The following is a 230,686-nucleotide window of genomic DNA, read 5'->3' as shown; positions in this document are numbered from 1 at the left end:
AAGTAAAATAGCTAGCAACGGCGGAACTTCGGTTGAAGGATTAGGATTTGCTATTCCATCTAATGATGTTATAAACATTATTAACCAGTTAGAAGCAAATGGAACTGTTACACGACCAGCTCTAGGAATCCAAATGATTGACATCACTAATCTGTCTAGTTCAGATCTATCACGCTTAAAACTTCCATCAAAAATAACTAGTGGAGTTGTCGTACGTTCAGCTCAATCTGGAATGCCAGCTGAAGGAAAACTTCAAAAATATGATGTGATTACAAAAGTAGATGATAAAGAAATTTCTTCAACAAGTGATTTACAATCCGCTTTATACAAACATTCAATTGGTGACAACATAAAAATCACTTTCTATCGTGATGGAAAAGAAACTACTACTACCATTAAGCTTACAAAATCTACAAAAGATTTAGATTCAAATAATTGACACTTTATTAACACATCTTTACAGAATTGTAAAGGTGTGTTATTCTATATAAACATGGAAAAATATCAATATATCACACTTAATGACATCCAAACAAATCCTTATCAACCAAGAAAAGAATTTTCAGAAGAAAAAATTGCTGAACTTGCTAGTTCTATAAAAGAACATGGGATTATTCAGCCCATCATTGTACGAAAATCTCCGATAATTGGTTATGAATTGTTAGCTGGTGAAAGGCGTTTTAGAGCTGCTAAATTAGCAGGCTTAACAAATATACCAGCTATTATAAAAGAAGTAACAGATGATGAAATGATGAAGCAAGCCATCATTGAAAATTTACAACGAGAAGATTTAAATCCTATAGAAGAAGCACAATCTTATCAATATTTGATTGACAAAGGGTTGACACATAAAGAAATCGCTCTAACTATGGGAAAATCACGTCCTTATATTACAAATTCCGTTCGGTTATTAAATTTACCTCTCAATATTATCGAAGCGATAAAAGAAGGAAATATTTCTCAGGGACACGCTCGTCTGCTCATTAATCTCTCAGAAAAAGAGCAAAATCAGTGGTTTGATAAAATCTTATCTCAAAGCCTTTCAGTTCGACAGCTAGAAAAACAATTGCATTCCCAACAGACAAAAACTGTAACAAAAAATAAACATCATCTCTTCCTCAAAGAGGAAGAAAAAAGATTAAAAAAGATATTTGGTACAGAGATTTCTCTTCAATTTTCTGAACAATCTCAATCAGGGAAAATTTGTATTCATTTTTCAAACCTAGAAGAATATCAAAGAATTATTGACAGCTTTAAATAAGGCTGTTATTTTTATTCTTTCAAGTCACAGAGTTATCCACTCTTATTTTATAAGAAAAACTTAATAAATCACAGAAAAACTCCTTTATTCACAATCTGTGGAAAACTTTAAAGAACAATGTGAATTTATTTCCACAGATTGTGGAAAACTTTTGCGTTTTATGTTAAAATAACTTCTATGGATAATTAAATATAACGAAGAATTTATTAGCAAGGAAGGAGGGGTTTTATGTCACAAGAAGCTAATTTTTGGGCGCGTGTTTTAGAATTGGCTCAAAAACAAATCAAAAAAAATACATATGATTATTTTGTTTCAGGAGCTCGGTTAATGAAAGTTGAAAATTTTCAAGCTACTGTACTTCTTGACAGTCCTGTCAAACAATTATTTTGGGATCAAAATTTAGCAGATGTCATCATTACTGCAGGTTTTGAAATTTATAATGACCAAATTACCGTACACTATATCTTTCAAGAGGAAAATGATGAAGTTACTCAATCAACAAATACAAATCATTCAGTAGTTAAACCAAGTCTTCCTCCTGTTGAAACTGGGTTAAAAGCAAAATATACATTTGATAATTTTGTTCAAGGTGATGGAAATGTTTGGGCTCTATCGGCGGCACTCGCTGTTTCTGAAAATTTAGCAACAACTTATAATCCATTGTTTATCTATGGTGGACCAGGATTAGGAAAAACCCATTTACTAAATGCAATTGGAAATCAAATTTTAGAAAATATTCCTGATGCTAGAGTGAAATACATTCCTGCTGAGACTTTTATCAACGACTTTTTAGAACATCTTCGATTAGGTGAAATGGAAAGTTTTAAGAGAACTTATCGTAGCCTTGATCTCTTATTGATTGATGACATTCAATCTTTAGGAGGAAAAAAAGTTTCTACTCAAGAAGAATTTTTCAATACCTTTAATGCTTTGCACGGAGATAATAAACAAATTGTTTTAACAAGCGACCGAAGTCCTGATCATCTGGATAATCTTGAAGAACGTTTAGTCACGCGCTTCAAATGGGGATTAACTCAAAACATTACTCCACCTGATTTTGAAACAAGAATCGCTATTTTACGCAATAAGATAGAAGATTTAGATTACATTTTTCCAAATGATACCTTAGAATATCTAGCAGGTCAATTTGATTCAAATGTGCGAGATTTAGAAGGTGCTCTAAATGATATTTCTCTTATGGCTAGAGTAAAAAATCTGAAAGAAATTACAATTGACGCTGCTGCTGAAGCTATTCGAGCTCGAAAACAAGATGCAAGTCAAATTTTAGTTATTCCAATTGATAAAATCCAAACAGAAGTTGGAAATTTCTATGGAGTTAGCGTTAAAGAAATGAAAGGAAGTCGTCGGGTTCAAAATATTGTCCTTGCTAGACAAGTAGCTATGTATTTGGCCCGTGAATTAACCGATAATAGTCTTCCAAAAATTGGAAGAGAATTTGGCGGTAAAGATCATACAACGGTCATACATGCTCATGGGAAAATTAAAACAATGCTCGAAACGGATGATAATCTTCGATTAGAAATAGAAAACATAAAAAATAAAATCAGATAACTGTGGATAATTGCAGAAAAAATGTTAAAGTTATTCACAATTTATAAACAGGTCTGTTTTTGTGTTCTATCGCTAATTAGGAAACTTTTCCACAAGTTTCACACAAACTACTATTACTATTAACTTAATAATCATAAAATAATAAAAGGAGTGTCTATGATTAACTTTTCAATCAATAAAAATTTATTTTTACAAGCTTTAAATACAACCAAACGCGCTATTAGTCTTAAAAATGCTATTCCCATTCTTTCTACAGTAAAAATTGATGTTACAAATGAAGGAATTACATTAATTGGTTCAAATGGACAAATCTCTATTGAAAATTTTATTTCAATTAAAAACGAAAATGCAGGGCTTTTAGTGACATCTTCAGGCTCTATTTTGCTTGAAGCAACTTTTTTCATCAATGTTGTATCAAGTCTTCCTGATGTTACACTTGATTTTAAAGAAATTGAGCAAAAGCAAATTGTTTTAACTAGTGGTAAATCAGAAATTACCTTAAAAGGAAAAGATGCAGATCAATACCCTCGTATTCAAGAAATCTCAGCAAGTAATCCTTTGATGCTTGAAACAAGTGTTCTTAAAAATATTATTAACGAGACAGCTTTTGCAGCTAGTACACAAGAAAGTCGTCCGATTTTAACGGGGGTTCATTTTGTTTTAACAGAAAATAAAAATTTAAAGACGGTTGCAACAGACTCTCATCGGATGAGCCAAAAGAAGATTGTCTTAGAAAAAAATGGGGATAATTTTGATGTTGTTATTCCTAGTCGTTCTCTACGCGAATTTTCAGCTGTTTTTACGGATGATATTGAAACAGTAGAGATTTACTTCACAAATAATCAATTGCTTTTTAGAAGTGAAAATATTAGCTTCTACACTCGGCTGTTAGAGGGAAATTATCCTGATACCGACCGTTTAATTCCAACAGAATTTACTAGTATCGTAACATTTGATAAAAATAATCTTCGTTATGCGATGGAACGTGCACGTCTTCTTTCAAATGCGACTCAAAATGGAACAGTTAAATTAGAAATTATAAATGGTGTAGTTAGTGCACATGTGAACTCTCCTGAAGTTGGACGTGTGAATGAAGAAATTGATACTGAAAGTATTTCAGGTCAAGATTTAACCATCAGTTTTAATCCAACTTATTTAATTGATTCATTGAAAGCTATTAATAGTGAAAAAGTTACAATCAGCTTTATTTCAGCTGTTCGTCCATTTACTTTGATACCAAGCGATGACACAGAAAACTTTATTCAATTGATTACGCCAGTGAGAACAAACTAATGTATGATGTAGGAAATTTTGTTGAAATGAAAAAACCACATGCCTGTACAATCAAATCTACAGGCAAAAAAGCAAATCGTTGGGAAATTATTCGAGTGGGTGCGGATATTAAAATTTGCTGTACAAATTGTCATCATATTGTGATGATGAGCCGATATGATTTTGAACGAAAACTAAAAAAAGTGCTAGGAAATTGATTTCTTAGCACCTTTTCATAATTTTATTTTAATTTTTCAAATTTACCGTCCGTAATTTCTTTAAAACCTTTACTTGTTAAGAGTTCTTTACTAGCTTTCATACTAACTTTTTTAGTTTTTCTCGTATTCTTATCTGTATACATTCCAGGCAAGGTTGCTAATTTATCAAAGTCTACTTTATTAAAGTTAATTTCTACAGTTTCCTTAACTCCCTTTTCTTCATAAGTGACTTTTTCTTTAATTCCCTTAATATTTTGATACATTTGAGAAGCTTTATCAATTCTGTCTTTAACATCTTCTTTTTTAGTAGCTCCTAAGGTTTTATAAGACAAAAATGAATTAGTAGTTTGTTTTGTGACAGTATCTCCTTTATAATAATAAGTTAATCGTAAGTCATATTGTAAACTTTGATCAATTCTTTGAAATGACATTGTTTTTTCCTGAGCTCCACATGCTCCAAGAATGATTAGTGAAATAATTGCTAGGAAGCTAATCAATAATTGTTTAAAGTATCCTTTTTTCATAGTATTCCCTCCTGTCACTTAATAAAATTATAATATTTTAATTGGGAAAATACAACATTTTTCAAAAATGATGAAGTTATAAGTCAAATAGTTGTAAATATGGTATAATGGTTTATTGAACTGAAAAGATGAAAGGAAGAGCGAAATGTCTTTAACAGCAGGAATTGTAGGATTACCTAATGTTGGAAAATCCACTTTATTTAATGCAATTACAAAAGCAGGAGCAGAGGCAGCTAACTATCCCTTTGCAACAATTGACCCTAATGTTGGACGGGTAGAAGTTCCAGATGCTCGTTTGGATAAATTAACAGAACTTATCAAACCACAGAAAAAAGTGCCAACAACTTTTGAGTTTACAGATATTGCAGGAATTGTAAAAGGTGCTTCAAAAGGAGAAGGTCTTGGAAATAAATTTTTAGCTAATATTCGTGAAGTAGATGCCATCGTTCATGTGGTTCGGGCTTTTGATGATGAAAATGTTATGCGGGAACAAGGACGTGAGTCAAATTTTGTTGACCCAATGGCTGATATTGAAACGATTAATCTTGAGCTGATTTTAGCAGATTTAGAAAGTATCAACAAACGCTATGCACGTGTGGAAAAAGTTGCTCGAACCCAAAAAGATAAAGATTCAGTAGCTGAATTTCATGTTTTGCAAAAAATTAAACCAGTTTTAGAAAATGGTTTATCAGCGCGTACCATTGAATTTGATGAAGAAGAACAAAAAATTGTCAAAAAATTATTTTTATTGACTACAAAACCAGTGCTTTATGTTGCGAATGTTGGTGAAGACGAGGTAGCAGATCCGGATAATATTGAGTATGTTCAACAAATTCGCGAGTTTGCAGCAACTGAAAATGCAGAGGTAGTTGTTATATCTGCGCGTGCTGAAGAAGAAATTTCTGAGCTAGATGATGAAGATAAAGTTGAATTTCTTGAAGCAATGGGCTTGAATGAATCTGGGGTTGACAAATTAACCAGAGCAGCTTATCATTTATTAGGACTTGGAACTTATTTTACAGCAGGAGAAAAGGAAGTTCGAGCTTGGACATTTAGACGTGGCATGAAAGCACCACAAGCAGCTGGAATTATTCACTCAGACTTTGAAAAAGGCTTCATCCGTGCTGTAACCATGTCTTATGATGATTTAGTGAAATATGGCAGTGAAAAAGCAGTCAAAGAAGCAGGACGACTGCGTGAAGAAGGAAAAGAATATATCGTTCAAGATGGCGATATTATGGAATTTAGATTTAATGTGTAAAGCATTGTAAATTAAATATAAACAAGGTTGGAAAAACTTTTCCAGCCCTTTTGGTCTTTTTAGAGGTAAAAAATGGTAAAGATGATTGTAGGATTAGGAAATCCTGGAGAAAAATATTTTGAAACAAGACATAATGTCGGATTTATGCTAATTGACAAAATGTGTAAAGAACAAAATTTAAAGTTTACAACTGATAAAATTTTTCAAGCAGAAATAGCTTCTACATTTTTTAATGGTGAGAAAGTGTATTTTGTCAAACCAACGACCTTTATGAATGAGAGTGGAAAGGCTGTTCATGCTCTTCTATCTTATTATGGTCTAGATATTGAAGATTTAGTGGTTATCTATGATGACTTAGATATGGAAGTAGGAAAAATACGACTTAGAGCAAAAGGATCAGCTGGTGGTCACAATGGCATCAAATCAATTATAAAACATATAGGAACCCAAGAATTTAAACGAATTAAAATTGGTATTGGTCGTCCAGAAAATAATATAACCATTATTCACCATGTGTTAGGAAAATTTTCAAAAGGAGACTATGCTATAATTTTAAATACACTTGACAAAGTTGACAGTGCTGTAAATTATTATTTACAGTCTAATAATTTTGAACAAACAATGCAACAATACAATGGATAAAAAGATGGATATTATTGAGTTATTTAATCAAAATAAACAAATAGTTGATTGGCAAAGAAATCTAAATAAATCAACTCGGCAGTTATTAATGGGTTTGTCATCTTCAACTAAGGCTATTACAATGGCCTCTTGTGTAGAGGAGAATCACAAAATTTTGATTTTAACGTCTACTTATAGTGAAGCAGAAAGACTTTCTAGTGATCTGATTGGCTTGGTGGGAGAAGAGAGGGTCTATACATTTCTTGCAGATGATACTCCGTTAGCTGAGTTTGTTTTTTCTTCTCAAGAAAAGATTTTTTCTCGTTTGGAAGCTCTAGATTTTTTATTAGATTCTCAACAATCAGGATTTTTGATAGTTAATGTGGCAGCTAGTCAACTATTTTTACCCAATCCTGTTAATTTCAATTCAGCTTATATTGATTTAAAAATAGGGCAAGAATATGAGTTGAAAGATTTGATTTCTCAATTGCTAAATTCAGGTTATAAGCAAGTATCACAAGTATTGAAACAAGGGGAGTTTAGTCTTCGTGGTGATATTTTAGATATTTTTGAGCGTTCTAGTCAAATGCCTTTTCGGGTTGAATTTTTTGGTGATGAAGTTGATGGTATTCGTCTATTTAATCCTGAAAATCAAATTTCTATTCAAAATGTAGAACATGTGCATATTCATCCTGCTACAGATATCATATTTACTAAAGCAGATTATAAAAGTGCACAGAAAAAAATAGAAAATCTTATAGAAAAAACTGTAGATTCAACTTCAAAATCTTATTTAGAGGAGATTTTAGCTAGTACAAAAGAACAAATTCAACATGCTGATATTAGAAAATTATTGTCTTATTTTTATCAAAATGAATGGACAATTCTTGATTATCTTCCAAAACATAGCCCAATTTTCTTTGATGATTTTCAAAAAATTATGAATAGATATGCTCAGTTTCAATTAGAAACAGCAAATTTATTGACAGAAGATTTACAAACTAGTAAAGCAGTTGAAAATCAATCTTATTTTGTAGATGTTTATTCAATATTTAGAAAGTATAAACCAGCTACCTTCTTTTCCAATTTTCATAAAGGACTGGGAAATTTAAAATTTGATTCTCTTTATCAGTTCAATCAGTATCCTATGCAGGAATTTTTTAGTCAATTTCAGCTTTTGAAAGAAGAAATTAGTCGATATAAAAAATCTAACTACACAGTTATTATACAATCAAATTCTTTATTGACTTTACAAAGTTTACATAAAAGTTTACAAGAATATGAAATTCCACTTGATTATGTTAATGATACTAAAATTCATAAACATGCTGTTCAATTAGTAGAAGGACGTTTAATTCAAGGATTTAATTTTGTAGACGAAAAAATTGTTTTAATCACTGAATATGATATTCTGCAAAAAAAAGTAAAACGAAAAGTTCGCAGGCAAAGTATTTCTAATGCTGAACGTTTGAAAAATTATAATGAGCTGGAAAAAGGAGATTATGTTGTTCATAACGTTCATGGAATTGGGCGATATTTAGGAATTGAGACGATTGAAATTTCAGGAATTCATCGTGATTATCTCACTATTCAATATCAAAATGCAGATCGTATTTCTATTCCTGTTGATCAGATTCATCTACTTTCTAAATATGTTGCAAGTGATGGTAAAGCGCCTAAGATCAATAAATTAAATGATGGACGTTTTCAAAAAACTAAACAGAGAGTACAACATCAAGTTGAAGACATTGCTGAGGATTTAATCAAACTTTATGCAGAGAGAAGTCAACTAAAGGGATTTGCGTTTTCTAGTGATGATTCTTATCAGCAAGAATTTGATAATGATTTTCCTTATGTAGAAACAGAAGATCAGTTGCGTTCTATAAAAGAAGTTAAAAAAGACATGGAAAGTGATCATCCTATGGACCGTCTTTTAGTCGGGGATGTTGGTTTTGGGAAGACGGAAGTAGCTATGAGAGCTGCTTTTAAAGCAGTAAATGATCATAAACAAGTGGCAATTTTAGTTCCCACTACGGTTTTAGCTCAACAGCACTATACGAACTTTAAGGACCGTTTTAACGATTTTCCTATCAACATTGAAGTATTAAGTCGTTTTAAAAGTAAATCAGAACAAAAAATAATTTTAGAAAAATTAAAAAAAGGGCAGGTGGATATTATTATTGGAACGCATCGTCTCCTGTCAAAAGATATTGTATTTGCTGATTTAGGACTCATTGTTATTGATGAGGAGCAACGTTTTGGAGTTAAGCATAAAGAAAAATTAAAAGAGTTGAAAACAAAAGTTGATGTTTTAACTTTGACGGCGACCCCTATTCCTCGTACACTCCATATGTCTATGTTAGGTATACGTGATTTATCAGTTATTGAAACTCCTCCAACAAATCGCTACCCAGTTCAAACTTATGTTTTAGAAAATAATGCAACAGTTATTCGAGATGCAGTTTTAAGAGAAATGGATCGAGGGGGGCAGGTTTACTATCTTTACAATAAAGTTGACACAATGGAGCGAAAAGTTTCAGAATTGAAAGAATTGATTCCAGAAGCTTCTATTGGATATATACATGGTCAAATGAGTGAAATTCTTCTTGAAAATACTTTACTTGATTTTATCAATGGGGAATATGATATTTTGGTGACAACGACTATTATTGAAACTGGTGTTGATATTCCTAATGTTAATACTCTTTTTATTGAAAATGCAGATTACATGGGATTGTCAACTTTATATCAATTAAGAGGGCGTATTGGTCGTAGTAATCGTATTGCTTATGCCTATCTCATGTATCGTCCTGACAAGATTTTGACAGAAATTTCTGAAAAACGTTTGGAAACTATAAAAGGATTTACAGAATTAGGCTCTGGTTTTAAAATTGCTATGCGAGATTTATCTATTCGTGGTGCTGGAAATATTTTAGGAAGTTCACAATCTGGTTTTATTGATTCTGTTGGCTTTGAAATGTATTCTCAATTATTAGAAGAGGCTATTGCTAAAAAACAAGGTAAAGAAAAAAGAAGGCAAAAAGGAAATGCTGAAATTAATTTGCAGATTGATGCCTATCTTCCTAGCGATTACATTACTGATGAAAGGCAGAAAATTGAGATTTACAAACGTATTCGCGAGATTGACAATCGTGTAAATTATGAAGAATTACAGAATGAATTGATAGATCGTTTTGGAGAATATCCAGATGTTGTTGCCTTTTTATTAGAAATTGGCCTTGTAAAGTCTTATTTAGATCAAGCTTTTGTCCAGCTTGTTGAAAAAAAGCAACAATCTGTGATTGTCCGATTTGAAAAAGTTTCTCAACAGTTTTTCTTAACTCAAGATTACTTTGAAGCTCTTTCTGTGACAAATTTAAAAGCAAGAATTTCAGAAAATAAGGGATTGATTGAAGTTATATTTGATGTAAAAAATAAAAAAGATTATGAAATTTTAGAAGGACTTTTGCAGTTTTCAGAAAAATTAGTAGAAATTAAAAATCAAAAGAAAAATTGCTAACTTTACAATTTTGTAAAGTTTCGCTTTCATCTATAATATTTTCTTAAAAAATGGTAAAATAATAAATTGAGGTAACTTTATGAGATTAGATAAATATTTAAAAGTATCCCGTATTATAAAACGTCGTCCTATTGCTAAAGAGGTGGCCGATAAAGGAAGAATTAAAGTAAATGGAATTTTAGCTAAAAGTTCAACAGATTTAAAAATCAATGATGAAATAGAGATTCGTTTTGGAAATAAAATTTTATTAGTTCGTGTTCTAGAAATGAAAGACAGTACTAAAAAAGAAGATGCCACTAAAATGTACGAAATTATAAAAGAAACAAAGGTAGAAGTAGATGGCTAGAAATATTGTTCAATTAAATAATCGCTATATACAAGATGAAAACCAACATCGCCGTTATTTAGAGCAAGAAAGAAGAAAAAAGAATCGCTTTATGGGTTGGGTGTTGATTTTAGTCATCTTATTGTTTATTTTACCGACATTTAATTTGGTTCAAAGCTATCGAAATTTATTAGAACGTCGAACACAATTGATGCATCTACAAAAGAGATACGAAGAAATAAGCAACGAAAAAGAATCTCAAAAAGCTTTTGCTAATAAATTAAAAGATGAAGAATATGCTGCTAAATATGCACGTGCTAAATATTATTATTCTAAACAAGGGGAATATATCTATACAATCCCAGGATTGTTGCCACAGTAAGGATGGAAAATTTATTAAAAACGATTGAACAATTTTTGGAGTTTTCTGATGAAAAATTAGAAGAATTATCCAGAAAGAATCAGGCTTTAAAATTAGAAGAGACTAAAAAGGAAAGGGGAGAGCATGCGTAAGTTGCTATTTCTATTATTGTTGCCAGCATTTTTTACTGCAAAAGTAGTAGTAAGTACGGAACAAGATGTCGAATTGACTGCAAAGCAACAGTATGAAATTACTAGTACGATCTACAGTAACTACTACACGGATCTTCCAACCAATCCAAATGTTTATGAGCAAATTCCAACTTATACGTCCTTAAATTTAGAAAAAGTTGCTGGGAGTTTAACTCCGAATACATCAATTAAACTTTCTGACTTACAAGTCAATGAACAAGGACTCCCAGTTTTTAAACTCGTAAATGGGCAATTTGTTCCTGCTGATAAACGAATGATTTATGATGATGTTGTCCAATCTAGTGCAGATATTTCTCAAACAATGTGGCTTAGACCATCATTTGTAGTTTACAATCAACCTTTTGTAAATGGAACAAAGGAAGTTAAGACGAATTTATCTTCTTATCATTCGGTGAAAGTGACCCAACTTGCTGAGACAGCATCAGGAAAATATGCTCATGTTGAAGGCAAAGGTTGGATTGATGTGAAATACTTGTCTGATACAGATAATCGTATGGATAAAGTTCAAGAGATTTTAACAAGCAAGTATAATAAAGTAGACTATTCTATCTATGTAAAACAATTAGATTCTGGAAAAACTGCTGGTATAAATCCAGATTTGGAAATGTATTCTGCTAGTGTGGCAAAACTTCCTATTCTTTATTACGCTCAGAAGCAATTAAATGAAGGAAAATACAAATCATCTTCTGGTTTAAAATATATTCCTGCTGTAAATGACTATTCAGGTGCTTATGATACAGAAGGTAGTGGAAGCATTTCTAAAAAATCAGATAATAAGTCCTACAGCATTCAGGATTTGATGAACCATATTGCAAAAGAATCAGATAATGCAGCTACAAATATTTTAGGATATTATATTACTAATCAATCTGACAGCACTTATCAAGCAACAATTGAGCAAATTGCTGGAAAAAAATGGGATGTGGAAAAACGCGATGCTTCAGCAAGGATGGCAGGAAATGTGATGGAAGCTATCTATGAACAAAACGGGGACATTATCAATGCACTATCACAAACAAATTTTGATGGACAGCGTATTTCTAAGAATATAAATGTAAAAGTAGCTCATAAAATTGGGGATGCTTATGATTTTAAGCATGATGTTGCAATTGTTTATGCTAATTCTCCTTTTGTTCTGTCTATTTTTACAAATCATGCTGATTATGACACCATTTCTAAAATTGCAGATGATATTTATGAGGTTTTAAAATGATAGAACAACAATTTTTTCAAATGGTGCAAAAAAAAAGCTATTTCAGACATCATAGAAAAGTTTTACTTGCTATTTCTGGTGGACTAGATTCTATGACTTTGCTTGACTGGCTTTATAAATATCGCGAAAAACTAGAAATAGAAATCTACCTTGCTCATGTTAATCATGGAGTGAGAGAAGAATCTGATTTTGAGGAAGAAGAATTAAAAAAAATAGCAACGAAACTTGGTGTAAGCATTTTTACATCAAGTTTTTCTGGACCATTCTCAGAACAAAAAGCGCGTGATTTTCGCTATGCTTTTTTCAAAAAAATTATGTTAGAAGAAAATTGCACAGCTTTGGTGACAGCACACCATGCTGATGACCAAGCAGAAACGATTTTTATGAGAATTCTTCGTGGCAGCCGTTTATTTCATATTTCAGGAATGAAAGAAAAACAAAAATTTGCAAATGGAGAATTGATAAGACCGTTGCTTTCTTTTCAAAAATCAAATTTCCCTCCTATTTTTCATTTTGAGGATTGGACAAATCAAGAGAACCATTATTTGCGCAATCGAATTCGAAATGAGTATTTTCCATTGTTAGAACAAGAAAATCCGCAGTTCAGGAAGCATTTAATAGAATTGGGAACAGAAATTTCTCAAATGCAAGATGCATTAGCATATTTAACTAAAAATATTGTAGCGACGAATCTGCAGGAATTTCAATCTCAACCTTACTCTGTGCAAAGTTTTTTGCTACAGGCTTATTTAAAGAAATTTCCTGATTTGCAGCTCAGTAAAGCACAGTTTTCTGATATTTTAGCAATCTTGAACAAGCAATCTAATTATCAGCAACCACTTAAAGCGGGTTACGAACTCTATAAAAATTATGATTCCTTTGAGATTCGTAAAATCAGTCCACAGTCTGATTTAAAAGTGGATTCAATTTTGTTAAAATATAACGATATTGTGGAATATGGTAATTATCGCTTTTCTTTTGGAAAAGAGCTTCATGAAAAAAACATCCAAGAAGTATTTGTTTCACGTGAAACAGAAATTTTACTTCGACATAGAAAAGAACAAGATGAAATTATCTTGAACCAACACCATAAAAAGCTTCGTCGTTACTTTATTGATCAAAAAATCCCTATAGATCAAAGAAAAAATGCTATTATTATTGAGCAAAATGGGGAAATCTTAGCAATTGCTGGAATCGTAACATGTGATTTGAGTAAGAGTCAAAAAAATGATATAATGTATAACAAACTTTATATTCAAAATTTAGATAGGTAAAGAAGATGCTAGAACAAGATATTAAGAAAGTTTTGGTTTCACATGATGAGATCGTGGCAGCAGCACAAAATTTAGGAGCTCAATTAACTAGTGATTATGCAGGGAAAAATCCTATTTTTGTAGGAATTCTAAAAGGTTCCATTCCTTTTATGGCAGAGTTGATAAAGTATGTTGATACCCATATTGAAATGGATTTTATGTTAGTGTCAAGCTATCATGGTGGAACATCTAGTAGTGGTGTTATCAATATTATTAAAGATATTGATCAAGATATTGCTGGACGTCATATTCTTTTTGTCGAAGATATTATTGATACGGGAAAAACATTGAAAAGTCTGTGTGAATTATTTAGGGAGAAAAAAGCTGCGTCTGTTAAAATTGCTACACTTTTAGACAAGCCGGCAGGACGAAAAGTTGATATTGAAGCGGATTACACATGTTTTACAATTCCAAATGAATTTGTAGTTGGTTATGGTCTAGATTTTGATGAAAACTATCGAAATCTACCATATGTAGGGGTTTTAAAAGAAGAAGTTTATACAAAATAAAAAGGTATATTGATAGATAGATGAAAAATAAACAAAATAATGGTTTTATAAAAAATCCTTTCCTATATATTTTAATCATTGTTGTTGTTATTACAGGTTTTCAGTATTTTTCAGCTGGAAGTTCTGTAGGTCGCAGTCAACAAATTAACTATACTGAGTTAGTTAAAGAAATTAGAAATGGAAATGTAAAGGATATTAGCTATCAGCCAAATGGTAGTGTTATTGAAGTTGCAGGTACTTATAAGAAAGAAAAGAAGGTAAAGGATAATAGTGGTATTCAGTTTTTTACTCCTTCTTCTACCTCTGTAAGCCGCTTTACTAGTGTTATTCTACCTTCAGACTTAACGGTAGCTGAATTACAAAAATTAGCTTCAGATAAAGGAACTGAAATCACCATTAAACGTGAAAGTTCAAGTGGTGTTTGGATTCAAGTGCTGACAACTCTGGTGCCATTTGCCATCTTTGCTTTCTTCCTGTTCTCTATGATGAATCAAGGTGGAGGCGGTGGAGCGCGTGGAGCCATGAGCTTTGGACGTAATAAAGCGCGTGCGACAAACAAAGAAGATATAAAAGTACGTTTTTCTGATGTAGCAGGTGCGGAAGAAGAAAAACAAGAATTAGTTGAAGTTGTTGAATTTTTAAAAGATCCTAAACGTTATACAAAACTAGGGGCTCGTATACCAGCTGGTGTTCTTCTTGAAGGTCCTCCAGGAACTGGTAAAACCCTTCTTGCTAAAGCTGTTGCTGGAGAAGCAGGTGTTCCATTCTTTAGTATTTCAGGTTCAGATTTCGTTGAAATGTTTGTCGGTGTCGGTGCTAGCCGTGTTCGCTCTCTTTTTGAAGATGCAAAAAAAGCAGCCCCAGCGATTATTTTTATTGATGAAATTGATGCTGTTGGTCGTCAACGTGGAGTTGGACTTGGCGGAGGAAACGATGAACGCGAACAAACCCTTAATCAACTTCTGATTGAGATGGATGGTTTTGAAGGTAATGAAGGAATTATTGTTATTGCAGCAACAAACCGTAGTGATGTGCTAGATCCGGCGCTTCTGCGTCCTGGTCGATTTGACCGTAAAGTTCTTGTTGGGCAACCAGATGTAAAAGGTCGTGAAGCTATCCTTCGTGTTCATGCTAGAAATAAACCTCTTGCTGAAGATGTTGACTTAAAACTAGTTGCTCAACAAACGCCTGGTTTTGTTGGTGCTGATTTGGAAAATGTGTTAAATGAAGCGGCTCTTGTCGCAGCGCGTCGAAATAAAAAAGTTATTGATGCTTCCGATATAGATGAAGCAGAAGATCGTGTTATTGCAGGACCGTCTAAAAAAGATAAGACAGTTTCACAACGTGATCGGCAAATTGTCGCTTATCATGAGGCAGGACATACGATTGTTGGTCTTGTTTTATCAAATGCACGTGTCGTTCACAAGGTAACCATTGTACCTCGTGGTCGTGCAGGTGGATATATGATTGCTCTTCCGAAAGAAGATCAGACTCTTTTATCTAAAGAAGATATGAAAGAGCAATTGGCAGGACTTATGGGGGGACGTGTTGCTGAAGAAATTATTTTTAACGTCCAAACTACAGGTGCTTCAAATGACTTTGAACAAGCTACACAAATGGCACGTGCGATGGTAACAGAGTATGGTATGAGTGAAAAACTCGGTCCGGTTCAATATGAAGGAAACCATGCGATGTTTGGCGCTGCGAGCCCACAAAAATCAATTTCAGAGCAAACTGCATATGAAATTGATGAAGAAGTTCGTAATTTGCTTAATGAAGCGCGCAACAAAGCAGCAGAAATTATCCAATCAAATCGCGAAAAGCATAAATTAATTGCGGAAGCTCTTCTTAAATACGAAACACTTGATAGTCATCAAATCAAATCATTATATGAAACTGGCGAAATGCCTGATGAACCAAATGCAAGTTCTTCACATGCTTTGAGCTATGATGAAGTGAAATCTCAAATGGAAGAGCAAAAACCAGAATAAATTATAAAATGTTAAAACTCTTTGATTTAAAATCAGAGGGTTTTAACATTATCCGCTGAAAAGTATGTAAAAGTACCTGAAGAGATAGATAGGTGTATTAAGAAGTACGAAATAGAAACCAAAAAGAGTAGAATAGCTACCAGAAAACCAAAGGGTTCTCCTTCATGCTATCCTTAAGAGGTAAGAGCAAGGAAGGAGAAGGAAATGGAGTTCAAGGAGTTATATGGCAAGGTGAGAGGAATTGTGCTGAAGTGTCGGAGGGAATATTATGTCCACCTGTGGGAATTAAGCGATTGGGAACAAGAGGGCATGTTGGTGCTCTATCAGTTGGTGAGTCGCTATCCGCAGCTAGTAGAAGAAGATCATCAGCTCTATGTTTACTATAAGACCAAGTTCCGCAATCATATCCTGGACATCCTCCGTAAACAGGAAAGCCAAAAACGCAAACTCGACCGACAAGCTTATGAAGAAGTGAGCGAGATTGGTCACAAGCTCAGCCTGAAAGAGTTGTATCTGGATGAACTGGTGATTCTCCGGGACCAGCTAAAGAGTTACCAATCTCAACTGAGTCCAGAGAAACAAGAACAGTACGAGCGCTTACTAGCCGACGAACGGTTCAAAGGCCGCCAAGCGATGATTCGAGAATTAAGAGCCTACTTAAAAGACTATAGCGATTAAACTAAGTCAGAACTTTTCTTTTTCAAAGGTCACAAAAAACAAGAAAAATAAAAAAAGATGAAAAAAGGTATTGACAAGAAGAGGAGGAGGTGATATACTAAGATAGTTGTCGCTTGAGTGGCGACAAAGACCTTTGAAAACTGAACAAGACGAACCAATGTGCAGGCGACTGTTTAAAGACAGTCCGTCAAACATTAAGAAGAAACAATAAATCTGTCAGTGACAGAAATGAGTGAGAGCTCAAACTTTATATGAGAGTTTGATCCTGGCTCAGGACGAACGCTGGCGGCGTGCCTAATACATGCAAGTAGGACGCACAGTTTATACCGTAGCTTGCTACACCATAGACTGTGAGTTGCGAACGGGTGAGTAACGCGTAGGTAACCTGCCTATTAGAGGGGGATAACTATTGGAAACGATAGCTAATACCGCATAACAGTATGTAACACATGTTAGATGCTTGAAAGATGCAATTGCATCGCTAGTAGATGGACCTGCGTTGTATTAGCTAGTAGGTAGGGTAATGGCCTACCTAGGCGACGATACATAGCCGACCTGAGAGGGTGATCGGCCACACTGGGACTGAGACACGGCCCAGACTCCTACGGGAGGCAGCAGTAGGGAATCTTCGGCAATGGGGGGAACCCTGACCGAGCAACGCCGCGTGAGTGAAGAAGGTTTTCGGATCGTAAAGCTCTGTTGTTAAGGAAGAACGAGTGTGAGAATGGAAAGTTCATACTGTGACGGTACTTAACCAGAAAGGGACGGCTAACTACGTGCCAGCAGCCGCGGTAATACGTAGGTCCCGAGCGTTGTCCGGATTTATTGGGCGTAAAGCGAGCGCAGGCGGTTAGAAAAGTCTGAAGTGAAAGGCAGTGGCTCAACCATTGTAGGCTTTGGAAACTGTTTAACTTGAGTGCAGAAGGGGAGAGTGGAATTCCATGTGTAGCGGTGAAATGCGTAGATATATGGAGGAACACCGGTGGCGAAAGCGGCTCTCTGGTCTGTAACTGACGCTGAGGCTCGAAAGCGTGGGGAGCGAACAGGATTAGATACCCTGGTAGTCCACGCCGTAAACGATGAGTGCTAGGTGTTGGGTCCTTTCCGGGACTCAGTGCCGCAGCTAACGCATTAAGCACTCCGCCTGGGGAGTACGACCGCAAGGTTGAAACTCAAAGGAATTGACGGGGGCCCGCACAAGCGGTGGAGCATGTGGTTTAATTCGAAGCAACGCGAAGAACCTTACCAGGTCTTGACATCCCGATGCTATTTCTAGAGATAGGAAGTTTCTTCGGAACATCGGTGACAGGTGGTGCATGGTTGTCGTCAGCTCGTGTCGTGAGATGTTGGGTTAAGTCCCGCAACGAGCGCAACCCTTATTGTTAGTTGCCATCATTAAGTTGGGCACTCTAGCGAGACTGCCGGTAATAAACCGGAGGAAGGTGGGGATGACGTCAAATCATCATGCCCCTTATGACCTGGGCTACACACGTGCTACAATGGCTGGTACAACGAGTCGCAAGCCGGTGACGGCAAGCTAATCTCTGAAAGCCAGTCTCAGTTCGGATTGTAGGCTGCAACTCGCCTACATGAAGTCGGAATCGCTAGTAATCGCGGATCAGCACGCCGCGGTGAATACGTTCCCGGGCCTTGTACACACCGCCCGTCACACCACGAGAGTTTGTAACACCCGAAGTCGGTGAGGTAACCGTAAGGAGCCAGCCGCCTAAGGTGGGATAGATGATTGGGGTGAAGTCGTAACAAGGTAGCCGTATCGGAAGGTGCGGCTGGATCACCTCCTTTCTAAGGAAAAAACGGAAGCCATTGGTCGTCATGTTTAGTTTTGAGAGGTCTTGTGGGGCCTTAGCTCAGCTGGGAGAGCGCCTGCTTTGCACGCAGGAGGTCAGCGGTTCGATCCCGCTAGGCTCCATTAGGATAGAATCCTACTGAACTTAATAAAGAAGTGAAGTTGAATACGAGACTAACTTCTTAGGAAAAAAGATAAACTTCCTTGTGTTCATGGAACACAGCGTCAGTTTCCTATTTTTCTACAGAAGTTTTCGCAAGCGAACCGTCTCTTACTATCCTAAATTTAGCACATTGAAAATTGAATAACGATATCAAATAGTAACAAGAAAATAAACCGAAAACGCTGTGAATATTAATGAGTATATGACTGAGAGGTCAAAAATAAGGTTAAGTTAGTAAGGGCGCACGGTGGATGCCTTGGCACTAGGAGCCGAAGAAGGACGTGACAAACGACGAAATGCCTTGGGGAGCTGTAAGTAAGCGTAGATCCAGGGATGTCCGAATGGGGGAACCCAACAGGTAGATGCCTGTTACCCGTATCTGTTAAGGATATGAGGAGGAAGACGCAGTGAACTGAAACATCTAAGTAGCTGCAGGAAGAGAAAGCAAAAGCGATTGCCTGAGTAGCGGCGAGCGAAAGGGCAAGAGGGCAAACCGAGAAGTTTACTTCTCGGGGTTGTAGGACTGCGATGTGGACTTAAAGATTATAGAAGAAGACCTTGGGAAAGGTTGCCAGAGAGAGTAAGAGCCTCGTATTTTAAATAGTCTTTATACCTAGCAGGATCCTGAGTACGGCGGGACACGAGGAATCCCGTCGGAAGCTGGGAGGACCATCTCCCAACCCTAAATACTCCCTAGTGACCGATAGTGAACCAGTACCGTGAGGGAAAGGTGAAAAGCACCCCGGGAGGGGAGTGAAAGAGAACCTGAAACCGTGTGCCTACAACAAGTTCGAGCCCGTTAATGGGTGAGAGCGTGCCTTTTGTAGAATGAACCGGCGAGTTACGTTATGATGCGAGGTTAAGTTGAAGAGACGGAGCCGTAGGGAAACCGAGTCTGAAGAGGGCGCATAGTATCATGATGTAGACCCGAAACCATGTGACCTACCCATGAGCAGGTTGAAGGTGAGGTAAAACTCACTGGAGGACCGCACCAGGGCACGTTGAAAAGTGCTTGGATGACTTGTGGGTAGCGGAGAAATTCCAAACGAACTTGGAGATAGCTGGTTCTCTCCGAAATAGCTTTAGGGCTAGCGTCGACAGAAAGATTCTTGGAGGTAGAGCACTGTTTGGGTGAGGGGTCCATCCCGGATTACCAATCTCAGATAAACTCCGAATGCCAATGAATTATGGTCGGCAGTCAGACTGCGAGTGCTAAGATCCGTAGTCGAAAGGGAAACAGCCCAGACCACCAGCTAAGGTCCCAAAATAATTGTTAAGTGGAAAAGGATGTGGGGTTGCACAGACAACTAGGATGTTAGCTTAGAAGCAGCTATTCATTCAAAGAGTGCGTAATAGCTCACTAGTCGAGTGACCCTGCGCCGAAAATGTACCGGGGCTAAAACAATTTACCGAAGCTGTGGATCCTTTAGGGGATGGTAGGAGAGCGTTCTATGTGTGGTGAAGGTGTACCGTGAGGAGCGCTGGAACGCATAGAAGTGAGAATGCCGGTATGAGTAGCGCAAGACAGGTGAGAATCCTGTCCACCGTAAGACTAAGGTTTCCAGGGGAAGGCTCGTCCGCCCTGGGTTAGTCGGGACCTAAGGAGAGACCGAAAGGTGTATCCGATGGCCAACAGGTAGAGATTCCTGTACTAGAGTATAGAGTGAAGGAGGGACGCAGTAGGCTAACTCAAGCGTGCGAATGGAAGAGCACGTCTAAGCAGTGAGGTGTGATAGGAGTCAAATGCTTCTATCTGTAACATTGAGCTGTGATGGGGAGCGAAGTTTAGTAGCGAAGTGAGCGACGTCACACTGCCAAGAAAAGCTTCTAGCGTTAATTTATACTCTACCCGTACCGCAAACCGACACAGGTAGTCGAGGCGAGTAGCCTCAGGTGATCGAGAGAACTCTCGTTAAGGAACTCGGCAAAATGACCCCGTAACTTCGGGAGAAGGGGTGCTCAGTGTAACTGAGCCGCAGTGAATAGGCCCAAGCAACTGTTTATCAAAAACACAGCTCTCTGCTAAATCGTAAGATGATGTATAGGGGGTGACGCCTGCCCGGTGCTGGAAGGTTAAGAGGAGTGCTTAGCGGTAACGCGAAGGTATGAATTGAAGCCCCAGTAAACGGCGGCCGTAACTATAACGGTCCTAAGGTAGCGAAATTCCTTGTCGGGTAAGTTCCGACCCGCACGAAAGGCGTAATGATTTGGGCACTGTCTCAACGAGAGACTCGGTGAAATTTTAGTACCTGTGAAGATGCAGGTTACCCGCGACAGGACGGAAAGACCCCATGGAGCTTTACTGCAGTTTGATATTGAGTGTCTGTGCCACATGTACAGGATAGGTAGGAGCCAAAGAGATCGGGACGCCAGTTTCGATGGAGGCGATGTTGGGATACTACCCTTGTGTTATGGCCACTCTAACCCGGATAGGTGATCCCTATCGGAGACAGTGTCTGACGGGCAGTTTGACTGGGGCGGTCGCCTCCTAAAGAGTAACGGAGGCGCCCAAAGGTTCCCTCAGATTGGTTGGAAATCAATCGCAGAGTGTAAAGGTATAAGGGAGCTTGACTGCGAGAGCTACAACTCGAGCAGGGACGAAAGTCGGGCTTAGTGATCCGGTGGTTCCGTATGGAAGGGCCATCGCTCAACGGATAAAAGCTACCCTGGGGATAACAGGCTTATCTCCCCCAAGAGTTCACATCGACGGGGAGGTTTGGCACCTCGATGTCGGCTCGTCGCATCCTGGGGCTGTAGTCGGTCCCAAGGGTTGGGCTGTTCGCCCATTAAAGCGGCACGCGAGCTGGGTTCAGAACGTCGTGAGACAGTTCGGTCCCTATCCGTCGCGGGCGAAGGAAATTTGAGAGGATCTGCTCCTAGTACGAGAGGACCAGAGTGGACTTACCGCTGGTGTACCAGTTGTTCTGCCAAGAGCATCGCTGGGTAGCTATGTAGGGAAGGGATAAACGCTGAAAGCATCTAAGTGTGAAACCCACCTCAAGATGAGATTTCCCATAACGTTATGTTAGTAAGAGCCCTGAGAGAAGATCAGGTAGATAGGTTAGGAGTGGAAGTTGTGTGAGCAATGGAGCGGACTAATACTAATAGCTCGAGGACTTATCCGAGAAGAAGTAATGAGAACGTGAAGAAAAGCGTATGATTTTAGGGAATCAGCGCAGAAGTCATAGGGACTTCAAGCGGATTTATCTAAATCACTAGCTTTTTAGTTCGAATACAATTACTTAAGTAATGAAGGCAGATCTAGTAAGGATTTAGCCGGAGTACAATTTCATTGAGAAAGATAGCGTAGAGGTAAATCTTTTACAATTTGAGACGTTATTCAATTTTGAGTGTGTTAGATACTCAGCAGTTAAGTGACGATAGCCTAGGAGATACACCTGTACCCATGCCGAACACAGAAGTTAAGCCCTAGAACGCCGGAAGTAGTTGGGGGTTGCCCCCTGTGAGATATGGTAGTCGCTTAGCAAGGATAGGAAGTAGAGATACTTCCTTTTTGGGAGTTTAGCTCAGCTGGGAGAGCATCTGCCTTACAAGCAGAGGGTCAGCGGTTCGATCCCGTTAACTCCCATAATTCTAGAAAGAATAGGTCCCGTAGTGTAGCGGTTATCACGTCGCCCTGTCACGGCGAAGATCGCGGGTTCGATTCCCGTCGGGACCGTTTTAGTGTATAGAGATACATTAGAGAGACTCGTTAGCTCAGTTGGTAGAGCATTTGACTTTTAATCAAAGGGTCACTGGTTCGAGCCCAGTACGGGTCATAGTCACAGGCGGGTGTGGCGGAATTGGCAGACGCACCAGATTTAGGATCTGGCGCTTAACGGCGTGGGGGTTCAAGTCCCTTCACCCGCATAGGAGATAAGCCGGCTTAGCTCAGTTGGTAGAGCATCTGATTTGTAATCAGAGGGTCGCGTGTTCAAGTCATGTAGCCGGCATTAAAGGAAAGAAGCGAATGCGAACGTAGTTCAGTGGTAGAACATCACCTTGCCAAGGTGGGGGTCGCGGGTTCGAACCCCGTCGTTCGCTTGAGGAAGCCGGGGTGGCGGAACTGGCAGACGCACAGGACTTAAAATCCTGCGATTGGAAACAATCGTACCGGTTCGATTCCGGTCCTCGGCATAGGAAAGAGCACCCTTAGCTCAACTGGATAGAGTACCTGACTACGAATCAGGCGGTTAGAGGTTCGACTCCTCTAGGGTGCATAAATAGATTTGACTTTTTTTGTATTTGTGATATAATAAATTTATATTCATAGAAAGAGCACCCTTAGCTCAACTGGATAGAGTACCTGACTACGAATCAGGCGGTTAGAGGTTCGACTCCTCTAGGGTGCATAGAAAAGAAGTCTCCTAGGACTTCATTTTTTCTATCCATACGGGAAGTAGCTCAGCTTGGTAGAGTACTTGGTTTGGGACCAAGGTGTCGCAGGTTCGAATCCTGTCTTCCCGATGCTATGGCGGTGTAGCTCAGCTGGCTAGAGCGTCCGGTTCATACCCGGGAGGTCGGGGGTTCGATCCCCTTCGCCGCTATAATTGATCTTGTTGGACCTTTAGCTCAGCTGGTTAGAGCTCTCGGCTCATAACCGAGTGGTCGTAGGTTCAAGTCCTACAAGGTCCATTTTGTTATATGTGGAGGATTACCCAAGTCCGGCTGAAGGGAACGGTCTTGAAAACCGTCAGGCGTGTAAAAGCGTGCGTGGGTTCGAATCCCACATCCTCCTTAGTAGGAATAACGCGGGATGGAGCAGCTAGGTAGCTCGTCGGGCTCATAACCCGAAGGTCGTAGGTTCAAATCCTGCTCCCGCAATAGGTAGGCTCGGTAGCTCAGTTGGTAGAGCAATGGATTGAAGCTCCATGTGTCGGCGGTTCGATTCCGTCTCGCGCCATTATTTGATTGATTAAGCGGGTGTAGTTTAGTGGTAAAACTACAGCCTTCCAAGCTGTTGTCGCGAGTTCGATTCTCGTCACCCGCTTTGAACAGAAATGTTCAACCATACCAAGTTTTTAGACTTGGGCGCGTAGCTCAGGTGGTTAGAGCGCACGCCTGATAAGCGTGAGGTCGGTGGTTCGAGTCCACTCGTGCCCATAATAATTTTTGGAGAATTACTCAAGAGGCTGAAGAGGACGGTTTGCTAAATCGTTAGGTCGGGTGACTGGCGCGGGGGTTCGAATCCCCCATTCTCCGTATTTGAGGAGTGTAGCGGTAGCTATCTCCTTTTCTGTTACCTGTTGAATCTGGCGTGTCTATTGTGGGAGTAGAGTGAATCGTATGAAAAAATCCAAATTTATTATTATGACTGCTATTTTGATAATCGTAACTTCTGTACTTTTAGTTACTACTCGTTCTTTAGGTGTAGTGAATGCAACTTCTAATGTTGTTTCTATTTTGGATAATATTGTTTCAAAACCATTTAATTTTTTGGCGGATGTTAAATCGGATTTGACTGATTTATCACGGACATATAAAGAAAACAAGCAATTAAAAAAAGCTTTATTTAAAGCAGAAGAACAATCTGCTGATTCAGCTTCATTAAAAGATGAAAATGCTCAATTAAGACAGCTATTAGAAATGAAAAATCTTTATGAGTCAAAAAAAACGGTTTCATCTGATGTTATTACGCGTATGCCGGTTTCTTGGTTATCTGAATTAACTGTCAACGCTGGTCGTCAAAATGGGATTCAAAATACAATGCTAGCGGTGGCAAATGGTGGCTTGATTGGTAGTGTGAAAGATGTCGCTTCTCATTCTAGCCGAGTAAATCTTTTAACCAATAATAAAAATGTTGATAATATTTCAGTAAAAATTCAAACGGAGACAAGCACAATTTATGGTGTGATTGTTGGCTACAGTAAAGAAAAATCTGCTTTTATTATCAGTCAGTTAAATAGTTCGGATACCATTAAAAAAGGTGAGAAAGTTGTGACCAGTGGTTTAGGAACGTACAACATTCCTAATATTCCGGTTGGAACAGTCCTTTCTGTTACTGAAAAATCGGACTATTTAACAAAAGAAGTCTTCGTAAAACCAAGTGCGGATTTGTCAGATATTCGTGTGGTGACATTAGTAGGAAATTGATATGAAATTTTTTAAAAGCTACATTTTACCCTTTTTGGTTTTATTTGTTGTGATGTTAGTAGATGGTCATCTTTCAAATCTTTTGACTAATTTATTTCCAAATAATATCCACTTACTAAGTCATCTTTTGCTTATCTTTATTTTGTATATTTCGATAAATCTTTCAGAAAATACTAATTTTATCATGTTGCTGTTAATTGGTTTGTTGTATGATGCATATTATTTTCATATTATCGGCATTTCGACACTATTGTTGCCTTTAGCGGGGATTGTTATTAGTAAATATAATTCTGTTTTGATGTCTAATCGAGTTAGTCGTTTTTTAACAGTTGCCATTTTAGTATTTTTCTTTGAGGTGGCTACGTTCGCTTTGGCAAATGTTACCCATCTAGCTCAAATGTCTTTTGCAGATTTTGTCGTTTATACAATTGCTCCGACAATGGTCTCGAATTTACTATTCTTTTTGTTGCTTCAACCAATTTTGGAGAAGATATATTTATGATAAGATTTTATGATGAATTGGAAATAGAAATGTAATAAAGGCGTAACATACTCAGCGCCTTTTTTTGTTATACTTATAATTGTCTTATTGAATAGGAGTATAATCGTTTATGAAGAAAAAATTACTTACATCAATTTTATTAAGTACAATGGTTCTTGCACAGGGAGCATCTCTTGTAAATGTACATGCAGATTCTACTGATGACAAGATTGCTGCACAAGATAGTAAAATTAATAGTTTGAATGATCAACAAAAATCAGCTCAAGCTCAAGTAGATCAAATTCAAGCTCAAGTTTCATCTATTCAATCTCAACAAGAAAAATTGAAAGCTGAAAACGAAAAACTTCAAGCTGAATCAACAAAATTATCGGCTGAAATCGAAACGTTGTCTAAGAATATTGTAGCGCGTAATGAATCATTGGCTAATCAAGCACGTAGTGCTCAAACGAGCGGTACAGCTACAAGCTATATCAATACAATTGTAAATTCAAAATCGATTACAGAAGCTATTTCACGTGTTTCTGCTATGAGCGAAATTGTTTCAGCAAACAATAAAATGTTGGAACAACAAAAACAAGATAAAAAAGCTATTTCTGAAAAACAAGTAGCAAATAATGAAGCGATAAATACTGTTATCGCAAATCAACAAACACTTGCAAATGATGCAAAAACATTGTCTACTAAGCAAGCTGAACTAAAAGCAGCGCAGTTGAATCTTGCTGCGGAAAAAGCAACTGCTGAAGGTGAAAAGAACTCATTGTTGGCACAAAAAGCAGCGGCACAAAAAGCAGCTGAAGAGGCAGCAGCACAAGAAGCAGCTTATAAAGCACAACAAGCGGCGCAAGAACAAGCTGTAGCTTCTTCTGCTAATACAAGTTTGGCAGCACAAGTACAAGCTGTAAACAACAATAGTGGTGCAGCAGCTACGCCAACTCAAACAAATGTGACGCAACAAGCAGCAACTACTACTACTAGAACTGTGAGCCGTCCTACATATAGTTCATCTGCTTCAACTTATCCAGTTGGTCAATGTACATGGGGAGCAAAAACATTAGCTCCGTGGGCTGGTGATTATTGGGGCAATGGGGCTCAATGGGCAGCAAGTGCGGCTGCAGCTGGTTTCCGTACAGGTTCAACACCTCAAGTAGGTGCGATCATTTCATGGAACGATGGTGGTTATGGACACGTTGCTGTTGTAACAGCTGTTCAATCAGCTACAAGTATTCAAGTATCTGAAGCAAATTATGCAGGTAATCAAGCTATTGGAAATTATCGTGGTTGGTTCAATCCAGCTGCTGCAGGACAAGGTTCATTTACTTACATCTATCCAAATTAATGAATATAAAGATAAAAAGCGCATCTTGCGTTTTTTATTTTTAATTGAAAAATTCACTAAAAAGGGTTACAATGTTAAGTGGAGAAATTTGTAACTGATTTACAAAGAAACGAATAAATACTGGAGGAAATCATGTCGTTTTCTGATTTAAAGCTTTTTGCTCTTTCATCTAACCAGGAACTGGCTAAACGCGTTGCTCAAGAGATTGGTATGGAGCTTGGAAAGTCAACTGTGCGTCAATTTTCTGATGGGGAGATCCAAGTAAATATCGAAGAATCTATCCGCGGAAAACATGTTTTTATCTTGCAGTCAACGAGCTCGCCCGTCAATGATAATTTGATGGAAATTTTAATCATGGTGGATGCTTTAAAGCGTGCAAGTGCTGAATCAATCAATGTTGTAATGCCTTATTATGGCTATGCTCGTCAAGACCGAAAGGCACGTGCTCGTGAGCCAATTACTTCAAAATTAGTTGCAAATATGTTGCAAGTGGCTGGTGTTGATCGTTTGCTGACAATTGATTTGCATGCGGCTCAAATTCAAGGATTTTTTGATATTCCAGTAGATCATCTTATGGGGGCTCCTCTCATTGCGGATTATTTTGAACGTCGTGGGATGACAGGTGGCGATTATGTAGTTGTTAGCCCTGACCACGGTGGTGTGACGCGTGCTCGTAAATTAGCTGAATTTTTGAAAACACCGATTGCTATTATTGATAAGCGCCGTAGTGTAGATAAGATGAATACGAGTGAGGTGATGAATATCATCGGTAAAGTAGAAGGCAAAACTTGTATTTTAATTGACGATATGATTGATACAGCTGGGACAATTTGCCATGCTGCTGATGCGCTTGCTGAGGCAGGTGCGGTAGAAGTTTATGCAAGCTGTACTCATCCAGTACTTTCGGGTCCTGCTATGGATAATATTCAGAAATCGGCGATTAAAAAATTGGTCGTGTTAGATACAATTTATTTGCCGGAAGAACGTTTAATTGATAAAATTGAACAAATTTCGATTGCTCATCTTTTGGCAGAGGCAATTGTACGTATCCATGAAAAACGTCCTCTTTCGCCATTATTTGAGACTTTAACAGCTCTTTAATAAGAAATCTAGAATGGAATCACTCTGATAGCTGGAGTGATTCTTTTGCTTCAATCAGATGATAAGTGATGAATTTTCTCAATATTATGATATTTTTGCTATGACTTAGGTTTTATAGTATAATAGTTCTATCAGATTTTGGAGGTAAGATATGGATTTGGCGAAACGTTTTAACAAAAATTTAGATAAAATTGAAGTTTCTTTGATTCGGCAATTTGATCAATCTATTTCGAGCATTCCTGGAGTTCTTCGTTTGACATTGGGAGAGCCTGATTTTACAACTCCAGATCATGTAAAAGAAGCTGCGAAAGTAGCAATTGATGCAAACGAGAGTCATTATACAGGCATGAGTGGGTTGTTAGCATTGCGTCAGGCAGCTAGTCAATTTGTGAAAGAAAAATACAATCTTTCTTATGACCCTGAAACAGAAATTTTAGTGACAATTGGAGCGACAGAAGCTCTGTCTGCTACGTTGACAGTTATCTTAGAAGAAGGAGATAAGGTACTGTTGCCTGCACCTGCTTATCCGGGATATGAGCCGATTGTTAATCTTGTGGGAGCAGAAATTGTCGAGATTGATACGACAGACAATGACTTTGTTTTAACGCCTGAAATGCTGGAAAAGGCTATCTTGGAGCAAGGTAATCAGCTTAAAGCAGTGATTTTAAATTATCCAGCTAATCCGACAGGAGTGACTTATTCACGAGAACAAATGACTGCGTTAGCCGATGTATTGAAAAAGTATGATGTCTTTGTTGTTTGCGATGAAGTGTATTCTGAGCTGACTTATACCGAGCAACCACATGTATCTATTGCAGAATTTTTACCAGAGCAAACGATTGTGATTAATGGTTTGTCTAAATCGCATGCGATGACAGGCTGGCGTCTAGGTTTCACCTTTGCCCCAGCTGCTTTTACGGCTCAATTGATTAAAAGTCACCAATATTTGGTGACAGCCGCAAACACGATGGCTCAATTTGCAGGAGTGGAGGCATTGACAGCGGGTAAAGACGATGCAGAGCCAATGAAAAGGGAATATATTGAGCGTCGCGATTACATTATCGAAAAGATGACGGAGCTGGGTTTTAAGATTATCAAACCAGATGGTGCATTTTATATTTTTGCCAAAATTCCAGCTAGCTATAATCAAGATTCTTTTGCTTTTTTGAAGGATTTTGCACAAAAAAAAGCAGTTGCTTTCATTCCTGGTGCTGCTTTTGGTCAGTATGGGGAAGGTTATGTACGTCTTTCTTATGCGGCCAGCATGGATACGATAAAAGAAGCTATGAAACGGCTTGAGGAATATATGGAGGAGTATGCTGAAATCCATCACAAGTAAAGGTTTGGTTCTCTATAATCGTAATTTCCGAGAAAATGATAAGCTGGTCAAAATTTTCACAGAGCAGGCTGGTAAGCGAATGTTTTTCGTGAAACATGCTAGAAATTCTAAGTTGAATCCAGTTATCCAACCATTGGTAGTGGCCGATTTTTTGATGAAAATAAATGATGACGGTTTGAGTTATATCGATGATTATCAAGAGGTTACGACTTTCCAGCATATCAATCATGATTTGTTTGCAATGGCTTATGCGACTTATGTGGTAGCTCTAGCGGACGCTAGTATTCAGGATAATGAAATAGATTCGGCTCTCTTTGCTTTTTTGCAAAAAACGTTGGAATTGATGGAGCAGGGCTTGGATTATGAGGTGCTGACCAATATTTTTGAAATTCAAATTTTGTCACGTTTTGGTGTTTCTTTGAATTTCCATGAATGCTGCTTTTGCCACCGAGTAGGGCTACCGTTTGATTTTTCCTTTACTTATAATGGCGTTTTATGTCCGGAACATTATGGCAAAGATGAGCGACGGAGTCATTTGGATCCCAACATTCCTTATTTATTAGACCAATTTCAAGCGGTTCAATATAGTGAATTGGAGACCATTTCTTTGAATCCTGAGTTAAAACGACAATTACGAAAAGTGATTGATCAAATTTATGAAGAATATGTTGGGATTCATCTAAAGCCCAAAAAATTTATTGATTCTCTGGGAGACTGGGGAGAAATTTTAAAGAACAAGGAGTCGAAATGAAAAAAATAGCAATTGATGCCATGGGTGGCGATTATGCTCCACAATCTGTCGTAGAGGGGGTTAATCGAGCACTGAACGATTTTTCGGATATTGAAGTCATCCTTTATGGAGATGAAGCAAAAATCAAGCAGTATTTAAAGGCAAGTGAGCGGGTTCGTATTGTTCATACAGATGAAAAAATCAATTCAGATGATGAGCCAACTAAAGCAATTCGCAAGAAGAAAAATGCCAGTATGGTGCTAGCGGCAAAAGCAGTAAAGGATGGAGAAGCTGATGCCGTTCTTTCTGCCGGAAATACGGGAGCGCTTCTGGCTGCGGGATTTTTCATTGTTGGCCGTATCAAGAATATTGATCGTCCGGGATTGATGTCCACATTACCAACGACAGATGGCAAAGGCTTTGATATGTTGGATTTGGGGGCTAATGCGGAAAATACAGCTCATCATTTGCATCAGTATGCTATTTTAGGGTCATTTTATGCTGAAAATGTCCGTGGAATCAACCAACCACGCGTAGGGCTTTTAAACAATGGGACAGAAGCGAGCAAGGGTGATCCGCTTCGTAAGGAAGTGTATGATTTGTTAGTAGCGGACTCCTCGCTAAATTTTATTGGAAATGTGGAAGCGCGTGATTTAATGGATCATGTAGCAGATGTTGTGGTAGCGGACGGATTTACAGGTAATGCTGTGTTGAAAGCCATGGAGGGAACAGCCATGGGAATTATGAGCCAGCTTAAAAAATCTATTTTAGATGGTGGCTGGAAAGCAAAACTAGGTGCAATGTTACTGAAAGATAGTCTAAAGTCTTTGAAGAGTAGTTTAAATTATTCTGATGTAGGCGGTGCTGTTTTGTTTGGAGTGAAAGCACCTGTTGTTAAAACACATGGAGCGAGTGATGCAAAAGCGGTTTACAGCACGATTCGTCAAATTCGTACAATGTTGGAAACGGATGTTGTAGGAAAAGCAGTAAATGAATTTTCGGGAGAGGCAAAATGACAGAACAAGAAATTTACGAAAAAATTGTAGAGATTATTCAGGAAAGTCGTGGAAAGGAATTTCAAGTTTCTCAAACACTTAGTTTGAAAGATGACCTGCAGGCAGATTCTGTTGATTTGATGGAATTTATTCTAACTGTGGAGGATGAATTTGGCATTGAAATTTCAGACGAAGATATAGATGAGTTGAAGAATGTGAGTGATGTTGTTGCTTGCGTGCAGAAAAACTTGAACAGAGCATAAAAACGAACATTTTATTGACTAAATAAAGTAAAATATGAGAAAACAGCTGAAACCCCAGCTGTTTTTTGGTGTTTGCGAATATTGTACGGTATTTTCTTGAAAATCCTTTTTGAATATGATAGACTTAAGTCAGAAAAATGTGAAAGGCGAATATTAAAATGACAGGTGATTTGTTATATTCGGGAAAAGCTAAAGATTTATTTTTGACAGATGATGAAAATCTTATTATTGCACATTACAAAGACCAAGCGACCATGCTTAATGGTGCTCGTAAAGAGACGATTAAAGGTAAAGGCGTTCTTAATAATCAAATCTCATCTTTCATTTTTACGAAATTGAATGAAGCAGGTGTGGCAACTCACTTTGTTAAACAATTGTCAGAAACCGAACAATTGAACAAAAAAGTGGATATCATTCCGCTTGAAGTTGTTTTGCGTAATGTCACTGCAGGCTCATTCTCAAAACGCTTTGGTGTTGAAGAAGGAATTAAATTAGATACTCCAATCGTTGAATTTTACTACAAAAATGATGATTTGGATGACCCATTTATCAATGATGAACACGTAAAATTCCTTGGTATTGCAAGTGATGAAGATATTGCTTATATCAAAGCAGAAACACGTCGTATTAATGACCTTTTGAAAGATTGGTTCAGCCAAATTGGTCTGAATTTGATTGATTTCAAATTGGAATTTGGTAAAGACAAAGATGGCAACATTATTCTTGCGGATGAATTTTCACCAGATAACTGCCGCCTTTGGGATGCTGAAGGTCACCACATGGATAAAGATGTTTTTCGTCGTGATTTAGGTAGTTTGACAGATGTTTACGAAGTTGTCCTTGAAAAACTCAAAGGGCTTAACTAAAAACTGTGATTTCTAATTAAGTAGAAAGAAGAATTCTAAAAAGGGTAAAAAATGAATAAACGAATTTTCGTTGAGAAAAAATCAAATTTTAACATTAAGGCTCAGGCGCTTGTTAAAGAACTCAAACACAATCTTCAATTAACGAGTTTAACCGATTTGCGTATTATTCAAGTGTATGATGTGTTTGGCTTGGCAGATTCGCTTTTTGAGCGTGCTGAAAAGCACATCTTCTCTGAACAGGTAACTGATACTATTTTGGCTGAAAGTGATGTGGTTGCTGAACTTGCTAACTATACTTTCTTTGCCATCGAATCACTTCCAGGTCAATTTGATCAGCGTGCGGCTTCATCACAAGAAGCATTACTCCTTCTTGGCAGCAGTAATGATGTAACGGTTAATACGGCTCAACTTTATCTTGTTAACAAAGATATTAATACTGCTGAACTTGATGCGGTTAAGAATTATCTTCTTAATCCAGTAGATTCTCGTTTTAAAGATATTACGACAGGAATTGCACCGCAAGCATTTTCAGAGTCGGACAAAACGATTCCAAATCTTGATTTCTTCAAGACTTATACAGCAGCTGAATTTGCTGATTATAAAACTGAGCAAGGTTTGGCAATGGAAGTGGATGACCTTGTCTTCATCCAAGATTATTTCAAAACCATCGGGCGCGTGCCAACGGAAACAGAATTGAAAGTGTTGGATACTTACTGGTCAGACCATTGCCGTCACACAACTTTTGAAACTGAGCTGAAGCATATTGATTTCTCAGCGTCTAAATTCCAAAAACAATTGCAAGCAACTTATGATAAATATATTGCTATGCGTGCTGAACTTGGACGTTCTGAAAAGCCACAAACATTGATGGATATGGCGACAATCTTTGGTCGTTATGAGCGTGCGAATGGTCGTTTGGACGATATGGAAGTGTCAGACGAAATTAACGCATGTTCTGTTGAAATTGAAGTGGATGTGAACGGTGTTAAAGAACCATGGCTTTTGATGTTCAAGAATGAAACACACAATCACCCAACGGAAATTGAACCATTTGGTGGTGCCGCAACGTGTATCGGTGGTGCCATTCGCGACCCATTGTCAGGACGTTCTTATGTTTATCAAGCGATGCGTATTTCAGGTGCTGGTGATATTACAATACCAATTTCAGAAACACGTCTTGGTAAATTGCCACAACAAGTGATTTCTAAAACAGCTGCGCATGGTTATTCTTCTTATGGTAATCAGATCGGTCTTGCAACAACTTATGTTAAAGAATATTTCCACCCAGGATTCGTCGCTAAACGTATGGAACTTGGTGCCGTTGTCGGTGCAGCTCCTAAAAGTAATGTTGTCCGTGAAAAACCAGAAGCAGGCGATGTGGTCATCCTTCTTGGCGGTAAAACAGGTCGTGACGGTGTTGGTGGTGCAACTGGTTCATCTAAGGTCCAAACCGTTGAATCTGTTGAAACAGCTGGCGCAGAAGTTCAAAAAGGGAATGCTATTGAAGAACGGAAGATTCAACGTCTTTTCCGCAATGGTAATGTGACGCGTCTTATTAAAAAATCAAACGACTTTGGTGCTGGTGGTGTCTGTGTGGCAATTGGTGAATTAGCTGACGGTCTTGAAATCGACCTTAACAAAGTGCCTTTGAAATACCAAGGGCTTAACGGAACTGAAATTGCCATTTCTGAATCACAAGAACGGATGGCTGTTGTGGTTCGTCCGAAAGATGTTGATGCTTTCGTGGCAGAATGTCATAAAGAAAATATTGACGCGGTAGTAGTTGCCACAGTTACTGAAAAACCAAACCTTGTTATGACTTGGAATGGTCAAACAATCGTTGATATTGAACGTCGTTTCCTTGATACAAACGGTGTGCGCGTGGTAGTTGATGCGAATGTTGTTGACAGTCAAGTTGATATGCCAGAACAACGTACAACTTCAGCTGCGACACTTGAATCTGATACTGTAAATGTTCTTTCTGACCTTAACCATGCTAGTCAAAAAGGTTTACAAACCATCTTTGATAGCTCTGTTGGTCGTTCAACGGTTAACCATCCGATTGGTGGTCGTTATCAAATCACACCAACAGAAAGTTCAGTTCAAAAACTTCCTGTTCAAAACGGTGCAACAACAACAGCATCAGTTATGGCACAAGGGTTCAACCCTTATATTGCTGAATGGTCACCATATCATGGTGCAGCTTATGCTGTTATCGAAGCAACAGCGCGTTTGGTGGCAACAGGTGCGAATTGGTCTAAAGCACGTTTCTCTTATCAAGAGTATTTCCAACGTATGGACAAACAAGCTGAACGCTTTGGACAACCAGTTTCAGCTCTTCTTGGTTCAATCGAAGCGCAATTGCAACTTGGTTTGCCATCAATCGGTGGTAAAGACTCCATGTCAGGAACTTTTGAAGAATTGACAGTACCGCCAACATTGGTTGCCTTTGGTGTGACAACAGCAGATAGTCGTAAAATTCTTTCGCCAGAATTTAAAGCAGCTGGTGAATACATTTACTACATTCCAGGGCAAGCTATTTCACAAGAGATTGATTTTGATTTGATTAAAGCTAATTTTGCTAAATTTGAAGCGATTCAAAAAGCACACCATGTCACATCAGCTTCAGCTGTTAAATATGGTGGTGTGATTGAAAGCTTGGCACTTGCAGCTTTTGGTAACCATATCGGTGCAAAAGTAGAGCTGGTAGAGCTTGCGACTAGCTTGACAGCGCAACTTGGTGGTTTTATTTTTACATCTGCTGAAAAAATTGCTGATGTTGTGAAAATCGGTGAAACAAGATCTGACTTTACACTTACTGTCAACGGTGTCAACCTTGCAGGAGATAAACTTCTTTCAGCCTTTGAAGGCAAACTCGAAGACGTTTACCCAACTGAATTTGAACAAAGTACAAAACTTGAAGATGTTCCGGCAATTGCTTCAGATGCAGTGATTAAAGCAAGTGAAAAAGTTGCTGAACCATTGGTTTACATCCCAGTATTCCCTGGTACAAATTCAGAATATGATTCAGCAAAAGCTTTTGAACAAGCTGGAGCAAAAGTGAATCTGGTACCATTTGTGACACTTGATGAAGCAGCAATTGAAGCATCTGTTGACACAATGGTTGACAACATCTGTAAAGCAAATATTATTTTCTTTGCAGGAGGTTTCTCAGCCGCTGATGAACCAGACGGTTCTGCTAAATTCATCGTTAACATCTTGTTAAACCAAAAAGTCCGCGCAGCGATTGATAGCTTTATTGAAAAAGGCGGGCTGATTATCGGTATCTGTAATGGATTCCAAGCGCTTGTGAAATCAGGCCTACTTCCATACGGTAACTTTGAAGAAGCGACCGAAACAAGTCCGACACTCTTCTATAATGATGCCAACCAACATGTGGCGAAAATGGTTGAAACACGTATTTCCAATACGAACTCACCTTGGCTTGCCGGTGTCAAAGTTGGTGATATTCATGCAATCCCAGTATCACATGGTGAAGGGAAATTTGTCGTAACAGATGAAGAATTTGCAGAACTCCGTGACAACGGACAAATCTTCAGCCAATACGTGGATTTTGATGGCAAACCAAGCATGGATTCTAAATACAATCCAAACGGCTCTATTAATGCGATTGAAGGGATTACCAGCAAGAACGGTCAAATCATTGGTAAAATGGGACATTCAGAACGTTATGAAGACGGTCTTTTCCAAAATATTCCAGGAAATAAAGACCAACATCTCTTTGCAAGTGCTGTGCGTTACTTTACAGGGGAATAATACTCGTCAAATATCAAAAGAAACTATGATTTCGGATTCTTTTGATAATGATTGAGCATAAAAATGACAGAAAAATAAGAGGAAATGTCAGTGACATACGAAGTTAAATCTCTAAATGAAGAATGTGGTGTTTTTGGGATTTGGGGGCATCCTCAAGCAGCTCAAGTGACTTATTTTGGACTTCACAGTCTTCAACACCGCGGTCAAGAAGGTGCTGGTATTGTCACAAACGATAAGGGCAAACTTCTTCAGCACCGTAATACTGGTCTTCTTTCAGAAGTATTTAAAAATCCTGCTGATTTGGAAAAATTAACAGGAACTGCTGCTATTGGTCACGTTCGCTATGCGACTGCTGGCTCTGCGTCTATTAATAATATTCAACCATTCCTTTACAACTTTACAGACGAGCAATTTGGGCTTTGCCACAATGGTAATTTGACAAATGCAGTATCATTGAAAAAAGAATTGGAAGACCAAGGGGCGATTTTTAATGCCTCATCTGATACTGAAATTCTAATGCATTTGATTCGCCGTAGCCATAATCCTGAATTTATCGGTAAAGTCAAAGAAGCGTTGAACACTGTCAAAGGTGGCTTTGCTTATCTTTTGATGACAGAAGATAAATTGATTGCTGCGCTTGACCCAAATGGTTTTCGTCCCTTGTCAATTGGGCAAATGGCAAATGGTGCTTGGGTAGTATCAAGTGAAACGTGTGCCTTTGAAGTGGTTGGTGCCAAGTGGATTCGAGATGTGAAACCTGGTGAAATGGTTATTATTGATGACAATGGCATTCGGTACGATACCTACACGACGGATACTCAGCTTGCTATCTGTTCAATGGAATACATCTATTTTGCACGACCTGACAGTGATATTTATGGTGTCAATGTTCACACGGCTCGTAAAAATATGGGGAAACGTTTGGCACAGGAATTTCAACATGAAGCTGATATTGTCGTTGGTGTACCGAATTCATCACTTTCAGCAGCGATGGGATTTGCTGAAGAATCAGGTCTCCCAAATGAAATGGGCTTGGTGAAAAATCAGTACACACAACGTACTTTCATTCAACCGACACAAGAGTTGCGTGAGCAAGGTGTTCGCATGAAGCTCTCAGCCGTATCTGGTGTTGTTAAAGGGAAGCGCGTGGTCATGGTTGATGATTCTATCGTGCGTGGAACTACATCACGCCGTATCGTTCGTTTGCTTCGTGAAGCTGGTGCGACAGAAGTTCATGTGGCAATCGGTAGTCCAGAATTGAAATACCCATGTTTCTACGGTATCGATATTCAAAATCGTCGTGAATTGATTTCAGCTAATCATAGCAAAGATGAAGTTTGTGAGATTATCGGTGCTGATAGCTTGACTTACTTGTCAATTGACGGTTTGATTGAATCAATCGGTCTTGATACAGATGCGCCTAATGGTGGTTTGTGTGTGGCTTACTTTGACGGTAAGTATCCAACACCACTTTACGATTACGAAGAACCTTACCTCAAAAGCTTAGAAGAAAAAACAAGCTTCTATATTCATGAAGTTAATGAAAATAAATAGAACAGTTTAATAGCTCTGCTATTTCCCAAAAGGAGAAAAATATTATGACAAAAAACGCTTATGCTCCACGTCTTACCACTGACTAAAGGCTAAAGCATTCGTCAATGGACGCTTTGTCCTATGGGACCAAAGCTAAAGACCTGACTAGCTTTTTCAGTCAAAAGAATGGTTTGACTGAAAAAAACGTCGCAATCTCCAATATGGTTTTTTGACAAAAAAAGAGAAGGAAAATTATTATGACAAAAAATGCTTATGCTCAATCTGGTGTTGATGTTGAAGCGGGTTATGAAGTTGTTGCACGTATCAAAAAACACGTTGCGCGTACTGAGCGTGCAGGTGTTATGGGAGCTCTTGGTGGCTTTGGTGGTATGTTCGACCTTACAAAAACTGGCGTGAAAGAACCTGTTTTGATTTCAGGAACTGATGGTGTGGGAACAAAACTCATGCTTGCCATTAAATATGACAAACACGATACGATTGGCCAAGACTGTGTTGCCATGTGTGTCAATGACATCATTGCAGCTGGGGCAGAGCCGCTTTACTTCCTAGATTACATTGCTACGGGTAAAAATGAACCTGCAAAACTTGAACAAGTCGTTGCAGGTGTTGCGGAAGGTTGTGTTCAATCTGGTGCAGCTCTTATCGGTGGCGAAACGGCTGAGATGCCTGGTATGTATGGTGAAGACGACTATGATTTAGCTGGTTTTGCGGTTGGTGTCGCTGAAAAGTCACAGATTATCGATGGCTCAAAAGTTTCTGATGGTGATGTTCTTCTTGGGCTTGCTTCCAGTGGGATTCACTCAAACGGTTACTCACTTGTGCGTCGCGTCTTTGCTGATTATACAGGTGAAGAAGTACTTCCAGAACTTGAAGGCAAAAAATTGAAAGAAGTGCTGCTTGAACCAACACGTATCTATGTCAAAGCGGTGCTTCCGCTTATCAAAGAAGAATTGGTTAACGGTATTGCTCACATCACTGGTGGCGGCTTCGTTGAAAATGTTCCACGGATGTTTGCGGATGATTTAGCTGCTGAAATCGAAGAGGATAAAGTTCCGGTTCTTCCAATTTTCAAAGCTCTTGAAAAATATGGCAGCATCAAACACGAAGAAATGTTTGAAATCTTCAACATGGGTATTGGTCTTATGTTGGCAGTTAGTCCTGATAAGGTTGAGCGCGTGAAAGAATTGCTTGATGAGCCAGTTTACGAACTTGGTCGTATTGTCAAAAAAGCTGATGCAAGTGTGGTGATGAAATAATGAGCAAAAAAATTGCCGTTTTTGCGAGTGGTAACGGGTCCAATTTTCAAGTCATTGCGGAGCAATTTCCGGTTGAATTTGTCTTTTCAGATCATCGAGATGCCTACGTTTTAGAGCGTGCTGAAAAACTTGGTGTGACAGCTCATGCTTTTGAACTCAAAGAGTTTGATAATAAAGTAGCTTACGAAGAAGCTATTGTTACTTTGCTTGAAAAATATGATATTGATGTGGTTTGCCTAGCTGGTTATATGAAGATTGTTGGTCCGACTTTGCTAGCAGCTTACGAAGGTCGTATCATCAATATTCACCCAGCTTATCTGCCAGAATTTCCAGGGGCTCATGGTATTGATGATGCTTGGGAAGCAGGTGTTGACCAATCTGGTGTTACCATTCACTGGGTTGACAATGGTGTTGACACGGGAAAAGTGATTAAACAAGTTCGTGTGCCTCGTCTGGCTGATGATACCATTGACAGTTTTGAAGCTCGTATTCATGAAGCAGAGTATAAACTCTATCCAGATGTTTTGGAGAGCTTAGGAGTTAAGAAAAAGTAGTCCGTGTATTTGATAGCGTAGTTAGCTATTAGTATGCTGCCTTATAAGGAGATTATGATGATAAAAAAGATTTTGGTGTTTGTATTAACTTTTATTGTCGTTGCCTTTATAGTAAATGTACTATTTGGTAATCTTGAAAATCCGTTACGCCTTTGCTTGGCTTATTCTATCGGGCTTATTGCCAGTATTGCTATTGAGTTGTTTATATTTTACAAAAAGAAGTAGAAAGTAGGACTGAAATGACAAAACGTGCACTAATCAGTGTTTCAGACAAAGCGGGCATTGTTGAATTTGCTCAAGAATTGAAAAAACTTGGTTGGGATATTATCTCAACTGGCGGGACTAAGATTGCGCTTGATAAAGCAGGCGTTGATACTATCGCGATTGATGATGTGACGGGCTTCCCAGAAATGATGGACGGTCGTGTGAAAACCCTTCACCCAAATATTCATGGTGGTCTTTTGGCTCGTCGTGACCTTGACAGCCACCTTCAAGCTGCAAAAGATAACCACATTGAATTGATTGATCTTGTTGTGGTTAACCTTTACCCATTCAAAGAAACAATCTTGAAACCAGAAGTGACTTACGCTGATGCGGTTGAAAATATTGATATCGGTGGTCCTTCAATGCTTCGCTCTGCTGCTAAAAACCATGCTAGTGTTACAGTTGTCGTTGACCCAGCTGATTACGCTGTTGTTTTGGATGAATTGACAGCTAATGGTGAAACAAACTTTGAAACGCGTCAACGTTTGGCAGCTAAGGTCTTCCGTCACACAGCAGCTTACGACGCTTTGATTGCGGAATATTTCACAAAACAAGTCGGAGAAACAAAACCTGAAAAACTCACCATCACTTATGATTTGAAACAACCAATGCGTTATGGTGAAAACCCTCAACAAGACGCTGATTTCTACCAAAAAGCTTTGCCGACAGATTACTCAATTGCTTCTGCTAAACAATTGAACGGGAAAGAACTATCCTTTAATAACATCCGTGACGCTGATGCTGCCATCCGCATTATCCGTGATTTCAAAGACCGTCCGACTGTTGTTGCTCTTAAACACATGAATCCTTGCGGTATCGGACAAGCAGATGATATTGAAACAGCTTGGGATTACGCTTATGAATCTGACCCAGTTTCAATCTTTGGTGGAATTGTTGCGCTGAACCGCCAAGTTGACGCTGCAACAGCTAAGAAAATGCACGCTATTTTCCTTGAAATCATCATTGCACCAAGTTACTCAGAAGAAGCCCTTGAAATCTTGACAACGAAGAAGAAAAACTTGCGTATTCTTCAATTGCCATTTGAAGCTCAAGAAGCTAGCCAAGTTGAAAAAGAATACACGGGTGTTGTCGGTGGGCTTTTGGTTCAAAACCAAGATGTTATCGAAGAAAATCCAGCAGATTGGAAGGTTGTAACAAAACGTCAACCAAACGACCAAGAAAAAACAGCGCTTGAATTTGCTTGGAAAGCTATCAAATACGTGAAATCAAACGGTATCATCGTGACAAATGACCATATGACATTGGGTGTTGGTCCTGGTCAAACAAACCGTGTAGCTTCTGTTCGTATCGCTCTTGACCAAGCCAAAGACCGTCTTGACGGTGCGGTTCTTGCTAGTGATGCTTTCTTTCCATTTGCGGATAATGTTGAAGAAATTGCTGCTGCAGGTGTGAAAGCAATCATCCAACCTGGTGGGTCCGTCCGTGACCAAGAATCTATCGATGTGGCTGATAAATACGGCATTGCCATGGTGTTTACAGGCGTACGGCATTTTAGACATTGAGAATAGTATAAAAACCTTGGATTGATTTTCCAAGGTTTTTTAAGTTGTTCAGAGGGACTTATTTTGGATAAATGTAACTAACTGCTCCTTGTCCAGCTGCATGAGGATTGAACCAGCCGCGGAAGTTGCCAATATACTGTTTTCCAGCGTAGTTGGCCTCTTGAATCTGAATGCGTGTGTTTGAGGCAACGTGAGTAACAACTCCAACGTGACCGTAACCACCGTCTGTCCAACAAATAATAGCCCCTACTTGTGGAGTTGTACCGGTTTTAAAACCAGCTCGTCTGGCACTAGCAGTCCAGTCACCACCGTTGCCCCAATAATTGCCAGCCCAAGGCGCAAGAGCTTTGGCGCCCCAAGTGCATTGACCTTTTGGATAAGTCGTTGCTGCGGCATAATTTGGTTGGAAAGAGACAGCAGGCTTCTCTACCTGATAGCTTGTACCTGTTAGTCCAATTATTTGACCGTTGAGATTGCGGTAAACATGTGTATGGAAAAGGCCACTGCCAGTGTGTTTTTGCGTATCAACTGTGAATTTGTAAATTCCATTTCCAGCTTTAGTAGCGGTGTACCACTGAATATCATCTTGGCCGTTGACTTCAGACCAAGTCGGTAGGCTAATCTTGCCATCGCCGTAAGCATCTGTCACCGTCACCTCATAAAGATAAGTTGAGCGTTTAGCGACAGATACTTTGGTTTTAATTTTTTCTGCGGACATAGCAACCGAATCCGTTACGTAACTATGCTCGCTACCGTCTTTATATTTCACATAAATATGATTGGTGTATGTTCCAGACAAAACTTGATGATTGCGAATATCAAATGCTGCCGTAAATGTTCCGTCACCGTGATTAGTGGCTGCATACCACTTAATATTGCTTTGATTGCTCGTGCTCCAAATAGGTACTCGGACGGATTGAATCGGCTTGGACTCTGAAGTTTCACTAACTTTGACGGTATAAGTCCCTTGTTCTTGATTGATATTTTCAACAGAGAAGAATGGTTTTTGCTCTTCTTCAGAAGGCAATTTATCAGCATCAACTTGGGCAGTGATTCCAGCTAAGCCAGTAAACTCTGGTTTGACATAGCTTTCTCCGTAAAGATGAATGTGATAAGTTCCTGTGTCATAGTTGTGTTTTTTTAGCTCAACTCTAACATTGTAGCTTCCATCAGGATTTTTAGTAGCTGCATACCATTGAAGATCATCCTGTCCGTTGCGGTCAGACCAAGCCGGAACAGTTAGTTTGTAGATTGTTTCAGGAACATTTTTGATCTGAATATCCATGATACCAGGCTCAGGAAAGCTAGTCTGAATAGTAGGATTTGGTTTTTCAAGGTTAAAAGTGGTGCCATTTAATCCAATCATCTTTCCGTTTTTACTTTCATAAGTATGAACATGGTAAACACCGTATCCTTTATGATTGGATAAGTCAATTTCTGTTGTGTCTTGCCCTGCTGTATACCACTTGATATCATCTTGTCCTTTTTCGTCAGACCAAACAGCGTGTAAAATATTGGCATTTGTTTGATCTTTGTTTCGAGTAAAGGATATTTGAGCAGTCTTTCCTAAAACGGTTGTAGAAACCGTGCCGCTAGCTGGTTTTTCTACTTTGAAAGTCGTTCCGTTTAAACCAACCATTTTCCCATTGATATTGATATAGGTGTGGACGTGAAAGGTTCCATAACCAGTGTGCTGACGCAAATCAACAGCTGTAGTTGGTGTTTGGGGCGCGGAATACCACTTAATGTCATCTTGCCCATTTTCATCAGACCAAACAGCATGGTAAATGGTGTAAGGAACTTGCGTTTGCAAACGTGTATAGTTAATAGAAGCAGTGTTTCCTGAAACATTGACAGTAATATCGCTAGCGAGAGTTGCTGGATTTGAGCTTTTTTGAGTATTATTTGTTTCCGCGGCTTGAGCTGTTAGTTGAGCTGAAAAAACGCTCAACATAGCGCTGGATAGTAAAAATAATTGATTGTATTTTTTCATAAATCTCCTTTGAATAAATAATTTGGATAGTTCCATTTAGATTATTCGGGAAAAGATGAGAAAAATGGTAAGTTGGATTGAAAAATTAGAAAATGATAGCGAGATTTCATTGTTATCGAAATATTTCATGATAAACAAAGGCATAAACGAACATTTGTGGTATAATTGATATAAATAATTCGCAAAGAGGGTAATCATGAAACTTTTGGTTGTTGGCTCAGGTGGACGCGAGCATGCTATTGCTAAGAAATTGTTAGAATCTCCGCAGGTGGAGCAGGTCTTTGTGGCTCCCGGAAATGACGGGATGACGCTTGATGGGCTGGATTTGGTCAATATCGGAATTTCCGAACATTCCAAGCTGATTGACTTTGCTAAAGCAAATGATGTTGCTTGGACTTTCATTGGTCCTGATGATGCGCTAGCGGCAGGTATCGTTGATGATTTTAATCAGGCTGGACTTAAGGCTTTTGGTCCGGCTCGGCTGGCTGCGGAGCTGGAGTGGTCCAAGGATTTTGCCAAGTCAATCATGAAAAAATACGGTGTGCCGACAGCACGCTACGAAACTTTTTCAGACTTTGAAAAAGCTAAAACCTATATCGAAAAAGAGGGCGCTCCAATCGTGGTGAAGGCGGACGGCTTGGCTTTGGGTAAAGGCGTGGTAGTCGCTGAAACGGTGGAAGAAGCGGTCGAAGCAGCGCACGAAATGCTTTTGGACAATAAATTCGGCGATTCTGGTGCGCGTGTGGTGATTGAGGAATTTCTGACTGGAGAGGAATTCTCTCTCTTTGCCTTTGTTAATGGTGACAAGTTCTATATCATGCCAACGGCTCAGGACCACAAGCGGACCTATGACGGTGACAAGGGTCCTAATACAGGAGGTATGGGTGCTTATGCGCCCGTGCCACATCTGCCAGCAAGCGTGGTTGAAACTGCGGTTGAAACCATTGTCAAGCCAGTGCTGGAGGGAATGATTAAAGAGGGGCGACCTTATATTGGTGTTCTTTATGCTGGTTTGATTCTGACTGCGGACGGTCCCAAGGTCATTGAGTTCAATGCTCGCTTTGGCGATCCTGAGACGCAGGTTATTCTGCCACGCTTGACTTCTGACTTGGCACAGAACATCACGGACATTTTGGAGGGCAAGGAGCCTGACATGACTTGGACGGATAGCGGTGTGACCTTGGGCGTCGTGGTGGCTTCTGAAGGTTATCCACTTGCCTACGAAAAAGGTGTAATCCTGCCAGCCAAGACCGAGGGCGACATCATCACCTACTATGCAGGGGCTAAGTTTGATGAAAATAACAAAGCTCTGCTGTCTAACGGCGGACGGGTCTATATGCTGGTCACCACAGCTGACAGCGTTTCAGCTGCGCAGGAAAAAATTTACACCCAACTCGACAAACAAGACACGACTGGACTGTTCTACAGAACTGATATTGGGAGCAAGGCTCTTGAAAAATAAAAAATGTATACTAGTTAGTGCCTGTTTGCTTGGAGAAAATTGCAAGTACAATGGAGGCAATAATTATAATCAAGCTGTTATTGACTTTGTTGCGGATAAAGATGTCTTAGCAGTGTGCCCGGAAGTTGCGGGCGGCTTACCAGTTCCAAGAGAGCCAGTAGAGATTTTAAAAGGGCGGCCATGTGATGTCAATGGGAATTTTTATGATAAAGAATTTCAAGTAGGAATTGATCACACATTGTCTAGTTTAGCTGAAAAAAACATTGACTTGGCTATTCTTCAGTCCCGAAGTCCCTCTTGTGGTGTCAACCAGATTTACGATGGTCATTTTTCTGGTCGAAAAATAGAGGGCAGTGGTCTTTTTGCGCAAGCATTAAAGAAACGAGGCTACAGAGTTGTTGATGCTGAAGATATAATTAAATAAAGTATAGCGCTAGCTCAAGCGACCAAAGGTCGTTATGAAACTATGTCTGTTATCACTGTGGTATTTTGGGAAAGTTTGTAGCTCAAAGGTCTACAAACCTAGTCAAGAAGATTTTTTAGATGGGATGTTAGCTTTTCCTTGGCTTTTAAGAAAAGATGAGAAGAAAAGCGTAGCATCACACGAAAGAAAGTTCACGACGCCTCTACAGCCTAAGGCAGGCTTGAAAAAGGAGAAATTATGCAACCAATTATTTCTATTATCATGGGTTCTAAATCCGACTGGGAAACAATGAAAAAAGCAGCCCAAGTTCTTGAGGACTTTGGTGTTGTTTATGAAAAAAAGGTGGTCTCTGCCCACCGAACACCAGACCTTATGTTTCGATATGCTGAGGAAGTACGCGCACGTGGGATCAAGGTTATTATTGCAGGTGCTGGCGGTGCAGCGCACTTGCCGGGAATGGTGGCGGCTAAAACAACGTTGCCGGTTATCGGTGTGCCTGTTAAATCTCGTGCTTTGAGCGGAGTGGACTCACTCTATTCTATCGTGCAGATGCCTGGCGGTGTTCCTGTGGCAACGATGGCTATCGGCGAAGCGGGCGCAACAAATGCGGCTCTCTTTGCCCTTCGTCTCCTCTCAGTAGAGGACCAGGCTATTGCGATAGCGCTAGCGGATTTTGCAGAAGAACAAGGAAAAATCGCAGAGGAGTCGACAAATGAGCTCATCTAAAACAATCGGAATCATCGGTGGTGGTCAGCTGGGGCAGATGATGGCTATTTCTGCTATCTACATGGGGCACAAGGTCATCGCGCTGGATCCTGCGGCGGATTGCCCGGCCTCTCGTGTAGCGGAAATTATCGTAGCGCCTTATAATGACGTGGACGCTTTGCGTCAGCTGGCTGAGCGTTGCGATGTCCTGACCTATGAGTTTGAAAATGTCGATGCTGACGGTTTGGATGCTGTCATCAAGGAGGGTCAGCTCCCTCAAGGGACGGACCTGCTCCGCATTTCTCAAAATCGGATTTTTGAAAAGGATTTTCTCGCAAACAAGGCCCAAGTCACCGTGGCACCCTACAAAGTCGTGACTTCCAGCCAAGACTTGGCGGATATGGACCTGTCGAAAAACTATGTTCTCAAAACGGCGACTGGTGGCTATGACGGACATGGGCAAAAGGTCATTCGCTCGAAAGAAGATTTGGAAGAAGCCTATGCGCTAGCCGATTCTGCAGCTTGTGTCTTGGAAGAATTTGTCAATTTTGATCTTGAAATTTCTGTCATCGTATCTGGAAATGGCAATGATGTGACGATTTTCCCAGTTCAGGAAAATATCCACCGCAACAATATCCTGTCTAAGACCATCGTGCCAGCTCGCATTTCAGAAAGTCTGGCTGACAAGGCCAAAGCCATGGCGGTGCGAATCGCAGAACAACTTAACCTGTCTGGAACTCTTTGCGTGGAAATGTTTGCGACGGCTGATGACATCATCGTCAATGAGATTGCCCCACGCCCACACAACTCTGGCCACTACTCTATCGAAGCCTGCGACTTCTCGCAGTTTGATACTCATATCTTAGGTATTTTGGGTCAGCCCCTGCCAAAAGTAACCCTTCATGCCCCAGCCGTCATGCTCAATGTCCTTGGTCAGCACATGGAAAAAGCTGCGCAGTATGTCGCAGAAAATCCAAGCGCCCACCTCCACATGTATGGTAAAATAGAAGCGAAGCACAACCGCAAAATGGGACATGTGACTTTGTTTAGTGATGTGCCGGATGAGGTGAAGGAGTTTGGGGAAGGGATTGATTTCTAAGTGAAAGTAGCAATTTTAGGTCTTGGGGTTATCGGGACCATTTATGCCTATGCTTTTCAAAAAGTAGGTCATCAAGTGGAACACGTACTGAGAGACAGTAAGAAAAACAATGCTCCGAAGAGGTTGTCGGTTGATTTGCTAGATGGTCGCTATCATTCCAAGGGTGAAAACAAGTATGATACCTATGAGGTTCATGTGGCAGAGGCTGATTCGGAATATGATTTTATTTTTGTCAGTGTTCGTTATGGGTTTGTCAAGGAAGCCGTGGAAACCTTGCGAAAAAATAATATCAAAGGCACCCTCGTTTTCTTCTGTAATTTCTGGGATACTCGAAAAGAGATACAGGAGTGGGCAGGGGACTACGACTATATTCTAGCCTTTCCGACAGCGGGTGGTCATATGCAGGATGACCATTTGGATGGCGTCTTGTTTGACCATTTAATGCTAGAAGGTGAGCAAAGAACACAGATTTCCAACTATACTGATCTGACGGCTTTACTAGCTTCTGCAGATTTGAAGTGGGAAGTTCCTCATGATATGGTTGAGTGGATTTGGATTCACATGGCGATAAACGCAGGTGTCACTTCGACAGCTGCACGTTCGGGGAATCTGGAAAATCCAGAACAGCTGGCTCTGAACTTGATGAATAGTTCTTCGGAATTATCATTAGCTATCAAGGCCATTCAAGAGGCTTTGAAAGTCGTAGAAGCGCGTGGCGTAAATTTGAAGCTTTACAAAGCTGAACTCTTACCTTACAAAATTCCCTCATGGATTGCAGGAAAAGCCATGAAAATCATGTTTGCGAAAAATGAGTTGACCCGAAAGATTATGACCTTGCATAATGATAAGCAGGACATTTTCTACTGTTGTCAAAGTGTTTATCAGACTGGTCAGGAGTTAGGTGTTGAGATGCCTATTCTAGAAGGCAATATGAAAAACATTTCTATCTAGGAGGTTCTTATGATTCAAATCATCGTGAATGCTTTTGTTGAAAAGGATAAGACTGGAGCAGTCGTCGAAGTCTTGTATGCTAGTAGCAATCACGAAAAGGTGAAAGCTAAGTATGAAGAGCTAGTTGCACAATACCCTAAAAACTATTTGGCAATCTATGATTTACCATTGGATACTGATCTCAGTAACCTACCTCACTATCCGTCGGTAGCGATAGGGAAAGAAGAGTTTGAGTGAATTAATCACTTAGTTTGCTTAATCTTATAAAAGTTAATTGGTTTCATTACAAATGAATTAAATAATATGGTAAATCAAAAAACACTGTGAAATAAGATTGATTTTTTAGGAGGAAATTTTGGAGTTTTTTGTTAATTATGTTGTTCCTGTATTAGAGTTAATAATGTCTAGTATTGGTGTTGTTTTTCTATTTATACCATCTAATCCATCAGTTAGTGTAGATGTAGGTGATAAATACTATTTTATTCAGAATAACAATAAAAGTAGTAATCCCAATTCTACAAATCAGAGCGACTATGGTCCTGCGCTTATTGTTGTTGTGATGATTTTTGCAACCTATCTTTTTTACTCATTGGTGGGAAAGCTAATGATTTTTATCATAATGGTAATCTCTTTGATAAAAGTTCTACGATACAAGCGTTTAGGAATTGATTACAGATTGGAACTAATTCCTCCAATAATAAGTACCATCGCTTTTTATACATTAAATTTTTTACCAAGTAATGTAAAAGAATTTTGGGAAATAAATACAAAAATTAATTTTAGTAAATTTTTTGGTTTACAGTCAACTGTTGAATCGATTCTAGCCCCCTTACCAGAGTTTTTAAAGCTGTTTACAAGTTTTGAAATCAATAGAACAAGAAATATTTCAATTTTCGCTATTTTGTGTATGACTTTATTTGTTTTAGTTTTCGAAGGATTTCCTATATTTCAGAAAAAAGAAAACTTAAGGATTTCATCTAAAAGTTTTGTTGGTTTTTATTGTATATTTCTATTAATATTACTAGGATTTGCGTTTTATTATATTGAACAAAATCCTGTTAGAATTGTGACAGAAATGATTATCAAGTATTTAAATAATTGAATTATAAAGAGGGGTGACTATATTAATTATTTTTCAAAAGAGATAATGTTTCCAGGTGTTTTCACTCATGTCAAATACGGAAAACTCTCTACTAGTTTTATAATCGAAGAATAGATATGAAACGATATACTTATAGGCGGTATGAGTTGGGAAAACACGATTTCTTACTACCAAATTATAAATGAGTCCATAAAGGCAAATCTATCTGGACATCATTCAACAGCTGAAAGAAGTCGGAGTAGAAGCCATCATCTTGGGCTGTATGGAATGACCTTCTGGTAAAAGCAGTACAATTTTATGGTAAATGAGTAATTGTTTTGGTAAAATAGGAGTACGATTTTGATAGAGTATGTAACGGAGATCCAGTGTGATTAAAAAGTTTAGTGAAAAGGTATTTTGATATATGATTGATTTACAGAATGAAGTCCAATACGCTGATGAAGCTTTTGCTTTGGATTGGTACAAAGATGAAAGTGGATACACTAATATTGGGAAAGCAGTATATGATATTAAATATGACTATATAAAAAATAATATCTTATCAGATGAGCAACTTGACTATGCAATAGAGTATTTGGTAGAGCAGTTAATGCCTTTTGTTAGTGATTGCGATGCTATTCTCCCAGCTCCTAGTTTTAATCCTTATCATAAAGGTAATCTAACTGGTGAGCTAAAGATGATGTATATGATTGCTGCTTGTTTGAGTGAAGTTAGTAAAATTCCTGTTTATTTTGATATTCTTGAGAAAACATCTCCAAGTCAAGCAAAAACCTCTCAACTTAATGCCAATGATTATAGAGCAAATATCTTACCTGATGGTGTGAATAGGGTATTATTGATTGATGACTTATTTGGCAGAGGTAATACGGCAAATTTTTGTGTCAATGCGCTGAAAAAGAATAACCTTAATGTATTTGTGCGTTTTCTTTCTTTAACTAGAAATAAATTTGGTGGCATTCATACTAAATTTATTTGTAGTTTAATGTCCGATGGAGTACCACAAATTGCTAAAAATGGAAAAGAATCAATAGTCTTACATTTTACACTTAACTGTATTGATGAAAAGGTTTGGATTTGGGAAGATAGTCCTCATTATCAAGAAGTAAAAAATGCTTACATTAATGGTGAATTTGGGAAGACATTTGAATTTTACATGTATCAAAAACCCAATAGGTATTGGCAAATTGATGATAACTGATGAGGAGGATATCCACGATGAAAATGTTCATAAGCGGAAGCATTTCTAGTAAAGAGATTCCTGATGATGTTGTCAAGTCAGTTGATGAAAGTAGAAGGAAAAACTATACAATATTAGTTGGGGATGCAAGAGGGATTGATAAAAATATACAAGACATGCTTAAAGCAGATAATTATAAAAATGTAGAGGTTTATCATGTTGGTCCTAGTCCTAGAAACTTTTCAGATCGGGAATGGGTTGATAAGCGTATTCCTGTAGATATTGAAGATGAAAAATTGTTTAAAAATGGGAAATACACTAGAGAAGCTCAAATGCTAAAGGATAAAGCTATGTCTGATGATGCTGATTTTGGATTGGTCATTTGGAAAGATACTAGTAAAAACCGTTTTGGAAATATTTCTGTAAGTAAAGGTTCATTAAATAATATCTATAACCTACTCGTGCAGAATAAATATGTTGGACTATTCTATATTCCCAACCCAGAAAAAGGAATAATGAAATTCAATGATGTAGTCGAATTTGAGGAACGTGTAATTGAAAAGTTAGTTCAGAAAGAAACAAAGGATTATTACTATAACATGAAAAAAAATGCCAGCAATTCTAAGGCTGAAAAAATTATTCCAGAATCTAGTAATACCGAACAACTTTCCTTATTCAGCTAAGAAATATTGTTTTTAAAAAAACATAAAGTCTAAGAAAAATAGAAAGGAACAAGGGTCCTGTATTCTCATAATTGAATACGGGCTACGGACTTGGCCAAAAAGATAGTTTTTCCTAGAACCCTGAGGTTCTTCGTCAAAACTCCTATTTTGGCTGTGTCCGCTTAACGCCCTTAATATCTTAAACATGATCAACCGTTATTCACGCCCTGAGATGGCGAACATTTGGAGTGAGGAAAACAAGTACCGTGCTTGGCTTGAAGTAGAAATTTTAGCTGATGAGGCTTGGGCTGAGCTGGGTGAGATTCCTAAGGAAGATGTGGCTAAAATCCGTGCTAATGCAGACTTTGATATTGACCGCATTTTGGAAATTGAGCAGGAGACTCGCCACGATGTGGTGGCCTTTACTCGTGCAGTGTCTGAAACGCTTGGTGAAGAGCGCAAGTGGGTTCACTATGGCTTGACGTCTACTGATGTGGTGGACACAGCCTATGGTTATCTCTACAAGCAAGCAAATGACATCATTCGCAAAGATTTGGATTATTTCCTTAATATCATAGCTGACAAGGCGCGTGAGCACAAGTTTACCATCATGATGGGACGTACTCATGGGGTGCATGCGGAGCCTACGACTTTCGGTCTGAAGCTCGCGACTTGGTACAGTGAAATGAAGCGCAATATCGAGCGTTTTGAACATGCTGCCGCTGGTGTGGAAGCTGGGAAAATTTCAGGTGCGGTTGGAAACTTTGCCAACATTCCGCCATTTGTGGAAAAATATGTCTGTGAGAAATTAGGCATTCGTGCCCAAGAAATTTCAACTCAAGTCTTACCGCGTGACCTGCACGCCGAGTATTTTGCAGTACTGGCAAGCATTGCCACATCAATCGAGCGCATGGCGACTGAAATCCGCGGTCTGCAAAAATCCGAACAGCGCGAAGTGGAAGAATTCTTTGCTAAAGGGCAAAAGGGCAGCTCTGCTATGCCTCACAAACGCAACCCGATTGGTTCTGAAAACATGACCGGTCTGGCTCGTGTGATCCGCGGTCACATGGTGACGGCTTATGAAAATGTGTCTCTCTGGCATGAACGTGATATTTCGCATTCTTCAGCGGAGCGCATTATCACACCTGATACGACTATTCTGATTGACTATATGCTTAATCGCTTTGGCAATATCGTTAAGAATCTGACTGTTTTCCCAGAAAATATGCGCCGCAATATGAACTCAACTTTTGGTCTTATTTACAGTCAGCGCGTTATGCTGAGTCTGATTGAAAAAGGCATGACACGTGAAGAGGCTTATGACTTGGTACAGCCAAAGACGGCTTATTCTTGGGACAATCAAACAGATTTTCGTCCGCTACTAGAAGCTGATGAAGCTGTGACCTCTCGTTTAACACCAGAGGAAATTAACGACATTTTTGATCCAGTTTACTACACCAAGCGCGTAGATGATATTTTCCACCGTATAGGTTTGGATTAATATAAAATTAAAAATCCAGAGAGTGGGACAGACTCCCACTCTCTGGATTTTTGCTCTTTCACCAAGCAAAGCTATCGGTCGGAGCTGTTAAGCCTGTTATCCAAGCGCTGTCTTTCACTTGGCACAATGTAACAGAAAGCCCTGCCATATCTAGGCTTGTGATGAGATGACCTGTTTTGATAAAAGAAAGTTTCAAGCCCTCAATATCCAATAGTTGCAGGATATCGTCTGTGAAAACGAGTTCTTCTAATTTTGAAGTGCCACCTAAGTTATTGATGAGGAGAATAAACTCTTGTCCTTCTTGCCATTTGAATTTCATTTTGATTTTGTTGATAAGCTCCACAGCGAGCAGTTCGGAAGATTCAAACGTCACCATCCGATAACCAGGTTCTCCATGGATTCCAATTCCGTAGGAAATTTGACCTTGAGGCAAATCAAAGATAGGCAGTTGCTGGCTTGGTAAAGTTGTAGATTTTGTAGCCACTCCTAGTGTTGCAATGGAAGTGGAAAGAGAAAGAGCGAGCTTTTCCAATTCATCTAGACTAGTCCCTTCTTTGGCAGCTTGCCCGAGGATTTTATGTAACAGAATCGTTCCTGCAACCCCGCGGTGGCGGATTTGGAAATTGCTTTTTTCCACAGAAATATCATCATGAGAAATGATGTATTTGACTGGAATTCCTTCCTTGCGTGCTTGATAAATAGCTTGGGAAAATTCTTTAATATCGGCATCGAAGTTTTTAATAATGACAAAAACGCCTTTTCCTTGATGCAGAAAACGAATGGTTTCTAAAATATGCTCAGCACAGGGGGGCACAAAAATGGGGCCACTAATAGCAGCAGCTAACATACCATCGCCCACATAGCCAAAATGAGCTGGCTCATGACCGCTCCCGCCACCTGAAATAATGGGTACGACAGAAGAATCGTGCTGATTATGATAAATGACGGGCAGCTGTTTCAGCTGTGAGAGGTGAGGATACATGCGGGTAATTGCATTGATATTTTGCTGAATGCTTGAATGAATTGAATTGATAATGTGAACCATATACTTGCCTTAATTTTCTATAGCTGTTTTGATTAGTTGTGTCAAAAGTTGCGCCTGTTGCTGGTAATCTTGCTCAGATAAATCCAGCAGATGTTTGATAGCATTCGCAAGCGCTTGACTGTGATACTGAATGAAAAAATGATACTCCATTTCAGAATGGAAAGGGCGGGAATGATATTCTCTGACGAGTTTGGCTACTAGTTGTTGACAGTAGGTTTGAAAATAAGAAGAAAAGTCATTTTGGTCAACAATGTCAAATAATTGTGCATAAAAACTCTTATTGACGTTAAAATAGTGCAGCAATTCTTGCAGCAGCTGATAGCCAGAGATATATTCCAGATTATCTGTGACTTGCTCTCGCAACTCCGTCTGAAAAATCCATTCTAATAATTCATACTTGTCCAGAAAATGATTGTAAAACGTTTGCCTACGAATACCGGCGTCTTCCATAATTTGCCGAACAGAGATTTTTTCAAAAGCTTGTTCGGTTAGTAATTTTTTAAAGGATTTGGCAATCCTTTTTTTCGTGATTAAGGATGTTGCCATCTTCCCTCCTCAGTCTTTTTAGTTCTATTCTTAGTTTATCATGAATGATGCAATAGGAAAACTAAAAAGAGGGACAGATTTTTGATTTTGTCCGTTCCAAAATAGAGCAAAGAATTTTACAATAAAAATAAGAAACATAAAGCAAAGGAGAAACTCATGAAAAAAATTATCAATCAACCAACGGCTGTTGTGGACGAAATGTTAGACGGTCTGGCTTATATCCACAGTGATTTAGTGCATCGTGTAGAAGGCTTTGACATCATTGCCCGAAATAGCGAAAAATCTGGCAAGGTAGCGATTATTTCAGGTGGCGGGAGCGGTCATGAGCCTGCTCATGCTGGCTTTGTGGGCGATGGTATGTTGTCAGCTGCGATTTGCGGAGCGGTCTTTACTTCCCCAACTCCTGACCAAGTCTTGCAGGCAATCAAAGAAGCAGACGAGGGCGCAGGTGTATTCATGGTTATCAAGAATTATTCTGGCGACATCATGAACTTTGAAATGGCGCAGGATATGGCAGAAATGGAAGGAATCGAGGTGGCAAGTGTTGTTGTCGATGACGATATTGCTGTTGAGGACAGCCTTTACACGCAAGGCCGCCGTGGAGTTGCTGGTACCATTTTGGTTCATAAGATTTTGGGAAATGCTGCGCGTGCTGGAAAATCACTAAGTGAAATCAAGGCCTTGGCTGACGAATTGGTTCCTCAGATTCATACGGTTGGGCTGGCTCTCAGTGGAGCAACCGTTCCTGAAGTTGGGAAACCTGGCTTTATCTTAGCTGATGATGAAATTGAATTTGGAATTGGCATTCATGGAGAGCCCGGCTATCGCAAAGAAAAAATGCAGCCGTCTAAAGAATTGGCACAAGAATTAGCGGCAAAATTGAAAGACTCTTTTGAACTCAAGGCAGGAGAAAAAATCGGAATCCTTATCAATGGTATGGGGGCAACGCCGCTCATGGAGCAATACGTATTTGCCAACGATGTGGCTGGAATTCTCGCAGCAGCAGGTTTGGAAGTTGTTTACAAGAAATTAGGAAACTACATGACATCTATAGACATGGCAGGCATTTCTCTGACCTTTGTCAAATTAGAACGTGAAGACTGGCTGGAAGCTTTGAACAGTCCAGTTGCAACGATTGCTTGGTAGGAGGTACGATATGGATGCAGCATTAGCAAAGAAATGGATGCTTCTCTTTAATGAAAAAATTCAAGCCAACAAAGACTACTTGTCAGAGTTAGACACGCCCATTGGTGACGGAGACCACGGAGGAAATATGGCGCGTGGCATGGCAGCTGTCGTTGAAAATCTGGAAGGAAAGGATTTTGCCAATTCAGCAGAAGTCTTTCAAGTTGTCTCCATGCAATTGCTTAGCAAGGTTGGCGGGGCTTCTGGCCCCCTTTATGGCTCAGCCTTTATGGGAATAATGAAGGCTGAAAAAGAGGGTACTAGCTTGGCGGATGCTGTTCAAGCAGGGCTTGATATGATTCAAAAGCGAGGAAAGGCTGTTCCGGGTGAAAAAACCATGGTGGATGTCTGGTCTGGTGTGGTGATGGCTCTTCAAAAAGGAGAATTGACCAAAGAAACCATTCATACTTTGGTTGAAGCGACGAAAGATATGAAAGCAACGAAGGGTCGGGCTTCTTATGTCGGAGAGCGCTCTATCGGACATATTGACCCCGGTTCGTATTCATCAGGCTTGCTTTTTGAAGCCTTGCTAGAAGTGGAGGAAAAAGCATGACAGAAATTGGAATTGTCATCGTTTCTCATTCAAAATGGATTGCTCAAGGCCTTGTGGATTTAATTTCAGAAGTTGCCAAGGATGTCTTGCTGACCTATGTAGGTGGTACAGAAGATGGCGGCATTGGTACAAGTTTTGAACAAGTTCAAACGGTTGTGGAAGCCAACAAAGCGGAGAAGATTTTAGCTTTCTTTGATCTTGGATCAGCTCGCATGAATCTGGAGCTGGTGGCAGATTTTTCAGATAAGGACATCATCATTAACAATGTTCCCATTGTTGAAGGGGCTTATACTGCAGCTGCTCTCTTGCAAGCTGGTGCAGATTTGGCAACTATCCAAGAACAATTGAAAGAATTGAAGATTAAGAAATAAAGGAGTTTGATTATGATTCAGTATCTCGGTGAATTTTTAGGAACTTTTATCCTAGTATTGCTTGGTGATGGGGTTGTTGCTGGGAATGTTTTGAGCAAGACGAAAGAAGAAGGAACCGGCTGGGTTGCTATCGTTTTAGGCTGGGGGATTGCCTGTACCGTAGCGGTTTATGTATCCGGATTTTTTAGTCCAGCTCACTTGAATCCAGCGGTCACATTCGCAATGGCCTCTATTGGAGCGATTAGTTGGGGGCAAGTCTTTCCTTTCATTATTGCACAAATGCTGGGTGCAATGGTTGCAGCTTTTGTTCTATGGCTTCACTATTACCCTCATTGGGCTGAAACGAAAGATTCAGGCTTGATTTTAGCCAGCTTTTCAACGGGTCCAGCCATTCGCCACACAGCTTCTAACTTTTTGGGGGAAGCACTGGGAACGGCCATTCTTGTCATCACGATTATGGCAATTGGTCCAAATAAAGTTGCTGCTGGTTTGGGTCCAATCATCGTAGGAACGGTTATTTTTGCAGTCGGTTTCTCACTTGGACCAACGACAGGCTATGCAATCAATCCTGCACGGGATTTGGGCCCGCGTATCATGCATGCTCTTTTACCAATCGCAAATAAAGGGGATTCTGACTGGTCCTATGCTTGGATTCCAGTCCTAGGTCCAATTGTCGGCGGTGTCGTAGGGGCTTTGTTTTATAATCTTGTTTTAAGCATGATGTAAGAATATCAAAGGCAAGATATTTAAAATAAAGGAATTATATACTTGTACACAACCACAAAGTATGATTGTCAAATTTACAAAAATCTTGTTTCAAAATACTACATATTGTGATTGGTGTAAACTGCGATATAGTTCCCTAAAATAAAACAAACGCGAGATGAACAGTAGTTTGTCTCGTGTTTAGTATATATTTTTTTCGAAATAGTACTTTTTTGTTTCAAAATTGGTCTAGATAGGTTATAATAATCTCAAGATATAAAAAAGAACAACTGGCATTCAGATGTTCTTTACGTAAAAAATAATTAGTGATTTCCACTGCGTGACACGAACTTGATTTTAAAGAAATCGCCACGTTTGTAGGCTTCGCTATACTCTAAAATTTGCCCTGTGCTTTCTAACTGTGTTGTTTTTACTTGGAAGACGGTCGGGAAGTTTGTGTCAATATCCAGTAATGTTGCAACAGCTTCTGGTGTCGGGAAGATAATTTCATTGGTTTCTTCAAAGTGCTCATCATTCATGTGGATATGATAGTCTTGTTTAAAGCGGTTGTAGATAGAGCTATAATATTCAAGATTTGGATAATTTGCATTGATATATTGCTCTGGGATATAGGATTGATGATAGATGTAAGGGGTATCTTTTGCTTTACGAAGTCTCTCGATTTTATAGTAAAATTGATGTCCCTTCAAATCTAACTTATCAAGAAATTTCAAGTCGTTTCCGCGCTCGATCGATAAAACGGTCACTTGATCATTTTGGGTAGGAAATATCTCAACGTCAGAAAATTCAACGAGTTTGTGCTTACGCGCGCGCGACACAAATGTTCCTTTTCCTTGTTGGCGAATGATATATCCGTCTTTTGCTAGCTCATTTAAAGCTCTGACAACAGTAATAGAACTCACATCGTACATTGTGATTAGCTCAGCTTCTGTATAAAATTTATCTCCATTCTCAAATTGACCTGAGATAATCTTGCTTTTGAGTTCGTCTTTAATGTATTGGTATTTAGGGATTGCCATGTTATTCACCTCTCTTTCGCTTCCCTCTCATAAAAAATTTTACCATAATTTTTCTTAAAATGGTTAAATTTATTAAATTTTTCAAAAACTATTGACATTTCATACAAAATATATTATATTAACCAATGTAAACGATTGCAAAATTGAAGATTTGTTGTATGAAAGAAGGAAATGATTTGGCAAGATTTGAGATTAAAGAAGAATTTTATCTGAATCAACAGCCTTTTAAAATATTGTCTGGTGCCATTCATTATTTTCGGATTCAGCCAGATGATTGGTATCATTCGCTTTATAATTTGAAAGCTCTAGGTTTTAATACGGTAGAAACCTACATTCCATGGAACGTCCATGAACCTCAGAAAGGGCAGTTTTGCTTTGAGGGGATCTTGGATTTGGAGAAATTTCTTCAAATTGCTCAAGATTTAGGCTTGTATGCCTTACTTCGTCCGTCACCTTATATTTGTGCAGAATGGGAATTTGGTGGTTTGCCGGCTTGGCTTTTGAAGGAGGAGATGAGAATTCGTTCTTCTGACCCTGCTTATTTTGTCGCAGTTGCTAGCTATTATGATGAATTGCTTCCGCGCTTAGTCCCGCATCTTTTGGAAAATGGCGGCAACATTCTCATGATGCAGGTTGAAAATGAATATGGCTCGTATGGCGAAGATAAGGAATATTTGAGAGCTGTTCGAGATATGATGCTAGAGCGAGGTGTGACTTGTCCGCTCTTTACATCGGACGGGCCTTGGCGAGGCACCTTACGGGCAGGAACGCTTATTGAGGATGATGTATTTGTAACGGGGAACTTTGGCTCCAAAGCAAAAGAAAATTTCGCGCAGATGCAGGAATTCTTTGATGAGCATGGCAAGAAGTGGGCACTCATGTGTATGGAGTTTTGGGACGGCTGGTTCAATCGTTGGAAGGAGCCAATTGTCACGCGAGATCCAGAAGAGTTGGCTGAAGCAGTTCACGAAGTCTTACAACAAGGCAGTATCAATCTTTATATGTTTCACGGAGGAACCAATTTTGGTTTCATGAATGGCTGTTCAGCGCGAGGAAGCATTGACCTGCCACAAGTGACGTCTTATGATTATGAAGCTCTCCTTGATGAACAAGGAAACCCAACGCCTAAATACTTTGCTATTCAGCGAATGTTAAAAAAATATTATCCAGAATATCCACAAATGGAACCTTTGGTAAAAGAATCGTTTGAGTTAAAGGATATTCCGCTTAGTGAGAAAGTTAGTTTATTTGAAACCTTAGAAGATGTAGCGCAGCCAATCGAAAGTCTGTACCCTATGAACATGGAGGAGCTGAGACAAAATGTTGGCTATCTACTCTATCGTACAGAAGCGGAATGGGATGCGGACGAGGAACGGATTCGTGTCATCGATGGGCGTGATCGGATGCAACTTTTTGTAGATGGAAACCGTATTACAACTCAGTACCAGACAGAAATCGGCGAAGACATCTTTGTTCCCCGGCAGAAGCAATCCACGCATCAGATTGATATTTTGATAGAAAACATGGGGCGTGTCAATTATGGGCACAAACTGTTGGCAGAGACGCAACACAAGGGCATTCGGACTGGAGTCTGCAAGGATTTGCACTTTATGCTCCATTGGAAACAGTATGTGCTGGATTTCAAGCACCCAGAAAAAATTGATTTCACGAAAGAATGGCATGAAAAACAGCCAGCTTTCTATGCGTTTGATGTTGAATTGAAAGCGCTTAAAGACACGTATATTGATTTGACCCACTTTGGTAAAGGAATTGTTTTTGTCAACGGTATCAATATTGGTCGCTTCTGGGACGTCGGACCGACCTTATCGCTGTATATTCCACATAGTTTGTTAAAACTCGGACAAAATCGAATTATCATTTTTGAAACCGAAGGGAAAAACAACGAATTTATTCATTTAGTTCACAAACCTACATTTAAAACAATAAAGGGGGCAAAATTATGACAATTGTAGGGAATCGGATTGATGGACGTTTGATCCATGGGCAAGTAGCCAATCTTTGGACTACAAAATTAAACATCTCACGTATCATGGTCGTAGATGATGAAGTAGCAGAAAATACTATTGAAAAAAGCGGCTTGAAATTGGCGACACCAGCTGGTGTGAAATTGAGTGTTTTACCAGTTGCAAAAGCAGCAGAAAATATTCTAGCCGGCAAATATGATAGCCAACGCCTGCTCATTGTTGCGAGAAAGCCAGACCGCTTTTTGAAATTAGTAGAAGCAGGCGTGCCAATTGAAACACTCAATGTAGGCAATATGTCGCAGACATCTGAAACGCGTTCTATCACACGCTCAATTAACGTGGTAGATGAAGACGTAGCAGTATTTAACAAGTTGCATGAAAAAGGTGTAACAATAACAGCTCAAATGGTTCCAAATGATCCAGTTGAAGACTTTATGAAATTATTGAAATAAATTTAGGAGGTCATTGTTATGATACAATGGTGGCAAATTCTCTTACTGACGCTGTATTCAGCGTATCAAATTTTGGATGAGTTGACGATTAACTCATCAGCAGGCTCCCCCGTTTTTGCAGGTTTTATCACTGGTCTGGTCATGGGAGATTTGAAGACTGGTTTGTTTATTGGTGGTAGTCTCCAACTCGTTGTGCTTGGGGTTGGTACATTCGGTGGTGCCTCTCGGATTGACGCAACTTCTGGTGCGGTTCTTGCAACAGCATTCTCTGTGGCAACAGGTATGAAATCAGAACTCGCTATTTCAGCTATTGCCGTTCCGGTAGCAGCACTGCTGGTTTACACAGACGTTCTTGGACGTTTCTCTACGACTTACTTTGCACATCGGATTGATGCAGCAGTTGAAAAATTTGACTACAAAGGCATTGAACGCAATTACTTACTCGGTGCCATTCCGTGGGGACTTTCACGTGCCCTTCCAGTATTTCTGGCTTTGTGGCTCGGTGGAGACGCTGTAAAAGCCTTCTCAGACTGGCTTGCCAATAATGCACAATGGATCGCAGATAGATTGATTCTTGCAGGTAAAATGCTTCCTGGTGTCGGTTTTGCAATTTTGCTTCGTTACCTTCCAGTCAAGAAAAATCTCCATTATCTTGGTTTAGGTTTTGCCATTACAGCTATGTTGAAAGTTGTTTTTGACTATATTTCAACATTGGCAGCTGCTTCAGGAGCTGTCAAACAAATCGCTACAGCTCTTGGGGGCGCAAAATTTGAAGGCCTACCAATGATTGGGATTGCGATTATTGGCTTTGCCTTGGCAACAATCAACTATAAAAATGCGACTAATAAACAAGTCGTGACTGTTGCTGCAGAACAATCAGAAAGTGGGGAAATTGACGATGACGAACTCTAATTACAAATTAACAAAAGAAGATTTTAAACAAATCAACCGTCGTAGTCTCTTTACTTTCCAATGGGGTTGGAACTACGAGCGTATGCAAGCATCAGGTTATCTCTATATGATTTTGCCGCAGTTGCGTAAGATATACGGTGATGGTACGCCAGAATTAAAAGAAATGATGCGAACACATACGCAATTTTTCAACACGTCTAACTTTTTCCATACTTTGGTGACAGGGATTGACCTTGCGCTTGAAGAAAATGAAGGGGTTGCGGCTAAAGATACTGTTACAGGGATTAAAACTGGGTTAATGGGTCCATTTGCAGCGATTGGTGATGCGATTTTTGGTTCAACTATTCCTGCAATCATGGGTGGCTTGGCAGCAGGTCTTGCCATTGATGGCAATCCTCTTGGTATTTTCCTTTGGATAGGAGTAACGATTGCGATTAACGTTTTCCGTTGGAAACAATTAGAATTTGCCCACAAAGAAGGCGTCAAATTAGTTACAACGATGCAGGATAAATTGTCCGCAATCACAGATGCTGCAACAGTTCTTGGTGTTTTCATGGTGGCTGCCTTGATTGCTACGATGATTAACTTTAAATTTACCTATACACAAAGTTTTGGTGGTGTAACCTTCAATCTTCAAGAAACATTGGATAAAATCTTCCCGCGTTTGGTTCCGGCATTGTTTACTGGATTTGTTTATTGGCTGCTTGGTAAAAAAGGTATGAATTCAACAAAAGCAATCTTTATCGTGATTATTATTGCAATTGGTGTTTCTGCACTTTCACACTTTACTCATACACCAATCTTAGGTGTCTAAAAGGAGCTTCTCTATAAATGACAAAACAACTTGTATTGGTCAGTCACGGTCGCTTTTGTGAAGAATTGAAAAAAAGCACCGAAATGATTATGGGGCCACTGGACTTCATTCATACAGTTCCTCTGCTTCCAGAGGAAGGAATAGACGACTTTACTGCTAAATTTTCAGCGACTGTAAAAGATTTAGATGATTATATAGTCTTTGCCGACCTGCTTGGTGGAACACCTTGCAATGTCGTTAGCCGTCTGATTTTGGAAGGACTCCAAATTGAACTTTATGCAGGGATGAATATGCCAATGGTGATTGAATTTATCAATTCTGCCCTGACTGGCGTTGAAGCAAAATATATCGAAAAAGCGAACAAATACATCGTGAAAGTCAATGATGTATTAGCAGAAATGAACGATGACGAAGATGAATAAAGGAGTGTCCAGCTAATAGTCGCTGGAAAACACGTCCTTGCTTGAATTGCTCCAATGAGCAATTTGTATAATTAAGGGGGCTGGGGCAAGAAAATGGATTTCTTTAAAATCATCATTTTCCCGCTCCCTTTCTTTTAGTTAGCATTGCAAAGCAGAAAGGAGACCCATGCTAGATTATACAAAGGAAGACTTGATTGAATTAGGTGCGGAAATCACCACACGGGAAATCTATCAACAGCCACAAGTTTGGCAGACGGCTTTTGAAAATTATAAAGCGCAAGCTGATGAGATTGCAGCTTTTCTGAATAATATTGATGAAAAGTATGATTATATCAAGGTTATTTTGACAGGCGCTGGAACTTCAGCCTATGTCGGAGAAACACTTCTCCCTTATTTCAGAAAGATTTACGATGAACGCAAGTGGAACTTTAATGCCATTGCAACGACAGATGTTGTCGCTAACCCGCTTGCTTATCTGCACAAGGAAGTACCAACTATTTTGGTTTCTTTTGCCCGTAGCGGCAATTCACCAGAGAGTGTTGCGGCAGTTGACTTGGCAAAAGACATAGTTGAGGAACTTTACCAAATCACGATTACATGTGCAGCAGAAGGTAAATTAGCCCAGCAAGCACACGGTGACGAACGCAATTTGCTCTTGCTCCAACCTTCGCCGTCAAATGATGCTGGCTTTGCCATGACATCGAGCTTTACGTCTATGATGTTGACAGCCTTGCTCGTCTTTGACAAAGCAGATTTAGCTGCAAAAGCCGAAAAAGTTTCTGCATTGATGACATTGAGTCAAGAAGTGCTGGACTCAGCAGAAGCGATTCAAGAGATTGTTTCCTTAGATTACAACCGTGTCATTTACTTAGGAGCAGGTCCCTTCTTTGGCTTGGCGCATGAAGCTCAGCTGAAAATTTTAGAATTGACAGCAGGACAAGTGGCGACCATGTATGAAAGCCCAGTCGGATTCCGTCACGGTCCAAAGTCGTTAGTGAATGAAAAGACGGTCGTTGTGGTGTTTGGATCGACAGATCCCTACACCAAATTATACGACCTTGACTTAGTACGAGAAGTAGTCGGAGATGAGATTGCCCGCAAGGTAATTTTATTGACAGAACAAAAAGAAGATTTGGAAAATGTTGAACAAGTCATTCTTTCTAGTCAACAGCTAGCAGATGATGTTTATCGCGTATTCCCTTATATTGTTTATGGTCAATTATTTGCTTTGTTGACAGCCCTCAAGGTGAAAAATCGTCCAGACACACCGTCTCCGACAGGCACCGTCAACCGTGTTGTACAAGGCGTCATCATTCACTCATTTGACAAAGAATAGGAAGGAATCCATGGAAAAATTAAGGATTAGTCATGAAAAATTAGCACACTTAAAGAATCTTTCAGATGAAAATGACATTATTGGAGCTTTGGCGATTGACCAGAGAGGTTCGTTGAAAAAAATGCTGGCAAGTGGCACACATGCTGTATCAGGAAATGAAGCGCTCATTGAATTTAAACAATTGATTTCCAGTCAGTTGACTCCGTATGCAACTTCTATCCTTTTAGATCCAGAATTCGGTGTACCTGCTACCCAATTACGTGCGCCAGAATGCGGTCTTATCGTTGCCTATGAAAAAACAGGTTATGATGCGACAACAGAAGGTCGCTTGCCAGACTTGCTACTAAATTGGTCAGTCAAACGCATTAAAGAACTAGGCGGTGATGCAGTCAAGGTTTTGATTTACTATGATGTAGATGACAAACCTGAAATCAATGACATCAAGCAAGCCTGGGTAGAGCGCGTGGGAAGTGAATGTGTGGCAGAAAACATTCCTTATTTCCTTGAAATCTTGACGTATGATGCAAAGCGTGATAATGTAGTAGATGCAGATTATGCGAAAGTAAAACCGCACAAGGTCAATGAAGCCATGAAGCTCTTTTCAAATCCGCGCTACAATGTTGATGTCTTGAAAGTGGAAGTACCGGTCAATATGAATTTTGTCGAAGGGTTTACGAAAGGCGGGGTTGAACCTGTCTACAGCCTTGCGGAAGCCAAGACATTTTTCAAAGAGCAGTCTGATGCAACTCACCTGCCCTTTATTTTCCTGAGTGCTGGAGTTAGCGCAGAGCTTTTCCAGGAAACGCTCAAAGTGGCGCATGAAGCAGGTTCTCAATTCAATGGAGTCCTTTGCGGTCGTGCGACTTGGAAAGAAGCTGTTACCGTCTTTGCTAATCAAGGAGCAGAAGCAGCCAAAGCTTGGCTTGATGAAACGGGGCGTCAAAATATTGAAGACTTGAATCATGTTTTACGTGAAACAGCCGTTTCGTGGACGGAAAAGCTAGAGATTTAAAAGAGGAAAACATAAATTTGTAATAAAAACAAGGAAAGTTGTATGAAATCTTATCAAGAAGCTATTTTTGGAACATTTCAAGGAAAAGATATTGTTGCTTACACATTTGAAAATGACTTGGGCTATCGTTTGAAAGTCATGACTTATGGTGCGACTGTCTTAGAGTATGTCACTCCGGACAAAAATCTTGAATTTGCAAATATCGTGGTGGGGTTTGATCATTTTGATGCCTATGTAGGCAACAGCCCTAAATATGGTGCAAGCGTCGGACCAGTTGCAGGACGGATTACAAAAGCACAGTTTGAGCTGAATGGTGAAACCTATCAGTTAGAGGTCAATAATGCAGAAAATTGCAATCATAGTGGTTCTACTGGCTGGGATAGTGCCATTTTTCAAGTGGAAGAGGTCACGAATGAAGGCATTACTTTTTACACCGAGCGTGTAGATGGCACTGGTGGTTTTCCGGGAAATCTGAAAGTCTGGGTTTCCTATGCTTTAACGGAGATAGGCGAATTAGAAGTTTCTTACCAAGTCCAGACGGACAAGGATACCTTGGTCAATCCAACCAATCACAGTTACTTTAACTTAACAGGCGATTTCAATCAGCCAATTGATCATTGTATTTTGCAGCTGAATACTCTCGGTGTCTATCCTATCGCACCAGATGGAATACCTGCTAAAATATCAGATTTAGAACATAACTTTGTAAAACAGCTTTGCCAAGGCGTTTCTATGAAGGATATTTTTGCCAATCAAGATGAGCAGATTCAGATTGTATCAGGTTTGGATCATCCATTTGCTTTAAACAAGCAAGAGGATAGGGCTGGTTCTTTGTACGATCCGAAGTCAGGTCGCTTTTTGACGTTTAAAACAAGTGCGCCATGCCTAGTGACTTATTCAGCAAATTTTGTAGATGATACGGTCATTTTAAATGGACATCCCATGATCCAGCACAACGGCTTAGCTCTGGAAACTCAGGCACTTCCTGATGCGATTCATAGCGACTTGAAAGCAGATGTTATCTTAAAAGCGAGTGAGATTTTTACCAGCACGACCATTTATCATGCAACAACTAAATAACACGATATATTGAAACGATAGATTATTTGTCTGTCGTTTTTTTATTTGAAATATCCAGCATTATCAAATAAAGACTTTCTAGTCTTTTTCATAATAACACTCCCTTCAATTTCTATTTGTAAAACCTAAGTTCAAACTAACTTACTAACCTGATTTTTTGTTATAATAGTAGTTATGAGTAGAATTTTGGATAATGAACTGATGGGAGACGAGGAGCTCGTAGAGCGCACATTGCGTCCCCAGTATTTACGAGAATACATCGGTCAAGACAAGGTCAAAAATCAATTAAAGATTTTTATCGAGGCAGCTAAGTTGCGAGATGAAGCGCTAGATCACACGTTGCTTTTTGGACCTCCAGGGTTGGGAAAGACCACTATGGCTTTTGTCATTGCCAATGAACTGGGAGTCAATCTCAAGCAAACTTCGGGTCCAGTTGTTGAGAAAGCGGGCGATTTGGTGGCAATCTTGAACGATTTGGAGCCGGGAGATGTTCTCTTTATTGATGAGATTCACCGCTTGCCTATGTCTGTTGAAGAGGTGCTCTATAGCGCTATGGAAGATTTTTACATTGATATTATGATTGGCTCTGGCGAGACCAGTCGTAGTGTTCACTTGGATTTGCCACCGTTTACCTTGATTGGCGCTACGACCAGAGCTGGTATGCTGTCCAATCCTTTACGGGCTCGTTTTGGCATTACTGGTCACATGGAATATTATGCAGAAGCAGATTTGACGGAGATTGTGGAGCGGACGGCAGACATCTTTGAAATGGAGATTACGCATGAAGCAGCTGAAGAATTAGCTCTGCGTAGCCGGGGCACGCCTCGGATTGCCAATCGACTTCTTAAACGCGTACGAGATTTTGCTCAGATTATGGGTGACGGGCTGATTGATGACCAAATTACTGATCAAGCGCTGACGATGCTGGATGTGGATCAAGAAGGCTTAGATTATGTGGATCAGAAGATTCTTAAGACCATGATTGAGGTTTATGGCGGCGGGCCAGTTGGTCTGGGGACTCTGTCTGTCAATATCGCAGAAGAGCAGGAAACGGTAGAAGACATGTATGAGCCTTATTTGATCCAGAAAGGATTTGTTATGCGAACTCGAACAGGGCGTGTGGCAACTCGTAAAGCTTACGAGCATTTGGGTTATGAATATTTGGAGAAATAACATGCTGTCCGAAAAAGAGATTTTACATGCGTTTTCATCAGACCAAGATATGATGACTATCTTACAGATTATCTATGGCTTGCAATTGAAAGACAGCTGGCTTTGTGCTGGTTCGGTGCGAAATTTCATCTGGAATATTCTGTCGGACAAGCCCGGCTTTGATACAGAGACGGATGTGGATGTGATTTTCCTTGACCCAGATGTTTCTTATGAGGAAACACTCAACATTGAAAATCGGCTCAAGCGAGAATTTCCACATTACCATTGGGAAGTCAAGAATCAAGTCTATATGCATATCCACAGTCCAAATACCCAATCTTATACTAGCTCGCAAGATGCCATGAGTAAATATCCAGAGCGCTGTACAGCTGTGGGTTTACGTTTGTTGGATAATAGACAGCTGGAACTCTTTGCGCCTTATGGCTTAGACGACATTCTCCATTTTCGTGTTCAGCCGACTCCGCATTTCTTAACAGATCCAGCGAGAAAAGCTCTTTATGAACAACGACTGAGCAAAAAGAATTGGCAGAAGAAGTGGCACAATCTTCAAATTGAATTTCTTTAAAATTTCTCAAAAATAGTAAAATCTTTAAGAAAAATTTAAGTCAATATCGGTATACTATAATTACAAGTTGAGAAGAACTTAACTTGAACTCCTAAAAACTTTTCTTTTTCATAATAATCTCCCTATAAGAGTCGCCCAATCGGCGGCTTTTGTGTTTTTAAAAGAATTCAAAAATTCTCAGGGGTTTAAATTCCTATTTTTTTAGATTTTGTTATAATAGTAAAGAGGTCTATGCTATGAAAAAAATTGTGTTTGTTTGCTTGGGAAATATCTGTCGCAGTCCAATGGCAGAATTTGTGATGAAAGATTTGACAGATGGTGTTTATGTTGAAAGTCGTGCGACTTCGGATTGGGAGCATGGTAATCCAATCCATTCGGGAACGCAGGCGATTTTTAAGAAATATGCCATTCCTTACGACCAAAGCAAAACTTCTCAACAAATTTCACAGCAGAATTTTGTAGACTTTGATTATATTATAGGAATGGACGAATCCAATTTTCAAGATTTGAGGAAAATCGCACCGGGAAAATATCTGGAGAAAGTATTCCAATTTGAAGAGAAAAGTGTGCCAGATCCGTGGTACACAGGTGATTTTGACGAGACTTACCGGCTTGTTTTGGCAGGTTGTCAGAAATGGATTAAGCGCATAAAGAGCGAAGATTAGTGGAGAGAATGGACACATTAAAAGAATTTTACGAAAAGTACAAAATTTATCTCACAAGGCATAACTTGGAATTGCTAGCAGTAACGGTTATTGTCCTATCAGCGATGGTGGCTTTTACATCAGGTATTCCCAGTCAAGGGGCATTGACCTTGGATAAAGGAGCAATCAAATATAATGGCAGTCTCGTCCGTGGGAAAATGAATGGTCAAGGAACATTGACTTTTAAGAATGGTGATGTTTATAAAGGCTATTTTAAAAATGGAACTTTCAATGGGAAAGGAACTTTTACAGCTAAAGCTGGCTGGAAGTATGAAGGAAATTTTGTAAATGGTCAAGCAGATGGTCAAGGCAAATTAACAACAGAAAATAATGTTGTCTACAAGGGAAAGTTTAAACAGGGGATTTATCAAAATGCGCGTTAAATGGTTTTCATTAGTGAGGATTACAGGGTTACTTCTAGTCCTGCTCTACCATTTCTTCCAGAAAGCTTTTCCTGGCGGTTTTATTGGTGTGGATATTTTCTTCACTTTCTCAGGCTTTTTGATTACATCTCTCTTGATTGATGAATTTGCCAGAGACAAAGACATTGATGTTAAAGGATTCTTGAGACGTCGCTTTTATCGGATTGTGCCACCGCTTGTCTTTATGATTTTGATTGTCATGCCCTTTACCCTGTTGATTCGGAAGGATTTTGTGGCTGGTATTGGGACGCAAATCGCTGCTGTGCTCGGCTTTGTGACAAATTTTTATGAAATTTTGTCTGGTGGAAATTACGAGAGTCAATTTATCCAACATCTCTTTGTGCACACATGGAGCTTGGCTTTGGAGATGCACTACTATATCTTGTGGGGCTTGGCAACATGGTATTTAGCGAAGAAAAGTAAAACCATTGGGCAATTTCGTGGTATTATCTTTCTTTTATCATCTGCTTTGTTCTTGATTAGTTTTCTCTCTATGTTTGTCAGAAGTTTCTTCTCTTCAAACTTTTCTGTGATTTACTTTTCAAGTTTCACGCATATCTTCCCGTTTTTTGCAGGAAGTATTTTAGCGACACTTTCGGGTGTGAGTGATTTGGGAGCACCTTTTCGTAAAATGGAGCAGGCGCTTGATTTGAAAAAGACCTTTTATCTACTTGGTGGTAGTTTTGCAGCTTTGCTGTTATTGACCTTCCTTCTGAAATTTGACAATTTATTGACCTATCTGTTTGGTTTCCTTCTTGCAACGGTATTTTCGGTGGTGATGATTTTGGCAACACGTGTGCTCCATGAGAAGACGCCACATGTTGATGAGCCGCCCGTTATCACATTTATTGCAGATACGAGCTATGGTGTGTATTTGTTCCATTGGCCGTTTTACATCATCTTTTCCCAATTGATGAGCAATGGATGGGCAGTTCTATTGACAACCGTGCTTTCCTTTGCCTTGGCGGCTTTCTCTTTCTATCTGTTAGAGCCGACATTAGCAGGTAAAGAGCCAAAAATATTTGGCTTGAAGATGGACATCAAGCAAATCACAACGCCTGTATTTTATAGTTTGATTCCATTAACACTGGTTGCTTTTGTCATGATCATGACTGCTCCGAAAATTGGTGCCTTTGAAGAAAATTTGCTCGTCAATGGGTTGAATCAAGCTGACAGTAAAATGCAGATTACTCGTACCCAAGCTGATAATGTGAGTGCCAGTCAATACAACGTAGCAAAGGGTACGACAGTTATCGGAGATTCGGTAGCTTTGCGAGCAAGTGAATGGCTCAAGCAGGCTATGCCGGAAATTCAAGTGGATGCAGCAGTCAGTCGAAACTTAGAATCGGGCTTGCAAGTCTATCAAACTGATATTTCAAACAAAGTACTTCTGGAAACAGTGGTCTTAGCCTTGGGAACCAATACGGTTGATAACTACGAAAGTTTGCTCAATCAATTTATTGAGAAATTACCAAAAGGACATCGTTTGGTTTTAGTGACGCCGTATGATGGTCGGACAGCACATAACGCTTCTAGCTTGGCAGTCAAAACACGTCAGTATGAATTGGAATTGGCGAAAAAATACGATTATGTATTTGTGGCGGATTGGTATCAAACTGCTATTGAACACCCAGAAATTTGGTATGGAACTGATTATGTGCACTTTGGCTCGGAGACAACAACAATCACCAAAGGCGGTGAACTCTATGCTCAAACCGTCAAACAAGCCATTGATGAAGCTGTGAAAAAAGGAACAGTGAAGAAATAATAGTAATAATTAGAAGTCATGGATTGCCTTGCGATTCATGACTTTTGTGTGCTGTAAAAAGATAGTAGGGTAGAACGAGGGTGTAGGAATACACAGCAAAAATGCTCTTTTTTACATAACTTTTGTTTTTGGAAATCTTGAAAAAGTATGTGAAATATATAATTTTAAGTTTTAAACTTCACAAACAATGTTTTTAAATATAATAGAAAACTCATGTTTTGAAACAAATTCACAATATAAAAGAAAAAGTTTGTGAAGTTTACTTGAAAGTGTTTACAAGAGAAAGAAAATAAGGTATAATAATCTTGTGAAAAAATTAACAAAGGATTTATAAAAATCCTAAAAACCATTGGAGGAACACATGGCTGATAAAAAAACATTAACTCCCGAAGAAAAAAAGTTAGCTGCTGAAAAGCATGTTGACGAACTCGTTCAAAAAGGGCTAGTTGCTCTGGAAGAAATGAGAAAATTAAATCAAGAACAAGTAGACTACATTGTTGCAAAAGCTTCAGTTGCTGCTCTTGATGCACATGGTATCTTAGCAGAACATGCTGTTAAAGAAACAGGTCGCGGTGTCTTTGAAGACAAAGCAACAAAAAACCTTTTTGCCTGCGAACATGTTGTTAACAATATGCGTGGTGTTAAAACTGTTGGTGTGATTGAAGATGATCCTATTACAGGTTTAACGAAAATTGCTGAACCGGTCGGAGTAATCTGCGGAATCACTCCAACGACCAACCCAACTTCAACAGCGATTTTTAAATCATTGATTTCGTTGAAAACGCGGAATCCAATTATCTTTGCTTTCCACCCATCTGCTCAAGAATCTTCTGCTCATGCGGCACAAATCGTACGTGATGCAGCGATTGCAGCAGGTGCACCTGAAAACTGTGTTCAATGGATTACACAGCCATCTATGGAAGCAACAACAGCTTTGATGAACCACGAAGGGATTGCAACAATCCTTGCGACTGGTGGGAACGCCATGGTAAAAGCTGCCTATTCATGCGGCAAACCTGCTCTTGGAGTTGGTGCTGGTAACGTTCCAGCTTACGTTGAAAAATCAGCAAATATCCGCCAAGCAGCACATGATATCGTGATGTCCAAATCATTTGATAATGGTATGGTCTGTGCATCTGAGCAAGCCGTGATCATTGATAAAGAAATCTATGATGAATTTGTAGAAGAATTCAAATCTTACCATACTTACTTTGTCAACAAGAAAGAAAAAGCGCTTTTGGAAGAATTCTGTTTTGGTGCAAAAGCCAACAGCAAGAACTGCGCTGGTGCAAAATTGAACCCAAATATTGTTGGTAAACCAGCTACATGGATTGCTGAGCAAGCAGGATTCAAAGTACCAGAAGGAACAAATATCTTGGCTGCTGAATGTGCAGAAGTTGGAATTAAAGAACCATTGACTCGTGAAAAATTATCACCTGTTATTGCAGTTTTGAAAGCTGAAGATACTGAAGATGGACTTAAAAAAGCTCGTCAAATGGTTGAATTTAATGGGCTAGGACACTCAGCTGCTATCCATACAAAAGACGAAGCTCTTGCAAAACGTTTCGGTACGGAAATAAAGGCAATGCGTATTATCTGGAACTCTCCATCTACCTTTGGTGGTATCGGTGATGTATACAACGCCTTCATTCCATCATTAACACTTGGATGTGGTTCATACGGACACAACTCAGTTGGTGATAATGTATCAGCTATCAACCTTCTTAACATCAAGAAAGTAGGAAAACGTAGAAATAATATGCAATGGTTTAAAGTTCCTTCAAAAATCTACTTCGAACGTAACTCAATCCAATACCTTCAAACTTGCGAAGGTATCGAACGTATCATGATTGTTACCGATAAATCAATTGAAAAACTCGGTTTTGTACAACGTGTGATTGACCAATTGAATCTTCGTAAAAACAAAGTCACGATTCAAGTCTTCTCAGATGTTGAACCAGATCCAGATATCACAACAGTTCGTCGTGGTGTTGAAGTAATGCGCTCGTTTGAACCAGACACTATCATTGCCCTTGGTGGTGGCTCACCAATGGATGCGGCTAAAGGTATGTGGATGTTCTATGAACAGCCAGACGTTGACTTCGGTGACCTCGTTCAAAAATTCATGGATATCCGTAAACGTGCCTTCAAATTCCCATCACTTGGTAAGAAAGCTCAATATATTGGTATTCCAACAACATCTGGTACAGGTTCAGAAGTAACACCGTTTGCAGTTATCTCTGATAAGGCAAATAATCGTAAATACCCTATCACTGACTATGCATTGACACCAACCATTGCAATTGTTGATCCTGCTTTAGTAGAATCTGTTCCAGCATTTATTGCTGCTGACACAGGTATGGATGTCTTGACACACGCAACTGAAGCTTATACTTCTAACTTTGCCAATGACTATACAGATGGTATTGCTCTTCAAACTATCAAGTTAGTCTTCAAATACTTGGAAAAATCTGTAAAAACGGCTGACCCAGAAGCCCGTGAAAAGATGCACAATGCCTCTACAATGGCTGGTATGGCCTTTGCAAATGCCTTCCTTGGAATGAGTCACTCAATGGCGCATAAGATTGGTGCTGTTCACCACACCATTCACGGACGTACAAATGCTATTTTACTTCCTTATGTTATCCGTTACAATGGAACTCGTCCATCTAAAACTACAACATGGCCTAAGTACAACTACTGGAAAGCTGATGAAAAATTCCAAGATATTGCTCGTATGCTAGGTCTTCCTTGCTCAACACCAGAAGAAGCGGTTGAAGCGTATGCCAAAGCTGTTTATGACCTTGGTGTAGCGGTTGGTATCAAGATGAACTTTAAAGATCAAGGTATTGATGAAAAAACTTGGAAAGATAGCTTACATGATATTGCCGTTCTTGCTTATGAAGACCAATGTTCACCAGCAAATCCACGCTTGCCAATAGTTACTGACATGGAAGAAATTATGGCTGATGCCTACTATGGCTATGCAGAACGTCCAGGACGTCGTAAATAGACAGTAAAGTTTGTTCTAATTTGAATCGTTCGTCATTGTACAGACAATGTATTCAGATTTTTAAACATAAATCAGTTTATCAGTCACCATCTCCCTGCTTTTGTAGGGAGATTTTTCTATTTGGAGAGAGTGTCCTTTCTCTTGCTTAATATTGTATGCGTTTTCCTGTAAACTAGTTGTGAAAAAAGGAGGGCGGTCATGTTTCAATTGTTGGTATTTGATAGGGACGATGTCATTGTGGATACAGAAAATCTTATACTTCTCTTTGCCCTAAAATATCATAATAGACTGATAAGTTTTGAATCTGTAAATTTGATACTAAAATAATGAAAAGTTGATGTTGCAAAAAGCATTATGAGTGTTATAATATAGTTGTGTAAGCGGTTTCTAAAATAGATAATATTTATAAAAATAAGGAGGAAATATAATGTCAGTATTTTATGTTCCATCAGTTAATCTTATTGGTTGTGGTGTGATTAATGAAATAGGTGGTCATATCAAAGAGTTGGGGTATAAGAAAGCTCTCTTGGTGACAGACCATTATATTGCAAGTAGTGACATTTTACCTAAGGTAACTACACCACTTGATAAGGAAGGCATTGAGTATGTCGTTTTTAGTGATGTTGAGCCGAATCCAACTGTTAAAAATGTTGAAGATGGTTTAGCTGTTTTGCGAGATAATAATTGTGATTTTATTATTTCACTTGGTGGTGGTTCGCCGCAAGATGCTGCAAGTAGTATTTCAATTCTTGCAACGAATGGCGGGCGTCCGCAAGATTACGAAGGTGTTCACAAATCAAAGGAAAAAGGCTTGCCGGTTGTAGCAATCAATACGACAGCAGGAACATCAGCTGAAATCACGATTAACTATGTTATTACTGATGAAGAGCGTAAAGTGAAAATGGTTATGGTTGATAAGAATAGCCTTGCACTCCTGTCAGTAAATGATCCAGAATTGATGATTTCAAAACCAAAAGCTTTGACAGCTGCAACAGGTATGGACGCTCTTACATATGCGGTTGAAGCTTTGGTAACACCAGGTGCGTATAATGTGACGAAAAAATTGTCTATTGGTGCAATTGAGTTAATTAAAGAATTTTTACCACGTGCTGTTGAAAATGGCCATGACATTGAAGCACGCGAAGCCATGGTTAATGCGATTTTCCTAGGTGGTATGGCCTTTAATAATGCTGGGCTAGGTTATGTACATTCTATGGCTCATCAACTTGGAGCAGTTTACAATCTTCCTCACGGTGTTTGTTGTGCCATGCTTTTACCGATTGTAGAGCGTGAAAATGCAAAACGTGTGCCAGAAGCATTCCGAAATGTTGCAAAAGCTCTTGGTCTCCATACGGAAGGTAAAAGTGATAAAGAATGCGCTGATTATGCCATTTCTGAAATTGAAAAATTATCAGCAACTGTGGGTATTCCGAAAAAATTGACAGAACTGGACATTAAAGAAGAAGAATTTGACTTTGAATACCTTTCTAAAAATGCACTCATTGATGCTTGTGCACCAGGAAATCCATTTATGCCAACCTTAGAAGAAACGATTGCTCTTTACAAAGAATTGTTTTAAGTGCTGATTTGTCATAAAAATAAGCTACCGATGAAATTTTCGGTAGCTTATTTACGTTCATTTTGGGGAATGTCCAAAATAGGTACGATATTTGTCATAAAAGTAAGTTTTATTTGAAAATCCAACACTTTGTGCTACCTCGTAAATTGGCATACGTGTAGATAGGAGAAGATGTTTAGACGGACGCCAGGACAATACCGAAAAGAACACCAGCACTGAGAAATTTTATTCAAAAGCAACTCTGGATGATGCTCCTGAAAAAAGCATTCACCCTTGCTAATTCTATTATAGGGTCTCCATTCTGGAAAATTCTTGGGGGAAATCTTGTGACGATGTGGTAGATAGCGCTCGCAGAGATGTAGTCTTTTGCGTGCCTCAGAGGCAATGTGCGATAATGATAGTATCATGTTAAAATGATTATCTCTCTGAAACTACTTTCAAGATTTAAGAGAAAAGTGAGTGTTATCAGAAATTAGAACCAAAATCTCAGATATTGTTGAAAGCGCTTTAAAAAATAGTTATAATAACATCGTGAGATTGATGGCGCTTTAAAAATCGATCTACAATAGCAAAGGAGAAGGCTGTCTATGGCACAAATGACAAAAGACGAGCTGATTGCCAAAATAAAAGATGGCATCATTGTTTCCTGTCAAGCCTTGCCACACGAACCGCTATATACTGAAGCAGGTGGGGTTATTCCCCTTTTGGTAAAAGCGGCTGAACAAGGGGGAGCTGTTGGCATTCGAGCTAATAGTGTTCGGGATATTAAGGAAATTAAAGAGGTTACTTCGCTGCCAATCATCGGCATTATCAAGCGAGATTATCCACCTCAAGAGCCGTTTATTACCGCAACGATGCGAGAAATTGATGAACTAGCAGCTCTGGATATTGAAGTAATTGCTTTTGATTGTACAAATCGGGAACGTTTTGACGGTTTAAAGATTGCGGATTTTATCAAGCAAGTTAAGGAAAAATATCCTCATCAATTGCTCATGGCAGATGTGAGCACCTTTGAAGAGGGTGTGGCTGCAGCAGAAGCAGGTGTGGATTTTGTGGGTACAACATTGTCAGGTTACACCTCTTATAGTTTGCAATGTGAGGGGCCGGATTTTGATCTGATAAAAAATTTATGTGATGCAGGTTTGGATGTCATCGCGGAAGGAAAAATCCATTATCCGAGTGAAGCCAAAATCATTCATGACCTAGGTGTTAGAGGAATTGTAGTGGGTGGTGCCATTACGCGTCCCAAAGAAATCACAGAGCGCTTTGTTGCGGCAGTATGTGAAAATTAGGAACAACTCTATCCGTATAAAAGGATAAAACAAAAGGAGAAAAAATATGAGAATGAAGAAGATACTTTGTTCGTTGTTTGCAGGAGCTGCTATTTTATCGTTAGCAGCATGTGGAAATTCAGGTGGTTCAAACAAATCAGCTGATTCAGGAAATTCCTCTGGCAAGACAGAGATTACTTGGTGGGCTTTCCCAGTCTTCACGCAAAAAAAGGCCAGCGATGGTGTTGGTACGTATGAAAAAGAAATTATCAAAGCATTTGAAAAAGCCAATCCAGATATTAAAGTAAAATTAGAAACCATTGACTTCAAATCTGGTCCAGAAAAAATTACAACAGCTATTGAAGCAGGAACAGCACCAGATGTCCTCTTTGACGCACCGGGTCGGATCATTCAATATGGTAAAAATGGGAAGTTGGCAGAATTGAATGATCTCTTTACTGATGACTTCGTCAAAGATGTTAACAACGATCAAATCATTCAAGCAAGTAAGGCTGGTGATAAAGCTTACATGTATCCAATCAGTTCTGCTCCGTTTTATATGGCATTGAACAAGAAAATGCTGAAAGAAGCTGGTGTGTTAGACCTTGTTAAAGAGGGCTGGACAACTGCTGACTTTGAAAAAGTATTGAAAGCATTGAAAGCTAAAGGGTATACTCCTGGCTCACTCTTCAGTAATGGTCAAGGTGGTGACCAAGGTACACGTGCTTTCATTTCAAATCTTTATGGTGGTTCTGTAACAGATGATAAAGTGACAAAATATACAACGGACAGTCCAAACTTTGTCAAAGGTTTGAACAAAGCAGTGAGCTGGATTAAAGATGGTTTGATGACAAACGGCTCTCAATTCGATGGTGGAGCAGATATTCAAAACTTTGCGAATGGGCAAACTTCTTATACTGTTCTTTGGGCACCTGCGCAAAATGGTATCCAAGCAAAATTGTTGAAGGCAAGTGGCGTTGAAGTTGTTGAAGTACCATTCCCGTCAGACAATGGCAAACCAGCTTTGGAATACCTTGTAAATGGCTTTGGTATCTTTAACAATAAAGACAAAAAGAAAGTAGAAGCTGCTAAGAAATTTGTCAAATTTATCGCTGATGATAAGAAATGGGGACCACAAAATGTTGTTCGTACAGGTGCTTTCCCGGTTCGTTCATCATTTGGTAAATTGTACAATGACAAACGGATGGAAACAATCAACACTTGGACAAAATATTATTCACCATATTACAACACGATTGATGGATTTGCAGAAATGAGGACACTCTGGTTCCCAATGTTGCAATCTGTTTCAAATGGCGATGAAAAAGTTGAATCTGCTTTGAAGACCTTTACAGAAAAAGCAAATGAAACCATTAAAAAAAGTAAAAAATAAATAATGTAACGATTTCCCTTTTTCTGTTGTTGGTTTCATAAAATAGGAAAAGGGAATTTTTTATCAAAAAGAGGAGGTCAGTATCTCCTCTAGCTAAATGAGGTGTTGAATGTGAAAGTGAATAAAATAAGAATGAGAGAAACGGTGATTTCCTATGCTTTTTTGGCACCAGTTCTATTATTCTTTATTGTCTTTGTATTGGCACCGATGGTGATGGGATTTGTAACGAGTTTCTTTAATTATTCTATGACATCCTTTTCATTCGTTGGATTGGACAATTACTCACGAATGTTTAAAGATCCAGTCTTTATTAAATCTCTCATTAATACGGTGATTATTGTTATTGGTTCGGTACCAATTGTTGTGTTGTTCTCTTTGTTTGTGGCGTCACAGACCTATAGTCAAAATGCGATTGCACGGTCATTTTATCGGTTCGTCTTCTTCCTGCCAGTGGTGACAGGGAGTGTAGCTGTAACGGTTGTATGGAAATGGATTTACGACCCACTGTCAGGGATTTTGAATTTCGTCCTGAAGTCGGGTCATGTTATCAATCAAAACATTTCTTGGCTGGGGGATAAGCATTGGGCGTTGATGGCGATTATTGTGATTTTGCTGACAACTTCTGTCGGGCAGCCTATTATTCTCTATATTGCTGCTATGGGAAATATTGACAATTCATTGGTGGAAGCTGCGCGTGTTGATGGAGCGACAGAGCTGCAAGTTTTCTGGAAGATTAAATGGCCAAGTCTTTTGCCAACAACTCTGTATATTGCGATCATTACAACAATCAATTCCTTCCAATGTTTTGCCTTGATTCAGCTGTTGACATCCGGAGGGCCAAACTATTCAACCAGTACATTGATGTATTACCTGTATGAAAAAGCCTTCAAGTTATCTGAATATGGTTATGCTAATACCATGGGAGTATTTTTAGCTATCATGATTGCTTTGATTAGCTTTGCCCAATTCAAGATTCTTGGAAATGACGTCGAATATTAAAGAAAGGAGAGAAAAGATGAAACAGAAAAAAATAAGTGCCTTTACGGTAATTTCAACGATTATTCTCTTGGTGTTGACCGTTCTCTTTGTTTTTCCTTTCTATTGGATTTTAACAGGGGCTTTCAAATCGCAGCCAGATACGATTGTCATTCCACCTCAATGGTGGCCTAAGATGCCAACATTAGAAAATTTCCAACAGCTGATGGTGCAAAACCCAGCCCTGCAATGGATGTGGAATAGTGTCTTTATCTCGCTAGCGACCATGTTTTTGGTCTGCATTACTTCTGCCTTAGCGGGCTATGTTCTGGCTAAAAAACGTTTCTATGGGCAGCGGATTCTTTTTGCAACTTTTATCGCTGCTATGGCTCTGCCTAAACAAGTAGTACTAGTTCCTTTGGTCCGTATTGTCAACTTTATGGGAATCCATGATACACTAGCTGCAGTTATTTTTCCTCTTGTCGGTTGGCCTTTTGGGGTTTTCCTCATGAAGCAATTTAGTGAAAATATCCCAACGGAATTGTTGGAATCTGCTAAGATTGATGGCTGTGGTGAAATTCGGACTTTTTGGAATGTAGCTTTTCCAATTGTAAAACCAGGTTTTGCTGCCCTTGCCATTTTTACCTTTATCAACACATGGAATGATTACTTTATGCAATTGGTCATGCTGACATCGCGGCAGAATCTAACGATTTCACTTGGAGTGGCAACGATGCAAGCTGAAATGGCAACAAATTATGGTTTGATTATGGCTGGTGCTGCTATGGCAGCTGTTCCGATTGTAACCGTCTTTCTTGTCTTCCAAAAATCCTTCACGCAAGGTATTACTATGGGAGCTGTGAAAGGATAAGGAGGCAGACCAAATGATTTTCGATGAATTGGAAAATCTCGCCTACTACAAAGGTATCCATGAGAATTTGGATTGTGCCATTGATTATCTCCTGACGCACGATTTAAACGATTGTGAGTTAGGACGGTACGAGATTGACGGAGGAAAAGCCTTTCTGTTTGTGCAGGAAAATGAATTAAGTTCCGAAGTGACAGATGAATGTGAATTTCATCAAGATTATCTGGATTTGCATTTTCTCTTGGAAGGGCATGAAATCATTCAATATGGTACAAAAGTAAAAAAGATAAGCAAACCTTATGACAAAAAGAAGGATATTGGGTTTGTGACTTGTGAGCAGCTCTATCCACTTTATTTGGACAAGCAGAATTTTGCAGCATTTTTACCCAATGAGCCGCATCAACCCAATAGGTTTGCTGCTAAAGGTGATAAGGTCAAAAAATGTGTCGTAAAAGTTTTGCTCAACGATTAAACTAATTGATTAGGAGGTAGAACCATGGAAAAGAGAGGTTCGCAGTTAATACGAAGTATATTTGATACAGATAATTTCTTTATGAGAATATGTGAGAAAATATTAGATTTGGTGACTGTGAACCTCATCTTTCTTTTGTCTTGTCTACCACTTGTTACGATTGGTATTGCCAAAATTAGCTTGTATGAAACTTTGTTTGTCATCAGAGATTCGCGACGCATAAAAGTAACAGCAACCTATGTGCAGGCATTTAGGAAAAATTGGAAGGTCGGTTTCAAACTTGGTTTGCTAGAACTCAGCATTGTAGGTATCAGTCTATTTGACCTCCTGCTTTTTTGGAAGCATGAAACAATGCCATTTCAAATGTTAAAAGCAACCTGTATCGGCGTCATCATTTTTGCTAGTTTGCTATTTTTATGTGTCTATCCTTTGGCAGCTAAGTTTGAAATGACGGTAAAAGATCTATTACAAACGGGACTGATCATGGTAAGTTTACATTTCCCGTGGTTCTTTTTGATAATAGCCTTATTAGCTACAATCATCTTTTTCCTCTCTAGTTCAGGATTTGTGTTGCTGCTAGGCTTTACTCTTTTTGTATTTGTCGGCTTTGCAGCCTTAGGATTTTTGCAATTGCCTATCATGGAGAACATTTTTAACAAATATAAATGATAAAATCAATCAAATTGGAGAATAAACTATGAAAGATTTAAAAAAATACGAAGGGGTCATTCCGGCCTTTTATGCCTGCTATGATGACCAAGGTGAGATTAGCCCGGAGCGCGTGCGGGCGTTAGTAGAATATTTCCTCAAAAAAGGAGTTCATGGCTTGTATGTCAATGGCTCGTCTGGTGAATGTATCTACCAAAGCGTTGCTGATAGAAAATTGATTTTGGAAGAAGTCATGGCGGTGGCAAAAGGGAAATTAACGATTATTGCCCATGTCGCTTGCAACAATACCAAGGATAGTATGGAGTTGGCGCGCCATGCAGAAAGCTTGGGAGTGGATGCTATTGCGACCATACCACCGATTTATTTTCGTTTGCCAGAATACTCGATTGCTCAATATTGGAACGCTATTAGCGCGGCTGCCCCACATACAGACTTTGTGATCTACAATATTCCGCAGTTGGCAGGTGTAGCTCTGACGCCAAGTTTATATACAGAAATGCTCAAAAATGAACGTGTGATTGGCGTGAAGAATTCTTCCATGCCTGTCCAAGATATTCAAACCTTTGCAGCACTTGGTGGGGAAGACCACCTCGTCTTTAATGGGCCAGATGAGCAATTTTTAGGCGGTCGCCTGATGGGAGCAAGAGCAGGTATCGGTGGAACGTATGGGGCGATGCCAGAGCTTTTCTTGAAGCTCAATCAATTGATTGCTGATAAGGATTTGGAAAAAGCAAAAGAACTGCAATTTACCATTAACGCTATTATCGGGAAATTAACAGCTACTCATGGGAATATGTATTCCGTCATCAAGGAAGTCTTGAAAATCAATGAAAATCTAAATATCGGCTCTGTCCGTTCTCCATTAACACCAGTGACAGACACGGATCGTCCGATTGTAGAAGAAGCGGCACGCTTGATTCGTGCAGCTAAGGAAGCATTCCTATAATAGAAAAAGAGGTGGATTATGGGAAAATACATTGCCATTGATATTGGGGGAACAAATATCAAATATGGTCTGATTGATGATACCGACACCTTGTTGGAAGCGCATGAAATACCAACAGAGGCTCATAAAGGCGGTCCAGAAATTTTGCGTAAGGTGAAGGGGATTGTAGCAAGTTATTTAGAGCAGACTTCGGTTGTTGGGATTTGTATTTCCTCAGCTGGAATGGTCGATCCAGATAAAGGAGAAATCTTTTATGCTGGTCCTCAGATTCCGAACTATGCAGGTACTCAGTTCAAGAAAGTGGTAGAAGAAACATTTGCCGTTCCTTGTGAGATTGAAAACGATGTCAATTGTGCTGGCTTGGCGGAAGTTATGTCAGGAAGTGGCAAGGGAGCGAACATTGCGATTTGTTTGACGATTGGAACGGGTATCGGTGGCTGCTTGCTGGTGGATGGTCAGGTTTTTCACGGCTTTAGTAATTCGGCCTGTGAAGTCGGTTATGTGTATCTGCCAGACGGTGCTTTCCAAGATGTGGCTTCAACGACTGCCTTGGTCGATTATGTAGCAGAGCTTCACGGAGAAGATCCTACTATGTGGAATGGCCGCCGCATTTTCAAAGAAGCAACAGAAGGAAATACACTGTGTATCCAAGGAATCGACCGCATGGTCAATTATTTGGGGCAAGGGATTGCGAATATTTGCTATGTGGTCAATCCAGAAGTGGTGATTTTAGGTGGCGGCATTATGGGTCAAGAGGCCATTCTTCGTCCTCGAATTGAGGCTGCTATGAAAGCCTGTTTGGTGCCAAGTATTGCTGAAAAAACCAAGCTCGCTTTCGCTCATCATCAAAATGCTGCGGGGATGTTTGGAGCTTATTATCACTTTAAAAATAAACATCATTAACGAAAAGCCTTCTATAATGAAAACGAGCAAATCCTTGGTGAGGAGATGCTCATTTTTGTTTGGTGCCTTATTTGTGTCGTCTGTAATAGCCATTTAATTTTTGATTTTCCCAAAAACTGTTGAAGATTTTTTCTTTTCTTTCTCGGTCAATTTCTAGGAAAAAGGCATAAAGGAGGTCGATCATAAGTAGCATAGGAAATTGTGCTGAGATGCGTAAAATATACTCTGGTTTGCTTTGAATGGCAACAGTGATGATTTCAGTAAAGGTTTCTTTGACTTTGTTGGGGTATCCTGTTACTAACACCGTTTTAGCGCCCATTGCTTTAGCGTCAATGAGACTGTTGATGATAGATTGCGTTCCTCCGGACAAAGAAAATCCAATAACCAAGCAATTTTCATCTAGGATACTGGTTGTCCAAGCAAAGCCGTCTTGATCTGTCAACGCTTCGCAGACAACACCAAGCCGCATGAAGCGCAGTTTCATATCACGGGCGACGAGGCCAGAGCTTCCCGTTCCAAAGAAATAGACGCGATCAGCTGCTTCGATAAGATTGGCAACGCGTAGCAATTTGTCTTCATCAACCAATTCCTCAGTTTGTTGACGGATTTGAGCATAGTTTCGCAGCACTCTACGAGATAAGTCATTTTGCAAATGTTCAGTTTGCTCTGATTTGTCTTGCAACTGGTGAATATATTGAAAATTAAACTCTCTGTAGCCTTTAAATCCGCATTTCTTCGCAAAGCGTGTCAAGGCTGCTTGAGAAATGTAGAGAGTTTGCGCAACTTTTTGAGAAGAGAGATCGTCATAGATACTAGAAGGGCTCAAAAAGTAGTTGGCAATCCGCTTTTCTAAGTCAGTCATGCTATCAAAATGGCTTTCAATCCTCGCCATGATATGCTGCGTATTTTCCATAGATGTACTCTCTTTACTTGTAATGATATAGAACAAATGTTTTGAAAAACCTATTTGTATTATAACATAGTTTTACAAAATAGGACGCTAGGTAGCTTGATAAATAGCATAGGGTGAAATGATTTCAATTAAGCGAAGAAAACCAATAAAACTTTGTGACGAATGGTTTGAAAATGTGTTATAATTTACACAAGTAAACGTTACAGCCATTGTATGATACAAAGGAGGTGCAAGACATGACGAACGCTACTTTTGAGCAAATGCAGGAAATCGAGCAAGCGGCAGATGAAGTGTTGGCGAGCTATAAAAGTCAAATTCAGGAATTGCGAGAGCAAGCTAGCAGCAATCTGAAACAGCTAGAGAAAGTCTATGATGAAGAAAAGCAACAATTGCTTGTTGAGTTAAAAGAACAATCTGAAAAAGAGATTGCCAACTTGACACAAGACTTAGAAAAAACGAGACAAGAGAACGAAGAAAAAGCCCAAGCAGCTTTGTCAAATAAAAAAGAGGTACTGCTGCAAATGATTGTGGACAGGGTGGTAGAAAAATATGGCCATTAGTCAAATGCAAGAGTTGTCGCTGCTATTGCCAAAAGATTTGTTGGATGATGTTCTCTCCTATTTGCAAAATCTCCAATCGGTTGAAATTCAGGATTTGCAAGCAAAAGAGACTTGGCAGGGAGCTTTTGAGCAAGAGTTGGTGTGGAATCCTGATAAGTCTTTCTCGGAACATCTTCAAACTTTGACTCGGCGACAGGAAAAACTTGCCAATATGATTGAACGTTTGCAGGCGTTTGTGCCAAAGAAGAAATTACTGGAGTCATTAAAGGAAGCTCCTTTGGAGACAACCTTTGTAAGTCTAGAAGAAGCAGGGCAGGCGCGTGATGAAGAAGCGCTTCTTGCTAACATTCAACAACAATTTCAATCGTTGACAAGAGCGCAGGAAGTCAAAGAAAGAGCTCAGTCGGATGTGGCAGAGCTAGAAAAATGGGCAAATTTAGGTGTTACGCCGATAGCACTTAAGCATTTTAAACACCTTCGTGCGTTTGTGGGAAGCATTCCAAGCAATGAGAACAATCAGCTCAATGCTCGATTACGGGACTATCCTAATCTGGGAGTCCAAGAGATTTTCACCAGTACCACAGAAAGTGGAATTCTTGTGCTATGTAAAGCAGAAACAGCTAAGGAAATGCAAGCATTCTTGACAGAGCTTGGTTTCAAACCTTTTGAATATCCCTTTGAAGAATTGCCTAGTGAGCGCTTGACATCGTTAAAAGAAATGATAAAGGAGCAAGAAACGGTTATCAGCTCAACGCAAACGCAGCTTGCAGCTTCCAGCAAGGAACTGCAACAGCTCAAACTTCAGTTGGACTATATTTTGAATCTTACTTCTCGCCAAGAAAGCAAGGGAGATCTTGCCAGTACGCAGAATTTGGTTGCTTTAGAAGGCTGGATTGAGCAAGAGCAGATAGAAGATTTGAAAATGGGTCTTGCGCAACAATTTGGTGGGACTGTCTTGCTTCAAATCCATGAAATGGAGGCAGCTGATCGACAGCGAGTCCCGACAAAACTTAAAAATAATGCTCTGATTGAGCCTTTTGAGCTGGTGACAGAGATGTATTCGTTGCCGAAATACGAAGATAAAGATCCAACGCCTGTTGTTTCGGTCTTCTACTTTATCTTTTTTGGCATGATGGCAGCTGATATTGGCTATGGTCTGTTGCTCTTTGGCGGAACGACTTGGGCTTTGAAGACTTTACATGTTAAGCCAAGTCTAGCAAAGAATTTACGCTTTTTTAGAATTTTAGGAATCGGTGTTGCACTCTGGGGAGTGATTTATGGTTCTTTCTTTGGCTTCAAATTGCCTTTTGCGCTCATTGATACCAGCACAGATGTGATTACTATTTTGATTATTTCGGTCGTGATTGGCTTTGTGACAGTCATGACAGGACTTTTCCTCAGTGGTAAAAAGAATATCCGCATGAAGGATTATGCGGCAGCCTATAATTCGGGTTTTGCTTGGATGTTGATTCTCATCGGGTTGGCTTTGCTAGCAGCGGGGCGACTGTTCCCAGATCTTGCTATGGTCGGCTTTATCGGAGAATGGCTGGCTACTGTAAATGCTGTGGGCATTGTACTGGTTTCTATTATCAGCGCTAAAAGTTTGAAAGGCTTGGGTCCTGCACTGTTTAATCTATACAATATCAGTAGCTATGTGGGAGACTTGGTGAGCTTTACGCGACTTATGGCTTTGGGGCTTGCTGGTGCAAGCATTGGCTCAGCTTTTAACTTAATTGTTAGTCTCTTTCCACCTTTTGCTCGCTTCAGTATTGGCATTGTGTTGTTTCTCGCCCTCCACAGTATCAATATGTTTCTCTCCTTTTTATCAGGCTATGTGCACGGAGCGCGTTTGATTTTCGTTGAGTTTTTTGGGAAATTCTATGACGGTGGCGGAAAAGCCTTTAAACCCTTAAAACCAGCAGAGAAATATGTCCGCTACAAAAAATAGAACAGCTAAATTATTTTAGCAACTCAGCTAGAAGTTTTATGTCATTGACAAAATAACCAAATAAATAATGTTTACTATTAGAAATGGAGTTTATTCATGCAAGCTTTTTCATCTTATTTTTCAACTTACGGTGGTGCCTTTTTCGCAGCACTCGGTGTGGTTTTTGCGATTTTCCTCAGCGGTATTGGCTCTGCGCGTAATGTCGGAGCGACCGGTCAGGCTGCGGCAGCCCTGTTAAAAGAGCAACCTGAGAAATTCGTCAGTGCTTTGATTTTGCAACTTTTGCCAGGTACGCAAGGTTTGTATGGTTTTGTTATTGGGATTTTGATTTTCTTTAAAATTCAACCTGAGATGGCTCTTCAAACAGGTCTAGCCCTCTTTTTTGCCGCACTTCCAATCGGAATCGTTGGTTATTATTCTGCTAAATACCAAGGAAATGTCGCGACAGCTGGCATGCAGATTTTGGCAAAGCGACCTGAAGATGTCATGAAAGGGGTTATCCTTGCTGCTATGGTAGAAACTTATGCTATCCTTGCCTTTGTTGTATCTCTTTTGATGGTTTTAAATGTGAAATGAGACAGATTCAATGTCTTGAAACAAGATGTCATAGAAGGAGGCAGATATGGAATTTGAATCTCATTTGAGGGATTCGGTTTTGGAGCAGGCGCATGAAAATGGGCGGCAGCTATTAGCCGATGCTAAAGAGTCTATTGAGCATGAAGCTAAAGAGCAAGAAGCACGGTTGAAACAAGAAAAACTGCAACAGCGTGAACAAGAAATAAAAGCGATCAATCGTCAGGTACAGCGTGAAGTGCAGCAGCTTGAAAATGAAAAACGTCAGTCTACTTTGGCGACTAAGCAAGGGATTTTGAAAGAATTATTTGCGGGGGCTTATGAGCAAATGGCGGCCTGGTCGATCGAGCAGGAGCAGGCTTTCTTGGAGCAGGTCTTAAAAAAGTATCCGCAAGAAGAGCTTGTTTTGACAGTTGGCTCACGGACATTGGTTAAATATTCGGCTGGACAATTGGAACGATTATTAGAGCACTATCCGCACGTAAGATTGGCTTCCTCTCCTGTGAATGGAGAAGCAGGTTTTCTCCTTTCGCGAGGCAATATTGACTATAATTACCTCTATCGCAATTTAGTAGATTCTTTGTGGCAGGAGGAGAGTTATCAGCTTGCTCAGACGATTTTCCAAGATGAAGCAGACTAAGGAGGCGTTCTATGAATGAAAAGACCTTCGCTCAAGTGAATACAGAAATTAGCATTCATGAGAGTAGCTTTTTAAGCTTAGCGCAATACGAGCAGTTGTTGCGGACTTTCACTTCTGAAAGTCGGTCAGCAGCTTTGGAAGGAACGGTTTATAATCTGGATTATGAGCAACTAACAGACTTAAATGCGATTGAGAGGTTTCTCATGAAACATTTGTTTGCAGAGTATGCTTGGGCTTTTGAAGTTAGTCCAGAATCTGCTTTGGTGGAGTTTTTTACGCTCAAATATACTTATCACAATCTTAAGGTATTGCTTAAGCACAAGGCGACAGGTTTGAATTTAAAGCATCTGTTGATTTCTGTTGGACCTTATCCTTTAGATATTTTGGAGCATTTGGTTGCAACCTTTTCTGCTGAACATTGTCCTAAATTGATGGCGGATGAAATGGCGGCGACTTGGGCGGAATATCAAGATTATCAAGATGTACGCGTTCTGGAAATTGGAATGGATCTGGCTTATTTCAAGCACTTAAAAAGCTTGGAGTCTGCATTTGAAGATGAGCGGCTCAAGCAACTGGTGCGGTTGACAATTGATTTTTATAATGCAGTAACGGTGCAGCGAGCGATTCGGCACCAAAAACCGCACAGTTTTATGACGCAACTCTTATCTGATGAAGGCACTTTGACGAATGCGGAGTGGATTGAATTGGCAGAAAAAGGTCATCTCGCTAGCTGGTTTTCCAAAGTTAATCCACTAGAATTTGACGCAGAACTAAGCATTTATGAAGAAAAACTGCGTTCGGGTAAACTGACAAATCTTGAACTGGAGTATCTAGCAGACTTGGTTCAGTTTAAGCTCTTAGAGCAAGGGCGATTTGAAACAAGTGGTCCGCTTCTGCTGGTTCGTTATTTATTTGGAAAAGAGTTGGAAGTGAAGAATCTTCGACTTATTTTGACTGGTTTGACGAACCAGCTTCCAGTAGAGATCATCAAAGAAAGGATGAGACCGATTTATGGCCAGTAAAACTTATAAAATTGGTGTGGTGGGGAACCGCGATGCCATTCTGCCTTTTCGCCTGATTGGTTTTCAGACTTTTCCAGTCACCGAAGCGACCGATGTGGTGAATACTTTACGACGACTGAGCCGAGAAGATTTTGCTATTATTTATTTGACAGAAGACATGGCTGCTGAAATCCCTGAAACGCTGGCTTACTATGATAAGCAAGTGTTGCCAGCGATTATCTTAATCCCGACTCATAAAGGAGTAACAGGATTAGGACAGAGACGTATTCGTAAGAACGTAGAAAAAGCAGTTGGACAGGATATATTGTGAGGTTTTTATGAAAATAAATGAATTAGGCCAGCTTATTGGAGATACCTTGCCGAATTTCAAGCCGGGAGATTTGCCCAAGATGGAGCGACTAGAAGGACGGTATGTTATCGTTGAATGCCTGTCCAAGGACAAACATGGGGCGGATTTGTATGAAGTCTATGGTCCGGATTCTCCTGCTGACATGTGGACTTATCTCTTTCAAAATCCTGTTCAAAGTCAGGAAGAATGGTCGGCCTTGCTAGATCAGATGTTGGCAGCTCCAGATCGTTTTTACTATGCCATTGTGGACAAGGAGAGTGGCAAGGCGCTGGGAACTTTCGCTTTAATGAGGATTGACCGAGGCAACCGTGTCATTGAGGTGGGGTCTGTGACCTATTCGCCCAAGCTGAAGCGCACCAGACTGGCTACGGAAGCCCAGTACTTGCTGGCGCGCTATGTCTTTGAAGAGTTGGAGTATCGCCGCTACGAATGGAAATGCGATGCACTCAATCAGCCTTCAAGGCGCGCAGCAGAAAGGCTTGGTTTTACCTACGAGGGCACTTTTCGTCAGGCAGTTGTTTATAAGGGGCGCAACCGAGACACTGACTGGCTAGCCATGATTGACAGGGACTGGCCAGCGGTCAAAACCCGTTTAGAAAAATGGCTAAGCCCAGATAATTTTGATGAAAATGGGCAACAAATAAAAGCCTTATCTGATTTTTAAAATAAGAAGTATCAATTTTTGCTGTAGAGATAGCTAAGAAGGGTTTCAAGCTCACGGCAAGGATAGAAAATAAGCAAAAATCTCCCAAGAATGGAGGAAGATTGTGAGTCAAGGAAAGATTATAAAAGTTTCGGGTCCTTTGGTGGTCGCCTCTGGGATGCAGGAAGCGAATATTCAGGATATTTGTCGTGTGGGCAATTTGGGCTTGATTGGGGAAATCATTGAGATGCGTCGAGATGAGGCCTCCATTCAGGTATATGAAGAGACCTCTGGGCTTGGACCAGGAGAGCCGGTGGAAACAACGGGGAGTCCGTTGTCGGTCGAATTGGGACCGGGGCTGATTTCGCAAATGTTTGACGGAATTCAGCGGCCTTTGGCACGCTTTCAAGCGGTGACGCAGAGTGATTTTCTGGTGCGCGGAGTGCAGCTGCCTCATCTGAATCGTGAGACCAAGTGGAACTTTGTGCCTTGTCTGGAGATTGGAGCAGAGGTAACAGCCGGAGATATTCTGGGTACGGTTCAAGAAACCGAGCTGGTAGTCCACCGCATTCTAGTGCCAATTGGTGTCAGTGGTCGTGTGACCAAGATAGAAGCAGGGAGTTATACTGTCGATCAGCCTGTCTATGAGATTGAGCAGGCAGATGGCTCTATCTTTGTTGGCAGTCTTATGCAGAAATGGCCGGTTCGCCGAGGTCGCCCATTTGCTCAAAAGCTGATTCCAGAGGAGCCTTTGGTGACGGGCCAACGAGTGATTGATACCTTTTTCCCCGTGACCAAGGGCGGTGCGGCTGCTGTTCCAGGTCCTTTTGGAGCAGGCAAGACCGTTGTTCAGCACCAGGTCGCTAAATTTGCCAATGTGGATATCGTTATCTACGTGGGCTGTGGCGAGCGAGGCAATGAAATGACCGATGTACTGAATGAATTTCCAGAGTTGATTGATCCAGCAACTGGTCAGTCTATCATGCAGCGAACTGTTCTGATTGCTAACACGTCCAATATGCCAGTTGCGGCGCGTGAGGCTTCTATTTATACAGGAATTACAATTGCTGAGTACTTCCGAGACATGGGCTACTCTGTGGCCATTATGGCAGATTCGACCTCACGTTGGGCAGAAGCTCTGCGGGAAATGTCCGGGCGTTTGGAAGAAATGCCGGGCGACGAAGGCTATCCAGCCTATCTGGGCAGCCGGATTGCTGAATATTACGAACGAGCTGGTCGGGTTAAAACCTTAGGGAGTGACGAGCGTGAGGGAAGCATTACCGCAATCGGCGCTGTTTCCCCTCCGGGTGGAGATATTTCTGAGCCAGTCACGCAAAACACTCTGCGGATTGTCAAAGTTTTCTGGGGCTTGGACGCTCAGTTGGCACAACGTCGCCATTTCCCTGCGATTAACTGGCTTAGCTCTTACTCGCTTTATCTAGACGAGGTGGGTCAATATATCGATCAGCATGAGCAGTTGGCTTGGTCGGAAAAAGTGACCAAGGCGATGAACATTCTCCAAAAAGAGAGTGAGCTACAGGAAATTGTGCGGCTGGTTGGTCTGGATTCTCTGTCTGAAAGGGATCGTCTCACCATGAATACAGCAAAGATGATTCGTGAGGATTACCTGCAGCAGAATGCTTTTGATGAGGTTGATACCTACACTTCCTTTAAAAAGCAAGTGGCTCTGCTCACTAATATCCTAATATTTGATGAGGAAGCCAATCGTGCCTTGAATTTAGGTGCTTACTTTACCGAAATCATGAACGGTACTGTGGAGCTACGAGATCGAATTGCCCGCTCTAAATTTATCCCAGAGGATCAGTTGGAAGCAATTCGCAGTTTGGATACCGCTATTCGGGAAAAACTGCATGATATTCTTGCCCAAGGAGGAGCAGACAATGAACGTGATTAAAGAATACCGTACCGTCAGCGAAGTTGTTGGTCCTTTGATGATTGTGGAGCAAGTTGAGGGTGTGCATTTTAATGAGCTGGTGGAAATCCAGCTCCATGACGGAACCAAGCGTCAGGGGCAGGTTTTGGAGGTGCAAGAAGACAAGGCGATGGTGCAGCTATTTGAAGGCTCCAGCGGTATCAATCTAGAAAAAGCCAAGGTGCGTTTTACTGGTCGACCGCTTGAATTGCCAGTATCAGAAGATATGGTAGGACGGATTTTCAATGGTATGGGCAAGCCTATTGACGGTGGACCAGATATTTTGCCGGAAAAATACTTGGATATTGACGGTCAAGCCATCAATCCGGTCGCGCGAGATTATCCCGATGAGTTTATCCAGACTGGGATTTCAGCCATTGATCACCTCAATACTTTGGTTCGGGGACAAAAATTGCCAGTTTTCTCTGGTTCAGGTCTGCCTCACAAGGAATTGGCTGCCCAGATTGCTCGTCAAGCTACTGTGCTCAATTCAGAAGAAAATTTTGCAGTCGTTTTTGCAGCTATGGGGACAACCTTTGAAGAAGCCGAATTTTTCATGAACGACTTGCGGGAAACGGGAGCTATTGATCGCTCTATTCTCTTCATCAATCTAGCCAATGATCCTGCTATTGAGCGGATTGCGACACCGCGGATTGCCTTGACGGCTGCCGAATACTTGGCTTATGAAAAGGACATGCACATTCTCGTCATCATGACAGACATGACGAACTACTGTGAGGCTTTGCGAGAAGTATCCGCTGCTCGTCGAGAGGTGCCAGGACGCCGAGGCTATCCGGGTTATCTTTATACCAACCTATCCACTCTGTATGAGCGTGCGGGACGTTTGGTAGGAAAGAAAGGCTCGGTGACGCAGATTCCCATTCTCACTATGCCTGAGGACGACATCACTCATCCCATTCCTGATTTGACGGGTTACATCACCGAAGGTCAGATTATCCTGTCGCGTGACCTTTACAACAGCGGTTATCGTCCGCCGATTAACGTATTGCCGTCTCTTTCGCGCCTCAAAGACAAGGGTTCTGGCGAAGGAAAGACTCGGGGAGACCATGCAGCAACCATGAATCAGCTTTTTGCGGCTTATGCACAAGGCAAACAGGCCAAAGAATTGGCGGTTATATTAGGAGAATCAGCCTTATCTGACACCGACAAGCTCTATGTTCAATTTACCGATCGATTTGAAAAAGAATATATCAATCAAGGTTTTTATACCAATCGGACGATTGAAGAAAGTTTGGATTTAGGCTGGGAATTGTTGTCTATTTTGCCACGGACAGAACTTAAGCGGATCAAGGACGACATGATTGATCAATATTTACCAGAAAGTAAACAGCAAGCCTAAGGAGGTGATCTGAATGGCTCGTTTAAATGTCAAACCAACCCGAATGGAGCTGAACAACCTGAAAGAGCGCCTGAGAACAGCTACTCGCGGTCATAAACTTCTCAAGGATAAGCGAGATGAACTGATGCGTCGTTTCATTGAAGCTGTTCGCGAAAACAACCGCCTTCGCCAAAAAGTTGAAACAGCTCTGGTTGGTCACATGCAGGATTTTGTATTGGCGAAAACCTTGGAAAGTGACCTCATGGTAGAAGAGATTTTTGCTGTCCCTATGCGAGAAGTCAACCTCCATATCGAACAGGAGAATATCATGAGTGTGCAGGTGCCAAAAATGCATGCTCATATTGATAATCCTTATGGTGATGATGAGGGAGATGTGGTTTATAGCTATGTGGCTTCTAACAGCCAGATGGATGAGACGATTGAGGATATGGGCAACTTATTGCCCGACCTCCTGCGCTTAGCAGAAATTGAAAAGAGTTGCCAGCTGATGGCAGATGAGATTGAAAAGACCCGCCGTCGGGTCAATGGCTTAGAGTATGCAACCATTCCAGATCTCACAGAAACCATTCATTATATCGAGATGAAGCTAGAAGAAGCCGAGCGCGCTAGTCTAGTAAGAGTAATGAAGGTGAAATAAAAACAAAACGGATGGTGGATTCTATGAACTCACGTCCGTTTGTTTTTTTGAGGTAGCTATATAAACAATAAAAATCTCCAACTCCACTCTCTCACATTTCCCATAAAATGCGGGAATTTTCTGATAAATCATGTTATAATAGAACAGACTACACGAAAAGGACAGAAACTCATGACTTTAGTTTATCAATCAACGCGTGACGCAAACAATACGGTGACAGCCAGTCAGGCTATTTTGCAGGGGTTAGCAACGGACGGTGGTCTCTTTACGCCAATTTCTTATCCGCAACTAGAGCTGGATTTTACTAAACTCAAAGATGCTTCCTATCAGGAAGTTGCAAAATTGATTTTATCTGCTTTTTTAGATGACTTTACAGATCAAGAGCTGGATGACTGCATTAACAATGCCTATGACAGCAAATTTGACACACCAGAGATTGCTCCCTTGGTGAAACTGAACGGGCAATACAATTTGGAACTTTTCCATGGTTCTACGATTGCTTTCAAGGATATGGCCTTGTCTATCCTCCCACATTTAATGACGACGGCAGCGAAAAAGCATGGTTTGAAAAATAAAATTGTCATTTTGACGGCGACTTCTGGTGATACCGGAAAAGCAGCTATGGCAGGCTTTGCCGATGTGCCAGGAACGGAAATCATCGTCTTTTACCCTAAAGACGGTGTCAGCAAGGTTCAGGAGCTGCAAATGACCACTCAGACGGGGGACAATACTCATGTGGTGGCTATTGAGGGCAATTTTGATGACGCCCAGACCAATGTCAAAAGCATGTTTAATGATGCGGCTCTTCGGGAGTGTTTAGCTACACATCAGTTGCAATTTTCTTCTGCTAACTCCATGAATATCGGGCGTTTGGTGCCACAGATTGTTTACTATGTTTATGCCTATGCACAATTGGTTAAAACCGGTCAGATTCAGGCAGGCGAAGCAGTTAATTTTGCTGTTCCAACTGGAAACTTCGGCAATATCTTAGCAGCCTATTATGCTAAACAAATCGGTCTTCCGGTGGGCAAGTTGATTTGTGCTTCTAATGAAAATAATGTCCTAACAGATTTCTTTAAGACACATGTTTATGACAAAAAGCGCAGCTTTAAGGTAACGTCTAGTCCGTCTATGGATATTTTAGTTTCTTCAAACTTAGAGCGTTTAATTTTCCACCTGTTAGGAAATAGTGCAGAAAAGACAGCGGATTTGATGAAGTCTCTCAATCAGCATGGTCAGTATGAGTTGACTGATTTTGACCCAGCTATTTTAGAACTCTTTGCGGCAGAATATGCCACCGAAGTTGAGACAGCATCTGAGATCAAACGAGTTTATGAGGCGTCTGATTACATTGAAGATCCGCACACAGCGGTCGCTTCAGCTGTTTATCAAAAATACCGGACAGCTACAAGTGATGAGACTACGACTGTTATTGCTTCAACCGCCAGTCCTTACAAATTCCCAGTTGTGGCAGTCGAAGCTGTGACTGGGCAGACAGGTCTGAGTGATTTTGAAGCATTGGCTAAGTTACATGAGCTTTCCGGTGTGGCAGTTCCGCCAGCGGTGGATGGCTTAGAAAACGCACAAGTCCGCCATAAAACGACTGTCGCTGCTGACCAAATGCAGGCAGCAGTAGAAAGCTATTTAGGACTTTAATAATCTAATAAATTTTTGTAACAAACACTCAGTTGGCTACCAGCTGAGTGTTTTCAGATTGCAACAGGGTGTAAACAAAATATTGCCAGCAAAGTGCAGAAAAGTGTATAATCAAGAGCAGGAGTTTCATGATGTATGACCACTTATAAAAAGATTTTAAATATTGCCCTACCAGCCATGGTCGAAAACTTTTTGCAGATGCTAATGGGAATGGTGGACTCGTATTTGGTAGCGAGTCTCGGTCTCGTGGCTATTTCAGGAGTTTCGGTTGCTGGTAATGTTATTACGATTTACCAAGCTATTTTTATTGCGCTGGGAGCAGCAGTATCCAGTCTCATTTCCAAGAGTTTGGGAGAAGGAGATCGAGACAATCTGGCTTATCACACTAGCGAAGCCATTAAATTAACTCTGATTTTGAGCGTCTTTCTAGGACTTTTCTCGCTTGTTTTTGGACGCCAGATATTAGCTTGGCTGGGAACGGAGCCTGTCGTCGCCAATGCAGGTGGTCTTTATCTGGCTTTAATCGGGGGAACGATTCTCCTTTTGGGTCTGATGACTACGCTAGGCTCCTTGATTCGGGCAACTAGCAACCCTCGCATGCCCATGTATATCAGTTTTTTAAGCAATCTGCTCAATGTCATTTTTTCCAGTCTTGCGATTTTTATTTTCCACATGGGAATTGTTGGAGTGGCGCTGGGCACCATTTTAGCCCGTCTGGTAGGCGTTTTGATTTTATGGAAAGAATTGTCTCTGCCTTTAGCGCCTTGGAATTGGAGGCTGGATTGGGACTTGTTGCGTTTATCTCTGCCAGCTGCTGGAGAGCGGCTGATGATGCGGGCTGGAGATGTGGTGATTATTGCCATTATCGTTAAGTTCGGGACAGATGCTGTCGCGGGAAATGCTATCGGAGAGGTTCTGACTCAGTTTAACTATATGCCGGGCTTTGCGGTCGCTACCGCAACGGTTATGTTAGTGGCTCACGCAGTAGGACAGGCAGACTTTCAGACAGTTAGGAAGCTGACGAAGCAGACCTACTGGCTATCTCTTGGACTCATGTTACTGGTGGCTCTGCTTATTTTTGCACTTGGGCAACCACTAACACATCTTTATACAAAGGATAGTAGCGCTGTGACAGCTAGCTTGTCGGTCATTCTGTTTTCACTTTTAGGTGTGCCTATGACAGCAGGAACAGTCATTTACACAGCTGTTTGGCAAGGATTGGGAAATGCCAAGTTGCCTTTTTATGCTACGACTGTTGGTATGTGGCTGATTCGCATTGTGGCGGGCTACTTTCTGGGAGTAACTCTGGACTTGGGCTTGCCCGGAGTTTGGAGCGCCACTCTTTTGGACAATGGCTTTCGCTGGATCTTTTTACAAATCATCTATCAACGAAAAATGAGGAAAATAACATGACAAAAGCTTTTATTTGGGATTTGGACGGAACATTATTGGATTCCTATGATGCGATTTTAGCGGGGCTTGAGGAAACCTATATGCACTATGGCTTGGATTTTGACAGACCAGCTATCCATGCTTATATCTTGCAACATTCTGTTCAGAAATTACTGGAAAAAGTCGCAACAGAAAAAGGTTTAGATGCTGAAGAGATGAACCGCTTTCGAGGTCAAAGTTTGCAAGAGAAAAATGCTCACATTCAGCTCATGGATGGTGCTAAGGCTATTCTTGTTTGGGCGCAGGAAGCAGATATTCAGCAGTTTGTCTATACTCATAAAGGGAAAAATGCTTATCAAATTTTGGCGGATTTAGAGATTTTGGATTATTTCACAGAAATTGTAACTACTGCTAATGGATTTGCAAGAAAGCCCGACCCAGAAGGTGTGAACTATCTCGTAGAGAAATACCAGCTGGATAAGACAAGCACTTACTATATCGGTGACCGGACGTTAGATGTAGATGTTGCCTTTAACAGCGGTATTCAATCAATCAATTTCTGCGATGACCGACCAAACATTAATCACGAAATCAACCATTTACTAGAGATTAAACAGATAATCTGTTAAAGGGGAGCAAAATATTTGCTTTTCTTTTTTTGATAGTCTATAATTGATTTATCAATAATTGACTAGTCAATTAAAGCCAGGAAGGAGAAAAGATGGTTGCCATTCATCACCTGCTATATCAATTGCATTTAACCGATCAAGCCATCACGCAACTCTTTGAGAAAAAATTAGAAATCAGCTTAACGCGGTATGAGATACTGACCTTTTTATTGGACAATGCTCCATGCAGTCAAGTTGCTGTGCAAGAGGTCTTAAAAATCGATCCTGCAGCCTTGACTCGGCATTTCAAATTTTTAGAAGAGCGCGGATATGTTCAACGGAGCCGCAATCCCAAAAATCAACGAGAGGTTCTAGTGAATGTAACGAATGTTGCAAAAGAGCAGCTTTTGCATGAGCCACCGACCTATCATGTAAATGTCAAAAAGCAAATGGAAAAAGTTCTCTCGGATGATGAGCAAAGGACGCTGAGCACTTTATTAGAAAAACTTGTATCTGGCTTAGATCAGATTACCGTGGAAAAACATTAGAAAGAAAAAATTATGTCACTCATTACTACTATATTAGCTACACTTGTCGCACTGGAACACCTCTATATCTTTTATCTAGAAAGTATCGCTACCCAGTCAGACAGCACCAGCCGAGTCTTTAATATGACAAAGGAAGAATTATCTCGCCCGTCCGTTACTTCCTTGTTTAAAAATCAAGGGGTTTACAATGCCTTTTTAGTTCTTTTCCTACTATATGGCTTGTATATTTCACATAATTTAGAAATTGTGACCGTTTTTGTTTTGTTTGTTATCGGGGTTGCAGCGTATGGTGCAGTCACAGCTAACAAGAAAATCATCTTGACTCAAGGCGGACCTGCGATTTTAGCTATTCTAAGCATTTTATTGTTTAAATAGCACCAAATATTAACCATTATAAAAATATAAATTAACCACCGTTAATAGTTTGTGCTATAATATATATTAGAAATAATTCTACAATAGAAAGAATGATAGAAATGTCAGACAAAAAGGTTTCCTTAAGTGAAGTTAACCAAAGTATTGTAACGCCTAAAAACGCTGGTTTCTTTCGTACTTTATTAGCTTTTTCAGGGCCGGGAATGCTGGTTGCCGTTGGTTATATGGATCCGGGAAATTGGATTACAAGTGTTGTAGGTGGTGCTACCTATCGTTATTTGCTCTTATCAGCTGTCTTGGTTTCTTCTGTAATGGCTATGCAATTGCAGCAAATGGCGGGAAAATTAGGAATTGTCACAAGGATGGATTTGGCACAAGCCATTGCGGCTCATACGTCAAAGCCAGTTCGCTATCTCCTTTGGGTTATTACAGAGTTGGCTTTAATGGCAACGGACTTGGCAGAAGTCATCGGTGCAGGGATTGCGCTTCATTTACTATTTGGTTGGTCTTTGTTATTTTCGATTTTGATTACAGTCTTTGATGTTTTCTTGTTGCTTTTTTTGATGAAATTAGGCTTTCGTAAGATTGAAGCAATCGTTGGAACGCTGATTTTAACTATTTTATTGATTTTCTTATATCTGGTGATCCTTGCAAAGCCAGATCTTCATCATATTTTATCAGGATATTTGCCAAATGTAGCAGCTTATCAACATACGGCTAGTAAAAATGGAACGTCCGTTTTGACCTTAGCACTGGGCATTGTGGGGGCAACGGTCATGCCACACAATCTGTATTTGCACTCTTCTATCGCGCAAACGCGAAAAGTTAATTACAAAGCCAAACAATCCGTGCATGAAGCTGTACGGTTTATGACGTGGGACTCGAATATTCAATTGAGTTTGGCTTTTGTGGTTAATTCTTTGTTGTTGATTTTAGGGGCAGCATTATTCTTTGAACATGCGGATAAAATTGGTGCTTTTTCTGCAATGTACAATGCCTTAAAAGACCCTCAAATTGCTGGTGCTATTGCTAGTCCTATCCTCTCAACGCTCTTTGCAGTGGCTTTGTTAGCGAGTGGTCAAAACTCAACTATTACAGGAACTTTAACGGGACAAATTGTGATGGAAGGCTTCTTAAACATGAAGCTACCACCGTGGTTTCTCCGCTTGGTAACCCGCTTACTAGCTCTTTTACCGGTTGTGATTGTTGCTATTTTATACGGAGACAAAGAACAGGTGCTAGACAATCTTTTGGTCTATTCCCAAGTCTTTCTTTCAGTCGCCTTGCCATTTTCAATCTTTCCACTCGTGTATTTCACCTCTAATAAAAAGCTCATGGGCGAATTTGTCAACAGCAAATGGAATACCTACTTAGCTTATGCCGTTTCTATTTTATTAACTATTTTGAATGTAAAACTTGTGGTTGATCTTTTTTAAAAATTTGTCTATCAGTTCAATTTTCTCTAGAATAAATGGCTTAAAAGCGCTATAATGAAAGTGGAAAGATTCTCATATACGGAGGTGTCAAGATGGACGAATTGAAAAAAGTTTTGCTGGCAGGTATTGGATTGACTTCCATGACTTATGATAAAGCCACCGAATTTGTCAAAGAATTGATTGCCAAAGGTCGCTTGACGGTGGATGAAGGCAAACAGCTTCAGTCAGAGCTAAAGCGCAAAGTAAATGAAAAAACGGCTGAAAGTCCAGAGGAGCAATCCGATGATGTATATGCCACCAAGCAAGATATTGAACGACTAGAAGATAAACTAGATCAACTACTCAAAGGATTTTCAAAAACAGAAGAATAATCTTCCTGATAACGCAGTCACAACTTTATAAAGGCTGCGTTTTTTGCTAAACTAAAAATAGGATTTGAAAGAAAAAATGATGATGACAAACAGGATGGAGATAACCTTATGGCAAACAAGCGCTTACGAGAGATTCTAACAGCCTTTAGTGCAGTCGGCTGGTCCAATCTGAAAGATCGAAAAAAACCGTTGGACGAGAAAAAAGCTCCCAAGCAATTGCGAGAAGCTTTTGAACAACTAGGACCCAGTTTTGTAAAAATCGGTCAAATTTTATCTACCCGTAGTGACTTATTGCCAGAAATCTATATCAAGGAATTGAGCAAGCTGCAAGATGACGTCAATCCTTTGGACAAAGAAACTGTTATGGCTGCGATTGAAGATGAGTTAAAGCGTCCGATTGAGCAACTCTTTTCAGATGTTTCACAAGAGCATTTGGCGAGCGCTTCCGTGGCACAAACTCATCGTGCTGTTTTGTTAAATGGCGATGAAGTCGTACTGAAAATTCAGCGTCCGCACATTCAAGAGCAAATTACAGAAGACCTTGCTCTTCTGGTTCGTTTAGCCCGTCATTTTCCCAAACATTTGCTGCCTATGGTGGATTTACCAAAGATTTTGCAACAGTTGCAGACAACATTGCTGAACGAAATTGACTTTCGCAACGAAGCTAAGTACATGGATGAGTTCGCCCAATACAATCAAGATATTCCTTGTGTTGGAGTGCCAAAAGTCTATCCAGAGTTTACCACTCCGCACTTGATTGTGGAGGAATATATTCCAGGTGTCCGTATCAATCAATATGCTTTTTTACAGGAGGCTGGCTATGACTTGGAAGATATTGGTCAGAAGCTCATGCTGAGCTTTATCAAACAAGTCTTTAAAGACGGATTCTTTCATGGTGATCCACACCCCGGCAATCTCTTGATTCATGAAGGAAAGATTTATTTTATTGATTTTGGGATTATGGGAGAATTGGAAACGGGTTTTCGTATGTCTCTAAACGACATGTTGTCTAGCTTTACGACACAGGATATTGACTCGATGACACAGGCCATTCTGACCATTACGACGGCTAGTGAACCAATCAATAAATTACAACTAGAGCAAGATGTTGAACGCATGCTAACCAAATACGGCAATTTAGAGTTGGGCTCCTTATCTATTACAGATATGTTTGAGGACGTAGTGGCGGTTTGTACACGTCATCATTTGCAAGTACCGTCCCAGATGACGATCTTAGAAAAAGCAGCCCTGCAAATTGAGGGACTCTTTCGCGAGTTAGCTCCTAATATCAATTTGATGACCTTAGCCAAGCAATATTTCCTTGAAAATATGAAATCAGACATCCTGCACCAGACTTTGAGTTATGATTCTTTCTTAATCGAACTACTCTACTTGCTGCGGCATGGGAAAAGCATTCCAAGACGGCTCCACCAGCTAGTGGAGCAGGTGGTGAATGGTCGCTTGGTTGTTAATCATGACTTGATAGACTACAATCAACGCTTTCGTCGCATCGAATCCGTAGCCAATCGTCTTATACTAAGTCTTATCTTTCTAGCTTTGCTATTGACAGGAGGGATTTTAACCCTCAATCCAGATATGCTGTTTTTAGCAAAATTTCTGTTAACATTAGCAGGCTTGGTATTAGTGTGGTTATTCTATCTTATCATCCGCTCCACAAAAAAATAACATAAAAAGTGAGCGTGACAACTTACTTCTTCATCCGTTTTTCAAGCTCAGAAGAGCTACGGGAGATGAGACTATGAACTAAGAATTTTCAAGATTAGTTCGGTTTCACTCCCTTTCTTTATCTTCCAAACTGTTTGTAACGATTAGTTTGTCATTAGAGGAAGTTTGCTTGAAACAAACATAGTCTGTCAGAGGGAAATGAATCAACTTTAAAAAGGTTTCTGCAAATTGTTCAGGAGGGGTAGGTTCAGGTTGAGTAATCCAAATTTCGATAAAGATCAAAATTCCTCTAACAAGAACTTGAGCGGCCTTTTCTTTTGGAATATTTAATTTTTGATAGTCAATCGTAATATGTTGTTCAATCCATTGTCCATAGGTATTTCGTAAAAATTCCCTCCAATATGGATCTGCTGCTGTTGTAAAAAGACAGCTGATTTGTTTTCGGTGGGTGTATAAGATAGGAATCACTACCTCTGCAAAAAAGACAAAAGGATCAGGATAAACTTTCTTATCATAAGTTTGAAAAATCATTCGAAATTCAGCATCAAGTTCTTTATGAATATAGTCTAGAATTTCATGATTTCCATTGAAATGACGTTTATAAATGGCTTGTCTTGAAATTCCAGCCTTTTTGGCAATTTCTGCTAAAGAAAAATGCATTTTATTTGGATGTTCCATAGCAAGCTCAAAAAAAGCCTCTAGAATTTTTTCTCTCGTATTAAGTACCATCTTGCTCCCTCCTTATAAATATTCTAATTTAAAAAATATATGTAGTCTAGCAAAACCATCGAAAAAAGTTTACATTTTGTAAACCACCTGCGAGATATCCTGTTGTATATCAATGGGGTGTTTAAAACTTTACAGTTTGTCAAGAAATAGAACTAAAATATAGAGCGTTTTGATTGAAAGGATTATAAGGTAGTTGATATACTGGTATTAGTGGAGTTTTGTACTTTTGTACAAAGTCCTGAAAAACCATAGAAAGGAAATCATCATGATTAAAAAAGCGATGAATCTTGTTGGGGTTGCATTATTGCTGGCTTCAACAATCTTATCACCAGCTAGTGCTGTTGCTCAGACATTGTCGAATCAATCTTCTACAGTGACAACTCAGTCATCTCCGAAAACAGGAACGACTGAACAGCCAACGTCTCCTACTGAGTCAACGCAAAAGACAGCAGATACTAGTTCTAGTCAGGGGCAGCAGCCTGCTACTGAGAATAAAGCGGAAGCTAATTCAAATGAGCAGGAAAATAAGCCAAGCACTTCAAAAGAAGAAAGCTCTGATGCTAGCCAAGTAAAAGAAGATACATCTTCACAAAAAGCTAGTAAGGTAGAGGAAAAGAGTGAGACTCAGCCAGGAGCTCCACCTGCTGCTAAAGATACTAAAGATACCCAAGCAGCTCCTAAAACTCAAAGAGCCCCTAAAGAAATAGATGCGATTACGAAATTTAGCATTACCGATCATAATGGAAAACCGTTAGACAAGCCATTGCAACAATGGGAACGGTTTAAAATTGATGGTCAGTTTAAGTTGCCAAATAACGATGTGCATGAAGGGGATTATACAACATTCAAGATTTCAGAAAATCTGGTTTTGGTGTCAACTCCTAATTTTGATATTAAAGATAAAGATGGTCAAGTTGTAGCTCGTGCAACTATTGATGCAGAGAATCGACTATTAAAGTTGACCTATACAAAGTATGTTGAAAACAAATCAGATGTTTCTGGTAGCTTTTATTTTTATACTTATGTTAATCATCATATCGTAAAGGAAAAGAAAAAGGTTCCACTCCAAATTACAGTTAATCGGAATATAGTTCCGATAGGAGAAGTAGAGTTTGGAGGTTTAACTCCGCCATCACAAAAAGATTTGACAAAAGTAGGTAATTTTAAACCAGACAATACTATCACTTATGATATCACTGTAAATCAGTCAGGAAAAGAAGTTCCGGATGCAAAAGTAACTGATATTTTAAAAACACCAAATATTTCCTATGTTAAAGATAGTTTTGAAATTTATAAAGGAAAATGGGTCATTAAAGACAACCGATGGGTTTTAGAAAATAAAAAAACTGTTACAAACCAATTTAATGTGGAATTTTTATCTGACTCAGAATTTTCTATTAAATTAGGAAAAATAAATAAGGATGAAGGCTACCATATTAAATATAAAGCTAAGGCAAATTATAAATTACAAAGTGGTGAAGTTGTTGAAAATGTCGCATCGCTCTGGTCTAGTCAAACCAAAATTATAGACTCTATCGCCAAAACGACCTATCTAGAAGCGGGCGGAAGTGCAGAAGGCTATGTTTATTCTATAACCTTGCATAAAAAAGATGAGACCTCTGGATCACCTTTGGCAGGAGCAGTCTTTAGAGTAACACGTGATCGGAATGGTGCTGTTGTAGGAGACTTCACTACGGATAGTACAGGAAAAGTCACGATTCCTAAGTTGCTGAAAGATAATTATACTATTAAAGAAATTAAAGCGCCGGATGGTTATCAGTTAACAGGCAAAGAAATTAAGGTTAAACCTGAAGACTTTGGAACAACTAAATCCATAACAAAAGATATCGTCAATAAAAAAATTGAAAAAGTATCTACACAATTACAAATTGAGAAAGAATTAATTGGTCGGAAACTTAAAGATAGAGAATTTGAATTTGAATTGAAGAAAGAGGGAGACCAAAATCCAATTCAAACAAAAACAAATGATGTCAACGGTAAAGTAACATTTGATCCAATTAACTATACTGAAGAAGGTACGCATAAGTACATTATTTCTGAAAAACGCAAAGTAAACCCTGAAAAAGGGATTAATTATGATCCGAACGATATCTATGTGACAGTGGTTATTTCAAGAGATGCGTCTGGTAAGTTAGTGTCAACTGTCAAGTATGAAGGTATTGATGGCCAAGGTGGTAGAGAAGAAAAGAATAAGTTCACAAACTATTACCTTCCAGAGAAGACAAGCACAAAACTTTCTGTAACTAAGAAATTAATTGGTCGCAAACTTCAAAAAAATGAATTTGAGTTTGACTTAAAAGAAAATGGACAAGTTCTCCAAACTGTAAAAAATGCGGCTGATGGTAAGGTTCAATTCAAAGAGCTTGAGTATACAAAAGCAGGAACCTATCATTATACCATTAGTGAAAAAGCTGGTGATGTTCCAGGAGTTGAATATGAACCGAATCTTATCTCGGCAACTGTAACTGTCGAAGATAAGGGAGGAAAACTTGAAGTTACAAAGGTCACTTATTCGAAAGCTGGTGAGGAGACTAAAACCCCAACTTTTGAGAATCGCTATACTCCAGGAAAGACTTTCGCTCGATTAGAAGTGAACAAAGTTCTGACAGGCCGTCAGCTACAAAAAGACGAGTTTGAGTTTGAATTGACTGGTAAGGAAGATCATATTCACCAAACGAAGAAAAACACTGCAGCTGGGAAAGTCCAGTTCGATCGGATTGAATATACTAAAGCAGGTGAATACCATTACACTATTAAAGAAAAAAACAATGGTCTAGGTGGTATCACTTATGATTCGAAAGAAATAAAAGTTACTGTCAAAGTCACAGATGACGGCAAAGGAAAACTGAATTCTGAAATTTTCTATGAAAATGATGATCAAACTTTCAAGAACACATACTCAGCTACTAAAACAAATGTACAACTCTCCGTTAAGAAAGTATTGACTGGTCGCAAACTGAAAGCGCAAGAGTTTGAGTTTGATTTGGTTGATAATACTGAAGTTAGTCCAACTGTCGGTAAAATCTTGCAAACTGTTAAAAATAACGCCAATGGTGAGGTCAATTTCAAATCATTGGAATATACTAAAGCAGGAACTTATGAATATTTTATCCGAGAGAACAAAGGTTCTGCACCAGGAGTTACCTATGACCAAAAATTTATCACGGTAACAGTAGAAGTCAAGGAGAAATCCGGTAAACTTGAAGTTAGCAAAGTGACTTATATGACAGATGGAGAAGAAATTAAAAAACCAACTTTCAATAATCGCTATACTCCAGTTAAAACATCTGCTAAGTTAGAGGTGAAAAAGGTTTTAACAGGTCGTCCTCTTCAAGAAGGTGAATTTGAATTTGAACTCAAAGATCTACAACGAAATAAAAAGATTTTAGAAACTGTAAAAAATACGGCTGATGGTAAGGTTCAATTCAAAGAGCTTAAATATACTAAAGCAGGAATCTATCATTATACCATTAGTGAAAAGGCTGGTGATGTTCCAGGAGTTGAATATGAACCGAATCTTATCTCGGCAACTGTAACTGTCGAAGATAAGGGAGGAAAGCTTGAAGTTACAAAGATCACTTATTCGAAAGCTGGTGAGGAGACTAAAAACCCAACTTTTGAGAATCGCTATACTCCAGGAAAGACTTTCGCTCGATTAGAAGTGAACAAAGTTCTGACAGGTCGTCAGCTACAAAAAGACGAGTTTGAGTTTGAGTTGAAGGAAGATGGTAAACCAGATGTTCTTCAAACGGCTAAAAATGATGCCCAAGGAAAAGTTCAGTTCCAAGTTATTAACTACGACAAGGCAGGTGAGTACCACTACACCATTACAGAAAAAAATAATGGTCTGACAGGAGTTACTTATGACTCGAGCAAAGTCAAAGTCACAGTTAAAGTAACGGATGATGGTAAAGGGAAGCTAAGTACTACTGTGACTTATGACGGTGGTAAAAAGAACTTTAAGAATACGTTCACACCAAAAGAAATCACAGTGCCACTGCAGGTGACAAAAGCCTTAACGGGTCGAAATCTACAAGATGACGAGTTTGAGTTTGAATTATACGATGGACAAAACAAGCTACTTCAAACAGTTAAAAATAAAGCGGATGGTACGATTCCTTTCAAAGCTCTTAAGTTCACCAAGACTGGTCTTTACAACTACCTTATCAAAGAGAAAGCAGGTAAGGTTCCAGGTGTTGGCTACGATAAACAACCAATTAGAGTTACCATTCGTGTTCAACAAGAAGATGATGGACAGTTGATTTACAATATCGTCTACCTCGGTCTTGACGAGAGCGGTAAGAATAAAATTTCTAAACAAAGCTTTACAAATAAATATACTGCCAAAGGTACCGATGCTACTTTCTCTGTCACGAAGAAATTAACCGGACGTGCTTTGAAGGATGGCGAGTTTAGTTTTGATCTGAAAGAAGATGGCAAGGCAGATGTTCTTCAAACCAAGAAGAATGACAAAGCTGGTAAGGTTCAATTTGATGCAATTAAGTATCAAACTGTTGGTACTCACAAGTACACCATTACTGAGAAAAATACAGGATTGGGTGGTGTGACTTACGACACCAAGACCATCAAGGTAACAGTTGAAGTCACCGATAATGGTAAAGGTCAGCTTGTTTCAAAAGTAACCTATGAAAACAATGACCAAACCTTCAACAATACATACTCTAGTCAAAAGGTTAGTGCACAACTAAGCGTAACCAAAGAACTGACAGGTCGTGCATTAAACGATCAAGAGTTTGAATTTGAATTAGTCGGATCTGATGACAACGTTCGTCAGACTACGAAAAATGCAGCAGACGGTCGTGTTACTTTTGATACGATTGACTATACAAAAGTTGGCACTTATCATTACACCATCAAAGAGAAAGACAATGGCTTAGGTGGTGTGACCTATGATAAGAAAGAAATCAAAGCGACTGTCAAAGTTACTGATGATGGCAATGGTCAGTTAGTTGCCCAAGTATCTTATGATACAGCTAATCCAACCTTCCGCAATACTTACCTTGCTAAGGAAACAACTGCGACATTAGAAGCGAACAAAGTGCTAACTGGTCGCGACCTAGAAGCGAATGAATTTGCCTTTGACTTGATTGATCCAAACGGTAAAGTGGTGGATACCGTTAAGAACGCTAAAGATGGTAAGATTTCATTTAAAGAGTTGGCATTCAAAACAGCTGGAACTTATACTTATACCATTAAAGAACAAGCTGGTGCTTTAGGCGGTGTGAAGTATGACACCAAAGTAATCAAAGCAACAGTCACTGTCACGGATGATGGTAAAGGTCAACTACATGCAACAGTTGCTTATGAAAACAACCAAAACACCTTCACGAATACTTATTTAGCAGATAAAGCCACTGCAACTCTTTCTGCTAAGAAGCTATTAGAAGGTCGTCACCTCAAAGAAGGGGAATTTGAATTTGAACTGACTGGTACAGACGATCAAGTTCGCCAAACGAAGACAAATGCACAAGATGGTAGCGTCACTTTCGATACCATTGAGTATACTAAGGTGGGTACTTATCACTACACCATCACCGAAAAAGATACGAAACTCGGTGGTGTGAAATATGACACCAAAGTGATCAAAGTGACAGTCACTGTTACAGACGATGGTCAAGGCCGCTTAGTAACAAAAGTTGCTTATGAAAAAGATGATCAGACCTTCAAGAACACTTATTCCGCTGCAAAAACAAACGCACAACTCTCTGTTAAGAAAGCCTTGACAGGTCGTGCTTTGAAAGATGGCGAGTTTGAGTTTGAATTGAAAGGTCAAGATGATAAAGTTACTCAAAGCAAGAAGAATGCTCAAGACGGTAGTGTCACTTTCGACACCATTGAGTACACGAAAGCTAGTACCTATCATTACACCATCACTGAAAAGGATACAAAACTTCAAGGAATCACTTATGATAAGAAGGTGATTAAGGTGACAGTAACAGTCACAGATGATGGTAATGGTCATTTGGTTGCCAAAGTAAGTTACGACAAGAACATAAAGACATTTGAAAATCGCTATACTCCACCAAAGAAAGGTTTGCCTAAGACAGGTACGGTCATTCATACAGTAGCTATTTTCATTGGTTTGATTGTTTTGGTCGGTGCAGTTTATCTCATCAAGAAGAAATCTTGATAAAATCAAGACTTCAGAAAAATAATAAGTTTAAATTGGGAATCTAGAGAGCATTCTCCTCCGAAATGGGGGCTCTTTAGATCCCCTTTTTGATGCCTAAAGCATAGAATGTGAAAAGAAAAAGGAAGAGCTGTTTCCTAGAGAAAATGGACTTAGAAAAGTTATACAAAAATTTAGAGAATACTTAATCCTTTTCGTGGAAACTATGCTGAAATTTTCACTTGACTCTTTTTTTCTTTATGATATACTTAACTAGTAAAGAATTAACTGGTTAATCAGAAAAGGAGCAACATGAGTCAATTAGCACATGAAATGGATCATTTCTTAAATGAAATCATTTTAAAAGCCGAGAATCAGCATGAGATTTTGATTGGTTCTTGTACAAGTGGAATGCCTTTGACAAATACTCAAGAGCACATCTTGATGTTGCTGTCTGAGGAGTCGTTGACAAACTCAGAGTTGGCGAAGCGCTTAAACGTCAGTCAAGCAGCTGTAACAAAGGCTATCAAATCGCTCATCAAACAAGAAATGCTGGAACCTTTCAAGAATCAGAAAGATGCGCGTGTTATTTTTTATCGGTTGACAGAATTAGCGAAGCCAGTTGCCGCGGAGCATCATCATCATCATCAGCATACATTGGAAATTTACGAAAAAATCGCCAATCAATACACTTCTAATGAGAAAGCTACCATTCAAAAATTCTTGGAAACCTTAGTAGGAGAAATCGGAAAATGAGATATATCACAGTTGAAGATTTGTCCTTTTATTATGATAAGGAGCCTGTGTTGGAGCATATTAACTATTATGTGGATAGTGGTGAGTTTGTGACTTTGACAGGTGAAAATGGAGCAGCAAAAACGACCTTGATCAAGGCTAGTCTTGGGATTTTGCAGCCTCGATTTGGTAAGGTGACGATTTCTAAGACGAATACAGCTGGCAAGAAGTTGCGGATTGCTTATCTGCCGCAGCAAATCGCTAGTTTTAATGCGGGTTTTCCAAGCACCGTCTATGAATTTGTTAAATCAGGTCGGTATCCGCGTAAAGGCTGGTTTCGTCGTTTGAATGCGCATGATGAAGAACATATCAAGGTCAGTCTGGACGCCGTTGGCATGTGGGAACATCGAGACAAGCGGATTGGCTCGCTTTCGGGTGGGCAAAAGCAACGGGCAGTGATTGCACGCATGTTTGCTTCGGATCCGGATGTTTTTGTCTTGGATGAGCCGACAACGGGGATGGATGCTGGTAGCAAGGATGAATTTTATGATTTGATGCACCACAGTGCGCATCGGCATGGCAAGGCTGTTCTGATGATTACACATGATCCAGAGGAAGTCCGAAAATATGCGGACCGCAATATTCATTTGGTGCGAAATCAAGATTCGCCATGGCGCTGCTTCAATGTTCACGAAAGTGACAAGGAGGAGGTGAGCCATGTTTAATTTATTAGCTTACGATTTTATGCAGCGGGCTTTTCTAGCAGTGATTGCTATGAGTCTGTTTTCGCCGGTTTTAGGAACTTTCTTGATTTTACGTCGTCAGAGTTTGATGAGTGATACGCTCAGCCACGTGTCGCTTTCGGGGGTTGCTTTTGGCTTGGTTTTGGGCATTTCACCTACGATTTCAACCGTCATTATTGTGATGATTGCGGCAGTTTTCTTAGAATACCTGCGGACAATTTACAAGGATTTTATGGAAATCGGAACAGCAATTTTGATGTCGACAGGACTTGCCATTGCTTTGATTGTGATGAGCAGGGGCAAAAGCTCTAGTTCCATGAGCTTAGACCAATATTTGTTTGGTTCTATTGTCACGATTAGTACGGAGCAGGTGATTTCACTCTTTATCATTGCGGCAATCGTGCTGGCATTAACCTTCCTCTTCATTCGACCAATGTATATTTTGACCTTTGATGAAGATACAGCTTTTGTGGACGGTCTGCCTGTGCGCACCATGTCCATTCTGTTTAACATTGTGACAGGTGTTGCCATTGCCCTCATGATTCCAGCGGCAGGTGCGTTGCTGGTATCAACCATTATGGTTTTGCCGGCAAGTATTGCCTTGCGGTTGGGTAAGAATTTTAAATCTGTTATCTTGTTGGCAAATATCATCGGCTTCTTAGGTATGATTGCTGGTTTGTATATTTCGTATTATGCAGAAACGCCAGCCAGTGCAAGTATTACCATTATTTTTGTCGGCGTATTTTTACTAGTAAATTTATTGAAAAAATTTATCAAATAGGAGTAAGAAATGAAGAAAATTGGTCTATTAGTAGCAAGTTTACTGAGTATCTTTTTAGTGGCTTGTTCCAATCAAAAAAGTGCAAATGGGAAATTAAATGTTGTCACAACATTTTACCCAGTTTATGAATTTACCAAGCAAGTAGCAGGCGATACTGCCAATGTCAAACTCTTGATTGGTGCAGGAACAGAACCGCACGAATACGAGCCTTCTGCCAAGGCAGTTGCAACGATTCAAGATGCAGATGCTTTTGTATATGAAAATGAAAATATGGAAACTTGGGTACCAAAATTGCTCAAAACTTTGAAAAAAGACAAAGTAAATGTGGTGAAAGCAAGTGGAAAAATGTTGCTTCTTCCTGGTACAGAAGAGGAAGAAGACCATGATCATGGGAGCGAAGGACACCATCATGAATACGATCCCCATGTGTGGTTGTCACCAAAACGTGCCATTAAAATGGTGGAGAATATTCGTGACAGCTTAAGTAAACGCTATCCCGATAAGAAAGCGACTTTCCAAAAGAACGCAGCAGCTTACATTAAGAAATTAGAAACTCTGGATAAAGAATATGCAACTGGTTTAGCAAATGCAAAACAAAAAAGTTTTGTGACGCAACATGCTGCTTTTCGATATCTTGCATTGGATTATGGTTTGAAACAAGTTCCTATTTCAGGACTTTCACCAGATAGTGAGCCTTCAGCAGCGCGTTTGGCTGAATTGACAAAATATATTAAGAAAAACAATATCAAGTACATTTACTTTGAAGAAAATGCTTCTCAAGCTTTGGCATCTACTTTGGCAAAAGAAACAGGTGTGAAGTTGGATGTGCTCAATCCACTTGAAAGTCTAACAGAAAAACAAACCAAAGACGGGGCAGATTACATTTCAATCATGAAGTCCAACTTGAAAGCCTTGAAAAAGACAACCGATCAAGCAGGCGCTGAGATTTCTGCTGAAAAAGAGGAAAATACGAAGACTGTACAAAATGGTTACTTTGAAGATAGTGCTGTTAAAGACCGTACTTTGTCTGACTATGCAGGTCAATGGCAATCAGTTTATCCATACTTACAAGATGGGACTTTAGACCAAGTCTTTGATTACAAGGCAAAATTAACTGGTAAGATGACAGCAGCTGAGTACAAAGCCTATTATGAAAAGGGCTACAAGACAGATGTGTCTCATATCAATATCACAGATAAGACCATGGAATTTGTAGTAAACGGGCAAAAGAAGAAATATACTTATAAATATGTTGGTAAGCATACATTGACGTACTCTAAAGGGAACCGAGGCGTGCGTTTCATGTTTGAAGCGACAGACCCAGATGCAGGTAAGTATAAATATGTTCAATTTAGCGACCATAATATCGCCCCAACGAAAGCAGCGCATTTCCATATCTTCTACGGCGGTGAAAGCCAAGAAGCCCTCTTTAACGAATTAGAAAATTGGCCAACTTACTACCCAACTAAATTAAGCGGACAAGAAATTGCTCAAGAAATGCTTGCGCATTGATAAAACCACAAATTTCTATACAGAAAGAGAAAAATCGAGTTGAGCAATCTTCTCGATTTTTTTGCTTGACAAACTCTGATTACAGATGTAAACTATAAAAGAATTGATAATTACAATTGTAATCAGAAAAGAGATGAAACAAAATGGAACAACAAAATATCAGTCAGGCAGAATGGCAGGTCATGCGCGTTTTGTGGGCGTATCCTCATAGCAGAAGTACTGAGGTGGTGGAGCGTTTAGAAACTGATTTTGATTGGAAACCGGCTACTGTTAAAACCTTACTTAATCGTCTGAAAACCAAAGAATTTATTTCAATGGAAAAGATTGAGGGGAAATTTTACTATGATGCGTTAATTTTAGAAGATGAGCACTTGGAAAATAGTTGGCGTACCTTGCTTGACAATATGTGCAATACCAAGCATGGTGATTTAGTAGTTTCAATACTAGAAAGCAATCAATTCAGTCAAACAGATTTGTCTCGAATCCTAGATGTTGTAAAAGAAAAGCAAGTTCAAGCGCCGGAGACGATTCAGTGCAATTGTCCACCAGGTCAATGTACTTGTGGCGCGCATTGTCAAGATGACACGAATCAATCGAAAATGGCGGAGTAAGAAATGGAAAAAGACAAAAAAGAGTATAAATTATCTGGCATGACCTGCGCAGCTTGCGCGATGACGATTGAAATGGCTGTCAAGGAACTTCCAACGGTAGAAGAAGCTACGGTGAACTTGGCGACGGAAAAATTGACAGTCTTTCCCAAAGAAGGATTTGCAAGCGAGCAAGTCCTAGAGGCTGTGAAAGAAGCGGGCTACCAAGCGGCAGAAAAAGGAGAACAAAAGCAGTCTGATTATGCAAAACAGGTCGCAGAAAAGAAAGAAAAAGTACGCCAAATGGCGAGTCAGATTTGGTTTGCGACAGGAGCGACCGTGCCACTCCTCTATATTTCAATGGGGAGCATGATTAGCTTGCCGTTACCCTCCTTTTTAGATCACATGACGCATCCCATTGTCTTTGTATTGGCGCAATTTTTCCTTACTTTGCCAGCGATTTGGGTTGGTCGCGGTTTTTATGTACGTGGTTTTCGGAATTTGGCAAAACGGCATCCGAATATGGATAGTTTGATTGCTGTAGGGACGAGTGCAGCTTTTCTGTATAGTTTGTACTCGGTCGTTCAAGTTTTACTGGGGCATCATACTTTTGTATACCAGTTGTATTTTGAATCAGTTGGTGTGATTATCACTCTTGTTTTACTGGGGAAATATCTGGAAGCCAATGCCAAGGGTCGAACTTCGCAAGCGATTCAAAGTTTGATGAGTTTGGTACCCGACCAAGCGACCGTTATTCGCTATGGCGAAGTCGTAACAATTGATACAGAAGACATCAAGGTTGGAGATATTGTGCGGATTAAACCGGGAGAACGTATGCCAGTAGACGGTGTGGTTATCTCTGGACAAACCTATGTGGATGAGTCTATGATGACAGGTGAAAGTGTTCCTGTCGAAAAAAACGTCGGAGATGTGATTACCAGTGCCACTATGAATCAAACGGGTTCTATTGACTATGAAGCAACCAAAGTCGGTTCGGACACAACTTTAGCTCAGATCGTTCATTTGGTAGAGGAAGCGCAAGGCTCGAAAGCGCCTATTGCGGCTATGGCAGATAAGATCTCGCTCTATTTTGTACCAATTGTCTTGAGTTTGGCAGTTTTAGCAGCTCTGTTGTGGTACGTTCTGGCGGGAGAGAGTTTGCAATTCTCACTTTCTATCTTTATTGCGGTGTTGGTCATTGCTTGTCCCTGCGCGCTTGGGCTAGCTACTCCGACGGCTATTATGGTCGGCACGGGGAAGGGCGCTGAAAATGGCGTCTTGATTAAGTCGGGGCAGGCTCTTGAAGCGACTCATTTGGTAGATGTTGTCGTTCTGGATAAGACAGGTACGATTACCGAAGGGAAGCCAAGTTTGACGGATGTGTTGACTTTTGGTGATGTCACACGGGAAGAATTGCTGCATTTGCTTGCAAGTAGTGAGCAACATTCAGAGCATCCGCTGGCAATTGCTATTTTAGAAGTCGCTAAAGTGGAAGCTATACCATTAGCACCGGTAACGGATTTCCAAGCGATTTCAGGTAAAGGGATTGCAGCTCATGTAGAAATGCAAGAAGTGTTGATTGGGAATGAAAGCTTGATGAGACAATACCAAGTCGAGCTCGGAGAACATATCTCTGACTTGATTTCCTTATCTCATCAAGGAAAGACGGCTATGTTTGTCGCTTTGGATAGACAACTGGTGGGGCTGGTAGCAGTCGCTGACCAAATCAAAAAAAATAGCCGTGAAGCTATTGCTGAATTGCAAAAAATGGGCTTAGAAGTGGTGATGCTGACAGGGGACCGTGAGGAAACAGCTCAAGCCATTGCAAGAGAAGCTGGTGTTGATCACGTGATTGCAGGAGTATTTCCAGACGGAAAAGCAGATGTCGTCAAGGATTTGCAAACGCAAGGGAAAAAGGTTGCCATGGTGGGTGACGGGATCAATGATGCACCTGCTCTGGTGCAAGCCGAAGTCGGGATTGCCATTGGCTCTGGAACGGATGTGGCTATTGACTCAGCCGACATTGTCTTGATGCATAGCGATCTTTTAGACGTGGTGACAGCCATTCGCCTCAGCCAAGCCACGATTAAAAATATCAAAGAAAATCTGTTCTGGGCTTTTGCCTACAATACTTTAGGGATACCGATTGCAATGGGGCTCTTGTATGTATTTGGCGGTCCGCTGCTCAATCCTATGTTAGCCGGTCTTGCCATGAGCTTTAGCTCGGTTTCTGTCGTCACCAATGCGTTGCGTTTACGGCGCTTTAAAATAAAATCATAAAAGGAGTTCATCATGAAACAAATCGTCACTTTAGAAAATATATCTTGTCAAAATTGCGTAAAACACGTCACTGAGCACTTCCTAAAATTAGAAGGTGTATCGGATGTCCAAATTGATTTAGATACAAAGGTTGCTACTGTCACGACCGATCACACTCACAGTGCAGAAGATTATCAGGCGGCACTTGCTAAAACAATTTATAAAGTTGTTACTGTTGCATAGAAAAATGAGGCTGGGCAAAAAGTGTCCCAGCTTCTATTAGAATTAGTAATAAACGAATAACGCAGCTTCAACAATTCACTGAATTGTTGAAGGCGGGAAATCAGCCTTGCACAGCAAGCTGCTATGATTGCTCAAAGCAGTACTTTGAGGTGGCAGATAAAACTTGCGAAGCAAGTATCGAAGCGGTTTGCTTTTCAAGCTCGGAAGAGCACCCTTACGGGGGTGGGACTACGAACTAAAAATTTTTGATTTTTAGTTCTGCCCCACTCCCATTATTTTTTAAATCAATCCTTTTTCAAAACTTTGAGAGATGGCTTCAACACTAATTTTTTCAAGTGTGAAAGGGTGTGTGAAAGTTAAACGATGAGCATGGAGCATGAGACGCTCTGCTTTTTGCGGATTGTACAATGGATCTCCAACGATAGGATATCCGTGATGAGCAAGATGTACACGAATTTGGTGGGTTCGCCCAGTTTTAAGTTGACACTTGATAAGGGTGTTGTTTCCAATTTCTCTGAGCTTAGTGACCTGCGTTTCAGCGTATTGACCGTTTTTGTTATCCACTAGCCGTTTTCGCCGATCGTGACGGTCACGACCGATTTTATCTGTATAGATTTGACGTTTTTTAGGAAATGCTCCTTGTACCAAAGCCCAATATTCACGCGAAATTTTCTTGTTTTCTAGTAATCGATTTAAGATTGGCAAGATAAAAGGATTTTTCGCAAAAAGAACGGCTCCGCTTGTTTCCTTGTCTAAGCGATGAACGACATAGCAAGTATTTCCAACATAAGCAGAGACATGATTTAAAAGCGCCAGCTCCGTTGGTTCATTGGCATGTGTTTTCATGCCTTCAGGCTTGTTGACGATGAGGATGTGTTCATCTTGGTATAATTCTTCCACCAGACTAGCATTTCCCATGAGAATGGATTTCTGTGGATAATCTTCTTCGTCAAAAATCAATGTAATTTTATCATGTGGGTGGATAATGCTCTGCCAGTTAATCGGTTTTTGATTGACGAAGACATGTTTTTTGATACGCAAAAAATGGCGAATCTTCCGTGGAATCAGAAACTGTTCTTCCAGCAGTTCTTTGACTGTCATCTCTGGCAGACCTTGTGGAATCGTAATTGTAAAATTCATGATTTTATTGTAACAAAATAGTAGATGATTGCAAATAGTCAGCTAACTCTTGAACAATTTCTTAAAGTTTTCTAAACGAAACGCTTGATAAGAGGTCCTTTCTTGTCTGGATATGGAGAAGGTGATAGAATAGGGATATGAAAAAATTGAGTGAATTATTTGAAATAGTAGTGAATCATTTTAAAAAGGAAAGTCCTGAGCGCAAGCATCAAGAGGTGACAGAGGCGGAAGAAAGCGAATCGCATTTGAGCCGTTCTGGAAAAAGTCGGAAAAAGCCGATTTCTCAACATCCATTTCGTCGATTTTGGCGTCGCTATCACCTGACGAAGATTGTCTTGATTTTGGGACTTGGTTTTGGCTTGGTGACAGGAGGCTATCTCTTTTATGTTGCCAAATCCACTAATGTGAATGATTTGCAGAATGCTTTGAAAGCAACGACATCTATTTATGATAAGGACGGCAAAAAAGCTGGAAGTTTGTCAGGGCAAAAGGGAACTTACGTAGAATTGTCCCAGATTAGCCCGAACTTACAACATGCCGTCATTGCGACAGAAGACCGTTCTTTTTATAAAAATAGTGGGATTAACTACGGTCGTTTTATCATGGCGATTTTGACTGCGGGACGTTCTGGCGGTGGATCCACCATTACGCAGCAATTAGCCAAAAATGCTTACCTATCTCAGGATCAGACTATTGAGCGGAAAGCAAAGGAATTTTTCCTTGCCTTGGAATTAACCAAGAAATATAGTAAGAATCAGATTCTCACCATGTACCTCAACAATTCTTACTTTGGAAATGGTGTATGGGGCGTAGAAGATGCCTCTAAAAAGTATTTCGGAGTATCTGCTAGCCAACTGACACTAGATCAAGCAGCTACCTTAGCAGGAATGCTTAAAGGACCGGAACTATATAATCCGCTTGCTTCTATCAAAAATGCAACCAATCGGCGCAATACCGTTCTGCAAAATATGGCAGCAGCAGGTTATATCAATCAAAATACTGCGAACCAAGCAGCAGCAAATGGTTTGGGCAGTCAATTGGTAGATGCTTACACAGGAAAATCAGCAGATTATCGTTATCCGTCTTACTTTGATGCGGTTATCAATGAAGCAGTTCGAGATTATGGCTTAACAGAAGCTGATATTGTCAATAACGGCTACCGTATTTACACAGAGCTAGACCAAAATTACCAAGCTAGCATGCAAGTCATCTATGATCGCGAAGATTTATTCCCGCAAGCAGCAGACGGCACCAGAGCCCAATCGGGTAGCGTAGCGCTTGATCCTAAAACGGGAGGTGTTCGCGCACTTGTTGGGCAAATCAATAGTACCAGTGCCAATTTCAGAAGTTTTAACTATGCCACACAATCTTCAAGAAGCCCTGGCTCGACTATTAAGCCCTTAGCAGTTTACAGCCCGGCAGTTGATGCAGGCTGGTCCATCAATAAAGAGTTAGACAATAGCACAACAACGTATGGAACTTACACCGTGAACAACTATGGTGGGATTCAATCCAGTTCGACTGTGCCAATGTATCAGGCTTTAGCGCAATCCTTAAATATTCCAGCGGTTGCTGCTGCTAATGAATTGGGACTGAAAAAAGTTTTTGAATATGGTAAAAAATTTGGCTTGAATATGGATAAAGTGGATCAGACTCTTGGGGTGGCTCTCGGCAGTGGCGTAACAACCAATCCGCTACAAATGGCACAAGCCTACTCGACTTTTGCCAATAATGGTGTTATGAATGATGCTCATTTGATTACCAAAATCGAAAATGCTAGTGGACAAGTAGTCAAAACTCATAAATCAACTTCAACGCGAGTGCTTAACCGCTCAACAACAGAAAAAATGACCAGTATGATGCTGGGAACATTTACCAATGGTACCGGTGTTTATGCTGCTCCTTACGGCTATGACATGGCTGGGAAGACAGGAACGACAGAGACTGACTTTAACCCAGATTTATCAGGAGACCAATGGGTTATTGGTTACACGCCAGATGTGGTGATCAGTCAGTGGTTAGGTTTTCCAAAGACAGATGAAAATCATTATCTGACAGGCACCAGTGCCAATGAAGCTTCAGCTATTTTCCGAAGTGTGGCAAATAGTATCCTACCGTACACAAATGGTACGAAGTTCGGTGATGAAAATGCCTATGCAAAAAATGGTATTGCACCGGTTGATACGAGTGGTACAAATAACACTACGAATCAAAGTGACAATCGTTCAGATGTTTTGAAAGATGTGCAGGATAAAGCTAAGAACTTGGTTGACCAAGCTAAAAAAGCAATTGACGATGCTAAGATTTCTGAAAAAGCACAGAATCTTTGGGACACGGTTAAGAGTTGGTTCCAATAGACTTGTCAAAAATGGGCTTTCTTGATATAATAAACAAGATGGAGGCGTTATGGCACTAAAAAAAGCGAGTCTGGCGTGCACGGTTTGTGGATCGAGAAACTATTCAATCAAAGTGAGTAGTACGCCAAAACCAAAACGTCTGGAAGTAAATAAATATTGTAAACATTGCAGTAAATATACAATTCATAAAGAAACTAGATAGGAGAAAGTTGTGAAATTCATCAGAGATACATTTCAAGTGTTAAAAGATACAACTTGGCCAACTAGAAAGCAAAGCTGGATAGATTTTATCTCAGTCATGGAATACACCGCTTTCTTTGTTGTTATTATTTATCTTTTCGATCTCTTTGTTACAAGAGGTTTAGTACGATTGTTAAATATCTTTTAATTTTTAACCTGCTTGCTATTTGTCAAGTAGGTTTTTATTGTAAAAAATAGCAGTTAAAAGGTTGCATTGGCTATTTTTATGGTATAATAGGGCTAGAAAGAAACCGAAGCCCACAGGCTTTTTTATTTAGGAAAGGAAGAACTCATGGACAGTTTTGATAAAGGCTGGTTTGTTCTGCAAACCTACTCGGGTTATGAAAATAAAGTAAAAGAAAATCTTTTGCAACGTGCGCAAACCTACAATATGTTGGAAAACATTTTGCGCGTGGAAATCCCAACACAAACGGTACAAGTAGAGAAAAATGGAAAAACGAAAGAAGTTGAAAAAAATCGTTTTCCGGGTTATGTCTTGGTAGAAATGGTGATGACAGATGAAGCGTGGTTTGTCGTACGGAACACACCAAACGTAACCGGTTTTGTCGGTTCACACGGAAATCGCTCTAAACCAACTCCGCTTTTGGAAGAAGAGATCCGCCAAATTTTGATTTCAATGGGACAAACCGTTCAAGAATTCGATATTCATGTGAAAGTTGGCGATACTGTGCGTATCATTGATGGAGCTTTTGCAGATTATACAGGTAAAATCACCGAAATTGACAACAACAAAGTTAAAATGATTATTTCGCTATTCGGGAATGATACAGTTGCCGAAGTGAATCTAAACCAAATTGCTGAATTATAATCAAAAAGCAAGCTAGAATCAGTATATGCAGAAATTGATTCCTAGCGTGCTTTTTTATGCTATCTATTTTTATCCAAAATAATAAATTCATTCTAAAACTACTTGTCCACTATTTGCCCACCAACTTTATCAGATTTGATCTGATTTAACCTGACGGAAAATCAAAAAAGCCCGACTTTACGGGCTTTTCATTCGGTTAATTCCTGTTAAATCAGGTTACGGAAGGCGGTAGACGGATTTGAACCGACGATCAAGCTTTTGCAGAGCCGTGCCTTACCACTTGGCTATACCGCCACAACGTTTATTATTTTATCCTAAAAAATCATTTTCGTCAAGAGTGTAGATTGGTTTCTCTTTGTAAAATTTTAGTGTTTTCCGATTAAATTTAATCATTAAAGTGGTGAAATTATCATTTTGATAAGCCAAAGAAAAGGTTGGATTGATAGTTTTTCTTGCTTTAGTTAAGGTAACAATAAGGTAAACTTGTTTAGCTGAACCAACAACTGACTTCAAAAATATCAGCCACCATCTTCCTAAAAGTAAAGAAGTCATAAGTTAATTTCTCGTTACTTGCTTCCTTTTTTAATAATTGTATCCATTTCATATGAGATTTCTAAAATTAGATGTTCGTATTTTTTAGCCATGGGAACTTCTTTAACAAATAAATGTTTCCACTTTTCAATTAAACGGCGCTCAGCTATTGTTAAGTGCTTGCCTTTTGGGGTATAATGAGTAGGCATCTTAAAGAATCTCCTTGTATTTGTGGTGAACTACAAGTATATCTCTTTGAGATGTTTTTTCATACACTCGAAGTGGCTAACTTCATTTTAGAACTTTCAATTGAAAGAAAAAGTTTAAGAAAATAAAAAAAGATGAAAAAAGGTATTGACAAGAAGAGGAGGAGGTGATATACTAAGATAGTTGTCGCTTGAGTGGCGACAAAGACCTTTGAAAACTGAACAAGACGAACCAATGTGCAGGCGACTGTTTAAAGACAGTCCGTCAAACATTAAGAAGAAACAATAAATCTGTCAGTGACAGAAATGAGTGAGAGCTCAAACTTTATATGAGAGTTTGATCCTGGCTCAGGACGAACGCTGGCGGCGTGCCTAATACATGCAAGTAGGACGCACAGTTTATACCGTAGCTTGCTACACCATAGACTGTGAGTTGCGAACGGGTGAGTAACGCGTAGGTAACCTGCCTATTAGAGGGGGATAACTATTGGAAACGATAGCTAATACCGCATAACAGTATGTAACACATGTTAGATGCTTGAAAGATGCAATTGCATCGCTAGTAGATGGACCTGCGTTGTATTAGCTAGTAGGTAGGGTAATGGCCTACCTAGGCGACGATACATAGCCGACCTGAGAGGGTGATCGGCCACACTGGGACTGAGACACGGCCCAGACTCCTACGGGAGGCAGCAGTAGGGAATCTTCGGCAATGGGGGGAACCCTGACCGAGCAACGCCGCGTGAGTGAAGAAGGTTTTCGGATCGTAAAGCTCTGTTGTTAAGGAAGAACGAGTGTGAGAATGGAAAGTTCATACTGTGACGGTACTTAACCAGAAAGGGACGGCTAACTACGTGCCAGCAGCCGCGGTAATACGTAGGTCCCGAGCGTTGTCCGGATTTATTGGGCGTAAAGCGAGCGCAGGCGGTTAGAAAAGTCTGAAGTGAAAGGCAGTGGCTCAACCATTGTAGGCTTTGGAAACTGTTTAACTTGAGTGCAGAAGGGGAGAGTGGAATTCCATGTGTAGCGGTGAAATGCGTAGATATATGGAGGAACACCGGTGGCGAAAGCGGCTCTCTGGTCTGTAACTGACGCTGAGGCTCGAAAGCGTGGGGAGCGAACAGGATTAGATACCCTGGTAGTCCACGCCGTAAACGATGAGTGCTAGGTGTTGGGTCCTTTCCGGGACTCAGTGCCGCAGCTAACGCATTAAGCACTCCGCCTGGGGAGTACGACCGCAAGGTTGAAACTCAAAGGAATTGACGGGGGCCCGCACAAGCGGTGGAGCATGTGGTTTAATTCGAAGCAACGCGAAGAACCTTACCAGGTCTTGACATCCCGATGCTATTTCTAGAGATAGGAAGTTTCTTCGGAACATCGGTGACAGGTGGTGCATGGTTGTCGTCAGCTCGTGTCGTGAGATGTTGGGTTAAGTCCCGCAACGAGCGCAACCCTTATTGTTAGTTGCCATCATTAAGTTGGGCACTCTAGCGAGACTGCCGGTAATAAACCGGAGGAAGGTGGGGATGACGTCAAATCATCATGCCCCTTATGACCTGGGCTACACACGTGCTACAATGGCTGGTACAACGAGTCGCAAGCCGGTGACGGCAAGCTAATCTCTGAAAGCCAGTCTCAGTTCGGATTGTAGGCTGCAACTCGCCTACATGAAGTCGGAATCGCTAGTAATCGCGGATCAGCACGCCGCGGTGAATACGTTCCCGGGCCTTGTACACACCGCCCGTCACACCACGAGAGTTTGTAACACCCGAAGTCGGTGAGGTAACCGTAAGGAGCCAGCCGCCTAAGGTGGGATAGATGATTGGGGTGAAGTCGTAACAAGGTAGCCGTATCGGAAGGTGCGGCTGGATCACCTCCTTTCTAAGGAAAAAACGGAAGCCATTGGTCGTCATGTTTAGTTTTGAGAGGTCTTGTGGGGCCTTAGCTCAGCTGGGAGAGCGCCTGCTTTGCACGCAGGAGGTCAGCGGTTCGATCCCGCTAGGCTCCATTAGGATAGAATCCTACTGAACTTAATAAAGAAGTGAAGTTGAATACGAGACTAACTTCTTAGGAAAAAAGATAAACTTCCTTGTGTTCATGGAACACAGCGTCAGTTTCCTATTTTTCTACAGAAGTTTTCGCAAGCGAACCGTCTCTTACTATCCTAAATTTAGCACATTGAAAATTGAATAACGATATCAAATAGTAACAAGAAAATAAACCGAAAACGCTGTGAATATTAATGAGTATATGACTGAGAGGTCAAAAATAAGGTTAAGTTAGTAAGGGCGCACGGTGGATGCCTTGGCACTAGGAGCCGAAGAAGGACGTGACAAACGACGAAATGCCTTGGGGAGCTGTAAGTAAGCGTAGATCCAGGGATGTCCGAATGGGGGAACCCAACAGGTAGATGCCTGTTACCCGTATCTGTTAAGGATATGAGGAGGAAGACGCAGTGAACTGAAACATCTAAGTAGCTGCAGGAAGAGAAAGCAAAAGCGATTGCCTGAGTAGCGGCGAGCGAAAGGGCAAGAGGGCAAACCGAGAAGTTTACTTCTCGGGGTTGTAGGACTGCGATGTGGACTTAAAGATTATAGAAGAAGACCTTGGGAAAGGTTGCCAGAGAGAGTAAGAGCCTCGTATTTTAAATAGTCTTTATACCTAGCAGGATCCTGAGTACGGCGGGACACGAGGAATCCCGTCGGAAGCTGGGAGGACCATCTCCCAACCCTAAATACTCCCTAGTGACCGATAGTGAACCAGTACCGTGAGGGAAAGGTGAAAAGCACCCCGGGAGGGGAGTGAAAGAGAACCTGAAACCGTGTGCCTACAACAAGTTCGAGCCCGTTAATGGGTGAGAGCGTGCCTTTTGTAGAATGAACCGGCGAGTTACGTTATGATGCGAGGTTAAGTTGAAGAGACGGAGCCGTAGGGAAACCGAGTCTGAAGAGGGCGCATAGTATCATGATGTAGACCCGAAACCATGTGACCTACCCATGAGCAGGTTGAAGGTGAGGTAAAACTCACTGGAGGACCGCACCAGGGCACGTTGAAAAGTGCTTGGATGACTTGTGGGTAGCGGAGAAATTCCAAACGAACTTGGAGATAGCTGGTTCTCTCCGAAATAGCTTTAGGGCTAGCGTCGACAGAAAGATTCTTGGAGGTAGAGCACTGTTTGGGTGAGGGGTCCATCCCGGATTACCAATCTCAGATAAACTCCGAATGCCAATGAATTATGGTCGGCAGTCAGACTGCGAGTGCTAAGATCCGTAGTCGAAAGGGAAACAGCCCAGACCACCAGCTAAGGTCCCAAAATAATTGTTAAGTGGAAAAGGATGTGGGGTTGCACAGACAACTAGGATGTTAGCTTAGAAGCAGCTATTCATTCAAAGAGTGCGTAATAGCTCACTAGTCGAGTGACCCTGCGCCGAAAATGTACCGGGGCTAAAACAATTTACCGAAGCTGTGGATCCTTTAGGGGATGGTAGGAGAGCGTTCTATGTGTGGTGAAGGTGTACCGTGAGGAGCGCTGGAACGCATAGAAGTGAGAATGCCGGTATGAGTAGCGCAAGACAGGTGAGAATCCTGTCCACCGTAAGACTAAGGTTTCCAGGGGAAGGCTCGTCCGCCCTGGGTTAGTCGGGACCTAAGGAGAGACCGAAAGGTGTATCCGATGGCCAACAGGTAGAGATTCCTGTACTAGAGTATAGAGTGAAGGAGGGACGCAGTAGGCTAACTCAAGCGTGCGAATGGAAGAGCACGTCTAAGCAGTGAGGTGTGATAGGAGTCAAATGCTTCTATCTGTAACATTGAGCTGTGATGGGGAGCGAAGTTTAGTAGCGAAGTGAGCGACGTCACACTGCCAAGAAAAGCTTCTAGCGTTAATTTATACTCTACCCGTACCGCAAACCGACACAGGTAGTCGAGGCGAGTAGCCTCAGGTGATCGAGAGAACTCTCGTTAAGGAACTCGGCAAAATGACCCCGTAACTTCGGGAGAAGGGGTGCTCAGTGTAACTGAGCCGCAGTGAATAGGCCCAAGCAACTGTTTATCAAAAACACAGCTCTCTGCTAAATCGTAAGATGATGTATAGGGGGTGACGCCTGCCCGGTGCTGGAAGGTTAAGAGGAGTGCTTAGCGGTAACGCGAAGGTATGAATTGAAGCCCCAGTAAACGGCGGCCGTAACTATAACGGTCCTAAGGTAGCGAAATTCCTTGTCGGGTAAGTTCCGACCCGCACGAAAGGCGTAATGATTTGGGCACTGTCTCAACGAGAGACTCGGTGAAATTTTAGTACCTGTGAAGATGCAGGTTACCCGCGACAGGACGGAAAGACCCCATGGAGCTTTACTGCAGTTTGATATTGAGTGTCTGTGCCACATGTACAGGATAGGTAGGAGCCAAAGAGATCGGGACGCCAGTTTCGATGGAGGCGATGTTGGGATACTACCCTTGTGTTATGGCCACTCTAACCCGGATAGGTGATCCCTATCGGAGACAGTGTCTGACGGGCAGTTTGACTGGGGCGGTCGCCTCCTAAAGAGTAACGGAGGCGCCCAAAGGTTCCCTCAGATTGGTTGGAAATCAATCGCAGAGTGTAAAGGTATAAGGGAGCTTGACTGCGAGAGCTACAACTCGAGCAGGGACGAAAGTCGGGCTTAGTGATCCGGTGGTTCCGTATGGAAGGGCCATCGCTCAACGGATAAAAGCTACCCTGGGGATAACAGGCTTATCTCCCCCAAGAGTTCACATCGACGGGGAGGTTTGGCACCTCGATGTCGGCTCGTCGCATCCTGGGGCTGTAGTCGGTCCCAAGGGTTGGGCTGTTCGCCCATTAAAGCGGCACGCGAGCTGGGTTCAGAACGTCGTGAGACAGTTCGGTCCCTATCCGTCGCGGGCGAAGGAAATTTGAGAGGATCTGCTCCTAGTACGAGAGGACCAGAGTGGACTTACCGCTGGTGTACCAGTTGTTCTGCCAAGAGCATCGCTGGGTAGCTATGTAGGGAAGGGATAAACGCTGAAAGCATCTAAGTGTGAAACCCACCTCAAGATGAGATTTCCCATAACGTTATGTTAGTAAGAGCCCTGAGAGAAGATCAGGTAGATAGGTTAGGAGTGGAAGTTGTGTGAGCAATGGAGCGGACTAATACTAATAGCTCGAGGACTTATCCGAGAAGAAGTAATGAGAACGTGAAGAAAAGCGTATGATTTTAGGGAATCAGCGCAGAAGTCATAGGGACTTCAAGCGGATTTATCTAAATCACTAGCTTTTTAGTTCGAATACAATTACTTAAGTAATGAAGGCAGATCTAGTAAGGATTTAGCCGGAGTACAATTTCATTGAGAAAGATAGCGTAGAGGTAAATCTTTTACAATTTGAGACGTTATTCAATTTTGAGTGTGTTAGATACTCAGCAGTTAAGTGACGATAGCCTAGGAGATACACCTGTACCCATGCCGAACACAGAAGTTAAGCCCTAGAACGCCGGAAGTAGTTGGGGGTTGCCCCCTGTGAGATATGGTAGTCGCTTAGCAAGGATAGGAAGTAGAGATACTTCCTTTTTGGGAGTTTAGCTCAGCTGGGAGAGCATCTGCCTTACAAGCAGAGGGTCAGCGGTTCGATCCCGTTAACTCCCATTTCTTTAAGCGGGTGTAGTTTAGTGGTAAAACTACAGCCTTCCAAGCTGTTGTCGCGAGTTCGATTCTCGTCACCCGCTTTGAACAGAGATGTTCAACCATACCAAGTTTTTAGACTTGGGCGCGTAGCTCAGGTGGTTAGAGCGCACGCCTGATAAGCGTGAGGTCGGTGGTTCGAGTCCACTCGTGCCCATTTTTAAGATATATGGTCCGTTGGTCAAGGGGTTAAGACACCGCCTTTTCACGGCGGTAACACGGGTTCGAATCCCGTACGGACTATAAATTTTATTGGAGGATTACCCAAGTTCGGCTGAAGGGAACGGTCTTGAAAACCGTCAGGCGTGTAAAAGCGTGCGTGGGTTCGAATCCCACATCCTCCTTAGTAGGAATAGCGCGGGATGGAGCAGCTAGGTAGCTCGTCGGGCTCATAACCCGAAGGTCGTAGGTTCAAATCCTGCTCCCGCAATAGGTAGGCTCGGTAGCTCAGTTGGTAGAGCAATGGATTGAAGCTCCATGTGTCGGCGGTTCGATTCCGTCTCGCGCCATATTAGTTTAATATCAGGAAGGGTAGCGAAGAGGCTAAACGCGGCGGACTGTAAATCCGCTCCTTCGGGTTCGGGGGTTCGAATCCCTCCCCTTCCATACCTTTACGGGCATAGTTTAAAGGTAGAACTAAGGTCTCCAAAACCTTCAGTGTGGGTTCAATTCCTACTGCCCGTGTTTATTGTGAATATGGCGGGTGTGGTGAAGTGGTTAACACACCAGATTGTGGCTCTGGCATGCGTGGGTTCGATCCCCATCACTCGCCTATTTTATATTATTGGGGTATAGCCAAGCGGTAAGGCAAGGGACTTTGACTCCCTCATGCGTTGGTTCGAATCCAGCTACCCCAGTTTAACTTTGCCGGCGTGGCGGAATTGGCAGACGCGCTGGACTCAAAATCCAGTGTCCGCAAGGACGTGCCGGTTCGACCCCGGCCGCCGGTATTGCTTAAGTTTGAGAAGCGTTGATAAAGCAGCGTTTCTTTTATTTTTGTTCAAAATTTGTTCAAAATAGTTTTTACTGGCTTAAACCGTGGAAAAAGTCACGGATTTTATTGTCTTCACGGATAGCTTTTTCTTTGATTAAATGCCCGTAAGTTTCACTGATTTGCTGAATATCTTTATGTCCCATATTCTTGGCGATTGCCCAGATGTCTATATCCATTGCAAGAAGTGTGCTTGCGTAAGTATGTCTTAAACCTGTACTAGTCATATTTGAAGGAGTAATAGATAATTCAGATAGTATCTGCTTTAATTGTTTATTGACTGCTGAATTTGTAGGTAGTCCAGATTGTTTATCAAAGAATAAATATTTGTCTAGATTAGAAACTTGATGGCTTCTTAAAATATACCTTTGTTCAGCCTTTAGCTTTTGTAAAATAGAGACTGTAGTATCATCAATCGGAACGTCACGGATAGAAGTTTCTGTTTTAGCTTTTGTCCAGCGTTTTCTTGTGCAATCATAGCGTCTATATGTTTTAATGGTCTTATTTTCAATATGGATACAATCCCAAGTTAAGCCAAGAACTTCTCCAAACCGCATACCTGTTTTCAGTTGGATATATAAGAGGTATGGAATGACGGATTCTTGATAATCGAGAAGATATTCTAGATACTGACAAAGTTTTTTATAATCTTTTAAGCTATGGATATATCTTTCATTCTTAGACTTTGGTGATTCTCTGCCAGATAGTACAACTCCTTCTGTGAATAAATCTATACTGAGCTTATCTTGCCTAGCAAAAGTAAGGACACTTCGTATTTCTGCATTTAGGCGGCTGACATTATCACGACAATTTGTTTCAGCGTATTTATTGATAAATGCTTGATATTGGCTTGATGTGATGGATACAGCGGGTGAGTCTCCAAAGTATTTTTGAATAAACTTTCCACGCAAGCGATGCTTGTTTTGTGTAGATTCCATTTTATTCAGTGAGATGATTTTTAAATGGTACCATTTTTCCCACAATTGAAAGAGACTGATGTTTTTATCAATAACCTTTCCTTGATATAATTTAATTTCTTGGGTCAAACCTTCAATTTCAGCTTCTTTTTTGGTTTTAAATCCTGATTTTGATGTAATATAGTTCCCTTTTTTGTCAGTGATCCGATAAGACCACTTCCCTTTTTTTCCTCCGCGTTGCGTAATGTATAGTGACATGATTACCTCTTTTCTAATAAATCGATAACCAAGGTTTTATCTTGGTTATCTTATCATAATTCAAAAATTTTTGCAAAATGATCCTCGAAAAATTCTTTGGTTTTGCTTGCCAGAAAGTAATAGCGCCCGCCTTGACTATCTGGGTATTTCACAAAGCCATTGCTATTTTGATCAATGTCAATTTGCTTCCGAATTTCAGGCTTATAAAGCACGTTTTCGAGTAACCATGGATGAGAGACGGAAAGAAGTTCTAAAACTTCAGAGAGCGTCAGATAACGCCCTTTTGAGGAGATTTTTTTGAGTTCTTCATACTCGGAACGGTCAACGATAATTTTATCGGGTGGGAGTTGTATCGTAATATTTTTTAAGTCAATTTGTAGGGTGGTTGGTTTCATAGGCAGTTAGTCTGTATCCATTTCTTGGTCAATTATGGTCACATCTTTGATGTGTCTGCTCGCGCGATAGCGTTTTGATTCTATAAATTTTACCCGTGGTGCTAGTTCACTTCAAAATACCATAAAAACCCATTTAGACTGTACTGTAAGTGACAAAATCAACAGGAGGTCATCCAAATGAGTCATTTACAGAATACCGCTAATTCTCATTACTTGGAATGGAACATAGGTCAATTATCAAAAATTTGTCAGACGCTCTGTCGAAACTATTGCTCAGATTCGATACTTTTTTAGCAATTCCACCTGTAGTCGTAACTGTTCCACTTCAGATAGCTGTTCCATTCCTTTACCGTAGGTATATTGTTTCCCCACGGGTTGATGGAAACGGTGCAGTTCATCATTTCGATACCATCGCCACCAGGTCTTGACCTGACTAACATTTTTGATGTCCAGGGGCTCCATGATAACCTTATTGGGCTTACCTGCTTTCTTCATTTCGATACAGGCTAACTTAGTTTCTACCGAATACGCTTTTTTGACCATAACAAAACCCTCCTGTTTCTAGTTTACTAGATTTCAACAGGAGGGTTTTTCTTGTGTCTCATTTTATGGGGCTAGTGCCGTTTTCATCGGGATTTTTATTGACAACCATTAGAGGTTCATATTCATCGTTGACTCTTTTCATGTAATGTTTTAAATTGTTTCTAAAATTTGAATAGACAACAGCTTCCATTTTATATCACCTCACTTTAAGACTATTCTTAGTATAATACTTGACAGGAAATTGTACAAGTGTTAGCGGCTAGTTTTAACCTTCTTGTTTTAAAAAGTTGAAAATAAAAAATACAGCTCACTGCCGTTGCATAAATATTGATTCCAGAGATATTATTTTCATTTTATACATTATTATTGGAGTGAAAAATAGTTGGATTTTGATGTGAAAGGGCTTTTGTATATATGCATCACAACTGATTGATGCGTTTGTCTAGACCAATTTGGATTTAAAAGTTGTTAGCGCTTTAGATTACTCTTTTATCAATTATCTATTGTTTATCTATAATTTATCTATGTTTCTTTACAAGGTGTAAACAAATGTAAAATACTTCTGTAATGAGATTAAATAAATCTGTGAAAATGCTGTAATCGGCTTGACATTTGAGGAAAATATCACTATCATAAAAGTGAATAGTTTTTTTTAAACTAGGCCTTAACATATCCAATATGTTAAAATATTGAGAGGATATTTAGAATGAAAAAAAGCAGGTTCTTTTTAGCGTCAACGGCTGTATTGTTATCAGCCTTAGGTGCAAATCCTGTGTTGGCTAGGGATGTTGAGCGCTCTATCTCCACAACGATTGTCACACCGACTGTTGACAGCAATAAAAAGGCTTCTACTGAAACGCCAGAGTCTAAGCAGGGAAATGCAAGTACCTCTACGGCTGTAACGCCGGCTGCTCCTGTAACTCCTGACAAGTCCACGTCAGTTGCTTCGGATAAGGATAAGCCAAGCGTGTCAGACAAGGTAGAGGCACCAGAGACAACGCCAACAACACCGACTGCGCCAGAAAAGGACAAGTCGGAACCGTCGGATTCCTCAAGTAAGGTAGAACCGCCGAAGATAGCCCCTGTACCATCGGCTACACCAGATAAGGATAAGTCTGGAACATCAGACTCTGAGTCTTCAAAGCCAAATCAAGCGGAGCCAGAAAAGAAATATGGTGATGTAACGGTTGAGTACAAGAGTAAAGATGGTACTTTGATTGCACCAAAAGAGCTGGATACACCGACTTCTGAAGTGGGAACGGACTACGATACGACCGACCAACGAAGAGAAACCATTATCAGTTCAGAAGGTAAGAAATACCGCCTTGATCTAAAAGCTACTCAGGGGTACGAAAAAGGAAAAGTCCTTGAAGGAAATACCAATATTACTTATTACTATGATCTGGTTACAGAAACGCCAGACTCTAATAAGGTGGTACCACCGAAGGCAGATCCCGCTCCACCAGATAAGGATATACCAAGTACATCGGATTCTTCTAGTAAAGTAGTGCCTTCGCAGGATAAAGCTCAAGTGCCAAGTGTTCCGGCTCCCCCCTCATCAGATTCATCGGTTAGCCCAGATACTTCTATAGCAGATACTGTAGCACCACCAGATAAGATTCCGCATGATGGGATGCTAGATACTCAGCTTGAATCGACAGATACTTCTAGCGATGTTGTCAATCCGTCTGTCTTGACTGAAAAGAACACAGACAAATCGACAACTTCTGATATGGACTTGAAAAAGGATGAAACATTCAGTCTTGATAATGCTTCATCTGTGACTACTAAAAAAGGTGACACGATTGACAATCCAATCAAATCAATCATCTCACCAGCTGATCCGCTTTTGACGGATAAGGGCTTTGAGATTATTGGTAATGATCAAGGAGAAGTCACTATCAAAAACGCAGACGGTTCTAAAACATCTGTACCAGCTGCGCAAGTAGGTGCTAGGGCAAATCCTGACGGAACGGTCACTGTCAAATCAAGTAATGGTAAGTTTACATTGTTGCCAGATACGGGGGAAGCAACCACGATTCTTGCAACGATTGGTTTATTTATCTTGGCTCTATTAGGCTTCAAAAAAGTCAAGCCTTTTGAGAAAGATAATTGGTTAATTGGATAATTATTAAAAAGAAAAGAGGAATTTTATGTTTCATAATAGCAAAACGAAGGGTCATGGCTCGATCCGAAAAAACAAAATTTATGGTACCATTGGTGTTTTAACCCTTGGAACAATTGCAATCCTTAGCGCTCACCAAGGTGTAGCTGCTGATGAAGTAAAGGCAACGAAGCCGACAACGCCAACTCCAGTGGCGGAAGCTTCTGATACAAGTCTTGCTGCACAATCAAAAGCAGCAGCAACTGAAGCAGCGAGTAGTTCTACAGCAACAACTGTAAAAGAAACAACTCCAGCAGCAAGTACCACAACTGCTCCAGCAGGATCCACTTCAACGGCTGATAATACAACAGCGTCAGCTGCTACAAAGACTGAAAGTGCAACGAAACCAGCTACTGCAAAGACTGAAACACCAGCAGCTGCTAAGCCTTCAGCACAAACAGGTACAACAACAGATGTAAATGTAGATTCTTCTGAGCTTGATAAAGCTGTCAATGATGCTAAAAAAGCTGGGGTTGAAGTTAAAAAAGAAGCAGATGTCAATCATGGTACAGCAACAACCGAAGCTGAAAAAAATCAAAAAGTAGCTGAAATCAAAGATGATTATAAAAAGCAAGCTGAAGAAATTAAGAAAGTAACAGAAGCTGCAAAATCTGACACAGCTAAATATACTGAAGCCAAAGCTAAATATGATGCTGAACTAGCTAAATACAATACTGCAAAAGCTATTTATGATACTGCAAAAGCAAAGTATGATACTGATAAGGCAAAATACGATGCAGATAAGGCCAATTATGACATCAATAAAGCCAAATTTGAACTTGATAAAGCAAAATATGAACAAGATCTAACTAAATACTATGCTGCTAAAGAAAAATATGGAAAAGATTTTGCAGATTATATCGTTGCTCAAGCAAAATATGAAAAAGATTTGCAAGATTATAATGCTGCCTTGGCAGAGTGGGGAAAAAATAAAAATAATGACGGCTACATCAAGCAAAAACTTGCACAGCAACTGATTTTTAAATCTGAACCACACGCTCGGTTAAGTTTTCCTGGCGGCGATAAAGTATATACAAAAGACGAACTAAAACGCTATTTTGAGAATCATATAAAAAATAAACTGGGTAGCAATGACCCTCGAGATGGTGTAAATGACTTTAACGCAACTAATGATGCTAGTAGCTTGTCAAGAGTTATGTTACGCAAGGGTCAACCACTTGTAACGCAATATACCAATCTCCAAAATTCTTACTTTAAAGGAAAGAAAATTGCCAAAGTAGAGTATGTCTATACGTTAAAAGATAGTGGAACGCCTGGTTTGGATGAAATTCCTGCTTTCATTGAAAATGATCCTACTAAAACTATTTGGTATATGAGCCTCTATGGTAAGAATACTCGGATCAATATGAAAGCTTACTTCTATGATGAAGATGGCAACAAGATGGACATGACTGGGGCTTTAGTAAGCTTTTCTTCATTGAATAGAGGAACGGGAGCTTATAATGCTTCACCGAAAGCTGCTAATCAAGCAACAATAGAAAAGGTTTATAGCTTTAGTGGAGATTTTATTCATATCAATGGTTCGTCAATAGATCGTCAATATGATGGTGGTGCTTATTCAAGTAATGATAATGAAAGTATAGCACGTGGTTCGAAATATAATGCAAGTCAATGGGATGGTCAAAACGCCCCTTATAAATGGTATGGTGCTATTGTTGGTCAAGTAACTAGTCCTGATATTGAATTAGAGTTTGGTTCCGTCCTCCGTGCAACGCCTTGGTTTGCCTTTAACTCAGACATCAAAGCTAATGGTGTTCCTATTATGCCAGTTAAGCCAACGAAGCCTGAGGAACCAAAAGAACCAACGAAACCAGTTGCACCAGTTGCACCAGTTGCACCGACTGAACCAGTCAAACCAACCCCTCCTACTGCGCCAGAAAAACCAGCTACTCGTACTGCAACTTATCATTACAATACTCTGAAATATCAAACGATTCCAACACCAGAAAAGAAATATGGTGATGTAACCGTTGAGTACAAGAATAAAGATGGTATGACGATTTCACCTAAGGTGACGGATACGCCACGTTCAGAAGTGGGAACAGACTACGATACAACCGATCAACGGAAAGAAACAATCACAACAGTTGACGGTAAGAAATATCGTCTTGATCCAAAAGCTACTCAAGGTGCAGAAACAGGTAAAGTTGTCGAAGGCAATACCAATATTACCTACTACTATGATCTTGTACCAGATATTCCAACACCAGAAAAGAAATATGGTGATGTAACCGTTGAGTACAAGAATAAAGATGGTATGACGATTTCACCTAAGGTGACGGATACGCCACGTTCAGAAGTGGGAACAGACTACGATACAACCGATCAACGGAAAGAAACAATCACAACAGTTGACGGTAAGAAATATCGTCTTGATCCAAAAGCTACTCAAGGTGCAGAAACAGGAAAAGTTGTCGAAGGCAATACCAATATTACCTACTACTATGATCTTGTACCAGATATTCCAACACCAGAAAAGAAATATGGTGATGTAACCGTTGAGTACAAGAATAAAGACGGCATGACAATTTCACCTAAGGTGACGGATACACCGCGTTCAGAAGTGGGAACAGACTACGATACAACCGATCAACGGAAAGAAACAATCACGACAGTTGACGGTAAGAAATATCGTCTTGATCCAAAAGCTACTCAAGGTGCAGAAACAGGAAAAGTTGTCGAAGGCAATACCAATATTACCTACTACTATGATCTTGTACCAGATATTCCAACACCAGAAAAGAAATATGGTGATGTAACCGTTGAGTACAAGAATAAAGACGGCATGACAATTTCACCTAAGGTGACGGATACACCGCGTTCAGAAGTGGGAACAGACTACGATACAACCGATCAACGGAAAGAAACAATCACGACAGTTGACGGTAAGAAATATCGTCTTGATCCAAAAGCTACTCAAGGTGCAGAAACAGGAAAAGTTGTCGAAGGCAATACCAATATTACCTACTACTATGACCTTGTTCCAGATGCACCAGAAGAGTATGGTAACGTAGTTGTCGATTACCAAGATAAGAAGGGCAATACTATCGCACCACGTGTTGTTGATACACCAGATAGCAAAGTTGGTACGAACTACGATACAACAGATCACAAACCAACTAGAATTACTACAGCCGATGGTAAGGTTTATCGCATTGATCCAAAAGCAACTCAAGGTCAAGAAAGCGGTAAGATTGTCAAAGGCACTACTCGTGTTGTCTATGTTTATGATGAAGTGGTTGGTGATGTAACCGTTCATTATAAAGATGAAGATGGCAAAGTTATCAAAGAACCTGAAAAAGATACAACTGGTGCTCCAATCAATACTGTTTATGATACTCGTGATCACGCTCATAAGACAATCACTACAAAAGATGGTCGCACTTATGAAATTGTTCCTGAAAAGACTCAAGGTATCGAACAAGGTAGAGTCGTTGAAGGAAATACAGATGTTACTTATATCTACAAGCAAGTATTCGGTGATGTAGTCGTTCACTATGAAGACGAATCTGGTAAGAAGATCAAAGAAGATGTAACGGATACTTCTCATGCTCGTGTTGGCGAAGATTACGATACGACAGACCACAAGACGACAGCGATCAAGTCTGGTGATAAAATCTATAACCTTGTTCCTGAAAAGACAAAAGGTAATGAAAAAGGTAAAGTTACAAAAGGTGTAACCGAAGTTACTTATGTCTACAAGGAAGTGAAAGCAGAACCTAAGAAGAAAGGAACCAACGCTAAGGGTGAAGATGTCAACGGTAAGACCATGTTGGCAGGTTCAACCGAAGTTTATACAATTGATATTGACAATGACCAATACAAGGGTATGACAGGCTTAACGGATAAAGATAAGCAAGCAGGCTTGATGGTTGTTGAAAAATACTCAAGTAAGCATGTGACACCTAACTTGGCTGGTGTTCGTGTAACAACAGAAGACGGTAAAGTTCAAAGTGGCTTCACAACGAAGATTTACAAGTCTGTTGCAGAAGCTCCACAAAAGGTTCAAGATTACATCAAGGCTAAGGGCTTGAAGATTGATGGTGAGTTTGCCGTAACCACAGCAGATGATCCAGTAGCTTACACAAACAACTATGTTTTGAAGGGTATCAATCTGAAACTTGTCTTCCCAACAACTGTTAAGAAGGAAATCAAGGAAGCTAGCAAGTATGATAACCGAGCTTATCAAATTGACTTTACTGGTATCCATGAAACAAATCTAGTAACGAATAACATTCCGAAGATCAATCCGAAGAAAGATGTTGTAGCGACTGTTGAAGATGGTCAAAAAGACCAGAATTCATTGAATAATAAGACTGTTAAGGTTGGACAAGTCTACAACTTTGAATTAGAAACTTCTTATTTACCAGCAAATCGTGGACAAGCTATTGAAAAGATGGAAGTAAGAGATAAATACTCTTCATTAGTAGAATACAATGGTGTTCACAAATGGTATGCGAAGACAGATATTCTTCTTAAGAATGGTCAAAAACTTGCCAAAGGTACAGATTTGACACAATACGTCAACCAAACAATTGACCATAAGGCAAGAACAGTTGTGTATTCATTCTCTAGTGACTTCTTGAGCAAGATTTCAGATAATAGTGAATTCCAAGCTACAGGTTACATGCAAGTGAAACAACTGAATACTGGTACCGTGAAGAACACCTTTACTGAAATTATCAACAATGTTGAACGTGATTCTAATACGGTAACAGTAGACTCACCTCAAGATTATGGTGATGTAGTCGTTCACTATGTAGATGAATCTGGTAAGAAGATCAAAGAAGATGTAACAGATACTTCTCATTCTAAGGTTGGTGAAAACTACGATACAACAGACCACAAGACAACAGCAATTAAGTCTGGTGATAAAGTGTACAATCTTGTTCCTGAAAAGACAAAAGGTAATGAAAAGGGTAAAGTTACCAAAGGTGTAACTGAAGTTACTTATGTCTACAAGGAAGTGAAAGCAGAGCCTAAGAAGAAGGGAACTAATGCTAAGGGTGAAGATGTCAATGGTAAGACTATGTTGGCAGGTTCAACTGAAGTTTATACGATTGATATTGACAATGACCAATACAAGGGTATGACAGGCTTAACGGATAAAGATAAGCAAGCAGGCTTGATGGTTGTTGAAAAATACTCTGGTAAGTATGTCACTCCTAACTTGGCTGGTGTTCGTGTAACAACAGAAGACGGTAAAGTTCAAAGTGGCTTCACAACGAAGATTTATAAGTCTGTTGCAGAAGCTCCACAAAAGGTTCAAGATTACATCAAGGCTAAGGGCTTGAAGATTGATGGTGAGTTTGCCGTAACCACAGCAGATGATCCAGTAGCTTACACAAACAATTATGTTTTGAAGGGTATCAATCTGAAACTTGTCTTCCCAACAACTGTTAAGAAAGATATTAAGGAAGCTAGCAAGTATGATAACCGTGCTTATCAAATCGACTTTACTGGTATCCATGATACAAACCTTGTAACCAACAACATTCCGAAGATCAATCCGAAGAAAGATGTTGTAGCGACTGTTGAAGATGGTCAAAAAGACCAGAATTCATTGAATAATAAGACTGTTAAGGTTGGACAAGTCTACAACTTTGAATTAGAAACTTCTTATTTACCAGCAAATCGTGGACAAGCTATTGAAAAGATGGAAGTAAGAGATAAATACTCTTCATTAGTAGAATACAATGGTGTTCACAAATGGTATGCGAAGACAGATATTCTTCTTAAGAATGGTCAAAAACTTGCCAAGGGTACAGATTTGACGAAGTTTGTCAACCAAACTGTTGATCACAAGACGAGAACAGTTCTGTATTCATTCTCTAGTGCTTTCTTGAACAGTATTTCAGATAATAGTGAGTTCCAAGCTACAGGTTACATGCAAGTGAAACAACTTGACTATGGTACAGTGAAGAACACCTTTACTGAAATCATCAATGGTGTTGAAAGAAATTCTAATACGGTAACAGTGGTAACGCCAGACAAGCCTAAGACTCCTGACAAACCACAAACACCGCCAGAAACTCCTAAGACACCTGAAAAACCGCAAACACCTCCTACACCAACACCTACTCCAGTAGTGCCAACTACTCCAAAACAACCTGTAACTCCACAAGTAACCTTGCCTTCAACAGGTGAAGCTACAAATGATGGTGCAGCATTGGTAGGATTAGCGTTTGCTGCTACAGCATTGTCAATGCTTGGCTTCAAGAAACGTAAAGAGGAAGAATAAGTCCCTAACGATGATTATCCTAACTCTTGCTAGGCAATAGTGACAAAAAGAGGTTGAGACCGAGTCTCAACCTCTTTGTTATAATATAATATCGTTGTTGATTGTGTATTTGGATATATGATAAATAAGTCAAAAGTGCTTCGTTCTACTTCTATTTTAAAATTTAAGTCAATCCTTTTCAGATTGAAAAGAGGACAAAAGAGGCTGGGACAAAAGTCCGACCTCAAATATAAAAAGCGAATAAAACTAGTTTTCTGGTAATCAGAATTCTGCTTTGTTCGCTTTTCGCATTTAATTATAGATTTGAAGGGCTTAATAATTAAGATTTTTAAAAATTGAAATCTCTTTGTCCCAACCTCTTTAATATTATTGAAAATTGTTACTATCCAAGGCTGTCAATGGTTGCATTGATAATTTTAATGGATTCTTTTGTGTAATCTTTTTTTTGTTGTTGTCTTTCTGATTTTGTCATGGGACGTGGCTTTACTACTGGGTCTGGTTTTACGATAGGTTTTTGTTGTTTAACCTTCGTTTCAGCGGTAGGTGCTGGTTGGACAATTGGTGCGGGCTCAGGTTCTGGTTCTGTCTTTACATCAACGACTGCCTCTTCAACAACGGGCTGTACCTCTTCAGAAATGTCTTCTGAAGGTTGCTTTTCTCCCCATTCTTTGCGTGCATCTAACTCACGAAGAACAAATGATTTCCCACGATATTCTTTTGGAACAATAGTTGCGATTTGCTCGTCTGTGAAGAGTTCAGCTTCATCAATATCTACAACATCCCAGACAATTTCCCCATCAGCATTGCGTATATAATAACCGTTTTCGTCTTTTTGTCCAGCTAAGAAACTAGAGACGCCAATAATTTCTGTGACATTGACATAACGCATGCCGGTATCAACGTCCCAAACACCTGAAAATACAGCTTCAAACAGTGCTTTGTATTGTTCTTCTGAATCTAATGAGAAGCCATTGATCGTTTTCATGGCATTAGCGCTATATGCTCTTGATAGAACTTCAAGCTTCTTTTTGTAGGTATCAAATGATTTATTTTTTAAGAAGCGATCTTGCTCTAGTGTTAAAACAGGTTTTTCGATTTCTGACATGGTTGTAGACTCCTATTCATTATTATTGATATTAAAGTTTAAGGTAATCAGCATTAGTTTTGGCTGAGTGATTTTAAATAATTTACGAGCTAGTGAAATTTTGAAAATACCGATGATATTTCCTTTTGCATCTTGCCTAAAATTTTTTCCGACAACTTCTACATTTTCTTTGTGACCGTCCTTGACTGCTTCACGGACAGCTTCTAACATCGAGTCTTTTATCTCTTCAATACTTGAATACTCACTGTAAAAAGAGACAGAGTGATGTTTTTTAAAGACAGCACGGTAAATCATTTTTCTATAAAATTTTTTGTAAATAATGGCAATCAAAAATGGTATGGCTAAGCAGATATCAACGACTGGATTTTTTAAATAATCAAATAGTTGATTGTCAAAGTAGCTAATGACTGCTAAGTAACCAAGCGCGGATAGGATTTTAAAATAATTGCTGGCGATTACGATGTCTTCGGAACTATTTGCCACTAAAAATCCAGCCAATATGTAGATGAAAGAAGCAATTAAAGCTGCAATGTGGATATAGTCTAGCGGTATATTGAGAATATTATATGTTAAGAGTAGGAGAGCTGTACCGGCAACGAACACAATTCCTACGAAATAAATCAGTTCAGCTAACCACTTCAGCAAGACTAGAAAGACTAACGGTGTGTCTTTTTTCTTTTTTGACATTTTAATCCTTTCTATTCTTTGTTTATTTTTAAGGATAGCCAGACACTAACTTTCCTCATACAAGTACTTTTGTATTATTATATATATATTACCAAAATTTCACAAATAATACAATAAAATTCATATATTCTACAAGCGAAAATCCTTATTATTTCTATGTTTTCTTCCGTTTTGAGATGCAGTTGTAACAAGTGAAAGAAGATGTAGCTAATAAAGGCAGCTGGAACAAAAGAGCTTTTAGCTGCTTCTGTTTATGTAGTTACCATTACAAAGTGTGGTAGTTTGGAAAATCTCTGTTGCCTTTAATCCACTTAGAGTTTCCCAGGCATAATGGGAGCTGGTAGTCTCACTCCTCCGCAGGGGTGATTAGCTGCTCTTTCGTACTTGAAAAGCGCATGGTGTTTAGATTTGTTTTGCAAGCAACGTTAGCGATTTTTTGTATAAAGCCAGGTCGTACTTTGTGATAACTCTATTTTTGGATAAAATATTTTCAAAAAAGTGTTGACTTTGACCTAAGTGGAGGGTTTATAATGAGATTTGTAAGGAGGAAATGATGTATCAAATCAAAGAAGCTGCGCAGCTTTCAGGTGTTTCTGTCAAAACCCTGCATCACTATGATAAGATAGGCTTGCTTGTGCCGCAAAAGTCTGAAAACGGGTATCGCCTTTATAGTGAAGCAGATTTAGAGCGTCTGCAAATTATTTTATTTTACAAATATCTTGGATTTTCTTTAAAGAAAATAGCAGAGCTGCTAAGTCAGGAAGAGCAGGAACTATTGCCTCACTTGAACAAGCAACTGCAGTTTTTGCAGCAGGAAAGGGAGCGTTTGGATACCTTGATTTCCACCTTACAAAAGACAATTCAAGCTCAAAAAGGAGAAAGAAGAATGACGACACAAGAAAAATTTGTTGGATTTACTTACGATGAACATGCAAATTATTATCATCAAGCTGTAGAAAAATATGGACAAGCCGTTATGGATGAGGCGGCAAGTAGGCAAGCAGGTCAGGAGGAGCATGCAACAGAAGCCTTTAATCAAGTATTCCGAAATTTAGCAAAAAATCTGCAACAAGGTTTGAAGGTGGATGCAGTAGAAAATCAAGTGCAGGCAGCCAATCTTTTACAGGCTATCCGAACCTATGCCTTTGATTGCTCGCTGGAAGTTTTCGCTTTTATTGGAAAAGGCTACGTGGCAAATCCTGAATTTAAGAAAAATATTGACCAATTTGGAGTTGGAACGGCCCAATATGCAGCAGATGTTATCCAAGCATACGTTCACAAGTAAAATAAAAAATAGGGCAAATGCTAGTGTTCTGCATGGTAGCATTTGCTCTATTTTTAGTATTCCACACTTCCAGCAACCCAGCCAGTACAGAGAGCGACTGTAATATTAAATCCACCGGTATGAGCATTGATATCCAGCACTTCGCCAGCAAAATAAAGTCCAGAAACTAGTTTGCTTTCTAAAGTCTTGGGATTGATTTCCTTAAGATTGACACCGCCTTTGGTCACAAAAGATTTAGCTAGAGACATTTTGCCGGTAATAGGAATTGGTAGAGCTTTGAGCTGTTGAATGAGCTCTTCTTTTTCTGTTCCAGTCAATTGTTTGCCTTTTTCAGGGAATGGCTGCGCGAAAAAGTCTGCCAGACGTTCAGGAAGTAATTGTTTGAGACTATTTTTGAGCGATTTTTCTCGGTTATTTTCTAAAAATGCTGCCAAATCTTCCGCAGAAAACTGTGGTAAGACATCTAAATAAATGGTTTCACCGCCTTTGAGGAAACTGGAGAGCCGCAATGCGGCAGGACCTGACAAGCCGAAGTGGGTAAAGAGCAAGTCGTGGGTAATGATGTATTTATTATAACGGAGGGTGACGTTGGCTAATGAAATCCCCTGTAAAGCCTTGTGTGGAAAATCAGTCAAAAGCGGGCTTTCAGCAGCTTCTAGCTCTGTTATTGTATGGTTGAAATGGCGCGCAATCTCATAGCCAAAGCCAGTAGAGCCAGTTGAAGGATAGGATTTTCCACCTGTTGTGACAATCAATCGATCGCAGCTCCAAATGCGCTCACTTGACTTGATGATAAAGCAATCCGCATTTTTCTTTACAGAAACTACTTCCGTCTGGGTCATGATGGTGACGCCTAGCTCCTTCATTTTCCGTTCTAATGCTTCAATAATTGTAAAAGATTTGTCTGTTGTTGGGAAAACGCGCCCGTGATCCTCTACTTTGAGTGCAACACCATTCTCAGTGAAAAAATTCATAATGTCATGATTGTCAAACTGGGAAAAGACGCTGTAGAGAAAGCGCCCATTTCCTGGTATGCCAGCTAATAAATCCTCTAAAGTGCCGTTATTCGTCACATTGCAGCGTCCGCCACCTGTTCCGGCAAGTTTCTTACCCAAGCGTTTATTTTTTTCTAAGAGCAGTGTCTTTTGTCCATGAAAGGAGCTGGAAATAGCAGCCATCATACCAGCCGGTCCTCCGCCTATCACGATTGTATCAAAATGGTTCATTGTACTTCTTTCTTTAAATGAATAGGTCAAATTTATTGTATCATAAATGTGATGAAATTCCTTGAAATCCGGAGCAAATTTGACAGTTAAGCCTTGATATGATAAGATTTAGGTATATATCTAGAAAAAGTTTCAGAGGAAATTATGGCAATTGAAAAGACAGTCAGCGAGCTAGCCGAGATTTTAGGGATTAGCCGTCAGGCGATGAACAATCGGGTCAAAACTCTTGCGCCCGAAGATACCGACAAGAATGAAAAAGGGGTCACCGTTGTGACGCGCAGCGGTTTGATAAAGCTGGAAGAAATTTACAAAAAGACGATTTTTGAAGATGAACCGGTCAGCGAAGATGTCAAGCAACGTGAGCTCATGGAAATTTTGGTAGATGAGAAAAATGCAGAAATTGTGCGTTTGTATGACCAGTTAAAAGCAAAAGATGCTCAATTAGCTAAAAAAGATGAGCAATTGCGCGTGAAAGATGTGCAAATTGCTGAAAAAGACAAGCAATTAGACCAGCAGCAGCAATTGACTGCTAAGGCCATGAATGAGCGTGAAACTTTGCTATTAGAATTGGACGAAGCTAAAGAAAAAGTGCAAGCACAAGAGCAGAAAGGTTTTTTTGCAAGATTGTTTGGACGATAGAGAGAATCTCGGTTGAAGAAACTGAGATTTTTTTATAGAATGAAAAATATGATGAAAGAAAAAGTCGCAAAAGATATCAATATTCTTGCTTCTTTTTGTGGGAAGCGAGATTTGCCAGAATTAACACAGAAAGCTTTAGAAGATAAATATAGCCTAAAACAGGCTGATGTCATGGTGCTGTTTGGTGGGAGTATTCTAGCGGGTGGAAATATTCTAGCGCAGGCTATGTTCGCGAATATCGCAAAGATTTATGTGATTGTTGGTGGCGCGGGTCATACGACTGATACTTTGCGCCAAGTAGTCGCTAAAGAGTATCCGAAAATAGAAACACAAACTTTGTCAAAGGCAGAAATTTTCAATGCTTACTTGAAAGAAAAGTATAACTTAGCAGCTGATTATTTGGAATGCCGCTCGACCAATTGTGGAAACAACATCACTTATTTATTGGGCTTGTTGGAGCAAGAAAAGATTGATTGTCAGTCTATTATTTTTTGTCATGATGCCACTATGCAGGAACGAATGGACGCAGGGCTTAGAAAGTACCTCTCTAAGGAAAAGAAAATTATCAATTTTGCTGCATATCATGCGGAAGTGGTAGTAAAAGAAGGACAGTTCGGTTTTAAACAGCAGATTCATGGCATGTGGGAAATGGAGCGTTATATAAGTTTGTTAATGGGAGAAATTCCCCGTTTAACAGACAATGCAGCTGGATATGGGCCAAAAGGAAAGAACAACATTGCGCATGTGGAGATTCCGACAGAGGTCAGAATAGTTTTTGAAGCATTAAAACAAGATTATGCTGACTTAATCCGTCTAGCAAATCCTCTCTATGCTTCAGTTGATGAAAAATAAGTTAAAGGAGAATGATGAAACAACAGCGTTTAGGTTTTCAAAAACTCTATCAAAATCTTGATAAAATTCTATTTTTGTTTTTTATTATTTTTATGCTGACAGAATATGCTTGGTTGCCTTTTAATTCGTGGGCGGCAGGTACTTTGCTTCGTCAGACGGGTTATCAATTTCTATCGTATAACAATGTAGTTGGAGTGTTGTCTAGTCATCCTCTAGTTACTCTGGCTTTTATCCTCTTGTTTTTAGCCAATCTGTTGGTCGCTTATATTCAAATCATACTTCTTTTTTTAGGAGCGCACAATCTATTGACTCAAGACAAGCGAACCCTCTTGAAGTTTACCAAGAAAACCATAGCAGACAGTTTGCTCACCTTAAAGCAGGCACGTCCTAGTAAAATCTTGTTTGTCTTGCTCTACATCGCTCTGCTCTTTCCTTTTCTCCGAAAAATCCTCAAAATTTACTACCTAAATAAGATTTTAGTTCCAAATTTTATCTTAACTTATTTGAAAGAGACGTATTTTTGGGGTGCTGTCGTCCTGACTCTACTTGTATGGCTGATGTTATTGGTTGCTGTCCGTTTGATGTTTGCCTTGCCCAAAATCTTTTTTGAAAATTCTTCCGTAAGAGAAGCGGTGCGGTTCAGCTTAGAAAAAACCAAGAAACGAACTTTCTTTTATTCTTGGCACTTGTTTTGGATTGTGACTAAGACTTTTCTCTTCTTTTTTGGAATGGCTCTGCCTCTCTTCCTTTTACAGCATGTTGCAGACGGTCATTCCAATCAAGTGGCAACGATTGCTGGTGTGATGAATTATGTGTTGCTGAAAAATGCTCACTATCTGATGTTGAGCTATTTCTTGATTAAATTTGTTTCTTTTCTGACTGAGCAAGGTTTGGCGGATTGTCCGCGGCGGAAGTTCGATCGCGTTTTGCGCTGGCTTGTGATTTCCATTGCTTCTGTATTCTTTGCTGTGGAAGGTTATATGTATCTCATTTTTCCATTGGAAACGGTTCCTGTTACGATTTCTCACCGAGGAGTGTCGCAGGAAAATGGTGTACAAAATACGATTCAGTCATTGGAAAAGACCGCTTTGCTGAAGCCAGATTACATCGAAATGGATGTACAAGAGACAAAAGATGGTCAATTTGTCATGATGCACGATGCTAATCTTTTAAATTTGGCAGGTGTCAATGCAAGTCCGCAGGATTTGACCTTGGCAGAACTAACTGCTTTAGAGGTTTCAGAAAATGGCTATCGGACAAAAATTTCCAGTTTTGATGCGTATCTCAACCGTGCCAACGAATTGGGGCAGCGGTTGCTCATTGAAATCAAAACCAGCAAAAAAGATTCTTCGGATATGATGGAGCGCTTTTTGAAAAAATATGGCCCAACGATTAAAAAGTACGGTCATCAAATGCACTCATTGGACTATCGCGTGATTGAAAAAGTTGTGAAATACGATGCTAGCATTAAAAGCTTTTTTATCCTGCCTTATAATACAATCTTCCCACGAACCAAAGCTAGTGGCTATACTATGGAATACTCCACACTAGATGAAAACTTTGTTTCTAAGTTGTGGCAAGCAGATAAATTGCTCTATGATTGGACGGTCAACGATGTAAACAGCATTGCAAAATCTTTCCGCTTGAATGTTGACGGTATCATAACGGATGATGTTCAACTGGTGCAAAGTTCCATTAAAGAGCTGAAAGACAATCCAAAATATACAGACTTACTCCTTAATAAAGCCTTTGATTTCTTTAATTTTACATAAAATAGCCCCCTCTTAGCAATGAACTAGGAGGGGGTGAGTTTTTTGAGATTTGTTTTAAAACGGCATTTTGCCTGCAAAGGCACCTAATTTTTTCTTAGTTGCGGCATCAATCTCAGCGAGGGCAGCGTTGATAGCTTGGGTTGTCATGTCAGATAAAGTTTCTAAGTCTTCTGGGTCGACAACAGCTTCTTGGAAGTCGATTTTGACGACTTTTTTGTCACCTGTAAGAGTTGCGACCACGAGGTCTTGAGCGGATTTGCCAACAAATTTTGTCGCCGCAAGCTCAGCTTGCCCTTTTTCCATTTGTTTTTGTAATTTTTGTGCTTGTTTCATCATTGATTGCATATTCATCATAAGATTTTTAAGATTCCTTTCATATCAAGGGTTTAACCCTTGTTTGTAAATTTTCGTTGCCTTATTTTGCCTTATTGTTAAAAATTTTCAAAGGCAGAGGCGATTTCTTTTTGTTGAGTTGGAAATAAATGCGAGTACACATTTATTGTAGTATTAATTGAGGAATGACCTAATCGTTTCATCAAAGTAAAGAAAATATAGTCTTTACCCTCTCCATTTCGTAAGCCTTGGGAAACTAGAAATGCAGCATGAGAATGTCTGAAATCATGGTTGCGTATTAATTTGAAATTAGCTGGAAGTCTTTTTTTGAAGACTACCCTGAAATTGGAGACATTCGGACCAGTCAACACTTCGGGTGTTATTTGATAAATTTGCAAACCATTAGGATTGGTTACAAAGTCTTTTAACAACTCGTATTGTTGATTTTTCCACCGTTTTAATTCTTCCACGAAGGCACGATGGATATAAATCCGCCGATTAGATTGTGTTGTTTTAACTGTGCCAATATGAACTTGACCCTTGCGATAATAAGCAGAGTATTTAACATTAATATAGTTTTCGTCAAGATTGACTTGTTCCCAAGTTAAGGCTAACGCTTCGCCAATACGCATACCAGTAAACATTAGTACACGATACAAGAGTTGAAAAGGGTATTCATGCTCTTCAAAAAGTGAATCAAATTGTTTAAACTGTTCAGGGGTATAGTACGCCATTTCTTTATGCTGTTGCGGAAGTCTTCTCAATCCGTTGCAAGGATTATCTTGACGAAGTCGATTTAGTATTGCTACATCAAACATCTTGTGAACGAAAATCATTTGTTGATTAACGTGAGAGTTGGTTAGTGTCCCACCCTTTACACTAGGTTGGTTTTTGAGCCAATTTCTGTATTCTTTGATGTCCGTAACGGAAACAGCACGCATGTCTGCATTTTTGAAGTATTTGGACATGTATACTCGATAGTAAGATTCCTGACTATCTATAGTCCCTCGTTTATTGCCTCGAAGTTCATCTTCTTCCTTAAGGAGTGAGTAGAGATAAGAAACAGAAATTTTCTCTTTGCAACTAACTTGATGTAGCTTATTGATGCGATAGTCTGCCTCATATCGCTCAGCTTCCTTACGTGTTTTAAAATCTGTTTTTCTGTGACGTTTTTGCTCGCCAGTTATAGCATCGTATCCGTCGCTGATATCCACCTTCCATTTCTTATTTTTTTGTCTAGTTACTGCCATTTGAAACTCCCTTTTCAAGAGCAGTATCTTCCTGTACATTAGACATTATACCATTTTTAGGGAATATCTCAAAACCGAGAATATCTTCAACTGTTTTAAGTGGAACTCTGCCTACACGTTTATTAATGTACCAAGGAAAGCCATCTGAGACTAATCTTTGTTTAGCTTCTCGGATAAGTTTTTTGGCTTGTGAATCAGAAAATCCGGTTAACTTAATGATATCATCTTTATTTACAATTCTAATCATTTTTATACCTCTCATACTTTCTTTCCAATAAAATATGTGAGATAATAGGCAAGGGATAAGCTTGCCTTATCTTCACAATTATTCAGCGTTCTTTCTTCCTGGTTTCTTGGCTGATTCTGGGGAAGAAGGAGCGTTTTTTATATAAAAAATTTCTATGATACTGTCAAGGTAAGTTTCAAATTTTAGTACCTGTAATTCAAGTGCATTTTTCTTTAACCAAATAGAAACATCATCATTAGGTATATAGTTGTGTTCATATTCGAATAGTAACCTTTTTAGAAGTATAGTTACGGCAGATATCCCCCATATTTGTTTGACCTTTTCTAACATAGAGAAGAAGCCACTACCTTTTAAAATATAGTGTATACTTTGCATTAGCTGATTATTTCTAGGGCTAGATGCTATTAAAGGAGGGGCAACAGTGGAAAAGTTAATCAATGCTTCGCTATACTCTGTTAGTTGTCTCGTCTCCGTATCACTCAAACAATATTTTTCTACAATTTTATTGGCGATAAATTGTTGAAGCATATCTCGTGAATGGAGAGAAAGAATTAGTTGGGTCAGTTTTTTTGCGTATTGCCCTCTAAAAGTAACTTCAAATCGTACCCAAGACTGAAATTGCTGAGCGAGCTGAGCATACCTACCGTAATTTTCTAATTGTTCAGTGAGTTTGTCGTAAATTTTGAGAAAACTATTTGAACCTTTCTTACGTGAGCCAATCGTTACTGTTTTAGCTTTGGTATCTATCTCGATAGCAGACATTTTCGTATGGTTACGATTTCCTTTGTAATTGATAATTTCGAATTTTTTACATTTTAAATTATTATAAATATCATTGACAGATAAAGGGAAGTTGAAGTAGTCTGCACAAAAGTCAATTCTACTGAGATGCATATTCCAATATGGTTCGTCTAACTTTTTCAGTATTTCATAAACTCCTAGAGGTTTATTATAGGAGTTTTCATAGGCTTGTTTATATAGGTTCAGAGCAGATGCTGAAAATTTAATAATGATTCCCATTTTTAAATAGCCTTCATGGAAGGCAATTCTTAAAAAATAGGGCATGTTTTCAAAACTGTAAGAAATAGTATACCCTTGTGGAGAAATCCGTTCTCTGGCCATTTCTCCAAATAATGAAGTGAGGGAAAGTTTTTCTGCAATGATTTCAGAAAGCTCATTCGCAATTTGCCCCCAATGATTAGGCCACTCACCGACGGTCTCTTCATTTGGTTGAATTACTATGGTTAGCTCATCTACGTCGACATGAAGATGTTTGTTGTTAATATCTATATTTTGTATAACTTCATTTGTCATTAATTTGTTCTCCTGTAATACAATAATCATTTCTGGAATCTGGGTTATTACATTACCCAGATGAGTAATGGCTTGCTACCGCAGGTGACTTCTAACCAGTCCAACCTATCTTCCAGCCCATGGTTGTTTTCTAGCCTGCACTGGTTAGAAGTAATAACTTATTTGTAAGATTTAAGTATCTCGTCAAATGATACGATTAGTCTAGCTTCTGAAATTTGATATCTAGGTCTTTCTCCGAAGGAAGAATTGTCAATAAGTTTTACCTCATAAATTCCTAATTTTAAGAAAATATTATTGAAGACATTCTTGTCAAATGGTAGTAGCAGAGTCTTCCAAGATGCTGTGTTAGATTTTACACAGGCCAACCAGCCCTCTTTTTTCTCTTCTTTGTTACTAATTCCGACTACTGTAATAATTTCTGTTTGAGTCATAATGTTATTCCTCTTTCTTTATTTGTTGTTTTTCAATCAGATAAACTGAAAAGATGTTTTCTCTTGATGAGAGTACAAGTGGTTTTTCAATCATAGATATAATTTAGACCTTCCTGACGATAAAAAATCAAAAGAAACATCTAAATACAAAGTTGTAAAATTAGTTGCTGAACAGTCAAAATTTTAGCTGTATTTCAGCAAGTTTTTAAATATTGTTACGTTAAGAAAACGTTATAAGTTGAATACTTTGTCTAATCGTAATTATAAAATTGAAACTGTCACTGATTGATAATGCGAGTTCTAGAAAGCATAGATTGTTCACTCATTCTAACGCGTTATTTTCTGCGTCTTCCTCTCGTTCAGACTTGATGCATAACGCTATCTGCAAAGCAGATTCATTCGCTTCACAATCTATGCTTTCTTCAAACTATGCATTATTTTATGTCAGTTTTCTCAATTTTATAAAATTAACCGATTAAAACTAAAGTAGATTAAACTTACGAAAGATTTTCATAAATCGAATACAAGAATTTAAGAAACCAGTTGCTGTTTATCCAGCTGAAAAAATTTTTTCGAAGTTCAGTGTCAACTAATTTTTTACGTTTTTTGTATGTTTGCTGTAGTTCTTCAAGTTTATTTTTTAGCTTGTCAATTTCAATATCTAAGTTGAAAATCTCACTGTCTTTCAAATCAACTTTTTCTTCAAGCTCAGACTCAAGAGAAGCAATCTCTTGCATCAGTTTATCTTTTTTTGAAACATACCCACTCAAAAATGAATCGAGTCTTGTGTTTGTGCTTGCGACACGTAAAGTTCCTTTATGTTCGTCTACTACTATACCTAAAAAAATTGGCGCATGGTTATCGTTCGAAAAACCGACATTAATGTAATGCTCTTCTGCTTTGATTTCAATACCGCCACGAGCCTTCTTCGTCTCGTCTATATCAAACAGAACTATTTTGCCGAAAAACTCATCTGGGAGTCCTTCCCATGTTGGAAACATTAGCATACGTCTACCTCCTTTCCTTATCCGCAAACCTCACTCTTTTTTCTAGCAGAGGTTGTGATAAAATAAATAATGTAATTGATGAGCTCTATCTCTTACACTATTTATTCTATCAGTTGAAGTCGATTGTGCTTTCTGATATTTTGTAAAAAAAACAGAGTAGGTAAGCAAAATCAGTTGCTATATAAGTGTTCTATTCAAAAAGCGAGGTAATAATATGCTATTAAAATTTAACCAACGAATTAAAGAAATATCTTTAAACAGCATTTGTGAGAATATTCAAAATTTAACAGATTATGCTGAGGTGGTTGCTGATGTGCAAAAAATAATGCTTTCCACAGAAAACAGATTTAGTCGAATGGAACAATCAAAAGTTTATGACAAGTGCAAGTACGTATATGACGTTTTAAACAGTAACACCTATAATGCTAATGATTTATATTTTGCTACCGAATTTTTAATTCAACTATCAGAGAAAAATGATATACAGACTGTAAAGGAACGGGAAATTTTTAGTAAGACTATCGGAATACTGGTTAATATTTGTTCAAAAATATTAGAATCAAAAATAGAAATTAGAGATTTATGCTTAAAATGTCATGTTCAAGTGTTAGCGATTGAGCTTATCTTAAGACTAAATAGAGATGTTATAAAATCAAAAATTTACTACACACAAAAAGAAGTGGCGTATTTGTTCACACATCGTTATCTGCCATCGTTAGTTTATGAATTTCAGCAATTTCAAGGAGTCAATAATAAAGAAATATCGATAAATTGGATTGGTAGAAAATTAGCTGAAATTACACACCTTGATGGTGAAATAGTCTCATTGGGTAGAAAAAATTATGTATCAATAAATGCTATTAAAGAACTAGAACGGAGGATACCTCGTGTATCAGATTCATTAGATATACTGTCCCCTATGGAGGAGACTATACTTGACATAGAGAGGACATTATCGAAAAAGCAGAGGGGATTAGTTGATTTAAAGGCGGATAGTAGTTTTTGGAAGTCTAATGTGGAGCAATATTTTCAAAGTTCGAACCATCTTCTGTATAAAGTAATTTTTGTTGATTTTTATATTCAGCTATTTATTATAATTCAAAAGTCTTCGCTACCACTCACTGTTGATGAAGTTATTACACAGATGGAATATCAATTTCAGAAAGAAACAGTTTTTCGTGAATTTCTTAAAAATAATGAATCGCTTTTAAGAGACATGTCAGATAAGGTTCATGAGTTTATTGAAAATATATCTGAGGGAAATCTTTTTGAAAATACATTAGATGAGTTTTCGAAGATTCAAGATTTGCGTGGGACACATCATTCTATTTTGGATTTGAACACTACTCGTAATGAAATAAATCTTTATAAATTAGCAAGGGATGCCAAGGTATTTGATAGTGATTATTACTGGTATCACGATTTTTTGAAAAATACGCTGTACACTTACAAGAATTTCATGGATAAATCTGCAAAAAAACATATTGATAATATAGAAAATAATCTTCAATTTCTGGTACAAGAATCGTCAAAAAATCAACAAGACTACATTCCGCTTGAAGACTTTTTCAAGAAAAGAAGATAGCAAAAAGCACCTCCGTTCAAAACGGAAGTGCTAATTTATATGTGCTCTGTATTATTCTTTCTTCAATTTAATAGTACCAAAACCGTCTCCACTGACAGTTAGTGTGTTACCTGAGAGGGAGTAATTCAACTCTTCTCCTTCTAACTTAAATTTTTTCTTCTTTTTATCAATAGTAAAGTCGGTACTGATACTGTTCTTACCAAATAGTAAGCCTGAACCATCACCAGCTTTAATGCTAAGTGAACCGTCTCGACCATCAATTGTAATTGTCATGCTACTACCATCTTTTTCATAAGAGTAGGTTCCGTCTAAACTTTGATTACTAGCAGAACATGCTGTAAGACAACATAGAGATAAAAGTGTTATTAAGATTGTTTTTAATTTTTTCATGATTTTCTCCTTTATGAGTTATTCTTAATTGTTAGAGCTATCTGAGGTTACTCGAACATTATCAGGTCTTAAATCATATGTATCATAGGTAAGAGATGCATTTCCCCCTTTTTTCTGTTTTATGACAAATGATGGGAATCCAATATACTTTACGCCATTTACTGTATTTGAAGCAAATTGAGAATCGTTTAAATATTCGGTGAAATAATCTTCTTTAATGATGTAAGTATACGTGCTAACGTTATCATAAGTCATTTTTTTAATGGGAATTGTAAGAGTTTCTTCTAAAGTTTCTGAAAAATCTTTATCCGGTAGAATCTTTAATTGATAATCTGAAGCCATTTTTTGATTATACTGTTTTTCAACATCTGTCAATTTATTAATTGCAGAAGTAGTATCTTTTCCATCTGTTAATTGTCTTATAGCTAATGAAACTTTTTCAAAGATAATTTTTTTATGGATGTTCGCCTTTTCAAATTCTTTAGCTTTTTCAATAATTTCATTGTCTGATAATGGTGAAATGCTTTTAAGAATAAGAGTATCTGGTATCGTAACATCAATTACTCCATCTTCATTGCCATCCTCAGTATCGTATTTCTTGATAATATCAGTTAGCATTGCTTCAGAAATTTTTTTGGCCGTATCTGTTCCATAAAAACTGTCAATGAAACCTTGAGCATGTTGACTGTTCGAATAAACGTTTTTCCCAACATAGTCAGCTTTAAATTGTGCAGAAGAAATAGTTGTTTCAGTGTTTGTAGTGGATTCATAAGAAGTATCATAATAAGTTACTTTATTATCTTTAAAAACATAAACTCCATTGATTTTTCTCCCTCTATTTCGTACCAGAGTTGAGGAGTTTTCTTTGATTGGTTTAAATAGTTTCCGATACTGACTTCTTTTGTTTTTGCTGAAGAAGTTTTCTCTTGAGAGTGAGTAGTATTTGTGGAAGGTTTGGTGGTATTTGAACAGGCTAAGAGAATTGTTGTTGAAGCCAAAAAGGTTACACCAGTTAATAGATATTTGTTTCGCTTTTTCATTTTGAAAGTCTCCTTTAGTATTTTAAGTATTGTTATTTCTTAAAACAATACTTAGTTATCTTATACTTTACCACAAAAAAGTATCCAGAGTATTGTTTTTAAATAAAAAAATACACTAAAAACCTACAAAATGTTTCTGATAAGTCATAATCTTAGTGTATAGAAGCAGAAAAGGAAGTAGTGCTATGTCATTAGGGAAAAGTGTATCTAACCGAATTTATGAATTGAGGATAAAAAAACAACTAACGCAAGAAATGTTAGCTGATAAAGCGGGCATGGATGTCAATGCGCTTGGTAGAATTGAAAGAGGACAAAATTCTAATATTAAATTGGAGACTTTGAACAAGTTAATTGAAGCCTTAGAGTTAGATTATCAAACTTTTTTTGCATTTACGGATAGTGACAATGAGGTAGCTAAGTTGATTGCCAAACTTTCATTGGTAGATGATGAGGAAAAGTATCTTGAGATTTTTAATAAGATATTGGATATTGAGTTGAAATAGTTATATAGGTATTGAAAAATTAACTTAGGTATTTTATAGTTTTAGTATTTTAGTCCAAAAATAGTAGGTTTATATAAGTAAGTAAATAACCATACCTTTAATGCAATAGAATAATAGGGAGTATTAGTGAATGGTGCAGCCATCTAAAAAAGCAACTGAAGCAGTAAAAAAATTTCAGTTTATTGACAGTATAGAATTATTTGCTGGTCAGGGAAACAGTACAACTATGCAGTTATTTATGCCTCAAATCAATAGTCGAGAATTTGATGTTTTAAGTATTCAAGAAACTCTGATGGAAGTACTGATTGACTTTTCTTTGACTCGTATAACCATTGAAAAGTATGAAAAAAATAGGCAGTGGGCACGACTATCAAAAGAAGCAAGACAAAAATTTAGAGATTATTCAACTAACAAGGGTGAACTGGGTGAGTTATTCTTATATACTTTTCTTGAAGGAAGTCTTGGCGCTCCTCAAATTTTATCAAAGATGTCACTAAAAACAACATCAGGAGACTATACAAAAAAATCTGATGGGATTCATTATTTGAAAGTTCCTAATACTGATAGATATCATCTTATTTTTGGAGAGGCTAAAATGTATCAAGATGTAATTTCGGGATTTAGAGATGCTTTTGAATCAATATCTACTCACAAGTCGGGAAAAGAGTTTGAGAAAAGCTTAATTAGTTCTCAAATCGAAAACGAATTCAGCGATTCTGAAGATAGAGAATTGATAAATATTATTTTATATCCACATGAAGCTGATTCTGTGATTAAAGTATCGGATGCCTTTGGAATTTTTATTGGTTTTGAGATAGATGACACAGCTGGAAAAACTAAAACTGAAGATGAGTATGAAGAATGGGTTAAAAGGCTTGTTACGGATATAGTTAAATCAAAAATTTCTACAATAGAAGGGCATATAACTTCGAAAGGACTTGTTGGGAATAATTTTTATGTTTATCTTATGCCATTTGTTGATTTGGATAATACAAGACTAGTGATAACAAAGGGGATAACAGAATGACAAAACAAACAATAATTCATGAACTTAATGAGAAAGCTATATCCGATGGTTATTTATATAAACTTTTGGAAAAAATTCAATATAAATATGGGGTGGAATTGCTCAGTGAAACTGCTGTTTCTTTGACAGATAGAGAATTTTTAAATGTATTGAGATTTGCAGATATCCTGTCAAGGTCAAAGTTAGCGTTAAATAAGAACATCGCCCTTAAAATTGTATCTACGCTATATGATTTTTATAAGGAGAATGAGGTTTATCAATTGTTTGCCCAGAATGTAATGGTCAAACTCGGCAATTTTCCTTCTCTTACGTTATTAGAGAAAAATGGACTTCAATTTGATAATAGAGAAATTGAAGTTGATCGTATGATAAAGCAAATTTTTCAAAGAACCTCTGTAGAGAACAAATTTTTTACAGATACACAATATGAGGCTTTTCATGAGATAATTGACTCTAACCACTATAGCTTTTCGGCTGGAACATCTTTTGGGAAGTCGTTTCTATTTTCAGAGTTTGTTAATTGGATAATTGAGGAAAAAAATGGGAGTGAAAATATTGCATTTCTTGTTCCTACTAGGGCACTCATAACACAAGTCGTTGAGGATATAAGGAAAACTTTACGTAATGAAGAATATAAAATTGTTAGTAATCCTGATATTCCAGCTCTTTTTAGGCACAATAAATTTATTTTTGTTTTTACGCCAGAACGCTTAGTATCATACTTTGCAGGAAACACTAACCCAATTATTTCTACAATGATTGTAGATGAGGCACACAATACAATTTCTGATGATGAGCGTAGTCCGATATTTTATCATGCAATAACATTAGCAGAGCAGAAAAGTGTTAAACTTTATTTTGCATCGCCGAATGTGCCTAATCCAGAGATATTTCTTGAATTGGTTGGGAACTCTCAGGAGGAATCCAAACAAATTACAGAGGTTAATGTTGTTCAAAATAAATTTTATGTGGATTTTGAAGCAAATAAAGTCCAATTTTACTATGATTTTTTACCGACTAAAAAATTTGATGAATTTGATTCTAAATTTGATAGTTTAGAAAAGTTAATAATTAATATGACTCAAGAATCACAATCAATAATATATTGTAATTCAGTTCACAATACTGTTTCAAGAGCTCAATTTTTTTCGAAGAATATTTCTAAAAGTAGTAATAAAACACTTATTGAATTGTCTAACTATATACGAGAAACTATTCACGGAGATTATTATTTAGCTGATTTAGTTGAGAAAGGAATAGCCTATCATTTTGGTGCGTTGCCACAAGAAATTAGAAAACGCATTGAAGAAACATTTAAACAAGGGATAATAAAATTTCTTTTCACAACTTCTACCCTATTACAAGGGGTCAATCTCCCTGCGAAGAATCTTTTTATTTTAAGTGATAAAATCGGCAAGGCTAATTTAAAAGAGCTTGATTTTTGGAACTTAGCTGGCAGGGCGGGAAGATTATCAAAGGAGCTTTATGGTAATTTATTCGTTATACGAGTTGATGGGACATTAACTTCACATAGATTATTGGAGTTTGATGAGTTGCCTAAAATTGAGAGTAAGGTATTATCGGGTAAAGCAAATTTCTATAGAAATATTGGTAATATACTTGAGAATAAAGAGATGACGAATAAAAGTATGTCAGCTAAAAATAAACGAGAAGTTGCTGAATATGCAACAATTCTTGCTTACCAACGTAAAAAAAATATTTCTTCGCAATTAGTTGATAAATTTATTCAAAAAAATAATGAATCAAGCAAAATTTTCAAGAAAATATCGGAGATTGATGTACCTAAAGATATTTTGATGGTTTCAACTACAATTAAACCTAAATACCAAGAATATATTTATCAAGAACAAGAAAAGCTTATTTTTCAAGCAAAATATGATGCCAATACTTGTCGGGAAATACTTGAGATGCTGTCAAAAAAATATAATTGGACTGAAGAGGAAGATAAACGATATCTTGGAAATAAAAAAAGATTAGGATATTATTCGGTTATTATGTCTGAGTGGATTCAGTCTAAACCTCTCAACTTAATGATTCGCAGTACTATTAGATATCATGAAAAAAATAAAGTGCCTATTCCGATTAATAATAATCCCTCTAACTTAGAGCCGTTCTCAATATATAAAGCCAATCATATAAATCATGTTATTAATGAGTTGCTTAAAGATGTTGAGAATATTTTAAGGTTTAAGGTAAAAAACTATGTGATGAATTATCTAAAACTTACTGGACAAGATGAAGGAGAGTGGCAAAACTATTTAGAATATGGAACAAATGATAATATTGTTATTTAGTTACAAAAGATAGGATTTGATAGACAAGTTTCGCTTGAACTTATTAATTATCAAGATGAGAGTTTTCAAATTAATACTTCAGGTGAGATTATTAAAATTGATAAAAAAATTATTTTGTCAAAGGAGATTTCTAAGGAAGCCTGTCACCAAATTAATATTCTTTTGTAAAACTTGTCAATTTTGAAACTATAGAATTACTTTGTATGCTATTTATAGTTATAAAAAATCAACAAACGATATAAATTTAGTTCCGTTTGTCTAGGATAAATCGTTCATTTCTATCGGATTGTTTTTCTTTCGCAGATTTGTTTAATTTTCTGTGCTTCAGACATGTGAGTATGTGTTAAGAAATATGGATAATAAATTAACCAAACAAAAACCGTTTTACTTCATTACAAGTAAAGCGGTTTTTGGATTATCAAGAAGATACTGCCATTGTCTATTTTTTGTCTTATTGGTATAAATTCAAGTGATTTTAGTTTGATTTAGTGAATTTAGAAAGGCTTTAAATCAACATTTCTGACGATTACAAGACTTAAAAAATCATGGAACAAGTCTTGCATATTCATCATTGTTTTGGTTCTCCTTAATTTTCAAACATTAACATCTTATTTTACCATATCTGGCACATCTAAGCTAGAGTTTGCTAGGTCAATGGTCAAATGATAGTCGGTATTATCGCGGACGGTGTGCTCAAAGTCGGTTGTGTAAAGGGCGAGGCGAAGTGTATCGCCTATTTTCATTTTGTAAATGGTTGGCTGCAATTCAAAAGAAAATTCCAACCATTGGTCTGGTGTGACTTCTTCGACGGTTAGCAGATTATTGCGGTTTTGCAGATTGAGAAATCCTTTTGTCACAACGCGATGCGGTGTCTCTTTGAAAGGCAATTCCATTAAATGATCTAGCATGTAGTAACGCCCGTTGTCCATGACTTTTGGTGCAAGGACGCCAGGAATTGGGGTGAGGCGTTTAGCTTGCCCAAGATCTAATAGCTGTGCAGAAATCAAGCCTTTATCGGTACTGGATTTTAGGCGCAGATTGAGCTTAGCGGGACCGTTAAGGAAAAGGTCTTTTTCTAAGGTGAAGTCAACAGTTACTTGATTGACTTTTCCGTCAAAGAGTTCATTTTTGAAGGTTTGATAGGTCTTGCTGAAACGCTTGTAGTCCGTCTCAGAGTAAGCATTTTGAATATCTTGAGTAGTACTACCTAGATTGAAATGAGTGTAGTGCTCTTGATTGCCGAAATTCTTTAGTGACAACCAGCTTTGTGCTTGACTATTGTCTTGCCAGATCACAGTTGGCAATTCAAAGTGGAAATTGTAGCCCAGCAGTTTCTTGCTGAGAAGTGCATTCATAGATTCACGAAAGTCAATGGATTGCCAATTGTTCATGTAAACGTGAGCGCCATTGTGGAAAAACAAATGCTTTTTGATGTTTTGTGGCAGGGCGTGGAACATGTTGTAAACATTGAGCGGCTTGACATTCCAGTCTTGGGAGCCATGAGTGAAGACGACTTCGGCTTTGACTTTGTGTGCGTGAATCAGATAGTTGCGGTCATGCCAAAATTGATTATAATCCCCCGTTTCGCGCTCCAAGTTTGCTTTTAATGTTTTGAGGTTCTTTTGATACTCGGCATTGTGACGAAGACGTTCGCCCGCTAGAAGATTGCGTGAGTAAGTTAATTCTGTCAAAGAGTCAAAATCTTCACCGGGATAGCCACCGGGGCTCGTCACTAAGCCATTTTCACGATAGTAATTGTACCAAGAAGAAATTCCAGCTTCAGCAATAATGACCTCAAGACCATCTACGCCAGTTGTAGCTAGCCCATTTGACAGAGTTCCGAGGTAAGAGATTCCTGTCGTAGCAACCTTTCCATTGGACCAAGTGGCTTTGATTTCTCGTTGTCTGGTATGGTCTGTGAAAGCACGGCAACGACCATTGAGCCAATCAATAACGTTTTTATAGGCTTCAATTTGATAATAATCTCCGCTCGTCATAAGCCCCTCAGAGTCCTTTGTTCCCACACCTGATACATATAGATTAGCAAAACCGCGTGGAAGTAAATAATCATTGAGCGTGTAAGTACCGATATGACCGAGTGTTTCTTCTGCTTGCTCCACCAATACTGCTTGACCTTGTGGTTCAACCAAGCAAACTTCAGAGTCATGGACGGTGATTTTTCCGGCCTCTTTTTTAACCAAATTCACATTCATGTTATAAAGTGCTTTGTCGCTGGCTTTGTCGTTGGTTCCTTGGTGATAAGGGCTAGCAGTCATGACAGCAGGAATTTGTCCATCAAAATGAGGACGAATGATGCTGACCTTAATCAAATCAGGCAGCCCATCTTCGTCGGTATCCACGCGCGATTCCACATAGACCACTTCGCGGATAGCATTATGGCTAGTAAAGGTCGCAAGACTTTTACCATTGAAATAGTGGTAGGTATTGTCTTCAGGGATCAAGCCGTCGCTCACTAGTTTATCAATCAAGAGATTGCCGTTTTTGGTGCGTGTGTTGAGCAATTGATAGAGATTTTTGAGTAGATTTCCATAGGTAATGGGAAAGTTTATGTCCTTGCGGAATGTTTCTACATCATCAAAGTCAACAAAGGGCACAAATTCCAGTAATTGAAAAGCAATCGTATAAAAAATCTCTGCTGTCAATTCTTGCTTGGACGTAAAAAAGCTGAGTAAGTCTGTATTTGAATTGGCAACCAAAGACTTTAAAGCATAGTCTGTATTTTTATAATTAAAAAAAGTTCTACGTACAAAAGTCTCTAAATTTTCTTTATCAGAATACTCTGGGTGGAAAGAAAATCCAATGCTTTCCATTTCAGCCAGCATTTTTTTGTTTGTTTCTGGTGTATAACTATACTGATTATAGCGCATATTTTTACTCCTTTTTTACACTTTGTCAAAAAATAACCTTTACATTATCCATTGTAACTGATAAAATAGGATTTGTCTAAAATTTTTTTAATTAAAGAGGAGAATAAAAATGGATGTCACATGGACTGTGAAATATATCACAGAATTTCTTGGAACGGCAATTCTCATTATTTTGGGGAACGGGGCTGTTGCCAACGTTGAATTAAAGGGAACAAAGGGTCATCAAAGTGGCTGGTTGGTGATTGCAGTTGGTTATGGTATGGGGGTTATGATTCCTGCTCTTATGTTTGGAAATGTATCAGGGAATCATATCAATCCTGCATTCACACTAGGACTTGCGATTAGCGGATACTTCCCTTGGGCACAAGTTGCGCCTTACATTATTGCACAATTATTGGGAGCGATATTTGGACAAGCGTTAGTAGTAGCAAGTCACCGCCCTTACTATTTGCAAACAACAAATCCTAATGCGATTTTGGGTTCATTCTCAACTATTGTAAATACGGATGACGGAAGCAAGAAATCACATGCTGCTTCTATGATAAATGGTTTTGTCAATGAATTTATTGGTTCATTTATCTTGTTCTTTGCAGCAATGGCCATGACCAAAAACTATTTTGGTGCAGAAGTTGTTAAATATGCTGCTACTCGTGGAGTGGATGCTACTCAAATCCAAGGAAAAGTTGCAATTGGTTCTCACATCAATGCCGGACTTGCTGTTGCCCACTTAGCACTTGGTTTCCTTGTCATGGCATTGGTAACGTCACTTGGTGGTCCTACAGGTCCAGGTTTGAACCCTGCACGTGACTTAGGCCCACGTATTCTTCATTTCCTTCTTCCAAAATCAGTTCTTGGTGAGCATAAAGGAGATTCAAAATGGTGGTATGCTTGGGTGCCAGTCGTATCTCCAATTCTTGCCGGTATTGCTGCAGTAGCACTTTACAAGATGATTTATGGGTAAGTTGTCAAAAAAGAAACGGTTCGTTACGAGCCGTTTTTTGATAACGAAGAGATAAGATTGAGCGAAAAAATGGATAAGTGACTAGGCGCTTGCTAATATAAAATGCTATACTAAAGAGTAAGGATAACAACAGTAATGGGAGTGAGACAGCAAAACTGATTTTTTGCAAAGTAGCAATTTTTGTCTCATTCCTACCTTTTGTTTGGGAGAGATGAAATGGAATTAGATAAACTAAGTGGGAGACGGACTCTATTGTTCGGTATTTTGGCGATTCTTTTTGGCGTTATTATTATTGCAAACGGTCTTGATTTTACAAAATTTGCCCTAGATTTATTGGTCATTTACTTTTTATTTGTCGGAGTTATCAATCTTTTTTTCCGTTTCTTAGTGAAGAAAAATCGCATCAGTCTTGGTTCTGCTCTCCTCCATGTTTTGGTGGGGCTAGTTGTTGGCTTTCTTAACCGTGCCAGCAATCTGCCAGTCAATATTGTCATTATTATATTGGGCTGTTATCAGCTGTGTACAGCGGCAATCTATGTTATTACATATCTTCTTTATCGGCAGAATAAGTTAAAAGGTGGTTTTCATTATCTTTTTGATACCTTGCTTTATGGCGGGATTGGACTGACAACTGTCTTTTCTCCTAGCACGGACGGTAGGATGCAATTTTTGATTGTTGGTATTTATCTGATATTACTGGGGTTTTCTAACGTTCGAGACGGTCTTATGTTCAACACCGATGTGGAGAAAAAACAACTTCGACGCCGTATTCGGATTAACATGCCTATCATTATCGCTGCCTTTTTTCCAGCAGAGCAACTGAATCGCTTTAATCGTTTTTTACAAGGTGAGAAAAGAAAACCGCAAAAGGTTTATAGTAGTGTCCGAGGCGAGGAAAAGCCCGTTGACTTAGAGGTGCTGATCCATACGTCAGACCAGAATCTTTTTGGGATGATTGGGCATGTTGATATTTGCTATCAAGGAAAAGTTATTTCTTATGGCAGTTATGATGTTTTTTCAGAGCGTTTATTCGGCACGATTGGAGATGGTGTCTTGTTTAAAGTAGATAAAGACGCTTATATTGACTTGTGCAAAGAAGAAAGCAAAAAAACCTTGTTTGGTTATGGGCTATCTTTGACAGACGAGCAAAAGCTAGCTGTGGAGAAACGATTGGCTGAGATTGATGAGTTGTTGGAAGTGTGGGATCCACCAGCGGATTTGAAAGATGGTAAGCACACGTATGCTTATAAATTGAAGCATGAGTTGAATACTCGTTTATATAAGTTTAAAACAAGTCGTTTTAAGACTTATTTTATCCTGTCTACTAATTGTTGTCTGCTAGCCGATAGCATTATCGGACAGGCTGGAACAGCCATTTTAGATATGCGTGGGATTATTGCGCCGGGAACTTATCAGTCTTACCTTCAATATGAATTTGAGTCGGCAAATGAGCTAGTAGTGGCACAAAATATTTATCAGTAATAGTACAATTTTTTCTATTTTTACATAAATATTTGTAAAATACACAAAAATTATTTAAAATAGAAAGGCTTGGAGGAATTTATGTGTTCGACAAATAAAATTGTAAATACGATACCAGTATTAAAAATCAATAATCGAAAAAACAATCTTGCCTTTTATTGTCAAACTTTAGGAATGAAAAATTTGCTAGAGGAAGGAGCTTTTGTCAGCCTTGGAGATCAGACAAAAGTTGAAAAATTGCAGCTAGAGGAGTCGCCCAGTATGCGCACTCGCAAAGTTGTTGGGACTAAGAAATTAGCGAAAATTGTTATTAAAGTAGCCGATTCACGAGAAATTGAAGCACTTTTAGCGCGTGGCAGCAAAGTTGATTATCTTTACCAAGGTGATAATGGCTATGCTTTTGAAGCAACTTCGCCGGAAGGAGATACGTTTTTACTGCATAGCGAGGAAGATTGGACAACCTTGCAGAGAGTGATGATTGCACCAGCATTTGCGCCACTAGAGGATTTTGTTGGGCTCAGTCAATTTACTATAGAGCAGATTCATATCAATGCTCCAGATAAGGAAAAAGCAGTCACTTTTTATCAGGAATGGCTAGGAAATCAGTCTATTCTAACATTCTCACCAGCAAGCGGACCAGATTTGCTGACGGAGAGTACTCAAACTTGGGATTTGGCAATGATTAAATTTACAGTTGAGCAATTCGATGTGGAAGCATTGCGTGATTTATTTCAAGGAAGAGAAAATTTTATACCTAAATCGGGCAAATTTTTCCTGACCAAAGATGAGAGCCAAATTGAAGTTTGGATTGAAGCAGTATGAGTTCAAGCAAGATGCTCTCAAAAGTCGGAGAACAGATAGCACAACAAATCTATCCTGGAGCTAGCTTAGCTTTGTATACTCGTGGAGAGTGGCAAGAATATTATCTTGGTGAGAGCAATCCTGAGCGAGGTGAGAAGACTCAAGCAGGACTGGTCTATGACTTAGCGAGTGTCAGTAAGGTTGTGGGTGTCGGAACGATTTTGGCTGTTCTATTCCATGAGGAAAAACTAGATTTAGATGCACCGCTAACACAATATTATCCCGCTTTTCATGACAATTCTGTCACGGTAGGTCAGTTGGCTACTCACACATCAGGGCTAGATCCCTTTATCCCCAATCGAGATGCACTCAATGCGGTCGAATTGAAAGAGGCGCTAAATCATTTGAAAGTGCTTGATAACAAGCATTTTCGTTATACTGATGTAAATTTTTTGTTGCTGGGTTTTATGGTAGAAGAAATTTTTCATTCTTCTTTGAGTGACATTTTTGAGCGGAAAATTTTTCAGCCTTGGGGTATGAAAGAAACAGCGTTTGGACCTGTTGCGCAAGCGGTGCCAACGGTTCGCGGTGTAAAGGCGGGAGTTGTACATGACCCCAAAGCGCATGTGTTGGGCAGACATGCTGGTAGTGCAGGCTTGTTTTCTACAGTTCGGGATTTGGAGCTCTTTTTGGAGCATTATTTACAGGATGACTTTGTAGCAACTTTGACAAAAAATTTCTCAAAGGAGATTGGAAAAACACGCAGTCTTGCTTGGGATTTAGACAAAGAGTGGTTGCAGCACACAGGCTATACTGGAACGTTTATTATGTTTAATCGTTTACAGCAGAAAGCGGTCATCTTCCTTTCCAACCGAACGTATGAGAAAGACGAACGTGCGCAGTGGATTTTAGACCGCAATGAGCTCATGGATTTGATTAAACAAAATCTGTAAAATGAAGACAGTTAGGATAAGAGCTGGATTTCCTGCTCTTTTTCGCTGTTTTAAAAGTTGAAATAAATTAGTTTGGAATATAAAAGGAATTGACTACTAACGATCGCTTTTTTCTATGAATTATATTAAAATAATAGATGAAGTATTGTGATGTAGAGAGAGACTATGACAAAAAAAGTAGGTGTTGGTCGGGCACATAGTAAGATTATTTTGATAGGGGAGCATGCCGTTGTCTATGGCTACCCTGCTTTGGCTCTACCTTTAACTAATATTGAAGTGACTGGTCGCATTTTGCCATCAGATCATGCGTGGATTTTGTATGAGGAAGATACCCTTTCTATGGCGGTTTTTGCTTCTTTGGAATTTCTAGGGGTGCAAGAGGCTTATATTCGCTGTGAGATTGAGTCCATGGTGCCTGAAAAACGCGGAATGGGTTCTTCTGCGGCAGTGAGTATTGCTGCGATTCGAGCTGTTTTTGATTATTATGAACAGGACTTGGATAGGGAAACTCTGGAGATTTTAGCCAATCGGGCAGAGATGATTGCCCACATGAATCCGAGTGGTTTAGATGCTAAGACTTGCTTGAGCGATCGTGCTATTAAATTCATCAAAAATGTTGGTTTTTCAGAATTTGAGACGAATCTCGGAGCCTATCTTGTGATTGCAGACACAGGGATTTATGGGCATACACGGGAAGCTATCCAAGAAGTTGAGCAACTCGGAATGACCGCTTTGCCACATCTTCATCAGCTTGGAAAATTAACCAATGAAGTTGAAGAAGCTTTGAAAGTAAAAGATTTAGAGAGAATCGGGATAGCCATGTCAGAAGCTCATCTCAGCTTAAAAAATCTAGGCGTGAGTTGCCCTGACGCCGATCGACTTGTTGCCACAGCGCAAGAAAATGGAGCGCTTGGTGCGAAAATGAGTGGTGGTGGTCTAGGTGGCTGCATTATCGCTCTAGTGGCGAGCAAAGAAAAGGCTGTCAGTTTGGCTGATTTATTGAGGGAGAAAGGAGCGGTAAACACATGGATCGAAAGTCTGTAAAGGTGCGGTCTTATGCCAATATTGCCATTATCAAATATTGGGGTAAGAAAGATACTGTCAAGATAATTCCTGCAACGAGCAGTATTTCTTTGACCTTGGAAAATATGTACACAGAAACAACTCTGTCTAGCTTACCAGTGAGTGCCCAGTCAGATGAATTTTACATCAATGGTGTTCTGCAAGATCAAGCTGAACATAAAAAAATGAGCAATATTGTAGATCGTTTTCGTCCTCAAGGAGCTGGTTTTGTACGAATTGATACAAAAAATAATATGCCGACAGCAGCGGGGCTTTCATCTAGTTCAAGCGGTTTGTCTGCGCTTGTTAAGGCTTGTAATGACTTTTTTGAATTGCACTTGTCCACAAAAGAGCAAGCACAAAAAGCAAAATTAGCTTCTGGGTCTTCCTCACGGAGTTTTTATGGACCGATTGCAGCTTGGGACAAGGATAGCGGAGAGATTTATCCAGTAAAGACAGATTTGAAATTAGCGATGATAATGCTGGTTTTGTATGATCAGAAAAAGCCGATTTCAAGTCGTGAGGGAATGAAACGCTGTGCAGAAACCTCCACGACATTTAGTGATTGGGTGAGACAGTCCGAAGAAGATTATAAAGCCATGTTGACTTATTTGTCTAACAATGATTTTGCTAAGGTGGGAGAATTAACAGAAAAAAATGCGCTTGCCATGCATGCTACCACTCAGACAGCAACGCCAGCGTTTTCTTACCTGACCGAAAAAAGCTATGAAGCAATGGACTTCATCAAACAATTACGCAGTCAAGGAGAGCGTTGTTATTTCACTATGGATGCAGGACCAAATGTAAAAGTGCTGTGTTTGGAAGAAGATTTGGAGCATTTGGTGCCGATATTTGCAGAAAAATACCGCCTCATTGTCTCTAAAACGAAGGAATTGCCAGATGACTAAAACAGTAAGAACATGCGGGAAATTGTATTTGGCAGGGGAATACTCTGTATTGACAGCGGGACAAGGCGCGATTCTGAAAAATATTCCGATTTATATGACGGGAAAAATTCATTTTTCTGAACGTTATCAGTTGTTTTCAGATATGTTTGACCATACTGTGGATTTGACACCTGATGATGAGTACAGTCTCATTCAGGATACAGTTGCTGTTATGAATGAGTTTTTACAAAGTCGATCCATTTCACTACGTCCCTTTTTCTTAACCATTACTGGAAAAATGGAGCAAGATGGAAAAAAATTTGGTCTTGGCTCTAGTGGGAGTGTCGTAGTTTTAACCATACGAGCAATAACGGCCTTGTATGGTCTGGCGTTATCTGCTGAGGAAACCTTTAAGCTGGCAGCCTATGTCCTTCTTAAACGTGGGGACAATGGCTCAATGGGAGATGTGGCTTGTATCGCTTATGAAGATTTGATTTATTACCAATCTTTTGACCGCAAAAGAATAGCGGAGCAGATCAATGAGTCGCCCTTAGAAAGTATATTAGCTCAGGATTGGGGAACTGTCATTCGGAGAATCCAACCACAACTTACATTTGATTTTTTTGTAGGCTGGACAAAAGAACCAGCTATTTCTAGAGATCTTATCAATCAGGTCAAATCAGCAATTTCATCCAGTTTTCTAACACAAACACAAGAAGAAGTTCTTCGACTGGAGAAGGCGCTGCTTGCTGGTGAGAAAGAAATTATGAAAGAAAGCCTAGAAAAGGTTAGCCACCTATTGGCGGAACTTAGCCCCGCTATTTACAATGAAAAACTGAGAGCTTTAAAAAGAGCCAGTCAAGGATTGGACTGTGTGGCAAAGAGTAGCGGTGCTGGCGGTGGTGACTGCGGCATAGCATTGTCATTTAGCGAGACAGATAGTCAAATCTTAGTGGAACGTTGGCGGGGGGCAGGAATTGACCTTTTATATAAGGAAAGGTGGGGAATGGATGAATAAAAATCGCAAAGACGAACACATAAGATATGCGCTTGAGTACGATTCGCCTTATAATAGTTTTGATGACATGGAGCTTATTCATTGCTCGCTTCCTAAGTATGATTTGGACGAGATTGATTTGACGACGCAGTTTGCAGGCAGAGATTGGGAATTTCCGTTTTACATCAATGCTATGACAGGTGGAAGTGAGAAAGGGAAGGGCATCAATCAGCGCTTGGCACAAGTTGCAGAAGCTTGCGGTATTCTTTTTGTCACAGGCTCTTACAGTGCTGCCTTGAATAATCCAACAGATGACTCATATACTGTCAAGCAAGATAAGCCAAACCTGCTCCTTGCAACGAATATTGGACTGGATAAGCCGTATTCCTTAGGGCAGCAGGCAATCACAGACCTTCACCCTCTTTTTTTGCAAGTGCATGTCAATCTCATGCAAGAATTGCTCATGCCAGAAGGAGAACGCTCTTTTAAAACTTGGCGATCACATTTAAAAGATTATGCTGAGCAAAGCACAGTCCCGGTAGTGTTGAAAGAGGTTGGCTTTGGTATGGATTTGGCAACGATCGAAACTGCTTATGACCTCGGTATTCGAACGGTTGATCTTTCTGGTCGTGGCGGAACGAGCTTCGCCTATATTGAAAACAGGCGCGGTGGCAATCGAGACTATCTCAATGATTGGGGGCAATCGACACTCCAAGCCTTACTAAATGCTCAGCCGATGATGGATAAAATGGATATTTTGGTGAGTGGTGGCGTACGGCAGCCGCTTGATATGGTGAAGGCTTTTGTGTTAGGAGCTAAGGCTGTAGGACTTTCACGCACCATGTTAGAATTGATTGAAACGCATTCGGTGGATGAAGTCATCACGATTGTAAACAGTTGGAAAGAAGATTTGTGCTTGATTATGTGTGCACTTGGTTGCCAAAATTTGAGAGAGCTAAGACAAGTGCCTTATCTTTTGTATAGACGTTTGCGAGAAGCACAAGGTCAACTAAATAACGAAATCCGATGAGTTTTTTCACTTATCGGATTCTTTTTTTCTATGATTTTTGACGAATGTTTTCTAAAATTTCTTGTGCTCTTTTGAGACTAAAATGTTTCTCAGAAATGAGCTGAGAAACCAGAGGAGCGATTTCTGTATCCTTAGCTCCTGCTAAAAGAGCTAGAGATTTGGCTTGTAGCTTCATGTGACCGTGCTGAATACCGGTGCTGACCAGCGCTTTTAGAGCTGCAAAATTTTGCGCTAAGCCGATAGACGCAATAATACTGGCTAACTCTTTGGCGGTTGGTTGTTTTAGCAAATCGAAGCTAACTTCCACCGTAGGGTTGAGCCCAATGGAGCCCCCTTTTGTAGCAATGGGAAGAGGAAGAGTAATCTCTCCGCAGAGCGTTTGAGTGGCTTCCTTGATTGACCAAGTAGTTAATCCTTGATAGGAACCATTTCTACTAGCGTAGGCATGCGCGCCTGCTTCAATCGCTCGCCAATCATTTCCTGTTGCTAATACGACAGCGTCAATTCCGTTGAAAATGCCTTTATTGTGGGTGCTGGCACGATATGGGTCTTGCTTGGCAAATTGGCTTGCTAGCACGATTTTTTTAGCAATGTCAATGGCTTCTGATTTATTTCGACTGAGAAAACGAATATCAATTTCACAGGTGGCAGTTACCAAGGCTTCTGTTGCATAATTTGATAGAATTGCCATCAGGCTTTCACCGTCAGTCAACTCTTCTAATGGTGTTTTCAACGCTTCTAGCATGGTATTGAGAATATTGGCGCCCATAGCTTCTTGGGTGTCAACTGTTAGATAAACGACTAAAAATTCAGCTTCGTCATTTAGCCATTCTACACGTAAATCACGCGCACCACCTCCGCGGTTGACAATTGATGGGTGTGCTTGATTGGCCAGCTCTAGCAATTTTTGCTTGTGGTTTTGGATATTTTTTATAGCTACTTCGATATTTGCTACTTGATAGAGAGCAACTTGTCCAATCATTTGGCGATTGTGAATAGTCGTTTTGAAGCCCCCAGAGCGCTTAATAATTTTTGCTGCAAAGCTGGCAGCCGCAACGACAGAGGGCTCTTCTGTTACGAAAGGTACCTGATAAACTTGCTCGTCTACCACAACATCAGGAACGAAAGAGTAGGGCAGAGCAAATGTCGCCAAAACATTTTCGCTCATTTGGTTAGCTGTTGATAGAGGGAGCATGTGATTATGCTCAAGGTTTGTTTGATTATCCTCGTTTAGTAAGTGATAGTCTTTTAAAATTTGCAAACGTTCTTGAAGCGATTTTTTTGAAAAGCCCGTCCAACTTATCTTCATATTATTTTTCCACCTTGATGTATGTACGTTGGTGTTCTACGATTTTTGCTAAGGCAAAGTCTTGATTTTCATAGCCTGTGAAGCTAGCAGAGCCATTTTCATCTAGTTTTGCTTCTTCAAAAAATACCTTCTCATAATCTGGAATGCTCAGAGGCGTTCGGCTGTCAAGTTTTTCCATACGATTGGTTTCAAGCTGTTGCTCAAAGCCTGCTACGAGCTGCCCACTAAAGATTTCTGATACAGCTCCACTTCCGTAGCTAAAGAGCGCAATGCGGTCACCTGCTTTGAGTGTCGTACTATTTTCAAGTAGGGAAAGGAGACCTAAAAAGAGGGAGCCCGTGTAGATATTCCCTACCTTTTGGCTGTAAAGAATGGATTGCTCAAAATTCGCTTGTAGTTGCTCTTGCTGCTCAATTGGCAAACTCTTATCCATAATCTTTTTCATACCCTTTAAAGCTAATTTAGGATAAGGCAAATGGAAGCAAACTGCTGCAAAATCTTTTAAGGACACTTGATTGTGCTTTTGGTACTCTGCCCAAGTTGTTTTTAGACTATCTAAATACTGTTGCGTAGAATACATGCCATTGACAAACGGCGTTGTCGAATAGTTTGGTCGCCAAAAGTCCATGATGTCTCGTGTTTGAGCGACATTGTCCTCATTGAAGGCTAGAATTCGTGGATGACTAGTGATGAGCATAGCTATCGAACCGGCGCCTTGTGTTGGCTCGCCCGGTGTTCCAATCCCGTATTTGGCAATGTCACTAGCGATGACCAAGACCTTTGAGTCTGGATGTTTTTCAACGTGTAGTTTTGCATAATCCAGTGCGGCAGTAGCACTATAGCATGCTTCTTTCATTTCAAAACTACGCGCAAATGGCTGAATTCCAAGCAAACCATGAATAAAAACAGCAGAAGCCTTGCTTTGGTCAATTCCAGATTCACTGGCCACAATCACCATGTCAATAGCCTGTTTATCTTCGTTGGTCAAAATAGATGCTGCTGCACTCGCCCCCATGGTTACAATATCTTCTGTGACTGGGGCGACACTGATTTCTTTTAGTAAAAGTCCCTTGCTTAGTTTTTCCGGGTCAATGTTACGCGCTTCTGCCAAATTTTCTAATTTTAATACGTAATTGGCTGTCGCAAAGCCAATTTTATCAATTCCAATGTTCATCATTACCTCTATATATTTTTCGGTTTGATATCAAACTTATTCTATTCCATTTTATCATAATTCAAGTGGAAACTGAGAAAAAAGCCATCTTAAGATAAGAAGGGCTTTAGACAGTTTAGTTGTTCTTGTTGAATTACGAAGAACGGTGTTTTTGCAGATAATGGTAGAGTCTGAGCACCACCGTGCCACTTGCCATTCCAATTGAAATGACCAAGGCTAAAATCACTACCAAGGTAGCATTAACCATAGCATGACTATAATCTCCAGTGACAAAAAAGGCGGTTGTACGATAGGAAAGGTAGCCCGGAACCAGAGGAGCCAAAATAGCCAAGATAAAGACGACCGCAGGCGTTTTGTAGAGAATGCTCAACACTTGACTAATGCAAGATCCGATAATAGCTGCGATAAACGTAGCAATAATCACATTTGTTGGACCTTTTAATACATAATACAAAAGCCAGATGAACATTCCAAGGATTCCTCCTGGAATGAGCATGCTTTTTTGAACATTTAAAACGATTAAGAACATTACAATTGCAAGAAAACTTGCTGCAGCTTGTAGTAAGACAGTCAATGGATTCACCTTTTATTTCATTAAGACGAGAGCTACGGAAGTGCCAGCTCCGAGTGCCAAAGTGATCAACAGCGTTTCAAAGATTTTGCTCATTCCGGAGTTGAGATGATTGGTCATCAAATCACGCACGGCATTGGTCAGAGCAATACCGGGAACAAAAGGCATGACAGCACCAGCGATGATTAAGTCCGCACTGGAAGGAAAGCCAGAATAGCGCGCCCAGATCTGTGCCAGCAGACCAAAAATAAAAGCTCCGGCAAAAGCTGTGACAAAAGGAATGCGCACGTATTTATTGACCGAAAGAGAAAAGGCAAAGCCAAAGAAGGTCGCAAGAGCAGCTCCGAGTGCATCATAGAGATTGCCACCAAACATGATAGAGAAAAAAGGGGCACTAATAGTAGCAGCTAGCGTTAGCTGTTTATTTGTATAAGGCGTTTTTTTCTTTTTTAGCTGGGCTAATTTCTCAAACGCTTCTTCAAGAGTGATATCTCCACTAACCAGTTCACGTGATACTTGATTGACATCACATACTTTTTCAATATTATAATTTGAGTGAGTAATCCGTTTCATACGCGAAATATTGGTGTTTTCAATTGAAAAGAAAATGGCAACTGGCATTGCGAGTGCATTACAATTCATAATTCCTTGAGAATGAGCAATCCGAATCATGGTATCTTCAACCCGATAAATTTCAGAACCACTTTGAAGCAGAAGCGTACCTGCTAACATCAGGACATCAACAGTCAGATTAAATTTGTCTTCCCTTTCTATATCTCTTTTCTCCACCATCTGTACACCCTTTTCTTTTAACTAACAATACCTCTATTATAGCATAAAAAAGAAGAAAACCAGCTGGAATTTCCAACTGGTTTTTGAGAATAGAATTGAATTAGCTAAGGGCATCATCCATTGAAAGCACTTCGTGGAAGACACGTTGAGTCAATTCAGTTTTTTGTTCTTTAGTAAGGTATTTGGTATTGACACAGTAACCTGAGATACGAACGATAACATCTTCACCATTCATAATCTTATCATAGACATCTTTAAGATCCATAACGTTCAAGTTGACGTGTTGACCACCATTTTCAAAGTAACCGTCAAGAATCGTTACCAAGTTATCTACCTGTTCTTCGCGCGTTTTACCAAGAGCACGAGGTGAAACTTGTGTCGTCAATGAAATACCGTCTGCTGCATAGCCAAAGTCAAGGCTGGCTAGTGAGTTGAGATTTTGCAACCAACCACCACGAGCTTTGTTAGAAGGGTTTGCACCTGGTGAGAAGAATTCCAATTTAGACAAGTTAACACTGCCGTCTTCATTGAGATAAACCCCTTTGTGAACTGGAGAGTTACCAGTTTGTTTAGAGTAAGCAACGTTTGAAGTGATCGTCAAGAGTGATACAGTTGCTTCAGCGTTCTTGTAAAGTCTGTGGCTACGAAGACGAGTTGTGTAGGCTTCAATCAACCATTCGGCCAATTCGTTTGAGCGAGGGTCGTCTTCACCCCAACGTGGGTAGTCACCAGTTGTTTCATAGTCGTAAATGTAGCCATTTTCATCGCGAATTGGTTTAACAGTAGCATATTTGATAGCAGCTAATGTATCAACAGTATTGGCAAATCCACAGATACCAAATCCCATGTTAGCACGTTGATGTGTAGGCAAAAAGGCCATTTGAACAGCTTCGTAGTTGTACTTGTCTGTCATGTAGTGAATGATGTTCAAAGCATCTACATAAGTGTCTGTCAACCAATCAAGTGATTTTTCAAAGTTTGCTTTAACAGACTCAAATTCAAGTACTTCGTCGCGGATAGGGTCAATATCAAATACCTTGTAGTCTTTGTGAACATCGTCGTAACCACCGTTCAAACCAGTCAAGAGAGCTTTAAGGACGTTTACACGAGCACCGAAGTATTGGATGTTGTGGCGTTGTTCTTCATTTTCTGGGTCAAGCGGAGACACACAGCATGAAATACAGCTCATTTCACCGTAACCATCTTTAGCCATTGTAGTCACACCTTCATATTGAATAGAAGAGTGTTTGTGACTCATGTGCATGCAGTAATGACGGAATGCATATGGTAATTTATCTGTCCAAAGAACTGTCAAGTTTGGCTCTGGTGAGTTACCGATATTGTCCAATGTATTCAAGAAACGGTAGTCCATTTTTGTCACACGGTGACGACCATCATTTCCCATACCCGCCATAGACGTTGTGATGAAGGTTGGGTCACCTGAGTAGAGTTGATCGTATGCTTTTGTACGAGCAAATTTTACAGTACGAAGTTTCAAGACGAAGTCATCAACAAATTCTTGGATTTCTGATTCTGTGAAAGTACCACGGGCAAGGTCGCGTTCTGCATAAATGTCAAGAACGATTGGCACACGTCCAAGTGAAGTAGCGGCACCATTTACGACACGGCAGACAGCCATGAAAGCGATATTCACCCATTGAATAGCTTCTTTTACGTTCATAGCAGGTCTACGAACATCAAGACCGTAAAGGTCACCTAGGCGAACGACTTCTTTCAATGATTGGTATTGAAGGTTGACTTCTTCGCGAAGACGAATAGTTTCTTCATCAATGTCTGTCAAAGCATTCCAATCTTCGACTTTTTCTGCCATCAAGTAATCTGCACCGTAAAGAGCAAGACGTGCGTAAACACCAATGATACGTCCACGTGAATAAGCATCTGGCAAACCTGTTACAGTGTGTGCGTGACGTGCACGACGGATATTTGTTGTGTAGGCACGGAAAATACCGTCATTTACAGTTGTTACGTATTTTGTGAAGATTTCATGCATCTTAGGATCTGGTTCATAGCCATGTTCCTTCAAAGCAGTTTCCGCCATACGGATACCACCTTTTGGCATGAAGTTCAATTTGAACAATTCATCATTTTGGATACCATAAATCAATTCATTATCTTTGTCAATATATCCAGCTGGAATATCAGCGATTGAAGTAGCACGTGTATCCATTGGGAAACGTGTTTCTTCATAATGTGCTTTTGTATCTTCGATAATTTTTTTAATGTGAAGAGAGCGTTCAGTTGGACCAGCTAAGAAACTTTCATCTCCGTCATAAGGAGTGTAGTTTGCCTGTACAAAACGAGATACGCTAGCTTTTTCGCGCCAATCTTCCCCTTTGAAGCCTTCCCAGGCTTTGTCAAAAATATCCTGTGCTTCGACAACAGTTTTAACAACCATGTTTTTTCCTCTTGTATCTTTCTAGTAACACAAATCTGTTACATTTATAAAATAAGTATATCATATAGTAATCGTTTCCACAAATGGAATCTGGTCATAAAAGCACTTTCTTTTATAATACAGATTAAAAAATCAGCGTAAATTGTATTATATTTTTGAAAAAATCAGCATATTTTCAAATATTTTGGAAAAAATGATAAAAATTGTATAATGGAGGAAAGAAAAGAGTCAAGAAAGGAGCTGTATTGATGTTAATTTTTCCCTTAATCAATGATACATCTCGGAAAATCATTCACATTGATATGGATGCCTTTTTTGCCTCTGTAGAAGAAAGAGACAACCCAGCACTAAAAGGCAAGTCGGTTATCATCGGAGCTGACCCTCGCTTGACAGGCGGACGAGGCGTTGTTTCGACTTGCAATTATGAGGCACGAAAGTTTGGTGTTCACTCAGCCATGAGCTCCAAAGAAGCTTATGAGCGTTGTCCACAGGCGATTTTCATTTCGGGAAATTATGAGAAATATCAGGCAGTCAGTCAGCAAATTCGAGCCATTTTTAAACGATATACAGATGTGATTGAGCCAATCAGTATTGATGAAGCCTATCTGGATGTGACCAAAAATAAGTTAGGTATGAAATCTGCTGTCAAGATAGCCAAGCTAATCCAGCATGAGATATGGACAGAGCTTCATTTGACCAGTTCTGCTGGTGTGTCCTACAATAAATTTTTGGCAAAAATAGCTAGTGACTATGAAAAACCTCACGGTTTGACGGTTATTTTGCCAGAAGAAGCAGAAGCCTTTCTCTCTCAAATGGATGTGGCAAAGTTTTACGGTGTTGGAAAAAAGACGGTGGAAAAGCTGCATGATATGGGCGTTTACACAGGAGCAGATTTATTAGAAATTCCTGAGATGACCTTGATTGACTTGTTTGGTCGATTTGGATTTGACCTTTACCGCAAGGCAAGAGGCATCAGCAATTCACCAGTAAAAGTCAACCGTATTCGTAAGTCTATCGGCAAGGAAAGAACTTATGGGAAATTGCTCCATAACGAAGACGACATAAAAAAGGAGCTGACCCTTTTATCACAAAAGGTAGCTCGTAGTTTAAAAAAGCATGGAAAATCTGGTAGGACGATTGTTCTGAAGATTCGCTATGCGGATTTTTCAACATTGACAAAAAGGCATAGCTTAGCGACAAGAACGCAAGATGCGGAGCAGATTGAGCGCATTGCACATGAGATTTATGATAGCTTGGACGAGCAGACAAAAGGTGTGCGTCTTTTAGGAGTGACAGTAACAGGATTTGGGATGTAAAAAAGTTTGGGATGGGGAGTTCCAAACTTTTTTCTATCATTCTCCAAAAACACTTTGAATATCTTCATCCGTTATTCCAATCATGGGGTTAATTTTCAAGAAATTTTCCTCAGACAAGACATAGTTTTCCACAGTTGTTTCCAAATTATCCACAGAAGTGTGTATAACTTTTTCATCATTGATCAGGTCTGAAAAGCGTTGGATTAGATAGGTATTGCGAGCTGTGCCAGTGTTTTTGACAGCAAAGTCAAAGGCAGACTTTTCCCCAAGAAGAATCAATTTGCTCTTGGCACGGGTGATAGCAGTATAGATAAGATTGCGTTGCAGCATACGGTGGCTGCTGGATGTAATCGGTAAAATGACTACAGGAAATTCACTACCCTGAGATTTGTGGATACTCATAGCGTATGCCAGACGAATTTTATACCATTCACTGCGTTGATAAACAATCTCATTGCCGTCAAAGTTGATAGTCAATTCGTCCTGTTTAGAGTCCGTATATTTTGCTGGCAGCAAATCGGTGATATAACCCAAGTCACCGTTGAACACATTGCTTTCCGCATCATTGACCAGATGAATCACCTTGTCGCCTTGTCGGTATTGGCAATCCGTTGCTTCAAAGACGAGTTGTTCTTTTTCGGCAGGGTTGATTAGATTTTGCATGAGTTGATTGATGTGGTCAATCCCAGCCTGTCCGCGGTACATAGGCGCAAGTACCTGCACATCTTGAGCTGGAATGCCACTGCGGATAGCAGCTTCTACAATACGTTCAATCATCTGCGGAATATGTTCACTACGCGCTTCAAAATAAGAACGGTCAGCCTTTTTTTCTATAAAATCAGTTGGCAGGATGCCTTTTTGAATCTGACTGGCTAAGGTAACGATAGTGGAATCTTTGCTTTGTCGATAAATTTTTTCTAATTTGGTCTGTGGAAGAAGAGGGATTTTCAGTAAATCTGCCAGCACTTGTCCGGGGCTGACAGAAGGCAGCTGATCAGCATCTCCGACAATTAGGAGTTTGGTGTTTGATGAAATGTTGCTGAGGAGTTGATTGGCTAACCAAGTATCTACCATTGAAAATTCGTCGACAATAATAAAGTCTGCGTCCAAATAATCATCTAAATGGCTAGTGTCATCGTCTCCTGTCATGCCTAAATGCCGATGAATCGTAGCGCTTGGAAGCCCTGTTAATTCATTCATGCGTCTGGCAGCACGCCCAGTCGGAGCTGCTAGAAGGATAGGCAAATCGTGAGATTTACGCAAATCCAACCCATTCAGCAGAGCGTAAACAGCAATGATTCCATTGATGACGGTCGTTTTTCCCGTTCCGGGACCACCCGTTAGGATAAAAATTTTGTGATTGATAGCGTCACAAATCGCTTGTTTTTGAATCACATCATAGGAAATGGCAAACTCAATTTCGATTTGGGTAATAGCAGCTTCGATTTTTTTCGGTTCAAATTTGTTTTGCTTCCCTTTTTCTAAAATGCGTAGGAGACTGCTGCGAATCCCTTCTTCGGCAAAAAAGAGACTGTTTTCAAAAATCTTTGTATCAACATTTTGAACTTTATCTTCTTCAATCAAATGTGCCAGCTCATCCGCAACAGAACTTGAGTCTAACTCAATCTGACGAGAACTTTCGAGGAGCTCAATCGTGCCCTCTAGCAATTCCTTAGCTTCAAGATAGGTGTCGCCTTTTTCCATGGACTGGATTAGAAGTGTGTGGAGTAATCCTGCACGGAAGCGCTCTGGAGCGGTACTTTCAATTCCTAAGCTTTGCGCCAGTTGGTCGGCAATTTTAAATCCTATTCCTTGAATATCTTCCACTAACTGATAAGGATAGTGTTCGACAATTTCGAGAGTCTCTTCTTTGTAAAAATCTTGAATCTGAAAGGCAAGCTTGTTCGGGATACCGTATTCAGATAGCTTGGCAAGGATTCTCTCGGTGCCATAATTTTGTCTTAGTTTTGTGAGAAAGGCTTCACGGTTTTTAGCAGAAAGACCTGCAATATCCTTTAATTTTTCTGGCTCTGCTAAGACTTTATCAATCGCGTTGTCGCCATAGAGATCCACGATTTTTTGCGCTGTTTTTACACCAATCCCTTTAAAATGGTCGCTTGAAAAATATTTGACTAAGCCTTTGCTGGTTGGCTTTGCACGCTCATAGCGTGTTATTTTGAGTTGTTCACCATATTTAGGGTGTTGCACGAGATTTCCCCAAAAAGTGTAGTCTTCGCCCTCCATAATATCCGCCATGGTGCCCGTGACAATAATCTCAAAATCATCAAAATCTGCATCGGTGTCGTCAATATCTAACAGCAGAATCCGAAAGAAACTGCTGGGATTTTCAAAAATAATGCGTTCAATGGTGCCTGAAAAGTAAAATTCCATCATCTTCCTGTATTAATGTTAAAAGAATGGGAGTGGGGCAGAACTAAAAATTGAAAATTTTTAGTTCGTAGTCCCACCCCCGCAAGGGTGCTTAAACAGTTATCAAGCTGTTTAAGGTTGCAGATGAAGAAAACGAAGTTTTCGTCAAAGGTGCTCTTCCGAGCTTGAAAAGCGAACAGCTTTGATACTTGCTTCGCAAGTTTTATCTGCCACCTCAAAGCAGTGCTTTGAGCAATCACGGTGGCTTGCCATGCAAGGCTGATTTCCCGCCTTCAACAATTCACTAAATTGTTGAAGCTGCGTTATTCGTTTATTCCTAAATCTGATAGGCTGGAACACTTTTTACCCAGCTCCAACGAATCAAAATAGACTTGTTTGGGATTAGAAAGTGCCGATTCTATTCAAAGGCCAGAAACGGAATTTTGCTTCGCCCTGCAATTGATTGGCTTTAAATGTTCCCACCTGACGGCTGTCTTTTGAGACAAGACGGTCATCTCCTAAAAGCAGGTATTCGTCTTTTGGAACTTCAATGGTAAAGCTAGTGTTCCCATTTGCATCCTGCGTAAAGGCTTGAGCTTTATCTGCTAAAGACTGAAAGAAACTGTTATAGGAATAGGTTGCCTGCAATTTATCATCTTTAAACTTCGCGAGGTAATTTTTAAGATAAGATTCGTTGGTCTTTTTGCCATTTACATATAGTTGGTCGTTTTCGTAGCGGATAGTGTCTCCAGGAAGACCAATCACCCGCTTGACAATTTGCTTAGTTTTTCCATCTTCGTCTTTTTCACTTGCAACGACAATATCAAAGCGATTGACAGGCAGGTGTTTGACAACGAATAGATATTCTCCATTAGCTAAGGTTGGATCCATTGAATGCCCGTCAACCTTGACAGGAACCCAAAGAAAAGCGCGTGATAAGAAAAGAACGGCCATAAAGAGGATAAAAAATCCCCATTCTTTCATAAATTTTGAAAAAGTAGTTGATTTTGTTTGCATAACTTACCTTTCTAGAAGTTTCTTCGCTTTTTCAGTATTTTTAAAATGCAGTTTTGCACTCGCTTCTAAGCCTTTTATGCCGTAGGCTTGAAGAAGCTGACTTGCGATTTTATCGGACTTTGCTCCTGCTCCACTGGGCAATTCATAGCCGAGCTCTTGACTTAAATTTTCAAGATTTTCTAAAAAGAGGTCACGGGCAATCATGGAGCTGACTGCTACGGCTAAGTATTTTCCTTCCGCTTTTTCCTCTAAAGTGAGAGGATTTGAGAAATGATTGCGTTCCTGTTTGACGTATTTCTGATAATTTTTGTCACTTGTGAAGGCATCAATAACAATTTTTTCTGGCTGCACTCCCGTTTGCAAGAGCAGATAAATGGCTTGATTGTGAAGAGCAACCTTGACAGACACCGCATTGTAGCCAGAAGCAATGACTTCGTTGTATTTTTGGGGGGACAATAGCAGAGCTTGGTGCTGAATCTTTTCCTTTAACAAAGGAACAATTTGCCTGATTTTCTGGTCTGTCAGGCTTTTAGAGTCATCAACTCCTAGCTTTCGTAGAAACCTATGCTGTTCTGGTGTGACAAAAGATGCCACAACAGCAAGTCCGCCGAAATAAGAACCGTTGCCGACTTCATCTGTCCCGATAAGAGGACAATTTTGCTGAGGAACTGTCGTTTCTTCTCTGGAAGACTGATAGCCAAAAAATTGTGCTGCCTGCTCTGCGTTTTTTCCTTGGAAGAGGACTTTTCCTGAAGTGTAGATGGAGGCAGTTGCCTTATCAAGCTTAAAAAGGTAACGAATATAAGGATTTTTACTAGAAACAAGCTGTGCCTGATAATAGGCGACAAAATCTTGAATTTGTCTCTCACTGGGTTGCAAGGTAATACTTTCCATATTGCTATTGTACCATAAAAGTTATAAATTTCTTTAAAAACTGACAAATTCGCTTCCTTTTGGTATAATATTTTGAGGTGATTTTATGGCAAACTTAAATCGATACAAATTTACTTTCGGAAAGAAGAGTGTAACCTTAACAACAGAACACGATAATTTATTCATGGAAGAAGTTGAAAAGGTTGCAACAGAAAAATATCACGCAATTAAAGAGAAGATGCCTGCGGCAGATGATGAAACATTAGCTATTTTGCTGGCAGTCAATAGTTTAGCGACGCAATTGTCACGTGAGATTGAGTTCGACGACAAGGAGCAAGAGCTGGAAGAACTTCGTAAAAAAGTGTTAGAAGCCAACAAGCAAAAGGTTAGTGAGCAAGAGGGGACCCTATGATTTCATTGGTAATTTTGCTGATTTTGGCTTGGAGTTTTTACATTGGCTATTCGCGTGGGATTGTTTTGCAGGCTTATTATACTGTTTCGGCGGTTATTTCAGCAATTATTGCAGGGCAACTGTACCAATCTCTAGGTGAACAAATCAATCTTTTAGTTCCCTACGCTAGTGCACAGGAAGGAACATTTACCTATTTCTTTCCCAGCAGCCAATTGTTCCAGTTGGACAAGGTTTTTTATGCCGGTCTGGCTTATCTAGTCATTTACACGATTGTTTATAGCATAGCCCGTTTTATTGGGATTTTTATTCACTTGGTGCCAAACAAGAAAGCCAATGAGCGTTGGTACAATGTTGCTAGTGGTGCTTTAGCTGTTTGCGTCACTTTATTTGGAATTCAAATGCTGCTGACCGTTTTAGCAACGATTCCCTTACCACTTGTTCAAAATCATCTCAATGCCAGTGGTCTAGCTCGATTTATCATCAGTCACACACCAATTACTTCAGGAATGTTGAAACAACTCTGGGTGACCAAAATCATCGGATAAATACAAAGACTCAGTTGGTGGTGCTAGCTGAGTTTCTTTTTCATCAGGAAAGATAAGAATATGAATAGAAAAATTTTAGAAACGTTAGAATTTGGGAAAATCAAGGCGCTCTTTGAACCCTATCTTCTGACAGAACAAGGGTGCTTGGAATTGCAACAGTTGTTCCCGTCCAATAAACAAGAAAGGCTGGAGACAGCATTCTTAGAAATGACGGACATGCAGCAGATTTTTGTACAGCATCCACATTTCAGTCTGGCTGCGACCCAAGACATTATGGGCTTGACCAAGCGCTTGGGGCTGGAAGGCGACTTAAACATTGAAGAATTTCTCGCTCTGAAGCGGGTTCTGGCTGTCACGCAAGAATTGACTGATTTTTATGAGGATTTGGAAAATGTTGAGTTGCAAAGATTGAATCGGCTTTTTGAAAATTTGGTTTCTTTTCCGAGCTTGCAAGGAGCGTTGCAGGCTATCAATGAGGGCGGATTTGTTGAAAGTTTTGCTAGTGATAATTTGGCTCGCATTCGCCGAAAAATTCAAGAAAATGAAGTTCAAGTGAGAGATATTTTGCAAGATATTCTCAAAACCAAGGGCGATATGTTAGCAGATCAAGTAGTAGCCAGTCGAAACGGTCGCAATGTTTTGCCGGTCAAAAATACATTCCGCCATCGTATCTCAGGCGTGGTGCATGATATTTCTTCTAGTGGAAACACGGTGTATATCGAGCCGCGGGCGGTGGTCAATCTCAATGAAGAAATCACCAATGCACGGGCAGACGAGCGCTATGAAATTTTACGGATTTTGCAAGAATTATCAGAACGCATTCGCCCGCATGCTGCTGAAATTGCCAATAATGCTTGGATTATCGGACATCTGGACTTTGTTCGAGCTAAGGTGCGCTTTATGCAGGAGAGAGGAGCGGTAGTACCGAAGCTGTCTGACCGTCAGGATATTCGACTGCTCCATGTTGCTCATCCTCTGATAGAAAATGCAGTAGCTAATGACCTGTACTTTGCGGCAGATTTGACTGAGATTGTCATTACGGGTCCGAATACAGGCGGAAAGACCATTATGCTCAAAACCCTAGGCTTGGCTCAGCTTATGGCACAGTCTGGCCTGCCTATTTTGGCAGATGAAGGGAGCCGAGTGGGAATTTTTGACCAAATCTTTGCGGACATTGGAGACGAGCAGTCTATTGAGCAGAGCTTATCGACTTTCTCTAGCCACATGACCAATATTGTTGCCATTTTAGAGCAGTCAGACGAAAATTCTTTGGTGCTTTTGGACGAGCTTGGAGCTGGAACCGACCCGCAGGAGGGTGCAGCTCTTGCTATGGCAATTCTTGAAGACTTGCGACTGCGACAGGTCAAGACAATGGCAACGACCCACTATCCAGAGCTTAAGGTCTATGGGATTGAGACTGAGGGAGTGCAAAATGCCAGCATGGAGTTTGATACAGATAGCCTAAGACCGACTTATCGTTTTATGCAGGGAGTGCCGGGTCGCTCCAATGCTTTTGAGATCGCAAGGCGTTTAGGCCTGTCTGTTAGAGTGGTCAAGGATGCTCAAGAATTGACTGATACGGACAGCGATGTTAATCGCGTTATTGAACGCTTGGAAGAGCAGACCTTGGAAAGCCGCAAGCGGTTGGATAATATCCGAGAGGTGGAGCAAGAAAATCTCAAATTTAACCGCGCTCTTAAAAAGCTCTACAACGAGTTCAATCGGGAAAAAGAAACTGAGCTAAATAAGGCAAGGCTGGAAGCGCAGGAAATCATTGATGTGGCGCTGACCGAGAGTGATACGATTCTCAAAAATCTACATGCTAAGTCCAGTCTCAAACCGCACGAAATTATTGAAGCTAAAGGTCAGCTGAAAAAATTGGCTCCTGAAACGGTGGATTTGTCGAAAAACAAGGTGCTGAAGCAAGCCAAAAAAGCACGGAAACCAAAAGTGGGAGACGATATTCTGGTGATTAGCTACGGTCAGAGAGGCACGCTTGTCAATCAGCTCAAAGACGGTCGCTGGGAAGCACAAGTTGGGCTCATCAAAATGACCTTGGAGGAAGCAGAGTTTAACCTGCTCAAAGCTGAAAAAGAACAGCCTAAGAAAAAGCAGGTCAATGTGGTGAAACGGACGACAACAAGCGGACCAAGAGCCAGATTGGACTTGCGAGGCAAGCGCTACGAAGAAGCCATGCAAGAGCTGGATGCCTTTATTGACCAAGCCTTGCTCAACAATATGGCGCAGGTAGACATTATCCACGGGATCGGGACGGGCGTCATTCGCGAAGGCGTCACCAAATATCTCCGTCGCAATAAGCATGTCAAGAGTTTTGGCTATGCACCGCAAAATGCTGGGGGTAGCGGAGCAACTATTGTGGTGTTTAAGTAATGCAGAGTTGGCGAACAAAGCAAAATTGTTCAGGATAAAAAAGAAAGAATGAAGAGAGGAAACATTTATGAGACAAAAAGGAATACAAGATTCTTGTACAACGATTCTGGTTGGGAAAAAAGCGAGTTATGACGGTTCAACTATGATTGCACGTACAGAAGATTCACAAAATGGTGTATTTACGCCCAAGAAATTTATTGTTGTTAACCCAGAAGATCAGCCGCGGCATTACAAGTCTGTACTATCAAGCTTTGAGATAGATTTGCCGGACAATCCAGTTCGCTACACCAGTGTACCGGACGCTCTTGCAAAAGACGGGATTTGGGGTGAAGCTGGTATCAATGTTTACAATGTAGCCATGAGCGAGACAGAGACGATTACCACGAATAGCCGAGTGCTGGGAGCAGATCCTTTGGTGGTGACTGGTATCGGAGAAGAAGACATGCTGACCTTGGTGTTGCCTTATATCAAAACGGCGCGTGAGGGTGTGTTGCGTTTAGGGAAGATTCTTGAAGAATACGGCACCTATGAGTCAAACGGGATTGCCTTTTCTGACGTGAATGAAATCTGGTGGTTGGAGACAATCGGTGGACATCATTGGCTAGCTCGCCGGGTGCCCGATGACGCCTATGTAACCAATCCGAATCAGCTGGGAATGGATTATTTTGAGTTTGACAATCCCGAATATTTCCTCTGTGATCCTGATTTGAAAGACTTTATTCGTCGCAATAATTTGAATCTCAACTATGACGGGGAATCTTTCAATCCGCGCTATGCTTTTGGTAGCCAGCGTGACAAAGACCGCCATTACAATACACCGCGTGCTTGGGATATTCAGCGTTTTCTCAATCCAGAAATTGAGCAAGACCCGCGCTCCTTTTTCCTTCCTTGGTGTCAAAAACCCTACCGTAAAATCACGATTGAAGATGTCAAGTATGTCCTTAGCAGCCACTACCAAGACTCTCCTTATGACCCTTATGGCTTAGAAGGCAGTCATCACAGTCAGCGGACCTTCCGCACGATTGGGATTAACCGCACAAGTCAAACATCTATCTTGCAGTTGAGACCCAATAAACCACAGGAAACGACGGGCATCCAATGGTTGTCCTATGGCTCTATGCCTTACAATACAGCCGTGCCTTTCTTTACCCAAGTCTCTACAACACCAGCCTACTTTGCCAACACGACGGACAAGGTTTCGACGGATTCCTTCTACTGGACCAATCGCTTAATTGCAGCTTTGGCTGACGCGCATTTTTCTAGTCATCTGGGAGATTTAGATGATTATCAGGAAATGACTATGGCTTTGGGACATGAAATGCTAGGGCGTGTGGATTGTGCCTTGGAAAAAGGAGAAATAGTTGACTTTGAAGCAGAAAATCAAGCTCTAAGCGATAAGATTCAAGAAGCAACGGACCAACTTCTGAATAAAATCCTGCTAGACGCCAGCAATCTGATGACCAATCATTTTTCTTTGAGCGACTAACTCCGTAGCACATTCTGCCCCTACAAATGCTTCGTCTCAAGTAATTGCTAACGAATAGAAGTTCGTTTTTGGAAAATTATTGAATACTAATCTGCGGAGGAGTTTTTCGCTCCGTAGCAAATATTTTGCAAATGCTTCCTTTTAGTGTAGAATGATGTCAAGAAATGAAATAGAGCGATGACATTGGTCATCGTCAGAGGAGAACAATATGGTAGCAGCAGTTACAGATGCAAACTTTGCAGAAAAAACAAAAGACGGACTTGTCCTCATTGACTTTTGGGCAGCATGGTGTGGTCCTTGCCGCATGCAGGCACCGATTTTGGAAAAATTAGCCGAAGAAGTGCATGAAGACGAATTGAAAATCTTCAAAATGGACGTGGACGCCAACCCAAATACACCAAGTGAATTTGGAATCATGTCAATCCCGACCCTCATCTTCAAAAAAGACGGGCAAGTGGTGAAGCAAGTTGTTGGTGTTCATACCAAAGAACAATTAAAAGCTATTGTAGCCGAATTGAGCTAAAAGAGAACGAGGCTGGGACAAAAGTCCGACCTCAAATATAAAAAGCGAACAAAACTAGTTTTCTGGTAATCAGAATTCTGCTTTGTTCGCTTTTTGCATTTAATTATAGATTTGAAGGGCTTAATAATTAAGATTTTTAAAAATTGAAATCTTTTTGTCCCAAACTCTTTCTCTTTTCAAGATTAGAAGAGTACTTTTGACGAAAATTCGTTTTCATCAGTCACTACCTTTTTGCTAATAGATCAATACACTAATAGGTGCTATAATGAAAATGAAGAAAGATTGTTTCAATCAGAAAGGACGATTAAATCCTGGGAACATTTGGAATAGTAGCTGTATTCGTCATTGTTGTACTCTTATTCATTTGTATCTATCTTCTTTTCAAAGTTATCTTCAAAAAATAAAGTTAGAAGTTAAGTAGGAAATAATTACAAACGGGACAATTTCATTTCGTCCTCGCAGCTGACAAGGCAAACTGATTGTCGTTCACTCCGTCCGGCGGACGAGATAAACTTCTTTTGGTTCATGCTGTCAGCCGGGCGGACGGAGTAAACCAAAAGTAAGGGAGATTTTCCGCCGGGCGGACGAAGCAAACGAAAAGTAGTTGAGGTCATCCGCCGCGCTGACGGAAAAAGGAGAAGTCATTGAAACGGTCACTTTAAGTGACAAGTAAAAAAGGAAAGAAGGAATTTATGAAGCAAGAAAAGCTCATTGGACTTAAACTTAGTAATCTTCCTTTCCGTGCTCAATAACAGCCGCAAGCACTATGCGGATATCCTTGCCCGTCGCAAGGGCAAAGAGCCTAAAGCAGAATTGGGTTAATTAAAAAATGAGGTTGGGACTTTTCCAACCTCATTGTATTACGCTTTTTTCCTTTTTCCCCAAACACTTTTTTCTGCAACTGCAGTAAAGAGCGCATCCGTTGAGGAATTGAGCGCCGTTTCACAGGAATCTTGGATAACTCCAATGATGAATCCTACCCCAACGACTTGCATGGCAACATCATTTGAAATACCGAAGAGACTACAAGCAACAGGAATGAGCAAAAGAGAGCCACCTGCCACCCCGGAAGCGCCACAAGCAGAGATAGCGGCGACAATACTGAGGATTAATGCTGTCGCAAAGTCAATCGAAATGCCTAATGTATTGACTGCAGCAAGGGTGAGCACATTGATGGTAATAGCTGCTCCAGCCATGTTAATAGTGGCACCAAGAGGGATAGAAACGGAATAAGTATCTTTGTTGAGTCCTAGTTCTTCACAAAGTTTCATGTTGACAGGAATATTAGCAGCTGAACTACGTGTGAAGAAAGCTGTCACACCACTGACTTTTAAACACCGCAAAACAAGTGGGTAGGGATTTTTTCTCATCAGAACAAAGGCAATGAAAGGGTTGACGACCAGAGCTACAAAAAGCATGATAGCGATTAAAACTGCTAATAAGCTGCCATAGTTAGCCAACACCGCCAACCCTTTGTCAGAAATCGTCTTAAAGACCAAACCAAGAATTCCAAAAGGAGCCAGATTGATAATCCATTCAACGACCTTAGAGGTTACACTTGCCATAGTTTGCAAAAGCTCTTTACTGCTTTTGCTGGCTTCACGCATGGCAAGTCCAAATACCACAGCCCAAGATAATATTCCAATATAGTTTGCGGTGATGAGAGCATTGACTGGATTGTCCACTACTTTGAGCAATAAATTACTGAGGACTTGCCCAATCCCATCTGGTGGTGTAATCTTGGTCTTTGACGCTGTGAGTGTGATGTGTAAAGGAAAAAGGTAGTTAGCTAGCACTGCGACTAAAGCTGCTGAGAATGTTCCCAAAAGATACAAGATAATGATAGTTTTCATGTTGGTTTCTTGCCCTTTTCGATGTTGTGATAGAGCATTGGTCACCAAAGCAAAAACCAACAGTGGAGCAATGCCCTTTAAGCCACCAACAAATATATCTCCCAATAAGCCAATTGCTGACAGCTTAGGACAGGTCAAGCCGAGGACAGCCCCTAATGCAATCCCGATAGCAATACGCTTAATCAAACTAGATTTTTTCCAAGCCAAAACTATTCTTTTCATATCATATAATCCCTTCATGATCATAATGTCTCCCATTATAGTATAAATATTCTGAAAAATCAATCTGTTTTAGATAGAATACACTGGGTGGAGTTCGTATTCCCCTGATTCAATTAGGCTTAGATATGGTATAATAGAAATAAGCAGGAGGTGACCTATGTTATTTGCGAACAAGAATGTATTCTCTCGCTACTTTGAAAAATTCAACTGGTCTAATTTGTTAGATGACGTCTTTAGCAAGCTCGTCTCACTCGTGCTATTGCTAGCTCTCTTTTACCTCGCTAAAAAGTTGGTACATGTACTCGTAAGAAAGATTATCTCACCCTCTTTGAAACTCTCCAGTCAAGACGAAGGGCGGCAAAAGACCCTCACTCGTTTGATTGAAAATTTACTGAATTACACCCTTTACTTTTTCTTGATCTATTGGATATTAGCGATTTTAGGCTTGCCGGTGTCTAGTTTACTGGCAGGAGCTGGGATTGCTGGGGTAGCAATCGGGATGGGCGCTCAAGGTTTCTTGTCCGATTTGGTCAATGGTTTCTTTATTTTACTGGAGCGACAGTTGGATGTCGGAGACAGCGTTCGCCTGACCAATGGCTCGATTAAAATCGCAGGAACGGTTGTGAGCGTCGGGATTCGGACGACACAAGTGCGCGATGCAGATGGCACTTTGCATTACGTTCCTAATCGCAACATTACCGTCGTCAGCAATCTCTCACGCGGCAATATGCGTGCGCTCATTGATATTCCATTATACGCTCAGACGGATTTGGAGAAGGTCACTCGGATTATCCAGCAGGTCAATCAAGAATATGCGTGCGATCAAGTAGAAATTTTGCAGGAACCGACGATTTTAGGTCCGCAACTCGCAGACAACGGACAATTTTATTTCCGTGTCAGTATCACTGTCCAAAGTGGTAGCCAAAGTACCGTTTATCATCAATTTTACAGATTGTATCATGACGCTCTATTAAAGGGAGGAATTGATTTGCCAACCATTTATGCGCCAGCGTAAGCAGAAAGGAGATTATTATGGAAGAACAAGTACCGCATGAAATAACGACCCCTGACGGTCATGTCTATCGCTTGAAACAGCCTTTGTATAAACAGCCTTTGTTTTGGACGACAATCATTAGCTGTGTCATGCTCTTTTGCATCACCCTCATGGTGGCTGGTTTAAGTATTGTCAACCTTGCTTTTCTAGGGCATGGCACTCGAACTGAAATTTATCAAGATAATTACAAACATCATCGCCTGGGAGATAGCGTTCGTTTTGAAAATGGTCTGAAAGTTACTGTCCAGTACATTCACGTGGATTCTAAAGAGCGAATGGAAGGTCAAGCAACAGGTGCGATGATTACGGCTAAGGTTATTATCGAAAATACCTCTAGCGAAAAGCTCCCACTCAATGTTTATGACTTTGATTTACAAGACGAAATGGGCGAATCCTATGTAATGGATGATGATATTTTTGAGGTCAACAAAATCAAAGAGGAACTCGTAGCGGGTGAAAAGGTAGAATGGAAGCTGATGTATGACGGTGAGGACGGATCGCAGCAGTCTTACACTCTCACTTATGACAATGTCAAGTGGGGAGAAACCAAAAGCGTGAAGTTTTAGAAATTTTCAGCAGAAGAACAGTAAAAGGCTGTGGACAAATTCGTCCACAGCCTTTTATTATGTATATTCGTTTAAACAATTCCTTGGGCAATCATAGCGTTGGCGATATTTTCAAAAGCAGCGATGTTTGCTCCTGCTAGATAGTCTTTGCCAAGATTGTAGTTTTCAGCAGTTGTCTTAGCAGTGTTGAAGATGTTGGTCATAATGTCTTTCAGACGAGTGTCTACTTCTTCACGCGTCCATGAGAGGCGGAGACTATTTTGACTCATTTCCAGAGCAGATACAGCCACCCCACCGGCGTTGGCAGCCTTAGCAGGGCCATAAAGGAGACCATTTTCTTTGTAAATGGCAATGGCGTCAAGATTACTTGGCATGTTAGCACCTTCTGATACACAGAATACGCCTTGCGCAACCAAGCGTTTTGCTGCTTCATCGTTGATTTCATTTTGAGTAGCACATGGCAGGGCAATGTCGAATGCACCGTCGTAAGTCCAGACAGAGCCTTCGTGATAAGTAGCACTTGCTCTTTCAGCAGCGTATTCTGTCAGGCGAGCACGGCGTTTTACTTTCACGTCTACCAGAAGATCAAAGTCAACTCCGTCCTTGTCAATGATATAGCCATTTGAATCAGACACAGAAATGACTTTGGCACCGAGGGCAGTTGCTTTTTGCACAGCATATTGAGCTACATTTCCAGCACCGGATACGACAACGGTCTTTTCGTCAAAACTTTCACCGTTTGCTTTGAGCATTTCTTGCGTATAGTAAACAAGACCATAACCAGTTGCTTCTGGGCGGATTAGAGAACCTCCAAATCCAAGTGGTTTACCAGTCAAGACACCAGCATCAAATTGGCGTAGGCGTTTGTATTGTCCGTAAAGATAGCCAATCTCGCGTCCACCGACACCAATGTCACCAGCAGGAACGTCCAGAGAAGGACCGATGTATTTTTGCAATTCTGTCATGAAACTTTGGCAGAAACGCATGACTTCAGCGTCTGTCTTGCCTTTCGGATCAAAGTCAGACCCACCTTTACCACCACCGATTGGTAGTCCAGTCAAAACATTTTTAAAGATTTGTTCAAATCCGAGAAATTTCAAAATCCCTTGATTAACCGTTGGGTGGAAACGAAGACCGCCCTTATATGGTCCAACTGCGGAATTAAATTGCACGCGGTAACCGCGATTGACTTGAACTTTGCCGTCGCGATCAACCCAAGGAACACGGAAACTAATCACACGTTCTGGCTCGGTAATGCGTGCCAAAATGTTTTCTTCAATGTATTCAGGATGTTTTTCAAAAACGGGCTCAAGTGTGTTTAAAAATTCTTCCACCGCTTGCAGAAATTCTGCTTCGTGAGCATTGCGAGCTTTCACAGCTTCAAAAGTGCTTTGGATATATTCTTTAGCAGTTGTCATAGACTTCTCCTTAAATAAGATACGAGGACGGTTAAAAGTCGTACAAAAATAGGAGGCTGACGCCGTGTTCGATGAACACAAGGGAGCCTATCTTTTTTGCCAGACTTTCGCCTGAGTTCAGTGTATGTTATATTTTGTTACGTGTGTCATTATAGCAGAAAATTTTTGTGCTGTAAAGAAAAAAGTTGAATTTTCTGAAAATTCCGACATAAAATTTACAACAAAATCCTGCTCAGCAAAAATTCATTTGCTTATCCCGAACAATTTTTCCTTCAATTCCGTTAAAAGAGTCAGATTTCTGCTTTTAATGGTACAATAGAAAAAATGAAAGGAGTATTTCATGTCATCAACTCAAACACAAATCGCTGGTTTTTCTTTTGACAACTGCCTGATGAATGCGGCTGGAGTGGCCTGCATGACGATTGAAGAGTTAGAAGAAGTCAAAGACTCAGCTGCGGGAACCTTTGTCACCAAAACAGCTACTTTGCAAGCGCGAGCAGGAAATCCCGAACCTCGCTACCAAGATGTGCCGCTTGGCTCAATCAATTCAATGGGGCTGCCCAATCATGGACTGGACTATTATTTGGATTACTTGTTAGAATTACAACAGACAGAACCAAACCGAACCTTCTTTTTGTCGTTGGTAGGTCTGTCGCTAGAAGAAACCCATGCTCTTTTGAAAAAGGTGCAAGCTAGTGATTTTAAAGGCTTGACCGAGCTCAATCTATCTTGTCCCAATGTTCCCGGCAAACCACAAATCGCTTATGATTTTGAGACGACGGAAAAGATCTTGAGTGAAGTGTTTGACTATTTCACCAAGCCATTGGGCATTAAATTACCACCATATTTTGATATGGCACATTTTGATCAAGCGGCAGCTATTTTTAACAAATTTCCTCTTTCTTTTGTCAACTGTGTCAATTCAATTGGTAACGGGCTGTATATTAACGATGAAACAGTTGTCATTCGTCCGAAAAATGGCTTTGGCGGAATTGGTGGTGAGTACATTAAACCAACTGCACTTGCTAATGTTCATGCTTTTTATCAACGACTTAATCCTTCGATTCAAATCATCGGTACGGGCGGTGTATTGACAGGGCGGGACGCTTTTGAGCACATTCTTTGCGGAGCCAGTATGGTGCAAGTTGGAACAACGCTGCATAAAGAAGGTGTAGGGGCTTTTGAGCGCATTACAAATGAGCTGAAAGCGATTATGGCAGAAAAAGGCTATGAAAGCATAGAAGATTTTCGTGGGAAGTTGAACTATCTGGATTAAGCCAGAGTAGTGTTTGACAGTTCATTGCCATATCATTCTCAAGAAAGTTCTAATCAAATCCTTATAACATTTTAGGAATCTGTGAGAAAATAAGAACAAAGAAATGAGGTGTTTTTATGGCTGAAATTTATCTAGCAGGTGGCTGCTTTTGGGGCTTGGAAGAATACTTTTCCCGTATCACAGGTGTAACTGATACAACTGTCGGTTATGCCAATGGGCAGGTGGAATCTACCAATTACCAGTTGATTCATCAGACCGACCATGCTGAAACCGTTCAGGTGACTTATGATGAAAATTTGGTTAGCTTGCGAGAAATTCTGCTCTATTATTTTCGGGTGATTGATCCGCTGTCTATCAATAAGCAAGGAAATGATGTCGGACGTCAATACCGCACAGGGATTTATTATACAAAAGATATTGATGTATCAGTTATTAACGAAGTCGTGAAAGAGCAAGAGCGTCAATTCGGTCAGAAGATTGCAGTGGAAGTAGAACCGCTGCGCCATTATGTATTGGCAGAGGATTATCATCAAGATTACCTCAAGAAAAATCCTGGTGGTTATTGCCATATCAATCTTAATGACGCCTATCAGCCTTTAGTGGATCCGGGACAGTATGAGAAACCGAGTGAAAATGCTTTAAAGGAAAACTTGTCCGAGGAAGCCTATCAGGTCACTCAACATGCTGCAACCGAACGACCATTTCATAACGAATATTTTGCAACGTTTGAAGAAGGCATTTATGTGGATGTGACAACGGGAGAACCGCTTTTCTTTGCCAGTGATAAGTTTGATGCTGGTTGTGGTTGGCCGAGTTTTACAAGACCGATTGCTAAAGATGTGATCAAGTATTATCAAGATAAAAGTCACGGCATGGAGCGAATTGAAGTGCGGTCGCGTTCAGGAAATGCACACTTAGGCCACGTTTTCACAGACGGTCCACAGGAACAAGGCGGACTTCGCTATTGTATCAATTCAGCAGCACTACGCTTTATTAAAAAAGAAAAAATGGAACAAGCAGGATATGGCTACTTGCTTTCATATATGAAGTAAGATCAATAGAGTAAACAGGAACTGAGCTAGACGGCTCTGCTTATTTCGCAACTACTCATAAATGTGTGGATAGAGCGACTAGCAGTTTCAAAAATAATTACAGACTAAATAAATGTTGTAGTGATTGATTGCTCAAAGTATTGCAGATAGGATTTGCGGAGTAAATTTCAATGTTTTTCCTATTTTTTAAAGCTTGCTATTTGGTGTGGATTTTGCTACAATAACTAAAAAATTCAATGAAAACATATAATCTCCATAATAAGGTTGGAGAGTTTCTACCGTCTTACCGTAAATAAGCGTGGCTTTGTCCTTAGTTATGTTGTCAAATACAAATAGAGCATAAGGTGAATGTGAAATGAGTATCCATACGGCTTTTGTTTTTGCGATTGCTACGCTGACGAATGCGCAGTAATTGAATGCCTTGTGACTCTTATTTAAAGGAGAAGCGATGAAAGCATTTAAACAGGTGAATTTGGTGACATGTGACGCAGATTTTCATGTCTATCGAAATGGGCTGCTGGTGGTAAACGAGGACAAGATTGTTTATTGTGGGAGTGAGGATGCCACTTGGGAAGCGCGGGCAGATGAGACGGTAGATTGTGAGGGAGCTTGGCTTATGCCGGGTCTAGTCAATTGCCATACCCACTCTGCTATGACCACCCTTCGTGGCATTCGAGATGACAGCAATCTCCATGAATGGCTAGAAGATTATATCTGGCCGGCAGAAAGCGAGTTTACACCAGAGGTCACAACAAGAGCTGTCAAGCTGGCACTTACAGAAATGCTTCAGACTGGGACGACGACTTTTAATGATATGTACAATCCCAACGGTGTTGAAATTGGGCAGATTCATGAAGTGGTGGAACGCTCTAAAATGCGTTGTTATTTTTCACCGACTTTGTTTAGCTCCGATATGGAGACGACGGAAGAAACCTTAGCGCGTACTCGGACTATTATTGAGGAAATTCTGTCCTACAACGATGACCGCTTTAAAGTAATGGTAGCACCACATGCGCCATATAGTTGCAGTAAGGATTTGCTAAAGGGAAGCTTGGAGCTGGCGCGTGAATTACAGCTGAAATTGCATATCCACGTGGCAGAAACACAAGCAGAAAATGGCATGATTTTAGAGCGTTATGGAAAACGTCCACTTGTTTTCTTGAAAGAATTAGGCTATCTGGAGCATGAGGGGATTTTTGCCCACGGTGTGGAATTAAATGAGCGAGAAATTGCAGAACTAACAGCCTCTAAGATTCATATCGCCCACAATCCCATCAGCAATCTCAAATTAGCATCTGGCATTGCTCCCGTAACAGACTTGATTCAAGCTGGCGTGACAGTCGGACTTGCAACGGACTCGGTCGCTTCCAATAATAATTTGGATATGTTTGAAGAAAGTCGTACTGCTGCTCTTTTACAAAAAATGCGCACAGGTGACGCCACTCAATTTACCATTGAGCAGGCTTTGAAAACAATGACAATTGAAGGTGCCAAAGCGCTCGGCATGGATGATCAAATCGGCAGTCTAGAAGTTGGCAAACAAGCAGATTTTTTAATCATTCAGCCAAAAGGTAAAGTACACTTGTATCCAGAAGAAAAGATGCTCTCCCACCTCATCTATGCTGTCAAGGGAAATGATGTTAAAGATGTCTATATAGCAGGTGAGCAAGTTGTAAAGGATGGGCAAGTGTTAACAGTGGAGCTCGGTGATTTGTAAGAGAAATACGATAAAATAGTAGCCAAGTGAGCAATTAAACATAAAAGCAGGAATCACTAAAAGATATGTGATTCCTGTTTTTACTGATAGTGCTATAATAGAACCATAAGAACGATAAGGAACTTGGCGTGTTTAGTATTTTATCAAGGGCAATTGGATTTCTACTTATTATTTACTTGGGATATTATTTGAAGCAAAGAAAGGTCTTTAGACGAGAAGATGGTGCGAAGTTATCCACTATCTTGATGAATGTGACATTGCCATGTTCTATTTTAGCTTCAGCAGCTCCGCTTTCGTTCTCGTTTGATCTACTGTTTCCTTTCTTTATGGGGATAATTGGCAACCTCCTTTTGGACGGTATTGGATATCATTTTGAAGAAAGTAAGAATCCCTTTACGAAGAGGGATTGCACTTATTCAAAATTCTGGCTTTAATATTGGTACCTTTGTCATTCCTTTTGTGATAGCATTCTTTCCAAGCCGATATATGATGACGGTTCTTCTCTTTGATACAGGAAATTCCATTATGTGTATTCGGGGGAATTATCTGATAGCTGAGAGGATTATCAAAGGAAAACAACAGCAGTCTGTGAGAATGATTTTCAAGAAAATCTTTGCATCTATTCCCTTGTTGACGTATTTACTGACGCTACTCTTGTCGTTGTTACAGATTCAGATCCCACAGCTCTTTCTCAATATAGCGAGTATTGCAGGTAATGCCAATCCCCTTATTGCCATGCTCATGATTGGAGTATTGGTTGATTTTCATATCGAAAAGTGTGCTATTCGCTTGTTAGTCAAACGACTTCTACAACGTTTCATTTTAATGGGGCTTCTTGCAGGAATAGTTTATGCTACCTTTCCAATTAGTCTCCCTTCAAGACAAATGCTTGTGCTTTGTTTACTGGCTCCTATATCTACTCTGGGGCCTGTCTATGCGCTCCAATTGGGATCAGACCGCTCGGAATCAGCCAACCTCAATTCCTTGAGTATTTTTGTAAGTATTATTCTGCTGACGGTTCTTAGTATGTGTTTTGTGTGAGGATATAAGGAAAGAGAAGTTTATTTTGATCCGATTACTAAAATTTATTTAGTATATTTTTACTCATTTTTTAAAGATGAAAAACTATAGCAGAACGTTATAGTTTTTTTGTGTCAGCTTCTATTTTTTGGTTAAAATATGATAAAATTGAGAAATCGTTTGCAAAAAGAGAGTGAAAGCCAAACAAATGGACAAAATAAATTTATTTGTCTAAAAATGAGATAAATGTGCATATAAAAAATCATATTAGTTGACGAGTGGTAAATGATGGGTTATGATGTAAATGATAAAAGAATAGTTAACTTGTATATGTGTGCTGGTTTTCTTTTTTGTGCGTATTTTATATATTAATTGTTTAAACATATAAATTTTTAAAAGCAAATTTAGGTAATTTTTGTTTACATATCAACTGATTTATATTGGCAATTTTTGTTTACAAAAATGTTAGAAAAAAAGTAGATAAATTACTTGACAATATATATATATATATATATATATAATGAGATTGTGGGGCTCAGTCGTGCAGAAAATAAAATAGTTGTCATTTAATTTGACTGATAAGCGAAAGGAGGGTGAAAGTTGGAGCAAAAAGAATTAAGAAAGTTACGACGAGTAGATTTGTTGGAATTACTTGTTACTCAAGCCAAGGAAAATGAACAACTGCGCCAACAGGTTCAGAAACTGCAAGCTGAATTGAACAGTCGGAAGATCTTGGTAGAAAAAGCAGGTTCTATCGCAGACGCTTCTATTGCGTTAAATAAACTCTTTGAAACAGCACAAGCAACTGCGGATTAATATTTAGAAAATATTAAACGCATGGAGCAAGAATTATTGCAGCAGCAATCCGCCCAAGCTATGAAAATAGACGAGAACAAATAAACAGGGAATGATGAAAGAAGCAAAAAAGTTTAACATTGAAGATTTGCCCGATGTGGCGACACTTGAGCAAGAATTAAAGGCAACAAAATATCGAGACCGCTATAAAAGAACTTTAAAAAGTACAATTTTTACTCTGGTGACGGTCTCTGCTGTTGCGATTTTGGTCGCTACTATTTGGCTCCCAGTTTTGCAAATCTACGGAAATTCTATGACGCCTACTTTAAAATCAGGCGATGTCGTTGTCTCAGTCAATGCGCGTGATTTAAAGCATGGAGATGTTGTGGCATTCTACTATAACAATAAAGTTTTAGTGAAACGGGTTATTGCTACTTCTGGAGAATGGGTAGATGTGGATAAAAAAGGCAATGTCACGGTAAATGGTAAGAAATTAGATGAACCGTATTTAAAAGAAAAATCCTTTGGAAATACCAATATTAAATTACCTTATCAAGTGCCTGATGAAAAAGTTTTTGTAATGGGGGACCATCGAAGCGTTTCGGTTGATTCCCGAAATACAGCAGTTGGCCCTGTTGACCAAGACCAGATTGTAGGAAAATTAAGCGTACGAATATGGCCTTTAAATAGATTTGGAACATTTTAAATGGAGGAATAAACATGAAGAAGTTATGGAGGAAATTAGCCTTTCTTGTCAGAGAAAGGATGCGGGCTAGACGGTTGTCAAAGCTAGTCTTAGCTTTGTCTCTCATTGTAGTATTTATCACGACTTATGCCTTGATTTTACCAGCTATTACAGTTAGTAATTCAACTAGCTCATCAGTCATTCAATCTCAAGAAGAACCTGTTTCTAGTCTGACTGATACAAGCAAAACTAGCTCAAGCTCGGTGGAATCTCCTGTAAGCAAACCAAGTAGTGAGGAAGATAAACCTACTACGGATACAAATGCTCAGGAAACGAAGCCATCTGTTGCACCGGAGACTCCTAAAGAGGCTGAGACTTCCGTTGCCAAAGAAGCTGGCGAGCAAACGGCCGAGTCTGGCAATGTTATTGTGAAAGCCAGCTATCCAGAGAATACTTTTTCAGAAAAAGTGACGTTAAAGGTAACACCCATTTCAAATACGACGGCTATTGATAACAAAATCAAAGAAGTCTTGAGTGAAAAACGTCAAACTTTAACAGTGGCTCATTCATATGATATTTCCTTTGTCAATGAAGCTGGTACAGAAGTGGAACCAAACAAAGAAGTATCGGTATCCATGACCTTTAAAAATACCGTTTCAGATGACCGTTTGCATTCCGAATGGAAATTGTATCACTTCAAAGACAACGACGTAAACCAAGTAGAAGACCTAACCAAAAAGGCTGATACCACCATTAACGAAACCCAATCAGGAGATGTGACGGGTGTCGAATTTAAATCAGATAAGTTTTCGACGTATACGATTGCAGGTGTGAATTATGCTGATTTTACAAGTTATTTGACAGATGGAAGTTATACTGGGAAAGCTACTTATACCGCTTCATCAAAAATATTAGAAGCTAGTTTGAATTTGGGATTTAAAATCTCTCAAACTGATTTAGTAAAAAATAAAAATTATGCTTTCCAATTACCAGATAATGTAAGTTTAGGTTCTGGTTTATATGAAAATCAAGAATATACAGGATATGACAAAGATAGTGGAAAAGAAGCTTATAAATTTAAAGTTGTAACTGTTAATGGCAAGAAATATATGGCTATTACTTTCTTGGATAGCTATGTAAATGAACTAACTCCAAATACAGATTCTACAGGACAATTGAATTTTTCAGCTAGCATTGGTGAGAAATGGAAGAAAGAAAACGGGAATTATGAAATTCCTTTTACGGATAAAGTGAAAATTACTATCCCGTCAAAAGATATTGATAAGCATGAGGAGCCTCACCAAGAACAGTATGATATTCATAGTCAAAAGACTGGTAAAGTTACTTATGATGGAGATACTGCCTACCTTGATTATACAGTAACCGTTTGGTCTGACAAGGGAACAAAAGATACCGTTAAAGTTTCGGATAATATTACAGCAAACGGTTTGACACTTGAACCACTTGATGTTGTTAAAGTTGAGCGGAAAGACTATTCTGGTTGGTATGGTGAAGAAGGTACTAATAAACAGACGATAACAGGTTATACTGTTAATAAAGGTGCTGATAATAAGTCTTTTAATGTGACTTTGCCTAAGTTGTCTGCTAAGCAAGCCTATACCATTACTTATCGATATAAAGTCAGCAATTTCCCTGCAGGTAAGGACTTTGCTGTCAATAATAAGATTGATGTGGAAACGCCGAATGTACCGCATTCACATACAGAAACTTGGCTCAATCTTCACAGAAATAAGATTAGTAAATCTGGTCAATATAATAAAGATACGAATAAGATTAAGTGGACTATTACAGTTAATGAAAATCATAATGATATTGCTGGAGCAGTCTTAAAAGATGAAATGCTGGCTAAAGCCAGTGATGTCACCATTACACCAAATAATGGCTTTGAAAAAACAAGCGATGGCTATAAATTTACAGCTGTACAAAATGGTAAAAATACGCAGAAATACACTATTACTTATACAACGGATGCTGGGAAGCAACCAGAGAATTGGAATGCTGGAAATACCAAGGTTAAAAATAAAGTGACTGTCACAGACGGTGGTGATTCCTCATCAACTGAAACGACCGTAGATACAGGGAAAGGGAAGACAGGTGGTTTAGGCAAGAAATTTGAAAAGATGGAGTCAACTCCTCAAGCTAACATTAAAGAATTAACTTGGAAATCCATTATCACTATGCCTGGAGATGGCAAGTTGCCACAAGGAACTGAATTTGAAGATGTATTAAAAGGTCAGAATGGCACAAATAATGGAGAACATTATTTTACAAAAGAGCAATTAGATGAAATCCATAAGAAACTAGAAACGATCTTTGGTAAAGATAATTTTGAACTTCAAATAATGGAATCAGGAAATTCAAATTGGCAGTATGTCAACTACAATCAAATTGATAATAATAAAACGTATAAACAATTCAAATTCAAATTGTTAAAAGAATACAAAAGTAAAAATAATGTTACGTTAGAATATAAGTCAACAATTAACATTTCCAATATCGTTTCTTTTGCGAATACTATCTCCTCGGGAGGATTTTCTAGTGAAGCAAAATATAAATATGAAGAATCTGGCAAAGTCTTTAAAATGGATGGCAACAACCAAGTATGGGATGGCACTGCAAATGAATTTGATAAAAATACAACCCAACATGAAATTCAAAAAGATGGAACAATAGACTGGGTTGTTAAGGTTAAAGTCAACGATGATGCTCATTCAGTCACAATTACAGATACACCGCCTGCTGGTTTAAAATTGACAGGTTTTGAATATGGTAATTCTATCTATGGTATTGATAGTGGAGTATTCACAGTCACAGATACAGAGATTAAATTACAAAACCAATATTACACAGGTCAGTATGGAGCTGATGTGGATGTTCAGGGTACGATTTCAAACGGTGTTGTGACAGTTACTTTTACAGCAAAGAATGGCAAAACGCTTAAGCAGGCTTTGAAAGATACAGGCGCTCTGTATGCTCGTTTCAAGTTTAAGTCGGATGCTGATCCTTTAGATGAGAATGTCAAGAAGACTTATACAAATAAAGCTTCTGCTTCAATAGATGGTAAGCCTTCCGGTGAAGCAGAGCATACTCAAAATATTACGGTTAGACCGGGTCAAAAATTGAGTAAAAGTGGTAAGTGGAATAATACTGCTCGTCAACTTGAATATAGTTTGGTGCTTAATCCAGAAGGAAAGGATTTAGCTGCGGGTAAAGACCATTATACCCTGACGGATACCTTAACTTATCAAGAAGATCTCCCAACAAAATTAAGTTATGATCTAGTTCAATCTTCAGTAGTTTTAAAAGACGAAAATGGACATGAGGTTGATAAATCTAAATGGTCATGGACTGTTGAAAAAACAAAAGATTCTTCTGGCTTATATAAGAGTGTTTTAAAAGTGAAAGTTCCTAACTTTAAAAAATATACACTCGAATATAAATATGCTGTTTCTCGCGAAGTTACTTCAAATAATGAAGCACAACTCAATGTTACAAATACAGCTGTTATTGAAGGCCTCAAGACGGGTAAAACAGAAAATAAAGTAGATTATAAATGGGAGAAGATAAAAGCCGGCGGTACGATTGTATCGGATAAAGCCTATAATATCACTAAAGTAGACGTCAACAACTTTGGAATTATCTTACCAGAAGCAACTTTTGAAATAAGAGAAAATATTACGAATAAAGTTGTTGCAACCTATAAAACGGATGCAAGTGGCAAGTTCTCTATTACTAAAAATAGTAAAAATGCCATTACAGGTAGTCAAGCATTAGAAGATAATAAGCTATATTATGCTATTGAAACAAAAGCTCCTAATGGTTATGAACTTCCTGAGGAATCCAAGCGAACAAAATATTATTTCTATTTCTCACAATTAGATACATTGCCTTCTAATATGGGAGCCATCACAAGTGCAGAGGTTGTCAATCTTGCTAAGCAAAGTAAGAGTGAATATGTACCGAATACACCTCTTCCTAAGACCACTTCTATCAAGGTTGATAAAAAATGGCTGACAGCAGAGGGTGTTCAAACTGATCGTGCGGATGGTTCGATTACTGTTAAGCTTATTCAGATAGCTACTAAAGAAAATGCAAGCCAAGGTGAAAAGTCAGAAGAAGTGGTACTTCACACACAGATAATTACAAAAGCAAGCAATTGGACTCATACTTTTGATAATTTACCGACTGCGGGAGTCAATAACCAAGGTCAAAAAGTCACTTACACATATAAAGTGGTTGAAGAAAAAGTGGAAGGTTATGATACCAGTTATTCTACGACTTCGCCAATGGCATCAGGAACGATTACTATTACGAATAAAAAGCAAAAAGCGTATGTACTTCCAAAAACAGGTGGTCCAGGCTTGCGCTTACTAATCGGAATGGGTATTGCCGTTACTTTGCTCTCAAGTTCGCTGTTGATTTATAAATCCTATCAACGATACAGAAAAAGTGAGCTATAAAACTTTCATCTTCGCATTCCCTCACTTGAAAGGTGGTGGTTGATGAGGTGGGAGGAATTAGGATTTTTATCGCTTATTGCTGAATATTCAGCAACAATCATTGTTTACAATATTTAAAATTTCTAAAGGAGAAATATAATGAAGAAATTAAGGTTTATTCTAGCAACCTTTGTCGCGGTCTTCCTAGCTTTTACAGGCAGTAAGGCATTAGCTGATACTTATACAATCACGATTAACGGTGATACGACAGGCCACACTTATGAAGCCTACCAAATCTTTAAAGGGGATTTGTCAGGTGACACCCTTTCAAATATCCAATGGGGGAATGGTGTGACACCATTCAACTATAATAGTAAAAGTACAGCATCGGATATTGCAGCTACTCTAAAAACAGATGCTGATGCTAAATCATTTGCAGCAGAAGCTGGTAAACATCTTTCTACAACTACATCTGGTAATTATGCAAATGGGAAAATTACTGGTCTTGAAGCAGGTTACTATCTTGTAAAAGATAAGGATAATACTGTACCTAAGGATGGTGCTTATACTTCATTTATTATGGAAGTTGTAAAAAATGTTAGTGTAAATACAAAATCAAGTGTTCCAAAAGTTGAGAAAAAGGTAAAAGATATTAATGACTCAACAGATTCAGAAATGTCTGACTGGCAAGATTCAGCTGACCATGATATCAATGATAAAGTTCCTTTCAAATTAACAGCTACACTTCCAAGTAATTTTGATTCTTATAAAGAATATTATCTTGAATTCAAAGATACATTATCTGCCGGTTTGACTTATAATAAAGATGCAAAGGTCTATCTTGTAAATAATGGTGTAAAAACGGATGTTACTAGCTCATTTACGATTGCTGATAATGGCTCTAGCTATAAAATTAATAATCTAAAATCATTGAGTGGTGTTACAGCAACTACAAAGGTTGTTGTAGAATATACAGCAACTCTAAATGAACATGCTGTAATAGGCTCAGCAGGAAACCCTAACACAGTCCATTTAGAATACTCAAATAACCCTAACTATACTGGTAATGGTGAAAATTCACCTAAAGGAGAAACTCCAAAAGATACTGTTATCGTCTTTACTTATAAAGTAGTAGTAAATAAAGTTGACCAAGATAAAAAACCATTGGCAGGTGCTAAATTTAAACTTGAGAAAAAACTTGTCAATGGTTCCTATAAAGAAGTGGCAACCGTTTCTACGACTGCAGGTTCAAAATTTGAGTTTAAAGGTTTAGATGACGGGGAATACAGATTAACTGAAACAGAAACTCCTGCTGGATACAATTCAATTGCGCCAATTACATTTAAAGTAACTGCCTCTCATGAAACAGAATCAGATATGCCTAAATTAACTGACCTTAACGGTGAAAAGGTTTCTGGCGAAATTAAATTTGAAAAAGATGTTAATGCTGGTTCATTGACAACAGATGTTGTCAACAAAAAAGGTTCTCTGTTGCCTAACACTGGTGGTATTGGGACAACTTTGCTTTATCTTGCTGGTAGCATTTTAGTTGTTGGTGCTGGAATTCTTCTAGTAACAAAAAAACGTATGGAAACAAAATAAGATGAAAACATTTTGTTGAAAGATGGGAGATAAGTGAAAACCTATCTCCTTTCCTTTTCAACAGTAAGGAGAGCTCTATTGATGAGAAAACATTTTTCTACAATCGTTTTGGTTGGATTACTAGTAATAGGGTTGTCTTTACTGCTGTATCCAACCGTGAGTGATTATTGGAATTCGCTGCATCAGTCAGAAGCGGTGGCTAGTTATGTGGAAAAAACGACTAATTTAAAAGAAGAAACATATCAAAAATTACTGAAAGATGCAAAACAATATAATGAGAAATTAGCGAATGAGAAGAAAGTTGATTTTAATCTGACCCAAGCCCAAACTTCTGAATACAATCAGTTGCTAGATGTTACTTCGACAGGTGTTATGGGGTATGTGGATATTCCGAAGGTTCATTCCACTATGCCAATCTATCATGGTACGGATGATGCGGTTTTACAAGTAGCCATTGGACATATTGCTGGGACCTCCTTGCCTGTTGGTGGGAAAAGCACGCATTCTGTCATATCTGGACATAGGGGATTACCTTCTGCTAAGTTATTCACAGATATTGACCGCTTAGATGTCGGTGATACCTTTATGCTTCATGTACTAAATGAAACGCTGACTTATGAAGTGGATCAGATTTTAGTGGTGGAACCAGATGATGTGTCGGCTTTGGGAATTCGTGAGGGTGAAGACTATTGCACGTTAGTAACTTGTACCCCCTATGGTGTCAATAGTCATCGGCTGTTGGTGCGTGGGCACCGTGTCGCTAATGCTTCTAACCATAAAGTGGCTGTCACGGCTGAAGCAACTCAGGTAACCCCAATTCTGGTAGCACCGTTTGTTGCAGTCTGCTTGTTTACTTTGTTATTTATAGGATTAAAAGTGTATAAAAAGATAAGATTTAAATGAAATATAAAAATCAGGAAATGATAAAAACATATCATTTCCTGATTTTTTTACTTAAACACTCAGCAATTCTTTTTGCAGACAAAGCGCAACGCCAGCTGTTGCACCAGTGAAGTCATTGTAGGGCTCGATAATGAGTTCAGGCAAGTCTTTGAAGAGTAGTTTTGGTTGTTGTGAGATTTCTTGATAGAAAGCTGCAATGACTTTGTCATCAGTCAAGATGGGACTGTGCAGATAAATTTTCTTTGCATCAATCATCATGCTAAGGTTTAGCAGGGATTGTGCCAAATACTTAAATGCCAAATGCAGGAGATTGAGAATAGCTTGGTCTCCTAAGTTATATGCTGTGAGGATAGTTTGAATCGTGATCTCTTCTTTATCTGTGACAAGTGATTTTAAATGTGTCAACTCGGCAGTTTCAAAGATGATTTTTGCTTTTTTTATCAGCCAGCTTTCACTAGCGTAAGTCTGCAAACAGCCTCTGCGTCCACAACCACAGACTTCTCCGTCAGGACAAACGACGGTATGACCAATTTCGCCGATGACAATATTGCTTTTGCCGTAGATTTTGCCATTGTACATATAAGAGCAGTGCATACCCCGTGCAAAATGAAAATAGATAAAATTCTCATCCAGTTGGTAAGCAGAAAAAAGGCGCTTTGCTAGTGCCATGCAATTGACATTATTAGAAAAGTAAATTGGAAAAGAGAACTCGTTTTTAATCTTCGCTAGATCAAATTGTTTCCATGTTTGATTGTTTGTTGTAATCAAATCATTGTGCAAATAGCGTCCAGGGATAGCTACTCCTACAGCTTGAATTGTATAGGAATTGTTCCGAAAAATGAATTGTTCAAGTAAATGACAAAATAAATCAGCGCCTTCTGCTAGAATTTTTTCCGAGCTGACAGTTGCTTTCTCTTTATCAATCACATTTCCTGTATTATCACTCAACACAAAAGAAAAATATTTTTCTGATAGTTCGCAACCGATGAAATAAGAGTGCTGTTTTTTTATACCCAAGAGGATTTTCTTGCGTCCGACTTTTGCGTGTTCTTCATCTTCCCCCAGCTCATACAGCAGTTTTTCTTGGATCAAACTTCCTGTAATCGCACTAACTGTAGCAGGAGTAATGCCCGTCTCTTTTGAAATATCAATGCGAGAAATTGGCCCCTTGGCGTAAATTTTATCTAAAATAATTGTTCGTAACTCAGCTTGTTTTTTCGTTTGATTCATTATCTACCATCCTTCCCTGCATCTATTATATATTGATTATAAAAAATTATCAAATACAAGTGAAAACGCTTGACTTTTTGGGGTAATTGTTTTAAAATATAATTAAAAAGCGAGATAAAGTTGATTTTGTCTGCTATTTAATAATATATTATAATCAAAGGAGATTGTAAAGATGGACAAATTTTTACAAGCAAAACTAATGCCTATTGCTATTAAGTTGGGGAACAATAAAGGCTTAGTAGCAATTCGAGACGGCATTACGCTTGCGGTACCATTACTGTTGATTGGTTCTTTGTTTATGGTCATTGCTAGTTTTCCTGTTCCAGGATGGGAAGCTTATTTGACAAAAATTGGGGTTTCTGCCTATCTATGGAAAGGCGTGGATAGTAGTTTTGGTCTGATTGGTTTGGTAGCCAGTTTTGGAATTGCCTACTATATGAGCCGTCAATACAAAGTGGATGGGATTCCTTCTGGGATTATCTCGCTTGCTGCCTTTATCACAGTGACACCATTCCTTGCTACTAAAACAGGAAACGGTGTTCCCACAGCATTTTTAGCTTCACAAGGTCTTTTTGTAGCAATCATTCTTGGTTTAGTGAATGGTTATATCTATCAATGGTTCATCAATCATAATGTCCAAATTAAAATGCCTGATGGTGTTCCACCGGCAGTTTCAAAAAGTTTCAGCGCCATTATTCCAGGTGCAGTGATTATCACAGGCTGGTTGTTGGTTTATGCCCTTTTAGCAAGTTTAAAACTACCAAATTTGCATGCGGTAGCTCAAACTGTTTTAGGAAAACCGCTAGGTCTACTAGGTAATAATTTATTTGGTTTGATGATTCTAGTTGCTTTAAATAGTTCATTCTGGTTTGTTGGACTTCATGGAGGAAATGTTGTCAATGCGGTTATGAAACCATTGTGGCTTTCGAATCTCGATGCCAATAAAGTTGCTTATCAAGCAGGGGAAAAACTACCACATATCTTTACCAGTGTCTTTATGGATAATTTTGTCTTCATTGGCGGTGGCGGCGCAACTATTGGCTTGGTATTAGCGATTGGTTATTTGGCGAAAAAGAGAAAATCAAGCAAACAAATCAAAACACTGGCACCTATTACAGTGGTTCCAGGTTTGTTCAATATCAATGAGCCAACGATGTTTGGTGTTCCAATTGTCTTAAATATCTTGCTTCTGTTCCCATTCATTTTGGCACCGATTGCGAATCTCATCGTTGCATGGTCATCCATGGCAAGTGGTCTTGTACCGTTAACATATACTGACCCAGGTTGGACAACTCCTCCGATTATTAGTGGCTTGCTGGCAACGGGAAGTTTTAAAGCGTCTATTTTACAAGCTGTTCTTATTGTGATTGATATTTTAATCTATATTCCATTTGTAATTACTATTGAAAAACGCTTTAAAGCAGAAGAAAATCAGTAGGGAGATGAGAATATGAAACGATTAATTAGTGCAAATCCTTCGGAAATTTTGAATATGACAGCCCAAGAGCTCAAGCAAAGCATTCAAGCGAGTGAAGGGCGGGTTGTCTTATCTGAAAATGTTGTCATTCGTGAAACCTTTGTCGGAGATATCACCAATGCTGAAATTGCAAGAGCCTTCGGCGCAGATATGATTTTACTGAATTGTTTAGATGTTTTCCAACCAGAAATATTTGGTTTGGATTGTGAAAAAGAGCAAATTGTTCACGAATTGCATCGCTTGGTGGGAGCTCCGATTGGAGTGAATTTAGAACCTGTTGATTTGGAAGCTGATATGTTGGAAGAAGTACAAGTGATTGCTGCCGGTCGGCAAGCTAGTCAGGCTTCTTTTGAACAAATTGAAAAATTAGGCTTTGATTTTGTCTGCTTAACAGGTAATCCAGGAACAGGAGTTAGCAATAAAGAAATTATTGATGCAGTAAAATTAGCTAAGCAGCATTTTTCGGGTTTGATTATAGCTGGGAAAATGCACGGTGCAGGGGTATCTGAGCCGGTTGCAGACATTCAGATAGCTGAACAATTATTAGAAGCTGGTGCAGATGTGATTTTGGTGCCAGCCGTTGGAACGGTTCCTGCTTTCAACGATGAGGAAATGAGAGCTGTCGTAGATCTAGTACATAGTAAAAGAGGTTTAGTCTTAAGCGCTATTGGCACTAGCCAAGAGACATCAGATGTGGATACGATTAAACAAATCGCGCTTCGCAATAAAATTTGTGGTGTGGATATTCAACATATTGGAGATGCAGGCTATGGTGGTTTGGCAGTAGTGGATAATATTTATGCACTGAGCAATACAATTCGTGGCATTCGGCATACTGTGTCACGTTTAGCAAGATCCGTTAATCGGTAGACAGTAATCATTTGATAAAATAGAAGGGGTAAACATGGCTAAAACGACCATTATGCTAGCATGTGCTGCGGGCATGAGTACCAGCTTGCTTGTCACAAAAATGCAAGCTGCAGCAGATGAAAAAGGATTAGATACAGAGATTTTTGCAGTCCCAGCTCAGGAAGTGGACGACATCATTTTGGAGAAAAAAGTAGATGTTTTGCTATTAGGACCGCAAGTTCGGTATCTATTAGAGCAATTTACGGAAAAATTGAAGGATAAAAACATTCCAATTGGAGTTATCCCAATGGTGGATTATGGCATGATGAACGGTTCAAAGGTGCTAGCGTTAGCTGAGGAACTGATCGGAGGCTAGAAGATTGATATGGAAAATTCAAATTTAGAAAGTATCATGTTCCTCATTATGTATGGTGGCGAGGCGAAGAGCAATGCTTTTGAAGCGATTCAAAAAGCTAAAAAAGGCTGTTTTGAAGAAGCGCGTGAAAAGTTAAAAGCAGCAGATGAGGCATTAGTTTTAGCACACAAGTCACAGACAGTGATGCTGACACAGGAAGCTCAAGGTGAAAAAATTGAGCTCAGTCTTTTGATGGTGCATGCTCAAGATCACTTGATGACGAGCTTAACGTTTATTGATTTAGCAAAAGAAGTTGTTGCAGTATATGAACGACTAAATCAAATGGTTAAATAATCTAATAACATTCTCTTTAAGAACTTTGATAGGTTGAACGACTTGTCAAAGTTTTTTTAAATAATTAACAGACGATTATTTTATTTATCCCCTGATAATTATTTAAAATAGTTTTAGAAACCGCTTGCAATAAAATAAATTTGTGCTATACTTAATTTACGGATTGTTACTGGTCATGCAGGCAAAACCTAGACAAATACGAGATATAAGGTAGGAAAGCTACTTTCTATTTGGTATGTGTTTAGGTTTTTTTGTTACCGTTGTTCTATATTTATATGTGCAACAACACAGCTGACCTAAAAAATAAAGGAGGTCCATTATGGCAAAAGATTATACTGACTTAGCTCAGGATATTGTTGCTCACGTTGGTGGTAAGGAAAATATTACCAAGTTAGTGCACTGTGTGACGCGTTTGCGTTTTTCTCTGAAAGATGAGAGCAAGGCAGATACGGAATACTTGAAAAATAGAGACGGTATTGTAACGGTTGTGAAAGCTGGAGGGCAATACCAAGTGGTGATTGGGAACCACGTGCCAGATGTGTATGCGGCGGTCATTAAGGAAGCAGGTATTTCTGGTGGGGGAAGTATTGATGTGGATGAGGGAGATGTTCCGCAAGGCAATCTCTTTGACCGCTTTATCGCTTTGGTGTCAGGACTTTTCCAACCAATGCTGGGAGCTCTTTCTGCAGCTGGTATGATCAAAGGTGTAGTTGCCATTATGGCAGCTTGTGGCGTTAAGACGACTGACGGCGCTTATGTCATATTAAATGCCGCTGGTGATGGATTCTTCCAATTCTTACCATTGATTCTGGCTTTGACTGCTGCTAAGCGGTTTAAAATGGAAAAATTCGCAGCGCTTGCGATTGGCTTTGCCTTGGTCTACCCAAATATCGCAGCTAGCTTTACAGGTGCCAAACCACTCTATACGCTATTTGCAGGAACTTTTATTGAGTCAAAAATCTACGCAACTTTCTTAGGTTTGCCGATTATCTTCCCTGCTTCTAGTTATCTATCAACTGTATTGCCAATCATTCTAGCAATTTGGGTCGGCTCAAAAATTGAAAAATTCTTTAAACGAATTATTCCAGATGTTGTCAAAGTCTTTGTTGTTCCATTCTTTGTTATCTTAATCACGGTACCGTTATCATTTCTTGTCATTGGACCAGTCATGACATGGGCTTCTGATATAGTCGGTGCTATTTTCACAGGTATTTATAGCTTCAGCCCAATTATCTATGGAATTATTCTGGGTGCTTTGTGGCAAGTGCTGGTTATGTTCGGTCTCCACTGGGGATTGGTGCCGCTTGCAATTTTGGAATTACAAAAAGGACCAGGTGTCATTCTTGTAGCTTCTATTGCTATTTGCTTTGCGCAAGCAGGAGCATTGCTCAATATCTTCTTGCGTACAAAAGAAGAAAAAGTCAAACAATTGGCTATTCCAGCCTTTATCTCAGCTTTGTTTGGGGTAACAGAACCAGCCATTTACGGGATTACCTTGCCAATGCGAACACCATTTATTATGACTTGTATTGCCGGTGCGGTTCAAGGTGCTTATCTCGCTTTCTTTAATGCCAAAATGCAAGTAATGGGTGGAATGGGGCTCTTTGCGATTCCGTCTTTCATTGATCCAAAAGATTCACTATTACTCATTCACTTCCTTGTAGCAATTGCAATCAGTTTTGTTCTTGGATTTGTATTGACTCAACTTACAAAAATTCCAACTCTTTATGATGGGGCACAAGAAGTCGCTGCTGAAGAAATCAGTCTGCCAGTTGAAGAGATTGCTCCTGAGCAAGTCATCACAGCTCCGCTTAGCGGGAAAGTGGTCGCACTCGAAGATACGCCTGATGCTGTTTTTGCAAGTGGTGCAATGGGTCAAGGGATAGCAATTGAGCCTAGCGTTGGCGAAGTTGTCACTCCTGCTGACGGTGTGATTCGTCTGCTTTTCCCAACCAACCATGCGATTGGCTTAGCGACTGATGATGGCGCTGAAATCTTGATTCACGTAGGTATGGATACAGTCGCTCTTGAAGGAGAAGGCTTTATGGCACATGTTACTCAAGGCTCAAAGGTCAAGGCGGGTCAATTATTGCTAAGCTTTGATATAGATACTATCAAAAAAGCAGGTTATCCTGTTACAACTCCAATCATTGTAACCAATACAGCTGATTATAAGACAGTTGAAGCATTAGCTGGTGGCGATGTGAAACTAGGCGATGATTTGCTGAAAGTAAGTAAATAATCTAAGAAAAGGACAAGCAAAATTTGTAGAGTTCCAAAACAGTTGGTCGAAAAAATCAACTAGAGCTACTACAAGCATGCTTCGTCCTTTTTATTATTTATCATTTCCTGCGTCATGTTTGCTTCTTTGTGCTACAATGTAGATAGAGGAGAATGGAACATGAAAAGATCAGAACGGAAAATACAGTCAGCAACTAATTGGCAGTTTATTTTAGGCTTGCTTTGCGTAGTGTTTTTAGTAGCAAGTGGGATTTTATTAGCTGAGAAAATAAACGATAGCGTTAAGACAAAGTCGACAAAAACAAGTATTGTACAAAAGAAAAAAACGTCCTCTTCCCTAAACGGTGTACAGACGGCTCGTATCATGGCAAATGGGGATTTGCTGTATCATGACCTTCTATATATGAGTGTTTTACAGTCAGACGGGACGTATGATTTCACAGAGAATTATCAATATGTCAAGCCTTGGTTGAAAAAGGCGGACTTGGTATTAGGAGACTTCGAAGGGACTATCCGACCAAATTATCCTTTGGCGGGTTACCCACTGTTCAATGCGCCAGAGTCGGTGGTGTCAGCTATCAAAGATGCTGGTTATCAAGTTGTGGATTTGGCACACAACCACATTTTGGATTCTCAATTGGAAGGTGTTTTTTCAACGGCAAAAGCATTTGAGCAGCACGGAATTACACCGATTGGGGTTTATACACATAAAAACAGGGACAAAACCTCACTTGTCATTAAAAAAGTAAATGGAATTAAAATTGCACTTCTAGCTTATTCTTATGGATTTAATGGCTTGGAAGAAAACCTCTCTCAGGCAGACTACAATCATCATTTGTCAGATTTAAATGAAGAAAAGATGAAAAAAGAAATTGAGCGAGCCAAAAAAGAGGCAGACATTACCATTGTCATGCCTCAGATGGGGGTTGAATATCAATTGGAACCGACACAGGAGCAAAAAACTCTTTATCATAAGATGATTGAGTGGGGAGCGGACATTATTTTTGGCGGGCATCCGCATGTCGTTGAGCCGTCAGAAGTCGTCAAACAAAATGGACAAAAGAAATTCATTATCTATTCTATGGGTAATTTCATCTCCAATCAGCGAATCGAGACAATGGACGGTGTGGAAAATAAGAAATGGACAGAACGCGGCGTGCTCATGGACGTGACGGTTGAAAAATCAAAGAAAGGGACAATTATCAAGGATGTACAGGCACATCCGAGTTGGGTGAGTCGTGTGGCAAAAGGGACGTATTCACCGGAAGGCTATCCTCTCTACACCTACCAGACCTATATTTTGGAAGATTTCATTGAAGGTGGAAAATACCGTGATAAATTAGACCAAGCTACCAAAGAACGAATTGACACAGCTTATCAGGAAATGAATGAGCATGTAAATTTGAAATGGGACGAATGAGTTTATTCCTTTAAAGAAAAAAGACCAGAGATTCGTGCATTGAGAATTTCTGGCTTTTTGCTTTCGATACAATTCAGTAATAGAATAGAAGAGTTTTACCATGCATAGTTTGGCTCAGTACAACTTACCATTGTATGTAGCAATTCTTCTGGACTAACAATTTTCAGCCCAGCATAAACAGGATCTTGAACCATATAAGAAGGATCTAGGTAATATATATAGGCAACATCTGAACCATCTGCTGTTAAGACATATCCTACACCAATAACATTATGCTCTCCACTTCTATCTGGATACATTTTTGAATTATCAATAGTATAATACATTGGATAGCCGTCATTGATATTTTGAATCAGACGTTTTTTGAATCGTTTCATATCTTCTGAATCAGAATTAGGATTCGCTACAGTTGCTAAACGATAACCTGCTTGATTTCCTGACGGTACATCGTAGCCAAACAAATGGCGATTTAAAACTTTTATGGCATTGCTATTATGAGTTCCAAAAGTTTCATCTGTTCCCATTTCGTTGGCTAACTGGGCTTGGTCAACCTGAAGACCTCTACTTGCAAGTATCATGGATACTGTGGCTGGAGCACAGTAATTCCACCGTCGTTGGACAATTGTAGAGATGTTTAGTTGAACTTTTTTTCCTCCTGCATGACTGTCTTTGTCTGTGTTATCTATAGATTCAGAGGGGACCTTTTCATTTGCAGTTGAAGCATTGCTTTCTTCAGGAGTTGCGGTTTGAGAAGAACTTGTCTGACTTGAACTAGAAGCACTTTGTTGAGAAGTAGAAAAATGAGAGCTTTGCGTTTGCTTGATTTTAACAGTATCTAATGACTTCGCTGGTGCTGTTTTTCCGTGAGTACATGCAGTGATAAGAATGAAAACTAATAAGAAAACGATTGACGAATGTATGTCTTTTTTCATAATTCTATCTCCTCTTATTCCTCAAAATCATCATGCTGCATTTTTAACTTTAATCCCATGAATCCGTTTACATTTTTAGTGTACCATTTATGTTACAGTTTTTCAATCTTTTCTGGGTTGTAAAAAATCTTATTTACCCACTTGGAAAATAGTTTCCCTAACCAGAGTGCAAAAAAGAGATTGCTGATAATGATGAGAACGCCAATGAGACTGAAAACAAGAAGTTCAATTGTGTTGATATGAAGTAAAGTGGTGGTTTTCCAAATGATAATACTGCTAACTGGTAAGCATAGGATAGAGGTCGCAAGAGCTGGGATATAGCGCCTAAGCCAGATAGCTTGCAGGATATGAGTCACCAAATGAAGAGCAAAAGCCACAAATCCTCCCAGCCAGATGAGATAAAGTAGGCGGGTGTGGTAAAAAAGAGCAAAGAAAGAAATGAGGGATACCACGACAAATTCCTCTGCCACGGCTAGTGCGAAACCTTCTGTGGATAAGCTTTTGTGGGTATTTAAAATGAAGACAGCTTTTTTCTCCAGTAGTTTTTCATTCCGCTCTATCCATGGCATGAAGCCGATGATTTCTTCTAAATCATGAAAAATGAATAGCAGCGGAAACAACCAGATAGTATCTTTCATTGAATGCCTCCTTGTTATTTTTTCCGATATTGACTAGGAGTTATTTGGTAATACTTTTTAAATTGACGATTGAAGTTAGAGAGATTGTTAAAGCCAGATTGTGTAGCAATCTCTAGGACGGGCAAGGTAGAGTGTTGCAAGAGTTCAGCCGCTTTTCGCAAGCGAAATTGAATCACGTATTCCATGCAAGATACCCCAAGATGTTTCTTAAAGAAATTCATGAAATGGGTATCGCTGTAACTACAAATTTGAGCAAGCTGATCAATCGTGAGTTCCTCTTGATAATGACTACCGATATAGTCAATGATGGTACGGATTTTTTCTTCCTTGCGATAGCCTTCTAAGGATTGCTCTTTTGAAATCACATAGCCATTTTCAAATAAGAGAAAAAAGAGTTGGTTGAGCTGGGATTTGAGCTGAAATTCAAAATACTCTGTACGGTAATAGCCTGTTTTCATGGCATCAAGTAAACACTGCCGAATGTCTGCATAGGCTGGCTGATTGGGCTTGATGACACGAACAAAATCCAGCTGACCATTATAAAGTGGCTGCAAATATTCAATACTAGCTTGATCCATCGCAGAATAGCCCATTAAGTCCAAATGAAAGTTAATCGCATCCATATAGTGGCGGCGATTTTCAATCGGGTGAATGGAGTGAAGAGCGTTGGGACGAATCAGGATAATATCACCTGCTTCACTATTAAAGTAATCATAATCAATGTGAAACTGCGCAGTTCCCTCATGAACATAAACCAGTTCAACATCCGTATGCCAATGAAAGAGAATGTCCGGCTGACCGTTTTTTGTAATGGTTCGTGTGAGAGAGTAAGGTGTGCCTTGATTTTTGTAAACGATATTTTTGTGTAATGTTCCTAGATCCATAAGTGTAGCCTCTTTCGTAGAATAATACCAATTTATAAGAGAATTGTGCTAGAAAATACTCTTGCCTAAGATTATAATATAATTAAGTGAAAAATAAAAGAGGTAGAAGCCATGGGTAAATTTCCAGCAGATTTTCTTTGGGGTGGTGCAACAGCTGCCAATCAATACGAAGGTGCTTACGATATGGATGGTAAAGGTCTTTCGGTTCAAGATGTGACGCCAAAAGGTGGCATACCAGCTAATGCAGGTGATCTCAATCCTTTGATTACAGATAGGCCAACAGCTGATAACCTAAAATTGGAAGGAATTGACTTTTATCATCGTTACAAAGAAGATATTGCCCTTTTTGCAGAAATGGGCTTCAAGGTTTATCGTACTTCTATTGCTTGGTCACGGATTTTCCCAAATGGTGATGAAACGGAGCCAAATGAAGCAGGTCTAAAGTTTTATGACGACCTTTTTGATGAATTGGCCAAATATAACATTGAACCTTTGGTGACTTTGTCACATTATGAAACACCTTTGCATTTGGCGCGTCAGTATAATGGTTGGGCAAATCGTGATTTGATTGGCTTTTATGAGCGCTATGTTCGTACCGTCTTTACTCGTTACAAAGACAAGGTGAACTATTGGTTGACCTTTAATGAAATCAACTCTGTTTTACATGCGCCGTTTATGAGTGGAGGGATTGCAACTCCAGTAGAAGAATTGTCCAAACAAGATCTTTATCAAGCTGTTCATCACGAACTAGTGGCATCAGCTCTTGCAACTAAAATTGGGCATGAAATCAATCCAGACTTTAAGATTGGGTGCATGGTACTAGCTATGCCGACTTATCCGATGACGCCAAAACCAGAGGATGTACTGGCTGCTCGTGAGTTTGAAAATCAGAATTATCTTTTTTCAGATATTCATGCGCGTGGTAAATATCCAGCATATATGAACCGTTTTTTCAAGGAAAATGGAATCAAGATCCAATTTGCACCGGGTGATAAAGAATTGATGTCAGAGCATACCGTAGATTTCGTCTCCTTCTCTTATTACATGAGTGTGGTTGCTGCCCATGATCCGGAAAGTTATTCTTCTGGTCGTGGAAATGTGCTGGGTGGGTTGCAAAATCCTTATCTAACTGCTTCAGAATGGGGCTGGCAAGTGGATCCAATTGGTCTGCGTCTGGTTCTCAATGCTTTCTATGACCGTTACCAATTACCGCTCTTTATCGTAGAAAATGGTCTTGGTGCGAAAGATGTCTTGGTAGATGGTCCTGATGGTCCGACTGTTGAAGATGATTATCGCATTGATTATCTTAAACGGCATTTACAGCAGGTCGGCGAAGCAATTGAAGATGGTGTTGAACTCTGGGGCTACACCACTTGGGGCTGTATTGACCTTGTGTCTGCTTCAACAGCTCAGATGAGTAAGCGCTACGGATTTATCTATGTTGATCGAAACGATGATGGAACAGGGACTTTGGCTCGCTATAAGAAGAAATCATTTGATTGGTATAAAGAAGTTATTGCAACGAATGGAGGAAAACTCTATGAAGATTGAGCACGCAGCCCTTTATGTTCGAGATTTAAAAGGAGCTAAACGCTTCTTTGAAACATATTTTGAAGCGAAAAGTAATCAGCTTTACCATAATAAAAAAACAGGTTTTCAGTCTTACTTCCTCAGCTTTGACGAAGGGGCGAGATTGGAAATCATGACTCGAAAGGAAGGTTTAGCGGAGAACAACCAAGAACTTCTCTTTTTGGGGTATCACCATTTGGCATTTAGTCTAGGAAGTAGAGAAAAGGTAAATGAACTGACAGCGAGGCTTCAAGCAGACGGCTATCAGCTTTTAAGCGGACCGCGTCTGACAGGTGATGGTTACTATGAAAGCTGCATTCTGGCTTTAGAAGGCAATCAGATTGAATTGACAGTATAATTTGATAAATTTGCTCCTTATAAAAAAGGCCGAATCTTTCGATTCAGTCTTTTTCAGATTACACAAATGAATTGAAGAATTGTAACAGAGGGGCAAGGGAAAATGGTTGAAGTGTAGATTATTGTAGTTTTGTCTTCAAAAATTTCTCAATAGAGAAATCATTTTAATAGTATTCTTTTTCAGTGGTATTTATTGCTGGAAATCAAAAAGACAAACCTCAAAAAGAAGTTTGTTTTCGCGTTTTTGTCAGTGTTCGCTAAATAGTCATGTGCTTGCAGTTTAACCCCAAAATTTCTTAGCAATTTCTTGGCCTTGTTTGATTTTGGCCCATTGCTGTGGGATAGCCAACTCATTGCCAGAATCACAAGAAGCAAAACCGCATTGATGGGACAGCAGCAAACGTTCCTTAGGCAAAATGGTGCTGGCTTGTTCTAATAACTTGAGAACACGTTCTTCATCATCAAGATCAGTTGTCTTACTGGAAAGGAGTCCAAGAACAACTTCAGCATCTTTATCTTTAAGAGAAGCAAGGGCTTTCAAATCACCTGAGACGTCACTGTCCCATTCTAAGAAGAAGCGGTCATAATGTTGCTCACGCAAGAATTTTTCTGCAATCGCTTCATAAGTTCCGCCTGAGGCAGAACGGCTTTCATAATTTCCGCGACAGTTATGTGTCCAAACTTTGAGTCCTAATTGATGACCGTAATCAGCTACTTCGTTATTGATCGCAATAAATTCATCCGCTAAGTCAGCTAGCGCAGCATTGCCATCAGCAAAAAACGAAGCAGGATTTGATTCATCAAAAAGTTCCCAAAGGCAATCATCAAACTGGATGATTGCCCCGCCAACTTCCTTGTATTCTGTCAAGAATTCCTTGTAGGCCTTGATAAGACCAGCTTTTAATTCGTCATTGGTTTTGTAAACTTGCCCTTCACCAGCAAGTTTATCAAAGATAGCCAGTTCAGTATAAGCATGCGCAGGTCCCCAAATCGTTAATTTTGTTTGCGTATCACCAGCTTCTTCCTTGAGCAGTTTGTAACTATCTAAGAAATGATGATTTTTACCTGAAAGTGGCTGAGTAATGCGAATACCGATGTCTTTACGTGTTTCGTACTGTCCGCCATCATGGTCTTTAAAAGTGTAGCCGTGGTCTGCAATGTAACGTTCAATACCTTTAAGTCCCCAAATAAAATCTAAATGCCACATGGACTTAGAATATTCACCATCTGTCAAAATATCAATACCATTTGCCTTTTCATCAGCAATGACCTTTTTAATCTCTGCTGTTTCTGTTTCACGATAACCCGGAAAACTATCATAAAAAGGATACTGAATGTCATCACGATGTTCAATTTTATTTTTATAGTTAAGCAGATCAGCTGGACGAAGAAGAGATCCAACTAGTTGGAATTTTGATTGTGTCATATACATGCCTCTTTCTAGATTTCTTGCTTTTTATTGTACAAAAGCTGAGCACTTTTGAAAAATAGTTAATTTAGAGAAAAGAATATAGTTTTAAACTATAACTAAAAAGACCAATCCTTGCTTGAATACAATTGTTTCCTCTTCAACTCTCTTTTTGGTAAAATAAAAGAAAAACTTTGTTTACTAGGATATGTTTAGACGTAATATAATCCTTTTGAAATAAGATGTAAATGTAGCCAATAATGTTTTGCATTATCCAAGCGGAATTACAGAAATGGCAAAAGGATAGTCATACATTATGAAATAAATGAACGATGAGATTTAAATTTGAAATGAATAATTGTTAGAGGTGATAACATGCCAATTAAGATGATTGTGACTGATATGGATGGCACGCTCTTAGATGAAAAAGGAGAATTCGATCGCGACCGGTTGAAAAATATATTGGATGAGCTGGACAAGCGGGAGATGCGGTTTGTGGTGGTAACTGGTAATGAAATTCATCGAATGCGCCTGCTGTTTGGTGATTTGCTGGAGCGCGTGACCTTGATTGCCGCAAACGGTGCGCGAATTTTTGATAAAAACGAGATACTGCTGGGCACATGTTGGTCTCCGGACTTGGTGGCACAGGTTTTGTCTTATTTTGAAGGGAGAGAACGCGATGTACACTTAGTTGTTACAGCTGAAAATGGTGCCTTTGTCAAAACGGGGACAACTTTTCCAATGATTGAAAAAGTTATGACAGCAGAAATGGCACAAGAATTTTATCGAAAGATAAACTTTGTCGAAGCATTGCGTCCGGACGATTTTCCACAAGTCTTGAAAATGAGTATGATGGTAAACGAGCAAGTAGCAGTTCAAGCTACTCGACAGCTCAATCAGGATTTTGAAGGTACCTTAAATGCGGTCACAAGCGGTTATGGAGCGATTGATATTTTACAAAAAGGGATCCATAAAGCTTGGGGATTGAAACAACTGATGCAAAAATGGAAAATTCAAGAGCAGGACATCATGGCCTTTGGAGATAGTGAAAATGACATTGAAATGCTGCAATTAGCAGGGATTTCCTATGCTATGGAGAATGCTGATCCGAGAGTAAAAACAGTTGCCAATTACCTTGCACCAGCCAATACAGAGGCGGGCGTCCTGACAGTATTAGAGAACTATTTGAGGAAAGGAGAGAGTCAATGGCTGTCCAATTATTAGATGAATGGCTTTTGAATGAGCAAGAGCAGATCAGAAAAAAATACCAAGAGTTGAATCGTATATCCGTCAAAGACCCCGATGTACTTTTTCTGGGAGATTCTATAGTTGAATATTTTCCATTGTACGAGCTGTTGAAGACGCCCAAAACAGTGATAAATCGTGGTATTCGAGGTTATCGGTCGGATTTGCTACTAGAGCATTTAGACTCTCTCTTATTTGGGCAGGCAGTTGATAAGATTTTTCTTCTCATCGGCACTAATGATATTGGAAAGGAAATTCCGCAGCAAGAAACGGTAAAAAATGTGGAAAGCATCATCCAAACGATTGCTAGAAATTATCCTCTTGCAGAAATCTGCCTTCTGTCTGTTTTACCAGTCAATGAAAGCCCTACTTACAAAAAGCGCGTTCATCTAAGAAGCAATCGAAAAATTCAAAGTCTCAACCATGTCTATCAAGAGTTGACTTCTGCTTATATGAATGTGACTTTTGTCAATGTCTACGACAGTCTGTTAGACGAAGCAGGACAATTAGCAGAAGCATTTACCACTGACGGGCTGCATTTGACGGTCGCAGGCTATCAAGTGCTGGCAGAGCGAATAGCAGAACAGTTATAATCTTTGAGTCAACTATAGATTAGCAATTTTGAACTCGTTTTAATGGGGATAATATCAAAAAATTATTATTGTCATAAAAATTTAATTTTATATACTTTAACTCATATGATATAATGAAAAATAATTATAAAATGTTGAAGGAATAGTATGAGTACATTATTAGCTACAAGATTAAAAAGTAAGCGATTGGAATTAGGGGTATCCCAAAAAGAATTAGCAGAAGGAGTATGTGAGCAAGGTCAGATTAGTAGAATGGAAAAAGGCAAGTATATGCCTGGTTCGGATCTTTTATATTCATTATCCAAAAAAATGAATGTACCAATGAACTATTTTTTTGATGATAGTGTACTTGGTGAGACATCTAAGTTGGTACAATTCAAAGAGCTGGTAGAATCCTTTCTAGTAAAGCGTGAGTATGATTCATTAAAATATTTATACAGTTTAGAAATTGATAAACAACATAGATTGCCACTATCAGACCAAAATTATCTTGAATGGATAGGGGCAATTGTTTCATTTCATTGTGATAATAAAAGAGAAGAGGCTATTAAAAAATTAGAACAAATGCTTGTGCGATTAAGTAAAGATGAGTTAATGTACCTTCGTATCTCTAATACCTTGCTTAATTTCTTTTTAGAAGAAAAAAATAATGATGAATTTGAAAAATGTTATCAAGCGGTACTAGCTAAACTTCAAAGTATTGATTTTACTCATACAATAGAACTGAAAATTTATATTAAAATTAGATATAATTTTTGCCGATATCTTTGGAAAAGTTTTCAGATTGAGAAGGGAATAGAAGAAACGCTTGATGTTATTGAAAAATGTAATGAATACAGTTGTAGTTATTTATTAGCAGATTTATACTGTATATTAGCGAATATTAGCGAGGATTTTTCTAGCCAAAGTATTGTAAAGCAATATTTTACATTTTCGCAAGTATTATATAAACTCAGTGGTAATGAAAAAATGGCTTTAATACTTGAAAAGTATCTTCGTGATAATTTTAAAAAAATATAAGTTAAAAATAAGATATAATATGAGAAACACGAATAAATTTATGTCCAGTTTATGATGGAGATAATTTTATTTGTGTTTTATTTTTGAAAAAATTACATTAAAACTATGGAAACATGCCCAAATACATAAAATAATTATAGTTATAATTTTAAAAAAAATAATTATTTTTATAAAAATCTATTGCAATAATTTATTCAAAGGGATATAATGTGTACCTAGAAAGGGGATTTAACTCTCTGAAAAACATGAAGAATGTTATCAAAATTTTGTTATTCCTATCAGGAATATGAGAACAAGGTAATTGTTACAAATAAATTACAAATATTTCTAAAATATGTTGATTTTTACAAAACAAAGTTATATAATGACTTTGGAATTTAAAGATTCCTGAAAAAGAAAGGAAATACAATGAAAAAATCATATAAATTGGCAAGTGTAACCATGTTATGTTCCTTGTTTTTACTTGGTGCTTGTCATAAAAACGAAGTCAAAAGTGGGACAAATGGACATTCAGTAAAAACAACGAAAACAACAAAAAGTAGTAGCTCTACAAAGACAAAAGCTTCTCAAAATAACAAAACGTCTACTAATGATAATAAAACAACTGATAAAGAGCAAGACAAGTCGGTTACAAATGCTCAATCATCAGAGATTAGTAACTCAAATAGCCAAAATAGTGCAAGTAGTCAGCAATCTTCGACTCCTTCAATTGTTCAATCTCAAGGAGGAGGTACTCAAGTGACCTCTGGAACTCTTGAACTGTACCAAGACACACCAGTTTATGCTTCACCAGATAAATCAGGCGAAGTTGCCTACACTTATCCTAAAGGAAATGTTGATTGGGATCAGTATGTTTTTGAAAACGGTGAAAATTGGTATAGTTTTGTAGTTTCTAATGGAACAGAGTCTAAGCGTTACTACATAGCCTATTCAGATGTAAAACACTAAGGATATTGTTGACTTTTCCTCCTCAGGTAATAGAAATGTTACAAATAAATTACAAATATTTCTAAAATATGTTGATTTTTACAAAACAAAGTTGTATAATGATTTTGGAATTTGAGGATTCCTGAAAAAGAAAGGAAATACAATGAAAAATTCATATAAATTAGTAAGTATAACTATGTTGTGCTCTTTGCTTTTACTGAGCGCTTGCCATAAAAATGAAACAAAAAGTGATTCGAATGACCATTCGACAGTAAAGACTGCACAAAGTAGTTATAAAAAAGCAAAATCATCTAAAGCTAAGAAAAAGATGACTGCTAATGCGAGTAGTAATAAAAAAGCAGGGGACAGTACTCAATCTGCTGCTAGTGAACAGATGTCACCTGCTCAATCGTCAACTACTCAACCCTCTTCAAGTACAACTAACGCCGATAGTAATACTTCTCCTGCAGCAGAAGCAAAGTCTACAGTTGACGTAAACGCTCTTGCTAGTGGTGATTTTTCAACAATTTCAGGAACTTGGAGTAATGACTTGGGAAAAAGTATTACCATTAATCCTAATGGTCAAGCTGCTTTTGCAGGTGAGAAAAGAGAGTATGGTCTTACTTCTGAAAAAATAGTCGCAAACACATTTTGGGGAACGATTTATCCTAAAGACGCTCAAGTAGGTGGTGCTGCTTTTATTGTGGTTCCTGCTGGTGTAGCTGATCCTGTTACGGGACAGGTTTCTAATACAGACCGGATTTTGAGTGGGCAAGATGAAAATGCCAATACACATCCTTTCTACAGAAATTAAGATGATAGAAATAAATTAGAAAGTAGGACAAGTGATGAAAAAAATGTTTGATCACAAAGAACAACGTTTTTCCATTCGTAAATATTCGTGTGGTGCAGCTTCTGTTTTGATTGGGTGTGTCCTCTTTATGGGTGGTCAAGCAGTATCGGCTGATGAACAAGTTACAACAGACACAAGTATTGAAACGTCTCAAGTAAATACTGCCGCAAAAAATAATATTCAAAACACAACTGGATCAACTGCTGTGGCTCCTCAAACAGCAACAACTCAGAAAGAAGTTGTTGAAAAAGCACCTGCACCAGTTCGTTCATCAGCAACTATGATGTCTGTTGAAAAGTCTTCTGTAGATACTCAAGAAACTACAAAAATTGTAGACAAAACTGCCTCTGCAGCAACAGATACAAGACGTGTTCAATCTACTACTGTTGATGCAGCGACACAGACAGAAGACGAAACAACAAATTCATCTGTTGATGCAACAACAGACACAGCTACCCCTTCAACAACTGTAAAAGTTGAAAAGAATCCTGCTGAAAAAGAAGCAGGAAAAAAAGAAATTGATGTCGCAAAGTTGATGGATAAAACGCAAACAGCGCACGAAGCACGTTTGGCAGAATCCAAAGTAATACAAACTGTACCTTCTTTACCAAGCCAAGGTTACTATACTTATACGAAACGTACAGAAGTGAAAAATGAACCGAAAGCAAGTGCAGCATTGCAGTTTTATGTGAATGCAGGCGATCGCGTTTACTATGACCGAGTTTTGGTTGCGGATGGTTACCAATGGCTTAGCTATCGCTCTTATAGCGGTATCCGTCGTTATGCGGCTATTAATAAGTTGGTAACAGAACCAGTTCAACCTGCAAAGCCAACACCTTCTTCAACAGGAACACTCCCTTCTAGAGGAAGATATACTTTCTCTGAAACGGCAGAGGTTAAGAATGAAGCCAAATGGTCAGCTCCGACACAATTTACTTTTAATAGAGGCGATAGCGTTAACTATGATAAAGTGTTGGAAAATGATGGTTATCAATGGATTAGCTATATTTCTTATAGTGGAATGCGTCGTTATGCAGCTGTTACAAAGTTAGCTCAGCCAGCACCTCAAAGACCAGCTCAAAGTCAAGTGACAGGTACGATTCACATTGAAAACAAGACTTCCCAAGGTTTCGATGTGGTGGTAACGAATGTCAGCTCGACCAAGGGTGTGAAGACGGTGAAGTTGCCTATTTGGTCTAGTCAAGGCGGTCAAGATGATGTGATCTGGTACGATGCGATTAAGCAAATAGATGGCACCTATAAGTTGAGTGTAGATATTCGCCGTCATAAAAATAATCGCGGTGAATATAACATACACATGTATTACATTCAGTCAGATGGTAGCCTGCAAGGGGTAACCGGCACAACAACTAAAGTAGAAGAACCGAAATACAGCGTGACAGGTACCATTCACATTGAAAACAAGACCTCGCAAGGCTTTGATGTGGTGGTGACAGATGTCAGCTCAACCAAGGGTGTGAAGACAGTGAAGTTGCCTGTTTGGTCCAGTCAAGGCGGTCAAGATGACATCATCTGGTACGATGCAGCCAAGCAAATAGACGGCACCTACAAGTTGAGTGTGGATATTCGTCGTCATAAGAATAACTACGGTGACTATAATGTGCACATGTATTACGTTCAGTCAGACGGCAGCTTGCAAGGTGTGACGGGTACCACGACTAAGGTGGAAGAACCTAAATATAGTGTGACCGGCACGATTCACATTGAAAATAAGACTTCGCAAGGTTTTGATGTGGTGGTGACAGATGTCAGCTCCACCAAAGGTGTGAAGACAGTGAAGTTGCCTATTTGGTCTAGTCAAGGCGGTCAAGATGATGTAATCTGGTACGATGCAGTTAAGCAAACAGATGGCACCTATAAGTTGAGTGTGGACATTCGTCGTCATAAGAATAACTACGGTGACTATAATGTGCACATGTATTACGTTCAGTCGGATGGTAGCTTGCAAGGTGTAATGGGTACCACGACTAAGGTGGAAGAGCCAAAATATAGTGTGACTGGCACCATTAACATTCAAAATAAGACATCTCAAGGCTTTGATGTCCTGATTACAAATGTGTCAGACAGCAATGGAATTTCTAGAGTGAAAGTTCCTATCTGGACAGATAAGGGCGGTCAAGACGATATTATTTGGTATGATGCCACTAAGCAAAGTGATGGAAATTATAAAGTTTCTGTCAATATTGATAAGCACAAGGGGGAATATGGCGAATATAATATTCACCTTTACTACATTGAATCAAATGGCAAAGTAAGAGGTGTTAGCGGTACCAAGACAACCGTAGTGGCACCAAGTTCTGCAAGAGAATCCATTCCGTCTCAAGGAGTTTATACTTTTAAAAAGGAAGTTGAAGTCAAAAATAGTCCCACAATGACGGCTAAGACTGAATTTACCTTTGCAAGAGGAGAAAGAATTCGCTATGATAAGGTATTGGACGCAGATCATCATCAATGGATTAGTTATGTTAGCTACAGTGGTACACGTCGCTATATCCCAATTGCAACCTTAACAAATGAAGAAGCTCCCAAACCTGTTCAGGTGACTGGCACGATTCACATTGAGAATAAAACTTCGCAAGGCTTTGATGTGGTGGTGACGAATGTCAGCTCCACCAAAGGTGTGAAGACAGTGAAACTTCCTGTTTGGTCTAGTCAAGGCGGTCAAGATGATGTGATTTGGTATGATGCAGCCAAGCAAACAGACGGCACTTACAAGTTGAATGTGGACATTCGTCGTCATAAAAATAATCGTGGCGAGTACAACATTCACATGTACTATGTTCAGTCGGACGGTAGTTTGCAGGGTGTAACGGGGACTACGACTAAGGTGGAAGAACCCAAATACAGCGTGACTGGCACGATTCACATTGAAAACAAGACTTCCCAAGGTTTCGATGTGGTGGTAACGAATGTCAGCTCCACCAAGGGTGTGAAGACAGTAAAGCTGCCTGTTTGGTCCAGTCAAGGCGGTCAAGATGATGTGATCTGGTACGATGCGATTAAGCAAACAGATGGCACCTATAAGTTGAGTGTAGATATCCGCCGCCATAAAAATAATCGTGGCGAGTACAACATTCACATGTACTATGTTCAGTCGGACGGTAGTTTGCAAGGTGTGACGGGTACGACAACTAAGGTGGAAGGCCCTCAAACAGGTGCAAAAGAAGTACAATATAATGGCTCCTACTACTTTATCCAAGGTAAATATGATGAAATTGTAGTGGCAAACAAAAAGCATCCGATGGCTGCTAACTACAATCCTGGTGAAAATCCAACTGCAAAAGCTGCCTTTCTTCGATTAAGAAATGATATGATTGCTCAAGGCTATAATGTTGGTTATGCTTACAGCGGATTTAGAAGTTATGATTATCAAAAAGTTCTGTATCAAAATTATGTGAACAAAGATGGTCAAGCTGCTGCGGATCGTTACTCTGCACGTCCGGGTTATAGTGAGCACCAAACAGGTCTTGTCTTTGATTTAACGGATAAAGCGGGCAATCTTTTAGAGGACGCTGCTGCAAGTAATTGGTTGAAGAACAATGCACATCGCTACGGTTTTGTAGTCCGTTACCAACCAGGGAAAGAAGCTTCGACAGGATACATGCCAGAAGCATGGCATATTCGTTACATCGGTAAGGAAGCTGATGAAGTTTACCATTCTGGTTTGAGTTTAGAGGAATATTATGGCTTTGAAGGTGGAGATTACGCTTCATCAGTAACCCCGTCAAAACCAACGACTCCGTCTCCCCAAACACCCTCTATCCCTGCTCAAGGTGTATATCGTTTTACAAAACGCTCCTCTATCAAAGCAGAAGCTAGAATGTCAGCTCCTGAATTGGCTTATTATGATGCCGGGCAATCGGTCACTTATGATAAGGTTTTGAATGCAGATGGTGCGACATGGATTTCTTACATTGCTTTTAGCGGAAAGAGACGGTATATTGCTGTTGCTTAATTCAAACTTTACAACATCTACGGTTGAGAATCCGTAGGTGTTTTTTTATATTTGAAAAGCATTGTTTATTATGTCACAAACTTAGATAAAGCATAAAAGGAAATGCTATTGTGTATAAGCTTTTTGATATTTTCTGAGATTGTGAAAATCTGTGAGCAAATTTTTTGTAAACGAATTCAAAAAGTATTATGATATTACCGTAACTAAAAAACAGATTTTGAAATTGCAATTCCATTCTCTGAGATGGAGGATTATTATGTCTAATGTGAAAACAGTGCCTGCTGCTGTTGCTATGCTTCGTGTATTGGAAGCATGGGGTGTGGAAAATGTTTACGGTTACCCTGGTGGTTCTGTCAATTCAACTATGAATGCGCTGGATCTGGAAAAGGAAAATCTTCACTTTGTTCAAGTTCGTCACGAACAAGTTGGAGCTCTTGCAGCTGCAGCTCATGCTAAATTGACTGGAAAAATAGGCGTAACTCTTGGGTCTGCTGGTCCTGGTGCTGTCAATCTTTTAAATGGCTTGTACGATGCGCGGGAAGATCATGCTCCGGTTTTAGCTTTGGTCGGTCAAGTGCCGAGCACAAACATGAACTATGATTATTTCCAAGAGTTTTCTGAATTACCGATGTTTAGTGATGTTGCGGTTTACAACCGAGTAGTGATGACACCAGAAAGTCTCCCCTATGTTGTCGATAAAGCGATTCGTGAGGCTTATAAACATAATGGTGTAGCTGTTGTTATCATGCCAAATAACTTTGGTTATGTAGAAATTCCAGATGTAGATTATGCTTCTCATACAGCAGAAAAAAACTTACCGCTGCCCCAAGCAACGGATGCCGAAGTGGATCAATTTCTTGAACTAGTAAAAGCAGCTAAGCGTCCTATCTTTCATGTAGGTTCTGGTATCGGGAACAATGCGCAGTTATTGATAGAACTGTCTCAAAAATTGCAAATTCCGATTGCTGTAGCGGGTCTGGCTAAGGGCAAAATTCCAGATGACTTTGAAGCCAACTTAGGAAAATTGAATCGTGCCGCCTCTAAGGTTGGTGATGAAGCTTTTGCGGCAGCTGATCTGGTGATTGCTCTTGGGACAAACTTCCCATTTGCCAACTTAGTTTATCGTTCTCATGATTTTAAGTTTGTTTCTATTGATATTGATGCTGCTAATTTTGGTCGTCATCACTACTTGGATTTAGGAATTTTATCAGATTCTGGAAGTTTTCTGAAAAAAGCCTTGGAACGTAGTGAAGCGGTCGCTCCGCAACCATTTTATCAAGCAAGTGTGGCAGCTATGAAAGATTGGAAAGCTTATCTGGAACGTTTAATGCAAAAAGCAGACGGACCACTAGAGTTTGAGCAAGTTTATCGCGAAATCAACCGCATTTCAGATGCCAATGCTGTCTATGGTATTGATGTTGGGGACAATATTATCAATAGCTTCCGCTTCTTAAACTTTACATCAGAGAAGAAATGGACCATCTCCGCTCTTTTTGCCACCATGGGTTATGGTGTACCAGCTTCTATCGCAGGTCAATTTGCTTTCCCAAATCGCCAAGTTTTCAATATTGCTGGAGACGGTGCATTTTCAATGGTAATGCAGGATCTGACGACCCAAGTCAAATACCAGTTGCCAATTATCAATATTATCACTTCTAACAATTCACTCAACTTTATCAAGTCTGAACAGGAAGATCTGGTCATGAACTTTTCAGGCGTAGATCTCTACGAAGTAGATTTTGCGAAAGTTGCAGAAGGAATGGGAGTAGAGGGAATAACGGTTAAAACTTTAGAGGAATTGCCAGCTGCATTTGACCGCGCGCATGAAGTTTCAAAATCTGGAAAGCCTGTTTTGATTGATGCTAAAATCACAGACAAACGTGGTATCCCTGTGGAAGAGTTGGAATTGGATATTGTTGATGGTGACTTTGTAGAAAAAATTTCTGCTGGTTATCAAGAAACACATGGTCAAATGAGTCCAGAAGAATTCTTTGCGGCTTATGATGGGCAAGAGCTGCGACCTATTACAGCTTATTTCAAAGAATATGGTGTCAAGCCATAACTTGAGCCACAGCTTATCTTAATTTTTACGACTGTTTATAGTAGTTAGAGCGGGAGGGCATCCCTCTCTAACTCTACTATAAATTTCAGAAGCTGTTTCACTTCATTAAATTGGTATAAATTTTATACAAATTCTTATTATTCTGATCTGTTAGATAGACTGATTGAATTTTTTGTTTTGAAAAAATGAAAGCGCTTGCTTATCGAAAGTTCAATCTGACTTTCTCTGCAGATATGCATTAGACAGGAGGAAACATTATGTCTTACCAAACTAGTAGTGCTGAAGGCCCAGTTGATTTCATTAACACTTATGATTTAGAGCCCATGGCTCAGAAGGTCATTCCCAAAGCTGCATTTGGCTATATCGCAAGTGGAGCCGAAGATACTTTTACTCTGCGGGAAAATATTCGTGCCTTTAACCATAAGCTAATTGTGCCTCATACGCTTCGCAATGTGGAAAATCCAAGTACAGAGATTGAATTTGACGGGGATAAACTATCGTCTCCAATTATTCTAGCTCCGGTAGCAGCTCATAAGCTGGCGAATGTACAAGGAGAAGTGGCTTCAGCAAAAGGTGTGCATGAATTTGGTTCTCTCTACACCACAAGCTCTTATTCAACGGTCGATCTTCCAGAAATTTCGCAAGCTCTTCAAGGAACACCACATTGGTTCCAGTTCTACTTTAGTAAAGATGATGGCATTAATCGTCATATCATGGATCGGGTTAAAGCAGAAGGGTATAAAGCAATTGTTTTGACAGCGGATGCGACTGTTGGGGGCAATCGTGAAGTGGACAAACGCAATGGCTTTGTTTTTCCAGTTGGCATGCCGATTGTAGAAGAATACCTTCCTGATGGTGCAGGCAAGACAATGGACTTCGTTTACAAATCAGCTAAGCAAAAATTATCCCCTCGTGATGTGGAATTTATCGCATCTTACTCAGACCTTCCTGTCTATGTCAAGGGTCCACAATGCCGTGAAGATGTAGAGCGCTCGCTTGATGCCGGTGCTTCTGGTATTTGGGTAACCAACCACGGTGGACGGCAAATTGACGGCGGCCCGGCAGCATTTGATTCATTGCAAGAAGTGGCTGAAACAGTTGACAAACGTGTACCAATTGTCTTTGACTCAGGTGTCCGTCGTGGTCAGCATGTCTTTAAGGCACTTGCTTCTGGGGCAGATTTAGTGGCTATTGGGCGACCTGTGATTTATGGTCTAGCTCTTGGTGGTAGTGTTGGTGTCCGCCAAGTCTTTGAGCATATCAATGATGAATTAAAAACAGTGATGCAATTATCTGGTACCCAAACGATTGAAGAAGTAAAACACTTCAAACTTCGTCATAATCCTTATAATCCAACTTTCCCAGTAGACCCACGGGATTTGAAATTGTACTAAAATGGATAAATTATCATCCAACTCTCTTTGGCGTTTCAAAGGGAGTTTTGTTATGCTAAGCGATAGAGAAATGAAGTCAGATACCCGATTTTAATAAAAACGTTCAGTTCTAAATGACAAAAGTTAGCAAAAGTCGTTAATGTACTTGGAAAATAGAATAGTATCACTATTTGACAGTATTTTATAAGAAAACTTCTTATTTGTTTGTTATAATATAAAGTGTAGAAAACGTTTTATATTATAAGGAGGAAGATATGACAGAAAAATTGACTTTTCCAGATGGATTTTTATGGGGCGGAGCAACCGCTGCGAACCAATGTGAAGGTGCCTATGATGTTGATGGTAGAGGTCTTGCCAATGTCGATGTGGTGCCGATTGGTGCGGATCGTTTCCCGATTATTGCTGGTAAGAAAAAGATGTTTGACTTTGAGGAAGGCTATTTCTATTCGGCAAAAGAGTCCATTGATATGTATCATCATTTTAAAGAAGATATTGCACTTTTTGGCGAAATGGGCTTTAAAACTTATCGACTCTCTATCGCCTGGTCTCGGATTTTTCCAAAGGGAGATGAGCTGGAGCCCAACGAAGCAGGCTTGAAATTTTATGAAGACCTCTTTAAGGAATGCCATAAGTATGGCATCGAGCCTCTGGTGACCATCACCCACTTTGACTGTCCTATGCACTTGATTGAGGAATACGGAGGCTGGCGCAGCCGCAAAATGCTGGAATTTTACGAGCGTCTCTGCCGCACTCTTTTTATCCGCTACAAGGGGCTAGTCAAATACTGGCTGACTTTCAATGAAATCAATATGATTCTCCATGCACCGTTTATGGGAGCAGGACTTTACTTTGAAGAAGGGGAAAATGAAGAGCAGGTCAAATACCAAGCAGCTCATCATGAATTGGTAGCGTCAGCTATTGCGACCAAGTTGGCACATGAGATTGACCCTGAAAACAAGGTTGGCTGCATGCTGGCAGCTGGTCAGTATTATCCAAATACAGCCAATCCGGCAGATTACTGGGCAGCTTTGCAGGAAGATCGGGAAAGCTATTTCTTCATCGATGTCCAGTCCAGAGGAGAATATCCAAACTATGCCAAGAAGAAATGGGAGCGTTTGGGTATTGAGGTTGAAATGACAAAAGAAGACCTAGACTTGCTCAAGACCTATACGGTGGATTTTATTTCCTTCTCTTATTATTCTAGCCGTGTGGCTTCTGGTGATCCAAAGGTCAATGAAAAAACTGCCGGAAATATCTTTGCCTCGCTTAAGAATCCTTACCTAGAAGCTTCTGAGTGGGGTTGGCAGATTGATCCGCTGGGCTTGCGAATTACCCTCAATGTCATCTGGGATCGTTATCAAAAACCCATGTTTATCGTGGAAAACGGTCTGGGAGCAGTTGATACACCGGATGAAAATGGCTATGTCGAAGATGATTACCGCATTGACTACCTAGCTGCCCATATCAAGGCTATGCGTGATGCAATTAATGAAGACGGCGTAGAACTTCTAGGGTACACCACTTGGGGCTGTATTGACCTAGTTTCTGCTGGAACTGGCGAAATGAAAAAACGCTATGGTTTCATCTATGTAGACCGTGACAACGATGGAAACGGCACACTCAAACGCTCCAAGAAAAAATCCTTTGACTGGTATAAGGAAGTCATTGCGACTAATGGGGCAAGTGTGAAATAGAGCAATTGGGGCGTGAGACAAAATTTAAAATCATTTTAATCGGCTCTCTTATTTCAAGAATTCGGTGAGAGTGGGGCAGAAATCAGTAGCTTCGTAGAAACTTGATTTCGTCATCCCACTCTCTTTTTTGCTTTCCGTTGACTTCCGTCTTTTTCCTTGTTACACTATGGATAAGAAATTTTGTTGGAATGGACGT

General features: G+C 39.6%; 191 protein-coding genes, 33 tRNA genes, 6 rRNA genes, 3 pseudogenes and 1 riboswitch (1 of these 234 cut by a window edge). Of the genes and pseudogenes, 189 read left to right on the top strand and 44 right to left on the bottom strand.

The genetic code is table 11. The features are described from left to right. From EL079_RS07395 to EL079_RS07375, 5 genes are all read left to right on the top strand, one after another. Positions 1–439 carry the end of a S1C family serine protease gene (locus EL079_RS07395; RefSeq protein ID WP_003032033.1) on the top strand. 752 nt of this gene lie to the left of the window's left edge, so only the last 439 of its 1,191 coding nucleotides appear in the window; its start codon lies off the left edge, out of view; the stop codon is at positions 437–439. A gap of 54 nt (positions 440–493) precedes the next feature. Next, positions 494–1,261 carry a ParB/RepB/Spo0J family partition protein gene (locus EL079_RS07390; protein ID WP_003032028.1) on the top strand — a complete coding sequence of 256 codons (768 nt, stop codon included), beginning with the start codon at positions 494–496 and terminating at the stop codon, positions 1,259–1,261. 228 nt (positions 1,262–1,489) lie between these two features. Continuing rightward, positions 1,490–2,833 (top strand): chromosomal replication initiator protein DnaA, encoded by a 1,344-nt coding sequence (gene dnaA / locus EL079_RS07385; protein WP_003032031.1) that lies wholly within the window; start codon positions 1,490–1,492, stop codon positions 2,831–2,833. Between the two features lie 156 nt (positions 2,834–2,989). Further along, positions 2,990–4,126, top strand: coding sequence for a DNA polymerase III subunit beta (dnaN, locus tag EL079_RS07380; RefSeq protein ID WP_003032449.1), 1,137 nt, complete (start codon positions 2,990–2,992; stop codon positions 4,124–4,126). Further along, positions 4,126–4,323 carry a DUF951 domain-containing protein gene (locus EL079_RS07375; RefSeq protein ID WP_003032456.1) on the top strand — a complete coding sequence of 66 codons (198 nt, stop codon included), beginning with the start codon at positions 4,126–4,128 and terminating at the stop codon, positions 4,321–4,323. The genes dnaN and EL079_RS07375 overlap by 1 nt, the downstream gene beginning before the upstream one ends. A 23-nt stretch (positions 4,324–4,346) precedes the next feature. Here EL079_RS07375 and EL079_RS07370 read toward each other — a convergent pair whose 3' ends face one another. Further along, positions 4,347–4,847 carry a YehR family lipoprotein gene (locus tag EL079_RS07370; RefSeq protein WP_003032448.1) on the bottom strand — a complete coding sequence of 167 codons (501 nt, stop codon included), beginning with the start codon at positions 4,845–4,847 and terminating at the stop codon, positions 4,347–4,349. 145 nt (positions 4,848–4,992) lie between these two features. Between EL079_RS07370 and ychF the strand changes: the two genes are divergently transcribed. The 48 genes from ychF (at position 4,993) to purH (ending at position 40,974) form a co-directional block, all read left to right on the top strand. Then, positions 4,993–6,108: a redox-regulated ATPase YchF gene (gene ychF, locus EL079_RS07365; RefSeq protein ID WP_003032450.1), complete on the top strand. Its 1,116-nt coding sequence runs from the start codon at positions 4,993–4,995 to the stop codon at positions 6,106–6,108. A gap of 72 nt (positions 6,109–6,180) precedes the next feature. Beyond that, positions 6,181–6,750 (top strand): aminoacyl-tRNA hydrolase, encoded by a 570-nt coding sequence (gene pth / locus EL079_RS07360; protein WP_003032454.1) that lies wholly within the window; start codon positions 6,181–6,183, stop codon positions 6,748–6,750. Beyond that, positions 6,743–10,249: a transcription-repair coupling factor gene (gene mfd, locus EL079_RS07355; RefSeq protein WP_026248197.1), complete on the top strand. Its 3,507-nt coding sequence runs from the start codon at positions 6,743–6,745 to the stop codon at positions 10,247–10,249. The genes pth and mfd overlap by 8 nt, the downstream gene beginning before the upstream one ends. Before the next feature lie 79 nt (positions 10,250–10,328). Continuing rightward, positions 10,329–10,595: an RNA-binding S4 domain-containing protein gene (locus EL079_RS07350; RefSeq protein ID WP_003029504.1), complete on the top strand. Its 267-nt coding sequence runs from the start codon at positions 10,329–10,331 to the stop codon at positions 10,593–10,595. Beyond that, positions 10,588–10,956 (top strand): septum formation initiator family protein, encoded by a 369-nt coding sequence (locus EL079_RS07345; RefSeq protein ID WP_003029503.1) that lies wholly within the window; start codon positions 10,588–10,590, stop codon positions 10,954–10,956. The genes EL079_RS07350 and EL079_RS07345 overlap by 8 nt, the downstream gene beginning before the upstream one ends. A 2-nt stretch (positions 10,957–10,958) precedes the next feature. Further along, the gene (locus tag EL079_RS09940; protein ID WP_003026834.1) at positions 10,959–11,087 is read left to right on the top strand and encodes an SP_0009 family protein; all 129 of its coding nucleotides are present in this window, start codon (positions 10,959–10,961) and stop codon (positions 11,085–11,087) included. Next, positions 11,080–12,360, top strand: a complete 1,281-nt coding sequence (locus EL079_RS07335; protein WP_018543653.1) for a serine hydrolase — start codon at positions 11,080–11,082, stop codon at positions 12,358–12,360. The genes EL079_RS09940 and EL079_RS07335 overlap by 8 nt, the downstream gene beginning before the upstream one ends. Continuing rightward, positions 12,357–13,634: a tRNA lysidine(34) synthetase TilS gene (gene tilS / locus EL079_RS07330; protein WP_018543652.1), complete on the top strand. Its 1,278-nt coding sequence runs from the start codon at positions 12,357–12,359 to the stop codon at positions 13,632–13,634. The genes EL079_RS07335 and tilS overlap by 4 nt, the downstream gene beginning before the upstream one ends. 5 nt (positions 13,635–13,639) lie before the next feature. Then, positions 13,640–14,182 carry a hypoxanthine phosphoribosyltransferase gene (gene hpt / locus EL079_RS07325; protein ID WP_003032451.1) on the top strand — a complete coding sequence of 181 codons (543 nt, stop codon included), beginning with the start codon at positions 13,640–13,642 and terminating at the stop codon, positions 14,180–14,182. 20 nt (positions 14,183–14,202) lie between these two features. Then, positions 14,203–16,173 carry an ATP-dependent zinc metalloprotease FtsH gene (ftsH, locus tag EL079_RS07320; protein WP_003029496.1) on the top strand — a complete coding sequence of 657 codons (1,971 nt, stop codon included), beginning with the start codon at positions 14,203–14,205 and terminating at the stop codon, positions 16,171–16,173. Between the two features lie 204 nt (positions 16,174–16,377). After that, a complete protein-coding gene (locus EL079_RS07315) occupies positions 16,378–16,851 on the top strand; it encodes a sigma-70 RNA polymerase sigma factor region 4 domain-containing protein (protein WP_003030979.1) in 474 nt (157 codons plus the stop codon). 247 nt (positions 16,852–17,098) lie between these two features. Continuing rightward, positions 17,099–18,654: ribosomal RNA gene (locus EL079_RS07310) — 16S ribosomal RNA — on the top strand. 54 nt (positions 18,655–18,708) lie between these two features. Further along, positions 18,709–18,781, top strand: a tRNA-Ala gene (locus tag EL079_RS07305). 264 nt (positions 18,782–19,045) lie between these two features. Continuing rightward, positions 19,046–21,946 (top strand): 23S ribosomal RNA (locus EL079_RS07300). A gap of 245 nt (positions 21,947–22,191) precedes the next feature. Continuing rightward, positions 22,192–22,307 (top strand): 5S ribosomal RNA (rrf, locus tag EL079_RS07295). Together the 16S, 23S and 5S rRNA genes with 19 tRNA genes alongside form the textbook arrangement of a ribosomal RNA operon. 30 nt (positions 22,308–22,337) lie before the next feature. Next, positions 22,338–22,410: transfer RNA gene (locus EL079_RS07290), tRNA-Val, on the top strand. Positions 22,411–22,427: 17 nt separating this feature from the next. Further along, positions 22,428–22,500: transfer RNA gene (locus EL079_RS07285), tRNA-Asp, on the top strand. A 27-nt stretch (positions 22,501–22,527) separates the two neighbouring features. Then, a tRNA-Lys gene (locus tag EL079_RS07280) sits at positions 22,528–22,600 on the top strand. A gap of 9 nt (positions 22,601–22,609) precedes the next feature. Next, positions 22,610–22,691: transfer RNA gene (locus tag EL079_RS07275), tRNA-Leu, on the top strand. A 10-nt stretch (positions 22,692–22,701) separates the two neighbouring features. Beyond that, positions 22,702–22,774: transfer RNA gene (locus EL079_RS07270), tRNA-Thr, on the top strand. A 19-nt stretch (positions 22,775–22,793) separates the two neighbouring features. Beyond that, positions 22,794–22,865: transfer RNA gene (locus EL079_RS07265), tRNA-Gly, on the top strand. A gap of 7 nt (positions 22,866–22,872) precedes the next feature. Beyond that, positions 22,873–22,958 (top strand) — tRNA-Leu (locus EL079_RS07260). A 9-nt stretch (positions 22,959–22,967) separates the two neighbouring features. After that, positions 22,968–23,041: transfer RNA gene (locus tag EL079_RS07255), tRNA-Arg, on the top strand. A gap of 58 nt (positions 23,042–23,099) precedes the next feature. Beyond that, positions 23,100–23,173: transfer RNA gene (locus EL079_RS07250), tRNA-Arg, on the top strand. 41 nt (positions 23,174–23,214) lie between these two features. Then, positions 23,215–23,288, top strand: a tRNA-Pro gene (locus tag EL079_RS07245). Between the two features lie 6 nt (positions 23,289–23,294). Continuing rightward, a tRNA-Met gene (locus EL079_RS07240) sits at positions 23,295–23,368 on the top strand. 14 nt (positions 23,369–23,382) lie between these two features. Next, positions 23,383–23,456: transfer RNA gene (locus EL079_RS07235), tRNA-Ile, on the top strand. A 13-nt stretch (positions 23,457–23,469) separates the two neighbouring features. Next, positions 23,470–23,559, top strand: a tRNA-Ser gene (locus EL079_RS07230). 12 nt (positions 23,560–23,571) lie between these two features. Continuing rightward, positions 23,572–23,645: transfer RNA gene (locus EL079_RS07225), tRNA-Met, on the top strand. A 6-nt stretch (positions 23,646–23,651) separates the two neighbouring features. Continuing rightward, positions 23,652–23,724 (top strand) — tRNA-Phe (locus EL079_RS07220). 16 nt (positions 23,725–23,740) lie between these two features. Further along, positions 23,741–23,811 (top strand) — tRNA-Gly (locus EL079_RS07215). Between the two features lie 39 nt (positions 23,812–23,850). Further along, a tRNA-Ile gene (locus EL079_RS07210) sits at positions 23,851–23,924 on the top strand. A gap of 11 nt (positions 23,925–23,935) precedes the next feature. Next, positions 23,936–24,023: transfer RNA gene (locus tag EL079_RS07205), tRNA-Ser, on the top strand. Between the two features lie 84 nt (positions 24,024–24,107). Next, positions 24,108–24,914 carry a rod shape-determining protein MreC gene (gene mreC / locus EL079_RS07200; RefSeq protein ID WP_003032040.1) on the top strand — a complete coding sequence of 269 codons (807 nt, stop codon included), beginning with the start codon at positions 24,108–24,110 and terminating at the stop codon, positions 24,912–24,914. 1 nt (position 24,915) lies between these two features. Next, positions 24,916–25,416: a rod shape-determining protein MreD gene (mreD, locus tag EL079_RS07195; RefSeq protein ID WP_003032067.1), complete on the top strand. Its 501-nt coding sequence runs from the start codon at positions 24,916–24,918 to the stop codon at positions 25,414–25,416. 109 nt (positions 25,417–25,525) lie between these two features. Next, the gene (gene pcsB, locus EL079_RS07190) at positions 25,526–26,752 is read left to right on the top strand and encodes a peptidoglycan hydrolase PcsB (RefSeq protein WP_003032078.1); all 1,227 of its coding nucleotides are present in this window, start codon (positions 25,526–25,528) and stop codon (positions 26,750–26,752) included. 132 nt (positions 26,753–26,884) lie between these two features. Beyond that, a complete protein-coding gene (locus tag EL079_RS07185; protein WP_003032055.1) occupies positions 26,885–27,853 on the top strand; it encodes a ribose-phosphate diphosphokinase in 969 nt (322 codons plus the stop codon). A gap of 151 nt (positions 27,854–28,004) precedes the next feature. Further along, entirely contained in the window at positions 28,005–29,192 is a 1,188-nt protein-coding gene (locus EL079_RS07180) for a pyridoxal phosphate-dependent aminotransferase (RefSeq protein ID WP_003032048.1), read from the top strand. Continuing rightward, a complete protein-coding gene (recO, locus tag EL079_RS07175; RefSeq protein WP_003032065.1) occupies positions 29,170–29,943 on the top strand; it encodes a DNA repair protein RecO in 774 nt (257 codons plus the stop codon). Before EL079_RS07180 ends, recO begins: the two co-directional genes overlap by 23 nt. Further along, on the top strand, positions 29,940–30,938 hold the full coding sequence (gene plsX / locus EL079_RS07170; protein ID WP_003032056.1) for a phosphate acyltransferase PlsX: 999 nt from the start codon (positions 29,940–29,942) through the stop codon (positions 30,936–30,938). Before recO ends, plsX begins: the two co-directional genes overlap by 4 nt. After that, entirely contained in the window at positions 30,935–31,180 is a 246-nt protein-coding gene (locus EL079_RS07165; protein ID WP_003032071.1) for an acyl carrier protein, read from the top strand. The genes plsX and EL079_RS07165 overlap by 4 nt, the downstream gene beginning before the upstream one ends. Positions 31,181–31,338: 158 nt before the next feature. Continuing rightward, entirely contained in the window at positions 31,339–32,046 is a 708-nt protein-coding gene (gene purC, locus EL079_RS07160) for a phosphoribosylaminoimidazolesuccinocarboxamide synthase (RefSeq protein WP_003032064.1), read from the top strand. 51 nt (positions 32,047–32,097) lie between these two features. After that, positions 32,098–35,823 carry a phosphoribosylformylglycinamidine synthase gene (locus EL079_RS07155; RefSeq protein ID WP_003032050.1) on the top strand — a complete coding sequence of 1,242 codons (3,726 nt, stop codon included), beginning with the start codon at positions 32,098–32,100 and terminating at the stop codon, positions 35,821–35,823. A 90-nt stretch (positions 35,824–35,913) separates the two neighbouring features. Next, entirely contained in the window at positions 35,914–37,377 is a 1,464-nt protein-coding gene (gene purF / locus EL079_RS07150; protein WP_003032042.1) for an amidophosphoribosyltransferase, read from the top strand. Positions 37,378–37,613: 236 nt separating this feature from the next. Beyond that, positions 37,614–38,633, top strand: a complete 1,020-nt coding sequence (gene purM / locus EL079_RS07145) for a phosphoribosylformylglycinamidine cyclo-ligase (RefSeq protein ID WP_003032034.1) — start codon at positions 37,614–37,616, stop codon at positions 38,631–38,633. Further along, complete coding sequence (gene purN / locus EL079_RS07140; RefSeq protein WP_003032059.1) at positions 38,633–39,187, top strand: phosphoribosylglycinamide formyltransferase; 555 nt, start codon at positions 38,633–38,635, stop codon at positions 39,185–39,187. Before purM ends, purN begins: the two co-directional genes overlap by 1 nt. Positions 39,188–39,241: 54 nt before the next feature. Then, on the top strand, positions 39,242–39,412 hold the full coding sequence (locus EL079_RS07135; RefSeq protein ID WP_223349579.1) for a phosphoribosylaminoimidazolecarboxamide formyltransferase: 171 nt from the start codon (positions 39,242–39,244) through the stop codon (positions 39,410–39,412). A gap of 14 nt (positions 39,413–39,426) precedes the next feature. Next, positions 39,427–40,974 (top strand): bifunctional phosphoribosylaminoimidazolecarboxamide formyltransferase/IMP cyclohydrolase, encoded by a 1,548-nt coding sequence (gene purH / locus EL079_RS07130; RefSeq protein WP_003032070.1) that lies wholly within the window; start codon positions 39,427–39,429, stop codon positions 40,972–40,974. Between the two features lie 58 nt (positions 40,975–41,032). Here purH and EL079_RS07125 read toward each other — a convergent pair whose 3' ends face one another. After that, complete coding sequence (locus EL079_RS07125; protein WP_003032068.1) at positions 41,033–42,967, bottom strand: GBS Bsp-like repeat-containing protein; 1,935 nt, start codon at positions 42,965–42,967, stop codon at positions 41,033–41,035. A gap of 196 nt (positions 42,968–43,163) precedes the next feature. Here EL079_RS07125 and purD point away from each other — a divergent pair, with 196 nt between their 5' ends. From purD to purB, 11 genes and pseudogenes are all read left to right on the top strand, one after another. Next, positions 43,164–44,429: a phosphoribosylamine--glycine ligase gene (gene purD / locus EL079_RS07120; protein ID WP_003032080.1), complete on the top strand. Its 1,266-nt coding sequence runs from the start codon at positions 43,164–43,166 to the stop codon at positions 44,427–44,429. Continuing rightward, positions 44,419–44,853 (top strand): DUF523 domain-containing protein, encoded by a 435-nt coding sequence (locus EL079_RS07115; RefSeq protein ID WP_003032062.1) that lies wholly within the window; start codon positions 44,419–44,421, stop codon positions 44,851–44,853. Before purD ends, EL079_RS07115 begins: the two co-directional genes overlap by 11 nt. Before the next feature lie 237 nt (positions 44,854–45,090). Then, entirely contained in the window at positions 45,091–45,579 is a 489-nt protein-coding gene (gene purE / locus EL079_RS07110) for a 5-(carboxyamino)imidazole ribonucleotide mutase (protein WP_003032076.1), read from the top strand. After that, the gene (gene purK / locus EL079_RS07105; RefSeq protein ID WP_003032036.1) at positions 45,566–46,657 is read left to right on the top strand and encodes a 5-(carboxyamino)imidazole ribonucleotide synthase; all 1,092 of its coding nucleotides are present in this window, start codon (positions 45,566–45,568) and stop codon (positions 46,655–46,657) included. The genes purE and purK overlap by 14 nt, the downstream gene beginning before the upstream one ends. Next, a complete protein-coding gene (locus EL079_RS07100; protein ID WP_003032049.1) occupies positions 46,658–47,608 on the top strand; it encodes a ketopantoate reductase family protein in 951 nt (316 codons plus the stop codon). Between the two features lie 9 nt (positions 47,609–47,617). Beyond that, positions 47,618–47,845: a hypothetical protein gene (locus tag EL079_RS07095; protein WP_003032061.1), complete on the top strand. Its 228-nt coding sequence runs from the start codon at positions 47,618–47,620 to the stop codon at positions 47,843–47,845. Positions 47,846–47,963: 118 nt separating this feature from the next. Beyond that, entirely contained in the window at positions 47,964–48,710 is a 747-nt protein-coding gene (locus tag EL079_RS07090; RefSeq protein ID WP_003032046.1) for a hypothetical protein, read from the top strand. Positions 48,711–48,851: 141 nt separating this feature from the next. After that, positions 48,852–48,929: pseudogene (locus EL079_RS07085) on the top strand (aspartate racemase); the annotation flags it as partial. 184 nt (positions 48,930–49,113) lie between these two features. After that, the gene (locus EL079_RS07080; protein ID WP_003032035.1) at positions 49,114–49,908 is read left to right on the top strand and encodes a hypothetical protein; all 795 of its coding nucleotides are present in this window, start codon (positions 49,114–49,116) and stop codon (positions 49,906–49,908) included. A gap of 17 nt (positions 49,909–49,925) precedes the next feature. Continuing rightward, complete coding sequence (locus tag EL079_RS07075; protein ID WP_018543695.1) at positions 49,926–50,570, top strand: hypothetical protein; 645 nt, start codon at positions 49,926–49,928, stop codon at positions 50,568–50,570. 184 nt (positions 50,571–50,754) lie between these two features. Beyond that, the gene (gene purB, locus EL079_RS07070; RefSeq protein ID WP_003032043.1) at positions 50,755–52,050 is read left to right on the top strand and encodes an adenylosuccinate lyase; all 1,296 of its coding nucleotides are present in this window, start codon (positions 50,755–50,757) and stop codon (positions 52,048–52,050) included. 58 nt (positions 52,051–52,108) lie between these two features. On the opposite strand, the gene dhaQ is transcribed toward purB, so the two are convergent. Beyond that, positions 52,109–53,095: a DhaKLM operon coactivator DhaQ gene (gene dhaQ, locus EL079_RS07065; protein WP_003032075.1), complete on the bottom strand. Its 987-nt coding sequence runs from the start codon at positions 53,093–53,095 to the stop codon at positions 52,109–52,111. Positions 53,096–53,104: 9 nt separating this feature from the next. Continuing rightward, positions 53,105–53,641: a dihydroxyacetone kinase transcriptional activator DhaS gene (dhaS, locus tag EL079_RS07060; protein ID WP_003032039.1), complete on the bottom strand. Its 537-nt coding sequence runs from the start codon at positions 53,639–53,641 to the stop codon at positions 53,105–53,107. A 156-nt stretch (positions 53,642–53,797) separates the two neighbouring features. On the opposite strand from dhaS, the gene dhaK reads away from it, so the two are divergent. Genes dhaK through EL079_RS07040 form a run of 4 tightly spaced genes read left to right on the top strand, consistent with a single transcriptional unit; the run spans position 53,798 to position 56,476 of the window. Continuing rightward, complete coding sequence (gene dhaK / locus EL079_RS07055) at positions 53,798–54,787, top strand: dihydroxyacetone kinase subunit DhaK (RefSeq protein ID WP_003032073.1); 990 nt, start codon at positions 53,798–53,800, stop codon at positions 54,785–54,787. 10 nt (positions 54,788–54,797) lie between these two features. Beyond that, positions 54,798–55,379 (top strand): dihydroxyacetone kinase subunit DhaL, encoded by a 582-nt coding sequence (dhaL, locus tag EL079_RS07050; protein ID WP_003027194.1) that lies wholly within the window; start codon positions 54,798–54,800, stop codon positions 55,377–55,379. Beyond that, a complete protein-coding gene (gene dhaM, locus EL079_RS07045) occupies positions 55,376–55,750 on the top strand; it encodes a dihydroxyacetone kinase phosphoryl donor subunit DhaM (RefSeq protein ID WP_003032045.1) in 375 nt (124 codons plus the stop codon). Before dhaL ends, dhaM begins: the two co-directional genes overlap by 4 nt. 12 nt (positions 55,751–55,762) lie before the next feature. Further along, positions 55,763–56,476 carry an MIP/aquaporin family protein gene (locus EL079_RS07040; RefSeq protein ID WP_003032037.1) on the top strand — a complete coding sequence of 238 codons (714 nt, stop codon included), beginning with the start codon at positions 55,763–55,765 and terminating at the stop codon, positions 56,474–56,476. A 302-nt stretch (positions 56,477–56,778) separates the two neighbouring features. On the opposite strand, the gene EL079_RS07035 is transcribed toward EL079_RS07040, so the two are convergent. Then, on the bottom strand, positions 56,779–57,495 hold the full coding sequence (locus EL079_RS07035; protein WP_003032072.1) for a GntR family transcriptional regulator: 717 nt from the start codon (positions 57,493–57,495) through the stop codon (positions 56,779–56,781). 158 nt (positions 57,496–57,653) lie between these two features. Here EL079_RS07035 and EL079_RS07030 point away from each other — a divergent pair, with 158 nt between their 5' ends. The 15 genes from EL079_RS07030 (at position 57,654) to EL079_RS06960 (ending at position 74,732) form a co-directional block, all read left to right on the top strand. Next, complete coding sequence (locus EL079_RS07030; RefSeq protein ID WP_003032054.1) at positions 57,654–59,459, top strand: glycoside hydrolase family 35 protein; 1,806 nt, start codon at positions 57,654–57,656, stop codon at positions 59,457–59,459. After that, positions 59,456–59,932 (top strand): PTS system mannose/fructose/N-acetylgalactosamine-transporter subunit IIB, encoded by a 477-nt coding sequence (locus tag EL079_RS07025; RefSeq protein ID WP_003032077.1) that lies wholly within the window; start codon positions 59,456–59,458, stop codon positions 59,930–59,932. The genes EL079_RS07030 and EL079_RS07025 overlap by 4 nt, the downstream gene beginning before the upstream one ends. Before the next feature lie 18 nt (positions 59,933–59,950). Further along, positions 59,951–60,844 carry a PTS mannose/fructose/sorbose/N-acetylgalactosamine transporter subunit IIC gene (locus tag EL079_RS07020; RefSeq protein WP_003032052.1) on the top strand — a complete coding sequence of 298 codons (894 nt, stop codon included), beginning with the start codon at positions 59,951–59,953 and terminating at the stop codon, positions 60,842–60,844. Then, complete coding sequence (locus tag EL079_RS07015) at positions 60,831–61,658, top strand: PTS system mannose/fructose/sorbose family transporter subunit IID (RefSeq protein ID WP_003032057.1); 828 nt, start codon at positions 60,831–60,833, stop codon at positions 61,656–61,658. The genes EL079_RS07020 and EL079_RS07015 overlap by 14 nt, the downstream gene beginning before the upstream one ends. A 17-nt stretch (positions 61,659–61,675) precedes the next feature. After that, a complete protein-coding gene (locus tag EL079_RS07010) occupies positions 61,676–62,080 on the top strand; it encodes a PTS sugar transporter subunit IIA (protein ID WP_003032047.1) in 405 nt (134 codons plus the stop codon). Positions 62,081–62,246: 166 nt separating this feature from the next. Further along, a complete protein-coding gene (locus tag EL079_RS07005; RefSeq protein WP_003032051.1) occupies positions 62,247–63,416 on the top strand; it encodes an SIS domain-containing protein in 1,170 nt (389 codons plus the stop codon). 10 nt (positions 63,417–63,426) lie between these two features. Beyond that, on the top strand, positions 63,427–64,428 hold the full coding sequence (gene lacD / locus EL079_RS07000) for a tagatose-bisphosphate aldolase (protein ID WP_003032053.1): 1,002 nt from the start codon (positions 63,427–63,429) through the stop codon (positions 64,426–64,428). A gap of 42 nt (positions 64,429–64,470) precedes the next feature. Beyond that, complete coding sequence (locus tag EL079_RS06995; RefSeq protein ID WP_003032060.1) at positions 64,471–65,508, top strand: aldose epimerase family protein; 1,038 nt, start codon at positions 64,471–64,473, stop codon at positions 65,506–65,508. Between the two features lie 174 nt (positions 65,509–65,682). After that, positions 65,683–66,681 carry a Holliday junction branch migration DNA helicase RuvB gene (gene ruvB / locus EL079_RS06990; RefSeq protein ID WP_003032066.1) on the top strand — a complete coding sequence of 333 codons (999 nt, stop codon included), beginning with the start codon at positions 65,683–65,685 and terminating at the stop codon, positions 66,679–66,681. A gap of 1 nt (position 66,682) precedes the next feature. Then, positions 66,683–67,246, top strand: coding sequence for a nucleotidyltransferase family protein (locus tag EL079_RS06985; RefSeq protein ID WP_003032038.1), 564 nt, complete (start codon positions 66,683–66,685; stop codon positions 67,244–67,246). 236 nt (positions 67,247–67,482) lie between these two features. Then, positions 67,483–67,911, top strand: a complete 429-nt coding sequence (locus tag EL079_RS06980) for a low molecular weight protein-tyrosine-phosphatase (RefSeq protein WP_003032058.1) — start codon at positions 67,483–67,485, stop codon at positions 67,909–67,911. Positions 67,912–67,919: 8 nt separating this feature from the next. Continuing rightward, positions 67,920–68,333 (top strand): MORN repeat-containing protein, encoded by a 414-nt coding sequence (locus EL079_RS06975; protein WP_003032074.1) that lies wholly within the window; start codon positions 67,920–67,922, stop codon positions 68,331–68,333. Beyond that, on the top strand, positions 68,323–70,140 hold the full coding sequence (locus EL079_RS06970; RefSeq protein ID WP_003032079.1) for an acyltransferase family protein: 1,818 nt from the start codon (positions 68,323–68,325) through the stop codon (positions 70,138–70,140). The genes EL079_RS06975 and EL079_RS06970 overlap by 11 nt, the downstream gene beginning before the upstream one ends. Positions 70,141–70,501: 361 nt before the next feature. Further along, a complete protein-coding gene (adhE, locus tag EL079_RS06965; RefSeq protein ID WP_003032004.1) occupies positions 70,502–73,153 on the top strand; it encodes a bifunctional acetaldehyde-CoA/alcohol dehydrogenase in 2,652 nt (883 codons plus the stop codon). A gap of 427 nt (positions 73,154–73,580) precedes the next feature. Continuing rightward, a complete protein-coding gene (locus tag EL079_RS06960) occupies positions 73,581–74,732 on the top strand; it encodes an iron-containing alcohol dehydrogenase (protein ID WP_003031994.1) in 1,152 nt (383 codons plus the stop codon). Between the two features lie 57 nt (positions 74,733–74,789). Here the strand turns inward: EL079_RS06960 and EL079_RS10000 are convergent, their stop codons facing one another. Next, entirely contained in the window at positions 74,790–74,942 is a 153-nt protein-coding gene (locus EL079_RS10000; protein WP_223349578.1) for a helix-turn-helix domain-containing protein, read from the bottom strand. A gap of 377 nt (positions 74,943–75,319) precedes the next feature. Between EL079_RS10000 and EL079_RS06950 the strand changes: the two genes are divergently transcribed. The 8 genes from EL079_RS06950 (at position 75,320) to EL079_RS06915 (ending at position 82,229) form a co-directional block, all read left to right on the top strand. Next, on the top strand, positions 75,320–76,024 hold the full coding sequence (locus tag EL079_RS06950; protein WP_003032022.1) for an N-acetylmannosamine-6-phosphate 2-epimerase: 705 nt from the start codon (positions 75,320–75,322) through the stop codon (positions 76,022–76,024). A 46-nt stretch (positions 76,025–76,070) separates the two neighbouring features. Continuing rightward, positions 76,071–77,396, top strand: a complete 1,326-nt coding sequence (locus tag EL079_RS06945) for an ABC transporter substrate-binding protein (protein WP_003031966.1) — start codon at positions 76,071–76,073, stop codon at positions 77,394–77,396. A gap of 111 nt (positions 77,397–77,507) precedes the next feature. Next, entirely contained in the window at positions 77,508–78,395 is an 888-nt protein-coding gene (locus EL079_RS06940; protein WP_026248201.1) for a carbohydrate ABC transporter permease, read from the top strand. A gap of 16 nt (positions 78,396–78,411) precedes the next feature. Further along, a complete protein-coding gene (locus EL079_RS06935) occupies positions 78,412–79,242 on the top strand; it encodes a carbohydrate ABC transporter permease (RefSeq protein WP_003032024.1) in 831 nt (276 codons plus the stop codon). Positions 79,243–79,255: 13 nt separating this feature from the next. Then, positions 79,256–79,711: a YhcH/YjgK/YiaL family protein gene (locus tag EL079_RS06930; RefSeq protein ID WP_003031963.1), complete on the top strand. Its 456-nt coding sequence runs from the start codon at positions 79,256–79,258 to the stop codon at positions 79,709–79,711. Positions 79,712–79,735: 24 nt separating this feature from the next. Then, positions 79,736–80,380: a YesL family protein gene (locus EL079_RS06925; RefSeq protein ID WP_003031998.1), complete on the top strand. Its 645-nt coding sequence runs from the start codon at positions 79,736–79,738 to the stop codon at positions 80,378–80,380. Between the two features lie 28 nt (positions 80,381–80,408). After that, entirely contained in the window at positions 80,409–81,326 is a 918-nt protein-coding gene (locus EL079_RS06920) for a dihydrodipicolinate synthase family protein (RefSeq protein WP_003031992.1), read from the top strand. A gap of 18 nt (positions 81,327–81,344) precedes the next feature. Continuing rightward, complete coding sequence (locus EL079_RS06915; protein WP_003032015.1) at positions 81,345–82,229, top strand: ROK family protein; 885 nt, start codon at positions 81,345–81,347, stop codon at positions 82,227–82,229. A 67-nt stretch (positions 82,230–82,296) separates the two neighbouring features. Here EL079_RS06915 and EL079_RS06910 read toward each other — a convergent pair whose 3' ends face one another. After that, positions 82,297–83,142 (bottom strand): MurR/RpiR family transcriptional regulator, encoded by an 846-nt coding sequence (locus tag EL079_RS06910; RefSeq protein ID WP_003032006.1) that lies wholly within the window; start codon positions 83,140–83,142, stop codon positions 82,297–82,299. Between the two features lie 236 nt (positions 83,143–83,378). Between EL079_RS06910 and EL079_RS06905 the strand changes: the two genes are divergently transcribed. The 18 genes from EL079_RS06905 to EL079_RS06820 all read left to right on the top strand — a co-directional run bounded on the left by EL079_RS06905 (position 83,379) and on the right by EL079_RS06820 (position 100,879). After that, a complete protein-coding gene (locus tag EL079_RS06905) occupies positions 83,379–83,702 on the top strand; it encodes a hypothetical protein (protein ID WP_003032005.1) in 324 nt (107 codons plus the stop codon). Next, on the top strand, positions 83,692–85,650 hold the full coding sequence (locus EL079_RS06900) for a V-type ATP synthase subunit I (RefSeq protein ID WP_003031974.1): 1,959 nt from the start codon (positions 83,692–83,694) through the stop codon (positions 85,648–85,650). Before EL079_RS06905 ends, EL079_RS06900 begins: the two co-directional genes overlap by 11 nt. Positions 85,651–85,746: 96 nt before the next feature. Next, positions 85,747–86,226, top strand: a complete 480-nt coding sequence (locus EL079_RS06895; protein WP_003032013.1) for a V-type ATP synthase subunit K — start codon at positions 85,747–85,749, stop codon at positions 86,224–86,226. Positions 86,227–86,272: 46 nt separating this feature from the next. Continuing rightward, the gene (locus EL079_RS06890) at positions 86,273–86,863 is read left to right on the top strand and encodes a V-type ATP synthase subunit E family protein (RefSeq protein WP_003032002.1); all 591 of its coding nucleotides are present in this window, start codon (positions 86,273–86,275) and stop codon (positions 86,861–86,863) included. 11 nt (positions 86,864–86,874) lie between these two features. Beyond that, positions 86,875–87,885, top strand: coding sequence for a V-type ATPase subunit (locus tag EL079_RS06885; protein WP_003032019.1), 1,011 nt, complete (start codon positions 86,875–86,877; stop codon positions 87,883–87,885). Continuing rightward, a complete protein-coding gene (locus EL079_RS06880; protein ID WP_003028571.1) occupies positions 87,875–88,195 on the top strand; it encodes a V-type ATP synthase subunit F in 321 nt (106 codons plus the stop codon). Before EL079_RS06885 ends, EL079_RS06880 begins: the two co-directional genes overlap by 11 nt. A gap of 7 nt (positions 88,196–88,202) precedes the next feature. Beyond that, positions 88,203–88,898, top strand: a complete 696-nt coding sequence (locus EL079_RS06875) for a GNAT family N-acetyltransferase (protein ID WP_003032009.1) — start codon at positions 88,203–88,205, stop codon at positions 88,896–88,898. A gap of 103 nt (positions 88,899–89,001) precedes the next feature. After that, positions 89,002–90,792 (top strand): V-type ATP synthase subunit A, encoded by a 1,791-nt coding sequence (locus tag EL079_RS06870; protein ID WP_003032014.1) that lies wholly within the window; start codon positions 89,002–89,004, stop codon positions 90,790–90,792. After that, positions 90,779–92,170 (top strand): V-type ATP synthase subunit B, encoded by a 1,392-nt coding sequence (locus EL079_RS06865; protein WP_003031981.1) that lies wholly within the window; start codon positions 90,779–90,781, stop codon positions 92,168–92,170. Before EL079_RS06870 ends, EL079_RS06865 begins: the two co-directional genes overlap by 14 nt. 13 nt (positions 92,171–92,183) lie before the next feature. Continuing rightward, the gene (locus EL079_RS06860; protein ID WP_003032011.1) at positions 92,184–92,807 is read left to right on the top strand and encodes a V-type ATP synthase subunit D; all 624 of its coding nucleotides are present in this window, start codon (positions 92,184–92,186) and stop codon (positions 92,805–92,807) included. A gap of 171 nt (positions 92,808–92,978) precedes the next feature. Beyond that, positions 92,979–94,463: a threonine synthase gene (thrC, locus tag EL079_RS06855; RefSeq protein WP_003032007.1), complete on the top strand. Its 1,485-nt coding sequence runs from the start codon at positions 92,979–92,981 to the stop codon at positions 94,461–94,463. A gap of 135 nt (positions 94,464–94,598) precedes the next feature. Then, entirely contained in the window at positions 94,599–95,876 is a 1,278-nt protein-coding gene (locus EL079_RS06850; protein WP_003032026.1) for an MATE family efflux transporter, read from the top strand. Further along, entirely contained in the window at positions 95,873–96,484 is a 612-nt protein-coding gene (locus EL079_RS06845) for an HAD-IA family hydrolase (protein ID WP_003031987.1), read from the top strand. The genes EL079_RS06850 and EL079_RS06845 overlap by 4 nt, the downstream gene beginning before the upstream one ends. A 92-nt stretch (positions 96,485–96,576) precedes the next feature. After that, on the top strand, positions 96,577–97,011 hold the full coding sequence (locus EL079_RS06840; RefSeq protein WP_003031996.1) for a MarR family winged helix-turn-helix transcriptional regulator: 435 nt from the start codon (positions 96,577–96,579) through the stop codon (positions 97,009–97,011). 12 nt (positions 97,012–97,023) lie between these two features. After that, positions 97,024–97,386, top strand: coding sequence for a DUF1304 domain-containing protein (locus EL079_RS06835; RefSeq protein ID WP_003032000.1), 363 nt, complete (start codon positions 97,024–97,026; stop codon positions 97,384–97,386). A gap of 101 nt (positions 97,387–97,487) precedes the next feature. Then, positions 97,488–98,822: an Nramp family divalent metal transporter gene (locus EL079_RS06830; RefSeq protein ID WP_003031968.1), complete on the top strand. Its 1,335-nt coding sequence runs from the start codon at positions 97,488–97,490 to the stop codon at positions 98,820–98,822. A 92-nt stretch (positions 98,823–98,914) separates the two neighbouring features. Continuing rightward, entirely contained in the window at positions 98,915–99,193 is a 279-nt protein-coding gene (locus tag EL079_RS06825) for a phasin family protein (RefSeq protein ID WP_003032012.1), read from the top strand. A gap of 108 nt (positions 99,194–99,301) precedes the next feature. After that, positions 99,302–100,879 (top strand): ABC1 kinase family protein, encoded by a 1,578-nt coding sequence (locus EL079_RS06820; RefSeq protein WP_003032023.1) that lies wholly within the window; start codon positions 99,302–99,304, stop codon positions 100,877–100,879. Positions 100,880–100,984: 105 nt separating this feature from the next. Here the strand turns inward: EL079_RS06820 and EL079_RS06815 are convergent, their stop codons facing one another. Beyond that, positions 100,985–101,608, bottom strand: a complete 624-nt coding sequence (locus EL079_RS06815) for a TetR/AcrR family transcriptional regulator (RefSeq protein WP_003032003.1) — start codon at positions 101,606–101,608, stop codon at positions 100,985–100,987. Positions 101,609–101,873: 265 nt separating this feature from the next. On the opposite strand from EL079_RS06815, the gene EL079_RS06810 reads away from it, so the two are divergent. The 8 genes from EL079_RS06810 to EL079_RS06775 all read left to right on the top strand — a co-directional run bounded on the left by EL079_RS06810 (position 101,874) and on the right by EL079_RS06775 (position 114,619). Then, a complete protein-coding gene (locus tag EL079_RS06810; RefSeq protein ID WP_018543690.1) occupies positions 101,874–107,780 on the top strand; it encodes a Spy0128 family protein in 5,907 nt (1,968 codons plus the stop codon). A 291-nt stretch (positions 107,781–108,071) separates the two neighbouring features. Then, positions 108,072–108,515 (top strand): zinc-dependent MarR family transcriptional regulator, encoded by a 444-nt coding sequence (locus EL079_RS06805; protein ID WP_003032016.1) that lies wholly within the window; start codon positions 108,072–108,074, stop codon positions 108,513–108,515. After that, a complete protein-coding gene (locus tag EL079_RS06800) occupies positions 108,512–109,219 on the top strand; it encodes a metal ABC transporter ATP-binding protein (RefSeq protein WP_003032001.1) in 708 nt (235 codons plus the stop codon). The genes EL079_RS06805 and EL079_RS06800 overlap by 4 nt, the downstream gene beginning before the upstream one ends. After that, positions 109,212–110,018, top strand: a complete 807-nt coding sequence (locus tag EL079_RS06795; protein WP_003032021.1) for a metal ABC transporter permease — start codon at positions 109,212–109,214, stop codon at positions 110,016–110,018. Before EL079_RS06800 ends, EL079_RS06795 begins: the two co-directional genes overlap by 8 nt. Positions 110,019–110,027: 9 nt before the next feature. After that, positions 110,028–111,530, top strand: coding sequence for a zinc ABC transporter substrate-binding protein AdcA (locus EL079_RS06790; RefSeq protein ID WP_003032017.1), 1,503 nt, complete (start codon positions 110,028–110,030; stop codon positions 111,528–111,530). A 143-nt stretch (positions 111,531–111,673) separates the two neighbouring features. Further along, positions 111,674–112,141, top strand: coding sequence for a CopY/TcrY family copper transport repressor (locus EL079_RS06785; RefSeq protein WP_003032025.1), 468 nt, complete (start codon positions 111,674–111,676; stop codon positions 112,139–112,141). 3 nt (positions 112,142–112,144) lie between these two features. Beyond that, positions 112,145–114,397, top strand: coding sequence for a heavy metal translocating P-type ATPase (locus EL079_RS06780; protein WP_003031971.1), 2,253 nt, complete (start codon positions 112,145–112,147; stop codon positions 114,395–114,397). 12 nt (positions 114,398–114,409) lie between these two features. Then, entirely contained in the window at positions 114,410–114,619 is a 210-nt protein-coding gene (locus EL079_RS06775) for a heavy-metal-associated domain-containing protein (protein ID WP_003032027.1), read from the top strand. A 279-nt stretch (positions 114,620–114,898) separates the two neighbouring features. Here EL079_RS06775 and EL079_RS06765 read toward each other — a convergent pair whose 3' ends face one another. Further along, positions 114,899–115,759, bottom strand: a complete 861-nt coding sequence (locus EL079_RS06765; RefSeq protein ID WP_003031973.1) for an RluA family pseudouridine synthase — start codon at positions 115,757–115,759, stop codon at positions 114,899–114,901. 137 nt (positions 115,760–115,896) lie between these two features. Here EL079_RS06765 and pbp2a point away from each other — a divergent pair, with 137 nt between their 5' ends. The 4 genes from pbp2a (at position 115,897) to nusG (ending at position 119,185) form a co-directional block, all read left to right on the top strand. After that, the gene (pbp2a, locus tag EL079_RS06760) at positions 115,897–118,116 is read left to right on the top strand and encodes a penicillin-binding protein PBP2A (RefSeq protein WP_003031985.1); all 2,220 of its coding nucleotides are present in this window, start codon (positions 115,897–115,899) and stop codon (positions 118,114–118,116) included. A 49-nt stretch (positions 118,117–118,165) separates the two neighbouring features. After that, positions 118,166–118,318 carry a 50S ribosomal protein L33 gene (gene rpmG, locus EL079_RS06755; protein WP_003027324.1) on the top strand — a complete coding sequence of 51 codons (153 nt, stop codon included), beginning with the start codon at positions 118,166–118,168 and terminating at the stop codon, positions 118,316–118,318. Positions 118,319–118,327: 9 nt separating this feature from the next. Next, entirely contained in the window at positions 118,328–118,504 is a 177-nt protein-coding gene (secE, locus tag EL079_RS06750) for a preprotein translocase subunit SecE (protein WP_003071100.1), read from the top strand. A gap of 144 nt (positions 118,505–118,648) precedes the next feature. Beyond that, complete coding sequence (gene nusG, locus EL079_RS06745; RefSeq protein ID WP_003032010.1) at positions 118,649–119,185, top strand: transcription termination/antitermination protein NusG; 537 nt, start codon at positions 118,649–118,651, stop codon at positions 119,183–119,185. A gap of 223 nt (positions 119,186–119,408) precedes the next feature. Here nusG and EL079_RS06740 read toward each other — a convergent pair. The 3 genes from EL079_RS06740 to EL079_RS09695 form a co-directional block, all read right to left on the bottom strand. Beyond that, positions 119,409–119,479 (bottom strand) — tRNA-Cys (locus EL079_RS06740). A gap of 15 nt (positions 119,480–119,494) precedes the next feature. Beyond that, positions 119,495–119,737 carry a hypothetical protein gene (locus EL079_RS06735; protein ID WP_018543689.1) on the bottom strand — a complete coding sequence of 81 codons (243 nt, stop codon included), beginning with the start codon at positions 119,735–119,737 and terminating at the stop codon, positions 119,495–119,497. Between the two features lie 14 nt (positions 119,738–119,751). Next, entirely contained in the window at positions 119,752–119,925 is a 174-nt protein-coding gene (locus tag EL079_RS09695) for a hypothetical protein (protein WP_003031978.1), read from the bottom strand. A 322-nt stretch (positions 119,926–120,247) separates the two neighbouring features. Here EL079_RS09695 and EL079_RS06730 point away from each other — a divergent pair. The 16 genes from EL079_RS06730 (at position 120,248) to EL079_RS06655 (ending at position 126,545) form a co-directional block, all read left to right on the top strand. Beyond that, positions 120,248–121,803 (top strand): 16S ribosomal RNA (locus tag EL079_RS06730). A gap of 54 nt (positions 121,804–121,857) precedes the next feature. Further along, positions 121,858–121,930 (top strand) — tRNA-Ala (locus tag EL079_RS06725). A gap of 264 nt (positions 121,931–122,194) precedes the next feature. Continuing rightward, positions 122,195–125,095 (top strand): 23S ribosomal RNA (locus tag EL079_RS06720). A gap of 245 nt (positions 125,096–125,340) precedes the next feature. After that, positions 125,341–125,456: ribosomal RNA gene (gene rrf, locus EL079_RS06715) — 5S ribosomal RNA — on the top strand. Between the two features lie 30 nt (positions 125,457–125,486). Beyond that, positions 125,487–125,559 (top strand) — tRNA-Val (locus EL079_RS06710). A gap of 9 nt (positions 125,560–125,568) precedes the next feature. Continuing rightward, positions 125,569–125,639, top strand: a tRNA-Gly gene (locus EL079_RS06705). A 39-nt stretch (positions 125,640–125,678) separates the two neighbouring features. Next, a tRNA-Ile gene (locus tag EL079_RS06700) sits at positions 125,679–125,752 on the top strand. A 14-nt stretch (positions 125,753–125,766) separates the two neighbouring features. Continuing rightward, positions 125,767–125,838 (top strand) — tRNA-Glu (locus EL079_RS06695). An 11-nt stretch (positions 125,839–125,849) separates the two neighbouring features. After that, a tRNA-Ser gene (locus tag EL079_RS06690) sits at positions 125,850–125,939 on the top strand. Positions 125,940–125,951: 12 nt separating this feature from the next. Next, positions 125,952–126,025, top strand: a tRNA-Met gene (locus tag EL079_RS06685). 6 nt (positions 126,026–126,031) lie between these two features. Then, positions 126,032–126,104: transfer RNA gene (locus EL079_RS06680), tRNA-Phe, on the top strand. 16 nt (positions 126,105–126,120) lie between these two features. Then, positions 126,121–126,201: transfer RNA gene (locus tag EL079_RS06675), tRNA-Tyr, on the top strand. Positions 126,202–126,208: 7 nt separating this feature from the next. After that, positions 126,209–126,279, top strand: a tRNA-Trp gene (locus EL079_RS06670). Positions 126,280–126,294: 15 nt separating this feature from the next. Beyond that, a tRNA-His gene (locus EL079_RS06665) sits at positions 126,295–126,367 on the top strand. A 13-nt stretch (positions 126,368–126,380) separates the two neighbouring features. Continuing rightward, positions 126,381–126,452, top strand: a tRNA-Gln gene (locus EL079_RS06660). A gap of 9 nt (positions 126,453–126,461) precedes the next feature. Continuing rightward, a tRNA-Leu gene (locus tag EL079_RS06655) sits at positions 126,462–126,545 on the top strand. Positions 126,546–126,618: 73 nt separating this feature from the next. On the opposite strand, the gene EL079_RS06650 is transcribed toward EL079_RS06655, so the two are convergent. The 4 genes and pseudogenes from EL079_RS06650 to EL079_RS06625 all read right to left on the bottom strand — a co-directional run. Further along, complete coding sequence (locus EL079_RS06650; protein ID WP_022524473.1) at positions 126,619–127,761, bottom strand: site-specific integrase; 1,143 nt, start codon at positions 127,759–127,761, stop codon at positions 126,619–126,621. 53 nt (positions 127,762–127,814) lie between these two features. After that, positions 127,815–128,156 (bottom strand): DUF771 domain-containing protein, encoded by a 342-nt coding sequence (locus tag EL079_RS06645; RefSeq protein WP_018543716.1) that lies wholly within the window; start codon positions 128,154–128,156, stop codon positions 127,815–127,817. A 285-nt stretch (positions 128,157–128,441) separates the two neighbouring features. Next, positions 128,442–128,699 (bottom strand): annotated as a pseudogene (locus tag EL079_RS06630) (IS3 family transposase); the annotation flags it as partial. Positions 128,700–128,778: 79 nt separating this feature from the next. Then, a pseudogene (locus EL079_RS06625) lies at positions 128,779–128,889 on the bottom strand (type II toxin-antitoxin system prevent-host-death family antitoxin); the annotation flags it as partial. Between the two features lie 516 nt (positions 128,890–129,405). Between EL079_RS06625 and EL079_RS06620 the strand changes: the two are divergent. Next, entirely contained in the window at positions 129,406–130,827 is a 1,422-nt protein-coding gene (locus EL079_RS06620; protein WP_003032141.1) for a MucBP domain-containing protein, read from the top strand. A 25-nt stretch (positions 130,828–130,852) separates the two neighbouring features. Beyond that, positions 130,853–137,125 (top strand): SspB-related isopeptide-forming adhesin, encoded by a 6,273-nt coding sequence (locus EL079_RS06615; RefSeq protein WP_126438396.1) that lies wholly within the window; start codon positions 130,853–130,855, stop codon positions 137,123–137,125. Positions 137,126–137,507: 382 nt separating this feature from the next. On the opposite strand, the gene EL079_RS06610 is transcribed toward EL079_RS06615, so the two are convergent. Together EL079_RS06610 and EL079_RS06605 are read right to left on the bottom strand one after the other, a co-directional pair. Beyond that, on the bottom strand, positions 137,508–138,230 hold the full coding sequence (locus EL079_RS06610; RefSeq protein WP_003032098.1) for a hypothetical protein: 723 nt from the start codon (positions 138,228–138,230) through the stop codon (positions 137,508–137,510). Between the two features lie 12 nt (positions 138,231–138,242). Next, a complete protein-coding gene (locus tag EL079_RS06605; RefSeq protein ID WP_003032109.1) occupies positions 138,243–138,917 on the bottom strand; it encodes a hypothetical protein in 675 nt (224 codons plus the stop codon). Between the two features lie 553 nt (positions 138,918–139,470). On the opposite strand from EL079_RS06605, the gene EL079_RS06600 reads away from it, so the two are divergent. Beyond that, positions 139,471–140,202 (top strand): MerR family transcriptional regulator, encoded by a 732-nt coding sequence (locus tag EL079_RS06600; RefSeq protein ID WP_018543687.1) that lies wholly within the window; start codon positions 139,471–139,473, stop codon positions 140,200–140,202. Between the two features lie 53 nt (positions 140,203–140,255). Here EL079_RS06600 and EL079_RS06595 read toward each other — a convergent pair whose 3' ends face one another. Next, positions 140,256–141,428: a BaiN/RdsA family NAD(P)/FAD-dependent oxidoreductase gene (locus EL079_RS06595; RefSeq protein ID WP_003032100.1), complete on the bottom strand. Its 1,173-nt coding sequence runs from the start codon at positions 141,426–141,428 to the stop codon at positions 140,256–140,258. 144 nt (positions 141,429–141,572) lie between these two features. Here EL079_RS06595 and EL079_RS06590 point away from each other — a divergent pair, with 144 nt between their 5' ends. From EL079_RS06590 to EL079_RS06580, 3 genes are read left to right on the top strand one after another with little or no spacing between them, the layout of a single operon-like run. Continuing rightward, the gene (locus EL079_RS06590; RefSeq protein WP_003032083.1) at positions 141,573–142,067 is read left to right on the top strand and encodes a DUF536 domain-containing protein; all 495 of its coding nucleotides are present in this window, start codon (positions 141,573–141,575) and stop codon (positions 142,065–142,067) included. 48 nt (positions 142,068–142,115) lie between these two features. Then, positions 142,116–142,919: a hypothetical protein gene (locus tag EL079_RS06585; RefSeq protein WP_022524471.1), complete on the top strand. Its 804-nt coding sequence runs from the start codon at positions 142,116–142,118 to the stop codon at positions 142,917–142,919. 14 nt (positions 142,920–142,933) lie between these two features. Then, the gene (locus EL079_RS06580) at positions 142,934–144,691 is read left to right on the top strand and encodes a glycerophosphoryl diester phosphodiesterase membrane domain-containing protein (RefSeq protein WP_003032092.1); all 1,758 of its coding nucleotides are present in this window, start codon (positions 142,934–142,936) and stop codon (positions 144,689–144,691) included. A gap of 54 nt (positions 144,692–144,745) precedes the next feature. Here the strand turns inward: EL079_RS06580 and EL079_RS06575 are convergent, their stop codons facing one another. From EL079_RS06575 to EL079_RS06550, 6 genes are all read right to left on the bottom strand, one after another. Continuing rightward, positions 144,746–145,045 carry a YbaB/EbfC family nucleoid-associated protein gene (locus EL079_RS06575; RefSeq protein ID WP_003032106.1) on the bottom strand — a complete coding sequence of 100 codons (300 nt, stop codon included), beginning with the start codon at positions 145,043–145,045 and terminating at the stop codon, positions 144,746–144,748. 77 nt (positions 145,046–145,122) lie between these two features. Beyond that, a complete protein-coding gene (locus tag EL079_RS06570) occupies positions 145,123–146,274 on the bottom strand; it encodes a site-specific integrase (protein ID WP_003032089.1) in 1,152 nt (383 codons plus the stop codon). Continuing rightward, positions 146,261–146,521 (bottom strand): DUF3173 family protein, encoded by a 261-nt coding sequence (locus EL079_RS06565; protein ID WP_003032110.1) that lies wholly within the window; start codon positions 146,519–146,521, stop codon positions 146,261–146,263. Before EL079_RS06565 ends, EL079_RS06570 begins: the two co-directional genes overlap by 14 nt. 78 nt (positions 146,522–146,599) lie before the next feature. Further along, the gene (locus tag EL079_RS06560; protein ID WP_003032082.1) at positions 146,600–147,835 is read right to left on the bottom strand and encodes a replication initiation factor domain-containing protein; all 1,236 of its coding nucleotides are present in this window, start codon (positions 147,833–147,835) and stop codon (positions 146,600–146,602) included. A 158-nt stretch (positions 147,836–147,993) separates the two neighbouring features. Further along, positions 147,994–148,266 (bottom strand): hypothetical protein, encoded by a 273-nt coding sequence (locus tag EL079_RS06555; RefSeq protein WP_018543684.1) that lies wholly within the window; start codon positions 148,264–148,266, stop codon positions 147,994–147,996. Positions 148,267–148,763: 497 nt separating this feature from the next. After that, a complete protein-coding gene (locus EL079_RS06550) occupies positions 148,764–149,267 on the bottom strand; it encodes a hypothetical protein (RefSeq protein ID WP_223349577.1) in 504 nt (167 codons plus the stop codon). 220 nt (positions 149,268–149,487) lie between these two features. On the opposite strand from EL079_RS06550, the gene EL079_RS06545 reads away from it, so the two are divergent. After that, on the top strand, positions 149,488–150,858 hold the full coding sequence (locus EL079_RS06545) for a hypothetical protein (protein ID WP_003032108.1): 1,371 nt from the start codon (positions 149,488–149,490) through the stop codon (positions 150,856–150,858). Positions 150,859–150,909: 51 nt separating this feature from the next. On the opposite strand, the gene EL079_RS06540 is transcribed toward EL079_RS06545, so the two are convergent. The 3 genes from EL079_RS06540 to EL079_RS06530 all read right to left on the bottom strand — a co-directional run bounded on the left by EL079_RS06540 (position 150,910) and on the right by EL079_RS06530 (position 152,288). Next, positions 150,910–151,248, bottom strand: a complete 339-nt coding sequence (locus EL079_RS06540; protein WP_003032085.1) for a hypothetical protein — start codon at positions 151,246–151,248, stop codon at positions 150,910–150,912. 24 nt (positions 151,249–151,272) lie between these two features. Next, positions 151,273–151,866, bottom strand: a complete 594-nt coding sequence (locus tag EL079_RS06535) for a hypothetical protein (protein ID WP_018543682.1) — start codon at positions 151,864–151,866, stop codon at positions 151,273–151,275. A 170-nt stretch (positions 151,867–152,036) separates the two neighbouring features. Beyond that, a complete protein-coding gene (locus EL079_RS06530) occupies positions 152,037–152,288 on the bottom strand; it encodes a hypothetical protein (RefSeq protein ID WP_003032094.1) in 252 nt (83 codons plus the stop codon). 185 nt (positions 152,289–152,473) lie between these two features. Here EL079_RS06530 and EL079_RS06525 point away from each other — a divergent pair, with 185 nt between their 5' ends. The 3 genes from EL079_RS06525 to EL079_RS06515 all read left to right on the top strand — a co-directional run bounded on the left by EL079_RS06525 (position 152,474) and on the right by EL079_RS06515 (position 156,133). After that, positions 152,474–152,791 carry a helix-turn-helix domain-containing protein gene (locus tag EL079_RS06525; RefSeq protein WP_003032102.1) on the top strand — a complete coding sequence of 106 codons (318 nt, stop codon included), beginning with the start codon at positions 152,474–152,476 and terminating at the stop codon, positions 152,789–152,791. Positions 152,792–152,921: 130 nt separating this feature from the next. After that, a complete protein-coding gene (locus EL079_RS06520; RefSeq protein ID WP_003032105.1) occupies positions 152,922–153,818 on the top strand; it encodes a HamA C-terminal domain-containing protein in 897 nt (298 codons plus the stop codon). Then, entirely contained in the window at positions 153,815–156,133 is a 2,319-nt protein-coding gene (locus tag EL079_RS06515; protein WP_018543680.1) for a DEAD/DEAH box helicase, read from the top strand. The genes EL079_RS06520 and EL079_RS06515 overlap by 4 nt, the downstream gene beginning before the upstream one ends. 608 nt (positions 156,134–156,741) lie before the next feature. Here the strand turns inward: EL079_RS06515 and EL079_RS06510 are convergent. Beyond that, complete coding sequence (locus tag EL079_RS06510; protein ID WP_003032963.1) at positions 156,742–159,021, bottom strand: Xaa-Pro dipeptidyl-peptidase; 2,280 nt, start codon at positions 159,019–159,021, stop codon at positions 156,742–156,744. Between the two features lie 109 nt (positions 159,022–159,130). Between EL079_RS06510 and gla the strand changes: the two genes are divergently transcribed. The 8 genes from gla (at position 159,131) to fni (ending at position 167,194) form a co-directional block, all read left to right on the top strand. Beyond that, the gene (gene gla / locus EL079_RS06505) at positions 159,131–159,982 is read left to right on the top strand and encodes an aquaglyceroporin Gla (RefSeq protein ID WP_003033015.1); all 852 of its coding nucleotides are present in this window, start codon (positions 159,131–159,133) and stop codon (positions 159,980–159,982) included. A gap of 216 nt (positions 159,983–160,198) precedes the next feature. Beyond that, positions 160,199–161,464: a membrane protein gene (locus EL079_RS06500; protein ID WP_018543679.1), complete on the top strand. Its 1,266-nt coding sequence runs from the start codon at positions 160,199–160,201 to the stop codon at positions 161,462–161,464. 81 nt (positions 161,465–161,545) lie between these two features. Beyond that, positions 161,546–162,286 carry a CppA N-terminal domain-containing protein gene (locus EL079_RS06495; RefSeq protein WP_003027094.1) on the top strand — a complete coding sequence of 247 codons (741 nt, stop codon included), beginning with the start codon at positions 161,546–161,548 and terminating at the stop codon, positions 162,284–162,286. Next, positions 162,283–163,218, top strand: coding sequence for a serine hydrolase domain-containing protein (locus EL079_RS06490; RefSeq protein ID WP_018543678.1), 936 nt, complete (start codon positions 162,283–162,285; stop codon positions 163,216–163,218). Before EL079_RS06495 ends, EL079_RS06490 begins: the two co-directional genes overlap by 4 nt. Before the next feature lie 165 nt (positions 163,219–163,383). Continuing rightward, positions 163,384–164,262: a mevalonate kinase gene (gene mvk, locus EL079_RS06485; RefSeq protein ID WP_003032969.1), complete on the top strand. Its 879-nt coding sequence runs from the start codon at positions 163,384–163,386 to the stop codon at positions 164,260–164,262. Then, positions 164,244–165,188, top strand: a complete 945-nt coding sequence (gene mvaD / locus EL079_RS06480; protein WP_003032982.1) for a diphosphomevalonate decarboxylase — start codon at positions 164,244–164,246, stop codon at positions 165,186–165,188. The genes mvk and mvaD overlap by 19 nt, the downstream gene beginning before the upstream one ends. Continuing rightward, complete coding sequence (locus EL079_RS06475; protein ID WP_003032967.1) at positions 165,181–166,185, top strand: phosphomevalonate kinase; 1,005 nt, start codon at positions 165,181–165,183, stop codon at positions 166,183–166,185. The genes mvaD and EL079_RS06475 overlap by 8 nt, the downstream gene beginning before the upstream one ends. After that, entirely contained in the window at positions 166,178–167,194 is a 1,017-nt protein-coding gene (fni, locus tag EL079_RS06470; RefSeq protein WP_003033000.1) for a type 2 isopentenyl-diphosphate Delta-isomerase, read from the top strand. The genes EL079_RS06475 and fni overlap by 8 nt, the downstream gene beginning before the upstream one ends. A 28-nt stretch (positions 167,195–167,222) precedes the next feature. Here fni and EL079_RS06465 read toward each other — a convergent pair whose 3' ends face one another. From EL079_RS06465 to pflB, 5 genes are all read right to left on the bottom strand, one after another. Then, positions 167,223–168,503, bottom strand: a complete 1,281-nt coding sequence (locus tag EL079_RS06465; RefSeq protein ID WP_003027073.1) for a hydroxymethylglutaryl-CoA reductase, degradative — start codon at positions 168,501–168,503, stop codon at positions 167,223–167,225. Between the two features lies 1 nt (position 168,504). Further along, positions 168,505–169,677, bottom strand: coding sequence for a hydroxymethylglutaryl-CoA synthase (locus tag EL079_RS06460; RefSeq protein ID WP_003032978.1), 1,173 nt, complete (start codon positions 169,675–169,677; stop codon positions 168,505–168,507). A gap of 133 nt (positions 169,678–169,810) precedes the next feature. Then, the gene (locus EL079_RS06455; protein ID WP_003027068.1) at positions 169,811–170,260 is read right to left on the bottom strand and encodes a threonine/serine exporter family protein; all 450 of its coding nucleotides are present in this window, start codon (positions 170,258–170,260) and stop codon (positions 169,811–169,813) included. 3 nt (positions 170,261–170,263) lie between these two features. Next, complete coding sequence (locus EL079_RS06450; protein ID WP_003033010.1) at positions 170,264–171,040, bottom strand: threonine/serine exporter family protein; 777 nt, start codon at positions 171,038–171,040, stop codon at positions 170,264–170,266. 100 nt (positions 171,041–171,140) lie between these two features. Next, a complete protein-coding gene (pflB, locus tag EL079_RS06445) occupies positions 171,141–173,456 on the bottom strand; it encodes a formate C-acetyltransferase (protein ID WP_003032996.1) in 2,316 nt (771 codons plus the stop codon). Between the two features lie 248 nt (positions 173,457–173,704). Between pflB and dinB the strand changes: the two genes are divergently transcribed. Beyond that, positions 173,705–174,772: a DNA polymerase IV gene (gene dinB, locus EL079_RS06440; protein WP_003032972.1), complete on the top strand. Its 1,068-nt coding sequence runs from the start codon at positions 173,705–173,707 to the stop codon at positions 174,770–174,772. 36 nt (positions 174,773–174,808) lie between these two features. Here the strand turns inward: dinB and recD2 are convergent, their stop codons facing one another. The 3 genes from recD2 to rnhC all read right to left on the bottom strand — a co-directional run bounded on the left by recD2 (position 174,809) and on the right by rnhC (position 179,053). Then, entirely contained in the window at positions 174,809–177,163 is a 2,355-nt protein-coding gene (gene recD2, locus EL079_RS06435) for an SF1B family DNA helicase RecD2 (RefSeq protein ID WP_003032958.1), read from the bottom strand. Positions 177,164–177,544: 381 nt separating this feature from the next. Then, positions 177,545–178,159: a signal peptidase I gene (gene lepB, locus EL079_RS06425; RefSeq protein ID WP_003033014.1), complete on the bottom strand. Its 615-nt coding sequence runs from the start codon at positions 178,157–178,159 to the stop codon at positions 177,545–177,547. 3 nt (positions 178,160–178,162) lie between these two features. After that, positions 178,163–179,053 (bottom strand): ribonuclease HIII, encoded by an 891-nt coding sequence (gene rnhC, locus EL079_RS06420; protein WP_003032992.1) that lies wholly within the window; start codon positions 179,051–179,053, stop codon positions 178,163–178,165. A gap of 85 nt (positions 179,054–179,138) precedes the next feature. On the opposite strand from rnhC, the gene EL079_RS06415 reads away from it, so the two are divergent. The 5 genes from EL079_RS06415 to trxA all read left to right on the top strand — a co-directional run bounded on the left by EL079_RS06415 (position 179,139) and on the right by trxA (position 184,389). Beyond that, positions 179,139–179,444 carry a hypothetical protein gene (locus tag EL079_RS06415; protein WP_003026418.1) on the top strand — a complete coding sequence of 102 codons (306 nt, stop codon included), beginning with the start codon at positions 179,139–179,141 and terminating at the stop codon, positions 179,442–179,444. Next, positions 179,441–179,989, top strand: a complete 549-nt coding sequence (locus EL079_RS06410) for a CvpA family protein (protein WP_003033009.1) — start codon at positions 179,441–179,443, stop codon at positions 179,987–179,989. The genes EL079_RS06415 and EL079_RS06410 overlap by 4 nt, the downstream gene beginning before the upstream one ends. Before the next feature lie 60 nt (positions 179,990–180,049). Then, positions 180,050–182,380 (top strand): endonuclease MutS2, encoded by a 2,331-nt coding sequence (locus EL079_RS06405; RefSeq protein ID WP_003032994.1) that lies wholly within the window; start codon positions 180,050–180,052, stop codon positions 182,378–182,380. A gap of 67 nt (positions 182,381–182,447) precedes the next feature. Then, complete coding sequence (locus EL079_RS06400; protein ID WP_003032960.1) at positions 182,448–183,866, top strand: C69 family dipeptidase; 1,419 nt, start codon at positions 182,448–182,450, stop codon at positions 183,864–183,866. 208 nt (positions 183,867–184,074) lie between these two features. After that, positions 184,075–184,389: a thioredoxin gene (gene trxA / locus EL079_RS06395; RefSeq protein ID WP_003032965.1), complete on the top strand. Its 315-nt coding sequence runs from the start codon at positions 184,075–184,077 to the stop codon at positions 184,387–184,389. An 860-nt stretch (positions 184,390–185,249) separates the two neighbouring features. Here trxA and sstT read toward each other — a convergent pair. Beyond that, entirely contained in the window at positions 185,250–186,464 is a 1,215-nt protein-coding gene (gene sstT / locus EL079_RS06390; RefSeq protein WP_026248199.1) for a serine/threonine transporter SstT, read from the bottom strand. A gap of 157 nt (positions 186,465–186,621) precedes the next feature. Between sstT and EL079_RS06385 the strand changes: the two genes are divergently transcribed. Together EL079_RS06385 and EL079_RS06380 are read left to right on the top strand one after the other, a co-directional pair. Beyond that, positions 186,622–187,479: a mechanosensitive ion channel family protein gene (locus tag EL079_RS06385; RefSeq protein ID WP_003032991.1), complete on the top strand. Its 858-nt coding sequence runs from the start codon at positions 186,622–186,624 to the stop codon at positions 187,477–187,479. A 17-nt stretch (positions 187,480–187,496) separates the two neighbouring features. Further along, the gene (locus EL079_RS06380; protein ID WP_003032983.1) at positions 187,497–188,084 is read left to right on the top strand and encodes a DUF4352 domain-containing protein; all 588 of its coding nucleotides are present in this window, start codon (positions 187,497–187,499) and stop codon (positions 188,082–188,084) included. Between the two features lie 71 nt (positions 188,085–188,155). Here the strand turns inward: EL079_RS06380 and gdhA are convergent, their stop codons facing one another. Next, the gene (gene gdhA, locus EL079_RS06375; protein ID WP_003033004.1) at positions 188,156–189,502 is read right to left on the bottom strand and encodes an NADP-specific glutamate dehydrogenase; all 1,347 of its coding nucleotides are present in this window, start codon (positions 189,500–189,502) and stop codon (positions 188,156–188,158) included. 340 nt (positions 189,503–189,842) lie between these two features. Here gdhA and EL079_RS06370 point away from each other — a divergent pair, with 340 nt between their 5' ends. The 9 genes from EL079_RS06370 (at position 189,843) to EL079_RS06325 (ending at position 203,012) form a co-directional block, all read left to right on the top strand. Then, a complete protein-coding gene (locus EL079_RS06370) occupies positions 189,843–190,778 on the top strand; it encodes a dihydroorotate oxidase (RefSeq protein WP_003033006.1) in 936 nt (311 codons plus the stop codon). A 116-nt stretch (positions 190,779–190,894) separates the two neighbouring features. Continuing rightward, on the top strand, positions 190,895–191,830 hold the full coding sequence (msrB, locus tag EL079_RS06365; protein WP_003032980.1) for a peptide-methionine (R)-S-oxide reductase MsrB: 936 nt from the start codon (positions 190,895–190,897) through the stop codon (positions 191,828–191,830). A 222-nt stretch (positions 191,831–192,052) separates the two neighbouring features. After that, positions 192,053–192,155: riboswitch (purine riboswitch) on the top strand. Between the two features lie 123 nt (positions 192,156–192,278). Continuing rightward, complete coding sequence (locus tag EL079_RS06360; protein WP_003033007.1) at positions 192,279–193,547, top strand: TRZ/ATZ family protein; 1,269 nt, start codon at positions 192,279–192,281, stop codon at positions 193,545–193,547. A 336-nt stretch (positions 193,548–193,883) separates the two neighbouring features. Then, positions 193,884–194,588 (top strand): AEC family transporter, encoded by a 705-nt coding sequence (locus tag EL079_RS06350; RefSeq protein WP_003033012.1) that lies wholly within the window; start codon positions 193,884–193,886, stop codon positions 194,586–194,588. 579 nt (positions 194,589–195,167) lie between these two features. After that, complete coding sequence (locus EL079_RS06345; RefSeq protein ID WP_003033153.1) at positions 195,168–195,383, top strand: hypothetical protein; 216 nt, start codon at positions 195,168–195,170, stop codon at positions 195,381–195,383. Between the two features lie 91 nt (positions 195,384–195,474). Beyond that, positions 195,475–196,068, top strand: coding sequence for a signal peptidase I (gene lepB, locus EL079_RS06340; RefSeq protein WP_003033163.1), 594 nt, complete (start codon positions 195,475–195,477; stop codon positions 196,066–196,068). A 14-nt stretch (positions 196,069–196,082) separates the two neighbouring features. Then, positions 196,083–200,528, top strand: coding sequence for a Cna B-type domain-containing protein (locus tag EL079_RS06335; RefSeq protein ID WP_003033171.1), 4,446 nt, complete (start codon positions 196,083–196,085; stop codon positions 200,526–200,528). A 138-nt stretch (positions 200,529–200,666) separates the two neighbouring features. After that, a complete protein-coding gene (locus EL079_RS06330; protein WP_003033173.1) occupies positions 200,667–202,109 on the top strand; it encodes an isopeptide-forming domain-containing fimbrial protein in 1,443 nt (480 codons plus the stop codon). 81 nt (positions 202,110–202,190) lie between these two features. Beyond that, on the top strand, positions 202,191–203,012 hold the full coding sequence (locus tag EL079_RS06325) for a class C sortase (protein ID WP_003033175.1): 822 nt from the start codon (positions 202,191–202,193) through the stop codon (positions 203,010–203,012). Between the two features lie 51 nt (positions 203,013–203,063). Here the strand turns inward: EL079_RS06325 and EL079_RS06320 are convergent, their stop codons facing one another. Then, complete coding sequence (locus tag EL079_RS06320; RefSeq protein ID WP_003033166.1) at positions 203,064–204,242, bottom strand: ROK family transcriptional regulator; 1,179 nt, start codon at positions 204,240–204,242, stop codon at positions 203,064–203,066. 172 nt (positions 204,243–204,414) lie between these two features. Between EL079_RS06320 and EL079_RS06315 the strand changes: the two genes are divergently transcribed. From EL079_RS06315 to EL079_RS06290, 6 genes are all read left to right on the top strand, one after another. Further along, positions 204,415–205,680: a PTS sugar transporter subunit IIC gene (locus EL079_RS06315; RefSeq protein WP_003026394.1), complete on the top strand. Its 1,266-nt coding sequence runs from the start codon at positions 204,415–204,417 to the stop codon at positions 205,678–205,680. Positions 205,681–205,692: 12 nt separating this feature from the next. After that, the gene (locus EL079_RS06310) at positions 205,693–206,589 is read left to right on the top strand and encodes a DUF7916 family protein (protein ID WP_003033181.1); all 897 of its coding nucleotides are present in this window, start codon (positions 205,693–205,695) and stop codon (positions 206,587–206,589) included. Positions 206,590–206,623: 34 nt separating this feature from the next. Next, a complete protein-coding gene (locus tag EL079_RS06305; RefSeq protein WP_003033149.1) occupies positions 206,624–206,944 on the top strand; it encodes a PTS sugar transporter subunit IIB in 321 nt (106 codons plus the stop codon). A 9-nt stretch (positions 206,945–206,953) separates the two neighbouring features. After that, positions 206,954–207,277: a PTS lactose/cellobiose transporter subunit IIA gene (locus tag EL079_RS06300; protein ID WP_003033151.1), complete on the top strand. Its 324-nt coding sequence runs from the start codon at positions 206,954–206,956 to the stop codon at positions 207,275–207,277. Between the two features lie 319 nt (positions 207,278–207,596). Further along, positions 207,597–209,519: a beta-glucoside-specific PTS transporter subunit IIABC gene (locus EL079_RS06295; RefSeq protein ID WP_003033160.1), complete on the top strand. Its 1,923-nt coding sequence runs from the start codon at positions 207,597–207,599 to the stop codon at positions 209,517–209,519. A gap of 159 nt (positions 209,520–209,678) precedes the next feature. Continuing rightward, the gene (locus tag EL079_RS06290; protein ID WP_003033168.1) at positions 209,679–210,938 is read left to right on the top strand and encodes a CapA family protein; all 1,260 of its coding nucleotides are present in this window, start codon (positions 209,679–209,681) and stop codon (positions 210,936–210,938) included. A 95-nt stretch (positions 210,939–211,033) separates the two neighbouring features. Here EL079_RS06290 and EL079_RS06285 read toward each other — a convergent pair whose 3' ends face one another. From EL079_RS06285 to EL079_RS06275, 3 genes are all read right to left on the bottom strand, one after another. Then, positions 211,034–211,870, bottom strand: a complete 837-nt coding sequence (locus tag EL079_RS06285; protein ID WP_003033179.1) for a C39 family peptidase — start codon at positions 211,868–211,870, stop codon at positions 211,034–211,036. Between the two features lie 92 nt (positions 211,871–211,962). Next, complete coding sequence (locus tag EL079_RS06280; protein ID WP_003033159.1) at positions 211,963–212,508, bottom strand: HXXEE domain-containing protein; 546 nt, start codon at positions 212,506–212,508, stop codon at positions 211,963–211,965. 14 nt (positions 212,509–212,522) lie between these two features. After that, positions 212,523–213,392: an AraC family transcriptional regulator gene (locus tag EL079_RS06275; RefSeq protein WP_003033148.1), complete on the bottom strand. Its 870-nt coding sequence runs from the start codon at positions 213,390–213,392 to the stop codon at positions 212,523–212,525. Between the two features lie 111 nt (positions 213,393–213,503). Here EL079_RS06275 and EL079_RS06270 point away from each other — a divergent pair, with 111 nt between their 5' ends. Beyond that, positions 213,504–214,943, top strand: a complete 1,440-nt coding sequence (locus EL079_RS06270) for a glycoside hydrolase family 1 protein (RefSeq protein WP_003033146.1) — start codon at positions 213,504–213,506, stop codon at positions 214,941–214,943. Beyond that, positions 214,933–215,319, top strand: coding sequence for a VOC family protein (locus EL079_RS06265; protein ID WP_003033183.1), 387 nt, complete (start codon positions 214,933–214,935; stop codon positions 215,317–215,319). Before EL079_RS06270 ends, EL079_RS06265 begins: the two co-directional genes overlap by 11 nt. A gap of 279 nt (positions 215,320–215,598) precedes the next feature. On the opposite strand, the gene EL079_RS06260 is transcribed toward EL079_RS06265, so the two are convergent. Further along, the gene (locus tag EL079_RS06260) at positions 215,599–216,744 is read right to left on the bottom strand and encodes a cobalamin-independent methionine synthase II family protein (RefSeq protein WP_003033157.1); all 1,146 of its coding nucleotides are present in this window, start codon (positions 216,742–216,744) and stop codon (positions 215,599–215,601) included. 357 nt (positions 216,745–217,101) lie between these two features. Between EL079_RS06260 and EL079_RS06255 the strand changes: the two genes are divergently transcribed. From EL079_RS06255 to EL079_RS06215, 9 genes are all read left to right on the top strand, one after another. Continuing rightward, positions 217,102–217,950, top strand: a complete 849-nt coding sequence (locus EL079_RS06255; protein WP_003033165.1) for a Cof-type HAD-IIB family hydrolase — start codon at positions 217,102–217,104, stop codon at positions 217,948–217,950. Next, positions 217,932–218,564: an SGNH/GDSL hydrolase family protein gene (locus tag EL079_RS06250; protein ID WP_003033177.1), complete on the top strand. Its 633-nt coding sequence runs from the start codon at positions 217,932–217,934 to the stop codon at positions 218,562–218,564. The genes EL079_RS06255 and EL079_RS06250 overlap by 19 nt, the downstream gene beginning before the upstream one ends. A gap of 147 nt (positions 218,565–218,711) precedes the next feature. After that, positions 218,712–219,584, top strand: a complete 873-nt coding sequence (locus EL079_RS06245; RefSeq protein ID WP_018543676.1) for a helix-turn-helix domain-containing protein — start codon at positions 218,712–218,714, stop codon at positions 219,582–219,584. Positions 219,585–219,992: 408 nt separating this feature from the next. Then, the gene (locus tag EL079_RS06240; protein ID WP_003032932.1) at positions 219,993–220,532 is read left to right on the top strand and encodes a hypothetical protein; all 540 of its coding nucleotides are present in this window, start codon (positions 219,993–219,995) and stop codon (positions 220,530–220,532) included. Positions 220,533–220,674: 142 nt separating this feature from the next. Then, positions 220,675–221,325 carry a DUF6287 domain-containing protein gene (locus tag EL079_RS06235; RefSeq protein ID WP_018543675.1) on the top strand — a complete coding sequence of 217 codons (651 nt, stop codon included), beginning with the start codon at positions 220,675–220,677 and terminating at the stop codon, positions 221,323–221,325. 34 nt (positions 221,326–221,359) lie between these two features. Next, on the top strand, positions 221,360–225,340 hold the full coding sequence (ldcB, locus tag EL079_RS06230) for an LD-carboxypeptidase LdcB/DacB (protein WP_003032935.1): 3,981 nt from the start codon (positions 221,360–221,362) through the stop codon (positions 225,338–225,340). A 256-nt stretch (positions 225,341–225,596) separates the two neighbouring features. Further along, complete coding sequence (gene spxB, locus EL079_RS06225) at positions 225,597–227,402, top strand: pyruvate oxidase (protein WP_003030535.1); 1,806 nt, start codon at positions 225,597–225,599, stop codon at positions 227,400–227,402. Positions 227,403–227,659: 257 nt separating this feature from the next. Next, positions 227,660–228,796 (top strand): L-lactate oxidase, encoded by a 1,137-nt coding sequence (lctO, locus tag EL079_RS06220; RefSeq protein ID WP_003030539.1) that lies wholly within the window; start codon positions 227,660–227,662, stop codon positions 228,794–228,796. 254 nt (positions 228,797–229,050) lie between these two features. Beyond that, complete coding sequence (locus tag EL079_RS06215; protein ID WP_003030525.1) at positions 229,051–230,490, top strand: 6-phospho-beta-glucosidase; 1,440 nt, start codon at positions 229,051–229,053, stop codon at positions 230,488–230,490. The last annotated feature ends 196 nt before the right edge of the window (positions 230,491–230,686 follow it).

It is taken from the genome of Streptococcus anginosus, from assembly GCF_900636475.1.
In the GTDB taxonomy this organism is placed as follows: domain Bacteria; phylum Bacillota; class Bacilli; order Lactobacillales; family Streptococcaceae; genus Streptococcus; species Streptococcus anginosus.
The sequence above is the reverse complement of the archived record's forward strand: the minus strand, read 5'-3'. Positions and strand labels throughout refer to the sequence as shown.

Coding starts and splice junctions, on each gene's coding strand:
- EL079_RS07390 (WP_003032028.1), top strand. CDS start 494: ATGGAAAAATATCAATATATCACACTTAATGACATCCAAACAAATCCT.
- dnaA (WP_003032031.1), top strand. CDS start 1,490: ATGTCACAAGAAGCTAATTTTTGGGCGCGTGTTTTAGAATTGGCTCAA.
- dnaN (WP_003032449.1), top strand. CDS start 2,990: ATGATTAACTTTTCAATCAATAAAAATTTATTTTTACAAGCTTTAAAT.
- EL079_RS07375 (WP_003032456.1), top strand. CDS start 4,126: ATGTATGATGTAGGAAATTTTGTTGAAATGAAAAAACCACATGCCTGT.
- EL079_RS07370 (WP_003032448.1), bottom strand. CDS start 4,847: ATGAAAAAAGGATACTTTAAACAATTATTGATTAGCTTCCTAGCAATT.
- ychF (WP_003032450.1), top strand. CDS start 4,993: ATGTCTTTAACAGCAGGAATTGTAGGATTACCTAATGTTGGAAAATCC.
- pth (WP_003032454.1), top strand. CDS start 6,181: ATGGTAAAGATGATTGTAGGATTAGGAAATCCTGGAGAAAAATATTTT.
- mfd (WP_026248197.1), top strand. CDS start 6,743: ATGGATAAAAAGATGGATATTATTGAGTTATTTAATCAAAATAAACAA.
- EL079_RS07350 (WP_003029504.1), top strand. CDS start 10,329: ATGAGATTAGATAAATATTTAAAAGTATCCCGTATTATAAAACGTCGT.
- EL079_RS07345 (WP_003029503.1), top strand. CDS start 10,588: ATGGCTAGAAATATTGTTCAATTAAATAATCGCTATATACAAGATGAA.
- EL079_RS09940 (WP_003026834.1), top strand. CDS start 10,959: ATGGAAAATTTATTAAAAACGATTGAACAATTTTTGGAGTTTTCTGAT.
- EL079_RS07335 (WP_018543653.1), top strand. CDS start 11,080: ATGCGTAAGTTGCTATTTCTATTATTGTTGCCAGCATTTTTTACTGCA.
- tilS (WP_018543652.1), top strand. CDS start 12,357: ATGATAGAACAACAATTTTTTCAAATGGTGCAAAAAAAAAGCTATTTC.
- hpt (WP_003032451.1), top strand. CDS start 13,640: ATGCTAGAACAAGATATTAAGAAAGTTTTGGTTTCACATGATGAGATC.
- ftsH (WP_003029496.1), top strand. CDS start 14,203: ATGAAAAATAAACAAAATAATGGTTTTATAAAAAATCCTTTCCTATAT.
- EL079_RS07315 (WP_003030979.1), top strand. CDS start 16,378: ATGGAGTTCAAGGAGTTATATGGCAAGGTGAGAGGAATTGTGCTGAAG.
- mreC (WP_003032040.1), top strand. CDS start 24,108: ATGAAAAAATCCAAATTTATTATTATGACTGCTATTTTGATAATCGTA.
- mreD (WP_003032067.1), top strand. CDS start 24,916: ATGAAATTTTTTAAAAGCTACATTTTACCCTTTTTGGTTTTATTTGTT.
- pcsB (WP_003032078.1), top strand. CDS start 25,526: ATGAAGAAAAAATTACTTACATCAATTTTATTAAGTACAATGGTTCTT.
- EL079_RS07185 (WP_003032055.1), top strand. CDS start 26,885: ATGTCGTTTTCTGATTTAAAGCTTTTTGCTCTTTCATCTAACCAGGAA.
- EL079_RS07180 (WP_003032048.1), top strand. CDS start 28,005: ATGGATTTGGCGAAACGTTTTAACAAAAATTTAGATAAAATTGAAGTT.
- recO (WP_003032065.1), top strand. CDS start 29,170: ATGCTGAAATCCATCACAAGTAAAGGTTTGGTTCTCTATAATCGTAAT.
- plsX (WP_003032056.1), top strand. CDS start 29,940: ATGAAAAAAATAGCAATTGATGCCATGGGTGGCGATTATGCTCCACAA.
- EL079_RS07165 (WP_003032071.1), top strand. CDS start 30,935: ATGACAGAACAAGAAATTTACGAAAAAATTGTAGAGATTATTCAGGAA.
- purC (WP_003032064.1), top strand. CDS start 31,339: ATGACAGGTGATTTGTTATATTCGGGAAAAGCTAAAGATTTATTTTTG.
- EL079_RS07155 (WP_003032050.1), top strand. CDS start 32,098: ATGAATAAACGAATTTTCGTTGAGAAAAAATCAAATTTTAACATTAAG.
- purM (WP_003032034.1), top strand. CDS start 37,614: ATGACAAAAAATGCTTATGCTCAATCTGGTGTTGATGTTGAAGCGGGT.
- purN (WP_003032059.1), top strand. CDS start 38,633: ATGAGCAAAAAAATTGCCGTTTTTGCGAGTGGTAACGGGTCCAATTTT.
- EL079_RS07135 (WP_223349579.1), top strand. CDS start 39,242: ATGATGATAAAAAAGATTTTGGTGTTTGTATTAACTTTTATTGTCGTT.
- purH (WP_003032070.1), top strand. CDS start 39,427: ATGACAAAACGTGCACTAATCAGTGTTTCAGACAAAGCGGGCATTGTT.
- EL079_RS07125 (WP_003032068.1), bottom strand. CDS start 42,967: ATGAAAAAATACAATCAATTATTTTTACTATCCAGCGCTATGTTGAGC.
- purD (WP_003032080.1), top strand. CDS start 43,164: ATGAAACTTTTGGTTGTTGGCTCAGGTGGACGCGAGCATGCTATTGCT.
- purE (WP_003032076.1), top strand. CDS start 45,091: ATGCAACCAATTATTTCTATTATCATGGGTTCTAAATCCGACTGGGAA.
- purK (WP_003032036.1), top strand. CDS start 45,566: ATGAGCTCATCTAAAACAATCGGAATCATCGGTGGTGGTCAGCTGGGG.
- EL079_RS07095 (WP_003032061.1), top strand. CDS start 47,618: ATGATTCAAATCATCGTGAATGCTTTTGTTGAAAAGGATAAGACTGGA.
- EL079_RS07080 (WP_003032035.1), top strand. CDS start 49,114: ATGATTGATTTACAGAATGAAGTCCAATACGCTGATGAAGCTTTTGCT.
- EL079_RS07075 (WP_018543695.1), top strand. CDS start 49,926: ATGAAAATGTTCATAAGCGGAAGCATTTCTAGTAAAGAGATTCCTGAT.
- purB (WP_003032043.1), top strand. CDS start 50,755: ATGATCAACCGTTATTCACGCCCTGAGATGGCGAACATTTGGAGTGAG.
- dhaQ (WP_003032075.1), bottom strand. CDS start 53,095: ATGGTTCACATTATCAATTCAATTCATTCAAGCATTCAGCAAAATATC.
- dhaS (WP_003032039.1), bottom strand. CDS start 53,641: ATGGCAACATCCTTAATCACGAAAAAAAGGATTGCCAAATCCTTTAAA.
- dhaK (WP_003032073.1), top strand. CDS start 53,798: ATGAAAAAAATTATCAATCAACCAACGGCTGTTGTGGACGAAATGTTA.
- dhaL (WP_003027194.1), top strand. CDS start 54,798: ATGGATGCAGCATTAGCAAAGAAATGGATGCTTCTCTTTAATGAAAAA.
- dhaM (WP_003032045.1), top strand. CDS start 55,376: ATGACAGAAATTGGAATTGTCATCGTTTCTCATTCAAAATGGATTGCT.
- EL079_RS07040 (WP_003032037.1), top strand. CDS start 55,763: ATGATTCAGTATCTCGGTGAATTTTTAGGAACTTTTATCCTAGTATTG.
- EL079_RS07035 (WP_003032072.1), bottom strand. CDS start 57,495: ATGGCAATCCCTAAATACCAATACATTAAAGACGAACTCAAAAGCAAG.
- EL079_RS07030 (WP_003032054.1), top strand. CDS start 57,654: ATGAAAGAAGGAAATGATTTGGCAAGATTTGAGATTAAAGAAGAATTT.
- EL079_RS07025 (WP_003032077.1), top strand. CDS start 59,456: ATGACAATTGTAGGGAATCGGATTGATGGACGTTTGATCCATGGGCAA.
- EL079_RS07020 (WP_003032052.1), top strand. CDS start 59,951: ATGATACAATGGTGGCAAATTCTCTTACTGACGCTGTATTCAGCGTAT.
- EL079_RS07015 (WP_003032057.1), top strand. CDS start 60,831: ATGACGAACTCTAATTACAAATTAACAAAAGAAGATTTTAAACAAATC.
- EL079_RS07010 (WP_003032047.1), top strand. CDS start 61,676: ATGACAAAACAACTTGTATTGGTCAGTCACGGTCGCTTTTGTGAAGAA.
- EL079_RS07005 (WP_003032051.1), top strand. CDS start 62,247: ATGCTAGATTATACAAAGGAAGACTTGATTGAATTAGGTGCGGAAATC.
- lacD (WP_003032053.1), top strand. CDS start 63,427: ATGGAAAAATTAAGGATTAGTCATGAAAAATTAGCACACTTAAAGAAT.
- EL079_RS06995 (WP_003032060.1), top strand. CDS start 64,471: ATGAAATCTTATCAAGAAGCTATTTTTGGAACATTTCAAGGAAAAGAT.
- ruvB (WP_003032066.1), top strand. CDS start 65,683: ATGAGTAGAATTTTGGATAATGAACTGATGGGAGACGAGGAGCTCGTA.
- EL079_RS06985 (WP_003032038.1), top strand. CDS start 66,683: ATGCTGTCCGAAAAAGAGATTTTACATGCGTTTTCATCAGACCAAGAT.
- EL079_RS06980 (WP_003032058.1), top strand. CDS start 67,483: ATGAAAAAAATTGTGTTTGTTTGCTTGGGAAATATCTGTCGCAGTCCA.
- EL079_RS06975 (WP_003032074.1), top strand. CDS start 67,920: ATGGACACATTAAAAGAATTTTACGAAAAGTACAAAATTTATCTCACA.
- EL079_RS06970 (WP_003032079.1), top strand. CDS start 68,323: ATGCGCGTTAAATGGTTTTCATTAGTGAGGATTACAGGGTTACTTCTA.
- adhE (WP_003032004.1), top strand. CDS start 70,502: ATGGCTGATAAAAAAACATTAACTCCCGAAGAAAAAAAGTTAGCTGCT.
- EL079_RS06960 (WP_003031994.1), top strand. CDS start 73,581: ATGTCAGTATTTTATGTTCCATCAGTTAATCTTATTGGTTGTGGTGTG.
- EL079_RS06950 (WP_003032022.1), top strand. CDS start 75,320: ATGGCACAAATGACAAAAGACGAGCTGATTGCCAAAATAAAAGATGGC.
- EL079_RS06945 (WP_003031966.1), top strand. CDS start 76,071: ATGAGAATGAAGAAGATACTTTGTTCGTTGTTTGCAGGAGCTGCTATT.
- EL079_RS06935 (WP_003032024.1), top strand. CDS start 78,412: ATGAAACAGAAAAAAATAAGTGCCTTTACGGTAATTTCAACGATTATT.
- EL079_RS06930 (WP_003031963.1), top strand. CDS start 79,256: ATGATTTTCGATGAATTGGAAAATCTCGCCTACTACAAAGGTATCCAT.
- EL079_RS06925 (WP_003031998.1), top strand. CDS start 79,736: ATGGAAAAGAGAGGTTCGCAGTTAATACGAAGTATATTTGATACAGAT.
- EL079_RS06920 (WP_003031992.1), top strand. CDS start 80,409: ATGAAAGATTTAAAAAAATACGAAGGGGTCATTCCGGCCTTTTATGCC.
- EL079_RS06915 (WP_003032015.1), top strand. CDS start 81,345: ATGGGAAAATACATTGCCATTGATATTGGGGGAACAAATATCAAATAT.
- EL079_RS06910 (WP_003032006.1), bottom strand. CDS start 83,142: ATGGAAAATACGCAGCATATCATGGCGAGGATTGAAAGCCATTTTGAT.
- EL079_RS06905 (WP_003032005.1), top strand. CDS start 83,379: ATGACGAACGCTACTTTTGAGCAAATGCAGGAAATCGAGCAAGCGGCA.
- EL079_RS06900 (WP_003031974.1), top strand. CDS start 83,692: ATGGCCATTAGTCAAATGCAAGAGTTGTCGCTGCTATTGCCAAAAGAT.
- EL079_RS06895 (WP_003032013.1), top strand. CDS start 85,747: ATGCAAGCTTTTTCATCTTATTTTTCAACTTACGGTGGTGCCTTTTTC.
- EL079_RS06890 (WP_003032002.1), top strand. CDS start 86,273: ATGGAATTTGAATCTCATTTGAGGGATTCGGTTTTGGAGCAGGCGCAT.
- EL079_RS06885 (WP_003032019.1), top strand. CDS start 86,875: ATGAATGAAAAGACCTTCGCTCAAGTGAATACAGAAATTAGCATTCAT.
- EL079_RS06880 (WP_003028571.1), top strand. CDS start 87,875: ATGGCCAGTAAAACTTATAAAATTGGTGTGGTGGGGAACCGCGATGCC.
- EL079_RS06875 (WP_003032009.1), top strand. CDS start 88,203: ATGAAAATAAATGAATTAGGCCAGCTTATTGGAGATACCTTGCCGAAT.
- EL079_RS06865 (WP_003031981.1), top strand. CDS start 90,779: ATGAACGTGATTAAAGAATACCGTACCGTCAGCGAAGTTGTTGGTCCT.
- EL079_RS06860 (WP_003032011.1), top strand. CDS start 92,184: ATGGCTCGTTTAAATGTCAAACCAACCCGAATGGAGCTGAACAACCTG.
- thrC (WP_003032007.1), top strand. CDS start 92,979: ATGACTTTAGTTTATCAATCAACGCGTGACGCAAACAATACGGTGACA.
- EL079_RS06850 (WP_003032026.1), top strand. CDS start 94,599: ATGACCACTTATAAAAAGATTTTAAATATTGCCCTACCAGCCATGGTC.
- EL079_RS06845 (WP_003031987.1), top strand. CDS start 95,873: ATGACAAAAGCTTTTATTTGGGATTTGGACGGAACATTATTGGATTCC.
- EL079_RS06840 (WP_003031996.1), top strand. CDS start 96,577: ATGGTTGCCATTCATCACCTGCTATATCAATTGCATTTAACCGATCAA.
- EL079_RS06835 (WP_003032000.1), top strand. CDS start 97,024: ATGTCACTCATTACTACTATATTAGCTACACTTGTCGCACTGGAACAC.
- EL079_RS06830 (WP_003031968.1), top strand. CDS start 97,488: ATGTCAGACAAAAAGGTTTCCTTAAGTGAAGTTAACCAAAGTATTGTA.
- EL079_RS06825 (WP_003032012.1), top strand. CDS start 98,915: ATGGACGAATTGAAAAAAGTTTTGCTGGCAGGTATTGGATTGACTTCC.
- EL079_RS06820 (WP_003032023.1), top strand. CDS start 99,302: ATGGCAAACAAGCGCTTACGAGAGATTCTAACAGCCTTTAGTGCAGTC.
- EL079_RS06815 (WP_003032003.1), bottom strand. CDS start 101,608: ATGGTACTTAATACGAGAGAAAAAATTCTAGAGGCTTTTTTTGAGCTT.
- EL079_RS06810 (WP_018543690.1), top strand. CDS start 101,874: ATGATTAAAAAAGCGATGAATCTTGTTGGGGTTGCATTATTGCTGGCT.
- EL079_RS06805 (WP_003032016.1), top strand. CDS start 108,072: ATGAGTCAATTAGCACATGAAATGGATCATTTCTTAAATGAAATCATT.
- EL079_RS06800 (WP_003032001.1), top strand. CDS start 108,512: ATGAGATATATCACAGTTGAAGATTTGTCCTTTTATTATGATAAGGAG.
- EL079_RS06795 (WP_003032021.1), top strand. CDS start 109,212: ATGTTTAATTTATTAGCTTACGATTTTATGCAGCGGGCTTTTCTAGCA.
- EL079_RS06790 (WP_003032017.1), top strand. CDS start 110,028: ATGAAGAAAATTGGTCTATTAGTAGCAAGTTTACTGAGTATCTTTTTA.
- EL079_RS06785 (WP_003032025.1), top strand. CDS start 111,674: ATGGAACAACAAAATATCAGTCAGGCAGAATGGCAGGTCATGCGCGTT.
- EL079_RS06780 (WP_003031971.1), top strand. CDS start 112,145: ATGGAAAAAGACAAAAAAGAGTATAAATTATCTGGCATGACCTGCGCA.
- EL079_RS06775 (WP_003032027.1), top strand. CDS start 114,410: ATGAAACAAATCGTCACTTTAGAAAATATATCTTGTCAAAATTGCGTA.
- EL079_RS06765 (WP_003031973.1), bottom strand. CDS start 115,759: ATGAATTTTACAATTACGATTCCACAAGGTCTGCCAGAGATGACAGTC.
- pbp2a (WP_003031985.1), top strand. CDS start 115,897: ATGAAAAAATTGAGTGAATTATTTGAAATAGTAGTGAATCATTTTAAA.
- rpmG (WP_003027324.1), top strand. CDS start 118,166: ATGGCACTAAAAAAAGCGAGTCTGGCGTGCACGGTTTGTGGATCGAGA.
- nusG (WP_003032010.1), top strand. CDS start 118,649: ATGGACAGTTTTGATAAAGGCTGGTTTGTTCTGCAAACCTACTCGGGT.
- EL079_RS06735 (WP_018543689.1), bottom strand. CDS start 119,737: ATGACTTCTTTACTTTTAGGAAGATGGTGGCTGATATTTTTGAAGTCA.
- EL079_RS09695 (WP_003031978.1), bottom strand. CDS start 119,925: ATGCCTACTCATTATACCCCAAAAGGCAAGCACTTAACAATAGCTGAG.
- EL079_RS06650 (WP_022524473.1), bottom strand. CDS start 127,761: ATGTCACTATACATTACGCAACGCGGAGGAAAAAAAGGGAAGTGGTCT.
- EL079_RS06645 (WP_018543716.1), bottom strand. CDS start 128,156: ATGAAACCAACCACCCTACAAATTGACTTAAAAAATATTACGATACAA.
- EL079_RS06620 (WP_003032141.1), top strand. CDS start 129,406: ATGAAAAAAAGCAGGTTCTTTTTAGCGTCAACGGCTGTATTGTTATCA.
- EL079_RS06615 (WP_126438396.1), top strand. CDS start 130,853: ATGTTTCATAATAGCAAAACGAAGGGTCATGGCTCGATCCGAAAAAAC.
- EL079_RS06610 (WP_003032098.1), bottom strand. CDS start 138,230: ATGTCAGAAATCGAAAAACCTGTTTTAACACTAGAGCAAGATCGCTTC.
- EL079_RS06605 (WP_003032109.1), bottom strand. CDS start 138,917: ATGTCAAAAAAGAAAAAAGACACACCGTTAGTCTTTCTAGTCTTGCTG.
- EL079_RS06600 (WP_018543687.1), top strand. CDS start 139,471: ATGTATCAAATCAAAGAAGCTGCGCAGCTTTCAGGTGTTTCTGTCAAA.
- EL079_RS06595 (WP_003032100.1), bottom strand. CDS start 141,428: ATGAACCATTTTGATACAATCGTGATAGGCGGAGGACCGGCTGGTATG.
- EL079_RS06590 (WP_003032083.1), top strand. CDS start 141,573: ATGGCAATTGAAAAGACAGTCAGCGAGCTAGCCGAGATTTTAGGGATT.
- EL079_RS06585 (WP_022524471.1), top strand. CDS start 142,116: ATGATGAAAGAAAAAGTCGCAAAAGATATCAATATTCTTGCTTCTTTT.
- EL079_RS06580 (WP_003032092.1), top strand. CDS start 142,934: ATGAAACAACAGCGTTTAGGTTTTCAAAAACTCTATCAAAATCTTGAT.
- EL079_RS06575 (WP_003032106.1), bottom strand. CDS start 145,045: ATGATGAATATGCAATCAATGATGAAACAAGCACAAAAATTACAAAAA.
- EL079_RS06570 (WP_003032089.1), bottom strand. CDS start 146,274: ATGGCAGTAACTAGACAAAAAAATAAGAAATGGAAGGTGGATATCAGC.
- EL079_RS06565 (WP_003032110.1), bottom strand. CDS start 146,521: ATGATTAGAATTGTAAATAAAGATGATATCATTAAGTTAACCGGATTT.
- EL079_RS06560 (WP_003032082.1), bottom strand. CDS start 147,835: ATGACAAATGAAGTTATACAAAATATAGATATTAACAACAAACATCTT.
- EL079_RS06555 (WP_018543684.1), bottom strand. CDS start 148,266: ATGACTCAAACAGAAATTATTACAGTAGTCGGAATTAGTAACAAAGAA.
- EL079_RS06550 (WP_223349577.1), bottom strand. CDS start 149,267: ATGTTTCCAACATGGGAAGGACTCCCAGATGAGTTTTTCGGCAAAATA.
- EL079_RS06545 (WP_003032108.1), top strand. CDS start 149,488: ATGCTATTAAAATTTAACCAACGAATTAAAGAAATATCTTTAAACAGC.
- EL079_RS06540 (WP_003032085.1), bottom strand. CDS start 151,248: ATGAAAAAATTAAAAACAATCTTAATAACACTTTTATCTCTATGTTGT.
- EL079_RS06535 (WP_018543682.1), bottom strand. CDS start 151,866: ATGCTAACTGATATTATCAAGAAATACGATACTGAGGATGGCAATGAA.
- EL079_RS06530 (WP_003032094.1), bottom strand. CDS start 152,288: ATGAAAAAGCGAAACAAATATCTATTAACTGGTGTAACCTTTTTGGCT.
- EL079_RS06525 (WP_003032102.1), top strand. CDS start 152,474: ATGTCATTAGGGAAAAGTGTATCTAACCGAATTTATGAATTGAGGATA.
- EL079_RS06520 (WP_003032105.1), top strand. CDS start 152,922: ATGGTGCAGCCATCTAAAAAAGCAACTGAAGCAGTAAAAAAATTTCAG.
- EL079_RS06515 (WP_018543680.1), top strand. CDS start 153,815: ATGACAAAACAAACAATAATTCATGAACTTAATGAGAAAGCTATATCC.
- EL079_RS06510 (WP_003032963.1), bottom strand. CDS start 159,021: ATGCGCTATAATCAGTATAGTTATACACCAGAAACAAACAAAAAAATG.
- gla (WP_003033015.1), top strand. CDS start 159,131: ATGGATGTCACATGGACTGTGAAATATATCACAGAATTTCTTGGAACG.
- EL079_RS06500 (WP_018543679.1), top strand. CDS start 160,199: ATGGAATTAGATAAACTAAGTGGGAGACGGACTCTATTGTTCGGTATT.
- EL079_RS06495 (WP_003027094.1), top strand. CDS start 161,546: ATGTGTTCGACAAATAAAATTGTAAATACGATACCAGTATTAAAAATC.
- EL079_RS06490 (WP_018543678.1), top strand. CDS start 162,283: ATGAGTTCAAGCAAGATGCTCTCAAAAGTCGGAGAACAGATAGCACAA.
- mvk (WP_003032969.1), top strand. CDS start 163,384: ATGACAAAAAAAGTAGGTGTTGGTCGGGCACATAGTAAGATTATTTTG.
- mvaD (WP_003032982.1), top strand. CDS start 164,244: ATGGATCGAAAGTCTGTAAAGGTGCGGTCTTATGCCAATATTGCCATT.
- EL079_RS06475 (WP_003032967.1), top strand. CDS start 165,181: ATGACTAAAACAGTAAGAACATGCGGGAAATTGTATTTGGCAGGGGAA.
- fni (WP_003033000.1), top strand. CDS start 166,178: ATGAATAAAAATCGCAAAGACGAACACATAAGATATGCGCTTGAGTAC.
- EL079_RS06465 (WP_003027073.1), bottom strand. CDS start 168,503: ATGAAGATAAGTTGGACGGGCTTTTCAAAAAAATCGCTTCAAGAACGT.
- EL079_RS06460 (WP_003032978.1), bottom strand. CDS start 169,677: ATGAACATTGGAATTGATAAAATTGGCTTTGCGACAGCCAATTACGTA.
- EL079_RS06450 (WP_003033010.1), bottom strand. CDS start 171,040: ATGGTGGAGAAAAGAGATATAGAAAGGGAAGACAAATTTAATCTGACT.
- pflB (WP_003032996.1), bottom strand. CDS start 173,456: ATGGTTGTTAAAACTGTTGTCGAAGCACAGGATATTTTTGACAAAGCC.
- dinB (WP_003032972.1), top strand. CDS start 173,705: ATGTTAATTTTTCCCTTAATCAATGATACATCTCGGAAAATCATTCAC.
- recD2 (WP_003032958.1), bottom strand. CDS start 177,163: ATGGAATTTTACTTTTCAGGCACCATTGAACGCATTATTTTTGAAAAT.
- lepB (WP_003033014.1), bottom strand. CDS start 178,159: ATGCAAACAAAATCAACTACTTTTTCAAAATTTATGAAAGAATGGGGA.
- rnhC (WP_003032992.1), bottom strand. CDS start 179,053: ATGGAAAGTATTACCTTGCAACCCAGTGAGAGACAAATTCAAGATTTT.
- EL079_RS06415 (WP_003026418.1), top strand. CDS start 179,139: ATGGCAAACTTAAATCGATACAAATTTACTTTCGGAAAGAAGAGTGTA.
- EL079_RS06410 (WP_003033009.1), top strand. CDS start 179,441: ATGATTTCATTGGTAATTTTGCTGATTTTGGCTTGGAGTTTTTACATT.
- EL079_RS06405 (WP_003032994.1), top strand. CDS start 180,050: ATGAATAGAAAAATTTTAGAAACGTTAGAATTTGGGAAAATCAAGGCG.
- EL079_RS06400 (WP_003032960.1), top strand. CDS start 182,448: ATGAGACAAAAAGGAATACAAGATTCTTGTACAACGATTCTGGTTGGG.
- trxA (WP_003032965.1), top strand. CDS start 184,075: ATGGTAGCAGCAGTTACAGATGCAAACTTTGCAGAAAAAACAAAAGAC.
- sstT (WP_026248199.1), bottom strand. CDS start 186,464: ATGAAAAGAATAGTTTTGGCTTGGAAAAAATCTAGTTTGATTAAGCGT.
- EL079_RS06385 (WP_003032991.1), top strand. CDS start 186,622: ATGTTATTTGCGAACAAGAATGTATTCTCTCGCTACTTTGAAAAATTC.
- EL079_RS06380 (WP_003032983.1), top strand. CDS start 187,497: ATGGAAGAACAAGTACCGCATGAAATAACGACCCCTGACGGTCATGTC.
- gdhA (WP_003033004.1), bottom strand. CDS start 189,502: ATGACAACTGCTAAAGAATATATCCAAAGCACTTTTGAAGCTGTGAAA.
- EL079_RS06370 (WP_003033006.1), top strand. CDS start 189,843: ATGTCATCAACTCAAACACAAATCGCTGGTTTTTCTTTTGACAACTGC.
- msrB (WP_003032980.1), top strand. CDS start 190,895: ATGGCTGAAATTTATCTAGCAGGTGGCTGCTTTTGGGGCTTGGAAGAA.
- EL079_RS06360 (WP_003033007.1), top strand. CDS start 192,279: ATGAAAGCATTTAAACAGGTGAATTTGGTGACATGTGACGCAGATTTT.
- lepB (WP_003033163.1), top strand. CDS start 195,475: ATGATGAAAGAAGCAAAAAAGTTTAACATTGAAGATTTGCCCGATGTG.
- EL079_RS06335 (WP_003033171.1), top strand. CDS start 196,083: ATGAAGAAGTTATGGAGGAAATTAGCCTTTCTTGTCAGAGAAAGGATG.
- EL079_RS06330 (WP_003033173.1), top strand. CDS start 200,667: ATGAAGAAATTAAGGTTTATTCTAGCAACCTTTGTCGCGGTCTTCCTA.
- EL079_RS06325 (WP_003033175.1), top strand. CDS start 202,191: ATGAGAAAACATTTTTCTACAATCGTTTTGGTTGGATTACTAGTAATA.
- EL079_RS06320 (WP_003033166.1), bottom strand. CDS start 204,242: ATGAATCAAACGAAAAAACAAGCTGAGTTACGAACAATTATTTTAGAT.
- EL079_RS06315 (WP_003026394.1), top strand. CDS start 204,415: ATGGACAAATTTTTACAAGCAAAACTAATGCCTATTGCTATTAAGTTG.
- EL079_RS06310 (WP_003033181.1), top strand. CDS start 205,693: ATGAAACGATTAATTAGTGCAAATCCTTCGGAAATTTTGAATATGACA.
- EL079_RS06305 (WP_003033149.1), top strand. CDS start 206,624: ATGGCTAAAACGACCATTATGCTAGCATGTGCTGCGGGCATGAGTACC.
- EL079_RS06300 (WP_003033151.1), top strand. CDS start 206,954: ATGGAAAATTCAAATTTAGAAAGTATCATGTTCCTCATTATGTATGGT.
- EL079_RS06295 (WP_003033160.1), top strand. CDS start 207,597: ATGGCAAAAGATTATACTGACTTAGCTCAGGATATTGTTGCTCACGTT.
- EL079_RS06290 (WP_003033168.1), top strand. CDS start 209,679: ATGAAAAGATCAGAACGGAAAATACAGTCAGCAACTAATTGGCAGTTT.
- EL079_RS06285 (WP_003033179.1), bottom strand. CDS start 211,870: ATGAAAAAAGACATACATTCGTCAATCGTTTTCTTATTAGTTTTCATT.
- EL079_RS06280 (WP_003033159.1), bottom strand. CDS start 212,508: ATGAAAGATACTATCTGGTTGTTTCCGCTGCTATTCATTTTTCATGAT.
- EL079_RS06275 (WP_003033148.1), bottom strand. CDS start 213,392: ATGGATCTAGGAACATTACACAAAAATATCGTTTACAAAAATCAAGGC.
- EL079_RS06270 (WP_003033146.1), top strand. CDS start 213,504: ATGGGTAAATTTCCAGCAGATTTTCTTTGGGGTGGTGCAACAGCTGCC.
- EL079_RS06265 (WP_003033183.1), top strand. CDS start 214,933: ATGAAGATTGAGCACGCAGCCCTTTATGTTCGAGATTTAAAAGGAGCT.
- EL079_RS06260 (WP_003033157.1), bottom strand. CDS start 216,744: ATGACACAATCAAAATTCCAACTAGTTGGATCTCTTCTTCGTCCAGCT.
- EL079_RS06255 (WP_003033165.1), top strand. CDS start 217,102: ATGCCAATTAAGATGATTGTGACTGATATGGATGGCACGCTCTTAGAT.
- EL079_RS06250 (WP_003033177.1), top strand. CDS start 217,932: ATGGCTGTCCAATTATTAGATGAATGGCTTTTGAATGAGCAAGAGCAG.
- EL079_RS06245 (WP_018543676.1), top strand. CDS start 218,712: ATGAGTACATTATTAGCTACAAGATTAAAAAGTAAGCGATTGGAATTA.
- EL079_RS06240 (WP_003032932.1), top strand. CDS start 219,993: ATGAAAAAATCATATAAATTGGCAAGTGTAACCATGTTATGTTCCTTG.
- EL079_RS06235 (WP_018543675.1), top strand. CDS start 220,675: ATGAAAAATTCATATAAATTAGTAAGTATAACTATGTTGTGCTCTTTG.
- ldcB (WP_003032935.1), top strand. CDS start 221,360: ATGAAAAAAATGTTTGATCACAAAGAACAACGTTTTTCCATTCGTAAA.
- spxB (WP_003030535.1), top strand. CDS start 225,597: ATGTCTAATGTGAAAACAGTGCCTGCTGCTGTTGCTATGCTTCGTGTA.
- lctO (WP_003030539.1), top strand. CDS start 227,660: ATGTCTTACCAAACTAGTAGTGCTGAAGGCCCAGTTGATTTCATTAAC.
- EL079_RS06215 (WP_003030525.1), top strand. CDS start 229,051: ATGACAGAAAAATTGACTTTTCCAGATGGATTTTTATGGGGCGGAGCA.